We start from the raw sequence: 230,686 nt of genomic DNA, 5'->3' as shown, positions 1-230,686 counted from the left end.
ATTCGAGATTAATCACCGAAAAAACCACTTTAGATTATCAGAAAGAATTTAGAAAGATTTCGATGGAATTGGCAATGGTTAATTCATACGAAGATTGGATTGAATTGTACAAAAAATTGCTTTTTTGGGAATTAAAACTAGAAGACATCAATGATACAGCGATGATCGAAATTCTAGAATCTCAAAAAGTTGAAGCGAATTCCCAATTCGGAAAATATATCGAAAGAAATTACGAAGATTGGTTTGCACCAAAAGCAGATAAACCGATTCAATCTAATACTTTGTTTAAAGAATTAGTGGTTCCAGAAATTAAAAAGAAAGACAAACCAATCCTTTTTGTTGTAATTGATAACCTTCGTTACGATCAATGGAAAGCTTTTGAAGGTGTAATTTCAAACTATTACAAACTAGAAAAAGAAGTTCCGTACTACTCTATTCTTCCAACAGCTACTCAATATGCTAGGAATTCTATTTTTTCTGGTTTAATGCCTCTAGAAATGGAAAAACAATTTCCTGAATATTGGAAAAACGATGTAGAAGACGGAGGAAAAAACCTTTATGAAGCAGAGTTTTTATCGGCTCAGTTAAAACGTTTAGGTTTAAACATTAAAGAAGATTATTTCAAAATCACCAATTATGCTGGCGGAAAAAAGTTAGCCGAAAACTTTAAAGCTTTAAAAGGAAATGACTTAGTAACTGTTGTTTACAATTTCGTTGATATGCTTTCGCACGCTAAAACCGAAATGGAAGTAGTAAAAGAATTAGCCTCTGATGATAAAGCGTATCGTTCTTTAACCTTAAGCTGGTTTAAAAATTCTCCTTTATTAGAAATTATCCAACAGGCACAACTTTTAGGCTTTAAACTTATCTTAACAACAGACCACGGAACAATTAATGTAAAAAATCCGTCGAAAGTTGTAGGTGATAAAAATACAAGTCTAAATTTGCGTTATAAAACTGGACGTAGTTTAACATACGAGCAAAAAGATGTTTATGTGGTAAAAGAGCCTAAAACCATTGGCTTACCAGCAATAAACATGAGCAGTTCGTTTATTTTTGCCAAAAATGATTTTTTCTTGGCTTACGTAAACAACTACAATCATTATGTGAGCTATTACAAAAACACCTACCAACACGGAGGAATTTCGTTAGAAGAAATGATTATTCCGTTTTTGGTATTTAACCCGAAATAAAAGCTTTAAGTCGCAGTTTTCAATTTTGAATTTAAATAAAATAATTCTTGCCACAGATTTTACAGATCAATATTGATTTGAAAATCCTTTTTAATCTTTTAATCTGTGGCATTTAAAAAATAATTCGCCAAAATTTGCGAAATTCGTGGCAAAAAAAATAAACAACAATGAACATCGTTTTTTCATTAGATCAAATTCAAGAAGTTGCCGAGCAGATTATAGCTTCAAACCCTAAAAAAATCATTCTTTTTAATGGTGAAATGGGAGTTGGGAAAACTACTTTAATCAAACAATTATGCAAAAGTTTAGGAGTTCAAGATGCAACAAGCAGTCCGACTTTTTCTCTTGTAAACGAATACAAAACTTCTAGTAATCAAACCGTTTATCACTTTGATTTTTATAGATTAAACAAAGAAACCGAAGCGCTAGATATGGGCGTTGACGATTATTTGTATTCTGGAAATTGGTGTTTTATCGAATGGTCTGAAAAAATTGCGAGTCTGATCCCAGAAGAACATTCTACAATAAATATAGAATTGCTTGCTGATGGAAAAAGAGAACTAAATTTAGTTTAAAACTTATAATAAATAATCGTAAAAAGAAAAATTCACCTCTTTATTGACAGGTATAATATTTCTTAACTTTTATCTTTGAGTATTAGCAGAATTTTTACATTAATTTTAAAACTTTTTACGTAATTTGTACTCTTAATTTTTTGCATTATCCATGTCAATCACGTTAACTCCATTTACAAAACAACAATTAATACCGCAGGAAGAAAAACTTGAGGTTGGTCGTTTTAAAAGAGAACTTTTTATAGGAATTCCTAAAGAAACAAGTTACCAGGAACGTCGTATCTGTCTTACGCCCGATGCTGTAAATTCCTTAACTTACGCAGGTCACCGCGTTATGATTGAATCTGGAGCAGGAGAATGTTCGAGTTATACAGACAAAGAATATGCAGATGCGGGAGCAGAAATTACAAAAGACACCAAAAGGGTTTTTGGTTGCCCATTTCTATTAAAAGTAGAACCGCCAACTTTGGCTGAAATTGAAATGATAAATCCCGAAACGGTTATTATTTCTGCGATTCAGCTAAAAACTAAAAAGAAATCTTACTTCGAAGCTTTAGCTCAAAAGAAAATTACAGCCTTAGCTTTTGAATATATTAAAGACGAAGACGGATCTTATCCTGCTGTAAAATCTTTAAGCGAAATCGCCGGAACTGCCTCAATACTTATTGCTGCAGAATTAATGATCACAGATGAATTTGGAAAAGGACTTTTATTTGGAAACATTACAGGCGTTCCTCCTACCGAAGTTGTGATTTTAGGAGCTGGAACTGTTGGCGAATTTGCAGCAAAAACCGCTATTGGATTAGGTGCAAATGTTAAGGTTTTCGACAACTCAATTACAAAACTACGCCGCCTTCAAAACAATTTAAATCAAAGAATTTTTACTTCTACCATACAGCAAAAAGGTTTATTAAAGGCTTTAAGACGTTGTGACGTAGCGATTGGAGCAATGCGCGGAAAAGAGCGTTGTCCGATTGTTGTGAACGAAACAATGGTAGAACATATGAAAAAAGGCGCTGTAATTGTTGACGTTAGTATTGATACTGGTGGCTGTTTCGAAACTTCTGAAGTAACTACTCATGAAAAACCAACATTTATAAAAAGCAATGTTTTACACTATTGTGTGCCAAATATACCATCTCGTTATTCCAAAACTGCTTCATTATCAATAAGTAATATCTTAACACCTTACCTGCATCAGATAGCCGAAGATGGTGGTATTGAAAGTGCAATTCGATGCAATAAAGGCCTTAAAAATGGCATTTATCTTTATCACGGAATTCTAACAAATAAAGCAATTGGCGACTGGTTCGATTTGCCAGACAACGATATTAATTTACTTGTATTTTAAGGGAACTTTAATGTACCTTTGCAAAAATTTTATTTCATGAAGTTCGTACACCGTTTTGCATATTACCTGATTGGTCTCGTTATGGGATGTTTTATTGTATCAGGATTTTTTATCGGAAAAGACACCCGATGCAATTATTTTCCAAATGCCAGAGTTTTAAACAATCTTAGAACAAAACCTTTTCAATATTCTCCAAAAGCCGTTCAGACTTTAAGTGAAAAATGGGTTGACACGGCAGATGTCAAAAACACATTAACTTATGGAGATGTCGATTTTGACCAAAGTAATGTTCCATTCAAAAAAGGAAAGCTTTATATTATTGAAGGAAAAACAGTGAAAAATCAAGAGATTATTCTAAAAGTGGTCAATTATGAAAATAAAGCCGTTTTGGAAGAAATCATAAAAAAATAAAAAGAAAACCCAATAACACGTTTAATGTTATTGGGTTTTCTTTTATAAGGAATATTTATCACAAAGTCTTTTCCTTTGCAACTTTGCAACTAAAAAAATCACCATTCAATTTCTTTCAATCCTTTAGATTTCAAGAATTCATTTGTTTGGCTAAAATGTTTGTTCCCAAACCAGAAACCTCTATTGGCACTTAATGGAGAAGGATGTCCCGATTTTAAAATATGGTGTTTTGAAGCATCAATTAAAGTAGCTTTCTTTTGAGCAAAACCTCCCCAAAGTAAAAAGACAACATTTTCTTTTTCAGCAGAAATTTGTTTGATCACGGCATCAGTAAATTTCTCCCAACCTTTTCCTTGATGGCTCCCTGCTTCAGATTGTCTAACAGTTAAAGTAGCATTTAAAAGAAAAACGCCTTGATCTGCCCAACGTTCTAAATTACCCGTATTAGGCATTGGTATATTGAAATCATCCTGAATTTCCTTAAATATATTTTGAAGCGATGGCGGAAACGGAATTCCATCATTTACAGAAAAACACAATCCATTTGCTTGATTTGGCCCATGATAAGGATCTTGCCCGATAATAACCACTTTAACTTCATCAAAATGACAATGGTCAAAAGCTGAAAAAATTTGACTCCCTTTTGGATAACAAACTTTTGTTGCGTATTCCGTTTTTACAAATTCAATTAAATTGTTGAAATATGGTTTTTCGAATTCTTCATTCAAAACTGGTTTCCAAGAAGAATGCATTTTTACGTCCATAATTTTTTTTATGCGAATTTCAGAAATTATTACTTAAAATCATATTTACTAAAAAGAAAAATATCAAAAGTCAAAAAACAAAAATTAAAACGATAGCAAAGAAAAAAACTCATAATTCATAATTCATAATTCACAATTGATGAATGTTTTCGTACTTTTGCTTTTGCTTTCATAAAGAAATTAAATGATCAGTATTACAGAAAAAACATTACAAGACTTACAATTTCCAACTGTATTAGAAACCATTTCAGATGGCTGCAACACCGACATTGGAAAAGAAAAGGCTTTACAAATAAAACCATTTAGAGATAAAGAAGAATTAATGCAATCTTTGATGCAAACATCAGAGTATGTATCTTCTTTTCAAAATAATAACGCAATTCCGAATCACGGATTTGATGCCATTACGCATGAAATTAAGTTTTTAGCAATCGAAGACAGTTTTCTCGAAGTAGGAAGTTTTAGAAAAATTGCCAACCTTTCAGCAACAACAAATGTCTTATTGAACTTCTTAAAAAAATTCGATGATTACTATCCAAATCTAAATGCAAGGGCTTCTAGAGTAGAACTAACAAAAGAGATTATCTCTGCAATTGATGCAATAGTTGATAAATATGGAGAAATAAAAGACAATGCTTCTCCTGCCTTAGCCGGAATACGTCAGAATATGAATTTGGTTCGCGGAAAAGTGAATCAAAGTTTTGGCGTGGCTTTAACTCAATACAACAGCTTGGGTTATTTGGACGATATTAAAGAAAGTTTCGTGCAAAACCGTAGAGTTTTAGCAGTTTTAGCTATGTATCGCCGTAAAGTAAAAGGCTCAATTTTAGGAAGTTCAAAAACTGGAAGTATCGCATACATTGAACCAGAAGCTACTTTAAAATATTCTAGAGAATTAGCTAATTTAGAATACGAAGAGAAAGAAGAAATCACGCGAATCTTAAAAAATTTATCGAATGTCATTCGTCCTTTTCTTCCTTTACTAGTTGAATATCAAGATTTTTTAAGTGATATTGATGTAGTTGCTGGAAAAGCTAAGTATGCAAATCGCATTAATGGAATCCTGCCAACAATTACCGAAGAAAGAAGATTGTTCTTTAGAGAAGCCTATCATCCAATTTTGTATTTGAACAACAAACAAAAACAAGAAGTTACGCATCCGCAAACCATTGAGCTAAAACAAGAAAACAGAATTATTGTAATTTCTGGACCAAACGCTGGAGGAAAAACTATTTCTTTAAAAACGGTAGGTTTATTGCAATTAATGTTGCAATCTGGAATTTTGATTCCAGTTCATGAAAGGAGTGAAACTTTCTTATTTGATAGAATTTTAACAGATATTGGAGACAATCAATCTATTGAAAATCACCTAAGTACATATAGTTATAGATTAAAAAACATGAATTACTTTTTAAAGAAATGTAATAAGAAAACCATGTTTTTAATTGACGAATTTGGTACAGGATCTGATCCTGAATTGGGGGGAGCTTTGGCTGAAATTTTCCTAGAAGAATTTTATCACCGTGAAGCTTTCGGAATTATCACAACGCATTATTCTAATTTGAAAATTTTAGCAAACGAATTGCCATATGCAACGAATGCGAATATGATGTTTGATGAAAAATCTTTAGAACCGATGTACAAACTGGCTTTGGGTCAGGCAGGAAGCTCATTTACGTTTGAAGTTGCTCAGAAAAACGGAATTCCGTTTGGATTGATTAATCGAGCAAAAAAGAAAATCGAAGTTGGAAAAGTTCGTTTTGATAAAACCATCGCAACACTTCAGAAAGAGCGTTCGAAGTTGGAAAAAACTTCTTTAAATTTAAAAGAAGAAGAAACCAGAGCGCGTGAAGAGAGTAAGAAGATGGAAAACATCAATACGAGAATTCAGCAAAAATTAGAAAGCTATCAAGAATTGTACGACAGTAATCAAAAGATAATTTACATTGGACAAAAAATTGATGATATTGCTGAAAAATATTTTAACAACAAAAACAAAAAAGAACTTATCGGTGAATTTTTGAAAATAGTTGAGATTGAAAATTCAAAACGTAAAAAAGCAACTCCAAAAGAAACTAAAGAAAAAGTTGAAAAGCAAAAAGAAATTATTGCTGAAGTAAAGGTAAAAGTTGAAGAAATACGAAAAGAGAAAAAAGAGAAAAAACTTAAACCAGTTGTTGAAAAACCAAAACCGATTTTAAAAATTGGTGATCGAGTAAGAATGCTTGACGGGAGATCTGTTGGAAGTATAGATGCTATCGAAAAAAATAAAGCGACAGTAAATTATGGTATTTTTACTTCTAAAGTAAGTTTGGATGAATTGGAATTGGTAGAAGCAGTTAAGAAATAAGTTTTCAGTCCTTAAAAATTGGTAAAAAAAATCAAAATTAAAATAAAGCGATTTAAGGGACGATTTTCATTTTTACACAAAAGAACATTCCTGTTTTTTAAAAATAGATTTAAACTAATTTACTGATGTTGTTTTTGATTTCTAAAATTTATTAAAAAACAAAAATCAATAGATATTATAAATACAAGCAAAAACATATTAATTCCTGTTTTATTTATTTCAATTAAGAATTGAAATATAAAACTTGAAATACAAATTATAAAATGGAAAGTCTTCCAAAAAATAAAAAAATAGTTCTTTTTGACGGAGTTTGTAATCTCTGCAGTTCTGCTGTACAGTTTATCATCAATCACGACAAAAAAGATATTTTTAGATTTGTTGCATTGCAGTCTGATTTAGGAATTTCTATCTGTAAACATTTAGGAATTAGCTTTTCTAAAATGGATAGTATTATTTTATACGATCCTGGAACAGCATATTTTTACAAATCTTCTGCAATTCTTGAAATCGCTAAAAACTTTGGAGGCATTTGGAAATTAACTCCTATTTTTAGAATTGTACCAATTTTTGTAAGCGATAAAATTTATGATTATGTTGCAAAAAATAGATACAATTGGTATGGCAAAAAAGAAAGTTGCATGATTCCAACTCCAGAATTGAAAGCGAAGTTTTTGTAGAAAATTCCAATGTAAAAATTCCAAATTCCAAAAAGCAAAACTTCAGTGAACGCAATATTGTCATTTCGACGAAGGAGGAATCTTCGTGAGAAACTCGACAAAGATTGGATTCTCGTTGCGGAGTTACTTGTGAAGATTCCTCCTTCGTCGAAATGACAAACTTAACGTAAAAACCTATAAAATATAAAAATCCCAAGCTCCGATAAATTTGGAATTTGGGATTTTTTATTTGAAATTTATTAGAAAAATTATCTAATTAATTTTCTATATTTCAAACGTTTAGGAGTTAAATCACCGCCAAGACGTTTCTTTTTGTTTTCTTCATAATCAGAGAAACTACCTTCGAAGAAATAAACTTCAGAATCTCCTTCGAAAGCTAAGATGTGTGTACAAATTCTATCTAAGAACCATCTGTCGTGAGAAATAATTACAGCACAACCTGCAAAATTTTCTAAACCTTCTTCAAGTGCACGAAGAGTATTTACGTCAAGGTCATTCGTTGGCTCATCCAGTAAAAGTACGTTCCCTTCTTCTTTCAAAGTCATTGCCAAGTGTAAACGGTTACGTTCTCCACCAGAAAGCATTGAAACTTTTTTGTTTTGCTCGCCGCCCCCAAAGTTAAAACGAGATAAATAAGCTCTAGAATTTACTTGCTTTCCTCCCATCATAATTAATTCTTGACCATCTGCAAAGTTTTCCCAGATTGATTTATTTGGATCAATATTCGAGTGTGACTGATCTACATAAGCAATTTTTACTGTGTCTCCAACAGAAAATTCTCCACTATCAGTAGCTTGTTCGCCCATGATCATTTTGAAAATAGTCGATTTACCAGCACCGTTTGGTCCGATAATTCCAACAATACCAGCTTGAGGCAAAGTAAAATTCAAATTATCATATAATAATTTATCACCAAAAGCTTTTGCAACATTTTTAGCTTCAATAACATTTGTTCCTAAACGTGGCCCATTAGGGATATAAATCTCTAATTTTTCGTCTAGTTGTTTTTGATCTTCATTTAATAATTTGTCGTAGTTCTGTAAACGTGCTTTTTGTTTTGTCTGACGACCTTTTGCACCTTGACGAACCCACTCCAACTCACGCTCTAAAGTTTTTCTACGTTTAGAAGCCACTTTTTCTTCTTGAGCCAAACGGTTTGATTTTTGATCCAACCAAGAAGAATAATTTCCTTTCCAAGGAATACCTTCTCCTCTATCTAGTTCTAAAATCCATCCAGCAACATTATCTAAGAAATAACGGTCGTGTGTTACTGCAATTACAGTTCCAGAATATTGTGCCAAGTGTTGCTCTAACCAAAGAACTGACTCAGCATCAAGGTGGTTGGTTGGCTCATCCAACAGCAATACATCTGGTTGTTGCAATAACAGACGGCATAAAGCTACACGACGACGCTCACCTCCTGAAAGGTTTTTAATTGGTGTATCTCCTTCTGGAGTACGCAATGCATCCATTGCGATTTCTAATTTTGTATCGATTTCCCAAGCGCCAAGAGCATCAATTTTGTCTTGCAATACTGCTTGACGGTCCATCAATTTATCCATTTTGTCTTGATCTTCGTAATATTCTGGAAGACCAAACAAATCATTAATTTGATTGTATTCTTCTAAAACTGCCATAGTTTCGGCTGCTCCTTCACGAACAATTTCGATAACTGTTTTAGAATCGTCAAGAATTGGTTCTTGCTCTAAATATCCTACTGTATAACCAGGCTGAAAAACTACATCTCCTTGGTAGTTTTTATCAACTCCAGCAATAATTTTTAAAAGTGAAGATTTACCAGAACCATTAAGTCCCAAAATACCAATCTTAGCTCCGTAGAAGAAACTAAGATAAATATTCTTAAGAACTGGTTTGTCTGCTCCTTGATAGGTTTTACTCAATTTCTGCATTGAGAAAATTACTTTCTTATCGTCTGACATTTTTTATTTTTTATTATATTATTTATTTTTTTTGAATTCTGACATCTTAAACTCTACCTTTCAGAGCATTGAAAACCCAAGCATTAGCAAGGAAACCTACTCCAACAGCACCAAATCCCCAACCTGAAACATCGCTGTATCTAAAGATTCCAAGACCTATAAGTAAAAATCCCATAAGTACCATTATTAAAGTGGCCCATCCTAAAATGGTGTTTTTATTCATTCCCATAATTATGTAAATATTAATAGTGTCAAATTTTTAGAAAGGCAAATATCGTGAATTTTAATGGCTTAATTAAATATTTTATAAAGCATTTCTTTTAACAAATCTGATTGAGGTAAAGCATTAGCACCCACACCTTTACTTTTAATATCAATATCGCGTAACGCACCAACAATCTGACTTACTTTTCTCATTGGATAATTTTTGACCGCCAAATCATATTCTTTTAAAAAATACGGATTTACTCCAAGTGCCGATGCAACGTTTTTAGGATTTTTATCTTTCAGTCCATGATACTTTAGAAGCTGAACAAAAAAGCCAAATACCAAACCTGTAGTCATAACTAAAGGATATTCTTTAGGGTTATGAGCAAAGTTTTCTGCTATCTTATAAGCTTTCAATTGATTTCGTTCTCCAATTGCTTTTCGAAGTTCAAATACATTATAGTCTTTACTAAAACCAATATTTTCTTCAATGTGCTCTGCTGTGATCATAGTGCCTTTCGGTAAAATAATCTGCAGTTTCTCTAGTTCATTGTTGATTTTACTCAAATCTGTACCTAAAAATTCAACTAACATGGCATTAGCCTTTGGATCAATGGTGTATTTTTTTCCAGCTAAAACACGCTTTATCCAATCTCCTACCTGATTTTCATATAATTTTTTACTTTCGTAAACAACGCCCGTCTGTCCTAATAGTTTGGTAACTTTTTTACGCTTATCTAGTGTCTTATATTTATAGCAAATAACCAAAACGGTAGTTTGCATCGGATTCTCTACATACGATTCGATTTTATCAATTGTTCTTGATAAATCCTGCGCTTCTTTCACTATAACAACTTGACGTTCAGCCATCATAGGATAGCGCTTGGCCGTTGAAACAATATCATCTACAGAAACATCTCTTCCATATAAAACTGTTTGATTAAAGCCTTTTTCTTCTTCAGCTAAAACATTCTGTTCAATATATTCCGATAATTTATCTATATAATAAGGTTCTTCACCCATTAAAAAATAAATCGGTTTAATATCTCCGGCTTTGATATCGTTAACAATTTTTACTACTTCGTCCATTTATACTTGTTTCAAGTTTAAAGTTTCAAGTTACTTTGAAACAAAAAACTATTTTATATTTTTGCTTTATGCTTAAACTTAATTTCCCTGCTTATAGTTTCCGATTCAAAAATAGCGAAAATAAAGTGTCTATTTTTGATGAAATCAGGAAAAAATTTATAATTCTTACGCCAGAAGAATGGGTTCGACAGCACGTTGTTCATTTTTTAATGCACGAAAAAAAATATCCAAAATCGCTTATCAACGTAGAGAAAGTTTTAACTGTCAACGGATTACGAAAAAGATACGATGTTGTTGTATTTAACCCTAATGGCTCTATACATATATTAGTAGAGTGCAAAGCGCCAGAAGTTAAAATCTCTCAGGCAACTTTTGATCAGATTGCCCGTTACAATATGACAATGCAGGCACGGTTTTTGAATGTGACAAACGGACTAAACCATTTTTATTGTCAAATGGATTTTGAAAACGAGAAATATGAGTTTTTAAGAAGCCTGCCTGACTATAAAGAAAATCATTAACAAAGAATAAATAATTGAGTACTTTTGGATAAAATAGCAGTTGTCATTTTAAATTGGAACGGAGTAAAATTGCTAGAGCAATTTTTACCATCTGTTATTCAGTATTCAGAAGGAGCAACAATTTATGTTGCAGACAATGATTCTACGGATAACTCTATTGCATTTATTGCAGAACAATTTCCAACCGTAAAAATTGTAAAAAACTCAGGCAATCATGGCTTTGCAAAAGGTTACAATGATGCTTTACAACATATTGATGCAGAAATATATGCATTGGTAAATTCAGATATTGAAGTCACAGAAAACTGGCTTCAACCCATTCTTGACACTTTTGAAAAAGAACATCAAACTGCTATTATTCAGCCAAAAATTCTGGATTTTAAAAATAAAGAATATTTTGAATATGCAGGTGCTGCGGGCGGTTTTATTGATAAATACGGATTCCCTTTCTGTAGAGGAAGAATATTCGACACAATCGAAAAAGACAATGGACAATACGATACCAATATCGAATTATTTTGGGCATCGGGCGCTTGTTTTTTCATTAGGAAAAATATTTTTCATGAATTAGGAGGTTTTGACGAAAGTTTCTTTGCACATCAGGAAGAAATAGATTTATGTTGGCGTGCTGCTAACGAAGGCCATGTTATAAAATATAATTATCAGTCTGTTGTTTACCATGTTGGTGGTGCAACATTACAACAAGGAAATCCTAAAAAAACTTATTTGAATTTTAGAAATTCATTGTTAATGCTAGTTAAAAATCTCCCTTCAAAAGGTTTGTTTTTTGTGATTTTTTTTCGCATGGTTTTAGATGGAATTGCTGGCATACGCTTTTTCACACAAGGCAAGTTTGGACATACTTTTGCTATTTTAAAGGCGCATTTTTCATTTTATTGCTTATCTTTAAAATACTTAAAAAAACGAAAAGATTTTCAATTACAGCAATACTATACAGTAAAAAGCATCGTTTTCCTCTATTATATCAAGAAATTGACCTTATTTAAAGAAATCTTTAACAGTATTCAAAATATTAAAAACTAAATTTGTAATCAAGTCTAATTAAAATTAAATTTATGAGAAAAATAGTTATCGCACTATCAGTATTAATGGCCCTGACATCTTGTGTTTCTAAAAAGAAATATGCAGAGTTAGAAGCTAAAAACAAAGAGACTCAAGATTTGTTAAACTCATGTACTGTAAAATTAAATTCGTGCTTAGAAGAAAAAGCTGGATTAGCTGCAACAGCTGAAAGCTACAAACAACATAATCAAGATCTAATTAATAGTTCTAAAGATTTAACTATCTTAACTACTAAAGGTGCTGAAAACCTTGAAAAATCTCTTGAAAGTTTAAAAGAAAAAGATTTGAAAATCTCTAGACTTCAAGATGCTTTAACTAAAAAAGACAGTGTTACTTTAGCATTAGTTACAAGTTTAAAAGGTGCAGTTGGAATCAACGATCCAGACATCGAAATCAATGTTGAAAAAGGAGTTGTATTTATCTCTATCGCTGACAAATTATTATTCAAAAGCGGAAGCTATGATGTAAGTGATAAAGCTAAAACTGTTTTAGCTAAAGTTGCAAAAGTTGTAAACGACAAACCTGACTTTGAGTGTATGGTTGAAGGACACACTGATGATGTTCCTTACAAAAGCAACGGAATTATCTTAGACAACTGGGATTTAAGTGTTAAACGTTCTACTTCTATCGTTCGTGTATTGACAAACGATCTTGGAGTTAACCCAGCTAAATTAATTGCTGCAGGTAGAAGCTCTTATGTACCATTAGTAGCTAACGATTCTCCTGAGAACAAAGCTCGTAACAGAAGAACTCGTATCGTAGTTATGCCAAAAATCGATCAATTCTATGATATGATTGAAAAAGAAATGAAGAAACAACAAAAATAATTAGAGTTTCACATACTTATAATACAGAAAAAGCAGGTCAATAGACCTGCTTTTATGTATCCTTAATTTTTTTTAATAACCAATTAAATATAAATCAAGAATAGCATTATTTTTAAGTAACTAACTAAATTTTAACATAATAAAGTTACTCATAATTTCTATACTTTTATACTTTTAGTGTATTTTTTTACAAAATGCCAATATCTCCCTTACCTTCTCTGACGATAACTGGCTCATGCTCAGAAAGATCTATAATTGTAGACCCTATGTTATCTCCATAACCACCATCTATCACCAGATCTACAAGATTTTGCCATTTTTCAAAAATCAATTCTGGATCGGTAGTATATTCTATAACATCGTCTTCATCACGAATAGAAGTTGAAACAACTGGATTTCCTAACTGACGAACAATCTCTAAGATGATATTATTGTCAGGAACACGAATACCCACTGTAGTTTTCTTTTTAAATTCTTTAGGAAGATTATTATTTCCAGGCAAAATAAAAGTATATGGGCCTGGCAAAGCTCTCTTTAATATCTTAAAAGTCGATGTGTCTATCTGTCTTACATAGTCTGACAGATTACTTAAATCGCAACAAATAAATGAAAAGTTTGCCTTTTCTAATTTTACTCCTTTTATTCTAGCGATTTTTTCTAACGCTCTCGAATTGGTAATATCACAACCTAAACCATAAACAGTATCTGTCGGATAAATTACCAAACCACCATTCTGAAGCACTTTTACCACTTTTGCAATAGCAGCTTCACTAGGTTTATCTGGATATATTTTTATAAATTCTGCCATAATTTTTTTAGTTTATTTTGTTTTATTTCCAAAGTTTCAAGTTGCTTGATGTAACGCATGAAGCTTGAAACAATAATTCTTATCCTACTACATCTAATTTAGCAAATCTTAGCAACAATTTCTTGATTCCTCCAACTTCAAATCTAATTTCTGCTTTTCGATCTGCTCCAACACCTTCAAGATTTATTACCTCCCCTCTACCAAAACGTTCGTGCATTACAACATTTCCAACCGTCAATTTACTGTCAAATAAATTGGAGTTTCCACTGCTTGGTGCATTTCCAGAAACAGGTTTTAATTTTCGAATATTTAAATCTGGTTTCGGACTATTATCTGTAATATGTTTAGGAGGAGTTCCTCCAACTGGTTTTGCCAATCGCAATTTTGATTTATCTACATCGCCAAAAATATCACCATCAATAGGAGATTTATAACGATAGTTTGTTTCTGCTGGCGTTAAATATTCTAAATATTGATCTTCAATTTCTTCAATAAAACGAGAAGGCTCACTATCAGTTAATTTCCCCCAACGATAACGAGAATTTGCATAAGTCAAGTACGCCTGATGTTCTGCACGAGTCAATGCCACATAAAACAATCGGCGTTCTTCTTCTAGTTCACTTCTTGTGCTCATACTCATAGCACTTGGAAACAAATCTTCTTCCATTCCCACTACAAACACGTGCGGAAACTCTAGTCCTTTTGCCAAGTGAATCGTCATTAAAGCTACACGATCTTCATCGTTGGTATCTTTATCTAAATCTGTCGCCAAAGCTACATCTTCCATAAACTCAGAAAGCGCACCTCTTGCTCCGTCTACTTCTCTCTGTCCTTCGGTAAAATCTTTAATACCGTTTAAAAGTTCTTCGATGTTCTGAATTTTAGCCATTCCCTCTGGAGTAGCATCTTTTTTCAGTTCCTGAACCAAACCAGTTTTCTTTGCAACGTGATCTGTGATATAAAATGCATCCTGATTCTGATCGATAACCTGAAAACTCTGAATCATTGTTACAAAGTCTTTCAACTTATTTTTAGTACCTGCATTCAGTTTTAAATCGATTTTATCGATATTCACCATTACTTCCCAAATCGAACGCTTGTAATGATTGGCTGCAATAGTCAGTTTTTCAATTGTTGTATCCCCAATTCCACGAGCTGGATAATTAATAACGCGAATCAAAGCTTCCTCATCTTTCGGATTCAGAACTAAACGCAAATAGCATAAAACGTCTTTAATCTCCTTACGTTGATAAAAAGATAATCCGCCATAAATTCTATACGGAATATCACGTTTTCTTAAAGCATCTTCCATTGCACGAGATTGCGCATTTGTACGATACAAAATTGCAAAAGCACCATTATGCAATTGATTTTGCATTTTCTGTTCGAAAATTGTGCTCGCAACAAAACGCCCTTCTTCGGCATCAGTCAAACTTCTATGAACTTTAATTTTCGGTCCAAATTCATTTGCCGTCCAAACCACTTTATCCAGTTTGGTTTTATTGTGTTCCATTACAGTATTTGCGGCTTCAACAATATTTCGAGTCGAACGATAATTCTGCTCTAAACGAAACATAACTACACCTTCGTAATCCTTTTGGAAATTCAAAATATTATTAATATTCGCTCCACGGAAAGCATAAATACTCTGAGCATCATCTCCTACTACACAAATATTCTGAAATCTATCAGATAAAGCCCTAACAATCAAATACTGAGAGTGGTTAGTATCTTGGTACTCATCAACCAATATATAACGGAAACGATCTTGATACTTAGCTAAAACTTCCGGGAATCTAGTAAGCAATTCATTGGTTTTCAACAATAAATCGTCAAAATCCATTGCACCTGCCTTAAAACAGCGATCTACATACTGCTGATAAATTTCACCCAATCTTGGTCTTTTCGCCATTGCATCAGCTTCAACCAACTCTGGATTATTAAAATATGCTTTTACCGTAATCAAGTTATTCTTATATCCAGATATACGTCCTAAAACCTGTTTTGGTTTGTAAACATCACGATCAAGCTGCATTTCTTTGATAATCGAAGAAATTAATCTAGCGGAATCTTGAGAATCATAAATGGTAAAATTGGAAGGATATCCCAAATGATCCGATTCAGCACGAAGAATACGCGCAAAAATCGAGTGAAAAGTTCCCATCCAAAGATTTTTCGCTTCAGATGCGCCCACAATATCCGAAATCCTGTGTTTCATCTCGCGAGCTGCTTTATTAGTAAAAGTTAGCGACAAAATATTGAAAGAATCAATACCTTGAGCCATCAAATACGCAATCCTAATTGTCAAAACACGTGTTTTTCCCGAACCTGCACCAGCAATAATAATCATTGGCCCGTCTTTCTTTAAAACAGGCGCCCTTTGCGCTTCGTTGAGCTGGTCAATATATTTCTGCATGTAATTTTCTCCTTTTATGCAAAATTAAGAATTTAAAAAGAAAGTTCCTAAGATGCTTTTGAAAGGTTCTAAGTAGCTAAGATTCTGAGATACTAAGTTTTTTTTCGAAGCCAAACAAAGGGCATTTATTTCAGACATGGGTTCCCGCTTTCAGCTATATCTCTCCGCTACGCTACGAGGATACCGCCTCAATCGGGGCTAGATTCAAACAATTGTTTTAAATAAAAAAGAAAGAAAATTCTTCAATTATTCTATATTTGTAAAACTTAAACGGTAATAAATGACTGTAAAATTAACAGAAAACGCTGAAAAGACATTTTCCTAAATTATAAATAAATATAGTGATCTTAAGGCCAGTAAATTTTCAAATCAAACTATCTCAACAATAGAAATAATTGTACAAAATAATCACATTGGTACAAAATATAAAAAAACTTCCTTCCGAAAGTTTCTAATATCTAATCAGGTATATTTGTTTTATACAGTTGAAAAACAAACTATATATATTGTTCTATTTTGGGATAATAAAAGAAATCCTTTAGAATTAGACGTTATACTTAGCTCTTAACTTTTGTTTAAAATCTTCAAAATCAATTGTTCTTCCTGCCCTTATATCTTCTTCACTTTTTTGAAGTTCCTGCATTAAAATTTCTTCAGGAAAAAGCAAAGAAGTAATTAGCTTTACTTCTTGATGCGTAAAGCTTTTTGATTTTAATTTTCTATAATAGGTTGCATGTTTTAAACCTAATTTTTGAATAAAAAACTCAGCTTTATAATAAGATTTACCTATTAATTCTGGCAGCGAATTAATGTAGTTCTCATAATTTTCAACTATTTCTATCATTATAAAAAATTAAAATTCTCAAATAATGATACAAAAATAATCATTTTATAATTATAAAGATCACCTTTATAATATAATTATAAAAATAAAACTTAGTATCTCAGAACCTTAGCAACTTAGAATCTCATTTAAAAAACACATCGTAAGCAAATCGGATCAACGTTCCGACAACTACAATCAAAAAGAAAATTCTAATAAAACCGTTTCCTTTATTGATAGCAAGTTTTGCTCCAAGCCATCCACCAAGTCCATTACTTATTGCCATCGGGATTGCAATTGCCCAAATGATTTTTCCTTTAATCATAAAAAGGCAAATTGAACCGAAATTGGTCGCTAAATTTACCATTTTAGCATTCGCGGAAGCATGAAGAAAATCGAAACCTAGAAGCGCAATGAAAGCCACTACAAAAAAACTTCCTGTGCCAGGCCCAATAAATCCGTCATAAAATCCAACAATCATACTTATCCCAACTGCGTAAAATATTTGTCTTGCAGGAGAATGGTCTTTTTCTTCATGCTGTCCAAAATTTTTCTTAGCATAAGTATATACAAACAACAAGGACAAAACCACTAATAAAAGCGGTTTCATAAAATCATTGCTGACCATAGTTAAAACTGTCGAACCTAAAAATGCCGACGGAACTGCCAAACACATCATGATAATTAAAACTTTCCACTGAATAACAACTTTTTTTAAATATTGAAAAGCTGCAAAAGCTGTTCCGCTAAAAGCTGGAATTTTCAAAGTACCAATTACAGTCGAAACAGGAAGATTTGGCAATAAAATTAATCCCATCGGTGTCTGGATTAATCCGCCGCCGCCTACAATTGCATCAATAAATCCTGCAGCAAAAGCGGCCAAACAAAGAAAAAATAGTAGATATAAATCCATTAAAAATACATTTCAGTAACGGTAAAACAAGTTGTAAAAATACATCTTCCTTTTTGTTTATTACCATAAATTTAAAGTTGATTTCTCATCAAAAAGTATATTTTTGCTAAAAAATTAACCCAATGGATTTTACAAGAATTATAGAATTAGCCAGTTATACTTTACCTGCAATTGTTACTGGATTTGTTGCTTACAGTTTTTTTGAACTGCATATTAAAAACAACGATAAAAAACGTGCTTTTTTATTAAACAAACAGGCACACAAAGAGTCGTTGCCAATACGTTTGCAAGCTTATGAACGTATGACTTTATTTTTAGAGCGTATTAACTTGACAAAATTGCTAATCAGAATTTCTCCTATTTCTCAAAACAAACACGATTACGAAAATTACCTAATCGACCAAATCGAACATGAATTTGAACATAATTTAACCCAACAGATTTATATGTCTGAAGAATGCTGGACAATCATTTCAACTGCAAAGAACGCAACAATCCAAATGATTCGTAAAGCAGCAATGAGCGAAAAAGTTGAAGATGCTGATAAGCTTCGTGAAGTAATCTTGAATGATTTATTAGAAAAACAATCTCCAAGCAATGCTGCGTTAGGATTTATTAAAAATGAGGTAGCTGAACTTTGGTACTAAAACTTTAGATAGATTTTAAAATTGTCTGGGTCCAATTTTCATCTGTTTTAGAAATAATTATGGTTTTAAATCCATATTTTTCTCCTTCCATTTTCACACCTTGTGAATCATCTATATGGATATCAATATGAAACATAGGAGGAAATTTAGAACAATTGAAATCTAAATTCTTAATTTTTCTTTGGTGTTTCTGCTGATTTATGATGTAATCAACAGAAACACCATAAATATAAAATGTCCATTTAATTCTTAGAACACTTCTGTAAGAAGTGGTATAAATATAAATTTTATGCTTTTCGTTTTTTAATTTTTTGAATAAATCAACAGTACCTAAACGAATACATTCAAGACCAAATAATCGCTGAAATAAAATTGGCTTTTCTAATCTGAATTTATTTTTGGAAATAAGTGTATCATCCAAGTCAAACGAAATTATCATAGAGCATTTTTTACATCTTCCTATTATCACTCATAACTTCAGATTTATTCTGCGCATATTCGTAACCTTGCTCCCACCATTCTTTCATCACTTCTTTATTAAAAATCAGCGCGTTATCTGTTAATTTTATTGGAGTGTAATATAAATTAAGTTTTACATCTTTAGTATTTGCCATAAGTTTTCCTATAGCAATATCGTGTTTTTCGACTTGATCTAAAGCAATTCTGAACAAATCGATCATTAATGAAAACGGATTTTTTCCAATTACTGTTTTAGTGGTATTAACTTCTGTTTCCAATACAATCACATCTATTTCTGTCGCCCCACGGTTAATAGCTTCACGAATTGGAACCAAACTAGAAAATCCACCATCACCATATTCAAAGTTGTTTTTCTCAACCAAACTCATAAACGGAACATAATTACTCGAGATCCAAGACCATTCGCAAAACTCTTCATATGTGCAATCTTTTGCCAATTTGTATTCTGATTCGTTTGTGGTAAAATTGGTTACCGTTACGACAACATCTGTCTTAAGTTTTTTTAGTTTATTAAAATCGGAAAGAGAAAAATTATTCTGAATATATTTCTTTAAACCTTTACTTTCTCCAAAAGTTCGTTTTCCTTTAAAAAACTGACGTATTACATTAAAGTGATTAATTGTCACAATATCGACTCCGTCTTTGGTTTTTACCACAAACGGACAAATGTTGAAGATACTCGACATCGTAACATTGGTGTATACAGAATGTATTTTTTTGATATGACCGAGAGCTAAGTGCGGAATTAATAAACTTCCTGTAGAAGTTCCTATAAACAAATCGTATTCATGTTTTTTTTCTTCTATTAAATACTGGGCAACACCGCCAGCAAATGCGCCTTTACTGCCACCACCTGAAATAACCAATGCTCTCATAAAATTGTAATGTAGGTTTTATTTTTTGGGATATTTTTTTTTAGAGAATATAGAGAAAAGAAGCAAGAACCAAGATTATTTTTTAAATCTTTTACCTTAAACCTTGCTTCTTCCCTCTTTCCACTCTAATTTACTCTTTCAATAAACGATTTAATTGAAATTGCTCATCGGGTGTCAAATTAGGTAAAATTCTATTAAATGAAGCACGCATTTCAGGATTTTTTAACAGAAGTCTTATTGTATCTCTTCCAAATTTAGAAAACTGCCACATGTGATGTGTAATAGCACTAACTAAATTACTCAAAACCTGATCGTTAATAATTTTAAAAGCAATCAATTTTTCTAAAGCATTTTGTCGTGTTGTAGCTTCATATTTTGTAGATGAAAATGCAATAAGTTCATTTGTCAAAGAATCTATATCACTATTGTAATTTGGCGTTGACAATACCAACGAAAGCCATAAAGTTCTTAAGTTATAATCGTTAAAACCGATCCAATTTTTAGATTTATCCAAATATTCTTTTCTATGATCGGGAAAGTTTCTCCAAAGCCAATAAAGTGCTATTTCTTGGGTTTGATACGATTTATCATCCAAAAGCGTTTCGTAGTTTGTTCTAAAATCTTCTGGAATTTTAGTTAGAGATCCTGCTAAATTTTGACGAACATTAATGTTATTAGTCTGCAGTGCTAAAAGCAAAAGAGGCTTTTTTTCTTCGTATTTTTCATTTTCTAATTGATCAACAACAGCTTCTTTTACAGATTGATACGCATCAGATTCTAAAGTGCTTTTTAAGATATCTATTTTATCTTTTAAAGGTGTTTTTTTCAATTTATCGATTTCTAATCGCTTTTGAATTGTTTTGTTTTTACTCAATAATGCATTTGCAGTTGGAGTATCAAAAACAGTTGATTCTAGCCATGTTTTTTGGAATTTATCCAAATCAAAATCAGAAACTTTTTTAATTTCATCGAAAAAATTCTGTGTATTTACCGTTTGATAAGCGTACTTATTCAGATAATTTTTAATTGCTTTTTTAAAGGCTTTATCTCCAATAGATTCATGTAACACAAACAATGCCCAAGCCCCTTTTTCGTAAAATGTAAGCGAACTTGCTTTTGCATTTAAAACTGGAATCGTGTCAGTACGAGACGCAAACTTTATTTGCTGCGCTGTATTGTATAGTTTAGAGTAAAAATAGTCATCTCCATAAATATCTTTTTCTGCAAGCAAAGCAAAATAAGTTGCAAACCCTTCCTGAAGCCAATGATGAGTGCTGCTTTCGGCTGTAATAAGATCTCCAAACCAATGATGTGCCAATTCGTGAGCATCTACATTAGTATAATTTCGATCGCAAAAACCAATTGAATCTACTACATAACGTGTTGCAAAAAGTGTTGAAGTAGTATTTTCCATTCCGGCATATAAAAAGTCTCTAACTGGAATCTGTCTATTAATTTTCCAAGGATATTTTACACCAATTTCTTTTTCAAGGAAATCAAAAATTCGTTTCGAATAGCGATAAGTTGGTTCAAAACGATCAGCGTCTTTTGGTTCGTAATAATATTCTAAAGGTATTCTGCTTCTAGATTTAAATTCTCTTTTATCATATTTCCCAATCGCCAGCATCAACAAATACGAACTCATTGGTTTTTCCATTATAAACTGCCAATGATTTAGATTTCCGTTGCTTGTTTTTTCCTTTAAAACTCCATTAGAAACTACCTGATAATCTTTATTATAAGTAATACCCAAATTAAAAACTAGCTTTTCATTGACATCATCAAAACTCGGAAACCAATTGCTAGTATATCTTCCTTGCCCTTGTGTCCAAATCTGCACTTCATCGTTTTCCATATCAACAAAATACAAGGCTTGTTTTGGTTTTACGCTATAATTAAAAGTTAGATTATTTTCTCCTTTTTTAAAAGGGAAAACCAATTTTAACTGTTTAGTGGTATTGATAAAAATGATTTCTTTTTCATTGATTTTCACATTCGAAAATTCCATGTTTTTAGCGTCAAGCGAAATAGTATCACAATCCTTTAAAACCTCAAATTGAAAATCGACAGCACCTGAAACTGTTTTTTCTTTTGAATTCAAAGACAATTGTCCTGAAACCGATTTAAAATCGACGAATTGAGTTTGTTGCGCAAAAAGAAAAGTGGTAAATAATAAAAAAATGTATTTCATTGAAAATTTTATTTTAAAGAATCTGTTTCCCAAGATATCGGATTATGTTTTATGTAATCATAAATCTTTTCGAACGTTTTGTAATTTCTCACAATATGATCGTGGTAGTTCGCCTGCCAAATCGATTCGACTCCATTTATCTGTTTAGTTATGATTGATTTAAAAGTAGCAACAAATGATGAAATAGAATTGGATTTTCTAGAAAATTTAGATTCAGGTTGGTTTTGTAGAGACGCACTGCAGTGCGTCTCACGTCCGTATGTCGACAAAGATTTTTCCGTAATATTATTTTCTGTTGTGGATATGCTGGGCGTAGACGCACTGCAGTGCGTCTCTACGATATGCAGGGTGTCTTGAATTTCGATTAGCAAATGAATATGATTTGGCATAATAACCCAGTTATGAAAAAACCAATTTTCACGAATCTTAATCGATTTTAAAAGCTCTTTTTCAATAATTTTTCCACTTTCATTTAAAATCATTTTTTCTTCTTCAATACTCCCAAAAATAGACATCCTATTTTTAGTCACAATAGTAATAAAATAAACAGCTTCACTAGAATAATCCCAGTTTTGCAATCTATTTGAATTAATTTTAAATTTATCTCTAAATAACATCTTAATTGGCATGTAAAATTCCAAAGTTACAAAGGTTTCCTTTACAAATAGAACGAATTTTGTAAGTTTACCATATAAAACTGCCAAATTGTGTCTACACCTCAAAAAGCCTTATTTAACTGGAGCAGCGGAAAAGATTCTGCTCTTGCTTTATATAAAATACTTCAAAATAAAGATTTTAAAATTGAATGTTTATTGACAAGCGTTAACAAGCAATATCAGCGTATTTCGATGCACGGAATTCGTCTTGAATTATTGCAGAACCAAGCCGAAAGCATTGGAATTCCTTTAAAAATTCTTGAAGTTCCAGAAATGCCAACGATGGAAGTTTATGAGCAAGTTATGACCAAAACTTTAACTGAGTTGAAACAGAACGGAATACGTTATTCTATTTTTGGAGATATTTTTTTGGAAGATTTGCGTGAGTATCGTGAAAATCAATTGGCTAAAATTGGACTTAAAGGAGTTTTCCCAATTTGGAAAATTCCAACTCAAGACTTAATTCAGGAATTTATTTTGCTAGGCTTCAAAACCATTTTGGTTTGTGTCAACGAAAAATATCTAGACAAAAGTTTTGTCGGAAGAGTTATCGATCAAGATTTTATAAATGATTTGCCTGAAAATGTAGATGTTTGCGGAGAAAACGGTGAATTTCATACCTTTACTTTCGACGGTCCTATATTTTCAAAACCAATTGATTTTGAAATTGGTGAAATTGTGTATCGAAAATATGAAAAACCAGAAAAGGAAGATTCGTCTAACAAAGCCTGCGATACCAATGATGAAACCGCTTTTGATTTTGGATTTTGGTATTGTGATTTAATCAAAAAATAAATGAAGTTCTTGTATAATCTCATCTTTTTAATTCTAGTTTCTTTCTTTTTGCAAAGCTGCTTAGTCAGCAGATGCAAAAGGCCACAAATTAGTGGCTATATTTACGATTCAGAAACTAAACAGCCTATCGAAAATTGTAAAGTTGGCGAGACTTCAAGTCAATCAAACGGTTATTTTTTAGTAGCTGAAAAGCGTTATCGTCAATTTACACTTTTTGGTTTCGAAGCACCAACTTTGGCAGTGAATGAAGCGATTAAAAAAGAAGGTTACGAATCTCAAAATATTCAATTTATGCAGCCTTTTGGCGGTGGCATGAAAAAAGGAGCTTTTTATAGCGCAGACACCATTTACATCAAGAAAAACATTTTAAAAACAAACTAACATGGCTTTTAAAGAAAATGATGAAGTAAAAAAAGTAGTATTCTTTTTGAAAGAAATTGGTATTGAAATTATTGAAAAAAAGCTTGGAGAAACCTTTTTACCTGGTTTAGATTTAGGGCCTAATTGTATTTATATCGATTATGAAAAATTGCTATATCCAGGAGATATTTTACATGAAGCGGGTCATCTTGCGGTAACAATTCCTGCAGAAAGAAAACTGGTTGGTTCTGATCAAATCTCTAAAGACTGGCCAACTCAAGGTGACGAAATTGCGGCTATTTTATGGTCATACGCTGCACTGCATCATTTACAATTTCCTGCTGAATTTGTATTCCATCCACACGGGTATAAAGGGAGTTCTGAATGGTTTATCAACAATTTTACTTCGGGAAATTATATCGGATTGCCGCTTTTAGAATGGATGGAATTATGTCTTGGAAATGAAAAAGCTGAAAAAGAACAAAAAATGCCTTTTCCAGCTATGCAAAAATGGATTCGAGATTAACATTAAGTCGATTGATCGACAAAAGTTTTAAGGAACCATTTATTATCTTTCAATTCAAAAACATAGTCAATATAAATTCCGCTATCTAGCCCGCGCTCTTCAAGAGTAGCTTTGCTTTTCTTTACTGACAATGTACGTTTTAAATATTTCTCATCAGCCTTATTATTGAGACGAAGAACTTTATATTTCTCTTTTGTCATTGTGTAATCTAACAATTCAAAATCTTCATTGTTTGCCTTGTATTTTAAAGGAAAAATAACTCTGCTGATTTGAAACTTTTGATCTTCATTGAATTTTTTAAAGAATACATTAAAATCTTCTGCAACCGTTTTTGTATCCTGAGCGTAAATTGTAGAACTTAAACTCATTGCAAAAACAAACATTATAAAAAAATACTTTTTCATTATTCTTCATACATTTTAAGCAAATTTGTAACCGTATTCCAGTTTCGAATTGTTGCTGTTACATTTAATTTTTTCTCGATGTATTTTTGATCAAAACGCGTTTTTCCTGCACCAACGGCATATTTAATAAAAATCCTATTTTCATCAATACTTGCTTCGTCTGGTTTAAACTGACTGATTTTCAAATCGTTTATACTTTCCTTTTTTAATGCCATTGATACAAAAGCAACATAAAGTTTTTTTGTATCAAGATCTTTCTCTTTTAAGAATGCATTATTAGCAAAACAAGATTGTAGATTTTCTTTGGTAATCATTACAACAGGAACTTCGTGTCCAAAAACCTTAAAGATTTCCTGTTTGATCATAAAACCAACCTTTGAAGCTTCTTCTTCGCTGTCTACAAAGACATTACCAGATTGCAGATACGTTCGAACATTTAAAAAACCAAGATTCTCCAGCATTGCTTTCAAAGCTTCCATTTTCATCATATTATGTCCAGAAACATTAATGCCTCGTAAAAGCGCTAAATGTGTTTTCATTTATTCCTAATTTTTATTCAAAGATAAAAAACACTATTCATCTTCTTCACTGATTTCAATGCCAAACTTTACTAAAAAGTCGTTAAACTTTTGTTTATACTTTCTTTGTGCCTCTTCTACAATTTCATCTGCATCTTCGTTAGATTCTATTGCTTCTAGATTAAATTGATTTTTAACCCAATCTTTAAATTCTTCTTTGTTTTCGCTTTCTTCATAATATTCCTCATCTTGATAGAAATACGCTTTATCAAAGTCAACAGAAATTTCAGTGTCAAGAGTCAGAAGCTGAATCAATTTCTTAGTATTTTCTGCCACAATATGAACTCCGCCTTCGTCTCCAAAAACTACAATTGGACAATTATTCAAATCTTCATCAATAAGCCAATATGCATACGAACTTCCTGAACCATTTGCACCCGCAAATTCGATAAAACTATTATAAAATTCTTCTTCCTCAGACCAAGTTTTTATTCCTGTTTTATCATTAGTAATAGTGAGCCCAAAACATTCAGAATACGTTTCTACTCCATATTCTTGTTCAAATTCATAGAGTTTTACTAAATCTTCGGGCAATTTATAATGACCAAATTGAACTGCAAATTCTTCTAATGAAAAACTGTTGTCATAGTCTGCATATTCTCTTTCATCTTCGTCTTCGTCGTCATCTTCATCTTCGACTTCTGGAGTTATTAATATTTCAAAAGTTTTCATGACAGCATTTTTTACGCAGAAAAATTCAATTCCTTGCGCATTTTCGTCATTCATCCATTGGTATTTTGGATCTCCATTTTCATCAAGATATTCCAGAATAATCATAATTTCTTCATCATCATGACACCATAAAGCACGCATTCTGATGTTAAAACCATTGGAAATTTCTTCTGAAATCTGGCTGTATTTCTTCCCTTCATAATCAAAAGGAATAAACAAATAAGTTATTCCCGAAATATGTCTAACGATTTTTCCGTTTTCCTTTAATTCCTCATTATCAGATAAAGCTTCAATCATATTAATAAACTGATTACGGAAATCAGCATAAGAATATTTCTCTTTTTTATCGTAATCTAAAATTGAAAGTCCTTCTTTGAAGACATCAAGATAATTATTGCCTAATATTTCTTCGTTATAATCTGAATTCTCAACAAAAGAATCTTCGACAATATCAGATAATTTATGCGTTGAAGGCAGGTAATTTTCAACAGTTATAATAGATCCGTCGGTATCTTGTACATTGCTGCAAATCAAAACATCGGGTCTGTTAGCACTTATAATTGCTTGAACATTTGTAAAACGCTCAAAATGAAACAGCATATCATCACTATAAATCAGCCAGGCCGTAACATCTCCTTTTACAAAAAGCTCTCCATGATTATACTCTCCAGCAAGTGTATCACATTGCAAACCGCCACCTAAATAATGAACACTGCCAAACAAATTAATATTGACTGTTGTTGTTTTTCCTAAAACAATTAAAGCAGGAGAATTGTCTGTATCATAAGAGCTAATCAATTTTGAAACCGTTAGATTTCCTTTAAAAATAAATCCTAAGATGAAAATATGAGAATGTTCTTCCGTGCTAAAATCCATTTCAAATAAATCCATTTCTACATCATCTTCTGCTAATAGAAATATAGGATTTTCTTCATAATCAGGAAAACGCCAAGTGTCTTCAAAAACATTATAAATTTTCTGATTTTTGAAATCGGTTAAATCTCCAATAATATTGTGCGCTTCGTGTCGGTTAATTACTTTGAATGTAATACCTGAAAACACCATAGTTTCAAAAGGAACTTTTTCTTCTTTAATCATAATTTGGGCTTATAATTTGAATGTTTGAACAAATCTAGCAATTATCTTTTTTTATTAAAATTTTACTGACGATAAAAAATAAAAACTCCGTTAAAAACGGAGCTTTAAAATTGAATTAGTAAGCATTTAAAAATTATTTCTTATCATATACCAATAATGGTCCGTCACATATGCTCCAAGCACTATACAAACTTCCAATATCGTTAATAATATATAGATTCTCCTTTAACGCAGTACAAGAACCAATTATATCACTTTGAGCACTATAACTTAACTCAAACTTTGTTTGATCTGTCGTTTTCATTACAGAATAAGTTCCTGAAATGGTTGTAGTTTTTCCATCTCTTTTTCTTGTTTTAGAAAATGTGTTATTAGAATTAAAAATATAAGATTCCTCCCATTCTAAAATATCTATAGAATTTGCCGCAGGATTATTACTGCCCATTCTTATTAAAGTCCATTTACCAATATAACTTTCAGATGATTTGTCGTCGCTGTCAGAACAGGAAATAAGAGAAATGAGAATTACAATTAAAAGTCCAATTTTTTTCATATTTATAGTTTTTGATTGTTAACTATTAATAAGAGTTTACTTGCTTAAAATAGTTGCGTCTTTATTTTACAGCTTAACGATAACTTAATATTCAAAGACTTGAAAGCAACAATTCATTTTCAAAATTCCTAATTAAAATCTATCTTCGCTTTTCTAAATAAAAAGAGTCAAAAAGAAAGAAATATTGAATATACTTTCTCTTTTTCCTTTCTTCTTGACTCTTTTATTCTTGGCTCTATAAAATCTAAATTTTCGAATGTCTAATAATCTTCTAGAAACTCCAATAGAATACTTAAAAGGTGTTGGTCCTAGTCGCGGCCAGTTACTTCGTAAGGAATTGGGTATTCATAAATATGGAGATTTAGTCAATTTTTTTCCAAATCGATATATTGACAGAACGCGTTATTACAAGATTAACGAATTGCAAAATACAGGTTCTGAAGTTCAGATTATTGGAAAAATCATTCATATTAAAACTGTTGAATTTGCCAAAAACAAAAAACGTCTAGTAGCAACTTTTGTTGATGATACTGGGCAAATTGACTTAAACTGGTTTCAAGGCCATAAGTGGATTCGCGAAAGCTTAAAGCTAAATGAAACTTTGGTGATTTTTGGAAAATGTTCGCTGTACGGAAGCCAATTTAGTATGGCGCATCCTGAAATTGAATTATTAAGTGAACATGAAAGAAGCTTACGTTCCGCTATGCAACCTGTTTATCCTTCAACAGAAGCTTTAGCTAATAAAGGTATTTCAAACCGCACCATTAATAAAATGATGGAGCAACTATTCTTAGAAACTCAGGCGCTTTTTACCGAAACCTTTCCTCCTTTTTTAATCGAAGAATTAAAACTGATTCCGAAACGTGCGGCATTATTTAATATTCATTTTCCGAAAAGCGCTGAAATTTTAGCGAAAGCACAGTTCAGATTAAAATTTGAAGAATTGTTTTTTATTCAGTTGCAATTAATTACTAAAAATCTTATTCGAAAACATAAAATAAAAGGACATCCATTTGACAAAGTGGGCGAACTTTTTAATGAATTTTATAAAAATCATTTGCCTTTTGATTTGACTAATGCTCAAAAAAGAGTGATTAAGGAAATCAGAACCGATATGGGAAGCAATGCCCAAATGAACCGTTTGCTTCAAGGAGATGTTGGTTCAGGAAAAACGATTGTTGCCTTTATGAGCATGCTTTTGGCAATTGACAATGGTTTTCAGGCTTGTTTAATGGCACCAACAGAAATCTTGGCCAATCAGCATTTTCTTGGTTTGTCTGAGTTTGCTAAAACATTAAATATCAATATCCGAATATTAACGGGTTCTACCAAAACTTCTGAAAGAAAAATTATTCATGAAGAACTGGAAAACGGAGAACTTAAAATTTTGATCGGAACTCATGCCTTATTAGAAGATAAAGTAAAATTTCAGAATTTAGGCCTTTCTGTAATTGATGAACAGCATCGTTTTGGTGTAGAGCAAAGATCTAAACTGTGGAAGAAAAATGATATTCCGCCACACGTTTTAGTCATGACTGCCACTCCTATCCCGAGAACTTTGGCAATGAGCTTATATGGCGATTTGGATATTTCCGTTATTGATGAATTACCTCCGGGAAGAAAACCAATTCAGACCGTGCATCGTTTTGACAGCAATAGATTGAAAGTCTGGAAATTTCTTCGAGATGAAATTGCAAAAGGAAGACAGATTTATATCGTTTATCCGCTAATTCAGGAATCAGAAAAAATGGATTATAAGGATTTAATGGATGGCTATGAGAGTATTTCTCGCGATTTTCCACTTCCTCAATATTCAATTTCCATTCTTCACGGAAAAATGAAACCAGCTGATAAAGATTCTGAAATGAAGCGTTTCTCAGAAGGAAAAACCAATATTATGGTAGCTACAACGGTTATCGAAGTTGGCGTAAACGTACCAAACGCTAGTGTAATGATTATTGAAAGTGCCGAAAGATTTGGGCTTTCGCAATTGCACCAGCTGCGCGGACGTGTTGGTCGTGGCGCTGAACAAAGTTATTGTATCTTAATGACAGGACATAAATTAAGCTCTGATAGCAAAACCAGAATGGAAACAATGGTTCAGACCAATGATGGTTTCGAAATTGCCGAAGTAGATTTAAAACTTCGTGGTCCAGGCGACATGATGGGGACTCAGCAAAGCGGTGTTTTAAATCTTCAAATTGCAGATATTGTAAAGGATCGAGAAATTCTTTCTTTGGCTAGAAATTATGCCATGAAAATCTTAAAAGAAGATTCTGCGCTTCAGAAACCTGAAAATGCTATTCTAAGAGCAATTTTCATTGAAATGACCAAGAAGAAGAATATTTGGAATTATATTAGCTAGATACTAAGACTCTAAGGTTCTAAGATTCTAAGATACTAAGATGCTAAGGTTCTAAAATCCTTAAAAAGAAAGGTTCAAAGGTTAATTAATTAACCTTTGAACCTTTCTACTTTTAAACTAAAAAGCTAAGCGTCTTAGAATCTTAGAACCTTAGCATCTTAAAAAAAAATACTTCATTGAGCCTCATATTCATGTGATTTAGTTTTGCTGGGGGAACAAATTTAAGGGGTGAATATTTTTTATCAGACACAATGAAGTATATAAGCTGTTGTTACTTTTTTGCGTCATTTTTCTTCTCAAAAAGACCACTAAATAAGCCTTTGCTAACTTTATTTTTATCATCCTTGCCTGTCGCAATCAAATGATCGATGTATTCCATGTAGGTTTTCTTTCTTTCTTCTAGAAAACCTACAAGATATTCTTCAGAAGCATGCAAACCACTGGTTTCTTCAATCTGCAAAAGCTTTTTGTACAAAGGCTCAATAAATTTCACGATAATATCATTTGGAACCGATTTTCTAGTTCCAAAGAAACCTACAATTTCACCATCTGTGTCCGCAACAATTTTAAAATCAGTTACTACCCAATAATATCGTCCAGTTTTTGCCATGTTTTTTATGATAACATGAATGTTCTCACTGGATTTAATACTGTCCCATAAGAATTTAAAAATCACTTTTGGCATGTCTGGATGTCGCACAATATTGTGAGGCTGACCTACAAGTTCAAATTCATCATAACCAGAAACATCTATAAAGTCTTCATTGGCATATAAAATGGTTCCTTTTTTGTCAGTTTTACTAAGCAGCACTTTATTCTTATTCCAATCAACTTCTCTATCAGAAGGTGTCGGACGGTTTAATCTGGTATCCATAAATTTTACAATTAAATTAATCTACAGTTCAATTAAGTATATAAAATGAATCCTTAAACAATTCTCAATTTAATTCTATCTCCAAAACAAGCAGAATATTTCTGATTTTACGGAAAACCGTTTCTAATTCATTTTCCAACCATTCTGGAATCTGATTGTTAACAGCGAGATTAAGATTATGAATGTCAGTCATAATCTGTATTAGTTTTTTATATTGAAAATCAAGATCGTAAACATGAGAATTACCTCTATAGTTTTTAAAAATTTCTCTTACTTCTATTTCAAATTCAGATTGAGCGCCAATTTTTTCGATTGAATTTAATGTAATGCTTTCATTCAAAAAATCATCAATAATTTTTTTTAGATTATGCAGCGTAGGAACTGCAGTTGGTAAATCATACTTAAACATATAACAGGCTTAAAAAATTAATATTATTTTGGGGGCTGGTTCCGTTTCTAATCGGAAATTAATTTTTCTAACTTCTGGTGTTTGTAGATTTTACATGAATATCATTAACTAAATCATCAATTTTCTTGGCACTTTCTCTCATCATTTCAAGATAAGTAAGCAATTTGTCATTGTCTGTATGCCCTTTTGAAACATCAATAAGTTTTAAAACTGAATTCACAGGAAGCTTTAAGTCTAAAGTTGTTCTATGTATAAAATCGTTATAATCTTTTGTAGCTGACATTGAGCTGTATTTTGCTGAAGCTAACTTCATGTTTTCCAGCTCATATTCATCTGAAATTTTTGAGATATGATTTTCACTGTGCTCTTTAAAATAATACGCCCAATATCCGTTCATAAAAAATACTACAGTAGCTAAAACGGTATGGATTACTAAGGTCTCCATATCAAAATTTACTTGCGAGAAATAAACCTGAAGCCCATTTGCATCATTATAGATAAAGTTTTGAAGATACGCCAATCCTGCATGATGCAGTACAACCAATAAAGTCAGTGGAATTTGAAGTCTCCAATTCTGGTAAATAATCAAGATTGTACTTGCAATGAACACAGTAAAATGCATTTCGAACATTCCGTGCATTTGGTAAATGTATTGTGCCATAAAAATAGCCAGAACTACAGACAAAACATATTGATAAAATTTGGAGTTTTTCATGAAAAATTTTGCTGAGTAATACATCAAAAGATTCAGTGTTCCGACTCCAACGCCAATTTCGAAAGTATCGTATTTAAAAGACAATCCGATACCGAGAAGAAAATATACCGCAAGTACATAATTAATAATTGTATCTGATTTTTGTGTCATTGTAGACATAAAACTGTGCAGATAATCTTGTTCGTTTAAGCTAGCTTTTGTTTTCATGGGAATTTAGATTTAGGTTTTTGGAAATAGTTATTTAGTACATTTTGGTAATGAGCATCCGTAAGCTCTAAGAGCTAAAGCATTAAAAGATGGGTTGTGGTTGTCTTTTCTGCCAAGAAGAGAATCTATCGCCATTTGGGCATAATTACTTTTAGTATCTGTACAATATCTAGTTTTATTGTAATTGCCTCTGTAATATAAATTGTGCGACTGATCTAGCAAAACGGCCTGAGGTGTAGAGAAAACACCACATTTTTTAGCAATTGCTTCATCAAAGTAAACGGGAATCTTAGCATCAAACTTTTGTTGAATCTCATCAATCGTAAAATTTTTCTGTTTGTTTAAAACAACAATTTTAAAATTGATCTGATCTCCGTATTTTTTAATCAAAGCACTTACATGAGGCACGTTGAATCGCGAACATGGACATTCGGGATTGAAAAAATGTATAAAGATGGGTCTATTGTCAAATGCACAGCATGGTCCTAAATCAATTTTTGATCCCATGGCAATAGCGTGATAATTCTTTGGTATTGGAGTCGGCAAACTGTATTTAAACTCGTTCTGCCAAAACAAATAACCAATTGAAAGAAGTAAAAATGCGAACCATAAAGTTAGAAGTAATTTTTTCTTCATATAAATCATTTTTTTATTATTTAAACAACAAAGAATAAACACTTGTTAATATAACATCTAGCTATATTCTGTAAAAAAACAAAAAAAACAACTTCTACTTACATTTTTTAACAGTAATACTATATAAAACTTATAGCAATTCTGAAAAATCCGATCATTTTGTTTAACGTATCAATGTTACAAATAAAATCGATAAAGTGCAAAAAAAATCAGACAAAAAGCTTATTTTTTTTCTAAGGCAAGAAACAATGTGTTTTCCCAACAGAAACCCTGTTATTTTTTTGAAAAAAAATTTAACCTTCAATTAAACCTTTTGCCCCAACTGTAGTCTAAATGCAAACCTTTGTACATACAAATGTTAAATAAAAGCCAACAGCTTTCGATTTCGCACCAAAAAGTTAAATTTGTAAGCTTACTAAAAACACAAACCTAAAATCTATATTCACTTCAATTTTATGAAAGTAAAACACCTCATTTACACCCTTTTAATTATTACAATTGGAGGTTTTATTACCTATAGAATTATTTCTAATAAGGGTAAAAACGACGACTCCAAAAAATTCAACGACAAAAAATCTCCAACAACTGTTAATGGAATCGTAATAAAAACAACCACTTTTGACAATAATCTTGCATTATCAGGATCTATTGAAGCAAATGAGCAAATTGAAATTCATAGTGAGGTTTCAGGAATTGTGGAAGGAATATTCTTTAACGAAGGCGCCAATGTATCAAAAGGACAAGTGCTTTTGAAAGTAAACGATATCGAACTAAAAGCACAATTAAGACAGGCTATAACTAGAGAAGAATTAGCTGCCGAAAATGCAAGAAGAGCAAAATTATTGCTTCAAAAAGAAGCAATTAGTCAGGAAGAAGCAGACGTTGCCAAAGCCGATCTTGCTTCTGCTCAAGCGCAAAGCCAATTAATTAGAGCGCAAATTTCTAAAACTTCTGTAAGAGCTCCTTTTTCAGGAAAAATTGGTTTGCGCAATATTTCTCCAGGAACTTACATCACTCCTACTGTTTTAGTAGCAAAATTGGTTAATACCAATAAACTAAAAATCACTTTTTCTATTCCAGAAAAATATGCTTCAGAAGTAAAATCAGGATCGGTAATCGATTTTAAAGTTTCTGGTTCAGATAAAACATACAATGCAAAAATTTATGCCATCGAACCAGAAGTTGCCGTTGCTACACGTACACTTCAAATTCGTGCTTTGGCTGATAATACCGATGGAAAACTTTTCCCTGGAACTTTTGCCGATATTAAATTGCCTTTAAACATTATTAAAGATGCTATTGTAGTTCCTTCTCAAGCGATTATTCCAATTCAAGACGGTAAAAAAGTATTTATTGCCAATAACGGACAAGCAAAAGAAGTAATGGTTGATGCAACAACAAGAACAGATTCTTCTATCTTAATTCTATCAGGGTTAAAACCGGGAGACACTTTGATTACAAGCGGTGTTATGTCTTTAAAAGACGAAGCTCCTATTAAAGTTCAAGTAAAATAGTTCTAAAGCCAAAAGTCAAAAGTCGAAAGACTTGAATATAGATTTAAAGATGGTAGTCAAGATTTAGCAATAAATCTGAAATCTAAAATCAACAATCTAAAATCTAAAATCACACATGAGTTTATCAACTACAAGTATAAAAAGACCTGTTTTAACCATAGTACTGAATTTACTAATTATTTTATTCGGTTTTATTGGTTATACTTTTTTAGGAGTTAGAGAATTTCCTTCTATTGACCCTGCACAGGTATCTATTCGTACCAATTATACAGGTGCCAATTCTGATATTATTGAATCTCAAATTACAGAACCTCTTGAGAAAGCCGTAAATGCGATTGATGGAATTCGAAATATTACTTCATCCAGTAACCAAGGAAGCAGTACCATTACAATCGAGTTTAATTTAGATAAGGATTTAGAGGAAGCGGCTAATGATGTTCGAGACAAAGTTTCGCAAGCAATTAGAAATCTTCCACAAGATATAGATGCCCCACCAGTTGTTTCTAAAGCCGATGCAGATAGCGAATCTATTATTTCGATGACGGTTCAAAGTGACAGCAGAAGCTCTTTAGAATTAAGCGATTATGCCGAAAATGTTATTTCTCAACGTTTGGAAACCATTCCAGGCGTAAGTGGCGTGCAAATTTGGGGGCAAAAACGCTATGCAATGCGTCTATGGATAGATCCTGTAAAACTAAATGCTTATAAGTGTACAGTTGCCGATGTGAGAAATGCATTAAATGCTCAGAACGTCGAACTGCCATCTGGTAAATTAACAGGAAACAATACCGAATTAACTGTAAAGACGGTTGGAAATCTTTCTAAACCAGAAGAATTCAACAATATTATCATTCGCACAGATGGCGATAAAATCGTAAGGCTTAGTGATGTAGGCGGTGCCGAATTAGGTCCGGAGAATATAGAGACTTCTTTGATGTCTTCTGGGCTTCCAATGATTGGAATGGCTATTGTTCCAATGCCAGGAGCCAATTATCTGGATATTTCAGCTGAATTCTACAAAAAATTTGAAGCCTTAAAAAAAGATTTACCTAAAGACATTAAACTTAATATTGCGCTTGATAACACGCAATTTGTAAAGAAATCTGTATTGGAGGTTGCCGAAACTTTAGGAATATCAATCGTTCTGGTAATTATTATTATCTATTTGTTTTTTAGAGACTGGGCAATTGCTTTCAGACCATTAATTGATATTCCTGTATCGTTAATTGCTACATTCTTCATTATGTGGCTTTTTGGTTTCTCTATAAATGTACTAACCCTTCTTGCTATTGTGCTTGCAACAGGACTTGTTGTGGATGACGGAATTGTTGTAACTGAAAATATTTTCAAAAAGGTCGAAGAAGGAATGTCTCCTATCGAAGCAGCCATTAAAGGTTCTAATGAAATCTTTTACGCTGTTATATCCATTTCTGTTACTTTAGCAGCGGTATTTTTGCCAGTAATTTTCTTAGAAGGTTTTGTTGGCCGACTCTTTAGAGAATTTGGAGTTGTAATTGGAGCTGCAGTATTGATTTCAGCCTTTGTTTCCTTGACTTTAACACCAATGTTAAATGCCTATTTAATGAAAGGTGGCGAACAAAAGAAATCAAAATTCTATATTAAAACTGAGCCATTTTTTGAAAAAATGAACAGCAGTTATGCTGAATCATTAGCAAAATTCATGGACAAAAAATGGATCAGCTTTCCTATTTTAATTGCTTGTTTTGGAATTATTTATTTATTCTTTACGATTCTTCCAAAAGAAACAGCGCCTTATGATGACAGAAGTTCTGTTACCATGCGTATGACCACGCCAGAAGGCTCTTCTTATGATTATACGTATCGTTTTATGCAAGAAATTTCAAAACTTGTTGACGATTCAATCCCTGAAAAAAAGGTTAGTTTAGTAATTACTGCTGGAGGATCTGGAGGTTCTGCAACCAACTCAGGTTTTGTGAGGCTTTCATTAAAAGAACCAGACGAAAGAACCAGATCTCAAAAAGAAATTGCAGATAAATTAAGCAAATGGACAAAGAGATATCCTGATGCTAAAATAGCGGTAATTCAGCAGCCTACAATTGCCGTTAACAGACGTGGAGGCTTACCAATACAATACATTATTCAGGCTCCAAACTTTGATAAGTTAAGAGAAAAAATTCCTGTTTTTATGAATGAAGTAGCCAAAAGCGATGTCTTTTCTACAACAGATGTAAACCTGAAATTTAACAAGCCAGAAGTCAATGTTACCATTGACCGCGCTAAAGCAGAAAGTTTAGGAATTTCAATTCTTGACATAGCACAAACTTTACAGCTTTCTTTAAGCGGACAGCGTTTTGGCTATTTTATCAAAAATGGAAAACAATATCAGGTAATTGGACAGTTTGACCAAAAAGACAGATCTAAACCTTTGGATTTGACTTCTATGTTTGTAAAAAACAAAAATGGTGAATTGATTCAGATGGATAACGTAGTAAACGTTTACGAGCAAAGTAATCCACCGCAATTATATCACAACAATAGATACATGTCTGCAACTGTTTCGGCTGGTTTGGCACCTGGAAAAAGTATGGGTGACGGAATTGATGAAATGAATAGAATAAAAGCTAAAGTTTTAGACGAAAGCTTCACAACAGATTTAGCTGGAGAATCACGAGATTTCGTAGAAAGTAGTTCTAATACTTCTTTTGCTTTCGGATTGGCTTTATTGTTAATCTTCTTGATTCTAGCGGCACAGTTTGAAAGTTTTATAGATCCGTTTATTATTATTTTGACAGTTCCAATGGCGGTAGCGGGAGCTTTATTCTCATTATGGCTATTCAATCAGTCATGGAATATTTTCAGTCAGATTGGTACGGTAATGCTAATTGGTCTGGTAACCAAAAACGGTATTTTGATTGTAGAATTTGCCAATCAGTTACGAGAACAAGGAAAACCAAAATTAGAAGCTATTTTAGAAGCTTCAGAAGCGCGTTTACGTCCAATTTTAATGACAAGTTTAGCCATTGCTTTAGGAGCACTTCCAATTGCACTTTCTCTTGGAGCGGCATCGACTAGTAGAATTGGTATGGGAGTTGTAATTGTGGGAGGAACGATCTTTTCATTGGCTTTAACGCTTTTTGTAATTCCTGCAATTTATTTTATGTGGTCAAGAGCAAGAAAGCATTATCCAGAATTTGACCATATTGACGAATACGAAAGAGAAAGCATTAAATAAAAACCAGAAATATACTTTTTGGTTAAAGAAAACGAATATGAATATCAAAAAAATATATTGTACAGTACTTATCCTGCTTTTTTGTGCAATTCAGACAAAGGCACAGGAAGTTCTTACTATTGAACAAGCTATGACCATAGCTTTGGAAAATAATTTTGAGATTAAAATTGCCAAAAACAATTCCAAAATAAACGAAACAAACGTTACCATTGGAAATGCAGGAATGTTGCCAACTGCAACGGCAAGTATTACAGACAATAACAATCTTACGAATTCAACACAAGTACGTCAAGATGGTACATCAACGACATTGAATAATGCCAAAAATAACAGTTTAAATTACGGTGTTAGTTTAGGCTGGACCGTTTTTGACGGAATGAAAATGTTTGCCAAACTAGACCAGTTAAAAGAGCTTCAAAAACTGGGCGATGCAGAACTTAAAAGAACGATTTTGCTTAAAATTGCTCAGGTAAACTCTGCTTATTACGATTTGGTTCAGCAACAGCAACAGCTTTCGGCATTAGACACCACAATTGTAATTTCGAACCAGCGTCTGACTTTGGCTAAAAACCGTTTTAGTATCGGGAAGGCTTCAAAATTAGAAGTTTTAAATGCACAAGTTGACTTAAATTCTGATCAAGTGGCTTTGCTAAGACAAAAAGAAACGTATGCCAATAGCAAAATTTTATTGAACCAATATTTAGCGCGTGACCCAAAAATTGACTTCAAGGTTACAGATGAAGTAAAAGTGGACAATAAATTGATTTTAGCAGATTTAATGGATTTGGCTCAGAAACAAAATCCAGGTTTAGAATCGCAGATTATTAATAAACGTATAGCTGAATTACAACTCAAACAAGTAAAAGCAGACCGTTATCCTACTTTAAGATTAACTTCGGGATATAATTTCTCTGAAAGCCAGTCTAGTTTAGGTTTTACCAGCGAAACGTCTTCAAAGGGTTTAAATTATGGTTTTAATGCTTCTATGAACATTTTTGATGGTTTTAATCAGCATCGTAATGAGAAAGTAGCCAAATTACAGATAGAGAATTCACAAATTGCCATAGAACAGCAAAACACGATTTTAAATACGCAATTAAGCACTGCTTTTCAAACGTATTTAACCAATTTGGAATTGATTGGTTTAGAAGAAAACAACGAAGCTATTGCCAGACAGAATTTGGAAATCACATTAGACAAATTTAAAATCGGAACCATTACAACACTCGATTTTAGAACTGCTCAGCTAAATTATGTCAATGCAAAAGTGCGTTACAGTAATGCACAATACGAAGCAAAATTATCTGAAATTGCCTTAAAAGAATTAGCAGGAAATATTAATTTTTAATTTTCCTCTTAAAAATCAAATATGATCTGCCGAATCTGCTAAATCTGCGAGCTATTTTTCTCTCGCAGATTTAGCAGATTTGGCAGATTTTTTTTAATGTTAGCAAACATTTTTAAAGAAAAAATGCTGTTTGTATGATCTCAAATCATCCATAATTCTCGGTGCTGAATATTTTTCTATTTTACACACAGCAGAATATTTTTTTAATTTAAATTTGTTTCAAAACATACTTCAATGATTACATACAATACCAAAGACTGGTTCACCTTTATTTTTCATTTTCATAAATCGGATACCGTTCGAAAACTGTTTACGATTATGATTGCAATTGGAATATATGCCACAATTGTATGCTATCTTGAACTTCAGTATTTTAAGGTAACCAAAAACGATTATATTTATAACATTCCGATGATGCACGGTATGCTTGGATTTGTGATTTCGCTTTTGCTGGTTTTTAGAACAAATACGGCTTATGACAGATGGTGGGAAGGCCGAAAACTTTGGGGCGGACTTGTAAATAACAGCCGTAATCTAGCTATAAAACTTTCGGCAATTTTGAAAGACGAAAATGACAGAAAGTTTTTTAGAAAATTTATTCCGATGTATGCTGAAATTCTGAACATCCATTTAAAAGACGAAGAAACCAGCAAACAACTTTTTGAAGATGTTGATTTGGAAATTGACCATCACAAACACAAACCAAATCAGTTAAAAAGGATAATGTATCATAAAATCAACGATTTATATGATGCTGGAAAAATTTCTGGCGATCAACTTATTACCATAAATGAAGAATTAGTTGCTTTTACAGATATCTGTGGAGCTTGTGAGCGTATTAAAAACACACCTATTCCCTACTCTTACAGTGCTTTTATAAAGAAATTCATCTTCTTTTATACCATGACACTTCCGTTTGGGTATTCTGTTAGCTTAGGATATTTAGTTGCGCCTGTGGTGGTTTTTATCTTTTATGTTTTGGCAAGTTTAGAACTTATTGCCGAAGAAATTGAAGATCCGTTTGGAAATGATGAGAATGATCTTCCAACAAGAAAGATTTCTGAAAACATCAAAAAACACGTTGAAGAACTGATTTAATAAAACGTTAAATCTGCCGTTTATATCTTTATTTTCATTAAATTTAGAATCTCCACTAAAAACAAAATTTAATGAACAATCAACGATTCTTAGTCAATCCGCTCCAATTATCGCAAGAAAAATCATTAAAGACTCTTGTCGAAAATAGAACTATTTACAATTTGAATCATTGTGAATTAAATTTGTTTGAAACCTACGAATCGACTAAAATGGTTCCGTTAAAATTTAACGATTTAGTGGTGACCAGCATGCTTAGAGGCAAAAAAGTAATGCATCTTTTTGATGATCCTGAATTTGAATATCTGCCTGGGGAAACAGTACTTGTTCCTTCAAACGTAGAAATGAAAATTGACTTTCCGGAAGCCTCCAAAAGTAACCCAACTCAATGTTTGGCATTGGCTATTGATCAATCTAAGATTCTAGAAATCTTAAACTTCTTAAATGAACAATATCCGAAAGAAGGAAATAACATGTACTGGCAGTTAAACTACCAGAATTATTTCTTTTACAATAATGTCGAAATGGCTGCGACGATTAATAAGCTCATTAAAGAATGCATGAGCACATCGATCACCAAAGATATTTTTGCCGATCTGACTTTAAAAGAATTATTAATCAGAATTATTCAAACGCAGACTGTAAAATCTCTAAATGAAGGAAAATTTCTTGAAAACAATAATCCAATTAAAGAGGTTACAGAATATATCAAACAGAATTTGAAGGAGAATATAAGTTTGAAATCGCTTAGCGAAAAAGCTTGTATGAGTACAACTTCTTTCTACCGTTTCTTTAAACGCGAACTCGGAATGAGTCCAATTGAATATATTTTGAATGAAAAAATAAAATGTGCCAAAAACTTATTGAAGAATCCGACCCTTCAAATCAACGAGGTTTGTTATTTGGCTGGTTTCGAAGATGCCAACTACTTTATTAGATTATTCAAAAAATACGAAGGAATAACACCAAAGCAGTATCAGTTACTGTATATTAATTAAAGGTGCTAAGGTTCTAAGTTACTAAGATTCTAAGTTTTTCAACTTGAAACTTCAAACCTGAAACTTGAAACCTCATTCAATTCTTGTAATCGGCTCTAAATCCTTCTCTTCTTCGGGAGTAAAAATTCTATATTCTATTTGAAAAGTCTTTTTTAATGGAGTTTCTAGAGAAAAACCTCCTACTCCAAATGCGTCAATAACAGTAAGAGTAAAGTGCGCATGTTTCCAATATTCAAATAAATCTTTGTCTACCCAAAATTCAACATCTTCAACTTTACCAATACAAACATCTCCAGTTCGCTGATAATAACCTCCTTTTTCAAAACACTGCGGCTGTGTGCCTTCGCAACATCCTCCAGCCTGGTAAAACATTAAATCACCGTGTTTTTCTTTTAGAATATTAATCAGTTCGACTGCTTTTTCTGTGGCATCAATTCGTTTAATCATCGCTATAAAAATTAAAAAAAAAGCAGTAAACTCAATTAAGATTTTACTGCTTTAACATAACCAACTATTTAGGACTGTGCTATATCTAGCACAATTCTTCCTTCTATTTCACCTTTTTTCATTTTATCAAAAACGGTGTTTACATCTTCTAATTTTGAAGTTGTTACTGTTGCTTTGACTTTGCCATCAACAGCAAATTCAATTGCTTCCTTCATATCTTTTCGAGTTCCTACAATAGACCCTCTAATGGTGATTCTATTTAAAACGGTATCGAAAATAGACAAATCAAAATTGCCTGGAGGAAGTCCGTTTAATGCCATTGTACCTTTTCTTCTCAATGTTTCAAGCCCTTGTTTGAAAGCAATTGGAGAAACTGCGGTAACCAATGCCCCATGCATTCCACCAACTTCTTTCTTTAAGAATTCTCCAGGATTTTGTTTTTTAGCATTTACTACCAAATCGGCGCCTAATTTTTTTGCCAGTTCCAATTTATCATCTCCAATATCAATTGCCGCCACATTCATTCCCATAGCTTTTGCATATTGCACAGCAACGTGCCCTAAACCTCCAATTCCAGAAATTGCTACCCATTCGCCAGGTTTCACCTCAGTTTCTTTTAATCCTTTATAAACCGTAACACCAGCACATAAAATCGGAGCCATTTCTATAAAATTCACATTTGAAGGCAGAATTCCAACATATCTGGCATCTGCAATTACATACTCTGCAAATCCGCCATCTACACTGTAACCGCCATTCTGCTGACTTTCGCATAGTGTTTCCCAACCTGTAATACAGTGGTCACAGCCTCCGCAGGCACTGTAAAGCCAAGGCACGCCAACAGCGTCTCCCTCTTTTACGTTTTTAACTTCTGGTCCTACTGCAACAACATATCCGACAGCTTCATGTCCTGGAATTAAAGGCATTTTAGGTTTAACTGGCCAATCCCCATCTACAGCATGTAAATCGGTGTGACACACTCCACTTGCAATTACTTTTACAAGAATTTCATTTCTACCTGGGCGTTTTACTTCAACTTCTTCAATTTGTAGAAGAGAACCAAATTCTCTAACGACCGCAGCTTTCATTGTTTTTGGAAGCATAATTCTATGGTTTTAAGAGAATAGAAAACTTTTTAGCTTTCTATTCTCAAGTTTATATTCTTTTAGAAGAAACCTAATTTCTTTTTATCGTAAGAAATCAGCATGTTTTTGGTTTGGCGATACTGGCTCAACATCATTTTATGATTTTCACGGCCAATTCCAGATTGTTTGTAGCCTCCAAATGGAGCTCCTGCAGGATAAGAATGGTATTGATTAATCCAAACACGACCAGACTGAATCGCTCTTGGAACCTGATAAATTTCATGCGCATCACGTGTCCAAACTCCTGCGCCTAAACCATACATGGTATCATTTGCAATTTCGATCGCTTCTTCGGTAGTTTTAAAAGTCGTAACCGCCAAAACAGGCCCGAAAATCTCTTCTTGAAAAATTCTCATTTTGTTGTGACCTTTAAATAAAGTCGGTTTGATGTAATAACCACCTTCTAAATCTCCACCCAATTTATTTTCATCACCTCCAGTCAATAATTCTGCTCCTTCTTCTTTTCCTAATTTGATGTAAGACATGATTTTTTCTTTCTGAACAATCGAAGTCTGAGCACCAATCATAGTCGATTTATCTAACGGGTTTCCAGCAATAATGGCTTCAGTTCTTTCAATTACTTTTTTGATAAACTTGTCGTAAATATCCTCATGAATTAATAATCTAGACGGACAAGTACAGATTTCACCTTGGTTTAAAGCAAATAATACAGCACCTTCTACGGCTTTGTCGAAGAAATCATCATCATGATCTGCCACAGATGGAAAGAAAATATTTGGAGATTTTCCGCCCAATTCTAATGTAACCGGAATAATATTTTCTGTCGCATATTGCATTACCAAGCGTCCTGTAGTGGTAGAACCCGTAAATGCAGCTTTCGATACCTTTTTATTGGTTACTAACGGACGCCCTAATTCGGCACCAAACCCGTTTACAATATTCAGAACTCCAGGAGGAAGAATATCTCCAATTAATTCCATCAAAACCATAATAGATATTGGCGTGCTTTCTGCTGGTTTCAAGACAATTGTATTTCCTGCTGCAAGAGCTGGAGCAATTTTCCAAACTGCCATTAAAATCGGGAAATTCCACGGAATAATCTGCGCCACAACACCAAGAGGTTCGCTTAACGCGATAGAAACCGTCTGCGAATCCAATTCTGCTATCGAACTTTCTTCTGCACGAATAACTCCAGCAAAATATCTAAAGTGATCAATTGCCAACGGAATATCTGCGGCAAGTGTTTCGCGGATTGGTTTTCCGTTATCAACCGTTTCAACTGCAGCGATATATTCTAAATTGTCTTCAATTTTTTGTGCAATCTTATTTAGTAAAATACTCCTTTCGGTCACAGAAGTTTTTCCCCAAGTTTTAAATGCTTCATAAGCAGTATCTACAGCCAATTCGAGATCTTCTTTTCCAGAATGTGCTGCTTTTGTAAATACTTTTCCATCAATTGGAGAAACTACATCAAAGTATTCTCCTTTAATTGGCGCTACAAATTTTCCACCAATATAGTTATCGTATTTTGCCTTAAATTCAGGTCTTTTTACTGCGGTGCTCATAATATTCTTTTTTTGATTTACTCCAAATTTAGTTTCATAAAAAGAAACAGAATAGCATTATTCATTCATCTTGTAGCACAAAAATTACACATTCGTTTTTTTTAGTCTTTTATAATAATCATTTATCAAAATTTTAATCTATAAATTGCTAAATAATTAGTAAACAGCATTTTTCAGTCATTTAAAAACAACTAGAAAAAACTACTCAATTTTTTCTTACTCCAACGCGCAATCCTTATATTTGTAACCTCATACAAAGAATTAAAGAACTACAATGAAAATATCTTACAACTGGTTAAAACAATTTATTAAAACAGATTGGACATCTGAGCAGACTTCTGAATTACTAACAGATTTAGGTTTAGAGGTTGAAGTTGTCGAAAAATACGAGTCAATAAAAGGAGGTTTAGCAGGCGTTGTTGTTGGACACGTGCTAACATGCGAAAAACATCCTGATGCTGATAGATTGAAAGTTACCACCGTTAATATTGGTTTAGAAGCTCCTGTACAAATTGTTTGCGGTGCTGCAAATGTGGCTGCAGGACAAAAAGTGCCTGTTGCAACAATCGGAACTGTTCTATACGATAAAGATGGCGCAGAATTTACCATTAAAAAAGGAAAAATCCGCGGACAAGAAAGCCACGGAATGATCTGTGCTGAAGACGAATTAGGCTTAGGTACAAGCCATGACGGAATTATGGTTTTGGCTGAGGATTTAGTTCCTGGAACTCCTGCTTCTGAAGTTTTTCAAATTGCAAATGACGAAGTTTTTGAAATTGGATTGACACCTAACCGTGCCGATGCTATGAGTCATTTTGGAACTGCGCGCGATTTAAGAGCGGGAATGTTGCAGCGTGGCGTAAACATAGAATTGATCACTCCTTCTGTAAGCAATTTTAGAGTTGACATGCGTACGCTAAAAATTGATGTGAATGTTGAAGATAATCATTTAGCTCCAAGATATTGTGGTGTAACTATTTCTGGAATTTCTGTACATGAATCTCCAAGCTGGTTACAAGACCGTTTAAAAGCTATCGGATTAACTCCAAAAAATAATATTGTTGACGTTACTAATTATGTATTACATGAATTAGGACAGCCTTTACATGCTTTTGACGCTGCCAAAATCAACGGAAAAATTATTGTAAAGACAGCTACTGAAGGAACTAAATTTGTGACTCTTGATGATGTTGAAAGAACGCTTCACAAAGAAGATTTAATGATTTGCGACGAAAAAGGTCCGCTTTGTATTGCTGGAGTTTTTGGAGGTAAAAAATCTGGAGTTTCTGAAGGAACAACATCTATTTTCTTAGAAAGTGCTTATTTTGATCCGGTAAGCATTCGTAAAACAGCCAAAAGACATCAATTAAGCACTGATGCTTCTTTTAGATTTGAAAGAGGAATTGATCCAACAATTACAGAATATGCTTTAAAACGTGCAGCACTTTTAATTCAGGAAGTTGCTGGCGGAAAAATTACTTCTGATGTTGTAGAAGTTTATCCTAAAAAAGTAGAAGATTTTTCTGTTTTATTGAATTTCAGCCATGTTTCTAAAATTATCGGACAGGAAATTCCAAAAGATACGATTAAAAAAATCTTGGTTTCTCTAGATATTAAAGTAAACAGCGTTTCTGATACCGGTTTAGGCTTAACGATTCCTGCATATCGTGTAGATGTTCAGCGCGAAATTGACGTAATCGAAGAAATCTTGAGAGTTTATGGTTATAACAACATTAATTTCTCTAAGAAATTTAATGCTACTGTAGCAAATTCACCAAGAACAGAAGATTATAAAGTACAAAACGTAATTGCTTCTCAGTTGAATTCGCAAGGTTTCCACGAAATGATGGCTAACTCATTGACAACTGCAGCGTATGCAAAGTTATCGACTTCATTAAAAGAAGAACATAATGTATCGATGCTTAATCCGTTGAGTAGTGACTTAGCAACACTTCGCCAGTCTTTATTGTTTTCTGGATTAGAAGCTGTTTCTTATAACATTAATAGAAAAAATTCGGATTTAAAATTATTTGAATTCGGAAAAACATATCACAAATATTTAAACGGATATGAAGAGCATAAACACCTTTCTTTATTAGTTTCTGGAAATAGAAACAAAGAAAGCTGGACAAGCGCGCAGAAAACGACAGATTTCTTCTTATTGAAAGGATATGTAAAAGCGATTTTATCTCGTTTAGGAATTGAAAAAATTGGTAATGCTCCTGTTCAATCAGATGTTTATTCTGAAGGAACTGCGATTACTTACAATAACGATATTTTAGTTGAAATGGGTGTGGTTAAAAAACCTATTTTAAAACATTTCGGTATCAAACAAGACGTCTATTATGCAGATTTCAACTGGGATTTGGTTTTAAAAATCATCACAGGAAAAATTAAGTATACTGAAATTCCTAAATATCCGGAAGTTCGCAGAGATTTGGCTTTATTAATTGATCAAAGCACGACTTACGAAAGTATCTTTAACTTGGCAAAACAAACGGAGAAAACGCTTTTAAAAGACGTTAACTTATTTGATGTTTACCAAGGTGATAAATTACCAGAAGGAAAAAAATCGTATGCTTTAAGTTTTACTATTCAGGATAATACTAAAACATTAACTGATGCTCAAATCGATAAAATTATGTCTAAATTACAACAGACTTTCGAAACTGAACTAGGTGCAACCTTAAGATAATTTCTTTCTCAATTTTAAAACAATAAAACCCGACAATGATCTTGTCGGGTTTTCTTTTCGTTTCAAGTTTGAAGCTCAAAGCTTATGAAAAAAAGCTCTAAAACCCACCTTATTTAATTTCAATTTCTTGTTTAAAGCTAAAGGGTATAATTTCTCGTTTTCTCTTCTTAAACGCAAAGTAAAAGCGTGAATCGCCTATTATACCATATATTTTATCTCCATTAATAAGTTAATGCAGCAAAAACGGGATATTCTTTTATTTTTTCTCTTCCGTTAAGAAAAGTCAGCTCCATTAAGAAATTACATTGTACAATTTCGCCACCGAGTTTTTCTACTAATTCACAAACTGCTTTTGCAGTTCCTCCAGTGGCCAACACATCATCGTGAATTAAAACGCGATCTCCTTTTTTAATAGCATCTATATGCATTTCCAAACTATCAGAACCATATTCTAACTCATAAGAAGCAGAAATCGTATCGAACGGAAGCTTTTTTGGTTTTCTAACAGGAACAAACCCTGCTTTTAGTTCTTGTGCCAACAACATTCCGAAGAAAAACCCGCGAGATTCTGCACCAACTACCTTATCTATTTTTTCTCCATTTAGTGAGTCGAGCAAAATTCTAAGGCAATTTGTACGCGCTTCTGGATTAATTAGCAAAGGTGTGATATCTTTAAATAAAATTCCTTCTTTTGGAAAACCCTGAATATCACGTATATAATTTTCGAACTGCATTTTTTTTATTTTTATGTTATTTTTTCCTTGTTTATCTCACATTTATGTCTATCTTTGCACCCGCAATAAGCAATCAACAAAGCTACAAAAAAATAGCTAATTGATAACAAAAAGGCCTCGTGGCGCAACTGAATAGCGCATCTGATTACGGCTCAGAAGGTTACTGGTTTGAATCCAGTCGAGGTCACTACTCGGGACAAAAGAAAAATATCATCTTTTGTTCCGTTTTTTTTTGCCCGTAATCTATTGTTTACCAGATAGATACACTTGAACATTTCGTTGACCCTACCGGTTTGGATTTTATTGTTTTGAAATGTGAAATTTTCAGGAAAAATTAAACCGATTATCTCTCTGGAATCCACTAAAGACCCGTCACCAAAGGCCTCGCCGAGTTTTATTAGGTTTTGCAGTCCTGTGTTCATTAAAGATTCAATATTGGCTCTGTCTTCATCCACATTTCCAATCTCATTTTCAAGCCTGCTGATCTCAGCATTGTATTCTGTCTTCATTAAATGATAGTCATCGGCATCTATCTTCTCGGTAACCAGCAGGTTTCTGGCAACAGCCAGTTTTTTTTCGTAAACCCCAATCTGTTCCAAGGATTTCTTTTTCTCATTTATAACTAATCCTGTATGTTCTCTGTATGCTTCAAGCAGAACTGCACTGTATAATTTTCTTACTTCGACCAAAGGCTTGAACTTATTTAAATGCCCTTTAAATACACTATTGGCCATTTCGGAATTTACCCTCCACTTGCATAATTTATCGCAGTGGTAATAGTAGTAGTCTCTGCTTCTCCCCCTGCACTTGCTGCCTCCCAATTTCTGCCCGCATTCAGGACAGACAAAAAAGCCCCTGAGCGGAAAATTCTCAATTGTCTTGATTTTTGGCCTGTAGGTCCGTGCTTTACTGTTGAGTATATCCTGAACTTTATAGAACAGATCTTGGCTGATTATTGCATCATGCTGCCCCTTAACAAGCCTTTCCTCCTCATCGCGATACTTTGGAACTACTATCATTCCGCAGTACAGCGGATTTCTTATAATCAGCCACATGTTATTCTTGGAGATTCCCATGCCCTTTTCTTTGGCAGTCTGATATATTGATTCGGTACTGAAAATATTCTTAGCAATCTGTTGATATACCCAAACTACGTTCGCAGCTTTTTCCGCCACAACTGCAATGTACTTTTTTCCATCTTCGGTTACCTTATTTGTATAACCGTAAGGCGCCATCCCCATATGCCTGCCCTCTTTTTTTCCTCTTCTTAGCCCCTGAAACGTATTTAATGCCCTGCGGTCGTTTTCAACCTCAGGCGCAGCGAGATAAAAGGCGAGCATCATTTTGTTTTCCGGAACGCTTAAATCTAACGGCTGTTCAATTGCCTGCGGTTCGACCCCTAAAACCCTTAATTGATTTATCATCTGATAAGCATCGCCCGCATTGCGGCTGAACCTGTCCCATTTCATAAAAAGAACCAGGCTTATTTTATTTTTGTGCTTTTTTATGTCGGCGAGAAATTTTTTCCATTGCGGCCTGTTGAAAGTTTTTGCCGAATGGTCTTCGTAGATCACATTGCGTATCTGAATTCTGTTGATGCTGCAGTACTTTCTAAGCATCTCTTCCTGATTGCGCTGCGAGAAGCCTTTCTCAGCCTGCTCATCGGTGCTCACTCTGATATATAAATCTGCTATCTTACTCATTCTGTTTTATTTAAATGTTTCAACACAGCGATATTAGCAATTTTTCTCAAGAAATACAAGATTTCCTCCGCCTGTTCAAAAGTCACCTCCAAGCCTTCAGATTTAAGCATTTGTAGTGCTTTTTCTGTTGTAATTTTCGATTCATTGTAACCAGTCTCATTTTCCATCTTCCTATCCGTTTAGATTATAAATACACTAGGAAGAAATTTATTTTAATAAAATGAGATGATGCCTATTGCGGCTTTCTCTGGCATAATACGGAAGTTCTTGTCTATGAACGAGAGATAGCTGTTTTTGTAATTTATAAAAAGTATATTTACAATAGAATCCAGCAGATAAACAGCCTCTTGAGTTTTGGCCAAGCTGCGGCTCATGATCAATACATAATGCAGGCCCGAATTGTTGCTTAATATCTTTAAACGATTCTAAAAACACAATAATCAGCAATTTATTTTTTTAAACGGAATAGCTATGGTATTATGAATCCGAGTTTTAATTATTTTATTGGCAAAAGCTCCGCAGCAATTTATAAAATCTGCATTGGAAAAGGCAACGCAAAGGAAAGATTAATTGAATCTGAACTTGAGATAAGGTGCGCTCTGCGCGCTCCTGTTCCAGATGAATTAATATCTTTGAAAAATAAGATAAAAAAGAATCTGCTTTACAGCGGACAAGGTGAAGGAGGCGCTGCGGAAGGTTCAATAGCCAGATCACTGCTCGGAAAGCGGAATTCAACAGCATCCAAATTCATCGCAGATATAATTAGGCTCCATCATGAAGTTGAAGCCTACATTAAATATTCCAGCCACAACTAGCTTGCTTACAGCTGATCGCTTCAGCGGTTTTGCAAATAACCAATCCCTATGAAATTTTAAAATAAATGACAAAAGAAACTTCAAACAAGAATTCCAACGATCTTTCAGTTGCCGATCTAATCACGTCTGCAACTGTCAGAATAGAAACTTTTGACCAAAATGGCGGAACCGGTACCGGTTTTTTCTTTGATTTCGATCCGCAAACTCCAGAAACACTGGACAGCCTGGCAATAGTAACCAACTGGCATGTGGTAGATGGAGTCCAGAACGGTCAGTTTACCTTAACCAAAAAAGACCAAAATGGAGATCCAATTAACACTGAACATTTGACAATTTTCCTTGAAGACTTCCAATCGCACTGGATTGCCCATCCCGACCCTGAGGTCGATTTATGCATACTGCCGATAAAATCAATCAAACACTTATTAAAAGAAGATTTTTTTTACGGAGCTTTCGACTCCAGCCATATCCCCTCTAAACAGGAAATTGAAAACTTATGCGCCATCGAAGAAATAATTATGGTAGGATATCCTGAAAACATTTGGGATGACCATAACAATAAACCCATTGTCAGAAAAGGAATTACTGCAACCAGCCCCAGACTCCCTTATCTTGGCTGTGATGAATTTTTAATTGACGCAGCGTGCTTTCCTGGTTCAAGCGGTTCGCCAATCATTATCTACAATATCGGCCAATATATGGATCGAAATGAAAACCATTATCTTCTAAAATATCGGGTAATCCTGCTTGGGATTTTATACGAGGGACCGCAATACACCGCTGAAGGAGAAATAGAAAGAGTGCCGATCAAAAAGAAAAAGATTGTAAAGACGCAGTTGCCAATTAACCTTGGAGCAGCTATAAACGGCGGCAAGATCCTGGATTTTGCCAGGCTTTTATAGTAAAGGTAATCGTCTTGCGAAGTTTTAGATTTTGAAAAATCATAAATCTGCTTAATTTACCTAAGCTTCTCCTAAAATTTCAGAAAGCAGAACCTTTCTAAATCCTTCCGGCGCCGCTTCTGATGCTAAAGCAAGATTTACAGCAGTCAGGCTTTCGCCAGTTTGCTGAACCGCTAAAGTACTCCAGTCGAAATCAAAAATCTCCTGAAAATAGAACGCCACTGCCTTGTCTCTTATCAATAGGCTGGCGTCCCTGTTGTACATGGCTCCCGTAGTGGTTAAATTATGGCTTCCGAACAAAACCTGAGCATTGGCCTCGTCAGAAGAATCAACAATTATTGCTTTGGTATGGCATCGGCACTGTACTTTTATATTATCAGTATTAAAGCCAAATTTTTTAAGCCTTGTAAGCGTTTTAACCAGACCAGCCTGGCCTTTAGGACCAAATTCCCGCGGATCCCTGAAAATTATCCTCACAGCCACACCACTGTTCTGCTTTTCGACAACCGCCCTGTAAAAGCTTTCATAAACTGGATCGTTGTTCTCCAATAATGAAAAAGATTGGTTTTCAATATCAATGCTAATCTTTGCGCTTTTAACCATTTCTGTCGCATGATAGAGGAACATGCGCTGGCCCTCAGAATTCTTATCCGGAGTCAGTAAAGGCTGCACATCAAGTACACGCTTAACTGTCAACGGATTAAAATATCTTACTACTGGCGGTACAGGAGGACAGAGCCCTTTAGGGATAAAGACATAGGAATTTGCGAGCTTTTCTTTTACATCGAAAGGAACACGCAGCGCTTCCTGATAATCCCAATCTATGTGCTTTCTGAAAATGGTAGCCAGTGTGGAATTTTTTATTACCACATTCCACTCCCGGTTATGTTTGGAAAGCGGTCCGGGAATGGTCACGCCCTTGCCTGCCGGATCAATATCTGCCTGGTTCGAATTCTTCCAATTTCCGCTGCTCAGCCAGAACTCCTCATCATCTCGCGCGGCTACTTTTATATGATAGTCGCTCGCAATTAATTTGCCGCTTCCTACAGATGACCAAACATGCTCAAATTTACTCCCTAGACGGCTCTTCATATTATTCACAGCTTTATCAGTGCCATCATTTTGGGTAACCATTCTAAGGGTCCCGTTGCAGTTTTGCACAGCCTCAAAAATTGCCGAAGTAATGTGGTCAGCATCCCACTCGTACATGGTTGCAGTAAGCCTGCTGCTTACTCTTTTAAGAAAATTCTTCAGATTTGGCCATCCGGAATCAGGACTAACATGAAAAACCGCTTCCATATACTCAACAACGCGGGGCAGCGTAACATTTACAGGCTCACGATAATTGCCTGGCTTTGGCGCAGCCCAAAAGCTTACATCCACACCCAGATATTTAAGCTGCTGTTCGAATCCAGCCTCCACCACATCAATTCCGTATCCCTTGAACTCTGCAGGCAGAGGTTTCACTGCCAGTTCAAGCAGCGTCTTTTCATTGATTTTTTCCGCAACTTCCACAGAAATCACCTCTTCGTCCGTAATCCATCCATTTTTAAATCTAAAGCCCTGCTCAATATTTATGACTCCAGGAATACCATAAAGTTCATGTTTAGCCATCTCAACAGCTTCCGCCAGTTCTATTTTATAATTTTCTCCCATAACAAATCAGATTAAAAGACACTTAAAATTTATGATGCAACCAATATTCATCTGTAGGTTAATTCAGGTATCGAATCTCTAGGAATTCAAATCTGCGCCCAATTATTAATAATTCTAAATCAAGAAAAATGGCAAACGCAAAACACACAATAAATATAGAGAAAACAACAAACAGACAACAGGTATAAATACTTGTTTTTCAAAACGATACCATACATAATTTAATTATAAATAGTAAACAGCATTAAATCCCCATTCAACATCCAAACCTCATGGCTTCCCTTCTATTTTTTTTTCAAAAGCCCGTATGCTTCTGTCTTATTTCAGGAGCAAAGGTATCTCCGTGTTCTTAACCCAGAAGCAAGGCCATGTCCAGCGGATTTGATATAAAATCTCCACCCGTGCGGGTCGTATTTTTCATCAAAGCCTTGCTTCTGCTAAACACTAACCTTTTTATGCTCATGAAACAAAACATAGCATACACCGGCTCTTTAAACGAATAAAAAAAATGTCAGCAATGAGAAATAAAATATTGAAAGCGGAAAATGAAACAAAACAGCTCCACCTCGTCATTGCCGAATAAATAAAATTTAAAAAAAATAATCCTTAAAAATTAGAAATCATGAACATCATCGGAAGATTAACAAAAGACGCAGAGGTAAGAACATTGTCAGGAAACAGACAGGTCGTGAATTTTTCAATAGCAACCAACGAGAGCTACAGAAGCAAGGAGGGCGAACGAGTGGAACAGACCACCTACTTCGACTGCGCCTACTGGATTAGCCCGAAGGTAGCGGACATCCTGACGAAAGGCACGCTTGTAGAACTGTCAGGCAGGGTAAGCGCAAGAGCGTGGAAAGGAAGCGACGGGGAACTGCATGCGGGTCTGAATTTCAACACCTCGCAGATTAAACTGCACGGAGGAGTAAAAAAAGCGCAGACCGCGGAAACGACAACGCAGACCCAAAGCAGTAAACCTACGGTGCAGGAGCCTGAGGAAGACCTTCCATTTTAAGGCGCACATAGGAATTAATATCAAGTTTAACTTTAAATCAATTATCATGGCACACAATATCAATTACAACAGCAGCACAGGGAATTATTCATTTTTCAGCGTAAAGCAGAAAGCATGGCACAATCTCGGAAAGACGGTGCAGGAATATCCGACAAGCGCAGAAGCCATCAGACACGCCCAATTGGATTACGAGGTCGCCAAAACGCCTTTATACACCAAAGCCTTGGCAAAGGAGGAAATGCAGGACGGTACTGTGACGGCACGCGCAGAACTGCACGTTCCCGATTATTTTTCCACCATCCGCACCGACAGCAATACGGTTTTGGGTGTAGTCGGCAAAGACTACCATATCGTACAGAACCGTGAAGCGTTCAGCTTCTTTGACGCCATAGTCGGCGGCAGCGAAGGCATCCTGTACGAGACCGCAGGAGCTTTGGGCAACGGGGAACGCATTTTCATAACTGCAAAGCTTCCCGATTACATAAGGGTCGGCAGCGGGGATGATGTGACAGAAAAGTATATTTTCCTGACCACCTCCCACGATGGAAGCGGAAGCATTACCGCAGCCTTCACGCCTATACGAATCGTATGCCAAAACACCCTTAACGCCTCGCTCCGCAACATGAGCAACGTGGTGCGCATCCGACACACTTCGGGAGCAAAACAGCGCCTTGATGATGCGCACAAGGTCATGGGACTGGCAAACACGCTAAGCATTCAGCTGCAGGACATCTTCAACCATTGGGCTAAAGTAAAAGTTACGGATTCAGAGGTCAAAAAGCTGATTCAGTTGGCATTATGCCCGAACAGGGAAACTCTGGAAATGCTTAAAACTGGCGCAGATGATGCCGTCTCCGCCATTTTCAGAAACACCGTGGAAAATGCTTTTGCCTATGCCATGGCAAGCGACACCCAACAGATGGAAACCGCAAAAGGCACGCTCTACGGTGCTTACAATGCCGTGACGGGATATTATCAGAACGTGCGCACCTACAAGGACGATGAAGCCAAACTGCAGTCCATCATGATGGGCGGAACGGCACAGCTGAAATCGCAGAAAGCCTTCGAACTATGCACCTCTTTTGCCGTGGACGGCGATAAGGCGCTGATGCTGAATTAAAAAAAGATGGGCGACTGCCTGCAAAGCAGTCGCCTTACAGTTTCTCAATATGTGAAGCCGACAAAATACGGACATTAAAAATCTACAGCCATGAACAGCAATTTTTTCAATCAGATAAGACAGATGGACATTGCAGGGGATCTGCACCTGACCATCGCAAAATCGACCGACGGCATCCTTGTCGTATCGGTCATGCTTAAAAACGAAGCCTGCGGGGACAATGCTAAAAACATCATCCCCCCGCTCAACCTGAGGGGAACAGCGGAAGAACTCGACAGCGGTTTCTTTCAGACCATCACCGCCCCGATGCAGAGCGCTTCGGGACTGATGACCGATATGGAATCCTTTATGAAACAATTGGAGCAGGCAAAAAAGCATTCTGCAAAGGAGAAGGAAAAAGCCGATGCGGAGAGAAAACAGCACCAAGCAAAAGACAAAAAGTTCAGCGATGCAATGGCAAAGGCAGAGGAACTCGAGAAGCAGGGAAGATTCCGTGAGGCATGGATGAAAGTTCCCGAAGCGGCGGAGTTTCCCGACAAAGCCGACGAGATACGCAGAAAGAGAACCTCCCTGTCCGACAGGTTCTCAACTCCAAGCCTCTTCGAGGCTGGGCAGGAAAAGCCTGAACCGCCCAAAGAGGCGCTCTATCCAGAACATGCAGAGATTCAGCCCGATGAGGAAATGTCCTTTGAGGAGCAGGAATATGAGGAAGACGAAGAAGACCAAGAGCAATACTAATACTAAAAATACAGCGATATGTTACTAGCAACACACTTACAGCGGGTTTTTATAATCATCGAAAAGGGTCAGCAGATAAGGCTGAGCGACCCCGAACCTAGATGGAGCGTCGAGGCGGTGCTGAATTTCTACGCCCCGACATACCCTATCCTGACAACCTGCAAAATTTCAGCGCCAGTCATCAGGGACGATGCGGTGGAATACAGATTCGAAACCGTAATGGGAACAAAAGGATAACCTAAATTAAAGACAATGAACCATGCAGAAAAAAACGATAGCAGGCACAATAAGCCTTCCACGGCAGAAAAGACAAAGACAGCTGCACGAACAGCTGGGAAATTTCATGGCTTGGATGCACAGACCCAAAGATGCGGGCGAAATTCAGAAAGACAGAGCAAAATCAGTCCCTATCGGAATGCTTCCGATAATTTTCTGAGAGTTACATTCCTGCCCAAACTGGAGCAGACCAAAACTGTACAGCCGCGTACGGAACTCAGCAAAATGCAGCCGCAGTTCTACAAATCCCTTGCGCATCTCACAAGCCATTACGGCATCATTCCCATGCAGACCGAATACTTTGAATACCCTTACAATTTAGCACTGTCGTTGTGGGATGCAGAGCGAAAGCTGAAAATGCAGTTCACGGACTGCCCCGAAATCAGTCTGATGCAGGAAGGGGCGGAAACCTGCCTTGTCAGCGAGGAGACCCACGATACAGGCACGACCCTGTATTACATACCCGTCGAACCGCTTTATTGGATGAGCCACGATGCGAAGTACAAAAGAAATGCAAAACTGCTTTATAGCGTGTTTTCCTACCTCTACCATATCACGGACGTCCCATACCACAGACAGCAGGACAGCTATCTGTACTGGATGTATGAAATGCACAGGGAATGGACGGAGCAGGACGACGAAGGCGAGCATAACGGGAGTTTTTTGCGTGAATTTGACAGGGCGGAGCTTGTCGGGGATTATATAGAAAAAAAGATATTCAACCCCGTTAACCTGACGTTTTTTGAACACCGTCTGCTCGCCTTCAAATGCCGTTATGCATTCGACGGGGAATGCCTTTCGGCTGCACAAAAAGCGCACAGGCTGTTCAGCGACTATCCAAACGAACGAATTTTCCGAAACGCCCCCGCCTGCTCTGAGGACGGGCAGGACGAAGAAGAAAGCGAAAGCATCCCGATGCACAAATACATTTCCTTTATTTCGCATACCAAAGGATGGCTCTATGAAACCCTTGAACAGAGCATCAACAATGAGTTCAACGAATACAGCCAGATGCACGAGCCGACCATCTTCAAAAGATTCGACGATAATGCCGACACGCACCAAAGCCTGGATTTCGAGCGCAGGTTTTTTTCCCTTTTGGATGACCTGTGCGGACTGCTGTACAACTATAAATTACACGACGATGAATAATCCAAAAGATATTACCAGCCAGTTGGGCGTGCTTTACCATCCCACCTCCGCACTTGTATTCTATCAGAGCCAGTCTGCGGAAAGGACGGTGTATGTGGAGCATTTCGATATGGACGAGGACGGAACGCCAGTCAACGCACACCCGCTGACTGAGCGTGAGGCGCAGGCGCTAGCAAAGGCACTGGTAACCGAAAAACAGAAGCAGACCGCCTTTCTCAAATCCGAAGGCATCCTGCCCGCAAACATACTGCATATTGTGCCAAGCCTTGAAAGGGGCGCTGTGCTTTGGTACACCAAACCCCAAAAAAGAACCCTGCATTTTATAGAAAGCCTCGGCATTGCGGACGGCAGGGCTAGCCTGCCCGCCATGATATGGCAGGCGACAAGAAACAGTCTCAGGGTCTTTGCGGTTGTCGGAAACAGAAGACCTACAGAGAAGACACCGCTATTTCACGCACCTCTGCTGAACATCTACGAGGACGGAAGGGTTTGCATGGGGTCGGTCAGCATCAGGATTAAGAACTCCGCCTCGCTTGAAGAATTTACAGACGCTTGGGAGGATTATTTCTTCAACAGCTACTTCAGCCACCTTATGGGTAACAACAGTCCCGTAAAAGGCTGCTGCATAAGCCTGTGGAAAGCCCTCATTGAATCAGGACGACCTTTCCCAAACGAAGTACTGAAAAAAAACAGCAGAACACTTAAAAGCCTATTGTCATGAAAACCGTTAAAACCAAAATGCATTTTGCCGACCCCTATCTCATCAGCCCTGCAAACCCGCTGACTGTAAACCTTATAGGCGCAGGCGGTACAGGCTCGAAAGTGCTGACCGCCCTTATGGAAATGAATTACAGCCTTATAGCGCTCGGACATGCGGGACTGTCCGTCCGCCTTTGGGATGACGACCTGATAACCGATGCCAATCTCGGCAGACAGCGCTTCGCACCCTGCGAAACAGGCCTGTACAAATCCGTTGCCCTTATCAACCGTGCCAACCGCTTTATGGGTACGGACTGGAAAGCTGAAAGCGTGAAATTTCAAAAGGATGCGCTTGGAAGACCGCCAAAAAATGCACAGGCAAACCTTTACATCACCTGCACGGACAGCGTGCAGTCCCGATTTGATGTTGCGGAAATCCTCGCCTCAATTCAACGAAACAGCCCGCAGAGGGACACTCCAAAATACTGGATGGATTTCGGCAACAGCCAGTATACGGGTCAGGTCGTACTGTCCACCATTTCGGAAATCAGACAGCCTGATTCCCAAATCTATCAGACTGTCCCTGTCCTGCCCTTTGTGACCGACGAATTCGGGGAACTGCTCAAAGAATCCGAAGCGCTTGACGGCACACCTAGCTGTTCGCTTGCCGAAAGCCTTGAAAAGCAGGATCTGTTCATCAATTCCTCCCTTGCGCAGTTGGGATGCTCGCTCCTTTGGAATCTGTTCCGTTTCGGGATGACCGAAAACAGGGGATTCTTCCTGAACCTCAAAAACTTCCAGTCCAATCCCCTCAAAGTGGGATGACCCGCAGATGCGGGGGGCAAAAAGGACTCCCTTCCTCTGGTCGGGAGCGCCTTTTTGCGTTTTGGGGGTGCATCCCTTATGCCAAAAGGCACAGAGCGCCGTTTTACCCTAAGCGATGCAGGAAGCTTTCATAAGGGATTCCACATCCCTTGAGCTTTCCTGGGGGCTTCTTTTCTTTCCGCTCCGGCGTCCAAAGAAAAGAAGCAAAAGAAACCTCTTTAGACACCAGTATTTTTATTTCAATGCAGATAAATCATTTTGTATATTTGAAATTATTCCACGGAAAATGAAAATAGATACAAAAGACCTTGTCAGAAAATCGGAGCGGTTTGCCCTTGATTTATCGCAGCAGATATCACAAATTACGTTAAAACCTTTTCTGGAAACCTCATTCCACTGCTCCGAGTTCAGGGACAAAAAAGTGCTTAAAAAACATCTCCACAAAATTGCCAAAAGCGGCTATCCGCTGATCTATGTCTTTGAAATCAAATCTGCAGCCAAGGTAAAAACGCTGCTCAAGGCATTTGAAGCATATCATGCACTGAACCTTCTCAAAAGAAAAAACGAGGACAGGGTAAATCTTTCCAAGTACAATAGGAAATCATCCTCGATCCTTTATGTCGGAAGCTCGACAACGGATTTCAGAAAAAGGGTCAAGGACCATCTCGGAACGCAAAGCTCCCGCACCTATGCCATGCACCTCTGCAAATGGGACGGGGATGCGGATTACGAGCTGGCCATATCGGCCTATCAGGTAATTTCGCAAAGCGACCAGGCCGTCGAGCGCTTCATTGTGGAGATCCTGGAACAGCAGCTCTGGGACGTTCTCCAGCCCGTATTCGGCAAACGCAGCGGTCTGTAGACGCTAGAACAGGCTTAAAGCCGAGCCTAAGACTGAAGCACTTAATACATTGCAAAACAATATCTTAATATTTTACATAAAAATAAAAAACCGACCTATCTGGCCGGTTTTATTTTGTCCGCACGTTAAGGAATTTATGTCGGACATGCACTTCTATCCTGCACGGATTTCCTCTATGGATTATTCAGAAGACAGGCCTTCAGCAGGTCCGAATTTTTAATTTTTAAGGTCAGCTGCCTGCCGCCGTTTTTCTCGTATATCTCGATAAGGAGCAGCTTGCCGTCTGCGAGGGTGAAAAGGTCCAGCACATATATGTTATGCTCTGAGCCTCCAGCCTTCATCTGGTCAACCGGCCTGTAGATTCGTAGAGGCAATATGGCTGTCTGCTGTACCGCAGTTCGTCTGGCCTTCTTCCTGTCGGCTATCTTGAAATTGAGAAAATCAATCCTGTAAGGCACATTATTGCTGTTTCTCAGCTCAGTATGCAGATAGTATTTTCCCTCATGGACGTAGATCCCTTTCAGCCTGAATTCCACTCCGGCATTCCTTGTCCTTATATGCCTAACCGCAAGTTTGTCCCTTTCATAGATGCGCTGCATCAGTGTTTCCACCATCAGCGGAGGACTTTGTCCCAGATTCTCAAAAAGGGCTCCCTCATATCCAATGCTGCCAGACTTTCGTATGCTGTAGTTCAGGCTCTGCGGATTCGGATCATAATGCACATCAAAACTGTAAAAATGTCCGTCGATGGTCATGACCGAAAGATTGGTCTGCTGCTCAAAATCCCTTACGGCTGCCTTTACCCGCAGCACGTTATGGGCATCTTCCGCCTTTCCTGCCATAAGCAGCTCGCTTCCCAGATCCGCATAGCGGATTTCCGATGGGAAAATCAGGTGCGAAGTCTTGTCATAGGTTATGCCTAAACCGCAGGCCTTGATCTCGTCCATAACCGGCAGGCTGCTCTGCGGAAAGCACAGCTGGACCCAGAGAACTGCAAGCAGCGCCGTCCAGTATTTTTCATAATATCTTTTCATCCTTATATTCTTTTGATTGCTATTGTTTTTTCGAAACCAGAAAAAGCTGGTACCCAGCCTTAAGCATAACCTTGGGCGTCTTTACCTTTTTGGAGAAATAGCCGGAAATCCCCTGCAGGACGCCCCTGCTCAGATCGGCGGCAACCTGCTGTCCTGCCGACTGGGTAAGCATCAGGCTCGTTGCGGACTGCTGTCCCATATTGCCCGCCATCTGCCCGGCAGCCGTTCTCTCCTGCGAAAACGGCACCGCAAGCCCCTGCTGCCCGTCCAGGTCGAAAACGTTTATATCCACAGCCGTAATGGTGCCGTTCAGCACCATGGAGCTGATCTTGAGGTGAAGGCGTCCGTTCTGCATCCTGGCCGTGGACGTAAGCACCGTTCCCTTTACGAGAGTGCCATCTGCTAAGCCGGCATCCTCCAAAAGACGAACCTTCACGGCGCTCCCGTCTATTACCGTCTGCGTCTGGTCCACGCAGGCCTTGATGCTGTTCCTGACAGGAACCTCCCGCTCTTTGGCATCCGCCGTGTAAAAAGATCGGGCATTCAGCCGCACGCCATCCGCACCAGCTTCCGAAGTAGGGCGAAGAACTGATACGGTAGTTTTCCTCTGAGGCGCAGCTCCTGCAAAATATGGCGCATCTGCATTGGATGGCCTATTTGCAAGTCCAGACGAGTCAGCTCTCTGCAGCTGCTGGGCAGCAGGTGCCGAAGGCAGGTACTTGGCGGCCATCTGATACGACTTTTCCATAAGCGCCAGCTGTCCGTCGACCGTCACCGACGGCGCAGCATCCCTCTGGGCAAGCTCAGATTTGAGCTCCGCAACCTCCCTGCGGAGCATATCGGCCTCTCCGCCGCTGTCCTTGTAAAAGCTTCCAAGTTCTTTCTGCGCATTTCGGTACGTGCTGAGTCCCGAATTTGATTCTCTGGATTCAAGTCTTCCCGGCAGCACTGGATGTTCAGCTGCGGGTTGTTCATTTCCCGTTACGCTGTCCTGCTTCCAGTAATCGGCCAGCGTGGTAAGCGCATTGCGCTTCTGCTCCTGCTTCTGCTCAAGCAACTCCTGCTCGTACGCTTTCGCCTTGTCGCCCTGCATTTCATTGTCCGCGGCCTGCGGAACGATGCTGTTGAGCCCAATATCCTGCTTTTTTCCGCTGTCGGAAGAAGGCCTGAAAATCAGGTAGAGGCATCCCGCACAGACGATGCCCATCAGACCGAATATCAGAGGTTTCTTCAGCCTCTCCAGCCTGCCGGTTTTCCAATCGTCACGATCCGTTTGATTTTCCGAAGCCGATTCCCTAATCATGACACCCGCTTTTTTTTCCTTTGTTTTCATAAATTTCCTTTCTTTTTTCATTTTGGTTGAACTGCCGGATAGCAGTCTTTTTTGTCCCTATCCATTGGATTATCTATATGTCCGGTAACCATTATGCGGCAGTTCTCTGACCTTTCCCGCCACACCTTGGTTATCACTGCTGCGGTCAGCAGGACATAGCCCCAAAAAAACAGCCTTATGAACCGGTGCTGCTTTTCCAGAGGCATCCTGTCCCATCTCCTGTCAAGAGCCCCCGTCCACCTATCCAGATTTCTTAAGATCTTTTTCATATTGTTTCTTCAGCGATCAATAACTTCGATGTCCTTATTCTCAACCACCGCAAATTTTTCAATATTGAAGCCCTGAGGATTGCTGTCTGAGCGCACCGAGTTTACCAGAAGACAGCTGGTCACAAGGCTTCGCTGGGTCACATTGCTGGATCGGATGATGAATTCCCTCGCATAGGATCTGACCGGGTATGGATAGGATTCGAAACTGCACACGACACTGTCAATCTCGATGCGCTGCTGCACATTGCCCGATATGATGCGGTTGTAATATCCTTTCTCTGACAGGTCTTTGTAATAGTCGAAAGCACTTTTGTCGGCAAGGCTGAAGGCGCGCTTCATATTGCTTTCAATGGCATATTTGTCGGGGGCGAGCGTAAAGAAGAGTTCGTGGAAACGCCTCACATGCTCCCTGGCCTCGACGGGCCTGTTGACCGATGCATCCTGCGAGAGTGCCAGCATCAGGGATTTCCCGTTGTCCAGCACGTAGATCTTCTCTCGCTGCAGGTCGGCAAAACGGTAGGACCACCAAAGGGCGGATCCCGTGATTCCCGTGCAGAGAAGCGCAAAGACAATCGCGTAGAGCCTGATCTGCCTGAAACTGTTTTCTATGTTTCTTAAAGTCTTGAATTCCATTTTTGTAGTTTTATCGGTTATTAAGATTTGCTGACCAGCCTTCCTGCTATATTTCCTGCAGTGGAACCGGCCCCGGCTCCGGCGATGTTGCCGGCTTTCATGGCCGTCTGGCTCACATTGCGCATGAAATTGCCTCCGCCTCCAGCCTGGATGATCCAGCCCGTCACCGTCGGCACCGTGAAATAGCCCACAATGCCTATGATCATGAAAATCACGTAAACGGTGTTGGAAGTGTCGGGTATGAAGGACGGGTCCGAAAGCATCTCGATGTCCCTTTCAATGATCAGCGACTGGAGGCGCGCCAGCATGGAACTGAAAAGATCCGCTACGGGCAGCCAGAGGTAGACGCTCACATATCTGGTGATCCACTGGGTTAGCGTCGACTGGAAACCGTCCCAGACCGATATGGCAAAAGCTATGGGGCCAAGAATGGAAAGCACAATTAGGAAAAAAGTCCGGATGGTATCGATAACCAGAGCCGCCGCCTGGAAAAGAACCTCCAGAAAGTTCCGGAACCACTGCTTTATCATCTTTTCCATCTGATAGGCCTGCCTGTCCATATACATCCCCGCCATGGTTCCGATATCCGTGGGCGACCATCCCAGCTCATCGAGTTTTTTGTCGAACTCCTCGTCGGAGGCCATATACGAAGTTTCCGGATTTCGAACCATTGCCTCATATTCCAGCTGGTCCTTCTGCTGCTGCAGCCTGTTCAGGTCAAGAACCTGTCCCTGCAGCATTCCGTGCGTTCCGCTGACTATCGGGCTCAGCACCGCATTGATGCTTCCCAGAACGATGGTCGGGAAAAACATGATGCACAGGCCGAGTGCGAAGGGACGCAGCATCGGATAGGCATCAATGGGTTCCGCCCTTGCAAGCGCCTGCCAGACATGCAGCGCCACGTAGAACAGGGCTCCGAGTCCCGCCAGCCCCTTGGCCACGGCCGCCATGTCCCCCGCAAGAGGCATCATGTCATCGTAAAGCGAGCGCAGCACCTCATGGAGATTATTGAACTCCATGCCTACCAGTACTTTTGGCTGGAGTTTCCGTACAGATCAAGCACGCTTTTGGCGTCGTTTTTCTTTCTTGCCCTGAGATAGCTCACCGATATGTTCTTGTTGGTATAGTACCTAACCAGACTGTGGTACTCCTTCACCTCCTTGTAGATGCGGCTGATCAGATCCATGCGCTCCTTATCATTGAGCGACAGGCTTGAGGTGCTGACGATCTGCTTAAGCTCTTTCAGCAGTTCGGTGCTCTCACCCAGCAGCGCCGCATAGCCGTTGCCGATGGCTATGAGCTCCTGGGGCGTAAAGTTGGGATCATTGATCATCTTCCCGAAATTCTGCACGTAGATCTGCGATACATCGCCCACCAGAAGAACGGTCTGCTGGACCTTTCTCGCATCCTTCACAAGGTTGTTGACCGCCTGGAGCTTGTCGTAGTATTCCTTTCCCTGATTGTAGACCTTCTGCACTTCCTTGAAGTTTTTGACGACATTGGAAACCGTGGAGGAGGTCTGTATGATTTCATTGGCACTGTTGAGTATGCCAGAAGCCAGATTGGCCGGATCGGTTACCACAAACTGCGCATTTGCGTAGGGTGCTGCGGCAAGCATCAGCGCCGCATAAACCATTGATAGATATTTTTTCATTTTTATCTGATTTTAGATTACTATATATTTTACTTTTCTTTCTCACGCCTAAGCATGGCAATCTTCTTGATGGCGAGCTCCACGTTTCCGTCCAGTTCTGCGGCTGCCTGCATGACCTCCATCTTCTCGATTTCTTCGGTCGTGTAGGCCAGATATTCCTCCAGGCTCACCTCGGTGGCATAGACCGCAGAGTGCGAGCCCCCGAGACCTATCCAAACCTCCTTGTATAGTCTGGTGGCGCTGTTGTCCATATTGATGGAAAGCACCTGCGCTTTTTCCTTGTCGGTAAGGCCAAGCATGGCCTGAATGTCATCAAACTTGTTCATGTATTTGCGCTGGTCCAGCAGGATTTTGCAGTCGGAATTATTGATGATGCTTTCCTTGACAATTGGCGATTTTATGATATCGTCAACTTCCTGGGTCACCACTATTGCTTCTCCGAAGAATTTTCGTACAGTTTTAAAAAGGTACTTGATATAGTCCGCCATGCCTTCCTTGGCAATGGCTTTCCAGGCCTCCTCGATCAGTATGAGTTTGCGTATCCCTTTCAGCCTGCGCATTTTATTGATGAACACTTCCATTATGATGATTGTCACCACCGGAAAGAGAATCTTGTGGTCTTTGATGGCATCGATTTCAAAGACAATGAAACGTTTGGAGAGCAGATCCAGCTGCTTGTCCGAATTCAGCAGGTAATCGTACTCCCCGCCCCTGTAATAAGGCTCAAGAACATTGAGGAAATTGGCCAGATCAAAGTCCTTCTCCCGAACCTGCTTTACCCTTAGCACCTCGCGGTAATCTTCCTTAACGTACTCGTAAAAGCCGTTGAAGGATGCGCAATGTCCATCGTCCTTAATGCGCTCGATGTATCCGTTTACGGCATTGGACAAAGCCACTTCCTCGGATCTGCTCGGACGCTCATCATCCCTTTTCCACAGCGTCTGCATAAGTGTTTTTATGCTTTCCCTCTTTTCAATGTCAAAAATGCCGTCCTCAGTGTAAAAGGGGTTGAATGCAATGGGATTTTCCTCTGTATAGGTAAAGTAGACCCCGTCCTCGCCACTGCTGCTGCTTTTGATCAGCCCGCATAATCCCTGATAGGAATTTCCGGTATCGACAAGCAGCACATGCGCCCCCTGCTCGTAGTACTGCCTTACCATATGGTTGGTAAAGAAGGATTTGCCGCTTCCGGACGGCCCCAGTATAAACTTGTTGCGGTTGGTGATGATCCCGCGCTTCATGGGCAGGTCCGAAATATCCAGATGGAGCGGCCTGCCGGTCAGCCTGTCCGACATCTTGATGCCGAACGGCGAGGGCGAATTCCGGTAGTTGGTTTCCTGCGCAAAAAAGCACAGCGCAGGCTCAATGAAGGTGTAAAAGCTCTCCTCGCTGGGAAAATCCCCCGCATTTCCAGGCATGCCCGCCCAGTAAAGCGTGGCTGCATCCGCCGTGTTATGCCTTGGCCTGCACTCCATCAGTGCCAGGGCGCTTCCGCAGTCATTCTTCAGCTGCTTTAGGTCAGCAGCATTATCCGACCATGCCATAATATTGAAATGCGCACGGATAGAGCACAGCCCGAAAGAATGCGCTTCATTGAGGTACTTCTCTATCCATTCCCTGTTGATCTGGTTGGCACGGCTGTATCGAGCAAGAGAGTGCATATTGCGGGCCGACTTTTCAAACTTCTTAAGATTTTCCTCGCTGGAATCCAAAAAGAGGTACTGGTTATAGATGTGATTGCAGCCCAGCAGCAGTCCCGCCGGGGCGGCAAAGGAAAGCCGGGAGTCGCTTCGGTCGGTCGACAGCTTCTCATGCCGTTTATGCGGTGATACTGCCGAAGGCAGATCATCCGTGTCTGAAAGCGTATGAACCGAAAGCCTTTTGCTGCCGACACGCACTTCTTCCGCCCCAAGTGCAATATCTTCTAGAGAAGCCGTATCGTCTTTGGACAGTGTAAGGTACTGTTCCAGCAAGCCCTGCTTCCCATCCGCTCCCGTAATTTCCTCTTCACTCAACCTTTTAAGCATCACAAGCCCGCTGTCGTTGACAATCCGCTCGAACTGCGCAACGCAGTCCATAAAACGGCGGATATTGGTGCCGTCCCTGATTTCTTTGGAAACCAGCGTACCGCGGCATAGCGATGAGAAATTGCTCTGCATCCGCATGCGCTCCTTTGTAGTCTTGGTGAGAAACAGATAGCACCAGTGGTTCAAAAAAGGCCGCTCATTGAAATGCCGCTTGTAGGACCTGTCCAGAAAGCTCTGCTCCTGCTCCATATCGGCACTGTAGTTTTCTTTAATATACCAGTCCTGCTTGTGCACGACCGTAAAATCAGGCAGGGTCTTGACCGCCTTGTGAAAGGCAGAATGGATGGCTTCATATTCCGCGGAACCGGCTGTAAAAAGCTCCGGAAGCGAAACGGCAAAACAGGAGGTAATATCCGCATCCTTGGAAATTATGCAGTTCTGCTCCACCGCCAGCAGCGGAAATCTGCTCTCCAGCGTGGCTGTCTTCGACGCATTTCTCATGATACGGCGGATTTAGCGGAACATTTCAAACATCTGCGTACCGGTCTGCGGCATACGATGTAGCGAGGATGTCTTTTTCGCGCGGCAATCTTCATCAGCCCATGCTCGCCGTACTTCCTGTTCAGCGCAAAAGTCTGCCAGATTATCACTGCGGCACCTCCCCCTCCCAGCAGCAGGCAGATATAGGAATTCACCCCCGCCATGTATAGGATCATCGTGAAGATGAGCGTTCCGAGCAGCCCGCCTGCGAAAATGAAGAGGTACTGCGCCTTTAGCCCCCTGAATTCGACAGTCCTGCCTATTCCTTTATTGATGCTGTAACTCGTCATATGGCACCGGATTAAAGGAAGAAGGATCTTAAAATCGTCGCCGCGACAATCAGGAAAATGCACGCCCCGAACCAGCTTGCCGCGGTTTTGCTCGTATCGGGGTCGCCGCTGCTGAATTTGTTGTAGACCTTCACACCGCCAATCAGCCCGACCACCGCCCCTATGGCGTAGATCAATTGGGTTGCGGGATCGAAATAAGAGGTCACCATCTGGGTAGCTTCGGTAATCCCCGCCGTTCCATTACCCTGCGCGGCTGCGCCAGTTCCTGCCAGCATATAAAGGCATGCCAGCAGTAAATTTTTTTTTCTTAGTTTTTCCATAACCAAACACTTTTGAGTTTTGTCTTTTCCCGCCGAGTGCGGGCTTTGGAGCAAAGGTGCCATGGAATATCAGCTGCAGCAGGAAAGTGGCATGCAGAGGTTTTTTTTGGCACTCGGAGTCGTTTTATGCAGGAAATACTTATATTAGCGCCAATAATACTACTACCCAAGAGCTAACCAAACCAATGAAAAGAGATTTCACAGAATTTGCGGTGCTTCCTGCATACCATGGAGACTGCATCCTCATAAATACATTTGATGATAATAGTGAAGAATTTAAGATCCTTATTGACGGGGGAACAGCCCAAACATTCCGATATACGCTTAAAGCTGAACTGAAAGACGTCACCAGAATAAATCTTCTTGTCCTCACTCACATTGATTCCGACCACATTGCAGGTTTGATCAGCCTTTTCAAAAGCACTCTAATAGATGATATTACAATTGACGAAATTTGGATGAATCATCCTGAAATCATTGAAGTGGAGACTGGCGAGCTCATCAGCACAAAACAGGCTGATACATTAAAAGAATTAATTCTGCAAAAAAAACCGGATGCAAAGCTTTCAGAAATAACGACTTTGGATGAAACAATCGTTAGAAGAGGACTTCAGTTTGAAATACTGTCGCCTACGCCGCAGATAATTGAAGAATTATACCTCAAATGGGAATCATCTGATCTGCCGGTAAACGAAGATGGTAATGGTAATGTTAATATATCCACGGACCATAATATATACTCCCAGACCCTGAAAGCCTTAAATGAAGCAGCATTCGCTCCAGAGAAATCCATAAGCAGCGATATTTTCAATTCATCTTCCATTTCCTTTATTTTAAGGTGCTTTGACCTCTCTATCCTGCTATTGGCTGACTCCAGGCCGGAAGTGATAACGGAGTCTCTGCGCCGTAATTATAGCCAGACCAGTCCGCTCACGGTCGATTATGTTAAAGTGTCGCACCACGGAAGCATAAATAATACCTCACAAGAAATGCTTAGTATGATCCAATCAGACCACTATATAATTTCTACAAATGGAGGAAGCGCTGCACATAAGCATCCTTCTAGGGAAACCATTGCAAGGCTGGTATACAATTCGCAAAGAAAAGACACTCTGTTAAATATTTATTTTAATTATGAAATTGAAGATCTGAAAGACAGAATAGGCGAATTTATCAATGAGGCAGATTCTGAAGACGGCAACTGGAAGCCAACAACTAAAAACTTGTTTAGAAAAAATGACAAATAATTTAGCGGAAAAATACTGCGTCCGCATAAAAAGCGGCGAACATACAGGCAGCGGTGTACTGCTTCCCGGCAAAGACTCATTTTATGTCCTTACCGCAGCACACTGTTTAGGAACTGCACTGCCGGAATTGGGCAAGATAACAATCGAAAAACAGAATGATTACACCTCTGATTTTAAAGCTATAACCGCTAAGGAAATTAAGGAATTCAATACTGAACATGATTTTGCGCTGATAGAAATCGATTTGGATGAAAACGAAAGATCCCAATATCAGTATAAATTAGGACGCGGCGTGCTATCGGAAAACGATGTGAAATTCTGCGGATACCAAGGTGTCAGGATCAATCAGTACCGTCCATTTAACGGAAGAATACTCTCTGTGAGCGATGATGCAGGCTGCTTCAAAATCACCCTTGTCGGTGAAACTTTTGATCAGGGCGGAGAGGACGGAAAATTTCTGGCCAAGGGACTTTCCGGAAGCGGCGTGTTTCTGTACAGGCATAACTCACCTTTCCTGATAGGAATTCTGAACTCAGTTATATCTGATAAGGCATGGAATGACGATATTGAATGCTGTTCAATAAAGCATCTGGAACAGTATATTGCTGAATATGTAGACTTATCTGATTTTGAAAGCCTAAAGCAGTGGAATGAAAACTTGGAAAAAGAGCGCACTTCTAGAGAAATAGAAGCCTTTAAAAAGGAGAACAGCGAATTTTTTGAAAACCTATACCGGAAAAATAATGTTTTATATCCCGAAACAGCCAAAGCAGATTCTGTCAGTGCTAAACAGATTAGAAAATTTCTGGCCATGAAGGACAATATAAGGACTATAGAAAGGGACTATCCGATCCTCTATTCAAAATTCAAGAATATTGTAAACAGATTCGTCGATCAGGTTGAAGACGACTATTCAAGAAATGTAAAGGAAAGCAGAGAGGCCCTCGATTTAAAGATTGAACTCCAAAATCAATTGAAAAGCCATTTTGAAGTTCTGCCCGATTTTACCAATATTGATCTATCGGATTACCAGATTATAGAATGGCTTGGAATATGCACCTTAAATTTTGTAAAGAATGATTAATATACTTTTAGATCAAAAACCGACTTCCGTATCCATCCGATATAACGGTTACTATAAAGTTGTATTGCTTTTGGCAATTATCAGATATTGCGGCTACGGGAAAAAAGCAAGCTTGGAGCTGATCCATATTGCCTTCTGGTCCCTTCGCAATGAAGATAATTACCAGGTATTGCTGGATCTGTCCAATCAAAACAGGAACAGTCTTGTTCCGTGGACCTTTGAGCATGGAATTGATGAGGTTCTGGCACTTGGATTTATTAACGAGTATATTTCGAAAGTGATCGTGACTCAGACCCTTGAAATTAAAATAACCGAAAAAGGCTGCGAAATAATTGATTCTATCAATAAGTTTGAACTTTTTCAGGATGAAATTCAAAAAATTAGGGCACTTGGCGTAATACCAAAAAACAGATTGAATAATGCAAATAAGAACTGGAAATTAATATAGTATCAGGATGTTTAAAATAAATAAATTACGAGCTGAAATTCTTACCGATAAAAGTGCAGACATAACGGATCTGTATGGATTTGAAATTCCCTTTGAACAGGGATTGAACATAATTGCAGGTCCTAATTCAAGAGGAAAAACCACAATAAACACCTGCATCTATTATGCTCTTGGAATGGAGGAATTGTTAGGAGCACATAACGAGAAGGCTCTTGATAAAGCATTAAAAGAAGAATTTACAGTTAGGCCCGGCCCTGATGAAGATGGCATTGTCTATAAAGTAATCTCTTCTAAGATCTTTCTCGAAATAGAAAATGAAAACCGGGACATCATTTGTCTTGAAAGATTCATCAAACCGAGCACTGAAGAGGTAAAAACAACTAATATCATGGTTCATTTTTCACCATTTGACCATATCAATGATGAAAAGACTTCAAAGGGTGCATTCTTTGTGAACGCCAGAGGAAACAATGAAGACCAAAATGGATTCTACAGCTTTTTGGCGCAGTTCATAAACATTGATCTGCCAGTGGTCAGCAACAGCTCAAGAAGTGACAATTACAGTCCGCTTTACCTGCAAACCATTTTCTCTGCTTTATTTATTGAACAGACCAAAGGATGGTCCGATTTTTTTGCTACCATGCCATTTTTCGGAATAACGAAAGCCAAAGAAAAAATAGTTGAATTTATTCTGGGCCTAAATGAAATTGTCCTTTCCACGGAAAAGGATGTTTTAAATAAGGAAAGAAACACCATCACTGAGGACTGGAAAAGAAAAGTTAAGTCTCTATCCTACATTGAAAAACAAAGCAACTCCACAATAATTAACGTTCCTGAAGAGCTTACTACCGATAAAGCTGAAATTGAGAAAATAAACGTGTTGTTTTCAACCTCGGAGGCTGAAAAAATCAGTTTCGGAGATTTTTTGCTTCTTAAAACTGAAGCCGTTAAAGAACTCGAGAGCAGACCGATCGCCACCATTAAAGAAAACAGGGAAGCATCCATCTTAGAATTTAACAGCCAAAAAGAAGAGTACTATGAGCTTAAGGAGTACGTTAGCAAATTTGAGAACAGGCTCAATATAGAGAAACAGCAGTCCTTCAGCTTAAACAAACAGATTGGAGTCGTTGAATCAGAAATTAAGGACCATATCAATCTGCAGAAAGTTTTCACTGAAAATATTATCAATGAACGCGGTGCAAACCATTGCCCTACCTGTTCTCAGGAGGTAACTACAGATCTTATATCCACAAAAAATATAAAGATCCCTCAGCTGACGCTCGAGGAAAACACCAATTTTTTAAAGAGCCAAAAGAAAATTATAGAATCTTCCTTGACAAGCCTAAAAGAAACGGTCGCCGAGAAAGAAGCGCTTCTGCTCTATTTTAAAAATTCTCTTCGCCAAAAGGAAGTGCTTATCAAATCCATTTCAAAAGACCTGATTGCAGATGATAGGGCATTCTCGGAATCAGAAGTGGTTAAGAAGCTGCAGCTTGAGAGAGAAATAGAAAATCTGGAAGTGCTTAGGGAATCTATTATAGAGCTGAAAACAGATTTAGTGGAACTTGCCAATAAATACCATAACAATACAATAAAGATTGAAGGCCTGGGCAAATCGGCGGCAGAAGATGAACTAAAATTGGCCGCCTTTGAAACTGAATATAAAGATTACCTGTTTGGTTTCGGATATGACAGTAACGCAAAGTACCAGATATCCATCAATAGAAAAGAGCCGTTTAAATATATGCCGGTTTATTTGAACAAAAAAGAGGGTGTTTATCTGCCGCAGTCCATTAGAATAAATTCTTCGGCTTCTGACTTTGTTAGGAACATCTGGGCATATACGCTGGGGCTGTTAAACAAAGGAGTAAATCACCCTGGAGTTATTATTTTTGATGAACCTGGACAGCATAGAACCAATCTTAGCAGCTTGAAGCAGCTCTTTAAAATTTCCTCAGAGATAAAGGAAAGGCAAACCATAATCTTCACCTCAATTGACAAGCCGCTTCATAATGAAGAAGACGAAAAGATTGATTTGGATATCCTGATAGAAGATCTTGAAAACAGCAATTATAAATTAATAAGGCTGGATAATGTCAATAAAGTAATCGGTAAGCTTCCAAACTAAAAAAGGGGAATCTATAAAAAGTCCCCAATGTCAAAATCCTGCAAATCCTCCGGATCCGCTTGTTCGTTGGATCTGTCTGGCAAATTGGAAAGCCTCCCGTCGAGCAGCTCTGCTATTCTTCGGGAAGCATCTTCCATGGAATTTTCCAGTAGGTTAAATAATTCGGTTCCTTGTATTTTCTGAATCAAAGCTGCTGCTGTTTCCTTTTGGGACGGTTCCAGGCTTTCCTCCTGCAGCATCATCCCCACTGAGCTTAATTCTTCGAAGGTAACCCCTTGGGCAAAACCGCTATTCCCTCTGGAAATTCCAAAATTATTCCACTCTTCCTCCTCATCCTTCAAATCAAGCAAATAATCATTTGCATCATCGAGATTTTCCTGCCAATCTTTTGGGTGTTGTTCCCCACTGATTTCTGCATCAAAATTATGCACTTCATCTCTTACTGCCTTGATATGGAAGTCATTGGCATCTTTCGGCGTTATAAGGCTCTTGAAATCCATAGTCGGTCCCATTAGATCTGGCAGGTTTGGCTTGAGTTTTTCAGAACCTGTCTTTTTTTCCGGATTCAATACTTTTGCTGGAAATTCATCCTTCACAAGCAGTATTATGATAATAATCAGGCAAATTATAATTAAGGTTTCCACGTTTACATTATTGGTTTATACTTGTCATTAAAACTTGTGATGATCTGACCGCCGAATTCCTGAAAATGATTTTCAAGCAGATTGTCCAAGTACCCGTAAATAGTTATTTTGTCTTCACCAATAACCTGTACGATTCGCGTCAGCTTTTCATGAAAATCAGGACGTATGTAGACAGTTTTGCCGTTTCGGGCATTGGTCTCGGGTCTTTTGAAAAAGATAGCCTCATAATCTTCCTGATGCTTTTTTTTCTTCCCGCGCTCAATCGGGCATGGCTTTTCTGTCGGGGCGATTGCCTCTCCAATATTATGATCCTCCAGCCGTATTCCATCTTTCTTAACCCCATCAGCCATAAGGCTCATCATCAATTCTTCATTGATTTCATTAGCGTCCCTTTCGATCTTTCCTTTTCCCATGGTCTTAAGAATTTACTACTTCCAAAAATTCTGCAATGAACTGGTCCATTCGGCATGCCTTCATTAGCCGCTCGTCCGCAGGCAGCAAAGTGGAACGGAAAACCGTCTTGGCCGCAGCCTCGCTTTCCTTTCGAAACCTGGTGCTGTTCATGACCTGCGTGCGCATAACTTTCAATCCCAGTTCAGCGATAAGCTTGCCGTACAAGTCGTAAAGAGGAGAACGTTCACGACCGTCTACCTGATTCCAAAACAGATTTATGCTTTTAATCGACATCCTTCCTTTCTTCATTATAACATCATTTATCAGCTGGGTAAATACCAGCGAGCTCTCCATTACTACACGATCGGCAGTTATCGGCGTGAAAATATGATGCATGCCCGCAAGTGCCTTCAAAATCCCAGGTGTGTTTACTGTACCTGGAAGATCAAAAAAAACAAAATCAAACCGAAGGTCTGATGATTCCAAAAACTCGATCGCGGTCTGCACGACCCCGTCTGCCTTATGTTCCATAATGGGATACGCTTTTTTGTTTATCACCGCAAACTGTCTGAATGCCGTCTTCTTTAGAAACTCGTTTTCCATGACCATTCGAAGATCGCGGGTCTTCATTTTCACAAGGCTGTACTGCGGGAAATCCGCATCAAATACTGCCACATTATAACCTTGGCGATAATGCAGTTCACTTGCCACAAGGGCAGTGAAGGTAGATTTGCCTACACCTCCTTTCTGGGAGGAAAAAGCAATAAATTTTGTTTTGTTTTCCGATTCCATATTATTCTGTCTTTAGATGATTTAAAAAAAAAAAGATGTGCAGTTATGCTATTATTTCTGGACGTATATGTGCACTTGAGCACGCACGCATCTACAGCAATTCGTACAGATTCGAGCACTTATCTGCGACAATAATTATTTATGTAGAAATCTTATGTCATAAATAATTTTATGGCTAAATCCCTATATCTGTATATAATTGCTTGCGTACAGAGAGTTGTAGATACATACAGCCGCTGAAGCTTACCTATGGCCTGATGCATATGCCAACCTGCTGATAAAATCATCTGACTCCGTAACAGCATACCTACATCTCTACACTCGTTTGTATGGGCAAAGAAATGCGGATATCAGCCTGAATATTAACCGAGTGAATGCGTTGGCTTGCATTGTCACGGTTTGTCCGAAGCACTAAATGTACTGTTGCACCAAAGACTCTTTTACTTTGTATTAAACAAGACGCTTGACAATAATGCAGAAATATAAACCCTGACGGACTGAAATGAACAGTACGGCACTGTTTCTCCCTCTACATGAAAACCGTCCCGAAGGGCGGATTTTTAGTGTTCACCAGAACACGGCAAGTTGTGTTCTGAGGCACTCGAAATTCGAATGGTGCCTCAAAACAACTTGCCCTGCCGGGGGCCGGAAATCCCTTCCGAAGTCAGGGTTTTTAATTACTTTAAAAAACGAAATATTATGAATGGAGACAAAAATGAAGAACGCAAAAAACTGGGACGCACGCCAAAAGTGGAACCGAGAATACACCGTCATGTTTTTCGGCTGACAGACAGGGAGAATGCAAAACTGCTTTCTCTTTTTGAAATATCCGGGATGGATAATAAGGCAAAATTTATAGCTGCCAGACTGTTCGAAAAGGAGATCAGGACGATAAATGTTGACAAGGGAACCATTGACTTTTACATGCGTCTGACTACTTTCTATGCACAGTTCCGATCAATCGGAGTTAACTACAACCAGCTTGTGAAGCTCCTGTACAGACATTTTTCGGAGAAAAAAGCGGCTGCGTATCTCTTTAAATTAGAAAAACAGACGGCTGAAATGGCTTCATTATTTCAGAAGATCCTGCAGTTAAGCCAAGAGTTTGAAGAAAAATTCATTAAAAAATGATAGCAAAAATTGGCAGAAGCGGCAATTTATACGGCGCATTGGCTTACAATCTGCTGAAAGTAGAAAATAAGAAAGCTAAGATTCTTTCATTTAGCAGAATAATCGAAACCCCGGATGCTCATTATTCACCTGCCCAGCTGATGCAGTCTTTTGCGCCTTATCTTATTGCCAATCGCAACACGGAAAAACATACGCTGCATATCTCTCTAAATCCAGATCCAAAAGATCAAGTGAGCGACGGCAGGTATACCGAAATGGCCGATCAGTATATGCGTGAAATGGGCTACGGGCAACAGCCTTATGTTGTCTTTAAGCATACAGATATCGAACGCAGCCACATCCATATTGTGTCAGTATGTGTTGACGAGCAGGGAAAAAAAATATCGGACAGCTATGAGAAGATGCGCTCTATGAAGCTCTGCCGTGAACTGGAAACCAAATATGGGCTGATTCGGGCCGCTGCGGACAAGCCTATAGAGGAAAATAAGATTTTCCAAGCTGTCGACTGCAAAAAAGGTAACATTAAAAGCCAGATGGCTTCGGTGCTTAGATACCTGCCTCAGTACTACATTTATCAGAGCCTGGGCGAATATAATGCTCTGCTGTCACTGTTCAATATACAGGCCCAGAAATTAGAAGTTGAGCATGGCGGAATAATGCGGCAGGGACTGCTGTATGCTCCGTTGGATAAAAAAGGTGAAAAAGCAGGACATCCGATCAAAGCTTCATTATTTGGAAAAAAAGCAGGACTGGCCGGCTTGGAGCTGCATTTTGGCACCAGCAAAAAACTGATGGACGGGCATCCTGCGAAAAAAGCAATAAAGGCCGCCGTAACTGATACCCTCAATTCAGCGAAGGACGAGCAGAAATTTATTGAAAATCTTGGAAAGCACGGCATCAACGTTGTGGTTCGGCGAAATGATGCGGGAAGAATTTACGGTATGACCTTTATTGACCATGACTCAAAAACAGTTTGGAACGGCTCCCGTTTGGGTAAGGAATTCTCAGCCAATATTTTTAACAACTGCTGGAACAGCGGAATTAAAACTGAAATGAATAATAGGAATAGCCAATTGAAGGCACATTCCCTAAACAGGCAATATCAGGATATGCCTGCAGAGAAGCCGCATCAGCTCTTTAGTTTCATTGATGCCGCAAAAAAAAACGAAAGTATATTTGACATTTTCGCAGGACTGCTTCCCATTAATCCTGACAGCGGCCATAATGATTATACTGAACCTATATTTAAGAAAAAAATCAGGCGCAGAAAGAAATAGCCGCAGCATCAGGCCGTTAATTTCTGCTTCGGCATGCGGCTGCTTATGGCAGGTCTCTATCCCAATGGGAGGCATCTTTAATTGGAATGTCTTTTTCGGGAATTATTAGAAATGTGTTTCTCAGTAAAGGAGCCGGATTGATAAACGATGTCGCCATACTTACGGTTTCGTCAAAAAACCAGTCACGGTAAGATCTCGAATACGACTGAAAATAATGGTAATATATCCAGCAGAGCCTATTTTCCTCCACATCTAGATTTCCCATAGTTTTTTTTATCTTTTCCAATCTTGCCTTTTCCACCTCCGGTCCATCAAATGTCTCCATGCCGACATGAAGAATCCCATCGGTATAATTATCAAACTGCCTTGTTGCATCATTGATTTGATTTCTCACATCCCTTGCTTTGGCCGAAATGGCTTCGGGAGCGTCGCAATAGCAATGCACGCCAAATGCGTTGCTCATAGCCGAAATGTACAGATTGTTAACCGAATCTTCCCCAACATAAAAAAAGTTCCCAAGAAAACCGGAAGTAAAGCTTGAATGGTCAACCGGCTTTTTTGATACAAGCTCTAAATGCTGTGGTGAATTGCTTTTTACAAAATATTTGCTCAAATGTTTTTCAATCGCTGAAATATCAACAAATGAAATATCAATGTCTGCCTTTTCGTTGGAAACTATTCTGCCAGGCTTTTTGGCTGTCGGAATTACATCCTTTAGTATATCATGCAGATAAGAATCCGGCAGAGTAGTCAATTCGACATGGAAAACAATATCCAGCAGCACATTGTAATGGGTGAGCATTTTGCTGACCTGTGAAATCAGTATCTGCCTTTTTTTAGATTCCTTATACGTATATTCACCCGTTTTCATTTGTCTTTTACACTCAACCTGCCACTTTTCTTTTCCTTTTAAAACCGAAAAATCTGGTGATTTGCCTGATTTTCCTTCCTCTATTATTTTTACTTCCCAGCCGTTTCTCGCATATAAGAGGGCTGTCAGGATTTCAAACAGCATGGCATCGGCCTCTGAGGGTCTGTTCTTTACCAGATCGCGCATTTTTTTGTTGATCCCTGCGATAGCTTTCAATAGTTCAAGATCAGTTCCGATACGTTTAAATATTGGGACTACCCTGGCTCCCTGATAGAATTCGTATTTATGAGGTTCATAAAGGTAAGTGTGGACAAGATACAAATACCAGCCTATACGGTCCTTTTCTATAACCAGACGGGTGCCTTCATTGATCGGCTGGGAAAACGGCTCGGCTTCTCTTGCGATACTGCCCAGATATTCTTCGATTGCCTTCTTTCTCACGTTCCATGCTTCCTCAGAAATGAAATTTCTAATCCATTTGTACGCATTTTCAATCTCGGGTTCGTGAACTAACTGTAAAGGAAAGTGTGATAAGGGCATTCGCTGGATCATATGATTCGATTTAAAGATTACATTGCTCCAAATTAGCACTACATAAACAATCACGCAAATAATTCAGTTGTATTGCTGCATCTAAACGACAAAAAGCGACAAATGATGTCATAAGTCCTTGTTAAACTTGAAATATATCTTCTCCTCGTAATTTAACTAGCTTAATTAACTATGAATGAAATGCAGGGAGAAGATGATTTAAGGGGACTTGCCAAAATTATGGCATTCATGCGTGCAGTTAGCATACTCGTTTTAATGATGCATTTTTACTGGTACTGTTACCAATTCTTTCTTGCCAGAGGATGGACACTGGAAACCATAGATACAATATTGCGCGGTTTTGACCGCACTGCCGGACTTTTCTCAAATGTCATTTACTCCAAGTTGTTTGCCCTGCTCCTGCTTTTCCTCAGCTGTCTGGGAAGCAAGGGTGTCAAGAACGAAAAGATCACATGGAATAAAATTTATCCGGTTTTAGGCCTTGGAATGGTGCTGTTTTTCCTGAACTGGTTCCTGCTGCAGATTTCTTTTTTTTTGTACATGCTTTCTTCTGCAATAGGCTATGCTGCTTTGATGGCAGCAGGGGTCTGGATCAGCCGAATTCTTCGAACCAGACTTATGGAAGACGTGTTCAACAATGAAAATGAAAGTTTTCAGCAGGAAACCAGGCTGCTTGAAAACGAATATTCAGTTAATCTCCCAACCAGCTTTTACTATAAAAACAAATGGAACCGCGGCTGGATCAACATCGTAAACCCCTTCCGCGCCACCATTGTGCTGGGTACTCCGGGATCAGGAAAATCCTACGCCATAATCAACAGCTACATCAAGCAGCAGATAGAGAAAGGTTTTGCAATGTATATCTACGATTTTAAGTTTGACGACCTTTCCACCATTGCCTACAATCATTTGCTGCATCATCATGATAATTATCCTGCCAGACCAAAATTCTACATCATCAACTTTGACGATCCCAGAAAGAGCCACCGCTGCAATCCACTGAATGCCGCTTTTATGACGGATATCTCAGACGCCTATGAGGCGGCCTACACCATAATGCTCAACCTGAACCGCAGCTGGATACAGAAGCAGGGAGACTTCTTTGTCGAGAGCCCCATAATCCTTCTCGCCGCCATTATCTGGTTTCTTAAGATCTATGAAAATGGAAGATACTGCACCTTTCCCCATGCAATCGAACTGTTAAATAAAAAATACGCCGATGTCTTTACGATTCTTACATCTTATCCGGAACTGGAAAGCTACCTTTCCCCCTTTATGGATGCATGGAAAGGGGGAGCGCAGGATCAGCTTCAGGGACAGATAGCGTCGGCAAAAATCCCTTTGTCAAGGATGATTTCTCCAAGCCTGTACTGGGTGATGACCGGTGATGACTTCTCGCTGGATATCAACAATCCCAAGGAGCCCAAGATATTATGCGTGGGCAATAATCCCGACCGCCAGAATATCTATTCCGCTGCTCTCGGATTATACAATTCCCGAATCGTAAAGCTGATCAACAAAAAAGGACAGCTGAAAAGCGCTGTGATAATAGATGAGCTTCCCACCATCTATTTCAGGGGGCTGGACAACCTGATTGCGACGGCCCGAAGCAATAAGGTTGCGGTTTGCCTGGGATTTCAGGATTTCTCGCAGCTGAACCGCGATTACGGGGACAAGGAAAGCAAGGTGATCCAAAATACCGTGGGCAATATCTTCAGCGGGCAGGTTGTCGGTGAAACGGCAAAGAGCCTTTCGGAGCGGTTCGGCAAGGTGCTGCAGAAAAGAAAGAGCATATCGATCAACCGCAGTGATACCTCCACTTCCATCTCCACTCAGCTGGACAGCCTTATACCGGCATCCAAAATCTCAACACTGACCCAGGGGATTTTCGTGGGGGCGGTATCGGATAATTTCGACCAGCGTATCGAACAGAAAATCTTTCATGCGGAAATCGTGGTGGACAGACAGGATGTTGACCGTCAAGAGAAAGGCTATCAGCCCATTCCTGATATCATGTCCTTTATGGACGCAGAGGGACGCGATAATATGAAACTGGAAATTCAGGCCAACTATAGGCAGATCAAAAAGGATATAATCGTGATTATTGAGGATGAGCTGGACCGTATCGACAAAGACCCTGACCTGCAGCATCTGGTGGTTAAAGGAGAACAAAAAAGAGGATAAATGAAAACATTATCCTCTTTCCTTTTTTAGAACCTATAAATTTAATGGCGAAATTCTCCAAAAAATCTTTCGACTGGTTTATTACCTGTTTTAATTACTTTTCCTTCCTTAATTCCTTCTCAATAAAAGCCCTTAATTCTGCTTTGTCAGGAAGCTGCAGCTGGTATTGGCTCACAAATATTTCCAGATCGCTATCCGCAATCGCATATTCCACCAGGGTCTTATTCTGGCTGGTCACAAGAAGGATTCCAACAGGCGGATTGTCGCTGGCTGCCCTAATGTTCTTCCTGTAGAAACTCAGGTAGGCTTTAAGCTGGCCTATATGTTCATGTTTTGCATTTTCAGTCTTCAATTCCACAAGGACATGGCACTTCAGTATTCGATGGTAAAAAACCAGATCGACAAAATAATATTCGTCACCGATGAGCAGCCTCTTCTGCCGCGCCTCGTAGCAGAACCCGTTTCCCAGTTCGAGCATAAACTGCTGCAGATGCTCTATAAGAGCGGATTCCAGCTCGTTTTCCTCAATCAGTCTGGGCTGTGCCAGATTTAGGAATTCAAAAAAATAGTGCGACTTGACCATGTCCTGGGTATCCTGGGGGGCAATTCTTCGGAGCACCTCTGCAAAGGAATGGTGATAGTTCTCCGAAAGTCCTATCCTTTCATAGGTAAGGCTGTCGATCTGTCTCTTGAGTTCTTTTACAGTGGGCTGCGTTTTGAGGATAAGAAGCTCGTAGAATCGTCTTTTGGAGCTGTCGCTAATCTTGATCAGCTCGGTAAAATGGCTGTAGGAGACAGACTGGAACAAGCCGTAAAAGTGGGATTGGCCATCCTCCTGAAAGGTCCCGTGGAATTCTTGGGGTGCCGACCCAAGAATTGACAAACTAAGATTTTCAATAGAAAAATCCTCAAAAAACACATCAGGAAGAAAACTCTTAAGTTCTTTTTCTAAAAGTGCATGGATCTGCGGATACCTGTGATAGAACTGCCTGCATCGGGAGAGCTCCGGCGCGGTCAATCCTTTCACGGAGATTCTTTTAGCAAGGTTTTCAAGCAGCTTCACGCCGTACTGCGCCCGGTCGCTTCCGTGCTGCTCGAACTCGACAATATAAAAGCCCGTAAGCCAGTTTCTCAAGGTGATATGCATATTCACCGCCTTGACGGCATTGGTCCTTAAATAATCGCTGGTCTGCTGTATCCTTAAGCTTAGTTTTTCAAAATTCATCTTCCTGCAGTATTGGTTACTTTAAAAAGCCAGACATTTTTTTGCGCTGCTGATCATAAATGATTTCCGATCGGGCTTTACTTTTTTGCAAATTCGAATGAAGTCTCAGCCTTGCCATTCATCACGATATACGCATCAAATGATTTTCCAGCCCTGCTTTTCATTCCCTTTATTAGCGGGGTTCTCCCCGTACGAAGCAGGCTTTCGATATCAGCCGGACTGATCTTTACGCCGCACACATTTCGGAACTGGATCCACCTGCAGTCCTTTTCTTGGCATTTGACGGCAGTTTCGCTTACAATCATCCTTCCTGTGCTGCACTTGGGACAGCAGAGTTCCGGCGCCGTGAGCTTCGGACCGGAAGCTTCAAGCAGTTCATTTGTTATGCGTGCGGCATAGGATTCCATCTGCTTTTGGAATGCCGCCGCATCCGTCTCTTTGTTTTCAATCTTCCGCAGTTCGGTTTCCCATTGGGCTGTCATCGCCACATCGGCAATCTTTTTATCCTTCACCAGCTCATATACCATAAGCCCCTTCTCGGTTGGCATCAATGATTTTCCTTGTCTTTGGATATACTTGCGGTCAAACAGTGTTTCGATAACCGCTGCCCTTGTCGCGGGCGTTCCAAGACCGATGCTCCGCAGTGCCATGCGGTCTTCGAGACTGTCTCCCTTTTTTCCTGCGTTTTCCATAGCGGATAAAAGTCCAGCTTCAGTGTAAAGTGCCGGGGGACTGCTTGTCTTCTCAACGACTGCGCACTTTTTGATTTTAAGCTCATCGCCTTTCTTGATTTCAGGGAGTTCCTGTCCCGGCTCACCGCTGTTAAAAAAGCGGCCTTTCACACCCCGCCAGCCGGATTCGATAATCCTGCTGCCAGCGAGGATAAAATCAAAATGCAGCACCTGCAGAGTTATCATGGTAATCTCCTTAATGCACGGCTCGGATACTGCTTCAAGCAGCCTTCCGGCAATAAGATTGTAGACAGACGTCTCCTTTGCAGTAAGCACCGATGGGATTCTTTCGGTAGGCAGCAAACCGTGGTGGTCGGTTACGCCCGCTTCGCTGACGATCCTTTTGTTCAGGCGTCCCAGTTTCAAAGCCGATATCGCCTCCCTGCAATTTTCGCGCTGGCCCAATGCTTTTATAAGGCGGGGTATCTCTTCCCAAAGATCTTCGGTAATATTTCTGCTCCCCGTTCGCGGATAGGTGATGAACTGCTTTTCATAAAGGCTCTGTGCAATGTTCAGCGTTTCAACGGCCGAGAGGTTGAGGTCCGTGCTGGCCTGCTTCTGCAGTCCCGTGAGGTCGAAAAGCAGAGGCGGATGCTCTATAGATTTTTTGACCTCCACAGACGATACCCAGACTGTCGCCGCATTTCTTTCAATGGACCTGAGCGCTTCCGATGCCTGCCTTTTATCGTCCCATCTCTTTTGGCTGATGCTTGTGAAAAGTGTAAAATCCTTGCTGTGCGACAGCTGGAGCTGCCAGTATGGCTCTGCGGTGAACGCTTTATTTTCCAAATAGCGCAGGCATACGAGCGCCAGTGTTGGCGTCTGCACCCTTCCAAGGGAATAAGCCCCGTTACCCTGGGCAGCGCTCAAGGCCCGCGAGGCATTGATCCCTACAAGCCAGTCAGCCCTGCTTCTAGCCTGCGCCGCAAGGTACAATCCGTCAAGATCAGAGCCAGGCCTCAGATTCTCCAGCCCTTTCCTGATGGCTTTCTCGGTAAGACTGCTGATCCATAGGCGGACAAAAGGTTTGCAGCACTCAAGGTATTCATAGATATAGCGGAAAATAAGCTCCCCCTCGCGGCCTGCGTCGGTGGCCGCTATGATCAAGTCGCTCTGGCCAATTACATGCTTGATAACTTGGAGCTGTTTAACAGCGGTTGCATCAGCGGAGTAGCCATTTTCATTTTTTTGTTTCCGAACAGTAAGTAGAAAGGGATTTGGAATTATCGGGAGGGACCCATTCTCAAAGCCCCTGATGCCGTATTCCTCCGGCAGGCCCAGGCCCACCAAATGTCCTAAAGCCCAAGTAACAAAATAGCCGTTTCCTGCCAGGTAGCCATCCTTTTTTTCGGTGGCTCCCAGCAGTACGGCTATCTCCCTTGCAGTACTTGGTTTCTCTGCAATAACAGCTTTCATCGCGCTTTACATTTTGCGTCCTTTTGACTTGGTTTCACCCTGCTGCTCTTCCTGCAGTTTCTGCGTCTCTGGACCCGACTGGCCGGATCTTAATGGTTCCTGCAGCTTTTTGGTCGCCTCATTGGTTTTACCCTCTGAATTCACCGCCGTCTGTACTTTGTTTTCCTCAGCAGGCTTCGCCTGTTCCTTCATTTTTGTCGGGTTGTCGAAAGAAAACTCGGTCCTGCCGCTCTCCTTGTTCAAAGTGATGTATCCGTTGTACTCTCTGCCTTTCTTGTCTATAAGACCGCTGATGTAAACGGTCTGGCCGTCCTGCAGTTTCTGCTGCTGCTGCTCGTCCAGTTCTTTTCCCCTAAAGTTTTTCAGGTTTTCCCCCGTCTGGTGCTGTCCATTGCCCTGCAACTGTTTGCTGCCATTGTTCCTGTCGAAGAGAAATTCTACAAAACGCTTGTCTGCATTGAACTGCACCGTGGCGTCGAACGGCTCTCCTTTTTTGGAAATCATCCCTTCCAAAGGCAGCGGTTTTCCTTCCAATAGGGTCTGCTTTTGATCTTCGCTCAGTTTTACCCCTTTTATTTCATCGGGTATTTTGATGTAATCGGCTCGAAAAGCCACTACTTCATTGGTCAGCCTGTCCACGCTGATCACCGAAGGAAGGATCTCGTCGGTCTTCGGATTGGTCAGATTGACAACGCGTCCCATGTTTCCCGTTTTCAGCAGGTTGTCCTTGTCCTCCGTGCTGAACTCATGGCCGAAGAAGGGATAGTTCAGGTTGGGCCCTTTTCGGATGCCGTGTATGGCGACCACAACCTCTCCCTCCTCGTTCATTTTAAGGGACAGTCTGGCATCCAGTCTCGTAACGGCAGTCCCAAGATTTAGGCTTATGGGCACGAGCTCGTTTGTTTTGTAGCCTTTGAGCATGGGTTCCAGAAGGTTCAGTTTCTCAAGTTTTTCCCTGTTGAGCCCAAGATGGTTCATGGTCTCCCAGTCGATCTGTTCCGGCTTGTAGCGGTATTCGCCCGTCTCGGCATTTGTCTGTGTTGCTTCCATATGATTTTTATTTATTGGATTATTCTCTTTTTTGTCCTGTGCACGTTCGCTCGCTTTAATTTCGTGCTGCTGCAGGAGCAGTTCGCCCTGCGGCGTCGGATTGTCTATATGCTGCTGCAATTCCTTTGCCGTCTCAACGCCAATGGCAAGCGGCACCTTGAAAAATGAAAAGTTGGTGGGATTTTTCAGCTGGCTCAGAAAATTAGAAAAGAAATTGGAGAAGAAATCGCCGTTCCTGTCCACTCTCATAAATTGGTTCCGGTTTTTATCTGTTGGGTCTACGGTCTGCATTTTTCCATTTTCATCGATACTTTTGAGTGCCTGGATTTTCTTTTTTTCTTTATCAAACACAAGCAGGATGTCCGAGAGTTCCTCCGGCCATTTCACTTTTTCAGCGGATTGTTCACTCATAACTTTATTTTTTAGTTAATAATCGAAAGTAACCCCAGTGTCCTAGCTAATGCTGTTGCTGACGCTGGCTGTCTGCGTTAGTCTCCAATCGGCTTTTTCCTGGCGGTATGTGCGGAAAAACTCTCCCTTATGAATTGCTGAACGTCCGAAAGCTTGTAATAGATCTTGCCGCTGATTGAATAATAGCAGAGCCTTCCCGAAGACCTGTAGCGCTGAAGGGAGCGAGAACTTATTTTCAGCATCTGCAGGACATCCTGGTTGTCAAGCAGCTCTTCCCCGTCTATGTCCATATTTTTCCTCCTGCTTTCGCTGACCATCTCGCCCAGGATGTCGAACCGCTCCATAATGCGTTCCATCCAGGCCATGAATTCCAATCTCTCCACATTCATAATCCAGTAATTTTGAGTTGCACACCGCAAAATTGCATAATACGCAGATCAATACCTGCCAAGTCGTGCCCATTGGCAGATTCATTTTTTTTCTGTAGTGACGAAATAAATCAGCCCCATTTGTCCGCACGCGGTCAGATGGGGCTTTCAAAAAATTGGGATGCCAGTCCCTGCCAATTGGCTCTTATGGGTAAAAAAGGAAAACTTTTAGGCCGTTAATCCGCAGCTTTTTAAAGCTCTTTGTCCATATACTGTTCCAGGGAATTCTTGAGGTGGTCCAAAAAGGAAGTCCTCGTCCCTGCCCTGTCCTTCATCCTGTGGAAGGAGTGATGCACGTCGCCGAGCGGAATACGGAAAAGCAGCTGAAAAACAAGGGTTATCCTGCGTATCCCGATCTTTCCGTGCGATACAACTCCAGAGGCATAAAGCGCATAGATAAGTTCAATTAGCGCGTTTTTGGAATCCGTCCAGAAAATTTCTTTGGAAAATTCCGTCCCTCCCGCAAAAGAATCCGGAGATTCTACTGGATGTATCTTCGTGGTAAGGTAATTATAGATAAGCTCATTGGCGATGATCCTTGCAATCTTATTGTCATAATAGGTGGAGAACCTGTGGTCGATCTCGAAAACGTAGCTGTTCAGTCCATCGCTGTAATTGATCTTTCCCCGCAAAAAATATTCATCATCCCGGTCATTTCTCCCGGACTTGTAATAGCGGTAGAAGTGTGTGCTGAAGATGCATTCCTTGAACTGCGCTTTGAGCTGCTGGAGATGGCTCATGAAAAATTTCTGATGGACCTGCCCTTCCTTGACCGGACAGATGGTCTCAATGCGGAAAACTTTATTATAGAACATCAGTTTGCCCAGAATCAGGGGTTTGATGTTTCTGAAAAAGTCTATTTCCTCCGCTTCGTCTTCGAATCCCTTTTCAAGCACATACTGCCTTGCAGTTTGAAGCACCTCCTTCAGATAGAGCGTCATCTGATGGGCCTCATCAATGAGATGGGCGGTCTGGCAGGATAATTTGTCTTCTTTAATGCTGATTTGGGAAATAATGGAATGCAGTGAATTCATACTCGAAGGATTTAATGTAATATCTTTTACAAAAATTCCGGGCGCAGCAAAAAGTGCACTGCCTGCCCTTCTGCTATGGCAGCAGAAGCAGTCATTACGCCGTTCTCAAAAACAAACCTGCTGGTAAAAGATAGTACGGTTAGGTGAATTTATTAGCATTTTCGTTTAGGTGCTGGATTAAAACTTGAGGCTCACACGATACTGGGTAGGTGAAAGTCTGGTGTTCTTTTTGAAAAAACCGCTGAACGCTGCAGGACTGTCAAAGTTGAGCTGTTCGGCAAGCTCGGAAACGGAAAGCTGCGTATCGGCCAGAAGCACATAAGCCTCTGACAATACGGCCATCTCTATAAAACGTTTGGCGGAGATTCCTAAAACTGCTTTTACGGCTTTGCCCAGATGGCCGCTGCTGACAAACAGACACTCGGCATAAAATTTCACATTATGGTGCCTGGGCGAATTCTGCTGCACCAGGCTGATAAAATCCATCACGATCTTATCATTCCGGTAGTGTAGTACTGCCTTGTTTTTGCCATATTTATAGCGCAGATCTATATACTCGTAAACTATCATATTGAAGTACAGCACCACCATTTCGCCCTTGAAGACTGCATGCCTGTTGCCGATCTTTTTCTTCAGCAGCCGCAGAAGCGATACGACATGCCGCAGTTCCTTCCCGTTAACTGCAAGAACGGGAGATTCCTGTCGGGCAAAAATTTCCATATAACCCGCACCGAACCTTACTATCCTGCTGGAAACGGCAAATTCCGCAGTGCAGGACACCAGCCATATACGGAGAAGCCCTGAGAGGGAATCGACCTCGGCGCTGCCCGGAACAGCATAGATATCGCCGGCAGAAATTTCCGCACCGGACGAAGATGCTGCGAACTTTATGGAACCCGACACCACCGCTACAAGGGTGATCCAGCCCGGAACCAAAAATTTGGAAACCGCTTTGGCTGATCCGATATCATAAAGATAAACCACCTTAAGGTCATCCTGCCAAAGACTGTCTGTTAGTGTATTCAAAATATTGATTGTATTTGCATGTAATTTTACGTGAAGAGCTGGTCTTTCAAGGACCGGCTTTTTTTCCTGCAAGCCAGCCGCATGTCACAAAAAAGATAAATAGTATATTGACCAGTATGGCCAGAAGGACATAAATAAAGTGTCGTATTCCCGAATACTTGATCTCGGCGCCGCTTAGGTAGCCCACTACCTCGTCATAGCTCATAAGATCTATGACAAGATAGAGGCTTGCCAGATTCAGTGCTATAAGAATGATGCAGGTGAAGATTCCCGCAGATTTCTTATAACGTTCCGCAAGGTTGTGCAGGATCACTCCAAGACGGCGTGCTTTTGACATATTCCTACGGCGGCTGCCATTTTGAGTCCTAAAACAACGTTCTGCTCGGATGCGAAAACTGTCTGGGCGATCCTTGTCACGGACGTTTCCCAATCCTTGTCCTTTCTTTTCCTTTCAGTGGAATAGCGGACAACGGAAGACGTTGTCAGAAGTATCTGTTTGTCGCCTGCGCTGAGCGAAGAATTTGCCTGCACATCCTGTTCGTAGGAAACAATCTGGGCATACAGGGCCTGATAAGGATCATCGGCATGCAGCGTGAGCAGATTTTCCAGCTGCATCAGGCTGGTTCTGGCCTCTTGACCGAGTATGGAGAATAGAAGAATGTCATCCATCGTGGCTTCGCTGGCAACTATGGAGCTCAGCTGATGAAGCCTTTGATGCAGTATCGCGTCATTTGCCATTCCATCGAGCTCGGGATAGGTATCGGCTATGGAGTCTATCATTGCCGCGGCATGTTCCACTGAATTCAGTTCCACGCCTTCCGTATCCATACTGTCGAGGATTTTGCTGTAAAAGTTTCCCGCAGCATCATACGGATTCTCGGGATTTGAGGGATTTGAGGGACCAGTGGTTTTCTCTGTAGAGGCCTTTGAGGTATTTGTGTTTTCAATTTTTCCCTCTGTAGTTTCATCGGAGCAGGCAATAACAGCAAAAGGCAATATTGCCAGCCATAGTTTGATTTGTTTCATCTTTGATGTGTTAAATGTTACTGATTTTGTTCAGTTCATTTTTCACCCGGGGGAAGCAGAACTATTCTCTGGAGTGCCTCCAGTAGATTTGCTTTGAATTCAATGGCAAATCTATCGGCTAAAATCATTACATACAAACACTTATATAGCACTTTACTGTAATGCAACTGTCTTTTTTCTGAAAATCGACATACCTTTTTTAACCCTAAATTTCATCATATTTCCTTTTTTATAACTATATTTGGGTCAGTTAGCATTTGATATTCAAAACAATAGACCTCTCAGGATATGTTTGGCGGAATCCAGTTCCATTCCTAACAAACCTCTTAAATTTAATCTATGGTAAGATATTTACTGGTGATCTCTTTGTGCCTCTGTTATATTGTAAACGCACAAAAAACTATTGCCAAAATTCCCGACTCCTTGAGAAATAGGGATTTTGATTATCTCTTTGACTGTATTGAGAAACAGGAACAGAGCATCGCAGTAAGGGAAATCTATCTTAAGGCATTTTTAAATAAGGCACAATTGGAGAAAAATTGGGAAGAGCTTTCAAATGCCTATAAAAATTATGTCCATTATGCTCCTGCAGCGCAGAAGCTCATCTATGCAGACAGCATGGTCATGGCAGCCAAAAAATCGAATGACAATTCAATCATCGGTTCAGCCTACCTGTCAAGAGGCGTGGCCTACTATGGGCAGAAGCGTCTTAGAAAAGCAATGGACAGCTATCTGATCGCAGACCAGTACATATCCAAAACAGAGGATGGCTACCTCATCCATAAGACCAAATACCAGATTGCCCAGATTAAATTCTATCTCGGATATTACCATGAAGCTATCTCGCTGTTTAACCAGTGCATAGCGTATTTTAAGGATAATGATGCCAGGGCTTACCTGAATTCCCTGCATTCGCTTGGAGCCTGCTACAAAATGGTCGGAAACCACGGTATGAGCACCGAAATCAACAGGCTCGGAATTGCAGAGGGAAAAAGAACCGGAAACCTGGACATGCAGCATTACTTTGTCCAGTCGGAAGGGATAAACCAATGCATGATCCACAACTACGATACGGCGCTGCAGAAATTGCAGACTTCCCTGCCCACGATACGGGACAATAATGATTTTTCAAATGAAATGGTAGGTGATTTTTATATAGGCAGATGTTATTGGGGCCTCAATGAAAAAGAAAAAGCAATGCATTACTTTAAAAAAGTGGATCAGGGGTTTTCACAGCATGAATATATGAGGCCTGATTTGAGGCAGGCTTATGAATATATGATCTCCTACTACAGGGACAGGAAGATGATTGAGGCGCAGCTACATTATGTGGAACGCCTGCTGGCGGTCGATAAGAAGCTTCATGTGACCTATGCCTATCTTCAGGGAAAAATCCGAAAGGAATATGAAACGCAGGATCTTTTGAGGGAACAGAAGATCCTAAGACAATCCGTTAACAGCCAGAAAAATAACGACCGCATATCCATATCGGTTATCAGCATACTTTTTCTGCTTATCTTGTTAGGGATAATTTGGTTCTTCAAAAGCAGAAGCGAATCTCGAAAAAAATATGAGGAGCTGCTGCAGAAAATTGAGAACGAAACCAGAGCCAAGTCCGAGAAAACCGACGAGCTCGATTTTGCGATAAGCAGCGATGTCGAGCAGGCAGTGCTGCTGTCCCTGAAAAAATTTGAGGCGGGCAGGAAATTTCTGGAAAAAGACCTTGATCTCACCAAACTGGCGGGCCATTTCAATACCAACACCAGATACCTGTCAATTATTATTATGCGCCACAGAAACCAAAAGTTCAACCAGTATATCAATTCCCTTAAGATAGATTACATCGCCAAGAGGATACGCAATGAGAAGATCCTCCAGAACTACACGCATGAATCGCTGGCTCTGGAAGCAGGATTCTCCACCACCCGGCGCTTCGTAAAGGCTTTTGTAAGCTTTACAGGGATAACCCCTAAATATTTTATCGAGGAATTAAGGAAGGAAGAAAATATTCCATAATAGTAAAGCAAAATAATCGCAGTCAAACTTTGCTTTTCTGTAAAAGTTTTTAAAACGAGGTTCCAATCTTTAATGATCTAATATTCTATAACTTTTCTAAATCCGAATCTATTTTTAATATTTTATCCAGTAAAAAATTCCCGAATTCTTTAGTCAGTTTAAGTTTGTCCGCCCCTCTCATTAAACTGCCGAAACTGTTTTTTCCACTTGGAGTTATGTCTAATGCAGTATTCTGTAAAAAGAAATTTTTCTGATTGGTAACAGTTATATTCTGATGTGCCCATTCTCTGCCATAATTCGGCGTTAAATTCTCACCGACAAAATAATACGGCCATCTGTCGTTTTCATTTCCTGTATTTTCAAGTCCAGAATTAACCCTATATATTGAAAGAATATTTAAATGTCCTACCGCATAACAGATAAGGATATCCCCTCTCCTTACTCCCCTTGGTTTTAACTTTGAAAAATGCAGATTGCTATCCACCTCATCAAATTTTTCAGATAGGGGAATTGTATCATGTGACACGCCAATAGGTTTTAGCCAAAATGTTGCACTGGTCTCTATTTGAAGATAATTTTCCCTGCTTTCAAACAATAGTGACAAATTTAGCTTGATCGGATTGATCTCTCCTTTCGGTTTTGGAGTGTCCTTAATCTTTTCCAGACAGGCATCAATTTTCTGTTCGTTAAAACTCTTGAATTTTATCTTGTCTATTATTCCATTTTTAACTTTGCGTATTTCCAGTGCATCTTCAATTAATATACCCCACTCATTGTTGATCCTAAGACCTCTGTCTGTGAAGTTTGCTGAAGTTATGATTGCTTTTGCTGAACCATCAGTATTCTCACCTATGAATATCTTGCCATGCAGGAAATTATCAATTAGGATTTCAAACTCTATATTTCTTGAATTAAAAATGTTATAAAGCTCTTTGAAATAATTTATTTTGGAGTATTGATCTTTATCAAAAGGCTTTAATGTAGTCACGACAGTGACCTTTTCAAGACTATCAAACTCAGCAAAGTCTAAAAGGCCAATGTTTTTTGTAATATACGGGCTAATAATAAAGACATTTTTAGCACCTTGAAAAATTTGCTTTACATGATGCAAATGATTTTGCCTTGTGAGGTTATTAATAATCATTGTTGGTCTTATTCTTCTATGGTTATAAAATCTGTTTATTATCTTATCCTTTCCAGATTGGTTATATATTTTTTGCAGTATCTTCCTGTCTCGTTATCACGCAGTCCTTTATTTAGTGTGTACCCTCCGCCAAGTGCAATACCTAATGCTCCCAATATTTCCTTCACATATTCCGGAGCGGTTGCCGCTGGGTTTTTAATAAGCATATAAGCGGCAAACGGTATTGAAGCCAATCCTATCCCTGTCAAGACCACCTGCCTGCTGAACTCGGAATAAATATTGTTGTAGCTGTTTATAAAGTCCTGCTCGCTATATCCCTCACCTATTTTCTCTTGGATATTTTGAAGTTCTGAGTTGAATGCCCTTAAATAATCCCTATTATTTTCACGAAACTCAATCAGCCTTTCAAAGGGTATATCTGCCAAATTTTTGGGAATAAGAAGATTGATGATTCCTTTGGCAAATTTGGTCGTCCTGTTCAAGCTCGGAGTTGTAGAACGGGAGTAATTGGTAAAATTGTCGTATTTGTTATTGTCGGTTATTATCGCTGCAGATTCCTCAAATGCAATTTCCTTTGCCAGATAGGTCATAAATAGAAACGCCAGCTCCTCAGGCAGCGTTATGCCGTTCTCGGTTCTGCGTCCAATATTGTTTCGCTCACAATAATCCGCCCATATGTCTGAGAATTTTTCATGGTAGACATTAAAATTCCAATTTGCACTATTTTCCCACTTTCTGATCAAGTTTGCACTATTGAATAAAAGACTTCTCTGGTGCCTCTTGTCATAGATTTTTTCTACCTCTTCGATGGCTTTCAGTGAGGCTCTGTATCCGACATCCGCTCCTGGGCTATACGGTCTTATTAAATCCGTATTCTCTATTATCCTTTTATAATTGTCACTGACCAGACCACGGCGGCTGTAAGGAATTATAGGCCTGAAATTCTCGAAATATAACAATGAAAACTTTAGCCAGGCGTCGGTTGGCGGCTCAAAAGTTGGATAATAGATCAGTGGTTCCATTTTAATGCTGTTTTTTATTTAGATTTTACAATTCCCTTCTGCCGTATTTATATAAAGCGCTGTTGATATGCAGAGCTGTAGTGCCGCTGATTTTCGCGATTTTTACAATATGGGAATGTACCATGATGCACGTGGCGTAATTATCGGAAAGTGTCCCCTTATTTTCTTCCAGCCAATGCAGGTCGAAATCCTTCATGAAGGAATACCCCTCATTCTTTAAACGCATAATGCCTCTATCTACCTCCAATCCGGTAGGCATTACTATTGCATCAATTCCATCATTTTGCCAAAACCGCTTCTGATCCTCCAATATAATTTTGAACGCGCCTAAAAACAGCCATGGACCAATACCTACAACCTCCCCTTTGTCCCTCAACTGACTTAATTTATTTAGAAGCCTTTGCTGCAGAACATTTATATCCTGAATAGAGCAATGATCAAAATCCGGCATAATACCCTTTACCCTGTTCAGATATATTCTAAAATTTGTAAGTGCTGTATCTAATCCTTCTTCACCGAACCTGAGACTGTATACTTTTGCAATTTTCGTATCTTTTGGTATTGCCGCGTCAATATATGCCGAGGCATATAATACAAAATCATCATCATATTTTGCATGTCCGGTCCAGCTTAATGAAATTGCACAGGCAATTGCAAAATAACTATGGGGAAGAGTCCGAAAAAAATGATGGCTTCGATTGTGTAATTCCTCGCAGAAAATTTCGCCGTTTTTACCTAAATAATCTGCAATTTCTTTATCTGATTTTATCATCTATATAAACTATTTAGTCAATAATGCATTATTATTACAATGTTTTGGCTTGTTGCAGTAAATCATAGAAAACGTCCTTGATGGTTTTACAATTCGAGTTTTCAATTAGTCCAAAGTTATACTGCAAATCCCACGCTTTAAGAAACAAGCACAATGTTGTCCATATTTCACTATCAGCTGATGGCTGCAGAATTTCAATAGCATTTTCTATACGCTGGTCCACATCAGGATGGGTGCTTCCTCCCTTTAAGGAATTCTTTATAAACAGCATAGAGGCTAGCCCCATAACAACCGCAATTTCGGCTTTTTGCCTGCTTGTGGAATTCTTCATTATTAATTGGATTGCTCGTGAATCGGCTTCAATTTCTAGTGGCTTCCTTTCTTCATTTTCCAATTGGTTTAGTTGAACTTTTTTTATATGCTCTAACTCCGCATGGGCGGTTTCATGATAAAGTATAAAATTTAATACCTCTACAAATAAATCGTTGACATGCAGAATGTAATTGCCCTGCGGACTTTCCTCGTCAAAATATTCAGGGTTAGGCAATACATCTTTATCCCAATCTGTGAAACCCTTAACCAAAGTGAGTGCATACCTGAAAAGGTCCTCTGCTTCACTTAAAAGCTCAGCGCTATATGGTCTGCTTTCCATTTTACCCTGCGCAATCAGGTTTGGAATCGCATATTTCTCTTCATGCAGCACATAAAAATAGTAGCAGTTAATCCACACATAGGATAAAAATGTTTCATGTATATTTATTAACCCATTGTCATTTATGAATGGCATTTGTCCATTTAGAAGAGGCAAGTTCTCTGCATGGTACAGAATTTCTTGATGAAGACGGTAATCTGATTGCAGGGATTCTATGTATTTTTTATTACGAGCTTCAAGTCTAGCTGTTAAATTATGTTTTAGGACTCTAATTGGCTGTTTTCCGCTGTGCGAATTCTGCCATATACTTGTTTTCATATAGTTTATAAAATTTTGAAAATTATTGGATTCAATTTCTGCCAATGTTTTAGTTATCAGAATAATTCCGCATTAAAAACTATTCTGCAAGTTTTTTATGCATATATTTTTCTGTCTCTTGATAAATCATACAAATCTAAATTGAAAGATAACTGATTCCTTCGATAATCTCTTTCGATTCCTCACCCTCAAAGCTGATATTTAGCACATCGCTTTCTCTAGTGTCCAACAAGAATTCTGTAAAATATCGCGGTACATTTTTACTGCTTAAATTTTCTTCTCTAGAATTCAATTTTGCAATGAAATTTTCGAATTCACTTAGCCCTCTGAATACTTCATTCAAAATATCAATATCTCTTTGCTGATTATCATAGGATGCAAATTCGCCTGGATAAAAATAATCTGCGTAGTTATCTAAAAAACCCACGTATAGTTTGGCTGGGGAAACTTCAAAATAATGAAGCAGATATCTTAAATATCTAATAAAGGATTCTCTAAGCTGAAATGCTATAAAATCTTTGTCGGCATCACTTTGCCCATCAATGTTTTCGATAGATTTTAAGAAGGATTCTAAAGCTTGATGAACTTTTACTCCTATTACATCTGCAATTATTTCTGGAGTCCTGTCTATTCCTCCAAAGAAAAAATAGAAATAATTTACTTCGCAGCGACTCATGTCAAATTTCCCTACCCTGAAATTATGTTCTTTATTTTTTTTAAAAGACACCTTTGGAGTTTGCCTTTTTGCCTGATCATCAATATCTGCAACAGAAACAAACTTTGTTTTTCGAATTAAATTCCCTGCATTGGCTTCCAAATCAGCCATATCTTCGATCAGAGGAAAAGCATATACTACCGCATTGCCCTTATCGCCTCCTATGCCATTGGCAAGATTGCGAAGCACAAAATGCTGATTCGTGCTCGTCGAATTTATCTTAAATTTAAAATGATCATGTGGGGTCTTGCTGAATTCACTTTTAGGATCCGGGCTTGAAGTTTGCAGATCTCCTTTTTTGTATTGTATAAAAAGCAGATGGCCGCCACTGCCCGATTTTATTCTTACATCAAATCCGCCGCCTGCATTTCCAGTTGGATCATCCTTTCCTTCAGTTGTAATATGAAACCCTCCCGCAGTAGACTTTGGAACATTAAAAAAAGGTATTCGATGTGCTGGTCTCCAGTAGTCCCACAACGGAATATCTCTTAGAAACCAAAAATAGCTATCAGCAAGGTTAAGAAGTTCGTGCGTTATGTTTAGCTCGAGTGTTTTTTCGTGAAATTCCATATTAATTATTAATGTTTTTATGCTAAAGAATATTATTCCCTATCGCAATTATTAATTGGACAAACCTAGAATACTCTTTGTATTTATATTTACGGTTTTCCGTAAATCGTGCAATTTCAATCTACAAAATAATAGTTTTGTAATATAATTTGTGACAGTACAAATACCTGTTTTACTAATTTATAAGCATAAAAAAAGATGCTTGTTCAGCATCCTTATTTGTATTTCGTTTAATTTTTCACAAATTACTTTCTACTATACAGAGTGTATTATGACATCCATTTTGCAAATGCGAGTGAAATTATTCCTAGAATAATGGAAAGAACTGCTAAGATGTTTATAAGATTTTCGAAAAAAGGAGTTAATATTGAACTCCGATAATTTTTGAAACCCTCACCCCCAAAAGCATTTCTACGGTAGAATCTTCTTCTACCAATAAAAAGTTTAAGAATAATACCAATCAATAAAATCAAAACACCAAAAATTATTAAGATTGAATTGTTTCTATCCATAATCTCTTAATTGGAATTAAGTTAATTTTATCTTTTATTTTTTCGCCTTCGATACAAAATCATCATTGATTTTTGAACCGTGTTTATCCTCTATAATTTTAAAAAAGTCTGAAAGAGAAATCTTTTTGTAAAAACACATAATTGCCAAAGTTGACATTGGAATTCTATAACCATCTACATCTCTTATCTTTGTAATAATGTGTCTATGAACACCTAATTCTTTACTAAGTTTATTAACTGATTTTTTTGGGTCAATCCAGTTACTGGAAATATAATTACAGATGAATTTATCAAGTAAAAATACTTTACCTGTTTCATCTGAATCTCTTTTGTGATTTCCATTTTCCTTAGTCATTATAGCAAAAGAAGATAATTTTTACAAATATTATTGTCACGATAGTGCCAGTTTCATAATATTTTAGTATGTTTGTAATTGATTATATATATTTGCGATACTTCTAATTAAAATATTTGAAGCATTCGCTTTGAACCCGCATCGGAAAACTGGTAATTTTTGTACGCGCGGGAAGATAAGTGTAAATGCTCACGCCTTAAAGGGCGTGGGCTCGCTTATTCGCGCGTATGGGTATACCAGTACCTCCGATGCAATAAGATGAGTACCCACGCCTCTTTATTTTTGACAAATCTCATCTTCACAAAGCAAATTCCTCAGTTTAAAAAGAAACGCACTCATTTGTTTAACCTTTAAAAAGGTCAGCAATGATGGAATAATTGTCCTGTTTTTGTAATGCCCGGCCTGAAACGGTATTGCCATTGAATTAGTTTAAGGGCTGGGTCATTGCGCAGCAGGTCCAGCATATGCCTTGGCACAGGCTGCAAAATCACAATCTAATATTTGAAATCTTAATAAATGCGCCAATGAAATAGCCTTTTTATAACATAATTTGAAGCGCGGCATCAAATGCTGCTTCAAAAAAGCAGTCCCCTACCGCAGCGACTAAACTAGTGTAGAGGACTTTAGCTAATCAAAACCAAGTTCAACTAACCAATCCAATATTATGAATATTTTTTCATTTTTCAAGGGTGGGAAAGCTTTTTATTGCCTTGTTTTTACAGGCTTTCTTCTCTCTTTCTCCCAGTCATTCGCCAAAAGCAGTCTGCGGCGCAGCACCTCTTTAATCCAACAGCATCAGATACAGGGAACTGTCTCCGATGGCTCTAGTCCCCTGCCCGGCGTTACCATCTCATTAAAGGCAGATTCCATGACTGCCGCGATTTCAGACTACAATGGCCATTTTAGTATTCAGGCGTCTGCCCAAGATACTCTGGTCGTTTCCTATTTAGGTTTCAAGACCGTCTACGTTCCGGTTAATAGCCGAACAAAAATTGACATTGTGCTTCACTATGACACCACTACTCTACAGGAAGTTAGGATAAATGCAGGGTATTACACTGTAAAAGAGAGCGAACGGACTGGAAGCATAGCAAGAATCACCTCTAAGGATATCGAAACCCAGCCCGTGACAAATGTTTTGGCCACAATGCAGGGACGCATGGCAGGAGTAAACATAATCCAGACTACCGGTGTTCCAGGAGGCGGTTTTGACATTAAAATCAGAGGGCAGAATAGCCTGCGCACAACGGCAAATAACCCGCTTTATATTATAGACGGAGTTCCTTTTGCATCAGATCCCATCGGATATTCGCAGACATCCACTATATACCCTAGCAGCACTAGCCCATTAAACAGCATCAACCCGGAAACCATTGAAAGCATTGAAGTGCTTAAGGATGCCGATGCTACCTCCATCTATGGATCAAGAGGTGCAAATGGCGTCGTGCTTATTACCACAAAAAAAGGAAAGTCAGGACGTACAAAGTTCACTGTATCAAGTTCAACGGGAGCAGGAAAAGCCACAAAATTCATGAAACTGATGGACACAGAGCAATATCTGGCTATGCGAAAACAGGCCTTCATAAATGACGGTATCCCACAATACGGTACTTCGGATTATGATATAAATGGAACTTGGAACCAGAATCGAAATACTGACTGGCAGAGAGAACTGATGGGCGGCACCTCACAGCTCAACGATCTGCAGGGGTCTGTTTCAGGAGGATCTGAAAAGACACAATTTCTCATCGGCGGAAACTATCATCAGGAAAGTACTGTTTACAGCGGAGATTTCAAATATAAAAAAGGGGGATTGCAATTCAGTTTAAATCATGCTTCAAAAGACGACAGGTTTCACATCAATTTCTCAGGCGTATACAACATTCAAAATAGCAGCCTTCCTGCAAATGAACTGACTTATGCCGCACAGACGCTGGCTCCGAATGCGCCATCGCTTTATAATTCGGACGGCAGTTTAAACTGGGAAAATCAGACCTGGCAGAACCCTCTCGCAATGCTAAATGCACAATTTAAGGCCAAGACAAAAGATTTAGTCGCCAACGCGGTGCTGTCATATAAATTGATGCCTGAGCTAACTGTCAAAAGCAATTTTGGATACACTGACCTAAGAACGAATGAAACCAGAACAACCCCATCTACAATTTATGATCCCATTTATAACATTAGCAGCTCGCGCTCTTCCATGTTTAGCAATATCACTGGCAGGTCTTCATGGATCGTTGAGCCGCAGCTTAATTGGGACAAGGAAGCTAATTTCGGGAAGTTAGGATTGCTAATTGGAGCCACTTTCCAAAACCAGAACAGCAGCGCCTTATATCAGTCTGGCACAGGGTTTAGTTCGAACAGCCTAATTTATAATCTTGCGGCAGCTAAGACTGTTTCTGTTCTCGGTGACGATGAGACCGTGTATCGCTACCAGGCTTTCTTTGCCCGTTTAAATTACAGTTATCAGCAGCGATATATTATAAATCTAACCGCAAGGCGAGATGGATCGAGCCGCTTTGGCCCCGGCCGGCAGTTCGCATCTTTTGGAGCCGCAGGATTTGCATGGCTTTTCAGCAATGAAAAATTCCTCAAGAACAGCACATGGCTGAGTTTTGGAAAAATCAGAGGCAGTTACGGAACGACGGGAAATGACCAGATCGGAGACTACCAGTATCTTAATACCTATACAACAACAGGAATTAATTACAACGGAACCGTAGGAATGCAGCCTTCAAGATTGTTTAACCCCGATTTTAGCTGGGAAATAAACAAAAAAATGGAACTGGCTCTTGAAACGGGTTTTTTTAATGATAGAATCTTTACTACCGTATCGTGGTATTCCAACCGTTCTTCAAATCAGCTCGTAGGCATACCACTTAGTGGTGTCACTGGTTTTGCCTCCATTCAGGCGAATCTGAACGCAGAAGTCGAAAATTCAGGTCTGGAATTAACTTTGAGGTCATTGAACCTGAAAATCAAGAACGTCCAGTGGCAGACGAATTTTAATCTTAGTTTCGCCAAGAACAGGCTCGTTTCTTTCCCTGGGCTTGAAAGTTCAACCTACAGCCAGAGATACCGAATTGGTCAGCCTCTTAATATTGCATTGGTTTATCAGCTCAAAGGAGTCAACCAGCAGACGGGAATATACGAATTCGAAGACCTTAATGGGGACGGCAAAATTTCTTATCCTTTAGACAGGCAGAAAACAGTAAACCTAAATCCAAAATACTATGGGGGTTTGCAGAATCAGCTGTCGTATAAAAATTGGAATTTGGATTTTCTGTTCCAGTTTGCAAAACAGCAGAACCGCCTTGTACCAATGGGGGCTGCTGGATCAATGTCCAATCAGCCGGCAAGAACTGCCGATGCCTGGCTGCAGGCTGGTGACATCAAGCCATATCAGGTCTACACCACCGGTGTCAACAATGTGGCTGTAAATGCGGATTCTTATTTCTCTGAAAGCGATGCATTAATATCAGATTCCTCTTTCATTAGGCTAAAAAATATCTCTTTAACCTATCAGCTGCCGCTAAAGTTTACGGAGACCAGCTGTAAGATTGTCTTTCAGGGGCAGAATCTGCTGACTTTCACAAAATTCAAAGATGGTGACCCTGAATTTTCAAGTTATGGTTTTCTCCCGCCCCTTAAAGTAATTACTGCCGGTATCCTGCTAACCTTTTAAACTTAAAATCATGAGACTTTTAAATAAACAACTTTCAATCCTGATTGTCTTTCTGGCATTCTACGCTTGCGATTCTTTTGTCGAAACAAACCTTCCAAAGTCACAGCTCTCCAGCAGTTCTGTTTTTGAAAACTATGAAACTGCAAATGCGGCCCTGATGAATATTTATGCCAAACTTCGTGATACGGGGATTCTTACAGGTACAGGCAACGGGCTTTCCAATGCGTTGGGAAACTACACCGATGAGCTGACGGCATACGGAACTCCCACAAGTACTAATATGGCATTTTACAATAATGCACTGCTTCCCGGTTCGACCGTAATCTCAAGCTTATGGAACGCATCCTACAATCAGATTTATGCCGCTAACGCATTGATTGAGGGGCTTGATAAAAACACCTGGCTGACATCGGACAACAAGAAACAGCTTTTAGGGGAGGCTTTATTTCTTCGGGCGGTGGTGCATTTTTACCTAACTAATCTTTTTGGCGATGTGCCATACATTACCGCAACCGACTACAAGCAGAACAGTACAGCCACCAAAATTGGCAGAAAGGTGATATACGGAAGCATTATTGCCGATCTTGAGACCGCTTCTGCATTATTGCCGGTGTCATACAGCAGTAATGCCAGAGGAAGAGCCAATAAATTAGTATGTAGGGCCCTGCTCTCCCGAGTTTACTTATATAACAAATCGTATGCGGAAGCGGCAAATGAAGCATCAGCTCTTATAAACAGTACTAACTTATACGGACTCGAATCTGATCTGAACAATGTCTTTTTAATCAATTCCAAAGAAACCATCTGGCAGTTTGAATCGGCTTCTGCAGGACAGAATACAAAGGAAGGTTCTATATTCATATTTACGGCCGGCCCTCCCGCATCAGTTGCGGTCAATACCGTTCTCGCCAGTTCGTTTGCAGCCGGTGACCAGAGAAAATCAAAATGGTTAAAAGCCATAACTAAAGGGACTGATATCTGGTATCATCCCTATAAATATAAAGAGCAGTCCAATACTTCTGCATCTAAAGAGTATTCAGTAGTCCTCAGGCTGGCAGAGCAGTATCTAATACGGGCGGAAGCCAGAGCTGCTCAGGGTGATCTCATCGGCGCAAAAGAAGATCTAAATAAGATAAGATTGCGCTCGGGATTACAGAACACCCAGGCAGCCTCGAAAGAACAGCTGCTTGCTGCTGTGCAGAGTGAGAGAAGATGGGAGCTCTTTACTGAATACGGGCATCGTTTTTTTGATCTAAAAAGACTGGATCAGCTGGATGCCGCATTGTCAAGTGTTAAAGCGGGATGGAATACCGAAGACAGTCTTTTTCCAATACCGCAGAGCGAATTGGGAAACAATCCAAAACTCCTTCCGCAAAATCCCGGATATTAATATAATTAGTCATAATCATGATTCGCACTGATAAAAATAGTTTTACAATGACCTTTTTTAGAGCTTTAGCTCATGTTTTTTTTATTTTGCCATTAATAGTAACCTGTCCCGCTTCGGGACAAGCTGTGCAAAAAAGAAAACTTAACTTTGATGATTACAGGCTATGGGGACAGCTTGCATTAGATAAATTTTCACCCAATTCAGAGTGGATAAGCTATGGGCTCCAGTATGAGAACGGTGCAGATACACTGTTTATCACAAATGCCTCGAGCAATAAAAATTATGCTTTTCCTTCCGGCTCAAAATCACTTTTTACAAAAGAAAGCTTCTTCGCTTTTATGGACAAAAATGAGCTGAATATACTTGACCCCATATCGGGCAGAAGGGAGAGTTTTGAAGATGTAATCCGATATGACTACTCCTCTGAATTGAACAAATTTATTATCCTAATTAAAGAAAAGGGCAAAAGTGAAAAACTTATAATTGCAAGCCCATTGGCAAGAAGAAAAAATGAGATAACCGCTGCGACAGATTTCTCCTTGAGTCCAGACGGATTACTGCTTGCTTATTCCGTTTTAAAAGACGGAGTAAATTCTGCTATGCTTTTTGACCTTCGCAAGGGACAGCTCATAAAAAGTATGGCTGAAAGCAAAATGGCTGATTATAAGTTTTTAGCGTGGAATAAAGATAGCAGGGGATTGGTTTTCAATAGCAGATTAAGCGCAAAAACTTCTGAATCCTTATTTTTCTATGCAATTCCTCTCAACAGGCTCTATGTTCTTGATTTCAGCAGTGAAAACGCCCTGAAGACAGAAAGCAAAATCAGCACCTCGGCATTAGATCCAATATTAATTTCTGATAATCTGGAAAAAGTGCTGTTTACTATTAGAGGAAACAATACAATAAGTGCCAGCAGTGATAAATCTAATGTTGAAATATGGAATTGGAATGACAAATGGGTTTACGGCCAGAACCAGCGCTATGGCAGATTTGACTTAAGCCCCAAATTAATGCTCTGGAACCCTAAGAGTCAATCGGTAACTCCCATAACATCTGAGGCTTTCCCTTCAGTTATGCTTGGTCGTGATTTGAGCTATGCGGTACTTTCAAATCCTAAGCAGTATGAACCTCAGTATGAACATCACGGTCCAAGGGATTACTACCTATTGGACCTGGATAGTTTTGAAAAAGACACGCTTCTTTTAAAACAATCTGCTGATCTAAACCTTATCTATAGTTCGCCGACTGGAAAGTACATTTCTTACTTTAAAAACAATTACTGGTGGGCTTACGACGTTAAAAGAAAAACACATACTAATTTAAGCGGAAAACTTAAATATCCATTTTACGGAAAAGTAAATCTACTGGCATCGGACGGTCCCTTTGGAAATCCTGGCTGGAGCAGTAAGGACAATGAAATCCTTTTGTACGATGAATTTGATATCTGGGCTCTAAAGCCTGATGGCAGTTCTGCAGTACGCCTCACCCATGGCAGAGAGAAAAAAATCAGATTCCGTATTCAAAGCGATAGGCCAAACAATAAAAGAATACTATATGATGCTCCGCTTAATGAAGATTTTGATCTGAACAAAGGACTCTTCCTTAGTGCATTAGGAGATGACGGAAAGACTGGTTACTGGCATTGGAGCCAGAATAAGGGAGAAAAAGAAATATTCTTTACAGATTCCTATATTGATAGATTTATTTTCAATGCTAAAACCAAAACTGCAATTATGGTTGAGCAGAAATTTAATCTGCCCCCAAGGATAATTTCTAAAAAAAATGATAGGGAAACTCATGTCGTAGTGCAGAGCAACCCGCAGCAGGAAAATTATTTGTGGGGAAAAACCGAGCTGATCAGATTTCAGAATTCAAAAAAACAGAACCTAAAAGGGGTATTATACTACCCTGCCGGCTATAATCCGTCCGAGGATTATCCAATGATCGTTCATATATATGAAAAACAGTCTCATACACTGCATCAGTATAGCAATCCGACACTGCTTAATGAACCAGGTTATAACTTTACAATTTTTACCTCAGAAGGCTATTTTGTATTCAGCCCGGATATAGTCCATGAAAATGAAAACGTGGGATTGTCAGCACTTGACTGCGTTGAATCTGGGACAAAGAAAATAATTGAAATGGGGCTTGTGGATTCCAAAAGAATAGCTCTGATTGGACATTCATTCGGAGGGTATGAGACGGGATTTATCATCAATCATTCGGATCTGTTCGCCACCGCCGTGGCCAGTGGAGGTATTTTTGACCTTACCCGTAGATTTTTGACTTTTGGTGTCAATATGCGCATGCCCGAAATGTGGCGTTTTTCCAGTGGAGGATGGCGCATGGGAAAAAAAACGCCGTTCAGCCATCGTCAGGATTTTGATCGCAATTCTCCTTTGGAGTCAGTCACAAATTTAAAGATCCCCCTGCTTATGTGGAGCGGAAAAGAAGACACTCAGGTGGATCCTTTCCAAAGTATGGAATACTACTTGGCACTCCGCAGGCTGGGCAAGAAATGCATTTTTCTTCAGTATCCCGGAGAAGACCATACCCTTCTGGAACCAGTGAATCAGAAAGATCTATCCATCCGCCTTCTGCAATGGTTTGATTATTATCTGAAGGATCAAAAAGATGCTGAGTGGATTCGTGCAGGGACACTCTAATTTGACTGAATTTAAAAAATGCCGTTCCACTGGAACGGCATCCTTATATGGTTAATAATTCAATTTGATTATTCGGGACGGTAAAGTTTCACCACACAGTCTCCATTGTTGTCTTTTCCCCAGGCCTGTGCTCCTGTTGTCCCATTGATTCGGCAGACAAATTGATTTTCCTCGGTCTCACAGTTAGCAGTGTTATTGCTGCATTCACCAAAAGCATCCAGCTGATAACCTATCTGAAGGGAAGCCGCCGAAGCTTTTTGCATTGAAGTAGTTACAAAGGCTCCTGAAAGCCCAAGTGCTATCACACCAAATGGAATAACGTTTTTTAAAAATTGCGTTTTCATAATAATAAATATTAAATTAAAACTCTGATCTACTTTTTTCTACAGGTGTTCGATCTTTATATCCTGATACCGGCCGGTATATCATAATGGCTGACTTTTATTTTATTCAGCACTTTTAATTTCTTTTTTAAGAATTGTCTTTAAGTCATAAAGCACTAACGAACTGCCTATAATAGCATACAACTGGTTTTTAGTTACCATAATGCTTTTTAGCTTTTCATTTTTGATCTTGTAAATTGGAAAACTCATTAAATAAGACTGTTTATTAACGTCATAAACATCAATTATAAAAGCCTGATCCCAGGTCTTTTCATCCTGAAATCTCCCTTTGATTTTCGAATAAATGAAAACAAGATTATTATGCACGGCTGCACCCGCATTCACTATATAAGGAGGAGCTGACATTTTTCTTTCCGTGCTATTTTTCAGATAAGAAACTTTTAACTTTGCATGGCTTGTGGTATCGATGGTATGAATCCGAGAAATCAGTTCAGCATTTTTTCCCGCAGTGATAAACTGATTGCGGTAAAAATAGACGTACACTATTTTTTGGCTGGTTTCGTCATACAAAAGCCTACCATCCGTATCAAAAACACCGTCGATTTGCTTTTGCAGCAACTTTGGATTATAGTTTGACTTGGACTTTTCATTATCAAAGACCCCAATGATGTTGGCAAGATCCTTTCCCTTGTTTGATCGAAGCACTATTCTGCTGCTGTCCAAAGGTTCTGCCTGATCAAAATAAGGCAGCCCATTGAATTTTTTAGGTACGTTCAAGTCTTTTAAGCTTCCGTTGAAAACTGCTGGAACAGAACCGTCTATCAAATAAAGGCATTGATCCATAACCCTTATTAATGGCCTTTGAAATAGTACATTTTTTTCAGTGAATATGATCCGTTCAACCTTTTTATTTTTCAAGTTTGTATCTGCAGATAAAAGCTGAAGCGGTGCTGTAGAATTGCCCAGATAAATACGTCCATTAGTAATCCCTGCAAAATAATAAGAGTTAAATTTTAAGTCCAATTTGCTATTAAACATTACCGCATGGCGCGGGTAACGCCTAATAAAAGGATTTTCATAATGCATCATCTGTTCTGACCAGATAAATAAAAAAATTACTATTGCGGTTCCTGATGCAATAATGCCAGCAATCCATTTCAAACTACGGCTGTAATCCCGGTTAGAAATTTGCTGATCCAGTTTTTCATGAAGCAGCATCGCCACTATTGCCAATAAAATAAACACTATATTAAAAATCAGATGGACATTCCAGCTCATTTTTTCTAATATCCCTCCGCATGAGCATGGTACAAATGAACTGTAGTGCAGCACTATAAATATATAAGCGGTGAACGTGGTCATAAGCGCCAGTGATAGTCTTAAAGCAGCTTTTCTTAATCGAGATACTGTTAACATCACCACTGCAATTAATTCCACTATTGGAACAGCATAACCTATCCACGATGCATGTGCACTTATCAAAGGCGATTGACCGATTTGAACTTGGAAATTTTCAAAATCCAGCAGCTTGCTCAAGGCCGCATACACAAAAAGAAGTATATAAAGCAGGCAGATCGTTTCAACTATAATACCTTTAAGAGAATCTGATATTTTCATGTCCAATACTTTTGCTGTACAGCATATTCCTTTAAATTCTGAGCAATTTTGCTTCTTGCAGAAAATGGCTGAGTCTGCGGTACATTTTCAAAGTGCCAAATTAGATCAAATGTATTGAGTGATTATTATGAAAATTCATCCATTATTTATAAAAAATGGTCTATTTTTCCTATAAGTATTCTTCTGCCTCCTCACTGCTAGGTCTTAAAGAAATATTCTTAAGGCATTAAAATGGGGCCGACTTTTAGCAAACCGCATGCAATTGGCTATCAAAACGTTGCTGGAAAACCGGATGAATCCGCAGCATATCAAGCGCCATGTTTCTTTTCTGCCCTTGGATGAGCGGGGCTTTTTGCCTAAATTTGCGGCATGAACCACGAAGAAATAAAACGCTATTTTGAAAGCAATCCACCGCCGAAGGAAGTAAGACTGACTGAATGGGCAAATATTACCGATACGCAGGTTTTTCTCAGGAGCTGCTACAGCACCATCAGAAACTTCAGCGGACCTGTGGACCGCTGCCCGGCATGGTGGCATCTCAGGGATTTTTATATTCTAATTAAAAAGACTGCCGCGCTGCAGGCTCCGGCACGGGAAGCAGCTGCGAATAATATTCAGGAAAATGCCTCTGATCAGGCGCTTTCAGAAGAAGCCGCTGTTTAAAATCGGCTTTCATTTATAAAATAACAGCCCTGAAGTGTGAACTGCAGGGCTGTATTTTTTTATGATCGACTCCTTCTCAAACCAGAAGGAATTCTGCTTTGTTTCTTCCCGCAATGCTCCAGTCCATTTCCATTATGCTCTGCAGAAGATCTTTAAGGGCCTTGAATGTGCTAGGCTTCACGGCATAATAATCGGCTCCCAGACCATAGGAGCGGTTTATGTTTTCAGCATTGCTGCTGGTGGAAAGCATAATCACTTTTACGCCGCTGAACGGCAGCGTTCCCCGCCGTATTTCCTCAAGGCATTCGAAACCGTTTTTAACGGGCATGTTGATGTCCAGAAAAATAATTTCAGGAAGACCTTCGACCGCCTGATTAAGGGCACTCAGAAGCTGCTGCCCGTCTTCGGCTGTATTGACAGTCACTGGAAGGCTGAGCTCCTGAACGGCATCGAGGAACAGCAGCCTGTCGTCCTCATCGTCATCTGCCAGATAGATAATCTTTTTGGAATTATATATTTGCGACATGGTTTCATGCTTTATGCTGCTGCAGAAGACAAGAATCTAAGAATCTGCAAAAAATACATATCAGGTACGTAAGAATTGAAAATCGATAAATAATCGAATTATATCCGTTTAGCGGTTAACAGACCTTAAATATACGGAATTTACCTGCATAATTTTCAGCAATTGAAGCAAAAGATTGAAAATTATAGAAGCAATAACACTTTATAACGTTTTTTTTTAAAGTCATTTAATCCTTTTAAAAATAAAAACAGCATTCTTTTCAGAATTCCCTATGCCGTAAATTCTGAATAAAGCCTTTCCGGCCTCTTTTTTCTTTTATGAATACCTGCTGAAAAATAAGGCTTTTTTAAAATTGTTGCTATTTGTAACATGATAACTTTTATAAAATGTTATTATCTGTACTAATTTTGATCTGTATAAAAATGAACAGACCATGAGCAGGGCAATTGTGCATATCGACATGAACACCTTTTTCGTATCGTGCGAAAGGCTTTCCAATTCAGAACTTAACGGCATTCCGCTGATCATAGGCGGCGGGGACAGGGGCGTTGTGGCATCCTGCTCCTACGAAGCCCGTAAATTCGGGGTGCGTTCGGCCATGCCCATACACATGGCCATGAAGCTCTGCCCTCAGGCCAAAATCATGAAGGGCGACATGGAGCTCTACTCGAGGCTCTCCCATGACATTACCGAAATCATCCAGGAAAAGGCGCCCGTGGTGGAAAAGGCCAGCATCGATGAATTCTATCTCGACATCACCGGCATGGACCGTTTCTACGGAAGCTACAAATGGACCGATGAGCTGGCGCAGCGAATCACAAAGGAAACGGGCCTGCCCCTCACCTTTGCCCTTTCGGTCAACAAGACCGTATCGAAAATCGGCACGGGCGAAGGCAAGCAGAAGCAGAACCTTGAAATCCCCGAGCATCTGGTGCAGTCCTTCCTGAACCCGCTCTCCATCCGCAAGATCCCCATGGTGGGGCAGAAAACCTTTGAGCTTCTTTCGCGCATCGGCATCCGCACCATCCGCACGCTCTCCGAAATGCCCGCCGAGTCCCTGCAACAGATGATCGGCAAAAACGGAACAGAACTCTGGAAGAAAGCCAACGGCATCGACAACACCCCTGTGGAGCCCTACACGGAAAGAAAGTCCATTTCCACCGAGCACACCTTCTCCCAGGACACGATTGATATACTGAAACTCAGCAGGATCCTGCAGGGAATGGTCGAAAAGCTGGCCTACCAGCTGCGCGCAGAAGAGTGGCTCGCCTCGACTGTGACCGTCAAAATACGCTATGCCAACTTTGATACCGAAACCAAACAGTCCCGTGTGCAGTATACCTCGGCCGACCATATCCTGAACCAGACAGTCGCAGATCTCTTTGAGAAGCTCTACCAGCGAAGGATGAGGCTGCGCCTAATCGGTGTGCGCTTCAGCGGCCTTGTCAGGGGAACCTACCAGATCGACCTGTTCAATGACACCGAGGAGATGCTTGCCCTGTATCAGGCAATGGACCGAATGAAGAGCCGCTACGGCTTTGATGCCGTGATGAGATGCGCCGGTGCATCTTTCAAGTCCAATAACAAAGACGAAATTTTAAAACGAAAAAAATAAATCATGTTTCTCAACTGCCACTCATTCCATTCCCTGCGCTACGGCACCATACCGCTGGATGATCTGATCAGGCAGGCAGCGGATTGCGGTGTCACGGCGGCAGCCTTGACCGATATCAATACCGTTACAGGGATTTATGATTTTATAAAAGGCTGCCAGGCTCTAGGCATAAAACCGCTTGTCGGGATAGAATTCCGCTGCAGCCATAAATTGCGCTATATCGGCCTTGCGCAGAATGCCGTGGGGCTCGCCCAGATGAACCGCTTTCTGACCGAACATAACTTTGAAAAGAAGCCGCTCCCCGAAACAGCGCCGTTCTTCTCGGATGTTTTCATCATCTATCCTCTGGAAAATGCGCCCGACGAGCTGCGGCATAATGAATACATAGGCATACGTCCCGACCAGCTGCAGAAGCTCGTCGTATCGCAGTGGAGAAGACGCCGCGCCGAAATGGTGATCCTCCAGCCGGTGGTATTCCGCACCAAAAGGGAATACAACCTGCACAGGATCCTGCGCGCGGTTGACCTCAATGAGCTTCTCTCCAAACTCGAACCTGACCACTGGTGCGGCAAATCGGATGTGATGATTCCGGAAGCGGAACTTATCGCACTGTATGAAGATTATCCCGAAATCATCCAGAATACAAGGCATATCATCGAGCGCTGTAATTTTCAGTACGATTTTGAAAGTCCGAAAAACAAAAGGCATTACACCAAAAGTAAAAAAGGGGATATTGCCCTTCTGACCACCCTTGCCGAAGAAGGCCTGGTACGGAGATATGGGCGCCATAATGCAGAAGCAAAAGCGCGTGTGGAGAAAGAGCTGAAAGTCATCAATGACCTTGAATTCAGCGGCTACTTTCTGATCACCTGGGACATCATACGCTACAGCACCTTCTGCGGCTTCCTTCATATCGGAAGGGGCTCGGGCGCGAACAGCATCATTGCCTACTGTCTGGGAATAACCGACATCTGCCCATTGGAGCTTGACCTGTATTTCGAGCGCTTTTTGAATGAGAACCGCAAAAGCCCTCCCGACTTCGATATCGACTGGTCGTGGAAAGAGCGCGATGTGATCCTGAAATACATCTCAAACCGATACGGAAGCGACTATGTGGCATTCTGCGGGACTAATGTTGAATTCAAATACCGCTCGATTTTCCGCGAGGTCGGAAAGGTCTTCGGCCTGCCTAAAGACGAGCTGGATATGCTGGCGAAAAATCCAATGAAGCTCCACCAGACCAACTCAATTGTAAAGCTGGTTCAGGAATACGGCATGATGCTCGAAAAATACCCCAATATGAGAAGCATGCATTCCTGCGGGATATTGATTTCCGAAGAGCCGCTGACCAATTACACCCCTCTGGAAATGCCCCCGAAAGGATTCCCCATTGTGCTCTTTGATATGCATACGGCAGAGGATATCGGTTTTGACAAGTTTGACATCCTCAGCCAGCGGGGCATCGGGCATATTGACGATACCGTGAAGATTATTGAGAAGAACAGAGGAATCCGGATCAATATCCGCGACACGAGAATCTCAAAAAACGAACCCTCCGCAAACGTCTATCTGGCCGAAGGGAGAACCATAGGATGCTTCTATATCGAGAGCCCTGCGATGCGGGGGCTTTTGCGCCGTCTGAAATGCGATAATTATAAAACCCTTGTTGCTGCCTCTTCGATCATCCGTCCAGGAGTGGCGCAGTCGGGAATGATGAAGGAATACATATTCCGCCATAACAACCCGTCAAAATTTGAATACTTTCACCCGGTCTTTGAAAAGGAGCTCGGAGAAACCTACGGCATTATGGTGTATCAGGAAGACGTGATCAAAATTGCCCTGCATTACGGCGGGCTGTCGGCAGCGGACGGCGATATCCTAAGGCGTGCCATGTCGGGCAAGGGACGCTCTAAAGCGGCGCTCCAGAAAGTGAAGGACGATTTTTTTATTTCGGCGGCCGCAAAAGGGCATCCCGAAGCGCTGAGCCAGGAAATCTACCGCCAGATCGAATCCTTTGCAGGCTATTCCTTCTGTAAGGCCCACTCCGCATCCTATGCCGTGGAGAGCTACCAGAGCCTTTATCTGAAGGTGCACTACCCTATTGAATTTATGGTTGCCGTAATCAATAATCAGGGAGGGTTCTACAGAACTGAAATCTATGTGCACGAAGCCAGAATGGCCGGCGCTGTTATCCATACCCCCTGCGTGAATAAAAGCGGATACGAGACCGCTCTTTACGGCACCGATATCTATCTGGGATTTATGCACCTGCAGGGCCTGGATTCCAAACTATCGCTGTTCATCGCTGCTGAGCGCGAGAGAAACGGCATCTATAAATCGCTGGAAGATTTTATAAACAGGGTGCCGATGGGAATTGAGAATGTAAAGACACTTATTTTTATCGGCGCTTTCCGTTTTACGGGAAAAACCAAAAACCAGCTTCTGGTGCAGGTAAGCCTTTTGATGAATAATTTCAAGCCAGCAAATCGCGGGCTTATGCTCATTGAACAGCCTGCAAAGGAATTTAAGCTGCCTGTTCTGGAGCGCTCGATTTTTGAGGATGCCTTTGATGAAATCGAGCTTTTGAATTTCCCGGTTTCCTGCACCGTTTTTGATCTGCTCAAAACCAGATACCGAGGGGATGTGATGGTTCGGGATTTGTTAAAATACCATAAGAAGGAAGTTCGCATGCTTGCCTATCTCATCTCGACAAAACAGGTGCCTACAAAAAGGGGCAATATGTATTTCGGGACATGGATCGATCATGAGGGAGCCTATTTTGATACGGCGCATTTCCCGGACAGTCTTGTAAATAATCCTTTTCAGGGAGGCGGATGCTACCTGCTTTTGGGCACAGTGGAAGTTGACTATCATTTCCCTACGATCACCATTTCCAGAATGGCGAAAATGCCATTTATACCTGATCCGAGATATTCGGACTCGGAAAAAAGGTATTCCACACAGCACAATATCAAACAGGATGTCAGCAGCACCCACCGCCAGCCTTATCCGCAGGATCACGAAATTAATCTGCCGCGCCACAGAATGAAATTTTGAATATTTAGTTATGCAATGTCCTAAGAATGAACTAAATTTGATAGAAAAGCAGAAACAGAAAGAGGAAAACAAGCATGCCGTACATCAGTTTTCTGCTGTTTCTTTTTCTAAGCTTTTGTTTTCGCTTTTCATTTTCTTTAATAAGCCTTTCGATGCGTTTAATGTCTATTGGGTAAGATTCCATAAGATCGTTTATTCAAACTTAAGCCGTATGAAAAAGACTAAAGCCCTTAAAAGGGCAAATTAGAATCAGGATAAGACATTTTTAAAACAGCCTTTAAAACGGAATATTATGTGTTATTATACCCAGCAGAATGCCTCCATAGAAGATCTCAAAAGACGCTTTAATGCGGAACTCGACAATGAGGAAACCTATCTGCAGTCGGATTTTATAAACGGGTTCTCCCATCCAAATATCCCTGTGATACTAAATTCCTCTCCGCATCTGATCACAACGGATTACACCTGGGGATTGCTGCCTTCCTGGGCAAAGGACATCGAGTTCAGGAAAAACACTCTCAATGCCCGCATTGAATCCATTGACGAGAAAGCATCATTCAAGAATATAACACATAACCGATGCCTGATAATCGCATCTGCCTATTACGAATGGCACTGGAATGATGAGAAGGGAAAAAGCAAGGACAAGTACCAGATCAATTCGCAGGATGATGAAATCTTTACGTTTGCCGGCCTGTATTCCTCCTGGACGGATCCCCTAACAAATGAAATTAAAAACACCTACACCATGGTGACCACAAAAGCAAATGGCCTGATGCAGTACATCCATAACCATAAGCTCAGAATGCCCATTATGCTCAAACGACAGGACGAATCCGCATGGCTGGACCAGTCGGTGAAAATCGAGGATTTCGCCTTTCCCTATCAGGGAAACCTGGTCGGCTTTCAAATCTAACAGATACTGCTATGGAAATCGATAAGTTTAACGGAGTCACAGACTCTGAATTTATAGAATACTTTAAAATTGACCTTCATTCCCGAATGGAGATCATCAATTACACCTATCCCTATGAACTCCTTGACGAAGACGGCGGCTTCGGCGAGCATGTGCAAAGATGTGTCGGGCTGCTGAAAGACTACATCATCGTCTGCCACAGGGAGGCAAAAGCTGCCTTAAGGTGGCAGCAGAAAGAGGCTCTGGAAAATGATGGCGAGCCAGGCACCGAAATGGAATTGGGGCAGATGGTCCAGGAAACTCCCGAGGAAAAAACCAATAGGCTGGAAATGGAAAAGAATCAGGAAAAGGAAGAGTCGGCAGCCAAGTACAGGGAGCTGAGCAATGAGATAAATTGCCTGATCGACGGGCACCGCGAGAAGGTAAAAATTATCTACGTCGACCTGTGAGGTTTGGATAGAATCATTAGAACCTAATTTTGAGTCCCGAGAATGGAAATTGTTTTCTCATCCAAAATGCCGCCATAGTATTTCTGAAGCACTTTTCCGAAGACCGGATCCGCATCGGCAATCCTGCTGAACAGCGTCATGCAGGACCTGAGCTTCCGCTGGTCAGGCTTTCCGAAAATCTCCAGCGCGGTTTTTCCGTTCAGTCCCAGGACCGCCTGTGAAACCTCGACAAGACGTTTGCCCAGCACCGGATCGTTAAGATATTCCCTGGCTTCGTCCAGGTCTTTTAGGCCAAAATATACATTATAGTCCGTAAAACCCAGACCCCTGATCTGCGGGAAGACAAACCACATCCAGTGGCTCTGCTTGCGTCCGCTTCTGATTTCTTCCAATGCCCGGGCGTAGGTGTCCTGCTGCGCGCTGATAAATCTTTCAATGCCGTCTTCTGGATTCATCTCTCCTCTATTTTAAATTTATAATTGGCCTGCTTGATCCTTTTGCGCAAAGAACAGCAGTGAGGAACGATTTTCAGAACACTTCCTGATACAGAAGCTCGATTGTCACCTCTCTTTTTGCGGATCCCTCCTCCACGAAGATCGTGGCCCATCTTGGCTCGAAATTTTCGACCAAGAAATGGAAGGCGCTCATTATTTCATCCGCCGCACTCTCCAGATCGATGCCAAGATTCTTTTCATATCCGATGATACGGTAGAAGATGCCGTTCTCCAGCAGCTCATCCTGACCGTCTGCCGTGTTGTCCGGTGCCGGTCCAAAACAGAAAATTTCTGTGCCTCCGAAACCAAGCACACCGGCTAAATGGCTGCGGACCGATAAAAACAGGGTCTCGTCACTCAGGCCGTAAGGCACGTCCAGCTCTCCGGCTCTAACGGTCAGCGCTAAATCTTCAAAATGCAGTTCCATAAATCGAAAATTAAGAGATTAAAAGGACGGCATATGATCCGAAAATCTCACCAGAAAATCCGAAATCAGTCTAGGATGCCTTTCCCGAAAACCTTCTCAATCTGATAGATATAGCTCTCCAATATCGGGCTGGACAGAAAAAAACGGCTCACTGCTGTGGCCTTTGCATCGGTCTTCTGGCTGTCAAAGGAGCGTTCCAGCAGTGTGGTATAGTCTCTTAGCTGGTCCTTGTCCAATATTTTTCGCAGGTTCCTTTCCGTATTTACGTAGGACTTGAGCATCGGAAAATCATTGTTGTCGTCCGTTTCATAGCGCTCGAGTCCGGACTTTATATCATCATATTCTTCTTTGAAGAGGCTCAGGACATCCTTCATATTATGCGCGTAAAATATGTTGGGAATGAGTCCCGCCTTATACTCTGCATAATGCTGCTGTGATGCGGCGGGGCTTTCCAGGTACTTCTCAAAGGTCTGTATCCTGAAAATATAATCCGTTTCAAAAATATTACGGTCCTGATAATCAATATCCATACTGTACTGTATTAGTTCTTATGCCTAAAGTTAGCTAATTTTTTAATTCCAGCCTTCTAAAAAAACGATCTGCACAGTAATTAAAATTCGGCAGTTTTAAATCCGCTGTTTAGTCCATGCCCGTTTCTGCGGGAAATGAAAAGAAGCTCTGCCGATACTAGCGGATCAAAATCCACCTGCTTTCTTCATTGGGTGATTCACCCAAAAATCCAGAAGATATGAACGAATATTCGTATCTTCAGCCATAAATTTAAAATTGGCGTAATACGGAAAACCGTAACCTCGAGATTATTATAGGGCTATATTTACAGAATAAATCTGCTGTTGTGCTTTAAACAGCAGGCAATAATGCCGAGAAAATTTAATTCCTGATCTTATTTCAAATCGTGTATCAAACTTTAGATCAGAAGGATATATTTTATTAACGTAAAAGAAGGTTAAATGAAAAAAGAAACGCTGCTGCCCATACTGGCGGTTATAATGTCGTGCAGTTCGAAACCGGGCTATGGCAAAATGGTTGAAACCACTTATAATTTAAATGCAGGGGCAGTTAACCGCATCATGAGCTCGGACACCGCTTCTGCAGATTACATTACAGTTGAAAAACAGGGAAATATTTTTATATTTGAAAACACACATAATTCCATATTTAAGGTTTCAAAAAATCCTGCCAAAATTGAAATTATTGATGCTCAGGACAAAACCTCCACCTACATGGAAGAAAGAGGCTATAAGATCACAGCTAAAAAAAACAGCGATACTTTAATTATCCGTTTTTTCCCAACCGGATCTACGCCGGCATCGGTGTTTAAATTTGGAATTGAATATAAATTTTACAAGTAATACCATGAATGAACTAATCTGCCACTTTTTATGTGCGCTTACTGATCAGGAGATTGTAAATCTGTTTAATGGATGCATCTCGGCTCCGAATCCTGATAATGCATATGCCTTAATTTATAATTCAGCAGACCCGCAGTTTTATTTTACGGATACCTTCAATGAAGACGTTAAGCCAAATTCCCATTATATTGTAGTTGGACTGTTTTATCTCCATGAGATTAACGACCTGTCTGCACTAAAGGCAAAGATACAGTCATTAAAGACAAAATGGTGCGGTTCATAAATACCGTGAATCTTTTTTATCTTTTCTGTATTTTTTTCCGAGTTACTGAAAAATGTCACCAATTTTACGGCAGTCCTTTTGAAGATATGAAATCTTCACGGATTATATAAGCTGTGGAAGAAGCGCTCTGATCTATCAGCTTGTCCAGCAGCGCAATAAAATCATTCCTTAATCTGGCAGATGCCGTGATTTCTCTTCTCATGCGGCCGTCGTAATAGGTCTGGATAATAATTTTTTCAAGATAAAAATCCCAGTCTTTATTTCCGGGCCACTCTTTTTTAATGCGTTCAGCCAGCCAGCTGACAGCGTCAGGCATTAATTCCTCAAATCCAATGCCGGCTGTTAATCTTCCGGAAGATTCAAGATCTCCCCCCTGGAGTATAAAAGTTTCAAAAAAATGCTTTTTATTTTTTAGGGGATTCCAATCTAACTGCGTTAAGGAAAGTATGCGATGGTTGAATAGAAAGGCTTTATCAAAAATAAACATCTTAGCCGTTAAAATCTTATGGCTTAAATAACTCCATAAAATCCAGAAATTTGCCGCTTTGGATTCATCATTTAAAAACTGGTTTACCACTTCCTCCAGGCACTTAACGGTAAAATCATATCTTTTATCGGAATAAAAGATTTTTACGCCATCTGCATAAGCCCAGTCAATTAATGCTTTAAAGTTCTCAATTGCAGTATCCTCAGGCTGGCTGAGTAAAAACAGTGCAAATTTTTCTTGAAAAAACTGCTGCAGGGTATGATGGATCGTGTCGTCATATGGATCGGAATCTTTTGCAAAGGTTTCAAAAATGAAACTCAAGACATTCTTGAAATAGTCCCGAAGAATTTTGAGTTCTGTTTCAGCCGGCACCAGTTTTAAAGCTTCGAAAAGCCAGTCGCCTGCATTTGACTGATATTCAGGAATTGCAATCTGCACTGGGGTTTCCTCTTTAGCGACCCTATTCATAATGGCATCAATAGCGGCGCTGTATTGTTTAAGGGCATCGTTGTATTTGATATGCCCAGCAATGCGGCCTTTGGGTTTATAATGGGGATTTATTTTTAACCTTATTCTATAATGTGCTGTTTTTATAATGGAAAATAAATTTCTTTTATAAGATTTATATCCGCTTAAATGCTCCAGCCTGTGCTTAAGGTGCGAGAATTTTGAATACTCCACAATGCAGAAGATGCAGTTTAATACAAAACCGGGATCATGCTTCCATAGGTAGCTGTTAATTGACGCTCTCAGGGAATTGTGCTCGGATCTCTGATGAAAATGCGTTAAGTAATAAAGAATATTCTGCTTGTACATCTTCTTTTGCGTCTCATCCGACTTGAGCATCAAAATTGGAACAACAGAAAAGGCAGCTTCTGTTTCATACACCGTGTATTTGGAATTCGTAAAATCCATTAGCCTATTTTCGAAAAGTTCGTATTTAAAGAGCTCGTTTACTTTTGTTTCACACCATTCTCTTTCTGCTGCGCTTAATGACCTATAGAAATCCCTGATTCCCATTGCAGCCACCAGCACGGGCTGGTTATGCATCTTGGAGATGTTTTTATTATCCTGGGCATCCACAGAGATTTTGTGGAACTCCGACCATTTTTCATAACTGTCCTCTTCCACGGTTTCATGCTTAAATTTCTGCATGCACCAGTATGCTGCATAAGAAACGGTATGGTTCTCTTCCTGCTTCGTCTTATTTTCCTCGACAACCTTTTGCAAGTCATCCTCCAGTTGTGTTTCTAACAGATAGCCGTTTTCAACTTCCTTTACTATTCTTAATTTTCTGCGGTCTATCCGGGCAAGTGCAAAACGCCAGTTTTGGTCTGTCGGGTTTTCCAGATTAAAATTATCTATGATCCCAAAGATTTCGGTTTGAAACTCGCCAAGGCTAAGGTTTATAACCAGATCTTCAATGCTTTTGCTTCTATGCTTTAGTGTTTGGAAATTCTGCAGCTGCAGGTGGCGCAGCTGGCGGTGCTTTTTATAGCTCAGAGGACTGTAGGCTTCTGATTCTTTAAGGCACCTGTGGAAATCCAGATGATAAATCTCCCTTATTTTCAGTAAAGGAAAAATTCTTCTTCCGGCAAGATCCATATGCTCATTAGCGACACTTATAAGCACTGCCGACCCCATGACGCTGTTGCATCTGGTTAAAAAAGCCTCAAAGGTGTAGTCCCAGGAAGCCTTTAAAAATTTAGTGTACTGGTCATGCTTGTTCTCTTTTATATCTCGGCCGATCTGCAGCAGATAGCACTCGGCTGCCATTAGGCAGGATTTCAGAACATCGGGCGAATTAAAATAGGTTCCTCTGAACATCATCCATAATGAAGGGCTGGCATGCTGTTTAATCTCTCTTCCGTCGTCCATTATAACAGTTATCTGCGAACGGTGGTCGGCAGGATGCAGAAATTCATTGTCCCGGCCGAAATCGGACTTGATATAGGAATCGGCAGCGTGATTAAATAGCTTCACTAAAAAATCTACAGTTGCAAAGGGAGAATACAGCAGAAGGTTCAATATAGGCGTTTCATAAGGGCTTCCAGGTGAATAATGCCTTTCTGTGCTCCTTCTGAAGCCGAAATCCTGTTCAGTGTGCATCATCGACCGGTGGTACGGCCCCAGGATGGACTGCCTCTTCATTTCTGCAATCTGCTCAGGAGTCGGCGGATAATAAAACCATTTGCTTTCTGCAATTTCAAGGACAAGTTCAGGATAATTTTTGCATATTTTCTGCCCTTCGTACCCGTCAAGGGCATACTCTAAAATCTTGTCATACAGATTGCCGATTTCAAAATCAGCATCCCTGTTTTTATTTCTAAACGCATCCTCTATTAATGATTTCAATTCATCTTTGACAAAGTCAGACAGACGGAAAAGCATTAATATTCCATTTTCAAGATTCTCAGTTTTAGCCCTTCCCTGGCCAGATGGGACACCTGATGTAAAATTACTGTAAAACCATATTAAAATTTTAGCCGCATGCTCGGCCTCGGCAGGAAACGGTCCGTTTTTTTTCAGGCCTTTCTCCCACTGCAGCAGCATTGATAGTATCAATCTCATCTGTGGCTGCAGCAGATTCAGGTTTAAGAAAATAAATTCAATGAGATTGGCCCATACTTCACCGTAGGGAACCAGATTGATATTGTGATATACCTGAGTCCTTTTGTCCACATCCAATGCGTTCAGGAGGGAAAAATCCGGCTTCTGGCAAGAAACCCGAACTAAAAAAATTATCCTTATGAAATATTTAAACTGATCTAAAAATAGAAAATCCTTGTTTTCCCGCAGAAAATCACTGCTGTAATGCGACTGCATGACAGCAACTAATATTTCATCCTTCCAGTAGTTTTGGATTGCCGAATCGTTGAGGGTTGATTTTACGAGCTGGCCTGCAGATCCGTCCATTGCCTGTATTTTTTCTGATATCCAGATTCTGAAGGCTCGCCGGACTGCCGGAGCGGTTCCTATTGCATCATAAAAAGCGCCGTAATTGTCCTCTTCAGCAATGTACTGCAGATAATTGCTGTCAATATGCCTTGTCAATGCCCAGTCCTCATAGATGTCATGAGCTGCCGCAAAGCTTCTTCTGTATACCGGTTCGGGATCAATAATATGGTCAGCGGTCAGCTCGTGAAGTATGTCAGCACGTGCGTGCTCAACAGTTGCATATGCGCTCATTGCCGATGCCCTCTTCAGGGCAATTTCCATAAATGTCTCACCGCGCAGCTGTCTTTTTCGGGGATCTGATTCCTTTTCGCGCCCTTCAATCACATATTCCCACATGATCTGTTTGAACCTTGCTTCAGTATCAATATCATCTTTTACCGAATTCTGAGGTAAAGACACTGCCTTATCCAGATTAAAGGGAATCTGGAGAACTTTCAAAAGGGATTTATTTTTTGCTAACGTTCTCAGCATCGGATAGCTCTCAGCGATGCATTCCAGCTCCGCTGCATCAAGCGCAGGCACATCAAAATCGGGAAAAGCGGGAAACTGCCTTAAAAAACGGATTTTTAAATGCTCGGCCGCATAGCTCCTGCAGGTAAACACTAATGTAATATTCTCTCTTTTAAAAAGCAGTTCAAAAAAATCCAATATTGTCTCAGCATTATCCGTTTCAAGTATTTTTTCGATGCTATCTATAAGGAAAATTTTCTTTTTACCGAATTGCGGGGAATCAAGAACCTCTGAAAGGGATATGCCAAAGCAGAAGGGCTTATCTGCAAATATCTCCTCGATGCTTTTTTTGTCCAGCTGCTCGCCCTGAAAAGCAAATATTTCAAAATCGCTTTTTAGTCCATCCAAAATCTTCTTAACCATCGCCGATTTTCCGCTTCCCGGCTTTCCTGTAAATATTGCCAGCTTGCCGTTTTTTATAACTTCCAAAGCAGCGGCTGAAATTTCGGTCCTCGGCAGGTTGACTTTTCCAACGCTGTCTCGTATTCTTGAAAGCACCCTGAAAGAATTTTCATTAAGCTTTTCAGCTGCTTCAAGCACAGTAGGGTCTGTCTCTATCTGCAGCAATGATAAAAGGGGCAGCGATCTTGACGCCAGAAGATCATTTACCAGAGAAAGATCGATCCCCAATATTCTTTTATTTTTTGTCTCATAGGCAAGAAATAGGCCGCAGCAGAAATATCTGTCATTCACTTTAACAAATACCGGACTTCCCGAATAGCCTTCCACAAGGTTGTCGTCATTGTACTCCCCGGTCAGGGGATCTGATACTTCAATCTGTATCTGCCTTTCGTAATCTCTATCCTTAAGGGGCATCAAATGGTGCAGCGTTCTTTTTAATTGATTAAGAACCACTTTAGGAAAACCTGTTATCTCAAGCTCATGGACTTTAGCCGGCACCAGGCAGATTTCAGGGCATTTATCATAGTTAAGCGATACGGGAAGGAATTGCTTTTTGACTATCAGTACTCCTATATCTTCACTTGCATTGTTTTCGCCAAATAATATTACATCCCCATCATGCAGCTTATACTCAGACCATCCATTATCAGTAAGAAATCCGACTGACAGCTCATTGCAATCCCATGCAATCCCATTATCCCCAACCAGAGCATGTCTTGCCGTAAAAACATAGGCCTCTTCTGATTGGCCGGCCGGCGAATATATAAGTCCGCTGCTGAATCCCTGGGGATTTTCAATTCTTACTATAAAATCTTTCTCTGCTGTCATCCTATTTCAAAGTGAAGGTGGCTGTTTCCCGGCTGGGGAAATATTAGATTAGTATTAAATTCTGGATCTGCTTTAAAAATGTTCCTTGTAAGTTCATTTTCCTGCGTGATAAAAAAATTGATGTTTTTATCGGGATTGGCGCGAAGCACTTTCACTAAAGTTTCCTTGTTGGGCAGATTTGAACGGTTATATCCATCTGCTGAAATAATGTAATTTTCGCAGTCAACCAGCTCCAGTAGAGCATTGCTTGTATTATACCTGCTTCCGTGATGGGGAATCTGCATATGCTTTAGCTTGATCTTCTGCCCTCCGAATTTTCTCCTGATAGCCGAGACAAGTACATCAGGATGGCTGTCGGCAGTAAACAGAAATGATTCGCCGTTGAACTGCAGCATAAAACTTATGCTTGATCCGTTTTCCACCGAAACATCCTTCACTTCCCTGGAAGTGTCGAAATCTTCAATCCTCCTGCCGTAGTCATTATTTCTAATGCTTTTTAAAGATGAAGGCTCCTTATCCCTCATTTTCACTTCCTCATTTTTCCACAGCTTGAGAAGCGAATTGTATTTTGCATTGTCGGGAGACAGGATAATCAATTTGGCTCCCCATAAATCAATCAGGGGGTGGCTGTCGGTTATGTCCTGTTTTACATGTGAATGGGCTGCAAGGTACTCCCTAAGGGTAATGCCCTGCTTGACATTTTTTAAGTTATTGCTCCGGATGCCGGTGTCATAGTCCCAGTTGGAATAATTGAACCAGAAAGTGGTTCTGGAGAGATCCACGGCTTTCAGAAGGTCAGCATCTTTAAGAAGACGGAGAATTCCGCCTATATGATCATCATCAATGTGGGTGATGATCCATATATCAATTATTTCTTTTCTGACGTTGGCTATTTCATGCAATCTCTTTCTGAGCCCTGACTCATAAAGGCGGCTCTTCTCGCTGCCGCCGTCAATTATGATGTTGTGCGTTTTATCATCAGTGCCTTTAAAATTAATATGGATGGCATCCGCACAGCCTGCATCCAGAAAATCAATGTTCATCAATGCGCCAAAAGTTTTTAGTAAGATTTTTTATAAAATTACAATTATTTGCAGCATGTGCAACCTTAAAACCAAAAAGTGCTTCTGCCTTCACAACCGAAGCAGCTTTTATTTGAAAATTGAACCTATTCGATCGTTACAGTATCCAGGATGTTTTCCTGATTTATAAATGCAGCGATATACTGCTTAACTTCGACTTGCTTTTCAGATGGCGTTTCAAAGGTATTGATATGAAACTCCTCATCCTTGTCCAGGATGTGGATAATCTCGGTATAGCCTTTGGAAATCAGGCTGCCCTTGAGCCTAAGGATGGTATGCTGCTGGCGGGCATCCAAATCTTTTCTCACTTTTAGTCGTATCGCTTTTTCCATTTTGAAAGATCTGACCGTTGGTCTTGGGTGGATTCTAAATCCAAATATACCTATTTACATTCGGCGCATGCAAAATTTCAGTGTTAAAATAATGCGCCGGCGAATGTTAAAACGCATTGGATCGGCAGAAAAAAAACTGCTCGCATTGAGAGACTTGCTGCTCTTCTGAAAATTTTAAAATATTTTTAATAATCTGATATACAAACAAATAAACACTAAAATTATCCAAAATAAAAGTCTGTGAAATGAAAATTCAGGATGATTACAAAATTGGATTGTAAACTTTCGGGAAAAAAGAATCGATATGTTTTGCCCTGGTTAAGCCAGTGTAAAACAATGATTAACAAAGTCCTAGAAAATGCGCCAATTATTCCTCGAAAATGCCGATGGGGGCATCGAAAAAATCACGTCCGAAAAGGCCAATCCCCTTTTGGATCTTTATGTTTCATTCAACTTCTCAAGGCTGCGGCCTACCCTTTTTTTCCTGCCTGCGGTGCTGCTGCTGCTAATCGCCGCGTTCCTTTTCATGCTCGATGCGCTGCGCGCCGAATCGTATATCCTGATCCAGAGGGAATATTTCTTTATGCTGAATGCCACCCTGTCCCAATATCCTGAAATGCAGTACAATCTCACCGAAACCGGAAATACGCTGGTGGTGGCGTCGCTGCTGAGCATTTTTGTGCTGCACGCGCCTAAGATATGGGAGTCTCTTGCCTCTGCCCTTCTGGTTTCCTGCCTGTTTTCCAGCGTGCTGAAAAAGCTCTTTCATGTCCCAAGGCCGGCAGCTTTTTTTGACAACGGCAGCTTTATTATAATCGGAAGAACCCTCTCAGGGCACAACAGCCTGCCCTCAGGGCATTCCATCACCATTTTTACGGCGCTTTCCATCCTTATGTTTGCCTTTATGCCTGCCAGGCTGATAAACAGGATCTTTTGGTGCACACTTTTTGTGTCAGCAGGTCTCGCGCTTGTCCTCACAAGGGTTGCCCTAGGAGCGCATTACCCCATTGATGTTCTTGTCGGGGGCATCATAGGCTACTTCTGCGCCCTTGCCGGCATATTTATCTCAACAAGGTACCGCATCTGGAAATGGATCGGAAACAGGAAATACCACCCCTTTTTCATCATTGCCTTCACGGGATGCTGGCTTGCGCTGGCCTTCAGGATCATGCAGGAGCACCTTTTCATATTCTGCCTGTCTTTATTCGTTTTGACCATATCACTATATAAAATTACCGCCGCATATGTTAAAAGGTAAACTACCGGCAGCCCGCATGGCAGCCTTAATCAGCCTGGCCAACTGCCTGTTCTTCCATATCCCCTTCTTCTCTTTTGTGGTCGGGAACCTGAATTACGCGGGTTTCAGCGGCATTATGACCATCGCCAGCCTCATCGCGCTGATGCTGGTGCTGGATTTCCTGGTCTTTTACCTGCTGCTTTACCTTACCGGAATTTTCGGCAGAATTCTCATTTCGCTCTTTTTTGCCCTCAGCGCGGCAGCCCTGTATTTCATCAATTCCTACAGCGTGATCATAGACGAAAGCATGGTGGGGAATATCCTCAACACCAATTATGCTGAATCAAGCGCCTATTTTTCGATCAGGCTGGCGCTTTATGTGCTCGTGCTCGGGATAGTTCCCTCGGCCGCGCTCTTGAGGATAAAGATCATAAAGGAGCCTCTTAAAAGGTTTGCGGCGCTCTGCTCAGGCAGCCTGCTCATTGCGCTGGCGCTGGTATTTATCAATTCAGCCGGCTGGCTTTGGATCGACAAGAATTCCAAAAAGCTGGGAGGGCTTGCAATGCCATGGTCTTATGCGGTCAACACCTCCCTGTTTTACGTGCACCAGTACAATAAAAACCAGAAGGAAATCCTGCTTCCCGATGCCCGCATCAGGGACAGGAAGAAATCCATTGTGGTGCTGGTCATCGGGGAATCCGCAAGAAGGGCCAATTTCTCGCTGTACGGCTATCCGAAGAACACCAATCCGCTGCTTTCCAAAACTGAAAACCTGCATATCTTCAATGCTGTCTCCTCGGCAACCTATACCACCGGCGGCGTGAAGGCGATACTGGACCATAAAAAGACCGATGAGCTTTATGAGATTCTGCCCAACTACCTGTACCGTAACGATGTCGAGGTCATCTGGAGGACCGCCAACTGGGGAGAGCCGCCGCTTCATATCAAAAATTACCAGGACCGGAAATACCTAGGCGCTGCATGTCCGGGCAGGGAATGCGCATACGACGAGGTCCTGCTTAACCTTTTCCGGGAGCAGATCCTGGCCAGCAGCAGGGACAAGATATTTCTGGTGCTGCATACCAGCACCAGCCACGGCCCCAGCTACAGCAAAAAGTACCCTCCGGCGTTCCAGTATTTCAATCCGGTCTGCACCAGCGTCGAGCTTGCTGACTGCTCAAAGCAGGAACTGATGAACGCCTACGACAATACGATAGTTTATACCGATTACCTGCTCAGCCGCGTGATCCAGAACCTGAAAGAGCTCAAGGAATTTGACAGCACTATGATTTTTGTTTCGGACCACGGAGAGTCGCTCGGCGAAAAAAATCTCTACATGCACGGCCTGCCGATGAGCATTGCTTCAAGGGAGCAGTTTGAGATTCCTTTTATTGTCTGGGTTTCGCCCGGCTCAAAAAAACTGAAAGCCGATAAAACCGCATCCCAGTACCATGTCTTCCACAGTGTGCTGAACTTTCTGAATATAGAAAGTCCCATCTATGATGAAAATATGAACATTTACCAATAGCATTCAAACAACCGGCACAAGCCATAAAAATAATTTCTTATGAATGGAACAGTATTTATAAACCGGCTCAGCAACAGGTCAAGGCTGGCAATTTCCGCTTCGGCGGGACTGCTCACCGCCGTTGTCCTTGAGATCGGAACCAGCAGGCCCTCGGTGCACATCATGGCGGTATGGCTGGCTTTTTCCCTAACCCAGCTGTTCTTCTCCTGGTTCACCATCCTGACCTGCCGCGTGGATGAGCTCAAGAAAAGTGCCAAAGACCAGGACTCGGGACGCGCTGTGCTGTCCCTGTTCATGCTCCTTACAACGGCCGTAAGCCTTCTGGGCATCTTGCTGCTGTATGTTTCAGCCGATCAGAAGACCGGTTCCGAGCTGGCGCTGCATGTGGTGATGACCCTCTCATCGGTGGGAACGGCCTGGGCGGTGGTCCATACCACGTTCGCCTTCAAATACGCCAATCTCCATTATTCGCTCAACGGCCTTGATTTTCCCGGAAAAGGCGAACCTGACTATCTCGACTTTGTCTATTTCTCATTTGTGATCGGCACAACCTTTCAGGTGTCCGATGTCGCCATACTGGACAGGAAGATAAGGAGGACCGCGCTGGTGCACGGGGTGCTTTCCTTTATGTTCAACACCACCATACTGGCATTGAGCATCAATATTATTTCCAGCATGGTGCAGCGCTGAGCAATTAAACCCTATAGGGCATTTATACGCTCCCAGACTCTTTTTTTTGATGTGATTCTCCCGGCATCCAGTTTTCATGGCTGGGGGAATCTTTATCAAAGCCCCGAAATCTTAAGGCAGATTTTGCTAAAAAAACGTGCTGCAGGCAAAAATTCAGAATTAATTCAAAATTGAGCCGTATTATTACAGACTGTAATATAAACGGCACAGCCGTTTTATAAAAATGATGCCCCGCAGCGCATATATTGCCATAAATTCTTAAATTTAGTGGGCATATGCACTGTCATGGGGCGGTAAGAAAATGGCATCATGAAAATTTTAATCATAGAAGACGAACAGGATATCGCTCAAAGCATACAGAGCTATTTCAAGGACAATGGCGTAAAATGCGAAACGGCGCACAATTATGCGCAGGCCGTGCATAAGATCGATAATTACGATTACGACTGCATACTGCTTGACCTTAGCCTTCCCGACGGCAACGGTTTTGACATCCTCAGGGAGCTGAGAAGCAAGGACAAAACCGACGGGGTGATAATCATATCGGCAAAAGAGACCCTGGAAACAAGGCTGGAGGGCTTCAGTCTGGGAGCCGACGACTACCTCACAAAACCCTTCCATCTTGCCGAACTGCTGGTAAGGATGCAGGCACTGGTAAGACGCAGGAACTTCAGGGGAAGCAACAGCGTGGTGTTCCAGGAGATCAGGATCGAGGTGTTCACCAAAACGGTCCTTGTAAATGAACAGAAAATCGAGCTGACCAGAAAGGAGCTCAACCTTCTTCTGTTCCTAATCGGCAACAATGACAAGGTCCTGTCAAAGGCCGCCATCGCCGAACACCTATCGGGCGACATGGCCGATATGCTCGACAGCCACGATTTCATATACGCACACATCAAAAACCTGAAAAAGAAGCTTTCAAAAGCAGGTTCGGGAGATTATATTAAAACCGTTTACGGCGAAGGATACAAATGGGAAAAATGAATACCAAAAAACTGCTCAGCAAAACCACGCGCGATTTTCTTATCCTCGCTGCCGTAATTCTCACAATCTGCGCTCCGATATTCTACTTTGTGAGCCAGTGGCTTTTTATCTACGAAACCGAAGAGGTGCTCGTGCAGCATAAAAATGCATTCATTAACCAATCCAGCCGCAATTTCACTCCCGAAGACATCAAGACCTGGAACAGGTACAACCTGCATTTCACCATTATGCCCGATATGGGCGTAAAAAAAGATTCCATAGTCGGCACCATGATCGAAGACTCCACGGCTGAGGAAAAAGAGCCTTTCCGCATCATTTACGCCCCAGTGGAAATTGCCGGCAGAAAATACACCTACACCGAAAAGATCCACCTGCTGGAAATGGAAAGGATGGTGTTCACCATAGCTGGCATGTTCACCTTTATCCTTCTGGTGCTTTTTATCGGCATAGTCTGGCTGTCCAAGAAAACGGCATCCAAACGATGGAAGCCCTTTTACAATACCCTGGACCAGATCCATGAGTTTGAGATCGACAAAAGCAAGCCCCCGCACTTTATCCAGTCTGGAATCGATGAATTTGAACGCCTGAACAGAAGCCTTGAGGCGCTGATCGAAAAAAATACGGCCATCTACAAAAGCCAGCGCGAGTTTGTGGAAAACGCCGCACATGAGCTCCAGACGCCCCTCGCGCTGTTCCAGAACAAGATCGACACCCTTTTCCAGATGCGGCTCGACAAGGACCAGACTCGGGTGCTGGGCGCCTTGAGTAGGGATGTCGCAAAACTCAACAGGCTCAACAAAAATCTGCTGCTGCTCTCCAAAATAGAGCATGAGATCTATCTGGAAAAAACCTGCATCTCGGTTAATGAGCATATAGAAAAGCATCTGGACTTCTTTACCGAGCAGGCCGGCCAGAAATGGGTCGCCATTAATGTGCAGCTGTCCGAAAAGCTTGAAATAGAAGCCAACCCTGTCCTTGCCGAAATCCTTATCAACAACCTGGTGCTTAACGCCATCCGCCATAACCGCACCGAGGGAAATATCATAATCAGGACCCTGGATCGCGAGCTGATGGTCCTCAACACTGGTACGGCCGAACCGCTTCCCATCGAGAAGCTCTTCGGACGTTTCTTCAGCGGCGGCACCTCGGCAAACGGCAGCGGGCTGGGTCTGGCCATCATCAAAAAGATAACCGAGATAAGCGGATGGAAGATCTCCTACTCCTATTATAATGATTTCCACTGCTTCAGCGTAAAGTTCTAGCGGCGGCACCTGATCGCGCAGGAAGCTTCCGCTCGGATCCAGCATAGCTGCGCCAGGCTGCAATGCGCTTTTTTTTCATAAACAGGGTTAATATTTCTTAATAAAAACCAAAAATTCAGAATGACTACAACATTGCAATGTAAACTTTGCTGAGTTATTATTGAGTTATGGGTAAATTGTCTATCAGAACCGGCAGATACGCACTGCTGGTTCATTTTATTGCATGGTTTCTGCTGTTTTCGCAGCTGCTGCGCATCATCCTTTTTATCTGGCAGCATGGCCAGGTCTCGCAAAGCATTTTTGATGTCATCCGCACGCTCCTTACAGGGCTTTTTTTTGATATCGGAACCATCGCGCTGATTTCTTATCCTGCCGTTCTATACTATACCGTATTTGCGGGAAGATGGACCGGCTCGATGGCCGACAGGATCGTAATCTGGTTCTTTACGGCGCTGAATGTTTTCATACTGGTTTTCACCTTTCTGGCCGAAATCACCTTCTGGGAGGAATTCAGGACCCGCTTCAATTTCATTGCGGTGGACTACCTGATCTACACCTACGAGGTCATTGCCAATATACAGGAGTCCTATCCTCTGCCGCTTCTCGTGTCAGCTGTCGTGATAGTTACCGCACTTGTGCTTTTTGCCTTTTACAGATCAAGAGCCTTTGCCGCCGCATTCGCCCACAACACGGACATAGTGAAGAGGGTTTCCATATTGCTGCTCTTCACGGCCGCGGCATCCTTTTATATCACTTTTATCTCCAGCAGCCTGGCCGAATGGTCGCCCAACCGCTACAATTCCGAAATTTCCAAATCGGGCATCTATTCCTTTTTTGCCGCTTTTCGCAATAACCAGATGAAGTACGAGCAGTTTTACACCTCCATCGGCAATGACCGCGCGTTCAGCATCGTCAAATCAAAACTGGCAGACAGCACGGTATCCTTTGCCACTACAGGCTACTCGATCCACCGCAGCATAAAGGACGTCCAGTCGCCGCTGCAGCGCAGCAACGTGGTCTTTATCCTCATGGAAAGCTTCAGTGCGGATTTTATGGCCCAATTCGGAAACAGGCAGAACCTGACCCCTTTCCTGGACAGCCTTGCCCAGAAAAGCGTCTTTTTCACCGGCATGTACGCCACCGGAACCAGAACCGTGCGCGGCATGGAGGCGCTGACACTGTGCATACCTCCCACCCCGGGACAGTCGATTGTCAAAAGGCCTGAAAACCGGGACCTCTACACCATCAGCAATGTCTTCAGGTCCAAGAACTATGACTGCAGCTTTTTTTACGGCGGCGACGGCTATTTCGACAACATGAACTCCTACTTCGGAGGCAACGGCTTCAGCATTTATGACCGCGGGCGCGGAAGCGTGCTCAGCGACCGCATCAGCACAGTGAGGCATAATATCGCAGACAGCGAGGTCACATTTGAAAATGCATGGGGAATCTGCGATGAGGACATATTCAATAAAATGCTAAGCACTGCCGACCAGAAGCATAAGCAAGGAAAGCCGTTCCTGAATTTCGTGATGACCACCTCCAACCATAGGCCCTACACCTATCCTTCGGGCCGGATAGACATCCCGTCGGGAACGGGACGCGAGGGGGCTGTCAAGTATGCCGACTATGCCCTGAAAAGGCTCTTTGCCCAAGCGTCTAAAAAGCCCTGGTACAAGAATACCGTCTTCATTGTCGTTGCCGACCACTGCGCCAGCAGCGCAGGAAAGGATGAGATAGACATTGCCAACTACCATATCCCCGCCTTTATCGTCAATATGCCCGAAACGGCCAGCCGCAAGGTGGATAAGCAGTGCTCGCAGATCGATCTCTGGCCTACCGTATTTTCGATGTTCAAATGGCACTACGAATCCGATTTCTTCGGCAGGGACATCCTTGACCCGGATTTCGAGCAGCGGGCGTTTCTGGGGACATACCGCAAGCTCGCGCTCATGAAAGGCAGCCGGGTTATGATACTTTCCGACCAGAAGAAGCAGGCCTTCTACAGCTGGAAAAAATCAGACAACAGCCTCACGCCCCTTCCGATGGACAGGCCCTTTCTTGAAGAGACCATCGCATGGTACCAGACCGCTGACTACCTTTTTACAAACAAACTTTTAAAATAAGCAATGACCTATATACATTTCATCATTAACCCTGTCTCCGGCGCAGGGCGCCACAGCCTGCCGGATTTTTACATCAGGCAGTTCTTTCCCGCTGACCGGTATAAGATCAGCACTGATTACACCATGAGCAGAAAGCACGCCCTGATCCTCACCGAAAAAGCGCTGGAGCAGAATCCCGACATCATCGTGGCATGCGGAGGCGACGGAACCATCAATGAGGTGGCTTCGCGTCTGATCGGAACCGATGTGAAGCTTGGAATCATCCCCGTGGGATCGGGAAACGGACTGGCATCGCATCTGAACATTCCGCGCGATATCGGAAAATCTCTTGAAATTATCAGGGAAGGAAGAAAATTGCGGATCGATGCCGGAAGAATCAACCAGCATTACTTTTTCAGCAACACCGGCATCGGAATTGACGCGATGATTGTAAAAAAGTATGAGAATTCGGGAAAAAGGATGCTTTTTGCCTATATCAAGGCTGCAGTTGTGGCAGCCTTTGAGTATAAGGCGAAGCCCGCCATAGTATATTTCGACGACAGGGTCATACCAATAAAGCCATTTATGGTCTTTGTTTCCAATTCAAATGAAATGGGCTACAGCATGAGCCTTACCCCAGGCGCACTGCTGACGGATGGAAAACTGGATCTGGTTCTCATTCCCGAGCTTTCCTTTTTCGAAAAGATAGCCCTTGGATACCATATTCTCACCCGCTCAGTCAGCAGATTCAAGAAGGCCCAGCACCATCTGGTGCAGAGCCTGCAGATCGAAATGCCCACGAATATATTCACCGATGCGCAGATCGACGGGGAGCATTATAAATTAAGGACCAACACCTGCAGAATTTCGGCAGAGCCTGCCGCACTCAGCGTGCTGGTCTGAACGCTTAATTAGGCTTTTCCGGAACTGCCTTCCCTTCGGGGAAGGCTCTCCGGAAATACGGGCTGCCGCCCTTGATCTTATCAGTTCTATTTGGCAAGCCTTGAGCGGTCCGTCTCAAAATCCAGAAGGATCATTTTCTGGTCGTCCAGAAAAATCAGCACATCCAGAACGGCAGCCTGGTTATGCTTCTCCTCTTGTATCGGATCTGTCGGAAAAATTAAGCCCGAAAGCTCCTCCAGAGCAAAATCACGATCAGGATTGTCCCTTAGAATGGTAAGGATTACATTGGAAATATTGGCATACTTTTTCATATTCTGCTAATCATTTGGTTTAAATGCCCGGTTTATTTTTTTATAGAATAAACCGCAGAACCTTAGAAAAAGCCTGCGGTTTTGAATTAACAATCGCCTTTTATATTTTTTTTTATATATTTCATTTCGGGGATTCAGGAAGGCGTCCTGCGCCTTCATTGGTCAATTTCCCATTGGCCTGCTCATGCGGCCTGTCCTGCACGTGGTACAGGATAAAATGTCTTGCCCTTGCAAAAATTCCAAGTACAATCACAATTCCCAGAATTGCCAGTATGATCGTTTTTCCGATATTGACAGCCGAATACCTGTTCTTCTTTCTAACCGGCCTGCCCTTCTGTCCCCTGGAGGTCTTCTGTATGTTGGGATAGTATTTCTTCTTTCGTTTTTTCATTTCGCATAAAATTCGATTCAATGCGCTATACCTGCAGATACGGCATTGCATTACCAGTAACTGCCGGTAAAACTGCACGTTTGATATTTCTGCCTGTGCGGTTGCGGCAGGCATTTCTGATGGATATTACGATTGGATAAGGGCACAAAGAATCCCTGCCGTCTGAGCCAGATGATTATCCGTAAGCGGATATCATCTGGCCGGCAGCTAAACAGCAGCATTAAATCTTTTGGATTTAAGCCTTTAGAATCTTTGAATTATCCAATTTAGAATTTCATTTTCTGGATGCGCACCGCATTCAGAATCGCAATCAGCGATACGCCGACATCGGCAAATACGGCTTCCCACATCGTGGCCAGCCCGCCTGCTCCAAGAACGAGCACTACGCCCTTGACTACGAAAGCCAGGGTGATGTTCTGCCATACGATCTTCTTGGTCTGCCTGCCGATATTGATGGCCATGGGTATTTTTGAAGGCTTGTCGTCCTGTATCACGACATCGGCCGTTTCGATGGTCGCATCGCTTCCCAGCCCGCCCATTGCGATGCCCGCATCGCTGAGCGCTACCACAGGCGCATCGTTCACTCCGTCACCGACAAAGGCAACCGTTCCATACTGCGCCTTGATCTCCTTCACTTTGTTTACTTTGTCTTCCGGCAGAAGATCTCCGTAGGCATTGTCAATCCCCAGTTTGTCTGCTACAAATTTCACTACGCTTCCCTTGTCCCCGCTGAGCATCGTCGCTTTTATATTCATCTTGTGCAGCAGGTCGATGGTCAGCTGCGAGTCTTCCTTGATGCTGTCCGCTATGGTGATATACCCGACATATTTTTTGTCATAGCTTACCGCGATGGTCGTGTATACTATCGAAGCCGGATCGACATCATAAGAAATGCCGAACTTGTCCATCAGCTTGAAGTTCCCCGCAAGCAGCTCCTTTCCGCCGATTAATGCCTTCAGTCCGTGGCCCGCAATTTCTTCGGTGCTTTCCAGTTTTATCGAACTGTCCACCTCACCCACGTATTCATGGATTGCCGTAGCAACAGGATGCGAGCTCTGGCTCTCCACCGCATTGACCATTTTCAGGATCTCATCCTTGTCAAACTCCGGCTTGAAGACAGTCTCCTGCACTTTGAAAACCCCTTCTGTCATCGTTCCGGTCTTGTCCATCACCACGTTCTGGATCGAGGCCATCACGTCAAGGAAATTGCTCCCTTTGAACAGTATCCCGTTGCGGCTGGCCGCACCGATTCCGCCGAAATAGCCCAGCGGTATGGAAATGACAAGCGCACACGGACAGGAAATTACCAGAAAGACAAGAGCCCTGTAAAGCCAGCTGCTGAAATCATAATTGTCCACAAAGAAATAAGGCAGAAGGCAGATTCCGATAGCCAGAAAAACCACAATAGGCGTGTAGATCTTGGCGAACCTGCGTATGAACAGTTCTGTCGGAGCCTTCTGCGAGGTCGCATTCTGTACAAGTTCCAGTATTCTGCTGAGCTTGCTGTCGGTAAAGGCCGCGGTGACTTTCACCTGTGCCGCCACGTTGAGATTTATCATTCCCGCCAGGACCGCCTCGCCTTTGGATTTGGTGTCCGGTTTGCTTTCCCCTGTAAGGGCCGCCGTATTGAATGAGGCGCTGTCGGTTAGAAGCTCCCCGTCAAGCCCAAGCTTTTCTCCTGGTTTCAGCTGGATGATATCCCCAATCTGGGCCTGTTCGGCTTTGATTGTTTTGGTCTTTCCGTCTGCGACGATGGTCACTTCATCGGGCCTCTGGTCCAGAAGGCTTTTGATGTTGCGCTGTGCCCTTGATACGGCAAGGGTCTGGAAAACTTCCCCTACGGCGTAAAAAAGCATTACCGCAACCCCTTCGGGATATTCCTTAATGATGAAGGCGCCGACTGTGGCTATGCTCATCAGAAGGAACTCGGAAAATATCTCCCCTTTGGTGATGCTTTTGAAGGCATCCCTGATAACCGGAAATCCGACGATCAGATAGGCCACCAGGTACCACACGAACCGCAGGGTGCCAGAAAACCACGGCAGCTTGATCCAGTTGTCAAAAGAAATGGCAAGAAGCAGCAGCACCAGTGAAATTATCGAAGGAAGGAACATCTTAAACGCTCCGCCTTCGGCAGTGCTGTGGTTATGGCCGTCATCATCGGTGTGGGCATGGCTGTGCCCGTCGTCGCTGCTGTGCGCATGGTTGTGGCCGTCACCGGGAGTGTGCCCCTTCAGAAGTTCCTTTGCGCCGGCCTGCACATACACCTTCTCGGTCTGCGTGCAGCAGATCTGTTTCCCGTTCTTATCGTATTTATGTTTGTGTTCCATGATATATAATTTATAAGGTTAAAAAATTCGGCACCATTCTCCCTGAAGTGTCCCGGTGCCGATAAAAGGCAGTCCATTGGTTTAGTTAGTCCTTTTTTTTGCTCTTAATTAATCTATCTACCAGTCTTCTGTACCAAGAAAAATGGTTCACGCTGAAAATCAGCAGTATGATGAGTGTCGCCGAAACGGCAATTACAAGCATATCCAGTGCTATGGCCATTCCAACCGCTGATGTGGTCCAAAGGCCCGCGGCGGTTGTGATGCCTTTGGGCAGGTTCCTCTGGTCCCTGAAAATTATTCCCGCCCCTATGAATCCCAGCCCGGTCGCAATGGCGGCAAGCATTCGGGCCACAGCCGAGACATCTTCCGTAAGATGGGCCGCAATGGAAACAAACAGGCAGGAGGCCGCGCAGATGCATGCAAAAGTCCTCACGCCCGTATTCTGCTGTTCCCTTTCCCTTTCAAGCCCGATCAGGCCGCCCAGGGCAGCAGCCAGCAGCAGCTTGGCTGACATATAAAGTTCAACCCCGATATCCATTGGATTCTGATTTTTGGCAGAAAGCCCAATTGCTACATTTCATAATAAAGGCTGTTCTTAGGTTTTACGGGAATATCCTTCGCGCCGGTCATCTCAAGGAGATTGATCTCAATGGTCTGTGCCAGCGAAGTCATCGGCGTATCCACAGGCGTGTTCTCAAAAGGATCCTGCATGATGATGGCAGTTGATTCGATCGCAATGAACAGCAGCGGAATCAGGATGGTAAGCAGCAGTTCAACCGCCAGCTGGGAATCCTCGAGCCCGAAGGGCAGTATGGCCGCAAAAACATAGATCAGCGTGTGCACCAGAAGGCTGTATGACTTTGGAAAGACCGTATTTTTGATCCGTTCGCATTTTCCCATATGGTCGCAGAGCCGTGAAATGGTTTCATTGAGCTGCACGGTCTTGAAATCCGTTATGATCCCTTTCTGCTCCATTTCGGCAGCGCCCTGCGAATGCCTGTCCAGCAGGGCATTGGGGATGTTTGTCCCGGTAATTTTATGGAACTTCAGATAGGCCTCCACCTTCGGGCTGAAGGGCTGGCGGCGCAGCGCTTCTCCAAGGGCATACACCCATATGATCTGCCTTTCGGCAAACTGGTCTGCAATCTGGCTGTTTTCTTTGGATGCGGCCTGCATCACCTGTCTGACAAGGGTGCGCGAATCGTTTACAATCGCACCCCATACCATTCTGGCTTCCCACCACCTCTCGTAGGACTGCGCAGTCCTGAAGGCCAGCAGCAGCGAGACTGCGGTTCCGACAAGAGCCGGAATGCTGAGCGGAAGGGATACTTTCCTGAAAACGGGAAGCATATCCAGCATGCCGATTGCAGCGGCAAAAATGACAATGAGAATAATCTGGGATCTTATTTCCCTCACAAAGTACAGCACTGATATTCTGCGGTTTAACAGCATAGCTTAAAATTAAAATTTTACAATTATCCTTTGTTCACAATTATCTGATTTGAATTATGATGCAGTGAGGCACTTCTCGCAGATTCCTTTGGCCAGAATCTGGATCTCGTCGATCCGAAGGCTGCCTGTCAGGCTTTCGGGAAGAATGATCTCCTCCCTGCAGGTGGTCTGCCCGCACTTCCTGCAGTAGAAATGCAGATGCCTGTCGTTATGTTCTTCCTGCTCGCATGAATCTGCGCATAAGCGGTACCTGGCCTGGTTTTCATCCATGATCTTATGCACGAGGCCTTTTTCCAGAAAAGTCTGGAGCGTCCTGTAGATGGTCACCTTGTCGGCCTTATGGAAATATTTCTCGATATCGGCCAGAGACAGAGCCTCACTCAGCGTCTGCATGTACTCATAGATCAGGATACGCATCGTGGTCAGGCGTATGTTCTTGCTGTTAAAGGCTTCTTCCGTTGTTTTCTTCATATAATTTTTACATTAAAAATAAACCAGCAGCAAGGCCTATCGGCTGGGCAGTTACAGTAAATTTACGAAGCTTATTTTTAAATTCAGCATTCGGATTCACTTTTCAGCAGGCAGATACTTGATAATCGGCCCTGACTGCCGGCATTTTTTAAATTAATGCAGGTTTCCCCGTTCGAGACCATCAATTAAAGACCAAGGGGGAGGGTCTCCAATTATCCGGGTTAATCACAGGCAAACACACGCTGTCGAACAGGAACCTGCATTAAATCCTTCAATTTCTTAATGCTCGTGGCCTCCCGAATTGCTCAGTTTGGCATTTACAAAAAAGGTTCCTTTGGTCACAATCTGCGATCCGGCAGGTATTTCCTTAACCGGCGTAACTGCCGTATAGCCCACTTCTGAAACCCCTTTGGTGACCTCCACTTTTTCAAAATTCATGCTTGCCGCATCGATTTTCTTCTCCTCTTCGGCACTGTGCTTTTCCCCCTCGTCGGCGCCTCCCTCAGCTTCCGACTCCTCATGCTCCTCGGGTTTCTTGTCCGTTTTCACGAAAATGTAGAATTTACCGTCCGCCTCAGCAATGGCATCATTGGGAACTGCTGCTGTAAGTGCAGTGCCCACCCCTACAAGGGCAGTGATATTCATTCCGTCGATAAGCCCGGTCTTGCTGCCCGTAACCGTACAGTGCACTGCAACGCTCTTGCTCTGGTTCTCAAAAGATGACCCTATATTGAACACCTTAGCCGTGTAGGAAACCGCCGGGTTATTGGTCAGGGTGAAGCTTACGCTCTGCCCCACCTTTACCTTGGGAAGATCCTTCTCGAAAACCTGAAGGTCAAGATGGATCAGCTGGTTGTCCACTATCTCCACAACAGGAGATGAAACGTCAACATAGCTTCCGATCTTCGCAAATTCCGCACTTACCGTGCCGGTAACCGGACTTGTAACCGTTAATGCCGCTCTTAAATTCGAAGGGGTGATCGCTGCCGGATTGATCCCCATAAGCTGGATCTGCTTGGCCAGCGAAGCCTTGCGGGCGCGCAGCGCACTTACCTCGGCAGTGGCATTCTGAAGATTTTTTAAGGCTCCGGCATTGCCCGCCTGAAGGTCTTTCTGGCGCTGCAGCTCCTGCTCCGCATTGGTGATGCGGCTGTTGATGGTGATATACTCCTCCTGCTGCTGCACAAACTGCGGGTTCTCGATAGTGGCAATCACCTGGCCCTTGCGCACCTGGTCGCCCAGCTGCACTTTAAGGGTCTTGATCACGCCTCCGTACAGAGAGGTGGCATTGGCCTTGTTATTGTTGGGAACCCTTAACGCGCCGTTGACTTTAATGGCTGCGGTCAGGTTCTTGTTCTCGATAGTGCCCAGCTCAACCCCTACAGAGTTCATCTGCTCCTTGGTCAGCACCGCAATTGTGGCAGCTTCCTCCTCGCCGTGCTCCTCTTCTTTTGCTCCCTCAGCCTTTTCGGTTTTAGCTCCAGTTTCGCTTTCATTGCTTTTTTGTCCGCAGCCTGCAAGCGAGAAGATTGCAGCGGCCGCGATTAATAATTGGATTTTGAGTTTCATCTATGCTCTATATTTAAAATTATCCTGTGGGAAGAATGTACCTGTCCCACAGGCTGTTATATTATTTATTTATTGTTGAAATAGTCAAACTGCACTGCAGAAAGGTTATACTGGTTCAATACATCAAGATAATTCTGGCGGATTCCCACTGCCTGGGTCAGAAACTGACCAAGCTCGGCAAAACTGATCTCCCCCGAGCGGTAGCTCAGTGTCGAAGCTTTGATGATGTCCTCTGCCTGCTTAAGCCCTGAAGTCTCATAGAAATTAAGCAACGACAGGTTTTTTTCAATCTCTGCGGCAGAAGAATTCTTCTGCGTAGCCAGAAGCTGGGTCTGGTAGGCAAGATTCTTTTCCTGCACTTCCTTTTCCGCCTTTGCCGCCTTTACCTTGTTATGGGCAGATACGGCTCCGAAAAGCGGAAATGATGCAGTGGCCGAAAATCCCGTATATGGATCATCCAGCCCATAAAGCCTCTGGCTGAAGACTCTTCCCGACAGCTCAGGCATGTTGCTGTTTCTGATTACCGAAATATTTGACGAGGCAATCTTCACATTCTGCTCCTGAAGGGTAAGCAGAGGATGCAGTCCCCCGCCCTCAGACAAGCTGACTTCCGCTTTGCCCAGCGGAGCTTCCACCGGAAGCAGCCATTCGTTCAGGTTCATGAGCATCATCAGCTGCTGCTGCTGCACGCTCATGTCTTTCCTGTTCTGGTCCGAAAAGGCCTTTAGTTCCAGAAGTTTGGCCTCGGCCGCAATCTTGTCCAGCTGCGCCACATCACCGGCCTTAAGACGCACCTCGGCAGTTTTGGAAAGCTGCGTATAGATGCTGTCCAGACGCTTGTACAGCAGCTGTTTGTCCTGAAGGTACCAGAGCTTGTAATAGGCAGTGCGCACATCCCTTTTGATCGTTGCGTTCAAAAGCGCTGTATTAAGCTGGCTGTACTGCAGCTGGTTCTTGAAATAGCTTTTTCTGGCTGCATATAGGCCCGGCCACGCAAAACTCTGTGAGATTCCGATTTTCAGAATCCCTGTCCTGTCCGACGGCCTCAAATCCTCATTCTCAGCGAAAACGCCTGTTTTAGGGATATCAACGGCCGTTTTTACATTCAGCCCGGCAGCCTGGATTTCAGATTTATTGATGTCCAGCTGCTGGTTGCTCTGCAGTGCGGTTTCGACAGCCCTCTCAATCGGGATTCTCTGCTGCGCATTTGCAGAGCCGAGACCCGCGATAAACAATATAATAATGGCAGTTGTGTTTCTCAATTTAAATTTTCCTTTAAAGTCAAACTTTGTATTAAAAATGATATAAAGAAGGGGAAGGACAAAAAGCGTTAGGAACGTGGCAGTTACCAGACCTCCGATTACAACGGTGGCAAGCGGCTTCTGCACCTCTGCTCCGGCGCTGCTGCTGATAGCCATCGGCAGGAATCCCAGCGATGCCACCATAGCGGTCATAAGCACGGGACGAAGCCTTGTGATGGTGCCCTCTTTTACCCTTTCAAAAATGTTGCTCATACCCTCTTTTTCAAGCTGGTTGAATGTTCCGATAAGCACGATTCCATTCAGAACCGCCACCCCGAACAATGCAATAAACCCGATTCCGGCACTGATGCTGAACGGCATCCCTCTGAGCATTAGGGCAAAAATCCCCCCAATTGCACTCATAGGTATTGCAGTAAAGATCAGCATAGCCTGCTTAAATGAACGGAATGTGAAATAAAGCAGCCCAAAAATCAATAGAAGCGACACCGGCACCGCAATCATAAGCCTTGCGCTGGCCGCCTGAAGGTTCTCGAACTGTCCTCCATAGGTAAAGTAATACCCCGGAGGCAGCTGCACTTTTTCAGAAAGCTTTTTCTGGATGTCCTGCACTACGCTCTGCACATCTCGGCCCTTGACATTGAATCCGATCACAATCCTTCTCTTGCCGGCTTCCCTGCTGATCTGTGCAGGCCCAAGTTTATAGTCGATTTTAGCAACCTGCGACAAAGGCACCTGGACTCCCGTGTTGGTTGGAATCATAAGGTTGCTGACATCGTCTATGCTGCTTCTGTGCACGCTGTCAAGACGCACAACAAGGTCGAAACGTCTTTCGTTTTCATAAACCTGTCCGGTGCTTTTTCCTGCAAATGCGGTGCTGACAACGTCATTTACATCTTCGATGGTAAGCCCGTAATTGGCAATTCTGGTCCTGTCATATTCTATATTGATCTGCGGAAGGCCGCTCACCCTTTCAATCTGCGGCGAGGTTGCTCCCGGGACGCTCTGGATAACCTGTCCGACCTCCTTGGCATACTGTGAAAGCGTATCGAGATTCTCCCCGAATATCTTTACGGCAACATCCTGCCTGATACCGGTCATAAGCTCGTTGAAACGCATCTGGATCGGCTGGTTCTTCTCAAAGAAAACCCCGGGAATCACTTCAAGCTTTTCCATTATCGCATCTGCTAGTTCGGCATAATTCCTGCCCGATTTCCATTCTTTCTGAGGTTTTAGCACAACCATCAGATCGGTAGCCTCAGGTGGCATCGGGTCTGTGGGAACCTCTGCAGCACCGGTTTTTCCGACCACCATTTTGACTTCGTCAAACTGCTTGATGATCCTAGAAGCCTGCATTGAGGTCTCGATGCTCTGGTTCAGCGAACTTCCCTGCGGCAGGATGCAGTGGAATGCATAATCCCCTTCCTGCAGCTGCGGGATGAACTCTCCTCCCATTCTTGTAAAGCAGAATATAGCGGCAAGGAATACAACGCCAGTTGCTCCAACAATAACATATTTAATTTCAATTACTTTGGCAAGCAGCGGCTGGTAGATATTCTGGATTCTGTTCATCATCTTATCGCTGAAGGTCTCCTTGTGCTGCGGCTTTTTAGACAAGAACAGCGCGCACATCATCGGGATGTAGGTCAGAGACAATATCAGGGCTCCAAAGATTGCGAATCCTACGGTCTGTGCCATCGGACGGAACATTTTCCCCTCAACGCCCACAAGGGTAAGAATCGGGATATATACAATTAAAATGATAATTTCTCCAAAGGCCGCGCTTGTACGTATTTTGGATGCCGACTCGAAAACTTCGTCGTCCATCTCCTCCTGCGTCAGGCTGTTCAGCGACTTGCGCATGGCCAGATGATGCAGCGTAGCTTCCACAACGATGACCGCACCGTCGACAATCAGACCAAAATCAATTGCTCCAAGCGACATCAGATTGGCGCTCACCCCGAATACATTCATAAGCCCGAGAGCAAAAAGCATGGCCAGAGGGATGGCAGATGCCACGATAAGCCCGGCACGGAAATTTCCAAGGAATAAAACCAGTACAAAAATTACGATCAGGGCTCCCTCAACAAGGTTCTTCTCAACGGTGCTGATCGCACGGCCCACAAGATCCGTACGGTCAAGATACGGCTCGATTACAATATCGGCAGGAAGCGATTTCTGGATCGTAGGCAGTTTCTCTTTGATGCGTTTCACCACCTCATTGCTGTTTTCTCCCTTCAGCATCATCACAACGCCCCCAACGGCATCAACCTCCCCATTATAGGTCAGGGCACCGTAGCGCACAGCTTTTCCGAATCTCACTTCGGCAACATCGCTCACATAGATCGGAGCGGCTCCTGTATTTTTAACCACGATCTTTTTGACGTCGTCCAACGAAGTCACAAGACCTATGCCTCTGATAAAGTAGGCATTTGGTTTTTTATCGATATATGCTCCTCCGGTATTCTGGTTGTTTTTCTGAAGTGCCGTAAAGATGTCCGGGATGCTTACCCCCATGGCGCGGAGCCTTTCCGGGTTAACGGCAACCTCGTACTGCTTCAGCTCGCCGCCGAAACTGTTTACCTCTGCAATGCCGGGTGTTCCGTAGAGCTGTCTTGCCACAATCCAGTCCTGCATCGTGCGCAGGTCTTTGGCATTATACTTATTCTTGCTTCCTTTTTTAGGATGGATTATATACTGGTACACCTCGCCCAGACCCGTGCTCACGGGAGCCATTTCCGGAGTTCCTATCCCCTGGGGGATTCTGTCGGTTGCCTCCTTTAATCTTTCGCTGATAAGCTGTCTGGCAAAGTAGATATCCGTTTCATCATCGAACACAACGGTAATTACCGAAAGCCCGAATCTTGATATGCTTCTGATTTCCTGGATTTTTGGAACAGTGGCAATGCTCTGCTCAATTGGAAATGTCACCAGCTGCTCAACCTCCTGGCCTGCAAGCGTAGGACAGCTTGTGAAAATCTGAACCTGATTGTTTGTGATGTCAGGAACGGCATCTATGGGCAGTTTGGTTGCGCTCCATGAGCCCCATAATATGAGGACCAAAGTCATTAGGCCAATAATGATTTTGTTTTTAATACTGAATTTAATTATACTATCTAACACTATGCATTTAATTTTAACGTTTAGAAAATAGACTGTTCACCCATAGCTGTATGGGGAAAGTATGAAGTGCGCACGGGCATTCCGAATGGTTACGGAAAAGCACTGTCAATCCCTGCAGGACATTAGATGCCTGCCGGAAATCACTTTACGCGGTATGCGCACTACGAAAAAATCTAAACGGAAAATTTAGGCGGCTGCCAGATGCTGCCGGTATAGCTTGAATTTACCTGGCATTCTTTTAGGAAAGTATTCCTTGAACTGATAGGCTGCTGGGGAAGATTAAAGTCCGGCATCTTAAAGCTGAACTTTATTACCGAAACACTGCAGCACGAACACTGGCAGAATGGCGAGCAGTGGTCGTCATTATCACTGCTGTGATTATGCGACAGCTCCTTCTGCGCAGTTTTAGAGGAAATACAGCTATTGTATACATCACTGCATGGAACTGCAAGCAGCCCTAGAATGTAAAGTAATAATATTGTTGTTTTCCATCTCATGGGACAAATGTATAAAATAGTTTATGCAATCCGATTGCAAAGTGACCCGCTACACTGTAAAATACTCATTGTAAGCAAACTAAAAACTTACCCGCTGCCGTATATATAGATTGCAAGGCAAGGATTAATTCCTTCATAATTTTATGTTACGCAAAGTAACAACCCAATATTGTAGACATTCTGAATTTTCGACAGATTAGGTAAAAAAAAATTGCTTTTCTTCTTTTCTTCCGCTTAATGAAGACATAATTGCCTTCATGCCGGCAATGCAATATTTATATATGAAGCTTCATTCCCTCATGTGTCGGCATAAAGCCCAGGCTCTCGTAAAACTTCAAAGCCTCTGGCCTTTTCTTGTCTGTGGTCAGCTGGACCACATGTGCCCCTTTCTGCTTTGAACGCTTTATGGCCCACTCGAACATAAGCTTTCCGAATCCCTTTCCTCGGTCTTCCCTCCTTATCCTGACCGCCTCTATCTGCGCCCTTACTCCGCCCTGATAGGTAAGATACTGGATATAGCTCAGCTGCATGGTTCCGACCAGATCTCCAGCCTTATTAGTGACGGCGACCAGCTCCTGCGAGGAATCAGCGCATATATTTTCAAACGCGCTTAAGTAAGCTTCAGGTAGGGGGATCTGGTAGTCCTCCCTGTTCTGGCCAAGGGCATCATCCGCCAGTAGCCTGATGATTTCGGGCAGATCGTGCGCTTCTGCTCTTCTAAACTTTAAACTCATACTGCTTAATTGATTTAAAATAAACTTCTTAGGAGATTAAACTGCCTTTTAAGTGCAGTAGTTCCCACAATACGCCTGCAAAGCTAGTAAGCAATGTTATTATATTTTTCAATCAAATACTCCCTGTCAACGGCTCCTTCCATCCATTTCCTGACATCTCTGATGCGCTCTTTAACGTTTTTGATTTGGATCTCCATTATTTCACTGTCATCGAGATCCAGATGAGCGGTGCTCCTGTCTTCTGTAAAAAAAGTCTTGTACGGCAGCCAATTCTCCTCCGTCAGCCTTCCGTATGGAGATGACTCCGCGGTCTCGCGAAGTTCGCTAAAGTATAATCCGTTGATTTTTTTTGCCGAATTCTCAACTTCAAGAAAGGCAAAAAGCCTTTGGAGGAAAAAAGATTCCCCAACGCTGAATCCTTTTGTATCTTCAACTGTATATAATACTGGAGAAGAACACTGCTCTGCATCGATCCCGCTGTAATCAATATACGCGCAAACTGCATTGGGAACGCACACCACATCCAGATGATGATGGATAGCAGCGATTTCATTTTTTTTGTAGAAATTGCCTATAGTTACAGCCGCCGATTTATTTGTCAAATCAGTGTTAAATGCAAATATGCCTTTAAAGAAAGGTACGGAGCTCATACCTGAGTCGAATATTTTATCTATTCCCTCCAGCGAATCTGCCAGTGTACCGGAATCAAGGGTCGTCTTAATTTCGATTACGGCAATCACGGCCTCCTTTTTGACCACGACCAGATCATCCTCTCTAAAAACCGGAATATAATTATGCTGGTCGTAAATTATGATATCGATCTGCTTGCTGCTGCCCTCGATGAATCCTGTAGCCACATGAAACTTTTTTGGCACATATTTTCGAAGTACGGAAATAAAAAGCTGCTCTCTATAATTTCCAACAGTCTGTCCGTGGCTTATTACATAATTGATCCTGTCGCTCTGGCTCTTTATTTCATTTGAGATGGAGGAAAGATATCTTTTCTTGTTTTCTAGTTCGATCCTGTCGGGACTCAAAGCAATATACTCATCCCTCTTCAATTTGACATATCTTAATGAATTGAGTGCGATATGCGATTTAATTATTCCCTCTGCATCCGACACGGAAACCCCTAGTTCTTTAACCAATACATTGATGCAGTCAGCGGTCTTTAATCGGTACTGGTCAGAGAAATGCAGCGTATTGATAAATATATGCCAATTTTTTCTGATCTTCTTCTGCAGATCAAGATATGGACCCGAATCGAATGAACGGCGCCTGTCAACAATTAAAAACGGATCGACCTGCTGCTCAAACTCCTCTATTGTATATCTGACCGTTCCTTTTGCCATGGCGTCCGGAGCTATTGAGTGCCACAAAAATTTTACTGCATTTTCCTCTATTTCCGAAATCTGCCCAAGCATGGCAGTGTTATAATGGTCGTTCTTATTTACAATAAGATGTTTCCCTTCCAATAAAAACTTTAAATAATCTTTTGTCGGCAATGTGATGTTTTTTAGGTTAATATTTAAAACTGGACATTACAGTTTTTCTTCAAGTTTATACACTAGTGAATGCTGCAGTGCAAGGCGAATTTACCATTTTTTTTCTTAGCATTTCTCGCCCCAGGCCAGATACTGCCGCTAATTATCGGCTCAGACCGTAAAGCGCACCTGAGCCTCTTGCATTTGGAGATCACTCAAATTTCGGCACGTTATTTGTTTTTTTTTTATAAAACATTAATTTACCGCTGATTAACTAATCTGAAAATTATGAAAACAACTTTATTTTCTCTTCTGTTCTTCGCAATGGCTATAAGCGCATCCGCCCAGAACCAGCCTTCTTCCGGCACAAATGCATTTCCCTGCATCGATGCTGCATACAGGCTTTACAGCACAAACAATATGTGGACCTATATCAAACTCAACACCCGAAACGGACAGATGTGGCAGGTCCAGTGGGACACTGGAAAAAACAGGTTCGAGTCTCCCCTTTCGCTCAAGGCGCTCGCCGCACCCGATCAGGAAAAAAACAGCAGATTTGTCCTCAGCCCCACCACCAATATATACAATTTAATTCTGCTGGACCAGCTTGACGGCCGTGTCTGGCAGGTGCAGTGGTCAAGCAAACCCGAAGAGCGCGCCATTTTAGCCATAGAATAGAAAAAGGACGAAAAAGCATTTTCCTTTATCGGTCCGCAGCATTATTTTTGCACTCTGCTGCGGACACTGCATTTAAATATTGGATAGGCATTACTGCACAAATGGACGAAGTTAAATCTTTGCTATATTTGTTTTTATGCCGGCTGATTTTCTTTAAAATGCGTTATATTTGGCCGGAACAAACAATTAAATCAGCATTTCCCCTTACGCATGAAGCATTTTAAAGGCATATTGATAATGGCGCTCCTTGCCATGCGAATGCTTTACGGCGTTGAAATCCACAGCGTCTCTTCCGTGCTTGCCGATTGCGCCGAGATGCAGAATATTTCAGGCAGGAAAGCCCACCAGTGCGCCGTAGATGCGCCCCATAGCAAAAAGAAAATCCGCATAAGCGCTTCTTCCCAGGACAAAAAAGAAAAGCATAAAACCCCTGCGCTATTAAAATCGCTATCAGAAAAATTTACTGATGAAGCGCTATCGCTCCCTCACAGCAAAAGCACCGCCTATTTTAAGCTGAACACTGCATTTGCAGACGCTTCAAAAAACTCCCTCTACAGACTCCATTTCTTTTAGACTCAAAATTCAGTTTCAAATTTACCGATTCGCTGGCTTAACTATCGATAGTACGCTCATCACATCGTAAAAGAAGGCCGTTTTTTATGTTCTCTGCTGCCACCTGCGATTGCCAGCCTGTAAAACAGCGACCTATCCAGCTGCAAGACCATATATAAAAAGTGCCGGCTTACGAGAAAAGCCCATTATTTAGCATTCGGCTTCAAGAGTCTGAAATGCCCTGTAAAACTATGGCAGCCCGCACTCCCGCTGCGCTTTCCAATACAGCTGAAAACCTGTTTAAACCAATTAAAACCAGACCCGCCGACGGTCTGCAAATCAGTATGGCTATTCTGTATTCAGCCGGAATAATCATCGATTATTTAATGCAATGAAAAATTTAATTCTTTCTTTTATATCGCTTTTGGCAGTCCATAGCGCCCAGTCACAAAAAAACGCGCTTAAGAGATACCTCGAAAAACAGGATGCTTCCACAACCGATACGGTCATCTGTTTGAAATCCTCGGATTCGGTCTGGGCTGATCTTCCCGTGACCCTAATCAGGGGGCGTGAAAAAGGTCCAACCCTTACCCTAGCCGCCGGAATCCGCGAAGGCGGATTTTCCGCCGCCGCTTCCCTGCTGCAGCTTCGCCGTGAGATAATGCCTGAAAAGCTCAAGGGAAACCTCATTATAATTCCCGACGCTGATGTGCAGCGCTACAGCGGCCGCAGCTCCCAATCCGACAACATCCGAATGTCCCATCTTTCCGATGCTTTTCCGGGCAGCGCCAAGAGAACCGCGGCAGAATTGATCGCCGATTTTATTTCGACTGATGTCTTTGATGCAACTGATGTATTTCTGGAGCTGAACGGCTGCTATTCCGGCAGTGATCCGATAGCTTTTATGTGCTACTACGACAATGCGGAATTCATGCAGCAGACAATGCTGGCGTACCGCCTGAGCGAAGCAAGCGGACTCGGCACCATCCTGAGCCATCCGTACCCGCTCTCATCAGGAGAGCCTTCAAAATGCGCCGTGAAGCAGGCGGTCAGGCTGGGAATTCCCTCATTGAGCATGACATTAGGCGGATATGAAAAACAGGGATCCTCCAGCCAGCCATCGGATGAAGAAGCGCTTTACAGGATTATGGCAAAATTGGAAATCTACAATAATGGCACAACAAAGCCTTCCCGCACAAAGAAATCCAGGTATAACAGAAAGGCCTGTATAAAGGTTCCATTTCAGGGCATATTCTGCAGCTCCATTAAGCCAGAGGATAAAATCAAAGAAAGCCAGAAGATAGGCTATCTGACCGATATTTTCGGCAACAGGAAAAAAACTCTCAGAGCGCCCGAGTCGGGCACCGTACTTTACAAAACAGATGCAGATGCTGTAAATGCTGACGAAACTGTAATCTGCATCGGATACAGGATCCAATAGCAGAAATATCTGCTGGATTTCGATTTGGAGCAGTTTCTGCCAAGACAGATAACTACGCTGCGCACTGCATGCATATATCCATTTCTTTAACACAATTAAATCAAAGATCATGAATGAGATTTTAAGCACCCCACTTTGGGGAAACACAATATATAAATGGCTCACAGCACTGATAATTATAATTGTCCTTTTCGCGATTATAAAAATATTCAAAGTGTACATTTTCAAGCGGCTCAAAAAATGGGCAGCTGCAACCGCCACATCCTGGGATGAATTCGCAATGGAAGTCATTGAGAAGAACATTCTTCCCCTGCTGTACATAAGCACCGTTTATTTTGCCCTGCAGACTTTGGCCTTGGGCCTAAGGGCAAAAAATATTCTTCATACGGCATATATGATTGCCATCACTTTTTTTGTAATCAAAATAATAATTGCCGCTTTCAAAAAATTCGTGCTGTCCTTTATCAAACGCGACCAGGACAGCGAAAGCAAAGAAAAGCAGGCAGGCGGGCTTATCGCCATAGTCAATATCATCATCTGGCTATTAGGCGCCGTATTTCTGATTGATAATATGGGCTACAATGTGACAACCATTGTAGCGGGTCTGGGTGTCGGAGGTATCGCTATCGCGCTTGCGGCACAGACCGTGCTTGGAGATCTCTTCAGCTATTTTGTCATCTTCTTTGACCGTCCATTTGAAATCGGAGATTTTGTAACGGTGGGCACAGACAGCGGCGTTATCGAATATATCGGGATTAAGACCACCCGAATCAGAACCCTGAACGGAGAACAGCTTGTCTGTTCCAATACAGACCTGACCAACTCCAGGCTGCGCAACTTCAAGCGGATGGAAAGAAGAAGGATTGTTTTCGCAATCCGTGTCACCTACCAGACCACTAACAGACAGCTTAGGGACATTCCCGGTATTGTTGGAGAAATAATAGCCTCGAAAGATAAACTGAGCTATGACAGGGGGCATTTTTCAGGTTTTGGGGATTTCAGCCTTAACTTTGAATTCGTCTACTACGTCGATGACCCGGATTACAATTTCTATATGGACGCCCAGCAGGCCGTCTATCTTGAAATTTTCAGTGCCTTTACAGAAAAAGGAATTGAGCTTGCATATCCAACGCAGACCATACAGATTGAAAGCCTTCCGGTATTCTCAGTTGCAAGGAACTAAATAACAACATACTAGGCGATATTCTTTCGCTGAAAAATCTAGACATTTATTAAAGAGACAATTAACCAATAATTGTCTCTTTTTCTGCTGACATAAAGCGCAGGCGAATGGTTTTGATGGTCAATAATCGTTTTCCCGTCCATTTTGGCTGCTCCGATATTTAAAATAAGCTCCCAAGGCATCACAAGCGGAATGCTAAAAAGTATCAGGCAATAATGGCAAGTATGATATCATAGACAAGCGCTTTAAGCTCCTTATTACAGAGCGATAAATCCCTGTCGGGCGGATTTCCATGATAAATCAGGTTCCTGACTTTAATAAGCTGGCCAAATTCCACATCATAATCGTCCGGATCCAGATGGAGATATTTTATAAAACCCTCAAACTGATCGATAAGGCCGGTCTTTTTAATAAAGGATACTTTCTCAAAAGCTTTAGAATCAAATTCCTGTTTATCTGCGTCCGCGACTATTTCACCGATTTCTTTTATCTTCTTTTTTATGAACTTATTAATAGAGCTTTCTGATCCTGTAAAAGCATATTCTTCCTTGACAGTGAAAGCACTGCCGTCCAAGGGCTCATTTAAGAAATAGTTTCTGAACTTTTCAACGATGTTGTAAAGGACCATGAAAGCTGAAATATCATCAAGGTGCTTTATCCTTACGAGTCTGGGAACAGCCTCCTGTATAAGCTCCCTGAAAGTTTGGAATTTCTCAAAATTTACCGAATCTGCAAAATCGTAAATATTCTGATATTTGTCCTTCAAATGAAATTCCTGCGAGGAATCAAAGTTTTCGCCGGAAAGCTTAAAGACTTCTCTGGTGCCAAAATTATCCCTATCATTCACCCTGAGCAGGGCATTGAAAAAATCAATGTTCTTCTCCCAGTACAGGGACATCAGCAAGCATAAGTCTTCTCCGAGGGAAAGCAGCTCCAGATCTTTAACTTTTTCGCTGTCATCCCTTAGAGCCAGCTGTGCATCTCTGGTTATTACAAAATCCTTTTTTGGTTCGCCCTGTTTATAGGAATGGCTTAATGAAAGCATAAATTCGACAGGACCAAACCTGGTCCATCTGTTATGGTTCCGTTCAATGAATTTGTCATCTGAATCATAAGTTCCAAGCTGGCCGTACTGGATATATCCTGTGAGATGGGAAATGGCATTGTCTGCCAGGCTGAATCTTGCGTCAGCGGCATACCTTCCATTCTGGAAAAGACAGAAATTTCGAATAACCAGTATGACGGATTTCTTGTCATGATCGAAATAATTAGTTCCATGAAAATCTATCAGAGAGCTTTCAGAAAACTCAAAAAACTCCGGGTTCACCCATTTATATGGCGATAATGCAGGATTTACCAAGTCCAGGATGCTGGTTCCTGCTTCTGCAAGTGCTCTGAATTTCTCGTACAGATGATCAGAGGGCTTATAATAAATAATCAGCTGCGCCTCTTCAGGTCTTCTCTGGTTATATATCAGTCTCGCATCAAACTGCGAATCTCCGCTTTCACCGGGAAAGCCGTCCAGCAGTTCTTTATGCTCTGACAGCTTTAGCAGTATGGGCACATCATTTTGAAAGTAGTCTTTCATTATTATAAATTATAATTAAAGCATTATTTAAGTTTAGACGGCGCAGAATAAAATATGCAGCCAGCCAAATTTATTAAAATAAAACAGAAAAAAACGCAGGTAGAATTACCTGATATCTCAATTTCTCTTATTTCTGGAGAGCCAATCAATCTAAAGATTTTTGCTAAAATCAATATTTTACACCACATTTTAATGTACCCTTACAACCGAAGATTCGGGAAAATCGACGTCAAGATATTTCTTTATGATTCCGGTTATAACATCAATGCGGGTCCCGATAATCACAGATCGGTTTTTGACAGGCCAATCGGTCATTATTGCAGTTAATTTTGGCTTTACAGTTCCCGAAATCAAATGCGAAGGATCCGTATACCACAAGCCGCACCCGCTGATTCCGTGAAGGTCTGGTCCAGTTCCAAAGGTACCATTCCTGCTGTTATACGCAGATTTTTTATTATAGTGGGCAACTACATTAACTGCCGGATTTCGATTTAAATTAGAATACTGGTCGAGTTTCGCCGGCGAAGTAAAATGAAAAAACGTGGTGGCATCAAAAATATCGGTCTTGTACAAAACTTTAGACTTTGTTGCAGGGTAACCAAGAAAAGTGTAGCACTCCCCGTCTTTGAATGTGTGGTTGATTGCAAGATCATCTGCCTGGACAAAACTGTATCTTCTTAAAATATGCTGGACGCAATTATCATTGAGTTTCAAGACCGCCACATCTACTCCATCTCTCTCCCTATTTGCAGGACCAATATAAAAAGTTGTCCCGCCTGGCCTGATCGTTTCATAATCTTCCGATAAGAAAATAAATAAATCCCTGTACCTGTCAAAAACATGAGCGGCTGATACAAGAAAATAATGCTCTTGAATCTGTATAAACACACCTGTCCCATGAACTTTATAGTTGGAGGTATCAGTGAGAAGAATGCATGTGTAGTTCCTCATTGAACCCAGACTCATTAATTGAAGCTCTCTATATAATTCTTCCGGTGTTTTCATATCGCAAAAAATTAACTAAAAAAAAAAATTATCATACTAGATCTGATTGATGATTTTTAACTTTCGTTGAAACCCTTATGCTCAAATGCTTTGTGCAGCCAATTCAATAAAAATAATAAAAATAAAAAAAATAAATTGGCTCTCGTTCTTTTTTACGCTGTCAGCTGCGTTAATAAAATTTCCAGAACAAATGAGCGGCATCGGCTGCCTGCAAAGCAGTTCGTCTAACTAAACAGCCTACAGAAATTTCTCTGCTCGAGGTATCGGCAGTGCTTGCTGCATTTAACAGGTTATAATAATTATTCCTTTAGGATGCCCGCAGAATATCCAATACATTATTTTCAAATTTACCATTAAATTTACTGCAATTCTTGCGGTCGAACTCTATTGCCGCCAAATGGCGGAAATTAGAGACAATTAAAGACATCATATCGTTTGAGCCATAAAACAAAATAAGTTTGAATCATCGTCTAATTCATAATTGACAACGAAGTGTTGAAAAAAATGCAGATATGATATACTCTAATTCCGCTGGTAAAAATAATGCCTTACCAAAACAATCAATTGAGGTAAAGTCTTTTCCCTTTTCGTCATCTGAGAAAACCTCTTTTACCTTTATAGACCTATTTGCAGGCATTGGAGGTTTCCGAATGGCAATGCAGTCTGCTGGCGGAAGATGCGTGTATTCCAGCGAATGGGACAAGGCGGCTAAAACAACATATTTTACAAATTTCGGTGAGATGCCTCTAGGTGATATCATGCTGCAGGACGTTAAGGATTCCATTCCAGCTAAATTTGATGTGCTCTGTGCAGGATTTCCCTGCCAGGCTTTTTCAATTGCCGGACTCCAGAAAGGATTCTCAGACAGCAGAGGTCGGCTATTTTTTGAAATAAAAAAAATAATTGAAAAACACAGGCCAAAAGCCGTAGTACTTGAGAATGTAAAAAATTTATTAAAACACGACAAAGGACGGAGCTTCAAAACAATACTCGACATTCTTGAAGGGCATCTGGGTTATAAGGTATTTTATAAAGTCCTCAACACAATGACCCATTCCAATATACCGCAGAATCGGGAACGGATTTTCATCGTCTGTTTCGATCCTTTACAGGTAGCGAATCACTCCAAATTTAAATTTCCAAAGAAAATACCTTTGACAAAAACTGTAGCGGATTTTCTGGAAACAGAGAGACAACCAGAATGCTATTATTACTCCGCCAAGAGTTCTATCTACACCAAGCTTGAAAAAAATGTCACCCAAAATACCGCGGTTTATCAGTGGCGCAGGACTTATGTCCGGGAAAACAAAAACAGTGTCTGTCCCGCACTAACAGCAAACATGGGCACGGGCGGCCATAATGTGCCGATAATAAAAGATTATTACGGCATACGAAAACTGACTCCCCGAGAATGTTTTGCCCTGCAGGGATTTCCCGTTGACCAATTTATTTTTCCCGAAATTTCAAAAAGCAGCCTTTACAAACAGATAGGTAATTCCGTGACGCTAGCTCTTGTGCAGAAAATTGCCGCTGAAACGGCCGCAATATTAAAAAGCAGTTAAACTCCTTTTATAAATGGTTCGAGAAGTGTCTTGTTGCCTCTCATATTTTCGATTATGGCTTGCTGCTTTTTTGTCATGTACTAAAAAATGGTTTCAAATTATAATTTGCAACAAATGTACTGGACATTTTCTTTGTCTTGGAAAACTAATCCATTAACTTTCATAAGATTTCTACCTACCGCCTTGCTGATTTACGCTCCTATGTTTTAGTATTAATCAAACCAAAAGATTTTTTTATGAAAAACGTTATCATTTCTCTGACAGCATTCTTTTTTTCGGTTTTCATTTATGCGCAGGAAAAAACGAATAGCATCCCCAAACCCGACCCTGACTTTAAAGGAACTGTTGCTCTGAAAGGGATTACTTTTATGCCACAAAACCTAAATCGCATAAAATAATTCATAGAGCCAAAGAAAGACAATCCTACCCTAACATAAAACATTTTTTTTAATCCTCAATAAAATTTGTAAATTTATATATAAGTTTCATGCTATGAATCAGTTGAGTTTTTATATTTTTTACATCCATCCCCAACGGTACATCTAAACCAAAATTATAAAGCCAATGAAAGACAGACACTACCTGTAGTACGCCAATCTCTTCAAATCTTCCAAAAAATTTATTGTAATTTGTCCCGTAGAGGTCACAAAATTAAAATCCCATTTCTTAACGAAATGGGATTTTTTTTTATTTTAAAACACAGGTTTTAATTCAAAAAATGGCTTTGCCTTTAAACCTTTGGAAATTGATATTTGTTATGGAACAGAAAATTGAAATTTTCAACAACAATCCAATTGAAGAAATCAAAAAACCTCACGAAGAAAAAATTGCTTTATTTGGACGTATGTTGAAAGAGAAAGATGAAATGATAACTAGGCTTGAGAAATTAATTGGTAAATAATTATTAATAAAGATATTAATCAAAAAAAGAGACTTTGAAAGTCTCTTTTTTGGTTTTAGAATATCATTTTCTAGTGCGAAGTTAGAAGATATTCGTAAGGCTTTTTATAAAAACTCTTTGGAATATTCGAACGCGGAACTATCCATACAAATTTTTTATCTCCGACATAACAAAAGTACTTTGGGTACTCCCTATACTTTCAACTGATCCCAATTTATTAAATACAAAATCCTGATAATGCTTCATGTCTTTGGCAGAAACTTTCATTAAAAAATCATAATCTCCTGAGATATTATAACATTCTACAACTTCCTCTATTTTCATAATATCACTAACAAACTGATTCCCGATATTACGATCGTGCTGTTTAAGTTTGATATTACAAAAAACAATAAACCCTCTGTTTAGTTTTTCTGCATCCAACAAGGCTATATATTTCTTAATATAGCCACTGTTCTCCAATCTTTTAATTCGCTCAAAAACAGGCGATGCTGAAAGATTTACCATTTTAGCAAGCTCTTTTACAGTGTATTTAGAATTATCGTGTAGTATATTTAATAACTGAAGATCAATATCGTCTATTTGTTCCATAGAATATTTTGGTTTAATTTATTTCGAATACAGAATAAAATTCTTCAAATATAACCAAAAACAATACAAAAATCTTGTTTTTCACAAATTAAAAACATAACATACTGCAGCAGTTATCTTCACAGTATAAAAATCTACAAGGCAATATTTTATACTTCTTTTCGTCGAGCCATACCCTGAGCAATGATGCTGGCAGCAATCAATTGCAAAGCATGATAAAGCATGAGCGGTAACAATACGATACCTGTGATAGTACTGTGCTGAAAAAGTACTTTTGACATAACGGTGCCGTGTACTAATGACTTTTTAGACCCGCAGAATAAGACAGTAATACGGTCTTCTTCTGAAAAACCAAGCAGGCGGCTGAGTAGTCCGACACAAAAGAATACGGCAAAAAACAACACCATCATTCCTGCAGCGAGTCCAGCAAGTTCAAGGGCGGTGAAACCTTCAAAAAGATGTTCGGAAAATGACTTGCAAAACGACGTATAAATAATCGTTAGAATAACTGCCTGATCAAAATATTTGAGCTGTTTCTTGTATTTTTCGGCAATGGCGCCGAAACGGGAATTAAGGCTTATTCCAATGATGACAGGCATTAAGACTTGAAGAATCAACTTTATGACGATTTGAGTAACATCAAAATCGCCTGTTGCGGAAGCTATAAACAGCCCAACCCAGAGCGGCGTAACCACTACTCCGATCAAACTGGAAATGCTTGCATTGAAAATGGCCGCGGGAATGTTTCCTTTGGCGATGGAAACCATGACCACCGCAGAGGAAACTGTTGACGGCAATGCTGCCAGAAAAAATACACCCAGCCAAAGCAGCTCGAAACCGTTATTGACAAACAACGGGCGAAATGCCAAAACAAGGAGCGGAAAAAATAAAAAGGTGGTCAACTGGACAACAATGTGCATTTTCCAGTTAGAAAGTCCAGCTTTTAGTTTCTCAACGCTCAGTCGCATACCATAAAATAAGAAAATCAAGGAAACGCTTGCATTGGCAATCTCCTCCAGCGAAATAGGTTCTTTGACCATGCCTGGCTTTGGCAAAAAATAAGCCATCAGAATCATGGTGGCTATCATTAACAGGAAATTGTCGAAACCTGCTTTTTTTAGTACTTCTAATAATTTATTCAATGTGTTTTAAATATTATTTCTCCGTGGAGACACGGACTTTCTTATTAATATATTAAGACTAAATCCCAAGTTCTTTGCGTATAATTTCTGCTCCTGCGCTTAAAGCACTTAACTTGCCTCTAGCCACGTTTCGTGATAGCGGAGCCATACCGCAGTTTGTAGAAGGGTAAAGATTTTCTGCATCTACAAACTCAAGCGCTTTACGCAGGGTATTAGCCACTTCTTCTGGTGTTTCAATAGTATTGGTTGCCACATCAATGGCACCAACCATTACTTTTTTACCGCGAACAAGTTCCATTAAATCTAAAGGCACATTGGAGTTGTGACATTCTAGTGACACCACATCAATTTTAGATTTCTGAATTTTTGGAAAAATTTCTTCGTATTGTCGCCACTCTGAACCTAATGTCTTTTTCCAATCGTTATTTGCCTGTATTCCATAACCATAGCAAATATGAACCGCAGTTTGGCAGTGTAAACCTTCAATGGCTCTTTCTAATGCTGCCATTCCCCAATCGTTTACTTCATCAAAAAACACATTAAATGCAGGTTCATCAAACTGGATAATATCTACACCTGCATCTTGAAGTTCTCTTGCTTCTTCGTTGAGTGCTTTCGCAAATTCCCACGCCAATTTTTCTCCGCTTTTATAATGGTCGTCATATAAAGTATCTACCATTGTCAACGGGCCTGGCAATGCCCACTTTATAGGCTTATTAGTCTGTTTACGTAAAAATTTAGCATCTTCAACAAAAACTGCTTTTTGACGTGCAACCTCACCTACCACCACTGGAACACTCGCGTCATAACGGTTACGGATCTTTACTGTTTTACGATTTTCAAAATCTACACCACTTAAATGCTCGATAAAAGTCGTTACAAAATGCTGGCGTGTCTGCTCACCGTCACAAATGATATCTAGATCTGCCAATTGTTGTTCCTGCAAAGAAATGCGCAACGCATCTTGTTTCCCTTCAAGTAGCTGATCGCCTTCTAATTTCCATGGTGACCAAAGTTTTTCGGGTGGTGCAAGCCAAGCAGGTTTGGGTAAACTTCCAACAATAGAGGTAGGTAATAATAATTTCTTCATAGTAGTATAATTTTAATGCGTTGTAATCAATTAAAGGGTAAAATTAGCAGACCATTGTTCCAGGAGACTTTTGTAAGGTTTAATGAAATGCTCTTCTGCATATTTACCCTGTTCAACAGCCAGTCGGCTGCGTTCTTCGCGGTCATAATCCACGCGAGTTAGTGAATAATCTTCGTGTTTAAGACTAGGTTGATAGATTTTCCCAGCCACTGAATTTGCATTGTAAATTTCAGGGCGATAAATCTTCTGAAAAGTCTCCATCGTACTGATTGAGCTGATTAATCCAAGATCTGTATAATCGGCAAGTAGATCTCCGGAATGATAAAAAGCCATCGGTGCCACACTATTCGAAGGCATGAAAAAACGAACTTTTAAGCCCATTTGAGAGAAATATTCATCAGTGATAGAATACTGATCTTGCAGATACTCAAAACCCAGAACTGGATGCTGATACTCTGTGCGACTATAAGTTTTGTTACTCGATACACTTAGACAAATGATCGGTGATATCTTAAAGTGCTCTTTATAAGTGGCTGAATTCACAAAACACTTATAAAGTTTTCCGTGCAACTCACCAAAATCCTCAGGAATAGAAAAAGTAGATTTATTTTTATTATGGTCAATCAATAAAATACTGAAATCATAATCCCGAACATAAGAGGAATAATTATTTCCGGCAACTCCTTCGATTTGCTGGCCGGTCTTACGGTCAATAATATTTGTTTTTAAAACTTCAATCATCGGTAGATCATTACTACCGTTCTTATCATCAATAATCATTGTTACTGTGAGAATTTCAAGTTCTACATGGTAACGATCTCCTTTTGGATTATCCAAATGAGCCAATGCATTGAATCGATTATTAATCATATTTAAGGCATTGCGTAAGTTTTGCTGGCGATTAGCCCCTCTGGCCAAGTTGGCAAAATTGGTTGTCAAACGCGTTTTACTTGAGGGGTGATAATTTTCATCTAAACAAGTGCTTTTTAGCGTGAACACAAAATCATTTTGGATTGTATTCTGGGTATTTTCAATATCCTGCTTTTCACTTATTCTTAAATCTTCTTGTATTTTCGCTTTCATTTGATGACAAGGTTTAGTTTTTTTACCTTGCAAATTTTAAAACAAAAGATTTAATATCCTATTAAATCAAAAAATACAGTTAAATATTCTTTTTTAATATATTTTTAAAGATTATTAATCTTTTTACAAATAAAATATTGAAAGAAAACAGATAATTATTCTTTGGAGAGCTAGGACATGACCCATTTGAAATTTCCCATAGCAATTCAAACCTCGAAAAAGAAAACAATATAATTTATATTTGCCAAAATTTAAGATAGATATAGTAATGAATTTAATAGAAAATTTAAAATGGCGCTATGCCGCCAAAGCTTATTCCAACATTAAAGTAGCAGAAGAAAAAGTTGACCAAATCTTAGAGGCTATAAATCTCTCAGCATCTTCTTGCGGTCTGCAATCTTACCGTGTTTTTGTTGTAAGCAACCCAGAAATCCAAAAAAAATTAGGTGCTGATTCGTATAATAGACAAATTGAATCTTGTTCTCATTTGTTGGTTTTTGCTGCACTCAATGACATGTCTTCGAGTTACATTGACAATTACATGGCAATGACAGAAAAAGAAAGAGGTCTTGATGCTGGCGCTTTATCAGGATTTAGAAATGGATTGCATGCTTATTTTAGCGCTATTAACTCAGAACAGAAAGCACTTTGGGCAGCAAAACAGGCTTATATTGCACTGGGAACAGCACTTATTGCTGCAGCAGAATTGAAAGTGGATGCCACTCCTATCGAAGGATTTAATGCTTCTATTATCGACGAGGTTTTAGGTTTGAAAGAGAAAGGGCTGCATTCTACAGTTATTCTTGCTTTAGGATACCGTGATTTGGAAAAGGACTACATGGCAACTATGAAAAAAGTTCGTTTGCCTATAGATGAAATGGTAACGAAAGTTTATTAATACTATTAAATATGTTAAATTATTATGGAAAAAGTATACATTCAACCTTTTGGAATTGATAACTTCTCTGCCATAAAGAGCTAAGCAAATTATACAGTATTGTCTTGTATAAATTTCATGGCAGAATCATGGTGCATTGCATGCTATTTATTTTTTGAACATTGACTCTGTTGCTGAACTAGGAATCTAAAACTAACTGGCATGAAGCTTAAATAAAAAACAGCCCGAAGGCTGTTTTAATTTTTATGCTATATTAATTACTATAAAACTCTAATTTTCCGTAAATGTTAGATGCAATAATTAACCATCGATACATCTGACAAATTACCTTATTTTTTCAAAATAAATTTCTGAGCTTTAAATGAACCGTTATCTATTTTTTTAATTAAATAAATACCATCTTCAAGATTTTCTAAGTGAATTGTATTTAGAATATCTGATTTTAGATTTACTGATTTTATAATTTTTCCAGAGGTATCTATTATAATGTAATTTCCATCATATTTGGTAACAACATTTAAAATTCCTTTGCTTGGAACAGGGTACATTTTAAAGTCGGATACTTTGAAATCGTCTAGTCCCAAAGTACTTACATTAATACAATCAGAAACAATTGTACATCCTGCAACAGTAATTTCAACTTTATAATCTCCAGCGACTGTTGCTTTAAATGATTGGTTGTTTTCATTTGTTAGCAGTGTGTTGGGACACTTATACCATTGATAAGCTGCTCCAGAATAGTCCGATGTTAATATTCCAGAATTTAAGGTTACTGTTTTTAGAATTGCTGAAGAATTGCTAATAGTTAATGCTAAAGTCTTGGTATCGCATCCAGAAGAATAGGTATAATTTCCAGAAGAGGTATAAGTAGTGCCATTTACTGGCCAGGTATAGCTATCGCAAGCGCTTTCAGTTTGTGTAGAACTTGTAGAATTAGTGATCGTTAATGCTAAAGTCTTGGTGTCGCATCCTATTTTATGAGTATAAGTTCCAGATGTTGTATAATTAGTGCCATTTACCGGCCAAGTGTAAGAATCACATCTAGAAATATTTTCGGTTGGAGATGAAGTTGAGGGAGTGATTGTTAAGTCTAGAGTTTTAGTATCACATCCGACAACTGTAGTATACGTTCCAGTAGCGGTATAAGTTGTTCCATTTGCACTCCATGTGTAAGAATCACATGCAGTTATTGTTTCAGGTGTAGAAGTTGTAGATGGAGTAATAGTTAAATTAAGAGTTTTGGTATCACATCCACTCACAATTGTGTATGTTCCAGAAGTGGTATAAGTTATTCCATTTGCACTCCATGTATAAGAATCACATGCATTTACCGTTTCAGGTGTAGAAGTTGTAGATGGAGTTCCCGTTACAGTTTTTACCAGAACTCTATCGCTTGCACAATAAGCTGTTTCACAAGCAACACAATAAGTTGTATTATTTTCTGTAGGTGTTGCAGAAACTGAATTTCCTGTTGCAAAACTTGTTCCGCCAGCCATCGCGTTATACCAGGTAGCAGTTGTACCAAGTGGACAAGAAGCGTTTAAAGTAACAGCAGTACTTCCTAAACAAGGAATATTTTGTGTGTCTTCAGTAACTGCTGCACTTTCTGGTTTAATTGATGTCGTTGTAATATTAGAATTTACAGTTGTAAAATTAGAACCACTAACGGTTGCCTGATTTGTAACAGAACAGGTATTTTGCGGTAATGTGCCCGCAGCGTTAATTGTCGCACTAAAAGTAATTACAGTGCTTTTTCCGGCAGCTAAAGCAAATGGTCCGGCAGTAAGCGTTTGATTAACCACTTTTGCTATGGCAGTTTTAGCTGATACTGAATTATTAGTTGTATTACTATTCACGGATTCTGTCGTAGGAGCCGCAGTTTCTTCTTGTACTGCTTCTTTCTGAGTAGCCATTCTTGAAGCACTTCCATTGTCAGGAATAGTGACAGTTCCTGAAGTTATAACTCCAGTACCTCCTTCATCCACCCCTACTCCTGTTGGAGTGCTAGTATTATTGCTATTCCAGAAAGTTGTCAATGCGGCGCTTCTGTCTCCGCTTCCTGAAACATAGGGTGGACTGCCCTGCAAAATTACCGAACAATTTGGCCCCTGAGAGAACACATCAAAATTTCCTTTTACCAATCCGCTGGCGGAGTTAACTATATTACCAGTAACTTTTGCAGCACTAACTATTATGCTAGAAGCATTATCAGCATAAGCAACTACTCCAATATGAGTGTAAGCATTATTTACAACACTAATGTTATTATTAGTAATAGAAGCATCAATTCTTCCCACACTTAATACAGCATTATCATTTGCTTCAGAGAAAATACCGTAATTAGCCGCATTAGTAATTATATTATTAGCTATTTCGGTAATATGTTTGGCATTTCCATAAGCGGCAACACTAATACCATTACTAGAAGAAGTTGAACCTCCACCATCAATAGTATTATTATTTATACGCCCTTTTATAGTTCCCGAGCCTTGATTTCCAACACTGCATGCAGAAAGACCATTATAACTTGATTTTAAAGTGTTATTTAGAATATTGTAGCTCACAGTTGCTGTACCGCCTACTTGCAAAGATAAACCATTGCTTCCAGGACTTACAGTTGCTGCATTTATAGTATTAGCATCTGTGGATGCATTATCTCCTCCAATTTGAACTGTATTTACAGAAGATCCGCTAAAATTCAGAGCTAAACCAGTAGTTTTTGAATTAGAAAAATCATTCTTTTTAAAAACTAATGTATTGTTTGTTGTTCCTTTAGCTTGAAAAATAAAATTACTGTCTCCGTTTGATTTATTAAAAGAGTTTTTAAATTGACAACCGGTTACTGTCAAATTAAGTGCAGGATTTTGAGAAAGTTGTCCATTAAATCCAAAAAAGCCTCTTCCCCAAGAATCATTAACATTTGTGTTTGTTATCGAACATGTCCCTTTTAAATTTAACGCAAATATTCCTCCAACACTTACATTTCCTCCATTTGCACTTCCACAGCCTGTAATTGTACTATTAGCTAATACTAAATTATTAACATCATTCAAATTTATTCCAACAGAGTTTGTAGTACCGATGATAACAATATTATCTAAACTAACACCTCCAGAGATGGTTTTAAAATGCAGTGCACCATAAGAATTAGTGTTATCATCTTCAGTATCACGAATTACAGTAGTAGAATTATTTGCATTAGTAAAATTCATGTTTTTAAGCGTAACATTGGCACACGATATAAACTCAACACCTCTTAAAGCTATATTTTGTATTGTCCCTCCAGATCCTGCAATAGGTCCTGTTCCAGTAACCTGAAAACTTCCTTGTGAACTACTTACTGAAATTCCTTTAGAGACTCCACTAGCAGAAATACTGGTAAAAATACAATCTAAAGTACCACCGCTCGTAATATTAACGGCCTGTGCATTTGTTGTACTAATAGTTGTATTCCTAACTTTTAAAGCTCCAATAGATGAACCAGATAAAGTACCTGTTAACGCAACAGCTTGAATATCATTATTTGCTTTTAAATTGACACCGGCAATAGTAGGATTTGTTCCGCCAGTAGAAGGTAAAACATTACTATAAGTTGGCACGGAAAGACTTAATATAGAAGCCAGACTTGCACTTGCCCCTTGCCCAATTACTTTTTGATTATCATTTAAAGTCAAAAGTCCAGTAACTGTACCTGAGTAAATAAAAATAGGATATGCAGCGCTTCCTGTAATAGCATTTAAAGTTTGGTAAGGTGTAGCTAAAGTTCCGTTTCCTGCTGTTGCAGCCGCACTATTAACAAAGATAATAGGAGTTGATACCGCAATATTTACTGTTGCAGTTGCGGTTTTACCATTAGCTGATGTTAAAGTGTAGGTAAAACTATCAGATCCTGAATATCCTGCGTTTGGATTATAAGTAAAAGAACCGTTTGCATTCAGAATTACAGATCCGTTTGTTGCTCCTGTCAATAAAGAAACTGATAAAACAGTTCCATCAGGGCTAAAATCATTTGCTAAAACACCGCCTGCTGCATCTACATCTATTCCAACATTTCCGATACAGGAATAAGAATTATTGTTTGCTATTGGTGTTGCTTTAAAAGAGTTTGGAATTAAGGTTAGATTAGAATCTAAAATATCTTCGAAATTCATTCCTAAAGCATCTTCCGCACCTGTATTTGTTATCGTTACAGTAAAATCAAGCTGAGAACCAGGCTGAGCATTTCCACCTCCATTTACCGCTACAGTATTTGTTACGGTAACTGTAGCAGCTACAGCTGGCGCGCTTGTTTTACCTGTTTTAATTTCAACTTTTTTAACTTTACTTTCTTTTTTCTGATCTATAAAAGTTTTTTCAGCTTTTACAAAACTTTCAACTATAGGAGCAACAAAATTTTTCCTAATAATAGTGTTGTATTTCATTCCAAAACTTAGAAATCCAACCAGTATTATTACAACTAAGAGTTTGTTATTTTTCATTTTTTTTGCTTTTAATTAGCCTAATTAAGAAAATACCGCTTCATATTTCATTCCCACTTCATCAAACCCAAGTGGTGTAAGAAATAATTCTAAATTGCCTTCTTCAGGGTGTATAATATTAAAAATACCCTGTTCGTAATATTCGTCTTTTTGCTGAGTTCGAAAAACTAGAGAAAATGGAGTTCTTTGTAATGGAGAGTAACTATCAAATTCAGTTACAGAGATTAACTCCGCATCATGCTGAATTTCTTCTGAAAATTTAATAACAAATACTCTATTAAGCATAGAATTAAACTTATTTGCAGAGAGTAAAGATATATCCATATAATTTTGTTAATCGTTAAAATCAGTTATTAGAATTCCATTCCATTAAATGGTAAACACCATTTGTTTCACTTATTTTTTTAAATCCTAATCGTTTATATAAATTCATTGCTGGGTTAAAAGCCTCAACATGTATCGAGACATTTAAATTATTGCTGCCTGCTTTTTTAAGGATTTCATTTAAAATGGAGCTGCCAATATTTTTATTTCTCCATTCAGGCAATATTGTAATATCTATAATTCTCACAGGTTCATTTTCAGAAAGGAAATCAATATATAATCTTCCAACCGGAACTTTTTCTTTTTCAATTATATAAAATTTTGCATCCAAAAAATTCTTCTGATAATATTCATGCTGGACAGAAAATTGCTGATCAATAAAAAGTCTTTTTTGTTCATCATTCCAATTAGTTCCTTTATCTAGTTCTTCTTGACGAGTACTGCCATATATTTCCCGAAGAAGAGTTTTATCACTTTTCTGAATCTCTCGAAAACTAATATCTTTTATTTCTAAATTCAAATCCATTTAAATTAGCTTCTTGGTGGAAAAATTCCCTGAAGCGCAATACAAAAATTCATTGTCAAATAAGGCATCATATTATTGTGTGGCAATCCCGAGCCAGCTATAGCTACGGAGTTTAAGCTCATATTGCTATTTGTTCCCGTCTGGCCATAAATTCGTATAGGATTTCCACGGCCTAAACTATTATTAGTCGGAGATGTTGACTGTGAGTTTGAAGTTGCAGCCATCAATGAATGATTGTGAGATGGAATTTCAGACTCAAGCAAACTAACATTTTCACTTCCGCCTGTTTCCCCTAAATCGTGTAAAGATAATCCTGGACCTTGTCCTGGATGCATAGGAACACTCCCTTGTAAATTCGGGAGAGCAAAAGTGCTTTTCCCGTCACCTCCATATGTAGTTCCCAGCAAAGAAAAAAGCGATGTATTTTGAGATATAGGCAATAATTGCCCATTGCACATGGCCCAACCTTTTGGTGCAAAATTGAAGGGAAAAAGGCGTATCTCGGCAACAAATTGATCCATAGATATATTGTTTTTTATTTTTATTTAAAAAGTATTGAAAATTTTAAAATTTCTATGTTTGACTAGGAAATATTCCATACAACGAAAGGATAAAATTAACACACAAATAAGGCTGAAAATTAGTGTGAGGCTGACTTCCTCCTGCACTTGTAACCGATGATGCATTTAAATCCGATGTTGGTACAGCACTAGAAAACATTTTACTTCCTGGAGGATTAGTGCTAAATAGTGCATTTGACGGACTTGCAGTATCTGCCAAATCTGTAGTCGCTATTAAATTATGCGTGTGAGCAGGAATTTGATTAATGGTTAACGTAATATTTTCTGCCCCACCTGTTTCTGCTAATGTATAGTTTGTACCACTAGAGGATGTGCCGAAATGGATAGGAACTCTTCCGCGTAAATCTGGTAAAGCAAAAGTACTTTGGCCATCGCCTCCATAAGTAGTGCCAATTAATTGAAATAATGTATCATACTCAGAAATAGGAAGAATCTGTCCTTCACAGAACATCCATCCTGCAGGAGCAAAGTTTCCTCCAAACATTCTGATTTCCCCAACGAAAGGTTGTGCCATATCTTTACTTTTTACAATTAATAATTAATTTTGAGAAGGAAAAATACCTTGTAAAGAAATACAAAAATTCAAGGTAAGGAATGGTTGCATGTTTAAATGAGGCTGACTTCCGCCGATACTTTTAAGAGAACCAGAGTTCATCGAAGTAAAATTTTGACTTTGACCGCTATAAACTAAATTAGGGGCAGTATTAGCCAATGAATTTAAAGAGCTAGGTACATTGGTACTTACCGAATCTGTTTTCGCCTGCAATATATGAGTGTGCTGAGGCAGTTCTGATACACTTACAGTATGTGCTTCTTCTCCACCTTGGTCTCCTATTGTATGCCCATTTCCAAAATGAATAGGAATTCTTCCTTTTAAATTTGGTAAAGCAAATGTCGTTTGTCCATTGCCTCCATACATTGTTCCTAGTAGAGAAAACAAAGCTTGATTTTGGTTTATAGGCAAAAACTGCCCATTACATAAAGTCCAGCCTTTTGGAGCAAAGTTAAAAGACATGATACGTATTTCTCCTAAATAAGGTGTTGCCATAATATTGACTATTTGTAAGTTTTACGAAGTAAAATATATTAGACCAAAAAAGAATCTGAAGCAAAACTATGCTTAGAAATTATTTCCTTTTGATATACAATAGAATTGCCTTCTTTTATCATAATTTTTGTCACGGTTTGTTCTGGGGATAAATTAGTTTGCAGAGAAACGCTTCCTTTTCTTGTATAAAAGCCATAAGGATCTAATTTCTGTACTGGAGCAGGAAATAAATAATGAGATAAATTAACATCGTTACGATATATATTTAAGTCTTTCATAGCTACAGTAATAGCTTCTAAATCAAATCCCGATAAAGGTCTTAGAGATTTCCAGTTACCATTTGAATCTTTTCCAAAGCATAGCAAAACATTATCTACTTTTCCAGTAGCCTCAGTTTGAAGATGCATGGGAAACATTTTTAGCAGACCGTCCGAAGAACCGAAACAATAATTTCCTGAAGCAGCGTATCCCGTCTTCTCCCATTTTAAAATAGATTTTTTATAGCAATCTGCTAGAGATTGATCTAAAAGGAAAGCATCAAAAAAAGTTATTTTTGAGAATTTGGCTAGAATATTTTCTTCATCATTTTCTGAAATCGAAAAATTTTCCAGAGTGCTCTGAGCTGCTAGAGAGCCACAAAAAAGAGTTGTTACACCAACAAATCCAACATTTTTTATAAAATTTCTTCGTGCTAAATTGATCATAATCCTCTGCTTTTCTGTTAAATTCACAGTAAAAGTAATAAAAGGAAATATGAAATGGTAATTTTTTGTTAAAGAACACAATAAAAACCGTATAAGTACGTTAGATAGCTCCTTTTTTAAAGAAAACACTTATACGGAAAAAATATGCAAAGATAAAGTGTAGAGTTAAAAAGGAAGTACAACAAATCCTGATAAAATCAATAAGCTAACAATTCTTTGCTGTTTCATATTTTTTGTTTAAAAAATTATTTTACTTCTGGAACAATAATTTGATATTTTCCGCTAAGATGCATTAGGCTAAAAAGATACATTAGCCCATCATAATACGGATCAAAATAACCGTCTTCATAAGGTTCGAGCTTTGCATTCCAAACCGCATGAACAAAATCTAAACTTTCTTTATCCTGATTGACCAATGATGCTGTTGCTGAAGTAGCCACTAGACCAATAGAATGTCTTAGTTTTTTAACAGGGCCAGCCTGAAGGATAAAGTCGGGAGTCGAACCATCCAAATTAAATTGATCTTCAAACTTGTCTAATCCTTTAGATCTAAGAAAATTTTGAAATCGCTTCGAATAGTCTTCCTGCCATTCTTTATCTTTTCGGTTCCAAGTGTAATCCATAGCAATATTCATAGGGACACGCCAAGAATCATAACGGAATCCAGGAGGCATCCAAGGTGTCGGATGTGGTTCTCCGTTAAATTCGGTATAATCTGAATTTAGCCCCGTAACAGGATGACAGGCCTTATGCAAAAAGTTACGTGACACATCGGCACATTCCTTATAGAACTGTTCATGTCCGTCTTTAGCATAGCATGCCCATATTTCATAAAAGGCTGGAACATGATAAGAAGGATCTGTCCAATTATAACCGCCTCCTTCTGGCACAAAAGAAATTTGCTTATGTTCTGTATTTATAATATTATGTACATTGCCTGTTCCGTCTTTTTTCCACATGGCATCTAGTATTCTTCTGGCTTCTTTGTAGTAGTTTATTCCTGTATCATTACCCCATTTATTAGAAGCGAAAAGCAAGCTCGTTATATAATACAGTTCTCCATCTGAAGCAGAACCTAGAGAATTTTGTTTTTTAGTCTCTGGATTTACGCTCCACGCAAAATATCCTTCTCTAGGTCCATCTTGATGCTGCATGTATTTTACAGACCATCTCCATAAACGATCGAAAACCTCTTTTTTGTTAAGCTGAACGGCAACCATCATACCATAAGACATTCCCTCGGTACGGGCATCTTTATTTTTAACGTCAGAAACATATCCTAGAGAATCACCTTCTTCAAAATATACTTTATTTGGACCTTCGAATATATCAAAATAAGCTTTGGCTAATTTCTTGTCTATTTCGTCTTGACTGTAGCCTGCTTCCTTAAAGAGATTTCTATACTGAGGCCTTTCAGATTCTGTTTTAGCTGTTTTCTTCTTATTCTGCCCTAGTCCCGATAACGGCAGTGTCAGTATGAAGATCATCACAAATGCAGAAATTTTAATGTTTAATTTTTTATATTCTATCATGTTTATCTTTTTAAATAGTATTTCTTCATATGAAAAAATAAAATGAGATTTTATTTTACAGAACTTACGCCATCTGTAGTTTGTACAATTTTTTGAATGGTTCCGTCTTTATTATAATGCATATAGTCTACGCAGATTGAACGTCTGTAACTGCCTCCTGTTGGCAAACTTCCATTGTGGTAAAAAAAGTACGACTTTCCTTTATAGTCAATAATTCCGGGATGTGTGGTAAAACTATTTGGTACATTTTCCTGAATAATTCCCTGATACTTCCATGGTCCAGTTATACTTTTTGCTGTACAATACTCTATCATTTCGGTTTTTGTTCCTTCACTGGCGTACACTAAATAATAAAGTCCTTTTCTTTTATAGACCCATGGACCTTCAATATAATTTTTAGGCTTAAAAGTGGTAATTCCACCATCTACTTCTGTCATGTTTTTCTTAAGTTTTACCCATTTGCAACTTCCATTTCCCCAAAACATATAGGCTTGTCCATCATCATCTATAAATACTGTTGGGTCAATATCATCCCAACCATACTTCATATCTGTTGTCATTTCATTTATAATAAGTGCTTTTCCTATTGCATCTTTAAAAGGCCCAGTTGGACTATCTGAAACAGCCACTCCTATTGCAGCACCGCCTTGGCTTACTTCATTTTTTTTATGAAATGTCGAAACAAACCAATAAAACTTTCCATCTCTCTCGATGCATTGAGCAGCATAAGCATCGCCGGTTGCCCATGAAAATGCGCTTGGCGAAAGCAACGCTCCGTGATCTTTCCAGTCCTTCATATTTGTTGTCGAAAACACATGCCAGTCAGCCATTTTATAATTGGTATCATCCTGAGTTGCTACATCGTGTCCTGTATATAAATACAAGATTCCTTTATGTACAAGAGGAGCTGGATCTGCTGTAAAGATGTTTCTAATAATAGGGTTTTGTGCTTCTATGCTTATTGTAAAAAAACAAGAAATGGTCACAAATAAAATTTTACTTATATTTTTCATTTTTTAATTCTATTAATTCAAAATACAATTTGACTTTTTCTTCAATACTATTTCTTTAAACAATAAACAGCGCATTTACTGCGCTGTTTATAAAAACTAACTTAACTTAAACTAACCAAAATTTAAAGCCTTAATAACCAGGATTATTATCGCTAGGCTTTATTTTAGGATTAGACGAGGTTTCTCTGTTTGGTATTGGCCATAATTCGCTTTTACCAGCAGTAAAACCTGTTCCTTGCAATACAGTACTTGCTATACCCCATCTTATAATATCATCAAAACGAGATTGCTCTCCGGCAAATTCTACTTGACGTTCGTGGACAATTGCAGCAAAAACGGCATCTTTTGATGCGGTAATATTTGTTGTTAAATTTGCTCTATCACGAACTTCTTTAATGTATGCTATGGCTGCTGTTTGTGAGCCGCCATCTCTTTGGTTTTCACATTCTGCTTTCATAAGCAATACATCTGCATAACGCATTACTTTAAAGTTAATGCTTGAACGTGTTGCCTCATCTTCTCTATCGTAATAGTTTTGATATTTTTTCCAACCCGCTCTTCTAATACCAGCAGAGGTTGTAAAATCACTTGCCACCATTACCTTAGTTCCCTTTAAATAAGATGATCCTGGCACATAAAAAGTATCTCCAAAGCGGTTATCGCCTACTTCATAAGAATCTAAAAGATCATCTGAAGGATAAACATTGTACCAGCTAAGATTACCATATTCTTGACCTCTTAGTGTTGATTCTTCAAAACCTGTTCCTTGGCTATCACCAGCAGCACCCCATTGATCACCAGTTCCATTTTTTTCATCAAACTCAATTTCAAAAATAGATTCTTTACCATGCTCAGTTTCTTCCATAAAGTTGTTGTAAAAACTCCCTTTATCTTCAAGACTGTAACTTGTAACATTATTAAGCGCAGCTAAAGCTTCATTATATTTTTTCTGATATAACAATACTTTACCCAATTGAGCATAAGCAGCTTCTTTATTGGCTCTTCCTGCCGCTTCTGATGTTTTTGGCAAAAGGTTTTGTGACGCAAATACAAGATCTTCCTCAATCAGAGCGTATACCTCTGCTTTAGGGCTTCTTGCGTTTCCGATAATAGTACCAGTTTTATAAATTGGCAAATCGCCAAAACGTTTCACTAAAAGGAAGTAATAGTATGCTCTTAAAAAATGAGCTTCACCTAGATATTTGTTCTTTTTTTCCTGAGATAAAACAGCATTTGGAAGGGCATTAATTTTAGCTTCATTGTCTAACACGAAATTTGCTCTTGAAATTCCGATATAACAAGATTCCCAATAATATTGAATAATATCGTTTCCTGCATTAAAAGAAAAATCCTGAAAAGGTTTCTTATTACCTTCTAACTGAGGATTTCCTAAAGCATCATGTCCCATAAGATCCATGGCAAAGAAAAGATTTCTTCCATAAAGTCCTCTTGTCTGAAGATTTGCATATGAAGCATTTACCGCAGACTGCACCTGAGCTTCTGTTTTAAAGAAAGTTTCAGGCGATAAAGTATTGGGATTACTCAATTCTAATTCGCTACTGTCACATGAAGTCATTGTTAAAGCTCCAGACAGTACTATAAGTATATATTTAATTTTTTTCATCGTCTTTAAATATTAAAATGTAACATCAATTCCAAAAATTACCGATTTCGGCTGTGGATATCTTCCTAAATCAATACCTGCTGAATTTGCATTACCGTCTGCACGTGCAATTTCTGGATCTAAACCAGAGTAATTTGTAATTGTTATAAGATTTTGTCCGCTTATATAGAATCTTGCTTTAGAGAAATAGCTCTTAAAGGCATCTCCTGTTAATGTATAACCTAAAGCAATGTTTTTTAATCTTGTGAAAGAACCATCCTCAATATAGCGTTGGTTTGCAGAAGACCAGTTGATATCAGCTCCTTGAGCTCTTGGCAAGGTAGCAGAAGGGTTTGTTACGACACCGTTTTGAACAATTGCCCTGTCTAAAACATCAGTGCTTGCATTAAACAAACGGTTCATTCCTTTTAAATCAAAAGTATTTGCATTATAAATATCGTTACCCGCAACTCCAGTTATAAAACAGTTAAAATCAAAGTTTTTATATGCTGCGCTTAAATTTAATCCGTAAGTGAAATCAGGATATGGATTTCCGATGTTTGTTTTATCCTCAGAATTGATGATTTTATTGCCGTCACGGTCAACAATTTTAATATCTCCCGGTTTTATAGCAGTCTGGCCCGGTCCAAAAACAGCATCAACTTCTGCTTGGTTTTGGTAAATTCCATTAGTCTGATATCCATAAAAATAAAATAACGGCTGTCCCACTTCTAATCTAGAGAAGTTTTCAAGACCTGCTCTTGGTGTAGGGCCGCCTAATACGCTAGTTACACCAGGAGCTAAGCTCGTTACCTCATTTTTACTTGTTCCTAAATTTGCCACTGCAGACCACGTAAAGTCTCCTTTTCTGTCATTGTAGCCAAGCGAAACTTCAAAACCGCTTACTTTTACGTCTGCGATATTTTGAATTTGAGTTCCACCACCTGCAGATCCAACAGAAGCAGCAAGCGGAACCGCAAAAAGAATGTCACTACTTTTATTGTTAAAATATTCAAAAGAACCTGTTAGTTTATCATCAAACAAACCAAAATCAACCCCAATATTTCTATCTAATTTTGACTCCCATTTCAAGTCTGGATTAGCCGCAACACCTAAAGAAACCCCAGGCGCATTTGCTCCTCCAATTGGATAGTTATAATTTGCCAATAAAGTAGCGCTATATTGATAGTTGTCTATTCTGTCATTTCCAGTTGTTCCTGTACTAGCTCTAAGTTTTAATGTGCTGAAAATAGAATTTTCCATAAAACTTTCTTTAGCTATGTTCCATCCTATAGCAACAGAATAGAAATTACCCCAACGGTTATTTGATCCAAAACGAGAAGATGCATCTCTACGTCCTGAAACAGCTAATAAGTATTTATCAGCATAATCATAGTTGATACGAGCAATATATCCTAAGTTTTTTTCTTCATAATTAGCAGATCCTAAACTTCCTTCATTATAACGCAGCTGATCAATTTCGTTTGAAATATAATAGCGGCTTCCTGCTGCTAAGCTTTGTGATTTTCCGTCAATTTTAGTAATAACTCCTAATACTTCAAGGTTGTGTTTTTGAGCAATAGTTGTTTTATATGTTAAGCTATTATCAAAAACGATAGTTTGTCCTTGTGAATTTGTTTCGTTTGTTGAAGAAAATGCCTGTTTGTGATAAGAACCATCCTGAAAACCAGGAATAAAAGTATGGTCTTTGCTTGTATAGTAATCTAAAGAAACTTGTGATCTGAATTTCAAACCTTTGTAAATTTCTAACTCGGCATAAATATTTCCGATAATCGATAAATTATTAATTTTCTGATATCCTAAATTAGCTACACGCACTGGATTTTCTGCATCGTTTCCATCAATAGCACTAGGGCCTTGATATCCTCCGATATTATCTTCATTATAAATTGGTAAATAAGGAGCCATTTTAATAGCATGCTCTAAGAGTGTTCTTCCGCCTGAGCTGCGTTCCGGATTTATTGTACTGAAAGAAACTCCCATGTTGCTTCCAATTCTTAGTTTGCCAATATCTTGTGTATTATTAGCTCTAAAAGAATAACGTTCGAAACCAGTGTTTATAATAGCTCCGTCTTGTTTCATATATTCTGCAGAATAACGTCCTGTCGAAGTTTCTGTACCATTTGAAAAGCTCAGATTATAATCCTGCATAACTCCAGTTTGAAAAATCTGGTCCTGCCAATTTGTGTTAATGTTTCCAAATTCAGCCGCTCTTGCTGTTAGATCGCTTCCTAAATCTTTAGCATATTGAAGATATTGTTGCGTATTTAAGACATTGTATCTTTTTGTCACTTCCTGTCCCCCAACGTAAGTGCTAAAACTTAATTGCCCCGGACCTTTTTTACCTTTTTTGGTAGTGACCATAATTACACCGTTAAAAGCTTTAGAACCGTACAAAGCTGTAGTCGAAGCGTCTTTTAAAACAGAGATACTCTCGATATCATTAGGGCTTAAACCTGAAAGATTCCCAGTTAAAACTCCATCAATTACATACAGAGGAGCGCTATTTCCCATTGTAGCCAGACCACGAATACTAACGGTAGGATTAGAACCTGGTGCGCCATTTACAACTGTGACCCCTGCTGCACGCCCTTGTAAAGCAGATTCAGCATTCGTAATAGGCACTGCGGCAATATCTTTTGAGCTTACTGTTGAAACTGCTCCTGTAACCTTAGTTCTCTTTTGAGTACCATAAGCTACTACAACTTCATTTAAATTTTGTGCAGATTGAATAAGAGTTACATTTATTGAATTTCTTTCGCCCACAGTAATAGTCTGTGACACTAAGCCAACATAAGAATACGTTATTTTATCAGTAGGATTAACTCCTTTTAAAGAGTATTTACCGTCAAAATCTGTTGATGCGCTATTCTGCGTACCTTCTACATTGATGCTGGCACCTGGCAACGGAAATCCAGAAGGATCTGTAATCACGCCATGAATGGTCTTTGATTGTGCCATTATACTATGACTGCCCACGATCAGCAGTCCAATTAGTGCAATTTTGAGTTTTAAGTTCATGTTAATAGTTTTTTTGTTTGGTTTAAATAGTTAATGGTTTTTTGTTTGTTTTTTAATTCAAGGTTTGGTTCATAAGCTTTTTGTTTAAATCTTTTTTAGTTTCAGTTTGTTTTTATCTTACAGAATATTCTTCCAATTGAGTTAATAGGGCGGAGAAATAACGAAAGCAAATATAAAAAAACAACTCAAAAAACAATCGGTTGTTTTATATTTTATTTAAAAAAAACTCGTTTTAAAAACACAAAAAATATTTTTTAACTTAAAAAATTAAAAATATACTAAATCAAAGACTTAATATAAATTTAAAATAAATAATTTAATATACATTTGTCAGATTTTTTGCAAAAAATACAATAATAAAAAATTAGATAAAATTTACACTAATATTAAATTATATAAATAAATTACTACTAATATTAGTTAAAAAAATGTATTTTAGAAATTATCTTATACTATTTTAACCATTAATAGAAGCAAAATGACTAAAAACAACAATCGGTTGCTTTAAAAAGCATTCTATTTTGCATTAGAAATGTAGATTCTAAAAGATTTAGTTTATCAACCTGTAATACAAAACTTTATAGTAAATATTCTCATTTAAACATCAATTTCACGAACTCTCTTTTGATGCAATAGATTAGTATTTATAATGCCTTTCATTTTGTAGGAAACCTTAATTGCTCTTCATTCTCATTGGGACTGCTTCCGTTGATTCATACATACAACAAAAAAAGCCAGCTTATTTATCTTAAGCTGGCTCCTATTGGAATTGAATAAATCAAATTTGGCTATATCACATATTTTTTTACCATTTAATTGGTTAATAGCATCCCACCATTGCATGGTATTTTCATTTCAACTTCTTTATTTTTATTTACCGTCAGCTTGCTGATCTTTCCATTTAGCTGGTCATCATCGCTGTAACAATCTACTTTAGCACCAGAATTAAACATATCTAATTTTAGCTTTATCTTCAGTAGTTTTTTTTCAGCATTAATTCCAGCAACATACCACTTTGCTCCCTTTCTTCTAGCCAGCACTACGTATTTGCCAGGATAGCCATCTAAAAAGCGAACTTCATCCCAAACAGAAGGCACTTCCTTCATAAACTTAATAGCCCACTCCGGAGCATCATATAAATTATTTGGTGCTAAGGCAAAATGTTGCACACCGCTTTGAAAAAGTACCGAAGTAGCTAAAGCAAACACATCAGATGTCATTCTTTTTGATCCTTTACCTGCAATATTATCGCTATTATAGAATTTATTTAAAGCACTTCCTCCAAAATCCATACTTCCCACCGTGTTTCTAATAAAAGTATGCGTTGTGGCATTTAAGGCTTCATTATCGCAGCTTAGTTGTCCAAAATGCAGATTTTCACTTGCCAAAACCGCTTCGCTAGATGCATAATTTGGATACATGCGTTCCCAACCTCGAGGTAAAGTACATCCATGAAAAATAACCATAATTCCAAATTCATTGGCATCTGTCAAAATATCTTCATACAATTTCATGGTCACCTGTTTATCTCCTCCAAAAAAATCAACTTTGATTCCTTTAATCCCAATGCTATTCATCCATGCCATTTCCCTGCGTCGGATAGTTGCATTATCCATTAAGCCCCTCGGCCCCTGCGGAGCATCATTCCAATACCCATTTGAATTATACCATAAATAAAGCCCCACGCCTTTCTGCGCACCGTATGCGGCTAATTCTGCAATTTTATCACGACCTATTTGCGTATCCCAAAGCGCATCAACTAAAATGGTTTCATATCCCATTGAAGCGCTAAAATCGATATATTGTTTTTGTACAGGAAACGTTGTGCTGTTGTCCATCTTCATAATCCAACTCCAAGTTCCTTTTGTGTACTGGTATTCTTTAGAAGCTTCATATTTTGGTTTAACCAAATCAAACGAAACAGTAGTTTCAACTATTGGAGCCAGCGTCTCTCCAATTGTGATGGTGCGCCATGGAGTTTCTCCTGTAAGTGGAATTCCAGGCGCAACTGTACCATTTCCGTTATTTTCTCCCTGCATCGGAAATCCAATTGAATATAATCCGTTCTCATGCCCAATTAATCTGCTTGCACAATAACCGCTGTCTACCCCAGTTTCAGAAATTAAAACCCATCCGTCGCTATTTACTTTAAACAGACATGGAAACGTGTAGCCATTTCCTAAACCATTTTTTCCAACAGCATCATCAAGTGCATATGAAGTTTCATAACTTGGAGCTGTTCTCGCAAATCCTGTCATTGGATTACTTTGCGGACACAGGAATGTCGTGGTTCCTTTTGGCAGTAAAAATCCTGAAGCTTCTTCTTCAACTACGCAGGAAACTGTTTCTTTCTGCGGATATATTTTATATTTAAATGCCAGATTATTATTGCTTACTCTAAAAATCACATCAAAAGCTGCCCTGCCATCTTTTGTAAATGAAAAAATAGCTTCGTTAGCGGTATAATGAACACTGCTTTTTTTTATGTTACGCAATTGATAGGATTCGTCAATTTTATTTTGACTGCTATTTGCCTCTAAAGTCAAACCGAAACTAAAATCTCCTGCACTTGTTTTTAGACCTAGTGGAGACTTCTCAATAAACGTTTTTTCATTGTATGTTACATTATACTGCGGTATTCCATTATCTGCAGAAATCGACACAACAAGTTTTCCATCAGGACTTTTTACTATTGGCTGCGCGTTTAGCTGAAAGAAACCAACAAAACATAAGAATATTATTTTTTTAAGATTCATAAACTTTTAAAATTTTTCTTTTGTGAATAATCAAACTTTTTCATCTTCCAGAAATAGTATTGATCTTTAAAATATTATTTAAAAAACAGTGCTAAATGAGTCTGCCTATACAGGTTATGTAATGAATAGTTGTTTTTCTTTGATTGTAGACTATTTAATTTCTGAAATCGTATCATCAACACGGAAATAATCAAAATCAGCGAAACCGCCTGCAGTTTTTGAAGCGTAATTAAAAAGTCCAAATCGGTAACCCATAAAATGAGGAAGTGTGTAAGGCATTTTTATAGTTTTTCCAATGCTGATCCATTTTTTTCCATCTAAACTGTAATAAAATTTTCCTTGATCTGCTTGATTTTTAAAATTGCATTCGGCTTTAAAAAACACTCTATCCTGATTTAATAAGGCACTTTCTATTTCTTTTGGATTTCCGTTCTCTGCATTTATCATAACTACTTTTTTCTTTCCATTCTCAACTTTTACACCAACTAGACCAAAATCTTTTTGCAGTAATGAAAGCCCTGCAAAATCACCTTCTTTCATATTAGAAAACTCTATCATAGTAGATCCCGAACATACAGGACCAAAAGTTCTTTGTGTCAAAATATTTTTTACCTGCGTAAAACTGCTGTCTATTTTAGATGTTCTTAATCTTAAATAACCTTTTCTTTCTTTAACAGACCAGTTTGAATTATCCGGATTATGATTCCACTGCCAGACCAACGGCAGATCATTTTCTCCATTTTTACGGGTAAATTCATCTGAGTTTACAATTCCGGGAATAAGGCTTTTATTGGCTGGAAGATCCAATTTATCAGGCACTTTACCATTTTCCCCCAATACTGGCCATCCATTTTCCCATTTTACAGGAACAAGATACGGAATACGGCCAACACCTCCTGCATCTTTAAACAAATAAGAAAACCATCTGCCATCTGGAGTATCGATAAGTCCGCCTTGTGCTACGCCCAAATCCTGAAGTCCGACTTTTCCTTCCCAAGGACCTGCCATCGAATCGGCTCTGTGTATGATTACAGTACGCATGCCGTTTTTAGGCCAGCAGATATTAAACAAATAGTATTTCCCTTTAATTTTAAAAAGCTGGGATCCTTCTGCTGGCAGCATGATCTCACTCATTGCTGGAGCATTAGCATTTTCAATTAAGACTTTCTTCGTTTCTTCTTTAACTTCTAACAAATCTTCTTTTAATTCTACAACTTGAAGTTTTCCGCCTCCCCAGACAAGATAAACTTTGCCATCATCATCAAAGAAAAGCGAATGATCATGGTACGATTTGCTTAATACAATTCTTCTCCAAGGCCCTTTTTCAATATCTTTTGTAGAAAAAATATACGTTTTATCCGTTGTTCCCGAAAAAGTACTCACATAATATACTCCATTATGATAACGCAGACTGCTTGCCCAAGAACCTCTGCCGTAATCATTTTTTCCATTATCTAAGTTTAGGCGGTCATCTTTATCTTCTAAGGTTTGGTAAGCGTAATTAACGAGATGCCAATTCACCAAATCTTTAGATTTCATAATCGGAACACCTGGATTCATGTGCATAGTTGTACTGCTCATATAGTAAGTGTCGTTTACCCTGATTATCGATAAATCTGGTACGTCGGCAAAAATAATAGGATTTTGAGCTTTGCCATTTTGAGCTTGACCCGCAAAAATGTTCATTGCTAGTGCCAAAAAAGCACATATAAAATCTTGTGTTTTCATCTTAATTTCTGTTTTCGATATTTCTAAAGCTTTAGATTTCATTTCTCTCGAACAACTGTCGAAATCCCATAGAAAAACGGACAGTTAAACAAACATCTTTTCGTCTCATTTTATTCATTTCATTTTTTTGCATGTCCTATTTTCTTTCCAAATCTAGTGGTACTTTCAAATTTGGCCCGTCGTTTCTAAAACAGTATATTTTGCAAAACTCGATTCATCAACGGGTTTGAATAGTAATTGCGAAAACATATATAAGCTGTTTTTCCATACTTTAAAATCGTGAACTCCTGGTTCTAAATAATAAATGTGCGGCACATTATTTTTAACTAAATAATCGTGAGTGCGTTGACTGTTTTCAATTAACCAATCCTTATCTCCGCAAGAAATCCAAAGCAGTTTCAGTTTCTTTTTAGTTTCCTCGGGATTTGGCACTAATTCTTCTGTTTTCTTAGTATTTGGAGCCGATGAAAACCCTCCTATCCAAGCAAATTTATCCAAGTTTCCTAAACCGAAATTCAGCGATTGTCCTCCTCCCATAGACAATCCTGCAATGGCACGATGTTCTCTATCTTTGCGAACATTATATTTTTTTTCAATAAAAGGAATTAAATCTTTTAATAGATCTTTTTCAAAATCTGCAAATGCCTGCACTTTCTCTGGCGCCATAATATTTCCCGAAGCACTATCATCTTTCATAGCTCTTCCGTTTGGCATTACCACAATCATTGGCTGTAATTTGCCTTCTGCATAAAGGTTGTCTAATATAATCTGCGGACTTCCGCCGTTAAGCCATTCTTTTTCATCTCCTCCAATTCCATGCAATAGGTATAAAACTGGGTATTTATTATTTTTAGCAAATCCTGGCGGTGTATAAATAGTTGCTTTTCTAACTGTGCCAACCGTCTTTGAATTATAACTTACCGTTTCTATTTTTCCTGTCGGAACTTTCGGGTCTAGCGCGTCGAATCCTATTGGTGCCTGAACAATAAAAGGGTCATTTGAAGCATTTGACTTGTAACCTAACAAGGAAAGCATTTTTTCTGCATAACGCTTTCCTAATTCTCTATATCCTGCAGCATTGAAATGAAGAAAATCTGCAGCAACTGTGCAACCTTTTGATGAAATTACATACGAGGTTGGAATAGTCTGAGGCAATGTTGCGATAATTTTATTCATGCTCGCACATTTCCCGTTTTGGTCTTCATTGACAGTTTCTCCAGAAAGTAAAGGCACTTTTTTAGGATCTAAATTGAGATCCCTCATCAGATTATCATAGACTATTTTGACCTTTTTCGGCCACAATGTATCACCCGTATTAGATTCTCCCTGATGTAGCAAAATTCCTTTTATGACACCTTTCTTTTGAGCAATTTTTGCCATCTCTACAAGTCTAGCATACGGACTCCCATCATATTCTTTGATTATACCCAGCATCCAGTCTGGCGCTGTTTTGATGTAACTCTCTAAATTGTCTTTATCAAAAAGTTCTATCTTACATCCTCCAACTGCAACATTTACCACTCCCACTTGTATGTTTTTAGGAAGATTGGCAACCATAATTCTTCCAAAATAATCTGTTGGTGTTAATCCAGTTTTACATCGACATAGAGGTGGTATTGCTGTATACCATTTACCCATTTCGCGGTTTAAATCTGGACAGTCTACTGCTTCCAGCACTTGAAAGCGAGGATCTATATTTATCTTGTCTTCAGCTTCTATTGGCGCGGCACCTTCCATATTAGACTGACCAAAACTTAAATAGATATGAAAATTTGGATCTTGAGAATATCCCTTCTGCCCTGCAAAAAAAAGGACTACAATTAAGAAAAATCTAATTATTGATTTCATGATATCTTGTTAAATCTAATTTTATTTAAATAATTCTAAATGAACTGCTTTACCCATTTTTCGGTATCATGTTCCAAACCAAAATAATGAGCTTTTAATGCTTTTATTTTCTATTTCAGAATTGCATTATTGGAAGCAGTAGCATACAAACCAACCAAAGCCCCTGTAAATCCTCCTGCTACATTTGTTGAAAGAACATCTCCTGAAACTCCTGTTCCAAGATTTTCAAAATCAGCGCTGTTTAAAGCATAACTAAACTGATAATTATCTCCTGCAGCTTTAACTTGCAAACGTATTGCACCCATAATTTCAATTTTTTTGCTAGCTATAATTTCAGATTGACCATTTTCTGTTCTTTCTAGCAAAACATAAGTATCTTTTCCTTTTTTAGTTACCCCAAAAACATAATTGAAATTTTCATTCTGCAGACATACAATTCCTGCCAAATCTTTCTCTGATTCAGGTTTATAATCTAATGTGGTTTCAAATGAAAAAGTGTTGTGCTGCTGTCTATAAAATAATGTTGAAGTTGGCTTTAGCTCTTTAATATTTACCGGAAATGGATTAATCTGCAAGCCTTTTTTAACAATAGAAATAAAATGTTCTCTCGGCCCTCTTAATCCTATCCATCTATAATCTAATTTTTTTGAGGTAAAATTATCTGTAAATGTAAAATTGCCATTAGGAAGAAAACCTTCTTTGCCAGTTTTGTTTATTACACCATTTGGCATTTTCAATTTTGGCTCCATTGGAATTAAGCCGTTTTCAAAAACAGGGAAAGTCCCCGACCAGTCTACTGGCAAGATAAATGTTTCGCGTCCTGTATTTACTCGGTCTTTTTCATTTGGACGAATTCCCAAAAACACACCATAATATTTATTATCAGGACCAAGCACTAAATCTGCGTGTCCAGCCCAATCTACTTTATCGGGTCTGTTTTTAGGAAAATATCTTTGAGTAAGAATTGGATTATTGGATGCTGGCTTAAAAGGACCTTTTGGACTATCGCTAATAAAAATAACTTCACTATGATTATCTCCTGTACCTCCTTCTGCACACATTAAATAATAATGATTGTCTTTCTTATACAAATGAGGCGCCTCAATCCATATTGGTTTCTTAGAAAGATCAACTCCGCCATCTACTATAATTTTATCTGTTCCAGGAATAACTTGATCTTTATCTAGATCATATTCCCATACTTTAATAACACGATGTCCATTATACAATTCTTTTCCTTTATCTGGAGCATCATTGTGCACCACATAACCTTTTCCGTTGTCATCAAAGAAAATAGAAGGATCAATTCCGTTAAAAGCCAATTTAATTGGACTTCCCCATCCATTTTTTGGATCTTTCGTTTTCACAATAATATTTCCCATATTTCCTGTAAATGCCGTTACAATCATATAGAAAGTGTCATTGTGTGGATTATAAGTAATTCCCGGCGCGTAAACACCACCACTAATGCCTGTATCATGGGGATTAAACTCTGATACATTATTCAATACTCCTCCCAAATCAGTCCAGTTTACCAAATCTTTAGAATGAAAAATTGGCACTCCTGGAAACATAGCAAATGAAGAACAAACCATATAGTAGTCCTCTCCTTTTCTTGTAATAGCAGGATCTGGATAGCATCCTTGCAGAATTGGAGAATAGAATTCATCGGGTTTTAAAGGATTTCTTTTATAGATTTCATCATCTCCCTGATATATAACACTAGAAAAGATTGGAGATCGCTTATTTGACGTTTTGTTTGATTTTTTCTCTTGGGCTGTCAGGGAGAAAAAACATAAAAATCCGATAAAGTATAAAAAAGATATTTTTTTTGTAATCATTGCTGCTTCTATTTTAATCGTTTTTACTTGTTTTAATTGTTTGAAAGACTTGATTGAAAAACTAGAAAAAGTTAATTGCCTAACGCAAAAATGGCCGAGCTGTACTCACATAAAATTCTAAGCACATATGCATGCAAAACCTGTAATTATGAGAATACTATAATTACAACGAATTCTGCAAATAGTCCATTTTAGCTTGTTTTACATTCATAAAAAGTTAGTTTAATTATTTAAAGTAGTTTTGTTCGCTAGCTATTTTAAACACTTAAAGAGCTTAAATATAACAATATTTTATAAGTGTATTTTTTACAAATATAAACAAATAACCATAAAACACAATCGGTTGTGTTATTTTTTATTGATAACTATAAAAAAAATAGCAATGAAAAACATTTTAATCGCATAAAAAAACATAAAAAACTTACAAAACATTAAATTCAATTAGAATACTGGCATACTATTTAATGAAAACTATCTCTTAATGCGATATCATTACAGAAAATATAAAAAGATAAAATCCTACCTTTTATTTTAAAGTTTTAAACTTTAGCATTTCTGGGATCACAAATAGCTAAAAAAATAATCACTACAATCATACATTATTGTATCACTGTATAATAACTACTCTTAAGTATAAAAAACGAACATCAAAATGAAAAGAGTTTGCGCGTAACGTTCTTTAGCTATCCTGTTTATTTGTAAAATTAAATGCATCCAAAAATCATCAAATTAAGGAAATTTCATTTAGTCCGGAATATTCAAAAAAAATGCCTCTGCTATTTTAATTATACAATACAATAGCTTGAATAAGCAATAAAAACACAATATTTAGCATAATAAATTATTGATAAATCAAAAAAAAATCATTTTTTACGAAATAAAAATTTCAGGTTAGACAAATTTTTCTTTTCTTTACGCAATCGGTTGTATTTTTTTTTCTAGAACATAAATCGACTTTCGCTTCAAATAAAAAATTATCTGCATGAAAACAAAAAACATAAAATATCAAATTCTACTATTGATCTCATTTTGCATTTCAGCACAAAATAATGAGCCAAAATTTCTTTTTCAAAATACCAGTACCACATTTGAGGAACGAGTCGAAAACTTAATCAGTCAGCTTACATTAGAAGAAAAAGTAGCACAAATGCTAAATGCCGCACCTGCGATCCCAAGGCTTGGAATTCCAGCTTATGACTGGTGGAATGAAACTCTACACGGTGTTGCAAGAACTCCTTTTAAAACAACAGTTTTTCCGCAGGCCATTGCAATGGCTGCAACCTTTGATAAAAATTCTCTTTATAAAATGGCCGATTATTCTGCTCTAGAAGGCAGGGCAATATACAATAAGGCAGTGGAGCTTAAAAGAACAAACGAACGTTATTTGGGACTAACCTACTGGACTCCTAATATCAATATTTTTCGTGACCCAAGATGGGGACGCGGACAGGAGACTTATGGAGAAGATCCCTATTTAACAGCTACGTTAGGTGACGCTTTTGTAAAAGGGCTTCAGGGTGATGATCCCAAATACTTAAAAGCTGCAGCCTGCGCAAAACACTACGCCGTACATAGCGGACCAGAATCTCTACGACATACTTTTGATGTTGATGTCACTCCTTATGAACTGTGGGATACTTATCTGCCAGCGTTCAAAAAATTAGTTACCGAATCGAAGGTAGCTGGAGTAATGTGTGCCTATAATGCATTTAGAACACAGCCCTGTTGTGCAAGTGATATCCTTATGAATGACATTCTGAGAAAAGAATGGCATTTTGACGGCTATGTCACATCGGACTGTTGGGCTATCGACGATTTTTTTAAAAATCATAAAACCCATCCTGATGCTGAATCAGCCGCTGCAGACGCAGTATATCATGGAACAGATGTTGATTGTGGAACCGACGCCTACAAATCGCTTGTGTCAGCTGTTAAAAACGGAAAAATTACTGAGGAGCAGATTAATATTTCTGTAAAACGTCTTTTCTTGATCCGCTTTAAATTAGGAATGTTTGATCCTGTTTCGATGGTTAAATATGCACAGACTCCAAGTTCTGTTTTAGAATGTGAAGAACATAGCAATCATGCGTTAAAAATGGCCAGACAATCTATAGTTCTGCTAAAAAATGAAAAAAATACGCTGCCATTGAGCAAAAAACTCAAAAAAATTGTTGTGTTAGGGCCAAATGCAGATAATTCAATCTCCATTCTTGGAAATTACAACGGAACCCCATCTAAGTTAACAACTGTATTACAGGGCATAAAAGAAAAAGTAAGCGCCGATACAGAAGTTATTTATGAAAAGGCTGTCAACTTTACGAATGATACTCTATTGGTTTACAAAAATCTTAAAAACCAATATTCTTATGAAGGAAAACAAGGTTTTAAGGCAGAATATTTTACTAATAAAACATTGTCTGGTAAACCTGAAACTACAAGAACTGAATCTGAAATAAATAATTTTTGGCAAGAAGGAGAAATTATTACTAAAAACATCAAAGCAAATCATTTTTCAGCACGATATACCACTAATTTTAAAGCTGACGAAAATGGTTCAATCACTTTTGAAATTCGTGCAGATGATGGCTACAGATTCATCATAGATGGAAAAGAAGTCATAAATGCTTGGGAGAAAAACCGATGGGGCGAAAAAACCTATAGACTTCAAACCAAAAAAGATGCAGTTTACAATTTAGTGCTAGAATACTGGCAAGGTGAAGGAAAAGCCGAAGTGTCATTGCAAACAGGAAATTTTATAAAAACCGATTTCAATACTTTAATTGAACGTCATAAAAATGCAGACGCATTCATTTTCGTAGGAGGTATTTCACCACAGCTTGAAGGAGAAGAAATGCCAGTAAATGTTCCAGGATTTAACGGCGGAGATCGTACCTCTATATTGCTTCCTGAAATACAGACACAACTTTTAAAAACTCTTAAATCTTCCGGGAAACCAGTAGTTTTTCTAATGATGACAGGTAGTGCAATAGCTGTTCCGTGGGAAGCAGAAAATATACCAGCAATACTTAATGTATGGTACGGCGGACAATCTGCTGGAACTGCTTCTGCTGATGTTCTTTTTGGCGATTATAATCCTGCCGGAAGACTTCCTGTGACTTTTTACAAAAGCGACTCTGATTTACCTTTGTTTACTGATTATAAAATGGAAAACAAAACATACCGTTATTTTAAAGGCACTCCATTGTATGGTTTTGGCTATGGTTTAAGTTATACCGAGTTTAAATACAGCGAGCTAAAAATCCCAGAAAAAATCAAAAAAGGACAGCCAATCACAATTTCTGTCAAAGTAACAAATTCAGGAAAAATGGAAGGAGAAGAAGTCTCGCAACTGTATTTGGTTAATCTAGATTCGACAATAAAGGCACCTTTAAAAAGCCTTAAAGGATTTGAAAGATTTAATTTGAAACCTGGCCAAAGTACTGTCGTAAGCTTTAATCTTTCTCCAGAAGATCTTTCCTATGTAACCGAAGACGGAAGCCTAAAACAATATCAAGACAAAGTTCAGATAGCTGTAGGTGGCCGTCAACCTGACGAAAAGGAAAAAGGAAAAAATAATTTAATAACTAAAACTTTAAAAATAGAAAAATAACCGCTTTTAAAAACGTTAAAACATTAGTTTTAGCGTTTTTTTTTATGTTTTTTCAGAACTGTTTGACCATCTTTTACAACTATAACCTAAAGGTTCAAAAAATTAAAAAGCTGAGCAAGTACAACAGCTCAGCTTCTATATTTACCTTAAGGCTTTTAAATCTTATTTAAAAATATTTCTTATCGCTTTTCCGATTTCAGCAAAATCATCATGACTGCTTACTGATCTTTTTTCGGTATTGTTTGAGGTAGTTTTAGAAAAAGGATAGATGAGCATGTAGTTGTTATTACTGAATTTCAGATTTAAAAGATCTGGAATATCTCGCATTCGCGAAAAATACGAGTGCATTCCCCTATCTCCCATCATAATAATTAATCCTTCATTTTCTTCAATAGTCAGAGCGGTTTGCTGGGCATCTTCCCAATTTTCAAAAACATCAAATGTTGCTTCTATAGAGGCTTTTTTAGCGATTCGTTTTAAGATATTTAGTGTTTTTTCCTTTCCATAGAAACTCATTTTGGCTCCAGAATTACGGCCAATATTCCAAATTCTCAACATCGAATGAAAAAATCCCGCATCCAATTCGGCATCTGCTGGAATAAAAACCAGATATCTTTTAATAGTCGCTGCTGGCTGAACCGCATGATAGACCATTAAATTGATATTTTTGTTTCGGAGATAACCATTATACAAATTGTATACAAATGAAGCCGAAAAGCCTTTTCCGCCTTCTAGACCTACAATAAGATCGGTAATATCTTTTTCTTTTATCACATTGCTTATTCCGCCAGCTGTATCATTATCGTGACGCGTAATTGGATGCAATTCTACATCTGCAGCCGAAGCGGCTTTTATCGCGCTTTCTAATATTCTTTCTGCATTTTTTTCAGAAGATTCATTAGCATCTTCATTAATCACATTTACGGCGTAAAGCTGTTTATTAGATGCTGTTTTTACCATCAAGCCAAGATTCACCATTTTTTCTACTGTAGCTTCATGGTTCACAGCAAGCAATATATTTTCTTTTTCTTTACTATCACCCGACACTGTGTTGTCTTTTTCTGCTTGTGCAATGCGTTGTGCACTCGCCATAGAGACAAACGATGATATGGTACAAGAAACCAAAATAAGAAGAATACTGCCGTTAAGCACATGTTCGTTTAAAAGTCTTATAGGTTCACCCGCATCATTTTCGCCAATAATTATATTATAACCAACCATAACAGAAGCCAATGTCGCTGCCGCTGATGCCGAACTCAGTCCAAAAATTAACTGTCCTTCATCATTTGTTAGTCTAAATATTTTCTTTGTTAGTATTGCCGCAACATATTTTCCTCCTATTGATGCCACCAACATAATTGATGCTACCCATAAAGTTTCCCAACTTTGTATAAATGCATTAAAATCAATCAGCATTCCCACACTGATTAGGAAGAAAGGAATAAAAATCGCATTTCCGACAAACTCAACCCTGTTCATTAGTGATGATGTATGCGGAATTAATTTATTTAAGGCCAATCCAGCAAAAAAAGCTCCAATGATCGATTCGATTCCTGCCAATTCAGCCAAAAGTGCTGCCAGATAAATCATAACCAATACAAAAAGATATTGCGAGATTTTGTCATCTACAGTTTTAAAAAACCATCTAGCAATTATTGGAAAAATGAGCAGTACAATTAAAGCAAAGACAACCATTGAAACGGATAATTTGACCCAAAAAGCTGTTCCCACTTCGCCCTGCGACATTCCAACAATAGCAGCTAAAACCAAAAGCGAAAGTACATCAGTAATCATCGTTCCGCCAACTGTAATATTTACGGCGAGGTTTTTAGCAATTCCCAAACCACTTACCATTGGATACACAATTAAAGTATGAGACGAAAAAAGACTGGCAAACAATATTGAGGTAAGCAGTGAAAAATGAAGTAAATAATAACCGCCTACAAGTCCTAAAGCAAACGGAACGGCAAAAGTGAAAATCGAAAAGATAATGCTCTTCCATTTGTTCTTTTTAAAATCGGCCATATCAATTTCTAGACCTGCTAGAAACATGATATACAAAAGACCTGTAGTACCTGTAACTACAACGCTGCTGTCTCTAGAAAGCACTCCAAATCCATTTGGACCAATAAGAGCACCGGCAATAATAAGACCGAGCAAATGTGGTACCTTTATTTTGTTCAATAAAAGCGGAATGCATAAAATAATGATAATTTCGATAAGATACTTTAAAAGAGGATCTTCGATAGGAAAGGTTATATGATGTATACTCAGTAGCATAAATTACTTTTTAGTAGATGGAGTAAGTTCGACTGAGAATTTTGCGATACAATTATCCTGACCAGTTATAGTCTGCGTGCCTTTTATGATATTTTTTTTAATATCATCTAGCACTACGCTCACTTTTATTTTGTTTTTTGAAGAGGCTTCTTTTGCCGAATCAAGGACGATTTTACTTTCTAAATATTGTCCAGCAAAAACACGTTTAATTTCGTTATTGCTTAAAACGTTTGTAAACATTCCTGTAGAATCTGAAACAAACTCCCAAACCTCGCTGCGCTGATCGCCAATAACATAATTACTGCAGTTCGATTCTCTGCAGATCATTTTGCTATTCCATGTAACCTTAAGATTTTCTGGCCATTCTTTTACTTTAGGAAGTGTATCTTTTACTTTAGAAATAGACAACAAACTGTCTCTCATTTTTAAAAGCTTATCATAATCTGCTTCTTTATCTTGAAATTGTTTTTCTCTTTCTAAAAGCGCATTTTCACGCACAATAATCTCCTGTTCTTTTTTATTGCTACAGGATAGGAAAACAAGAATAAACAGGATAAAAAAAAGTCTCTTTAAAGTCATAAAAATTGGTTTTGGATTCTACAAGATAAGCAGAAAAATCCTTTTAGCAGATAAAAAACAGGTTTTACTGCCAATTTTGACACTAAAATAAAATTTAGACTACTTTTTTATTAGCTGCCACTTTTCAAGAAAAAATAAAAAACTCCTCTTAAACAGAGGAGTTTTCCAATTTGTACTAATTTCAAAATTATTATTCCGCACCTGGTTTTTTCAAACCAATATCTTTCATTGGATATTTTTGATAAGTAGCAAGATGTGCAGCAATTAATTGCATTACGCCAGGAATTCCCCATTCAAAAAAGCGATGTCCTGTACTTAATTGTTCTTTTGGATCTGTATATAAATTATAAACCCATGGACTCATACCAACTCCTTCAATTGTAGATTGGTCAATATTTTTTCTAAGTCCCGAAGTGTTAAAAACATTCATGTGCATTTTGTATTCCTGCCAGCGTACAGCCATGAATTTAGTTTCTGAATACATAAAAACAGCATTTCGATTCGACACCCCTTTGTCTGACAGAAAAAACGATAACTGATCTACTCCATCAATATAATTGGATGAAGGAATTTTATCTAAAACTCCTGCTGCTGAAAGAGAAGTATTAAACATATCGCAAATATCAAATAATCCATCACTTATGCGCCCCGGCGCAATCATGCCTTTCCAGTACGCAATTCCCGGTACTCTAACTCCGCCTTCCCAAGTTGTTCCTTTTCCTCCTCTAAATGGTGTATAACCGCTATCTGGCCAAACATCCTCATTTGGTCCATTATCTGAAGTAATGAAAACTAATGTGTTTTCATCTATTTTTAAGTCTTGCAAAAGTTTCATTAGTCGGCCAACGATATCATCAACTTCTACTACAGCATCTTTATATGGAAAAGCTGCTGGACTTTTTCCTTTATAACCTTCAGATACGTAATTGTCATTGTGCACTTTAGAAAAAGAATGAATCAAATAAAAAGGTTTATCTTCTTTAACCGAACGTCTGATGAAATCTTCACTATAATTAGCAAAAACTTGATCTACTTTTGATAGCTCTTCAATAGTAGAAATTGGTTGCACAATTTTATTCTCGCCACCTTTTTTACCTGTTAAGATATTCTGATCAACCAGTTTTTTCATTGCTGCCAATCGTTCTGGCTTATTGATTAAATCTGGATAAATCCATTCGTTTACAAACTGTGCATATTCTGACTGAACAGAACCAAATCCAAGCCATTCATCATAACCAACATCATTTGGAAGACTTCCTTTGCTTTCGCCTAAATGCCATTTTCCTGAAAGAGCGGTTTTATAACCATTTTGTGAAAGTAATTTTGCAGTTGTATTTTCTGAAGCCCACGGATTTACTTTAGGATTTTCACCTGTCAAAGTTGGTCGTGTCAATCCTGATCTTGCTGGTATTCTTCCGGTCATAATCGCGGCACGACTTGGCGTACAAGTTGGCTGCGAATATGTTGATGTAAGCTGTAAACCTTCGTGAGATACTTTGTCAATATTGGGAGTTGGCGCACCAATAGCAACACCGCCTCCATAAACACCAATATCTCCGTACCCCATATCATCAATAAGAATAATCAAGATATTAGGTTTCTTCTTTAATTTGCTCATTTTATCCTTCATTTCTTTATCCTGATCTGGATGCGGAATTGCAGGTTCTAAATAATCTTTTACTTTAACTGTTGGGTTAAAATAATTTTGCTGTGCGCTCATTTCAGCGACAAAAGCTAAGGCTACTAATAGGACAATATATTTTTTCATAATTCTTTGATTTATGCTAAAATTATTAATTCATAATTATTTCAAGTCTATGTCTACTTTGTCAATAATTCCCGTAAACTTAAATGGCGTTTTATAAGAATTTGCAACTGGCGACCCTGAATCTTCACCAATTCCGAATGTATCGATTCCGAAGCGAGCTGCGACAGTTTTATCAATTCGTCCTTCGCCGACTAATTTATCGTTGATATACAGTTTTCCAGTGCCGCCTTTTCCTGTTCCGCCTCCATCATAGGCAAAATCAAATCGTACGGTGCTTTTTCCAATTGGAAGCGATTCTTTAGAAGTGATAACGTAACGGCCTTCGTCAAAATAATTATAATGATATACTAATTTTCCGTTTTGGACATACAATACAAATCCCGCCGAACTTCCGCCCGAAGCCACAATTACGCCGTTATCGGATTTTGATTTCAATTCAATTTCGGCCGTAATCCTGTGCGATTTATTTTTAGTATTTGGAGAAGCAGTTTCAGCCAGCCTTGTTGCACCTGCATAAAATGTAAAATGCTTGCGTTTAGGATCAGAAGGTGTAGGTTTAGGAGAAACCAAACGTCCAGTTCCTCTATCATCAAGAGGATAAACGTTATATTTCTTGGCCTCTTCATCAAAAATTGCTTTCAATTCTTTCAGCTTTTCAGGATATTTTTTAGCCAAATCAATCGATTCGCTGTAATCTTCATCAATATTATACAGTTCCCATTTGTCTTTATCCCAATTTCCTGGCGCATAATCTTGTCTCCAAGGAAAGGTGTGCTGTGTCGCTGCTACCCAACCGTTATCATAAATCGCACGGTTACTGAAAACTTCAAAATATTGTCTGGTTCTAACGGGTTTAGCATTTTTATCGGTGAAAGTTGATAAGAACGAAACACCATCCATAGGTTTTTGCTCTACGCCATCGACTGTTTTTGGCGCTGGCAAATGAGAAGCATCTAGAACCGTTGGAAGCACATCTATCAAATGCACAAACTGACTGCGCATGCCGCCTTTGTCTTTTATCACTTTTGGCCAGCTAACCACCATAGGATTTCGGCTTCCGCCAAAGTGAGAAGCTACTTGTTTTACCCACTGAAAAGGAGCATTTCCTGCCCACGCCCATCCTACAGGATAATGCGGTTCTGTATCTGGCCCACCAATTTGATCAATATGCTTCATATTGTCTGCCAAAGGAGTTGGAATACCATTTAATGCTTTTATTTCGTTAAGTGTTCCATCCATTCCTCCTTCAGAACTTGCGCCATTATCTCCAACAATATAAAATATCAAGGTATTGTCGGCATCTGGAAGTTTGCTTATGGCTTCTAAAAGTCGACCCGTTTCATGATCGGCAAACGAAAGATATCCTGCATAATTTTCCATCAAACGCGCAAACAATTTTTTCTGATCTGCCGAAAGTTTATCCCAAGGAGTAACCCAATCAGGTCTTGGAGTCAATTTTGTTCCTTGAGGAATAATTCCCATTTTCAGTTGACGTTCGTAAGTTTCTTGTCTCACTACATCCCAACCTTTATCAAATTGCCCTTTGAATTTGTCACGCCATTCTTTTGGTGCATGATGTGGTGCATGTGCAGCTCCTGGAGCAAAATACATCATAACCGGTTTTTGAGGTGCAACCGATTTACTATATTCTAACCAATTAATTGCTCTATCGGTCATATCGGTCATAAAATGATAACCTTGTTCTGGAGTTTTATCTGGTTCTACCGCTTTAGTATTTTCAAAAAGAACTGGATAATATTGATGCGTTTCTCCACCAATAAATCCGTAAAAATAATCGAATCCTAAACCTGTTGGCCAACGATCAAATGGTCCAGTAATGCTACTTTCCCAATCTGGCGTATTGTGGTTTTTACCAAACCAGCTCGTGCTATATCCGTTTCCTTTTAAAATTCTACCAGATGTTGCAGTAGTTTTTGGAATCATACAATTGTAGCTTGGATATCCTGTTGCCCACTCAGCCAAAAAGCCTGAGCCTGCATTGTGATGATTTCTTCCCGTTAACAACGCAGCACGCGAAGGTCCGCAGATTGCAGTAGTATGAAATCTATTGTATTTTAAGCCATTTGCTGCGAGTTTATCCAATTCTGGAGTTGGAACTGGGCCACCGAAAGTGCTTACTTGTCCAAATCCAACATCATCTAAAAGAATAATAATTACGTTTGGCGCTCCTTGCGGAGGTGTAACCAATTTTGGCCATTCTTCTTTGGAATCTTTGTAGGTTTCTCCAATTTTTCCGCCAAAAGGAGGTTCTGGAATTGGCAGTGTAGTTCGGTCGAGTTCTCCTGAATCTGTTTTTTCTGTTACAGAATCGGTTTTCTGAGATTGATTGCAGCTGAAGAGAAATACAGCTAAAATGAAGAGCAGTTTTGGGCTAATAAACGGTTTCATATTACGGGATTTTGTTATTCGTAATAAATTTACAAACATGGGTTTTACAAAATCTTTTAATGATGTTGCAGATTATAATTTGCAACAAAGTTTTTTAATACATTCTTCAGAAAAATCATTTTTCTAAATATTGTTTGTTAAAATTCTATTATAAAATGAAGCTGTGCCTTATCTTTGAAATTGTTGTTATTTTTATACGACTCTTACGGTCTTTTCAGACTTATTTTTAAATCTCAGCTTGAAAGCTAATACCATCATTCTTAATGCTTAAGAAAAAACTTTTACAAATTGAAGCCCTGCTAATTGTAGGAAGAAAAAAACTATCTCCAAAGCAATTCATATTTTTAGCTAGCGTTTTGGTAGGCATTTCTTCTGCATTTGCTGTTATACTTTTAAAATCTTTTGCCCACTCGGTTTACCTGTCTGCTTCGTATATCAATAGTATTCTAAAACTAAGCTTTATTAATTCTTTACTGCCCATAATCGGGATTATGCTTACGGTTTTAGTGGTAAAAAAAGTATTAGGAGGCACTATTGAAAAAGGAACTTCTCAGATTTTATATTTAGTGGCGCGCAAAGCCAGCATCGTACCTAAAAAACAGATGTATGCACAGATTATTACAAGTTCTCTTACCGTCGGACTTGGAGGATCTGCCGGATTAGAAAGTCCGATTGTTGTGACTGGCGCGGCATTTGGATCTAACTTTGCCCAACAGTTCAGATTAAGTTATAAGGACAGGACACTTCTTCTTGGATGCGGAGTTGCTGCAGGAATTGCAGCAGCATTTAATGCGCCAATTGCAGGAGTTTTATTTGCCGTAGAAGTCCTTTTGGTTGATGTAACCATTTCTGCCTTTACTCCTATTATGATTGCTGCTGCCACAGGCGCTCTAGTATCGACAATTGTACTTAATGAAGATATTCTGCTTACTTTTCGAGGACAGCAGACATTTGATTATTATAATATTCCCTTCTATATTCTCTTAGGCCTATTCACTGCCTTTCTTTCGGTATATTATTCACGAAATTTTCTAAAAACCGAACATTATTTTGCAGGGCTTAAATTAGGCATTTATAAAAAAGCTTTTGCAGGTGCTCTAGTTCTTGGGCTTCTTATTTTTATATTTCCGACTTTATTTGGTGAAGGGTATGAAAGCATTAAAACTCTTGCCGACACCAATCCGGGAGAACTGCTAAAAAACACTCTTTTTAAGGATTTTAGTGATAATGAGTGGGTTCTTCTCTGCTTTGTGGGGCTATCAATGATGCTAAAAGCTTTTGCATCGGGCATTACGCTGGGCAGCGGCGGAAACGGGGGAAATTTTGCGCCATCACTTTTTCTGGGATCTTATGCAGGCTATTTTTTTTCTAAGTTTTTAAATCTTACCGGACTAACAGACCTTCCAGTTAGCAACTTTGCAATTGTAGGTATGGCAGGAATACTGAGCGGACTTTTTCATGCACCTCTTACTGCCATTTTCCTTATAGCTGAGATCACTGGAGGATATGCTTTGATTATTCCTCTTATGATTGTAGCTTCTATAAGTTTTGCTATCTCAAAACGTTTTGAAAGACACTCTCTTGATGTAAAAGGACTTGTAAAAAAAGGGAATGTATTTACTAGCAATAAGGACACAAACATTCTTTGGACTTTGAAAATGGAATCTATTCTGCATCCAGATCCTAAAACCCTTTCTCCTGATGAAAACATGGAAGATTTACGAAATGTAATAAAAACTTCTGATCAGGGAATGTTTGCCGTTACGGTTGAAGAAAAACTTGTAGGAGTGATTTATTTTAGTGACATCAAAGAAATTATTTTCAATCAGATCGATGTTACTGTCAAAGAGCTTATGACCGCTCCTTGCGAAATAATTTCGTATACCGACAGTATGGAAACAGTAATGCAGAAACTTGAAAAAAGCAGTAAAAATTATCTGCCAGTAATCAAAGATGATCTTTATTATGGCTATATAGATAAAGGTGGCGCTTTAGAAGCTTATCGAAATCAGCTTAAGTCAATGATTTTTGAATAATATTATAAACTATTCATAAAGTATTGATTCAAAGAATATGAAATATTCTGCTGCCTTCATCAAAAGTCTCCCAGTTCATTTCTATTATATTTCTTGCCAGATTTTTAAGATCTCTATAATTACTCGGCTTGACAGCATAAAAATCTGCTCCATGTTCAAATGCTTTTTCAATGCTAGACCTCTCATTGTCGGTTGAATAAATAATGATCTTTATTTTCATACCCGATTCGACTTCTTTTCTGATTGCTTCGATGTACTGAAATCCCTCTACGCCCGGCATACTGGTATTGAGAAAAATAAAATCAGGGAGAATCTCCGACAATCTAGACAATCGATCTGCAAGCTGATTCTTGCTGCCAATTTCTAAAATCTCAAATGGCTGATCTAAAGTTAATAATGCTTCATGTAGCAGCATTCGGTCATCTTCGTCATGGTCAGCAATGCATATAATCTTTTTTGAATTTTGAGACTCAGGCATTATTTTTAGTTTGTCAGGCAAACATAAAACTATAATCTAAGAATCTGCAGCCGTTTATATTTCTATAATCCTTTGAAAATCTTTAAAAAATGGAATTACATCCGTTATCCGGTTAATAGTATTTAAAGGTACCTATACTATTATTAGAAAACAATATCGCTTTACAATTTCCATCTTTAAAATGGGAATTATGTAATTACAGCATAAGAATTTACGTTCAAAAAAATAAATCTGAATGATGTAAATTTTTACGTCTATGAAAAACTAAAATCCCATTTCTAACAAATGCTTTTTCTATGATCAGCTACCGAGTGAGAAAAAAAACTCATACCAAAGTTTAAATTTCTTCATGTATTATACATACTTTTGAAATACCTGTCCAGTAGCAGTATGTCCCCTCTTTTAGACCCTTTATTAGATCTGAAAATTGTTTTTCTAAATTTATTTCTTTATCAATAATAGTTATAAGTATCTGAACTTTTCTTCTTAATTCAGTTTTCTCTATTTGTTCTTTGGTTTGAGATTCAGGATAAATTTCTGAAAAATAAGCTTGCTTATTTATTGAGTCAATTTGAATATTAAACAATAAACTGTCACCGTCAAGAAAACCGATAGAATGACAATCTAAATCTTCATTGTATTTTTTTAAAGTTTCAATTCCTGCGTTTTTTAAATCAAGCATTAGTTTTTTAACTAGTACATTATCAAAACTGGTTTTGTTTATAATTTCTTTCCTTTTTCTCAATACTTTTCTCGTAAGTTTAGTTTCTAAAAAGCCTTCTACAAATCCATTTTGGTATTCAATTAATTTTATAGTTTGTGGCTTACCACAAAACGAAATTTCATATGATCGCCTTATATCTAAATTTTGAGAAAAAGTCTGCTGAAATATTAAAAATAGTAATATCGATATTTTTTTCATAGTTTCTAATTTTTAATCCTCAAGTAAAAAAAATACTTGAGGATTTTTATGTAAACTAATGCTTAGTAAGCATCAAACCGTCTTTGGGAAAAGTTAAATCTGCAACTTTGAATCCAGGACAAGAATCTTCTGAAATCATAATTTTATCTGGCTCATAGCCAAATGACATTGATGTCTTTGCTGTATTTTTTATACGAATAAATACTGTTCCCGCATTTCCACATATTGCATTTTTACCAGCAAAATCCAATGCGTAAACAGACAAATCTTTACCAAAATAAGAACCCGTAATAATGTAAGGACTACTATCTGGTAGGCTCTGCGTATTTTCTAAAATTGTGCCATTTGATGATGTAATTAAATATCGAATTCTCAATTCATCAAAAGTTACTTTATCATAAGTATAAGTGTATTTAGTTATGAAAAGAGTATAAGTTTTACCACCATAACTGCCTTTCCAAGTACCTATGTATTTGCCAAATAAATTATTTAGATCTTTTAGGTAGGTATTGTCAGGGATGCCATTTCCTGCTCTTCTATAATCAATTGCTTTTTCTACTGGTACAATAGTTTGTGCTTTACAGGATATTACTGAAAGTAGTACGAATCCTAATAGAAATATTTTTTTCATAGTCACAATTTTTTAATCCTCAAGTACAAAAAATACTTGAGGATTTTAGATATCAACTATTGTTTGGTCAGCTTTAAACCATCTTTAGGAAATGTTAATTCTGCGACTTTAAATCCTGGACAAGAATCTTCTGAAATCATAATTTTATCTGGCTCAAAACCAAATGATAAAATGTTTTTTGCTGAATTATCTATATGAATAAAGACTGTACCCGCATTTCCACATTGTGCTTTTTTTCCAGAAAAGTTAAGAGCATATGCCGTTAAATCTTTACTGAAATAAGAACCTTTTGCTATGTAAGGATTGGTATCGGGCATATTTTGCGTATTTTCTAATACAGTACCGTTGCTAGATGTTATTAAATAACGAATTAATAATCGATCACGAGTTACTGTTTCAAATTTAGAAGTTGTTTTTGTGATATATAAAGTGTAATTTTTTCCACCGTAACTACCTTTCCAAGTCCCTGTATATTTTGCCAGCAAATTATTCACATCTTTTAAGTAAGTATTATCTGGAATGCCTTCTCCAGCCCTTCTATAGTCGATTGCTTTTTCAACTGGCACTATGGTTTGTGCTTTGCAGGATATTATAGAAAATAATATTAGTCCTAGTAAAAATATATTTTTCATCTTTATTTTAATTACAGTTAGTTGTTGTTACTTTTCCTTTGCTATCTAAGGTTTTTTTTGAATTTCCAGAAGCATCAATTTTATAAAGCTCAATTCCATTGATTCCTATTTTTTCGCTTAAAAATTTTAAAAAACCTTTTTCAAGACCATTATTGTCTATTATTTCTTTGTAGGTATCATCAAGGGCAGTATCATCCCAGTTGATGCTGTTGGCTTTGATACTTACATTGTTTATATCCCCAGTAAATCTTAATTGATAAATTGCTGAACTTGAAACCATTGACCCGTAAATATCATTTATTGGAATGCCATATCTATTGGCATTTAAAATTAAAATTAGAAACATTTTCACATCGTAAGGAGAAAATATTTTTATAGGTTCTACTGGTTCTATTTTTCCATTTGCCAGTACCTTATCGTAAGGATCTAGATGATTGTGCAAGTATCCTACCGTATTGGCATCAGGCTTAAAATCTATTTTGTCTGCACCATCTATACTAGAAGCTCCAGTTAGTGCTGTAAAAGGGCCATTCTTACTTTGCATATATCCTGTTTCTACTTTTAAGTTTGTTTTTTTTCTTAGTTCTTCTATTTTGGCCGTAATATTGGCTATTGCCATTTGCGCTTTTATTTTAGCACAAGGGTCTGTTGCATTTGAACTTTGATCTTCTCCACCCTCGCTACCACTGCCAGTACCCGTGCCATGATTGGTGTAAGAACCAGTATCTGTGTAGTTAGAATAACCGCTACCTGTGCCATTGTAAATAATATATCCGCCTGAACTGGGATTCTGGTAATTATTGTATACCACAACTTCTTTTAACTGAATTCCTGTATCTGTGGTTCCTCCGCCATCAACATCGCATTCAATTCCGGCAGGACACGCAACACCTGACGGTGCCTTACCGGTTGTGTTTGCATTTTTTAGAACCAGCTTAACGGTACCATTTTCTATAAGTCTACCATTTTCAAAGCTAGCAGTTTTTACAAATCCTTTCTTTAAATCCCAAGCTGCTATGTAGCCGCTAAAAGTAGCACTATCTATTGATAAATCTTCTGGAGATCTACTCGTACCATTAGGAAATATTTCAAAGAGCAAAGCTTCATAATTGTTTTCGGAAAGTTGATAAATATACAATTTTTGCTCCCAAAGTTCTGTAGCGTCTTTTTTCGCTTCATTAACAGGGACTATGATTGTTTTGGTTCCATCTTTTGAATTCCTAATTTCGGCATCATTCCATTTATAATCTAAATTTTGTAATAATTCAAAATTATCACCATTAGATTCATAGGCTTTGAACCATTCTTTGGCAGACGAAAGAATTCTAGCATCTGTCTGCCCTACATCATTGTCATCTTTCTGGCACTTTGTAAAAGTGAAAGAAACCAATAAAATGACCATAAATCTTGCTGCATTGTTAATTTTTCTTCTCATATTTTGGCTTTTAAGTTACTAATATCTAAAACCTGTAAGAATTAGATGATACAATTGTAATAAGAAAAAATAAGAAAAAAACTATATTTTAAATATATTTACAAAATTTAATATAATAATTTACTTATAAAAAATCAAATACTTAGATTTTACTGGGAGTTTTATGTTTTTTTAAAGTTTGCATAAAAAAAGATAATGAGGGATAAAATTTGGAATTGCACAATTTTTTAAATATCCTCCGCTTGCACAAGTGAGGAGCAACTTACCCAAACAATTAATAAGAACTATTTTATCCCAATATGTTTTCCTTTTCAAAGTTTTGGTGTAAATTTACACCAACTTCAAAACTTATATTATTATGCCACGACAAAGTATATCATTAACAGCTCCTAATGACGAATGGTTAAAAAATCAGGTTAATACAGATGAATTTAGTAGTAAAAGTGAGGCTATTAACTATTTGATAAAGCAAGCACGTTCGAGAGAAGAATACTACGAGTTTGTAAGGGCAAAAATAGAAAAGGGAGAAAAAAGCGGTTTTGCAAAAAAACAAACCAGAGAAGAAATGTTAGCCGAATTTAAAAAAGATTTACCTAGTAATGTATAGCTATTATTTAAGTAGCGAAGCCAAAGAAGATTTAAAAAGAATTTATTATTATGGTGTTAGTAAGTTTGGCGTTAATCAAGCTGACAGCTATTTTAATATGTTTTATGATTGTTTTGAAAAAATAGAAGCAAATCCTTTTTTATTTCCATCTGCTGAACACATTAAAAAAGGATATCGTTATTGTGTTTGTGGTGTTGACACTATTTACTACCAAATTAACGGAGATAAACGGGTAGAGATTATTACCATTATCGGAAGGCAAGATTTTTAAAGCCGTTTCCCTTGCTGGCACGAACATCTCGCCCCGTGCACAGATAAAAGAGAAATGAGAATGAGCCCGATACCATATCGAGCTCATTATGATGAAATTTAATTATAAATTCATCTCCAGTATATTTTCTAAATTTTAATCTATCATTTAATAATCAATTTTTTAGAAACATTAAATGTATTAGAGTTAATTGTCACAATATATATCCCAGCGGTTAAATGATGACTGATTTTTGAAGATGAACTTATTTTGTTTACCAAAACTTTTCTTCCGGTGCTATCGGTAACTGTTACACTTGCTGTATCACCTGCTTCCAGTGGTGGCAAAACAATATTAAATTCATTATCAATTGAAGGATTTGGATAAATGCTAACTACAGTATTCTCAACCGCAACTTCAACAGGATTCACTTTTTTCGATGTCGAAGTGTTTTGAAACTGCCATTGTGCACTTTCCCAACTATTTTGACCTCTAAGATATTGTGCAGAACCATTTAGATTTTCAATATGAATCATTGCTGTTGTCTGCCATCTGTTTTTGATTCTTACCCAGGTTGCGTCTACATTTTCGGAAGACCATTGTGCGCTCCACCAGCTAGACTGACCTGCTGTACATTGTACCGCACCGGTTAAATTCTCAATATGCATTACATCTCCTGTACCTACATTTTTAATCATATAGTAAGTACCATCAATGGCCACTTTTTCCCATTTATAAGTATTGTCTGCAACTGTTGGACCGTATCCTACATTGTTTCCGGCATCGTATAAATAATTACCTGTCCATTTGTTTTTAATTGTAAAATAGCTTCCTGTTGCGGCATTTACAGTAATTGCTGCAGTACTCGTTTTATTTCCATCAACTGTTGTTACCGTAATGGTAGCGGTACCTGCTGAAACTGCAGTGACTAATCCTGATGAATTAACTGTTGCGACACCTGTATTGCTTGAAGTATAATTAACCGATTTATTAGTTGCATTTGAAGGCAAAACTGTTGGTGTTAGCTGCTGTGTTCCGCCTACCGCTAATGTAGCTGATGAAGGACTTAAATTCACACTTGTTACTGCTACATTTGATGAATTTACTGTTATTACAGAAGTAGCCGTTTTATTACCATCCTGAGTCGTTACGGTAATGGTAGCAGATCCCGAAGCAACTGCAGTTACTAAACCTGAACCACTTACTGTAGCAACACCTGTATTATTTGAACTATAACTTACTGTTTTATTGGTAGCATTGGCTGGAGAAACAGCAGGAGTTAATTGCTGTGTAGCACCAACACCTAGAGTTACTGCTCCTGGCGAAAGTGTTACACCAGAAACCGGAACATTTGTAGTTGAGCAGTTTGCGCCCTGCGTCCACGAAAATGTACCAATTGCACTAATTTCTTCATTAGTTGTGGCATTTCCGCCTCTATTAGAATAATTCATATTACAATAGGTACCGTTTCCGCTTGGAGAACCTGCAATAAGCACAAAATAGCCTCTGCCCCAGTTTCTGTTCAATACATTGTTATTTGGATATTCTTTACCCGTTCCGTTAACGGTTATGTCTTTAAAAGAAAGATTATAAATCCCATCTCCCGATCTTTTACTAATAGAAATAGCATCGTTTCTTGAATCTATAATATCAATGCTGTAAAGCTGAACGTTCTTAACCTGACTTCCGGCATTTGTAGCGCTAAAAATATCAATTGCCGCCACGGGATTATTGTAGGTATCATTAAAAGTTCCGCAGGCTGTTACGGTAATATCATGAATTTCGTGCATACCATCGTTGTTAAATGGTGCTCCCGGAAAATTATTACTTACTCTGATTCCTGCTTCCAGATTGTCTTTGATAATTAAATTGTAGCCTTTGTTGTTTTTCCCTCCATAAATAGCAAGTCCACAAGCTCGCCAACAGTTTTCTGAAGTATTGTATCTAAATGTATTATTGATACATTCGAGTCCGTCAGCAGACCAAATCGCCTGATCATCGTCTCCATTGTTTCTAAAATTACAATGTTCTACAATTGAATTCGCTGTTCCTTTACAAAGATTGATTCCATCAGCATAATTATTTCTAAAACGACAGTGCGATAATGTAAATCCGTCAGCAATTGCCGGCCCACCAGAATTGTATTGCGCAATCCAGGCACCACATTCAAAATGTTCTGCCCAGATATTTTTTACTATTGAACCACTTGTAAAAACTCCATTTATTGCTTTATAAGAATTACTTCTCGAAGCTGAATTTGTTGTAAGATATAAATCTGTGAACGAAATGTTACTTGCATTGGCACGTAATCCGCCATTTAAACTACTGGTATTGGTAAAATTAATCTGTGTGTACCACATTCCTGCGCCAATTAGCGAAGTGTTTGCTGAACCAAAATATAATTCTCGGTTAACATTATAAACTCCAGCTGGAACAAATATTTTTTTTCCGCCATTTGCATCAATAAAAGTTTGAAGATCACTACCATTTCCTGAATAAGTTACGGCACCTGCAGGAGCTGTAACAGCTGTTGGTACTGGTTCCATTTCTACAAAGTCAATATGGACATTACCTGATTCTCTCACCAATTTTAATGTTCCGTTTACAGCAATTTTAGCAGAAAGTTTATAACGAACTTCATCAAAACGCATTCTTGGGTTTTGATTTGTAATTCCGTTATTGTTCGGATTTCCATTGCTCCACAAGTATTCCCAAGACCAAGTTGAAGTCAAAGTAAGCGTTGTAAGCTTTGTGTTGCCATTATAAACCCCGATAGTTCCAGATTGCCCGTCAGGAACACTATAACGAATTACTAATCCATCGGCAGCTTCACTAAGCGTCCATTGAACGGTCGCGTTTGTGGCAGACATATTCACACACTGCTGATCTGAAGCTTCTGACTGAAGATCGGCCTGATTGTATGATTTTGCAGTAACTAAAGCACCATTAGACAATTGACCTAAATTTGCTTCGTACCTTTTATAAGGTGCATCATAATAACCGCGCTGGGCATAGGAACCTGAAGCAAAAAGAAGAAAAAAAAGCCATAATATAACATGGTAATATTGGGCTTTTCTCAAAAAAATAAAATGTAATTTGTTTCTCATAAGTTTTGGTTTATTAAATAGTTAGTACCTTACAAAAAGGCCATAACGAAACTATACTTAAAAAAGAAATTAAGGTAAAAATGGATAAAAAATCAAGATCTACAAAACGATTTTTTCATTATAAAAACCTAACAATCAATAAAATACATTTTTTACCAAAATAAAAAATCAAGAATCAATATAGATACAAATTTGATAATTTAAGGTTCTGAAAATGAGAATATAAAAAAATAACCTTCTTTCTTTAATCTCATTTGCTTCTAAGAATTTACTTGTATCTATTTCTCGAGAATCATCTGATTAGAAAACTTTATTTTTCTCAATTTGCAAATTCAGCCAAATCTATTTATTACAAAAACAATACATTTTATCCATAAAAAAACCAGTGAATCAACTTCACTGGTTTTCTATTAATTTTTAGAAATCATCTTCAATTTTAAGATGACTTATAGAACTGAATCTATTTTGTAATGCCAAACATCATGACCAATCTATCATTAAGATAAAAATTAAGCGTTTGGTCTGCTACATCAAAACGCAAGTCTTTATTGTTTAAATACGATAACATTTTTTGCTCTGTTTTATTTGCTTCTTCATCAATACATGCCATTCTTGTAGACGCTACTTTATCAAAAGAAATATGATCACCATTAGTTTCATAAGTTCCAGAGAAGTTGTTGCAACCTGAATTTCCGCTTACTTTCTTTTCTGCTGGGTTAAACTTAATAGAAGCTTTTCCGTAATCTTGTCCAACATTTTCTAGTGCAATTAGTTTCCAATTGTTTTTTGCAATAAAACTCCAAAGTTGGTCTTGAGTTGGTATAGAAAATTCCATAACGACTTTGTTCTTAGTATTTTTGAACTGTACTTTATTGTTTTTCTTTGCAATCTTGAACTTTTTGTTGGTGATCGCTGCGCTAAATTCTTTTTCTAATTTCATGCTTTCGTCATCACAAGCCATTAAAGTTCCCATAGGAGAATTGGTCTTAATTTGATTTTTTGAAGAAAGCTTCGTGTATTTTACGTTGAAATTATTACATCCGTTTTTACCGCTTATTGTTCCTGTTTCATCATTAATGGTAATAAATGCTTTTCTGCTGTTTACCTTTTTTCCATTTAACTGAGTTAAAATCATTTTGGTATTATAAATTCCGTTTTCCTTAGTTACAGGCGTTTTAGAAATTATGCTTTTCAGTTTATACTGGTATGCAGAAGCATCAGCCGGAATAGGTTCTGGTCTTTTGGTTTTCGTAACCAGTATCTCATATCGGTTTCCTTTTTCAAAATTAAAACCTTCAATATGATCATAAAATAATTGCCATTCTTTGTCATTATCATACTTTACCTGCAGACATTCCATTGGGCCAACACCCGTACATGGCACTTTACTTTCTTTTACAAACATTTTTAAACTTTCCTGACCATATGTAAATGTTGATAATAACACTACTACAAAAACATACATACATTTAAATCTTTTCATTTATTTTAATTTTTTAGAACACCGATTAAGCGCTCTGATTATTCAATGATTTTTTTGCAGGCACGAATTGTGCCACTTTAGAATAAAGGATGTTTTTAACTTTTTTTTATTATCCCTAAATTACGTTTTTTCTTTAACAATCTAACTACTACATACTAATAATCAGTTCATTGTTTTGTATAAGCAAAAAATCATCCTTCTGTTTTAGTTAAGGATGATTTAGTAGGATTTTTTATTGTATTTAAATTTAATCTGTCAGATATTAATTCCTTTAATAGATTTAAGATCGAATTTATCGAACGTTCAACTGAAAAACTTCTAGCTTTTAAAATAGCAGCGAAAAACCTTTGGTATATTTTATAAACAAATCTATTGCAACCAGAATAATGATAATTAGTATAAGAGCTATAAAATAGGTTTTTCTTTGAGCTCTTTTATCAAATTCAAAAGTTTTGGGATTAATAAAATTCTCTGCGTAAACTACGGGAGAAATTTTTATATGAGGACAAAATAAAGTGGCGCCTTGCAAAAAATGAGCAATTAACTGGTTTCTATTTTTCGGAATATAAGATAGTCCATTTTCAGCTGTAGAAAAATGAAGAGGAACTTTTACACCATCTTTAAAACCGAAAATATATCCTGGCGAATATTTTGTCCCAATTTTTCGATCAATATCGCTTACATAAGCTTCTTTGCTACATTCTAAGTCTTTGTACAAAATACTTTGAATCGTGCCATTAAATTGGTGATGGTGCAGACCATCTTTATCTACAGCAATCAAAATGACTTTTTTGTGCTTCTGACGTTCGTAATTTTTATAAAGTCCCCAAATGCCCCAAAGCAGTAAAGGGAAATAGATAAGATCGAATATCATTTCTCTATTAGACAAACTGCTATTGTGCTCCAACTGAATACTTAAAGGAACTCCAACAAATAGAGAAAGCATCGCGAGGCATAAAAGTCCAAACAGTAAATATATTACTACTGTAGCGGTGTTATTGCGCTCTGAAGATATTCTCGGAAAGTTTTCTTTATTATGAATCATTAATTTTATAAACTCTTGAGGAAACAAGCTGCTATTTGTGGTTATTTCTTAGATTGCCAAAATCTGTCTTTCCCTTCTGCAATCCACTCTAGCGATTGTGTAATTCTTTTATTTCTAGTTTCATCTGTCTTTGCATCTGCAATCCAAATAATATAATTTTTACGGAATGACGGCGATTTGCTTTCAAAAATCTCGATCGCTTTGCTGTCCTTTTTTAATGCATCCATAAATTCTTTAGGAGCCACAACTTCTGCAGCAGATTTTTCTTTTACAGGTTTAGGTTTAGCGGTTCCGTTTTCATTTAAAACCATTGCCTCTTTGATATATGCGGTTAATATCTCTTTACTTGGCAACTCCGATAAGTCTTTGATCTTGTCTAAATAGCCAAATTTTTTGCCCGCTTTTACACTTGCTTGAATTTCCTTGTCTTTCATCAATTCAGCTTTATATAAGCTAAAAGAACAATGTTGTTTAAAACCTCCCATCATAACTAAATGATCACCTTTATAAGAATAATGTGGTGTTCCCCATTTAATATTTTCTTCTACATCGGGGCAGGTACTAAAAATTACATCTCGTAAATGGTTTAAAATAGGTTTTGCAAAGTCTGCCATTTTTGCAATGTAAGCCGTAACATCTTTGTTATAATTTCCCATTGATTGAACTATTTAATTTTGTGATAAATTTTCAAAATGTTTTTATTATGCTCTAATACAAAATGTTTTACATTATTTTTTCGAGCTCATAACAAATCTACTTAATTGATTATTTAAAATATATCCTATTAAAAACATTTTATAAACATTATTTCATAAGATCCTTTAGAATTTGGGATGCAAACTTTATAAAAAATAAAAATCCCATTTCATTAGAAATGGGATTTTAAAAAACTACTTATTTTTTTACTTTAAATATTTTATAAAATACGAAAAGAATACCTAGCCAAATAGGAATCAATTCTACAGATATCTTCATGTTTGTCATCCACATGATGGCTAAAATACCTAGTAAAAATGCAAAACAGATGTAATTGCTTACTGGGTAAAATATTGAAGCAAATTTTGTTTTTGTATTTTCCTCGTCTTTTGCACGTCTAAATTGCAGATGCGTATACGAAATCATAACCCAGTTAATAACCAAGCAAGAAACTACTAAAGACATTAAAATGCTAAAAGCTTCTTCTGGCATTATTTTATTGATTAAAATACAGATTGCAGCAAAACAGGAAGAAATTAAAATAGCATTAACTGGCACAGAGTGTTTGTTTAACTTCTTTAAAAACTTTGGCGCACTTCCTTGATCTGCTAAACCAAATAACATACGCGAGTTACTGTATACACTACTGTTGTATACAGACAAAGCTGCAGTTAATACAATTAGATTAAGAACATTAGCGATAAGCTTTGTAAAAAAGATTTTCTGGCCAAATAACGTAAATTCCATTCCGTTTAAATTTTGAAAAACCATTACAAACGGACTACTATCTGTGGTAATTTGTCTCCAAGGTGACAAAGCAAATAAAATTACTAATGCACCAACATAAAATATAAGAATTCTATAAATAACCTGATTGGTTGCTTTTGGAATGTTTTTTTCTGGATTTTCTGCTTCAGCAGCGGTTATTCCAATTAGTTCTAATCCGCCAAAAGAAAACATAATCAGCGCCATTGCAGACAATAAACCTTGGAAATTTCCATTGGCCGTTTTTTCAAAGAAACCTTTTGGAAAAAAACCTCCATCGCTATATAAATTATGAATTGTAGCGTGTTCTCCTCCTGTTCCGCTTATTAGTAAATAAGTTCCAAAAAGAATCATAGCAATAATGGCAACTACTTTTATAATTGAAAACCAAAATTCTGTTTCTCCGTACACTTTTACAGAGGCAAAATTTAAAGCGTTAATAACCAAGAAGAAAAATAAACTGGATGCCCAAAGCGGAATTTCGGTCCACCAAAACTGTACATAAACACCAATTGCTGTAAGTTCGGCCATACTAACCAGAATATATAAAATCCAATAATTCCAACCTGATGCAAAACCAGCAAATGAACCGCAATATTTATAGGCAAAATAGCTAAAACTTCCCGAAACAGGTTCTTCAACAACCATTTCTCCAAGTTGTCTCATTATAAAAAAAGCGATAATTCCGGCAATGGCATATCCTAAAATAACAGACGGTCCCGCTAAAACGGCTGCTGGCCCAATACCAAGGAAAAGGCCTGTTCCTATAGATCCGCCTAAGGCAATTAACTGAATATGTCGATTAGTGAGTCCACGTTTAAGCTGAGTCTCTTCTGCAGCATCATGATTATTTTTCACAGATTAGATTTTAAAAGGATTTAAATGTTTTTGGAAATGTACAAAAAGCGAAGATAACTTAAAAAAGGAATCGTACAAAGAGTTTGTTAGAATACAAAAACACAAATAAAGAATAATAAAATAGTAAAAATAATGTACCTCAAAATATATTTACCGTTATGAGCCTCGCATTTTTCTAATAGCTTCTCGTATCTATTATTAAAAAACAAAATAAAATAATTGGCTAAAAATGCTGGAATAATAAAATACATTAATGCTTCTCTTTTTATCGTTAAGCTTTTTTTTTCATAAAAATCGCCCAATTCTAAAGGTAATACGTTTTTCAAAATTATAGCAATTGTCATAAAATTGATGCATAAAAAAGCGCTCAAGTACATTATGGTATTAAATTTCCAAAAACCATTATTTGCAATCTTAGATTGTGCAACTGCATCTACACAAATCTTATCGTAAATTTTTACCATTCTTAAAAACTCATTTTAAATCTATTTTAAGATTGCTTTCTATATTGCAACAATTGTATATCAACAATAAACGATAAGTAGTTTTAGGATTTGAGTGGGCCTGATGGAAAATTAGAAACGCTTGAAATCAATGCCAAAGGCTCAACATAATTTGGATTTTTGCTGATCTTTCCATCTTTGATAACGTAAGGATGCGTAAGCAATATATCTGTAAGTGTGCTTTGGCTAAAGCTATTGATATCGTACATGCAGATTAAAGATACAGAGTGTTTTGGAGTAAGCAAATTTAGACTGGCCTCATATTCTAAGAGTTCGTCAGTTCCAGGCAAATTCTTGAGCGCCCATACCATATCACCGCAAGCTCTTGTACTTTCGTAACCAGCTCTTGAAGCCGATAATAAAGTTTGTTCTAGCATTTTATACATTTTTTCAGCCGCAAAAGTGCCATCCTTAATATATGTATTTTCAGAAGCCAGAACTTCAAATTGACCACTCGAAAGTTTTTCGGTAATAGATACTCCATTATTGGTAAGGCAGCGGCAATGTTCACTATGACGATTTCCTTCAAGAATGTTAATTACTTTTTCATTCTTTTCTAAGCCTTCCAAAATGTACGGAATGATTACCTCATATTGCTGTTCTTTGGAATCGAAAAAACCGCAAATGTGCATTGGAGCCGACAAAGATTCTCCACAGACTGAAAAAGATGTTTGTTTATTCATACATCAAATATATATAATTAATTTTCGTCAGTGCAATTTTTCTCTTTTAACAAATCAACAAAAGTCTATATTCGCCATCATTTTCCTTTGGCGCTCTATGAATACAAGGCTGTACTTGCTGTTTTGGATGATCAACAGCCAAACGCCAAAGATGCATTTGCCCTAAATTAATAGGTTTTGCATCTTTCTGAAGCTGATAATGCAAATCAAAGTAGTTCTCTTTCAAAAAGTCTTCGAACCCTGCTTCTGCTCCATCATGCAATTCTTTTAGTTTTGTTCTAATTTCTGGAATTAGAATTTTCTGCTTTGCTTGATCATTAGCTACAATATCGCTTGCTGCTCCGTGATAGGTACACAAAAAAGTATCTGTTGCAATTGGAGAACGATCGACATGAAATGAATATACGTCAGTAGATATGAAATTGAACTCGTCGTCGCGTTCGTAGCACTTTAATAAATTAAGAGAAGGCGAAGCTCCAAAATCAGTTAATAATTGCAAATCGTTTAAGATAATTTCTCTTGCTATATTTCCTTTTTCTGATAATTGAAGCGCGATTAGATCTTCTGGAAATACTTCTGTTATATTTTCTTTTAAAATCAATTGGTTTACAATCTCTTGAAAATCGCCATCCAAATTTCTGTACCAGCATAACGCATTCATTTCTCCTTTGAAATCGGTATTTATAAGCTCAGAGAAAGTAGAGACTATACCTATTTGGCTGTTGGAAGAAAATGCATTATTCATAATTTGGATATTAAGATCAATTACAAAAATATGCAATAGCAATTACTTTTAAAATCTTTACACTTCTAATTTCATGTATTCGATTGCCATAGCTTTTCAATCGTAAATAACCATGAAATCAGGTATTGCTTTCTGCTTTTGAGGTTGGTAAATTTGCTATGAACTCAAAAAATTATATGATGAAATGTAGTAATATCGATGATTTTAAAGCAATGAAATCATTTTCTTTTAAAAATAAAACAGTACATTTTGCAAAACAGCTTTTTTATGTTTCCATTCTTTCGATACTTTTCTCAGCTTGTTCGAGCAATGACAATGAATCGAATAACAATCAATCTGAATATTATTTTAAAGCCACTTTAGACGGCCGCAAAATAAATTATTATGATGCCAATTTTCAGTTCAGCGGTAATAATGGACGTTTTGAACACATTATAATTGGAGGATTTGAAACACCGTATCCTAAAACTCCTAGCCAGCTCGCGCCCAACTCATTAGATTTTGAAATATGGAGAACAGGAGGAAATATTGCTGAAGGAACTTATTCTACTCCTCTCGAACCAGAAATGATTGCTCGATATGCTGTTCAAACAAAAGAGGGAACTATTGTTTATAACACTTCAATTGCTGATGACGTTTTTACAGTAAAAATTGAATCTATTAGCGAAAAAGGCATTAAAGGTACATTTTCTGGAAAGCTAAGAAATATGGATTCAGGAGTAGTCGTAGAAGTTACTGAAGGATCTTTTTATCTTCCTGATTCAGTTTTAGTTAATCCATCATAAGATCTTCAAAAAAGAAAAGGTGTCTGAACTTCAAACACCTTTCTTTCGCTTTTACTATTTTATCTCTTTAAAGCTTAATATTTATTAATGTAAACTGTTTTCTTGTTTACAAATTCTTGAATGCCATCTTGCGAAAGTTCACGTCCATAACCTGAATTTTTAGTTCCCCCAAAAGGCAATCTCTGATCACTTTTTACCAATTCATTTACAAATACCGCCCCTTCGTCAAACTTTGGAATTAATCGGAATGCTTTCTCAAAATCTTCTGTAAAAATTGTGACGCCAAGTCCGAAAGCACTGCTGTTTGAAAGTGCAACAGCTTCTTTTTCTTCTTTGAAAGTCGTAATTCCAATCAACGGACCAAAAACTTCCTCTTTAAAAATCAACATATCTGTCGTAACCTTTCCAACAACAGTAGGCTCGAAATAAGCTTGATTTCTTTTACCGCCAAGCAAAACTTCTCCTCCTTTATTTAATGCATCTTGAAGTTGTTTTTCTAATTCTTCAGCAAGGTCAACACGCGCCATAGTGCCTATTGTTGTTTCTTCACTCAAAGGATCTCCCGAACGAAGTTTACTGACTTCTTCTATAAAAGCTTTTGTAAACTCTGTTGCAATAGAAGATTCTACAAGCAAACGTTTTCCTGCAATACAGCTTTGCCCTGCATTCTGAAAACGTGCTTGAACGCAAGTTTTAACAGTTTTCTGCAAGTTGCAATCTGCAAAAACGACCAAAGCATTACTTCCTCCTAGTTCTAAAACTGTTTTTTTAATTTCATTTCCAGCATTAGCTGCCACCGCTCTTCCTGCTGCTTCACTTCCTGTAAGTGTAACTGCTTTAACTTTAGGGTTTCTAATGATTTCTTCTACCATTTTACTTCCAATCGGCAGATTCGTAAAACATCCCGCAGGAAAGCCGGCTCTTTCGAATATTTTTTCAATACTGATGGCGCTTTTCATGACATTGCTAGCATGTTTTAAAATCGCAACATTACCTGCCATTAAGGCTGGAACTGCAAAACGCATAACTTGCCAGAACGGATAATTCCAGGGCATAATAGCCAAAACAATGCCTATTGGTTCGTAGCTTACATAACTCTTATATGCTTCGGTTTCTATTATTTTATCAGCAAGCATTTTGGGAGCGTTCTCTGCATAATAATCGCATAAAGCAGCACATTTTTCTACTTCTGCTATTGACTGAGTGATCGGTTTTCCCATTTCTTGAGTGATAACCTCGCCATACGCTCGGGAATTTTTTTTAAGTTCCTGACCAACGGCTTTCATTAAAACTGCACGTTCAGAAAAGGGAATTTCTTTCCAAATCTTATATTGAGCGTCTGCTTTATCAATTGCATTTTCAACGTCTTTTTTATCGAATTCGGCAACCTCATGTACAATCTCTTGGTTATAAGGGTTTATAGACTTAATCATAATTGTATTTTTTTAAAAACGATATAAAAGGTACAATTTATTTTAATTTTTAGATTGTGTAAAGTCTATTATTTTTTGAATAAGTCTTTTTTCTAAAACACAAATAGCTTTACAATGATCCTGCTTTTACAAAAGTCTGCCAGCCGCGCATGGTTTCAATAAAACGTTCGCTCAATCCTCCTTGCCTTAAATAATCTGCCATTACAGGCAATTGCGGACTGTCGTACATTGGATTTGCTTGTACCTGAAGCGGAAAATCTCTCTGAAGAATCGCTGCACGGGCAATAAGTACAAAATCGCAGCCTTCATCTAAAAGTTCTCCTGCACGCTGTGCACTCATAATTTTTCCGGCTGCACCTAGACGAACTCCTTTGCGGGGAATTTCAGTAAAAACACTCAACATGGTTTTTCCTTTAAAAGTTCCTTCACGAACTATTTGAGCTGAATCCCACAAAGCGAGATCTAAATAATCAATTAATTCGCGATCAAAAATATCGGCCGTTACTTCTCGCAATTCTTCCAAAAGCAGTCCGTAACGTTCAATCGACAATCGCCAGCCAATCTGAAAGTCAGGTCCACAAGCTTTGCGAATTCCTTCGATTACTTCTATGGTAAAGCGGGCTCGGTTTTCTAAGCTTCCACCATACTTATCTGTACGATCGTTTAAATTTGGAGACATAAACTCAGAGAGAATCCATCCGAAAGCTCCATGAACTGAGATTCCGTCAAAACCTGCTATTTGCGCTCTTTTTGCCGCAGCGATAAAACTGTCACGAATCCGTTCTACTTCTTCGGTCGTTATTGCCTTAATTCCTTCTATCGTTTTGCTCGACGCTGGAGCTGGTATTCCGCCAATTGAAGGTTTTGCACGATGTCCGGCATGATGCAATTGCACCGCCGACAATGCGCCACCGTCACGAATCGCCGACGCCATTTTGGTCAATCCAGACAAATGATTATCGCTATGAATTCCTAATTGTCGCTCAAAAGCGATACCATCTGCTTCTACCGTAGAAGCACTGGTTTGAATTAATCCGTAACCGCCTTGCGCAAGCTGTTCCATCCAATATTGATCGTACTCAGATGCAGTGCCATCATATTCACTTTGCTGGCTGGTTAAAGGGGCTAACATAAAACGGTTTCTCATTGCTGGACCGTGCAGCAATGTAAGTGGTTTAAATAAATCAGAAACAGGCATATTGTTTATTTTTTTAAGTTCTACTTATTATTATCGAATGCAAAGTTGTCGAGATAATCATTTGAGATAAATGGATGATTTTTACTTTATAATGGACATTTTGAATTGAGATATAACAAGATGAAAATTCTCCATCATAAAGTAAATTTCCTCCATTCTCTAGCGGATAATGCTGTCAGATCTTTGCCTTGTTCATAAAAACAATTCAAAATGAAAAAAACAGCTATTATTATTCTTTCTGATCCAAAAGCGGGTTCAGAAGAAGCTTTAGGACGTGTATTCAATGCTTTAGCATCGGCTTATGAATTCAAACACGAAGGTCAAGATGTGAAAATTATTTTTCAAGGTACTGGTATAAGATGGCCAGAACAACTTGAAAAACCTGAGCATCCCGTTAATGCTCTTTATAAAGAAGTAAAAGATCATGTTCACGGACTTTCTAAAGGATGCGTTGCAGTATTTGGTACTGAAGTGTCTGGCTATGAATTGCTAAACGACAATGAAGTTCCTGGAACTCCTGGTCTTCCAAGTTTTGTAAATCTTAAAAAAGAAGGTTACGAAATTTTGATTTTCTAAACTAAAAACTGCCCTCGAAAATAAAAAAGAGGGCAGTTTTTACATCATCTAAAAATTAGATGGAATACAAAAGAACGCTTAAAATTGTTCCTTTTTTGAGTAATTTAGCGTAGTATGAATACTCCATAAAATCAACATTTAAGTCATAAAGTTATGCAAGAAGATTTTCAATATTACATGAATCAATGTTTGGATCTAGCCAAGAGTGCTTTAAAAGCTGGAAATCCGCCTGTTGGCGCGTTGATTGTATTGGATGGAAAAATAATTGGAACGGGCATAGAATCTGGAAAATCAACTGGAGATATAACCAATCATGCGGAAATATTAGCTGTTAGAGATGCTTTAAAAAACGGATATTCAGATAACCTCCATTTGGCTCGTATGTATACTACTCATGAACCCTGCATTATGTGTTCGTACATGATTCGCCATCATAAAATTGCTGCAATAATTTATGGCACATCTGTTCCTTATGTCGGGGGTTTTACTTCCCAGTTTAATATTCTTTCTACAGAAGATGTTCCAAAATGGGGAAATAAACCGCAAATAATTGGCGATGTGTGTATTGAAGAATGCAACAAACTCAATACGCAATTTTTAGAGCTAATAAACAAACACTAAAAACATGCTATCTCAATCTGTATATACTCTAGTTAATCAGCAAAACGGAAACTTATCATTCAAAGTGTTTGAGTTTGACAACAGCAGTTATTTTGATCATATTCAGCGAAATAATTATTTTACTATAATCATAATTACATCTGGAGAAGGATTAGCAAAAGTTGATCTTAGCGAATATTCGTTTCAAGAAAACACTTTATTTGCGTTTTATCCCTATCAGCCTTTTATGCTTGCTTCAGAAAAACCGCTGACTGGCATTTCTATTCAGTTTCATCATGATTTTTTCTGCATTTACAAACATCATAAAGAAATTGCATCAAACGGAATTTTATTTAATAATGTGTATCAGCAGCCTTTTATCTTTTTGGATCAAAATAATAAACAGACGCTTCTTAATATTGTCAAAGAAATTGTTAACGAACTAAAAATGGAAGCTTTAAGAAAGGATGAAGTTTTGGTTTCTTATTTAAAAATATTTCTGGTTTTTGCTACTCGAATAAAACTAGAACAACAATCTATAAAAGAAGTAAACATTACTGATAAACAGCTTTTTATTGTTCAGAATTTACGAAATGCGATTGAAGATAATTTTAGAACAAAACATTCTGCAAGCGAATATGCAGATATGCTGCATGTAACGCCGGTTGTTTTAGCGCGTGCTGCAAAAAATCATTTCAATATGACTCTTTCAGATTTAATAACCGAAAGGATTATTGTTGAAGCAAAAAGAGAACTGTATCTAACCAACAAAACTGTCAAAGAGATTGCCTACGAATTGGGCTATGATGATGAATATTATTTCAGCAGAGTATTTAAAGGCAAAACCGATATATCTCCACAATTATACAGAGATACTATTGGTTTTAACAGAGGGACATTATCATAAAATAGTATAAAAAAACAAAGTTATTATTTCGACAAAATATACTATCACTAAATTTTGAATCAAAAATTCCCCAAAAAATAATAAGATTCTAAATTAGCAGTACTGTTTAATATCAATACCATATTTCCGCCAATTTATAGAATCCCGTCGTTGTTTTTATGGCATCGTTTGTTTAAATTTGTGACTCTTATGAAAAATTGGTGCACTAAATTTTTACTTTCAATTGTCATTCTCTTAAATGGATATGGCAATGTTTATGCACACAATAACATTGTTTTATATAAAAAGTTTTCGTTCTGTACGCTTACAGATCATACTCAAAGTGAATCCAAATTAAATCGAGGACGTTCATTTGAATCTTTTAAAAGAAAAATATGTCTTTTCGATAATGAAGAAAACGAGGACAATTTTTCGGCTACTCAAAAACAGGTTGTAAAAAACAACTACTTTTTAATTTTTCATAGCAGTAATTCTTTTGTCGTTTCTGCGACTGCTTTTACTCAAAAAGTAAATGACTGCAAAATTTTCAGTTTACTTGACAATAAAGTATATCTGTTATTTCAGGTTTTTAGAATTTGATTTTTCACGCTATTGCTAGCCAATAGCCAATCACTTTATAGTTTTATCCTCTGTGTTCTTTAGTTAGATAATAGACGGATATGAACTTCTATGGTCTATTCCCAAAGGCCTTTTTATCTAAAATCAAAAATAAATTACGTTTTAATGCTGAAATAATTATGAAGAGAATTTTCATGATCATGACTTTATGCGCCTTAGTTTTTGCGGGCTGCAATTCTAAAAAAGAAGAAGAAAAAGAAGAAAAGACCAAATTTCTGGTTACAAATCCAATTGAAAAAGATACTACCATTACGAAAGATTATGTATCGCAAATACATTCTATTCAACATATTGAGATAAGAGCTCAAGAGCGCGGTTATCTTGAAAAAATATATGTAGACGAAGGACAAATGGTAAAAAAAGGTCAGCTGCTATTTAAAATCATGCCTGCTCTTTATGAAGCCGAATTAAAAAAATCAAAAGCTGAAGTAAGTTTCAGTTCAATTGAATATCAAAACGCTAAAAAGTTAGCTGATGAAAAGGTAGTTTCTCCAAATGAACTGGCAATGGCAAAAGCTAAATTAGAAAAAGCAAATGCTGAAATGGCTTTAAGCAAAGTTCATCTTCAGTTTACAGAAATCAGAGCGCCTTTTGACGGAATCATTGACAAGTTTCACGTACGTCAGGGAAGTTTAGTTGATGAAGGAGAATTGCTTACAGAATTGGCAGACAATAGCTCAATGTGGGTGTATTATAATGTTCCAGAATCTGAATATTTAGATTATCAGGAAAAGACAGGAAAAAGCGGTAAAATGAAAGTTAATCTTTTAATGGCTAACAACAAAAAATTCCAATATCCTGGAGTTGTAGAAACCATTGAAGCCGATTTTGACAATGAAACCGGAAACATTCCATTTAGAGCCACTTTTCCTAATCCAAAAAGATTATTAAGACACGGAGAAACAGGAAGCATTCAAATGCCTATTGAACTTAAAAATGCTATGCTAATACCTCAAAAAGCGACATTTGAAGTTTTAGACAAAAAATATGTGTATGTAATTGATAAAAATAATGCTGTAAAATCTAGAGAGGTTGTTATTGCTGCCGAAATGCCTCACCTATTTGTAATAAAGGAAGGTTTGTCTCTTAATGATAAAATACTTTTAGAAGGACTTCGTCTTGTAAAAGAAAATCAAAAAATAGACTACGAAGTAGTAAAACCGCAATCGGTTATGTCCAATTTAGAGCTGTATGCAGAATAACCGAATCTAAAAAAGAAGAAATGTTTAATAAATTTATACATAGACCCGTTTTTGCAATTATAATTTCGATTATAATTGTCTTTATAGGTACGCTGTCCATCAAACAGCTTCCTATATCGCAATTTCCACAAATTGCGCCCACAACCGTAAATATCTTTATCGCTTATCCAGGTGCAAGTGCCGATGTACTGGTAAAATCTACCTTAATTACCTTAGAGAATTCGCTTAATGGTACACAAGGCGTTCGTTATATGGCTACAGATGCAACGAGTGCCGGAGAAGCAACACTTAGAATAATTTTTGAACCAGGAACCGATCCTAATGAAGCTGTAATTAGAGTTAAAACAAGGGTAGATCAGGTAATGCCATTATTACCTGAACTGGTTCAGCGTGAAGGAGTCGTTATTACTCCTATTCAACCGAGTATGTTGATGTATGTCAACCTTTACTCGAAGAGCAAAAGCATGGATGAGAAGTTTCTCTACAACTATGCCGATGTAAAAATGATTCCAGAAATTAGCCGTGTTAAAGGTGTTGCGAGAACTCAGATTCTTGGAAGCCGTAAATACGCCATGCGCGTTTGGTTGAATCCTGATAGAATGAGAGCTTATAAAATTTCTGTTGAAGAAGTTATGCAAGCACTTCAAGAACAAAGTATTATTGGTCGTCCTGGGCGATTAGGACAAAGTTCTGGTATTGCTGCACAATCTTTAGAATATGTATTGACGTATAAAGGAAGATACGATGAGCCTAAACAATATGAAAATGTAATTGTGCGTGCCAATTCTGAAGGTGAAAGCATTCGCTTAAAAGACATTGCAAAAGTTGAATTAGGAAGCGAATTCTTTGATATTTACTCGAATCTAGACGGTCATCCTTCTGCTGCAATTGTATTAAAACAAAACTACGGCAGTAACGCGAGTGACGTAATTAATGACGTTAAAGCAAAGCTGGAAGAAATGAAAGCAAGTTTTCCTCCAGGAATGGATTATAAAATTAGTTATGACGTTTCTCAATTCTTAGATGCTTCTATCGATCAAGTTGTTCATACTTTGAGAGATGCCTTCATTTTGGTTGCTTTGGTTGTATTTATATTTTTAGGAGATTGGCGTTCTACTTTAATTCCAATTATTGCCGTTCCAGTATCTTTAATTGGCGCTTTCTTTGTAATTCAGCTGTTTGGAATGTCAATCAACTTGGTTACTCTCTTTTCATTGGTATTAGCAATCGGAATTGTAGTCGATAACGCTATTGTCGTCGTTGAGGCCGTCCATGCCAAATTTGAAGAATTTCCGCATATTACACCTTATCATGCCGTTAAATTAGTATTGGGCGAAATTGGAGGTGCCATTATTGCTATTACAGCTGTTATGGTTTCTGTATTTATTCCTGTTTCGTTTATGTCTGGTCCCGTGGGAACTTTCTACAGACAATTTTCGGTTACGATGTCGAGCTCAATTATCATTTCTGCCATTGTAGCTTTGACCCTTACTCCTGTTCTCTGTGCCATTCTTTTGAAAAACAATCATGGAAAACAGAAAAAAGGAAATATCCTGACAAAATCTCTAGACGCTTTTAACAGATGGTTCGAAAGACTTACAGGCCGTTATGTTGTGGTTTTAAAAACAATTGTAAGCAGAAGAGTTTTAACTTTTGGAATTCTAATTGCTTTCTGTGCTTTTATTTTTATAGAAAATAAAGTACTTCCTTCTGGATTTATTCCGAGTGAAGATCAGGGAACCATTTACGGGATCATTCAAACGCCTCCTGGCGCTACTTTAGAAAGAACCAATCAGGTTGCTCAGAAATTGCAAAAAATCTGTGAAAAAGTCGAAGGCGTTGAATCTGTTTCTTCTTTGGCAGGTTATGAAATCATGACGGAAGGTCGTGGTTCTAATGCTGGAACCTGTTTAATTAACTTAAAATCATGGTCTGACAGAAAGCATTCTGTAACAGAAATCATGGAAGAATTAGAAAAGAAATCTAAAGATCTAGGTGCTGTCGTAGAGTTTTTTGAACCGCCCGCAATTCCAGGATTTGGTTCTTCTGGTGGTTTTTCTATGCGTTTACTAGACAAAACTACCAGCACCAATTATCAGGAATTTGATAAGATCAACAAGCAGTTTATGGCCGAACTAGGAAAACGTAAAGAGCTTTCTGGTTTGTTTACTTTCTTTGCTGCCAATTATCCGCAATACGAACTGGAGATCAATAATGATTTAGCAATGCAAAAAGGCGTTTCTATTGGTAAAGCAATGGAAAACTTAAATATTTTAATTGGAAGTACCTACGAACAAGGTTTTATCAAATTTGGACGTTTCTTTAAATTATATGTACAATCTGACCCAAAATTTAGAAGACTCCCATCAGATGTATTGAATCTCTTTGTAAAAAATGATCATGGAGAAATGGTGCCTTATTCTGCTTTTATGACTCTTAAAAAAACACAGGGACCTAATGAGATCACGCGTTACAACATGTATAATTCTGCTGCTATTCAGGGTCAGCCTGCAAAAGGATACACCACTGCAGATGCCATTAAAGCGGTACAGGAAACCGCTCTTAAAACACTTCCTAAAGGATATGATATTGCATGGGAAGGTCTTTCTTATGATGAAGCTGGAAGAGGCAACGAATCGCTTTATATCTTTTTAGTGGTATTGGCTTTCGTTTACTTCGTATTGGCTGCACAATATGAGAGTTTTATTATTCCGTTGTCTGTAATTTTATCTATCCCTGTTGGAATTTTAGGTTCGTTTGTCATTCTTCAAATGATGGGCTTGCAAAACGATATTTACGCTCAAATCGGATTGATTATGCTGGTCGGATTGCTTGGTAAAAATGCCGTACTGATCGTCGAATTTGCAGTATTAAAACATTCGCAAGGCGCGACAATTCTCGAAGCTGCAATTGAAGGTGCCAAAGTTCGTTTTAGACCAATCTTAATGACATCATTTGCTTTTATTGCTGGTTTGATACCGTTAATTTTTGCTTCTGGAGCAGGCGCAATTGGAAACAGAACTATTGGAGGATCTGCGCTTGGCGGAATGCTTTTCGGAACCATTTTCGGAGTAATCATAGTTCCTGGACTATATTACATTTTTGGTTCATTGGCACAAGGCCGAAAACTAATTAAAGGAGAAGAAGAAAGCTCATTATCTGATGATTTCATGCATCATGTAGATGATTTTTCAACAAACAATCAAACGGAGGAAAATGAAGAATAACAGAAATATAAAATACGCAGGTCTTGCCTGCGTATTACTCTCTATAGCAGGATGTAAAACAACTTCTATTGTAGAAAAAACAGAAAATAAAACGGTACCCGAAAACTATGCTGATAATAGTTTAGACACTCTAAATACCGGAAAAGTAAAATGGAGAAGTTATTTTACAGATGAAAATTTGGAGAATCTGATTGATATTGCATTGAAAAACAATCAGGAATTGAATATTACGCTTCAAGAAATTGAAATTGCTAAAAGCGAAGTAAAAGCACGAAAAGGAGAATACCTGCCATTTGTTGGTTTTAGCGCTGGTGCCGACTTAACCAAATCTGGAAGATACACCAGCACAGGTTCTGGCGAAGCAACAACAGATATTATGCCTGGCAAAGAAACACCTGATCCGCTTCCTAATTATCGTTTTGCACTGACTTCAAGTTGGGAAATAGATATTTGGAACAAACTTCATAATGCAAAAAAAGCCGCTTTAAACCGTTATTTAGGTTCTATTGAAGGAAAGAATTTTGTGATCACCAATTTGATTGCAGAAATAGCCGATTCGTATTATGAACTTTTAGCATTAGATAATCAACTAGAAATCACCAAACAAAACATTGACATTCAAACCAATGCTTTAAAAGTGGTTAAAATACAGAAAGAAGCTGCAAGAGTGAACGAACTGGCTGTACGTAGATTTGAAGCGCAGATTTTGAGTACGCAAAGTCTTCAGTTTGATATTCAGCAGCAAATTACCGAAACGGAGAATAAAATCAATTTCTTATTAGGGCGTTTTCCTCAAAAAATTGCTAGAAGCAGCAATACTTTCAGTACTATTACTCCGTCAGATATTCACGCAGGAGTACCTTCACAGCTTTTAGAGAATCGTCCAGATATTAAAAAAGCAGAAATGGAACTAATTGCTGCAAAATTGGATATTAAAGCTGCTAAAGCAAAATTTTACCCTTCGCTAGGCATTTCTGCAGGGATTGGATATGAAGCTTTTAATACCAAATATTTACTGACTTCTCCAGAATCTTTGTTGTATTCTATAGCAGGCGATTTGGTTGCTCCTCTAATTAATAGAAATGCAATAAAAGCAGAATATCTTACCGCTGGAGCGAAGCAAATTCAGGCTGTATACAATTATGAAAGAACATTGGTAAATGCTTATATTGAAGTTGCCAACCAATTGTCTAAAATTCAAAATACGGCAAAAAGCTACGGCTTGAAGTCGCAGCAAGTTGATGCTTTAAACGAATCTGTTCAGATATCTAACAATTTGTTTAGTTCTGCCAGAGCAGATTATATGGAAGTTTTATTGACTCAAAAAGATGCTTTAGAATCTAAATTTGAACTTATCGAAACCAAAAAACAGCAGATGAACGCCTTTGTTAATGTTTACAGAGCATTAGGAGGTGGCTGGAATTAGTAGTTTTCATTTTTATTTTTTGAAAAGGAGATTGGCTGAAAAGCTAATCTCCTTTTTGTATTTAAAATGCTAAGCTCTTACTTAACTAAACTCAAACAGAGTTAATGTTTGTATTATTTACAAATCATCTACCTCTGATTGTATTTCAAGATAAGACAAATAAAAAAAGCTCATTTAGCAAATAAATGAGCTTTTTCTTCATCTTGTTATTTTGGCGTAAAACCATCTTTCACGAGCGTAACTTATTCCTTTATACAATACTAATCCGAAAATAACATAAAAAGAAACTTTAAAATAAATAGCAAGATACCAAGATCTAGTTTGAAAATTATAGTATTCTAATGGAGCATCTCTCAAGAAAAAATTTCCTGTCAATTTGCTTTTGTAAAGCGGTTGCTTATCAAAATTTTCCTTTAGATATTCGAGCTTCGTTACTCTTAATTGTATTTCTGATTGATTACCTAAAGTTATTCCTTTAACCAGATAGGATAATCCCGTTCCCTCGCCTGTTCCAGTATCTTCAGAAATTTGTTTGATTAATAAAACATCATTTACAGTGTATTTATTTTTATTCCTAAAGCTTTTTAGATTTTCATATTCGTTCAAATAACTATCTGTAATGAGGCTTCCTATTGTTATTACAGTAGATATAATCACATTACAAACAATAAGAAAAGCTAAAAATGCTATCCCTGCTCTTTTTATCATTTTAAATTAGTTTATATAACATTCGGCTTACATTTCTTTTAAATTGGTTTCTATTTTCTCTCCATCTTTACTTATGGTTACACGTTTCTCAATATTAGCTTTGTCTATGTATGACGATCTTGCTGTTCCATAATTAGTTGTAGAACCTGCGTAGCCCCAGTAGTTATAATAATTGGTATATCCTGAGACATAAGAATAGTTGTAAGAGTTATAAAAATCAAAACTAGCCATAACGACATAAGTGCCTGGCATAAGATCTAAAAACTCAAAATGTCCTTCGTCATCATATACTTTGGCTTTTTTTACCGAATAACCAAAATCAGAATGTAGAGGAACTTCTGGCATTTTTTTCTGTTTTCGTATTTTTTTGTTGACTTCTACCCATTCTTCATAATAATCAGAACTTGGAAAAAGTGTAATCTCAGTTCCTTTTGGAGCATATTGCTTTTTAGCTGTATTTACTAAACCTCCTAATTTTTTACCAGAGTTTGCTCTTGCATAAGCTGTTCCAATAATAACACTATTGCCTTTTGAAATCTGCTGAACAACTTGCTCTTTGTTAAATTTACTTTTAATGGGCTGATAATCTAACTCTTCGTTAACTGTAATTTCCCACATGCCTTTACCCATTGACATTTCGCGTTGCCAAAGGCGGTGGTCCTTTTTATCAATTATATAATTATACACAGCACCTGTACTTTCTTCTGAAACAGTAACAAGCCATGTATCATGCTTACCTGTTCTTGGAGAGTAATAGCTAAAACTTTTTACCTCCTTGACACTATAAGGCTCTGTAAGCACTTTTGATTCATCATTATAATAAAACTGAAAAAAACGGGCTTTATAACCTACATCTAATGGCAATGTACCAATCATGTGGTCAGTCCAATTGAAATCTATGAATGGTTCTGTGGTATTCAGTTTTAATTTTTTATCCTTTTTGGTTTTCTTAGAATAATAATTTCCTGTAATGGGGTCAGTAAAATCTAAGTTTAATTTGGTTTCCTTTCTATCGCTAGTATAGCTAATGGGTTTTAACGTTTGAGCATCTGCTACAGAAATATGTGTGGTCGTTTTTCCATTGTCCTTTGGAGTATAGACATTGGACAACGTTAGCTGATTGTTGGCTAAAGTAATATCATATGCTAATGATCCCATCTTTGTCCAGCTTGTATCTTTAACATAATATACTGTGTAAAGAGACTTTTCCTGTTTAATGTATTTGGTATTGATATCCTTGCCTCCGGGAGTTATTGTCTTCTGACAAAATGCAGTAAATGGAAGCAGACTTACTGTTAAAAAAAGTGCATACAATTTCATAGTGGCTAATAATGATTAATGGGGCAAATGTTTTTGTTTGTACTTCAAATGTAGTAAAAATCTTTTTATTTCTTTTTTGCCAGAATTTATCCAAATCCAATGTTTTATTAAAACATTAAAAATCAATAAATTACAACACGTTATAATTTACAATCAATATTTTGCAGGTTTTTGACTTCCAAAAAACATACTATTTGTATACTAAATACGTACACTGGATTTATGTGTACGTAAAAACGTACTTTATTACCCCTTGCCTAAACTATTAATAATCAACTTTACACTTTCGGTTTCAAATACTACTATCTATTTTACTAACTATTAATTGTTTACTAACCTTAAAATTTAAAAAATGAAGAAAATCATAAAATTAACTTGTATGCTAGCCACTGCAGCATTGCTATTTTATTCTTGCGAAAAGGAACAAGATTTAGATGTGGCTAAAACTGCTAAGAAAGATGCACCCGTATTGGCCAATAAAGACACTCTTTCTGTAAGTTCTGAACTTCAAGGTAGCGCAACTGCAAAAGGAACGGCTACTGCAAGAACCATAACTTTGCAAACCAATACCTTATCTTGCCCTGGTGGATTGTGCACATCGTATGGGGTTTGGTCTACTGGAGTTTATACGGTTTGGTTTCAAATGAAATTTAACAACGGATTTTTCTGGAGCCGAGGTGGCAAATGCGGATATGGTATCTTAATTGGCGACCAAAATACAGGCGGTGATCCAGGTTGGGACGGAAATGGCGGTAGCGCAAGATTTATGTGGTATTGTCCAAACGGATCTAATTCTGCTAAAGGAAGTGGCGCTTATCTTCAGCCTTATGTGTATTATAGAGATCAGCCTGGACAATATGGCAATGATTTTGGAAAGAAATACTATATACAGGAAGGTGTTACTTATAATTGTCAGATATCTGTGAAATTAAATACAGGATCAAATACTGACGGATATGTTAAATATTACGTAAATGGCACAGAGATATTAAACGAAAAAATTCGTTGGGTAACAAACGATTCTAAACGAAATGTCAATGCAGTAAGCTTACATACTTTCCGTGGCGGAAGTCAAGAATACTGGAAAGCTCCTGTAACAAGCTCTATTTACTATCCAAGTGCTTCTTGGGACGCTTTATAATATATAATACACTTTAAAGAAAATTTGAACCGAAAAAACAAACCCTACAACTTCGATGTTTTTTAATTAATAAAGCATCGAAGTTGTTTTAGTTAAAAACCTTCTACAATTCTTTCTTAAAACAAATACTGGTTTCTATTCCAGCATATTGTCCATAATTTTCAATAACTGTATAAGTTCTAGTATATAATGCCACCGCTTCTACTTGCACATTACTTGTTTCCAAAACAGAAAAAGTATAACCCAATTCTTTTGCCCAACTTTCAAGTTGGTTTAAAATATTATATGCTATTCCTCTTCCTCTATATTCTTCAGAAACAAACATACGTTTTACCTCAACAGATTCATTATCAAATTGTTTTATAGCTCCACAACCAACTGCAACGCCGTTGATATAAGCAATAATAACATGCTTAATAGCATCTACCTTATTAAACTGATTGAAGTATTCCTGCATGTCTCCATTTCTGCTTGCTAAGTTCTCATCTAGTTTTACAATTAAATTTGCAAAATCGGTGTTTTGAGAAGTCGTTCTAACGAATTCTAGATCTTCAGTATATCCGTATATTTTCATATCTGTTAAGTCTTCTTCTCTTTTTCTATAATCTTTCTTTAAAAGCCCTTCATATACAAATCCAGAACGCTCCGCAACTTTAATGCTTGCTGTATTATCTACAGCAATTTTCATAAATAATCTATTAAACTTTTTCTTTGCAAAACACCAATTTTTAAATGCTTTTAATGCTTCAGCACCGTAATTATTGCCACTATATTTTTCGAAAATAAAATAAGCAAGTTCGCCTTTTGGTACTTTCCAGTCAATTTCTCTAACCGATATATGACCTATAAATTCATTATTTTCTTTTAAAAATATAGCGCAAGCAAAACCTTTATTTTCTTGCCAATCTATGGTTTTCTGCTCCATATATTTTTTTGCAGCTTCCAAACTGTCGTTAACCTTTAACATATTAGTAAAGTAATCGTACAAGTATTCGCGATTATCGGTTATGCTTTTAAAAAAACATTCAGAATGTTCGGGACTGTAAGGTTTTATTAGAAGGTTTTTGGTTGTTATCATTTTATGGTAAATTGTAGTTGTGCTTTCTAAAGGTAAAACTATACAAAACCTGATGCGTAAAAATGCTATTTTTCTATTAGTTAATGCGTTTTTTGCATTAGACTGCTTTTTTGACAAGTAGTAATCGAAAAGAAGAAATGCTTCAAATCAAAAAGCATTCTAAAACTAAATCAGCTTATTTTTAATCTCTTTATACTTAGAACGACCGATTGGCAACAAGTCGCCGTTTTTGAGTTGCATACTGTACTTTCCTCCTGCTTCTACCGCAATTTTATCTGCTTGTTCCCAAGAAAGAATATACGATTTGTGTATTCTTTCGAAGGTGTCGGGAAGCAGTTTTTCTAAAGCTTCAAGCGATTTATCGTGTAATTCTATTTTATTATTTGCCAAATGCAACTCGGTATAAATTCCTGCGCCTTTTATGTATAAAATTTCATTAACAGGAACGAGTTTAAAGGTCTTTGCTTTTCTTACTGCCAAAAAACGAACATCGGCGCCAGATTGTTTTCCTTGAGCGGTAAAGCGCGTAAAGGCTTGCGATAATCTGTTTTGATCGAATGGCTTTGGTACAAAATCTAAAACACCATAATTAAAAGCTGTAATGGCTTTATCGGTGTAAGCTGATACAATAATGGTCTGAAACGGACCAGCAACAAAAGTCTGCAGGATTTCAAAGCCATCTTCTCCATTCAGATTCAAATCTAAAAGCAGCAAATCAATTTCATTATTTTCAATAATCAAAAGTCCGTTTTCGAGAGAATCAGAAAGCAGAATCTGCGCGTCTTTGTCAAAGAAATCACGTGCCATTCTTTCTACTCTCTTGGCAATACGAGCTTCATCTTCAATTATGAGTATTTTCATTTTAATCAAAAATTTTAATGATAGTCTCCCAACCTTTTTCTACAGAATGAGAATCAAAAGACCATTTGGTACCATAACTTTCTGTTAATCTAGCTTCAATGTATTTAAATCCAGTTCCTATTCGCTTCTCTTTTTTAGCTTTTCGATTTTTGGCAAAAGTCAGCAAAGTGTATTCTTTAAATTGCTTTTCTCTAGTAAATTTTAAACAGAAAACGATACAGCCTTGTTCTGGAGGAAGACTATGCGTTATTCCGTTTTCTATTATGGTATGAAAAATAGCTGGCGGAATGGTTTCCTTTTCATCAATTTCTTCTTCTTGCCATTCATAACAAATTTCTTTCCGAAAAGACATTACTTCCAAATGTCTTCGGCACAAATCGATTTCTTGTCTGATCGGAATAAGTGTATCTTCAGCAATATCATTCATTATATCAAATTCTTCTGCAAGAGCACGAATAAAAACAACTCCTTCTTTTGGCGATTCTTCTATCCAATCAATCAATGAAGTTAAAGTATTACGAAGAAAATGCGGCTGAATATTTTTCTTAATCAATTCTAATTGCAATCTAGAAGAAAGCAGCAATGATGCATTATGTGCTTCTTCCATCGCTTTTGCTCGTATCGTATGCAAATAAAGCATACAGAGCACTAAAATGGTAAAAGCAATAAACAACCCAAAATCATAAAACATAAAATAATTGACAACAACGCCCGCCAATAAACCAGCCGCTACAATAAGTCCGCCTTTCGTTTTTCTAATTGCAGCATCAATTGCGATTATAATTGAAAAAAATCGAGCTGTAATGGTAAAATAAGCTGCAGAAATATCATAATGCCCATAATAGCTAATATAAACTGCTAAAAGAGAAATAAATAAAAGAATCAAAAATAGTTTCTTTCTTTTAAATTCAAATTGAAGCATAAAGTACCACGGCACCAGCATTGAAATAGCAAAAGTAAGCCAACCTATAATCTTTAAACGAGTATAAAATTGATCGTAAGGAATCTCTAAATAATATTTTACATATTCTATAATTAATAGACAGAAGAAAAGCAGACAAATAATTCCGAAAAGCAAAACTGCTAATTCTTTTCGTGTGCTGTTTATATACAAAAAGAAATAATAAATACCTGCAATAAGAAAAGCGCCCGCCATAAGATTCATAAAAGATACTACAACAAGCGGTGAACGATGAAGCTGGAGATAGTTTTTAAGTTTCACATCTATACCGCGTTCTGCTTCTCTGTTATAAACTTGTGAACCGATTAAAATAACGGTATGTTTTCCAAGATTAGATAATTTTTTCGGAATTTGATAATACGACGTTTCTGTCCCAGGAACCTCAGCACGACCTGATTTTGCCATTTGACCGTTTCTTCCCACCAAAACGCCATCCCAATACACATCAAAAGCACCAAAAGCATTTATCTGAAGTCCGAGAGATTCAGAAGTATTGTTACGTTTTTGGATTTCAACATCTGTTTGAAATTTAAAACTCGAACTATCTGGTTTTCCCCACTCCATTTGCTGATGATCGTAATCAACCTCATAGGTTACGTCGGTTGTAACGTACTCTTTGTAATAATTACACGAGGTAAATAGCAACAGCAGTAAAACGTTGAAAAAGTAAGATTTATACATAAGATAAAGATAAAACAAATATCCAATTGCCAAATGCATTTGAAAAGTTCGTAGAGCCGTTTGAATGTTTTCAGAAATACCAATTCATTTTATGAATTAATCTTGTACAACAAAATCAATCCAAATGAAAACCTTAATAATCAATACCTTAATTCTATTTATTCCTCTTTTAGGAATAGGACAACAAACCGTTATTTCTGGTAAAGTTCAAGACAATGCGACAAAAGAAGCATTGCCTTACGTAACAGTAACAGTACAAGATGATGCCTCAAAAACATTAGCTACAACTATAACTGACGATCAAGGCTTATTTAGTCTTGAAACAGCTTTAAGTGATAAAACAACTATTACGTTTAGTTATACAGGTTATCAAGATCATACACAATCTATAGTCGTTTCTGAAAAACAAAAAATTGAATTGGGAACAATTGATTTAATTACTGATGCCGTACAATTAAAAGCAGTAGAAATTAATGGCCAGAAATCGAATATCAGTTTAAAATTAGACAAAAAAGTTTTTGAAGTTGGTAAAGATGTGCTTTCGCAAAATGGTTCTGCTCATGATGTTTTAAATGGAGTTCCGTCAGTCGCGGTTGATCAAACGGGAACAATAAGTTTGAGAGGCAACAACAATGTCTTGGTATTAATTAACGGAAGACAATCTGGACTTACTCAAAGTAATGCCCTTGACCAAATTGCAGCCGATCAAATTGAAAGAATTGAAGTTATTACTAATCCTTCTTCAAGATATGATGCTGCGGGTTCTGCGGGAATTATTAATATTATTTTGAAAAAGAACAAGAAGAGCGGTTTTAGCGGTCAGGTTCGATTAGTTGCTGGATCTCCAAATGACAGTCGGCTTAATCCTAGCATCAATTATAAATCGAACAAAATCAATATTTTTTCTAATTTCAGTATTCGTTCTAGCGATTACGTAGGTTTGTATACGACCAATCAAGTAACCAATAGTACTACTTCGCCAAATTATATGTATCGCGTACAAAATGAAGATCGTCACGATGATGGCAAATTGCTTTATATGGGCGCCGATTATTTTATTAATGAACATCAGACCATAACAGCTGCTTTCTTAAAGAATGCCACGCATGATAATGATAAAACCGATTTACGATATCTATACGATAGTGATCTTGAAAATACAACGCCTGACAGTCTTTTGACCAGACACGGAAAGTCTTTGGAAAAACGCGATTATAGTCAGCTTGAGTTTAATTATACCCGAACATTTAAACAAAAAACAAAAAAATGGACGATTGATGTGCAATACGATTGGTGGAATAGCGACAAAAAATGGAATCTTTCTACACAACGTTTAATTCCTGATGCAATGATTTATCCTGGCATTAGAACCAGCTCGGTAGGAAACAGCAAAGATTTTCTGGCGAAGACAGATTTTATTCAGCCAATTGACAGCCTTTCTACTTTAGAATTTGGAATAAAAACTGAAATTAGAACGGTTTTGAGTAATTATTTGGCAGAAGAACAACAGGATAATAATTGGGTAATCTATCAGAATATTGATAATGATTTAAATTATGATGAAACCATAACTGGTGCCTATACACAATTTAGCAGCAAAATCAATAAGTTTAGCTATATGCTGGGCTTGAGAGCTGAGTTTACAGATATTTCTATAAAAGATGTAGAAAATGCTTATAGCGATAAAAAAGACTACAACAAGCTCTTTCCTACTATCAATCTGAGCTATAAGTTTGATGGTTCGGCTTTACAGCTCAATTACAGCAAACGCATTAAACGTCCGACATTATACGCTTTGTACCCTTTTAATGAAGTTACCGATTTGAATGCGCAATACATTGGAAATCCTGATTTGAATCCTTCCTATACTGATGCGTTTGAAATGACGTTTTTAAAAAATTGGAAAACATTTACTCTGAATCCTTCTGTTTACTATCAATACGAAAAAGGTTTTATTCAAGATTATACGTATCGTCAAGATGATATTTTCCTTACAACACCCATAAATATTGATTACGAAATAAGAAGCGGAATTGAATTATCTGCCTTATACAATCCTTTAAAATGGTTTCAGCTTAATGCCGAAATGAATTATTATCACTTCAAACAAAAAGGAAACTATATGGAACAAAATCTTGATTACAGCAGTCAGAACTTTACTGCAAGATTAAGTACTCAGATCAAACTTCCAGCTAAATTTAGTTTTCAAGGGCGTTATAACTTTCGTGGAGAAAAACGCAATGCACAAACTATCAATCAGGCCTTACAATCAATTGATTTCGGATTAAGTAAACTTCTGCTTAAAGATAAAGCGACTATTGTTTTTGATGTTACGAATGCTTTTAATCTTCGCCAATACAAAAGCGTTACAACTGGAACCGATTATGTTATTAAAGATAATAGCATTCCTAATGCAGCAAGATATCGTCTGAGTTTTGTCTATCGTTTTAATCTAACAGATTCAAAAACAATTAGGCAAGCAAATGACGCTAATAGAGATTAATTTTTACTAAAAAAGCCCT

General features: G+C 38.5%; 194 protein-coding genes, 1 tRNA gene and 1 pseudogene (1 of these 196 running past the window's edge). 78 read left to right on the top strand and 118 right to left on the bottom strand.

The genetic code is table 11. The features are described 5' to 3' along the window. The 4 genes from porX to AC1Q5Z_RS05910 form a co-directional block, all read left to right on the top strand. Window positions 1-1,193 carry the 3' portion of a T9SS response regulator signal transducer PorX gene (porX, locus tag AC1Q5Z_RS05925; protein ID WP_111369214.1) on the top strand. 361 nt of this gene lie to the left of the window's left edge, so 1,193 of the gene's 1,554 nt are visible here — the last part of the coding sequence; its start codon lies beyond the left edge, outside the window; its stop codon occupies window positions 1,191-1,193. A gap of 167 nt (window positions 1,194-1,360) precedes the next feature. Continuing rightward, the gene (gene tsaE / locus AC1Q5Z_RS05920; RefSeq protein ID WP_198855715.1) at window positions 1,361-1,768 is read left to right on the top strand and encodes a tRNA (adenosine(37)-N6)-threonylcarbamoyltransferase complex ATPase subunit type 1 TsaE; all 408 of its coding nucleotides are present in this window, start codon (window positions 1,361-1,363) and stop codon (window positions 1,766-1,768) included. Between the two features lie 151 nt (window positions 1,769-1,919). After that, the gene (locus AC1Q5Z_RS05915) at window positions 1,920-3,119 is read left to right on the top strand and encodes an alanine dehydrogenase (RefSeq protein WP_198855716.1); all 1,200 of its coding nucleotides are present in this window, start codon (window positions 1,920-1,922) and stop codon (window positions 3,117-3,119) included. A gap of 36 nt (window positions 3,120-3,155) precedes the next feature. Then, window positions 3,156-3,530 carry a DUF4258 domain-containing protein gene (locus AC1Q5Z_RS05910; protein WP_278021709.1) on the top strand — a complete coding sequence of 125 codons (375 nt, stop codon included), beginning with the start codon at window positions 3,156-3,158 and terminating at the stop codon, window positions 3,528-3,530. A 98-nt stretch (window positions 3,531-3,628) separates the two neighbouring features. On the opposite strand, the gene AC1Q5Z_RS05905 is transcribed toward AC1Q5Z_RS05910, so the two are convergent. Next, window positions 3,629-4,294: a uracil-DNA glycosylase gene (locus AC1Q5Z_RS05905; protein WP_343588310.1), complete on the bottom strand. Its 666-nt coding sequence runs from the start codon at window positions 4,292-4,294 to the stop codon at window positions 3,629-3,631. A 184-nt stretch (window positions 4,295-4,478) separates the two neighbouring features. Between AC1Q5Z_RS05905 and AC1Q5Z_RS05900 the strand changes: the two genes are divergently transcribed. Together AC1Q5Z_RS05900 and AC1Q5Z_RS05895 are read left to right on the top strand one after the other, a co-directional pair. Beyond that, on the top strand, window positions 4,479-6,644 hold the full coding sequence (locus tag AC1Q5Z_RS05900; RefSeq protein WP_343588308.1) for an endonuclease MutS2: 2,166 nt from the start codon (window positions 4,479-4,481) through the stop codon (window positions 6,642-6,644). Between the two features lie 263 nt (window positions 6,645-6,907). Then, window positions 6,908-7,321 (top strand): thiol-disulfide oxidoreductase DCC family protein, encoded by a 414-nt coding sequence (locus AC1Q5Z_RS05895; protein WP_286964826.1) that lies wholly within the window; start codon window positions 6,908-6,910, stop codon window positions 7,319-7,321. A gap of 248 nt (window positions 7,322-7,569) precedes the next feature. Here AC1Q5Z_RS05895 and ettA read toward each other — a convergent pair whose 3' ends face one another. The 3 genes from ettA to holA all read right to left on the bottom strand — a co-directional run bounded on the left by ettA (window position 7,570) and on the right by holA (window position 10,557). Continuing rightward, the gene (ettA, locus tag AC1Q5Z_RS05890) at window positions 7,570-9,261 is read right to left on the bottom strand and encodes an energy-dependent translational throttle protein EttA (RefSeq protein WP_492444051.1); all 1,692 of its coding nucleotides are present in this window, start codon (window positions 9,259-9,261) and stop codon (window positions 7,570-7,572) included. A gap of 46 nt (window positions 9,262-9,307) precedes the next feature. Further along, window positions 9,308-9,490: a CAL67264 family membrane protein gene (locus AC1Q5Z_RS05885; RefSeq protein WP_198855722.1), complete on the bottom strand. Its 183-nt coding sequence runs from the start codon at window positions 9,488-9,490 to the stop codon at window positions 9,308-9,310. Between the two features lie 62 nt (window positions 9,491-9,552). Continuing rightward, window positions 9,553-10,557: a DNA polymerase III subunit delta gene (gene holA / locus AC1Q5Z_RS05880; protein ID WP_492444050.1), complete on the bottom strand. Its 1,005-nt coding sequence runs from the start codon at window positions 10,555-10,557 to the stop codon at window positions 9,553-9,555. A gap of 68 nt (window positions 10,558-10,625) precedes the next feature. On the opposite strand from holA, the gene AC1Q5Z_RS05875 reads away from it, so the two are divergent. From AC1Q5Z_RS05875 to AC1Q5Z_RS05865, 3 genes are read left to right on the top strand one after another with little or no spacing between them, the layout of a single operon-like run. Further along, complete coding sequence (locus AC1Q5Z_RS05875) at window positions 10,626-11,078, top strand: type I restriction enzyme HsdR N-terminal domain-containing protein (RefSeq protein WP_198855724.1); 453 nt, start codon at window positions 10,626-10,628, stop codon at window positions 11,076-11,078. A 24-nt stretch (window positions 11,079-11,102) separates the two neighbouring features. Continuing rightward, complete coding sequence (locus AC1Q5Z_RS05870; RefSeq protein ID WP_198855725.1) at window positions 11,103-12,122, top strand: glycosyltransferase family 2 protein; 1,020 nt, start codon at window positions 11,103-11,105, stop codon at window positions 12,120-12,122. 32 nt (window positions 12,123-12,154) lie between these two features. Continuing rightward, window positions 12,155-12,988, top strand: a complete 834-nt coding sequence (locus AC1Q5Z_RS05865; protein WP_198855726.1) for an OmpA/MotB family protein — start codon at window positions 12,155-12,157, stop codon at window positions 12,986-12,988. Between the two features lie 187 nt (window positions 12,989-13,175). On the opposite strand, the gene AC1Q5Z_RS05860 is transcribed toward AC1Q5Z_RS05865, so the two are convergent. The 4 genes from AC1Q5Z_RS05860 to AC1Q5Z_RS05845 form a co-directional block, all read right to left on the bottom strand. Next, window positions 13,176-13,796: an L-threonylcarbamoyladenylate synthase gene (locus tag AC1Q5Z_RS05860; protein WP_198855727.1), complete on the bottom strand. Its 621-nt coding sequence runs from the start codon at window positions 13,794-13,796 to the stop codon at window positions 13,176-13,178. 79 nt (window positions 13,797-13,875) lie between these two features. Further along, window positions 13,876-16,212, bottom strand: coding sequence for an ATP-dependent helicase (locus AC1Q5Z_RS05855; protein ID WP_198855728.1), 2,337 nt, complete (start codon window positions 16,210-16,212; stop codon window positions 13,876-13,878). Window positions 16,213-16,756: 544 nt separating this feature from the next. After that, window positions 16,757-17,056: a hypothetical protein gene (locus AC1Q5Z_RS05850; protein ID WP_286969372.1), complete on the bottom strand. Its 300-nt coding sequence runs from the start codon at window positions 17,054-17,056 to the stop codon at window positions 16,757-16,759. Window positions 17,057-17,180: 124 nt separating this feature from the next. Beyond that, window positions 17,181-17,948, bottom strand: coding sequence for a sulfite exporter TauE/SafE family protein (locus AC1Q5Z_RS05845; protein ID WP_492444049.1), 768 nt, complete (start codon window positions 17,946-17,948; stop codon window positions 17,181-17,183). Between the two features lie 122 nt (window positions 17,949-18,070). Here AC1Q5Z_RS05845 and AC1Q5Z_RS05840 point away from each other — a divergent pair, with 122 nt between their 5' ends. Then, on the top strand, window positions 18,071-18,595 hold the full coding sequence (locus AC1Q5Z_RS05840) for a DUF7935 family protein (RefSeq protein ID WP_198855730.1): 525 nt from the start codon (window positions 18,071-18,073) through the stop codon (window positions 18,593-18,595). 4 nt (window positions 18,596-18,599) lie between these two features. On the opposite strand, the gene AC1Q5Z_RS05835 is transcribed toward AC1Q5Z_RS05840, so the two are convergent. From AC1Q5Z_RS05835 to AC1Q5Z_RS05820, 4 genes are all read right to left on the bottom strand, one after another. Next, window positions 18,600-19,034 (bottom strand): hypothetical protein, encoded by a 435-nt coding sequence (locus tag AC1Q5Z_RS05835; RefSeq protein WP_343588298.1) that lies wholly within the window; start codon window positions 19,032-19,034, stop codon window positions 18,600-18,602. Between the two features lie 10 nt (window positions 19,035-19,044). Then, window positions 19,045-19,950, bottom strand: coding sequence for a patatin-like phospholipase family protein (locus tag AC1Q5Z_RS05830; RefSeq protein ID WP_198855732.1), 906 nt, complete (start codon window positions 19,948-19,950; stop codon window positions 19,045-19,047). Window positions 19,951-20,080: 130 nt separating this feature from the next. Then, window positions 20,081-22,141, bottom strand: coding sequence for a M1 family metallopeptidase (locus AC1Q5Z_RS05825; protein ID WP_492444048.1), 2,061 nt, complete (start codon window positions 22,139-22,141; stop codon window positions 20,081-20,083). Between the two features lie 8 nt (window positions 22,142-22,149). Further along, window positions 22,150-22,719, bottom strand: coding sequence for a transposase (locus tag AC1Q5Z_RS05820; RefSeq protein ID WP_492444047.1), 570 nt, complete (start codon window positions 22,717-22,719; stop codon window positions 22,150-22,152). A 129-nt stretch (window positions 22,720-22,848) separates the two neighbouring features. On the opposite strand from AC1Q5Z_RS05820, the gene AC1Q5Z_RS05815 reads away from it, so the two are divergent. The 3 genes from AC1Q5Z_RS05815 to AC1Q5Z_RS05805 are packed head-to-tail and all read left to right on the top strand — an operon-like array spanning window position 22,849 to window position 24,478. Further along, window positions 22,849-23,592 (top strand): Dph6-related ATP pyrophosphatase, encoded by a 744-nt coding sequence (locus AC1Q5Z_RS05815; protein ID WP_343588294.1) that lies wholly within the window; start codon window positions 22,849-22,851, stop codon window positions 23,590-23,592. Further along, complete coding sequence (locus tag AC1Q5Z_RS05810) at window positions 23,593-23,973, top strand: hypothetical protein (RefSeq protein ID WP_492444046.1); 381 nt, start codon at window positions 23,593-23,595, stop codon at window positions 23,971-23,973. Window position 23,974: 1 nt separating this feature from the next. After that, window positions 23,975-24,478, top strand: a complete 504-nt coding sequence (locus AC1Q5Z_RS05805) for a hypothetical protein (RefSeq protein ID WP_343588290.1) — start codon at window positions 23,975-23,977, stop codon at window positions 24,476-24,478. Window positions 24,479-24,480: 2 nt separating this feature from the next. Here AC1Q5Z_RS05805 and AC1Q5Z_RS05800 read toward each other — a convergent pair whose 3' ends face one another. From AC1Q5Z_RS05800 to AC1Q5Z_RS05785, 4 genes are all read right to left on the bottom strand, one after another. Beyond that, window positions 24,481-24,882 carry a DUF4348 domain-containing protein gene (locus AC1Q5Z_RS05800; protein ID WP_278021716.1) on the bottom strand — a complete coding sequence of 134 codons (402 nt, stop codon included), beginning with the start codon at window positions 24,880-24,882 and terminating at the stop codon, window positions 24,481-24,483. After that, on the bottom strand, window positions 24,882-25,421 hold the full coding sequence (locus AC1Q5Z_RS05795; RefSeq protein WP_198855739.1) for a DUF1697 domain-containing protein: 540 nt from the start codon (window positions 25,419-25,421) through the stop codon (window positions 24,882-24,884). Before AC1Q5Z_RS05795 ends, AC1Q5Z_RS05800 begins: the two co-directional genes overlap by 1 nt. Window positions 25,422-25,454: 33 nt before the next feature. After that, window positions 25,455-27,230, bottom strand: a complete 1,776-nt coding sequence (locus AC1Q5Z_RS05790; protein WP_492444045.1) for a hypothetical protein — start codon at window positions 27,228-27,230, stop codon at window positions 25,455-25,457. A 133-nt stretch (window positions 27,231-27,363) separates the two neighbouring features. After that, window positions 27,364-27,783 (bottom strand): hypothetical protein, encoded by a 420-nt coding sequence (locus tag AC1Q5Z_RS05785; protein WP_492444044.1) that lies wholly within the window; start codon window positions 27,781-27,783, stop codon window positions 27,364-27,366. A gap of 256 nt (window positions 27,784-28,039) precedes the next feature. Here AC1Q5Z_RS05785 and recG point away from each other — a divergent pair, with 256 nt between their 5' ends. Continuing rightward, window positions 28,040-30,148, top strand: coding sequence for an ATP-dependent DNA helicase RecG (gene recG / locus AC1Q5Z_RS05780; protein ID WP_343588283.1), 2,109 nt, complete (start codon window positions 28,040-28,042; stop codon window positions 30,146-30,148). A 271-nt stretch (window positions 30,149-30,419) separates the two neighbouring features. On the opposite strand, the gene AC1Q5Z_RS05775 is transcribed toward recG, so the two are convergent. From AC1Q5Z_RS05775 to AC1Q5Z_RS05760, 4 genes are all read right to left on the bottom strand, one after another. Then, a complete protein-coding gene (locus tag AC1Q5Z_RS05775; RefSeq protein ID WP_198855742.1) occupies window positions 30,420-31,022 on the bottom strand; it encodes a PAS domain-containing protein in 603 nt (200 codons plus the stop codon). A gap of 64 nt (window positions 31,023-31,086) precedes the next feature. After that, window positions 31,087-31,431, bottom strand: a complete 345-nt coding sequence (locus AC1Q5Z_RS05770) for a hypothetical protein (RefSeq protein ID WP_286969355.1) — start codon at window positions 31,429-31,431, stop codon at window positions 31,087-31,089. Window positions 31,432-31,498: 67 nt separating this feature from the next. Beyond that, entirely contained in the window at window positions 31,499-32,353 is an 855-nt protein-coding gene (locus AC1Q5Z_RS05765) for a hypothetical protein (RefSeq protein WP_278021721.1), read from the bottom strand. Between the two features lie 30 nt (window positions 32,354-32,383). Then, complete coding sequence (locus AC1Q5Z_RS05760; protein ID WP_198855745.1) at window positions 32,384-32,989, bottom strand: TlpA family protein disulfide reductase; 606 nt, start codon at window positions 32,987-32,989, stop codon at window positions 32,384-32,386. A 455-nt stretch (window positions 32,990-33,444) separates the two neighbouring features. On the opposite strand from AC1Q5Z_RS05760, the gene AC1Q5Z_RS05755 reads away from it, so the two are divergent. The 5 genes from AC1Q5Z_RS05755 to AC1Q5Z_RS05735 all read left to right on the top strand — a co-directional run bounded on the left by AC1Q5Z_RS05755 (window position 33,445) and on the right by AC1Q5Z_RS05735 (window position 41,158). Beyond that, the gene (locus tag AC1Q5Z_RS05755; protein ID WP_198855746.1) at window positions 33,445-34,503 is read left to right on the top strand and encodes an efflux RND transporter periplasmic adaptor subunit; all 1,059 of its coding nucleotides are present in this window, start codon (window positions 33,445-33,447) and stop codon (window positions 34,501-34,503) included. A gap of 115 nt (window positions 34,504-34,618) precedes the next feature. Further along, the gene (locus AC1Q5Z_RS05750; protein WP_492444043.1) at window positions 34,619-37,717 is read left to right on the top strand and encodes an efflux RND transporter permease subunit; all 3,099 of its coding nucleotides are present in this window, start codon (window positions 34,619-34,621) and stop codon (window positions 37,715-37,717) included. A 37-nt stretch (window positions 37,718-37,754) separates the two neighbouring features. Then, the gene (locus tag AC1Q5Z_RS05745) at window positions 37,755-39,065 is read left to right on the top strand and encodes a TolC family protein (protein ID WP_286969350.1); all 1,311 of its coding nucleotides are present in this window, start codon (window positions 37,755-37,757) and stop codon (window positions 39,063-39,065) included. Between the two features lie 234 nt (window positions 39,066-39,299). Further along, window positions 39,300-40,163, top strand: coding sequence for a bestrophin family protein (locus tag AC1Q5Z_RS05740; protein WP_198855749.1), 864 nt, complete (start codon window positions 39,300-39,302; stop codon window positions 40,161-40,163). Between the two features lie 71 nt (window positions 40,164-40,234). Continuing rightward, window positions 40,235-41,158 carry an AraC family transcriptional regulator gene (locus AC1Q5Z_RS05735; protein ID WP_492444042.1) on the top strand — a complete coding sequence of 308 codons (924 nt, stop codon included), beginning with the start codon at window positions 40,235-40,237 and terminating at the stop codon, window positions 41,156-41,158. Between the two features lie 72 nt (window positions 41,159-41,230). Here AC1Q5Z_RS05735 and AC1Q5Z_RS05730 read toward each other — a convergent pair whose 3' ends face one another. The 3 genes from AC1Q5Z_RS05730 to AC1Q5Z_RS05720 form a co-directional block, all read right to left on the bottom strand. Beyond that, the gene (locus AC1Q5Z_RS05730) at window positions 41,231-41,605 is read right to left on the bottom strand and encodes a DUF779 domain-containing protein (RefSeq protein WP_343544187.1); all 375 of its coding nucleotides are present in this window, start codon (window positions 41,603-41,605) and stop codon (window positions 41,231-41,233) included. A gap of 68 nt (window positions 41,606-41,673) precedes the next feature. After that, window positions 41,674-42,708, bottom strand: a complete 1,035-nt coding sequence (adhP, locus tag AC1Q5Z_RS05725) for an alcohol dehydrogenase AdhP (RefSeq protein WP_492444041.1) — start codon at window positions 42,706-42,708, stop codon at window positions 41,674-41,676. Between the two features lie 62 nt (window positions 42,709-42,770). Then, on the bottom strand, window positions 42,771-44,276 hold the full coding sequence (locus AC1Q5Z_RS05720; protein WP_198855753.1) for an aldehyde dehydrogenase family protein: 1,506 nt from the start codon (window positions 44,274-44,276) through the stop codon (window positions 42,771-42,773). 274 nt (window positions 44,277-44,550) lie between these two features. Between AC1Q5Z_RS05720 and pheT the strand changes: the two genes are divergently transcribed. Continuing rightward, complete coding sequence (pheT, locus tag AC1Q5Z_RS05715; protein WP_492444040.1) at window positions 44,551-46,971, top strand: phenylalanine--tRNA ligase subunit beta; 2,421 nt, start codon at window positions 44,551-44,553, stop codon at window positions 46,969-46,971. Between the two features lie 221 nt (window positions 46,972-47,192). On the opposite strand, the gene AC1Q5Z_RS05710 is transcribed toward pheT, so the two are convergent. After that, on the bottom strand, window positions 47,193-47,705 hold the full coding sequence (locus tag AC1Q5Z_RS05710; protein ID WP_286967087.1) for an adenine phosphoribosyltransferase: 513 nt from the start codon (window positions 47,703-47,705) through the stop codon (window positions 47,193-47,195). A gap of 113 nt (window positions 47,706-47,818) precedes the next feature. On the opposite strand from AC1Q5Z_RS05710, the gene AC1Q5Z_RS05705 reads away from it, so the two are divergent. Then, window positions 47,819-47,892 (top strand) — tRNA-Arg (locus AC1Q5Z_RS05705). On the opposite strand, the gene AC1Q5Z_RS05700 is transcribed toward AC1Q5Z_RS05705, so the two are convergent. Continuing rightward, a complete protein-coding gene (locus AC1Q5Z_RS05700; protein ID WP_492444039.1) occupies window positions 47,858-49,408 on the bottom strand; it encodes a recombinase family protein in 1,551 nt (516 codons plus the stop codon). The genes AC1Q5Z_RS05705 and AC1Q5Z_RS05700 overlap by 35 nt on opposite strands. After that, window positions 49,405-49,575, bottom strand: a complete 171-nt coding sequence (locus tag AC1Q5Z_RS05695) for a hypothetical protein (RefSeq protein ID WP_165765108.1) — start codon at window positions 49,573-49,575, stop codon at window positions 49,405-49,407. The genes AC1Q5Z_RS05700 and AC1Q5Z_RS05695 overlap by 4 nt, the downstream gene beginning before the upstream one ends. A 312-nt stretch (window positions 49,576-49,887) precedes the next feature. On the opposite strand from AC1Q5Z_RS05695, the gene AC1Q5Z_RS05690 reads away from it, so the two are divergent. Beyond that, the gene (locus AC1Q5Z_RS05690; protein ID WP_089054018.1) at window positions 49,888-50,223 is read left to right on the top strand and encodes a hypothetical protein; all 336 of its coding nucleotides are present in this window, start codon (window positions 49,888-49,890) and stop codon (window positions 50,221-50,223) included. Between the two features lie 65 nt (window positions 50,224-50,288). Next, window positions 50,289-51,125 carry a S1 family peptidase gene (locus AC1Q5Z_RS05685; protein WP_089054017.1) on the top strand — a complete coding sequence of 279 codons (837 nt, stop codon included), beginning with the start codon at window positions 50,289-50,291 and terminating at the stop codon, window positions 51,123-51,125. A gap of 60 nt (window positions 51,126-51,185) precedes the next feature. Here AC1Q5Z_RS05685 and AC1Q5Z_RS05680 read toward each other — a convergent pair whose 3' ends face one another. Then, the gene (locus AC1Q5Z_RS05680; protein ID WP_492444038.1) at window positions 51,186-52,781 is read right to left on the bottom strand and encodes a phospholipase D-like domain-containing protein; all 1,596 of its coding nucleotides are present in this window, start codon (window positions 52,779-52,781) and stop codon (window positions 51,186-51,188) included. A 622-nt stretch (window positions 52,782-53,403) separates the two neighbouring features. Here AC1Q5Z_RS05680 and AC1Q5Z_RS05675 point away from each other — a divergent pair. From AC1Q5Z_RS05675 to AC1Q5Z_RS05640, 8 genes are all read left to right on the top strand, one after another. Continuing rightward, entirely contained in the window at window positions 53,404-53,796 is a 393-nt protein-coding gene (locus AC1Q5Z_RS05675) for a single-stranded DNA-binding protein (RefSeq protein ID WP_129022498.1), read from the top strand. 46 nt (window positions 53,797-53,842) lie between these two features. Then, the gene (locus AC1Q5Z_RS05670) at window positions 53,843-54,916 is read left to right on the top strand and encodes a DUF932 domain-containing protein (protein ID WP_395425551.1); all 1,074 of its coding nucleotides are present in this window, start codon (window positions 53,843-53,845) and stop codon (window positions 54,914-54,916) included. Window positions 54,917-55,006: 90 nt separating this feature from the next. Next, complete coding sequence (locus AC1Q5Z_RS05665; RefSeq protein WP_395425552.1) at window positions 55,007-55,654, top strand: PRTRC system protein E; 648 nt, start codon at window positions 55,007-55,009, stop codon at window positions 55,652-55,654. An 18-nt stretch (window positions 55,655-55,672) separates the two neighbouring features. Further along, complete coding sequence (locus tag AC1Q5Z_RS05660; RefSeq protein WP_395425553.1) at window positions 55,673-55,891, top strand: PRTRC system protein C; 219 nt, start codon at window positions 55,673-55,675, stop codon at window positions 55,889-55,891. Window positions 55,892-55,906: 15 nt separating this feature from the next. Further along, on the top strand, window positions 55,907-57,082 hold the full coding sequence (locus AC1Q5Z_RS05655) for a hypothetical protein (protein ID WP_492444037.1): 1,176 nt from the start codon (window positions 55,907-55,909) through the stop codon (window positions 57,080-57,082). After that, the gene (locus AC1Q5Z_RS05650; protein ID WP_129053308.1) at window positions 57,075-57,803 is read left to right on the top strand and encodes a PRTRC system protein B; all 729 of its coding nucleotides are present in this window, start codon (window positions 57,075-57,077) and stop codon (window positions 57,801-57,803) included. Before AC1Q5Z_RS05655 ends, AC1Q5Z_RS05650 begins: the two co-directional genes overlap by 8 nt. Continuing rightward, on the top strand, window positions 57,800-58,606 hold the full coding sequence (locus AC1Q5Z_RS05645) for a PRTRC system ThiF family protein (RefSeq protein WP_492444036.1): 807 nt from the start codon (window positions 57,800-57,802) through the stop codon (window positions 58,604-58,606). Before AC1Q5Z_RS05650 ends, AC1Q5Z_RS05645 begins: the two co-directional genes overlap by 4 nt. Before the next feature lie 286 nt (window positions 58,607-58,892). Continuing rightward, window positions 58,893-59,468 carry a hypothetical protein gene (locus AC1Q5Z_RS05640; RefSeq protein ID WP_492444035.1) on the top strand — a complete coding sequence of 192 codons (576 nt, stop codon included), beginning with the start codon at window positions 58,893-58,895 and terminating at the stop codon, window positions 59,466-59,468. Between the two features lie 173 nt (window positions 59,469-59,641). On the opposite strand, the gene traN is transcribed toward AC1Q5Z_RS05640, so the two are convergent. Genes traN through AC1Q5Z_RS05595 form a run of 9 tightly spaced genes read right to left on the bottom strand, consistent with a single transcriptional unit; the run spans window position 59,642 to window position 67,568 of the window. Next, window positions 59,642-60,502, bottom strand: a complete 861-nt coding sequence (gene traN, locus AC1Q5Z_RS05635) for a conjugative transposon protein TraN (protein WP_492444034.1) — start codon at window positions 60,500-60,502, stop codon at window positions 59,642-59,644. A 19-nt stretch (window positions 60,503-60,521) separates the two neighbouring features. Next, on the bottom strand, window positions 60,522-61,835 hold the full coding sequence (traM, locus tag AC1Q5Z_RS05630) for a conjugative transposon protein TraM (protein ID WP_492444033.1): 1,314 nt from the start codon (window positions 61,833-61,835) through the stop codon (window positions 60,522-60,524). 17 nt (window positions 61,836-61,852) lie between these two features. Then, window positions 61,853-62,104: a nitrogen regulatory IIA protein gene (locus AC1Q5Z_RS05625; protein ID WP_492444032.1), complete on the bottom strand. Its 252-nt coding sequence runs from the start codon at window positions 62,102-62,104 to the stop codon at window positions 61,853-61,855. 9 nt (window positions 62,105-62,113) lie between these two features. Beyond that, window positions 62,114-62,737, bottom strand: coding sequence for a conjugative transposon protein TraK (traK, locus tag AC1Q5Z_RS05620; protein WP_129053303.1), 624 nt, complete (start codon window positions 62,735-62,737; stop codon window positions 62,114-62,116). 20 nt (window positions 62,738-62,757) lie between these two features. Continuing rightward, entirely contained in the window at window positions 62,758-63,756 is a 999-nt protein-coding gene (gene traJ / locus AC1Q5Z_RS05615) for a conjugative transposon protein TraJ (RefSeq protein WP_492444031.1), read from the bottom strand. 2 nt (window positions 63,757-63,758) lie between these two features. Then, window positions 63,759-64,391 carry a DUF4141 domain-containing protein gene (locus AC1Q5Z_RS05610; protein ID WP_492444030.1) on the bottom strand — a complete coding sequence of 211 codons (633 nt, stop codon included), beginning with the start codon at window positions 64,389-64,391 and terminating at the stop codon, window positions 63,759-63,761. Between the two features lie 29 nt (window positions 64,392-64,420). After that, window positions 64,421-66,919: a TraG family conjugative transposon ATPase gene (locus tag AC1Q5Z_RS05605; protein WP_492444029.1), complete on the bottom strand. Its 2,499-nt coding sequence runs from the start codon at window positions 66,917-66,919 to the stop codon at window positions 64,421-64,423. Then, entirely contained in the window at window positions 66,916-67,248 is a 333-nt protein-coding gene (locus AC1Q5Z_RS05600) for a DUF4133 domain-containing protein (protein WP_492444028.1), read from the bottom strand. Before AC1Q5Z_RS05600 ends, AC1Q5Z_RS05605 begins: the two co-directional genes overlap by 4 nt. An 11-nt stretch (window positions 67,249-67,259) precedes the next feature. After that, window positions 67,260-67,568, bottom strand: coding sequence for a DUF4134 domain-containing protein (locus AC1Q5Z_RS05595; RefSeq protein WP_492444027.1), 309 nt, complete (start codon window positions 67,566-67,568; stop codon window positions 67,260-67,262). 185 nt (window positions 67,569-67,753) lie between these two features. Between AC1Q5Z_RS05595 and AC1Q5Z_RS05590 the strand changes: the two genes are divergently transcribed. Genes AC1Q5Z_RS05590 through AC1Q5Z_RS05575 form a run of 4 tightly spaced genes read left to right on the top strand, consistent with a single transcriptional unit; the run spans window position 67,754 to window position 72,475 of the window. Further along, window positions 67,754-68,815, top strand: a complete 1,062-nt coding sequence (locus AC1Q5Z_RS05590) for a ComEC/Rec2 family competence protein (protein ID WP_492444026.1) — start codon at window positions 67,754-67,756, stop codon at window positions 68,813-68,815. Beyond that, on the top strand, window positions 68,805-69,899 hold the full coding sequence (locus AC1Q5Z_RS05585; protein WP_492444025.1) for a trypsin-like serine protease: 1,095 nt from the start codon (window positions 68,805-68,807) through the stop codon (window positions 69,897-69,899). Before AC1Q5Z_RS05590 ends, AC1Q5Z_RS05585 begins: the two co-directional genes overlap by 11 nt. Then, window positions 69,892-70,347 (top strand): hypothetical protein, encoded by a 456-nt coding sequence (locus tag AC1Q5Z_RS05580; RefSeq protein ID WP_492444024.1) that lies wholly within the window; start codon window positions 69,892-69,894, stop codon window positions 70,345-70,347. Before AC1Q5Z_RS05585 ends, AC1Q5Z_RS05580 begins: the two co-directional genes overlap by 8 nt. A 7-nt stretch (window positions 70,348-70,354) precedes the next feature. Next, entirely contained in the window at window positions 70,355-72,475 is a 2,121-nt protein-coding gene (locus tag AC1Q5Z_RS05575) for a hypothetical protein (RefSeq protein ID WP_492444023.1), read from the top strand. Window positions 72,476-72,486: 11 nt separating this feature from the next. Here the strand turns inward: AC1Q5Z_RS05575 and AC1Q5Z_RS05570 are convergent, their stop codons facing one another. From AC1Q5Z_RS05570 to AC1Q5Z_RS05560, 3 genes are read right to left on the bottom strand one after another with little or no spacing between them, the layout of a single operon-like run. Further along, window positions 72,487-73,119 (bottom strand): conjugal transfer protein TraD, encoded by a 633-nt coding sequence (locus AC1Q5Z_RS05570; protein ID WP_492444022.1) that lies wholly within the window; start codon window positions 73,117-73,119, stop codon window positions 72,487-72,489. Window positions 73,120-73,121: 2 nt separating this feature from the next. After that, entirely contained in the window at window positions 73,122-73,532 is a 411-nt protein-coding gene (locus tag AC1Q5Z_RS05565) for a DUF3408 domain-containing protein (protein ID WP_492444021.1), read from the bottom strand. A 4-nt stretch (window positions 73,533-73,536) separates the two neighbouring features. Next, complete coding sequence (locus AC1Q5Z_RS05560) at window positions 73,537-74,304, bottom strand: ParA family protein (RefSeq protein ID WP_492444020.1); 768 nt, start codon at window positions 74,302-74,304, stop codon at window positions 73,537-73,539. Window positions 74,305-75,003: 699 nt separating this feature from the next. Here AC1Q5Z_RS05560 and mobA point away from each other — a divergent pair. Then, on the top strand, window positions 75,004-75,435 hold the full coding sequence (gene mobA, locus AC1Q5Z_RS05555) for a conjugal transfer protein MobA (RefSeq protein ID WP_492444019.1): 432 nt from the start codon (window positions 75,004-75,006) through the stop codon (window positions 75,433-75,435). Beyond that, on the top strand, window positions 75,432-76,712 hold the full coding sequence (mobB, locus tag AC1Q5Z_RS05550; RefSeq protein WP_492444018.1) for a conjugal transfer protein MobB: 1,281 nt from the start codon (window positions 75,432-75,434) through the stop codon (window positions 76,710-76,712). Before mobA ends, mobB begins: the two co-directional genes overlap by 4 nt. 43 nt (window positions 76,713-76,755) lie before the next feature. Here mobB and AC1Q5Z_RS05545 read toward each other — a convergent pair whose 3' ends face one another. After that, a complete protein-coding gene (locus AC1Q5Z_RS05545) occupies window positions 76,756-78,135 on the bottom strand; it encodes a hypothetical protein (protein WP_492444017.1) in 1,380 nt (459 codons plus the stop codon). Between the two features lie 180 nt (window positions 78,136-78,315). Between AC1Q5Z_RS05545 and mobC the strand changes: the two genes are divergently transcribed. Further along, entirely contained in the window at window positions 78,316-80,319 is a 2,004-nt protein-coding gene (mobC, locus tag AC1Q5Z_RS05540; RefSeq protein ID WP_492444124.1) for a conjugal transfer protein MobC, read from the top strand. 94 nt (window positions 80,320-80,413) lie between these two features. Here mobC and AC1Q5Z_RS05535 read toward each other — a convergent pair whose 3' ends face one another. The 7 genes from AC1Q5Z_RS05535 to AC1Q5Z_RS05505 form a co-directional block, all read right to left on the bottom strand. Further along, on the bottom strand, window positions 80,414-81,544 hold the full coding sequence (locus AC1Q5Z_RS05535) for a PDDEXK nuclease domain-containing protein (RefSeq protein ID WP_492444016.1): 1,131 nt from the start codon (window positions 81,542-81,544) through the stop codon (window positions 80,414-80,416). 77 nt (window positions 81,545-81,621) lie between these two features. Continuing rightward, window positions 81,622-83,691, bottom strand: a complete 2,070-nt coding sequence (locus AC1Q5Z_RS05530) for a type IA DNA topoisomerase (protein WP_492444015.1) — start codon at window positions 83,689-83,691, stop codon at window positions 81,622-81,624. Window positions 83,692-83,697: 6 nt separating this feature from the next. Beyond that, on the bottom strand, window positions 83,698-85,152 hold the full coding sequence (locus tag AC1Q5Z_RS05525) for a DUF3945 domain-containing protein (protein WP_492444014.1): 1,455 nt from the start codon (window positions 85,150-85,152) through the stop codon (window positions 83,698-83,700). Between the two features lie 77 nt (window positions 85,153-85,229). Next, complete coding sequence (locus AC1Q5Z_RS05520; protein ID WP_179004742.1) at window positions 85,230-85,541, bottom strand: helix-turn-helix domain-containing protein; 312 nt, start codon at window positions 85,539-85,541, stop codon at window positions 85,230-85,232. 230 nt (window positions 85,542-85,771) lie between these two features. Next, on the bottom strand, window positions 85,772-86,614 hold the full coding sequence (locus AC1Q5Z_RS05515) for an RteC domain-containing protein (RefSeq protein WP_492444013.1): 843 nt from the start codon (window positions 86,612-86,614) through the stop codon (window positions 85,772-85,774). Between the two features lie 177 nt (window positions 86,615-86,791). Then, entirely contained in the window at window positions 86,792-87,640 is an 849-nt protein-coding gene (locus AC1Q5Z_RS05510; RefSeq protein WP_492444012.1) for a helix-turn-helix domain-containing protein, read from the bottom strand. 309 nt (window positions 87,641-87,949) lie between these two features. Further along, on the bottom strand, window positions 87,950-88,666 hold the full coding sequence (locus AC1Q5Z_RS05505) for a hypothetical protein (RefSeq protein ID WP_492444011.1): 717 nt from the start codon (window positions 88,664-88,666) through the stop codon (window positions 87,950-87,952). 339 nt (window positions 88,667-89,005) lie between these two features. On the opposite strand from AC1Q5Z_RS05505, the gene AC1Q5Z_RS05500 reads away from it, so the two are divergent. Next, on the top strand, window positions 89,006-90,682 hold the full coding sequence (locus tag AC1Q5Z_RS05500; RefSeq protein WP_492444010.1) for a helix-turn-helix domain-containing protein: 1,677 nt from the start codon (window positions 89,006-89,008) through the stop codon (window positions 90,680-90,682). An 85-nt stretch (window positions 90,683-90,767) separates the two neighbouring features. Here the strand turns inward: AC1Q5Z_RS05500 and AC1Q5Z_RS05495 are convergent, their stop codons facing one another. From AC1Q5Z_RS05495 to AC1Q5Z_RS05470, 6 genes are all read right to left on the bottom strand, one after another. Continuing rightward, window positions 90,768-91,826 (bottom strand): phospholipase D family protein, encoded by a 1,059-nt coding sequence (locus AC1Q5Z_RS05495; RefSeq protein ID WP_492444009.1) that lies wholly within the window; start codon window positions 91,824-91,826, stop codon window positions 90,768-90,770. Window positions 91,827-91,864: 38 nt separating this feature from the next. Then, window positions 91,865-92,848, bottom strand: a complete 984-nt coding sequence (locus AC1Q5Z_RS05490; RefSeq protein WP_492444008.1) for a hypothetical protein — start codon at window positions 92,846-92,848, stop codon at window positions 91,865-91,867. A gap of 25 nt (window positions 92,849-92,873) precedes the next feature. Then, window positions 92,874-93,620, bottom strand: a complete 747-nt coding sequence (locus tag AC1Q5Z_RS05485) for a hypothetical protein (RefSeq protein WP_492444007.1) — start codon at window positions 93,618-93,620, stop codon at window positions 92,874-92,876. 34 nt (window positions 93,621-93,654) lie between these two features. Further along, window positions 93,655-94,590: a phage exclusion protein Lit family protein gene (locus AC1Q5Z_RS05480; RefSeq protein WP_041515762.1), complete on the bottom strand. Its 936-nt coding sequence runs from the start codon at window positions 94,588-94,590 to the stop codon at window positions 93,655-93,657. Window positions 94,591-94,726: 136 nt separating this feature from the next. Then, window positions 94,727-95,875 (bottom strand): hypothetical protein, encoded by a 1,149-nt coding sequence (locus AC1Q5Z_RS05475; protein WP_041515761.1) that lies wholly within the window; start codon window positions 95,873-95,875, stop codon window positions 94,727-94,729. A 546-nt stretch (window positions 95,876-96,421) separates the two neighbouring features. Beyond that, a complete protein-coding gene (locus tag AC1Q5Z_RS05470; protein ID WP_052480038.1) occupies window positions 96,422-96,742 on the bottom strand; it encodes a helix-turn-helix domain-containing protein in 321 nt (106 codons plus the stop codon). Between the two features lie 664 nt (window positions 96,743-97,406). Between AC1Q5Z_RS05470 and AC1Q5Z_RS05465 the strand changes: the two genes are divergently transcribed. The 3 genes from AC1Q5Z_RS05465 to AC1Q5Z_RS05455 are packed head-to-tail and all read left to right on the top strand — an operon-like array spanning window position 97,407 to window position 104,489. After that, window positions 97,407-100,430: a SusC/RagA family TonB-linked outer membrane protein gene (locus tag AC1Q5Z_RS05465; protein ID WP_041515760.1), complete on the top strand. Its 3,024-nt coding sequence runs from the start codon at window positions 97,407-97,409 to the stop codon at window positions 100,428-100,430. A 10-nt stretch (window positions 100,431-100,440) separates the two neighbouring features. Then, window positions 100,441-101,820, top strand: a complete 1,380-nt coding sequence (locus AC1Q5Z_RS05460; RefSeq protein ID WP_041515759.1) for a RagB/SusD family nutrient uptake outer membrane protein — start codon at window positions 100,441-100,443, stop codon at window positions 101,818-101,820. 47 nt (window positions 101,821-101,867) lie between these two features. Continuing rightward, window positions 101,868-104,489 (top strand): alpha/beta hydrolase family protein, encoded by a 2,622-nt coding sequence (locus AC1Q5Z_RS05455; protein WP_041515758.1) that lies wholly within the window; start codon window positions 101,868-101,870, stop codon window positions 104,487-104,489. A gap of 68 nt (window positions 104,490-104,557) precedes the next feature. Here the strand turns inward: AC1Q5Z_RS05455 and AC1Q5Z_RS05450 are convergent, their stop codons facing one another. Next, window positions 104,558-104,833, bottom strand: a complete 276-nt coding sequence (locus AC1Q5Z_RS05450; RefSeq protein WP_041515757.1) for a hypothetical protein — start codon at window positions 104,831-104,833, stop codon at window positions 104,558-104,560. A gap of 102 nt (window positions 104,834-104,935) precedes the next feature. Then, complete coding sequence (locus AC1Q5Z_RS05445; protein WP_041515756.1) at window positions 104,936-106,450, bottom strand: MauE/DoxX family redox-associated membrane protein; 1,515 nt, start codon at window positions 106,448-106,450, stop codon at window positions 104,936-104,938. A 369-nt stretch (window positions 106,451-106,819) separates the two neighbouring features. Here AC1Q5Z_RS05445 and AC1Q5Z_RS05440 point away from each other — a divergent pair, with 369 nt between their 5' ends. Continuing rightward, entirely contained in the window at window positions 106,820-107,113 is a 294-nt protein-coding gene (locus AC1Q5Z_RS05440) for a DUF6965 family protein (RefSeq protein ID WP_041515755.1), read from the top strand. A gap of 76 nt (window positions 107,114-107,189) precedes the next feature. Here AC1Q5Z_RS05440 and AC1Q5Z_RS05435 read toward each other — a convergent pair whose 3' ends face one another. After that, window positions 107,190-107,639 (bottom strand): response regulator, encoded by a 450-nt coding sequence (locus AC1Q5Z_RS05435; protein WP_041515754.1) that lies wholly within the window; start codon window positions 107,637-107,639, stop codon window positions 107,190-107,192. A gap of 433 nt (window positions 107,640-108,072) precedes the next feature. Here AC1Q5Z_RS05435 and dinB point away from each other — a divergent pair, with 433 nt between their 5' ends. The 4 genes from dinB to AC1Q5Z_RS05415 all read left to right on the top strand — a co-directional run bounded on the left by dinB (window position 108,073) and on the right by AC1Q5Z_RS05415 (window position 113,676). Beyond that, window positions 108,073-109,254, top strand: coding sequence for a DNA polymerase IV (gene dinB, locus AC1Q5Z_RS05430; protein WP_084607889.1), 1,182 nt, complete (start codon window positions 108,073-108,075; stop codon window positions 109,252-109,254). 3 nt (window positions 109,255-109,257) lie between these two features. Next, window positions 109,258-112,311, top strand: coding sequence for a DNA polymerase III subunit alpha (locus AC1Q5Z_RS05425; protein WP_041515752.1), 3,054 nt, complete (start codon window positions 109,258-109,260; stop codon window positions 112,309-112,311). Between the two features lie 292 nt (window positions 112,312-112,603). After that, a complete protein-coding gene (locus tag AC1Q5Z_RS05420; protein ID WP_041515750.1) occupies window positions 112,604-113,227 on the top strand; it encodes an SOS response-associated peptidase in 624 nt (207 codons plus the stop codon). 11 nt (window positions 113,228-113,238) lie between these two features. Next, window positions 113,239-113,676: a hypothetical protein gene (locus AC1Q5Z_RS05415; RefSeq protein WP_041515749.1), complete on the top strand. Its 438-nt coding sequence runs from the start codon at window positions 113,239-113,241 to the stop codon at window positions 113,674-113,676. Window positions 113,677-113,699: 23 nt separating this feature from the next. Here AC1Q5Z_RS05415 and AC1Q5Z_RS05410 read toward each other — a convergent pair whose 3' ends face one another. The 3 genes from AC1Q5Z_RS05410 to AC1Q5Z_RS05400 all read right to left on the bottom strand — a co-directional run bounded on the left by AC1Q5Z_RS05410 (window position 113,700) and on the right by AC1Q5Z_RS05400 (window position 115,127). Continuing rightward, window positions 113,700-114,131, bottom strand: coding sequence for a DUF1810 domain-containing protein (locus AC1Q5Z_RS05410; RefSeq protein WP_041515748.1), 432 nt, complete (start codon window positions 114,129-114,131; stop codon window positions 113,700-113,702). A gap of 73 nt (window positions 114,132-114,204) precedes the next feature. Then, window positions 114,205-114,597, bottom strand: a complete 393-nt coding sequence (locus AC1Q5Z_RS05405) for a hypothetical protein (protein ID WP_041515747.1) — start codon at window positions 114,595-114,597, stop codon at window positions 114,205-114,207. Between the two features lie 65 nt (window positions 114,598-114,662). Next, window positions 114,663-115,127, bottom strand: a complete 465-nt coding sequence (locus tag AC1Q5Z_RS05400) for a hypothetical protein (RefSeq protein WP_041515746.1) — start codon at window positions 115,125-115,127, stop codon at window positions 114,663-114,665. Between the two features lie 441 nt (window positions 115,128-115,568). Between AC1Q5Z_RS05400 and AC1Q5Z_RS05395 the strand changes: the two genes are divergently transcribed. Together AC1Q5Z_RS05395 and AC1Q5Z_RS05390 are read left to right on the top strand one after the other, a co-directional pair. After that, window positions 115,569-115,970: a hypothetical protein gene (locus AC1Q5Z_RS05395; RefSeq protein ID WP_041515745.1), complete on the top strand. Its 402-nt coding sequence runs from the start codon at window positions 115,569-115,571 to the stop codon at window positions 115,968-115,970. Between the two features lie 4 nt (window positions 115,971-115,974). Beyond that, window positions 115,975-116,253 carry a hypothetical protein gene (locus tag AC1Q5Z_RS05390; RefSeq protein WP_123902595.1) on the top strand — a complete coding sequence of 93 codons (279 nt, stop codon included), beginning with the start codon at window positions 115,975-115,977 and terminating at the stop codon, window positions 116,251-116,253. Window positions 116,254-116,317: 64 nt separating this feature from the next. On the opposite strand, the gene AC1Q5Z_RS05385 is transcribed toward AC1Q5Z_RS05390, so the two are convergent. The 3 genes from AC1Q5Z_RS05385 to AC1Q5Z_RS05375 all read right to left on the bottom strand — a co-directional run bounded on the left by AC1Q5Z_RS05385 (window position 116,318) and on the right by AC1Q5Z_RS05375 (window position 122,852). Then, the gene (locus tag AC1Q5Z_RS05385; RefSeq protein WP_041515743.1) at window positions 116,318-121,438 is read right to left on the bottom strand and encodes an ATP-binding protein; all 5,121 of its coding nucleotides are present in this window, start codon (window positions 121,436-121,438) and stop codon (window positions 116,318-116,320) included. Further along, window positions 121,435-122,481 carry an MBL fold metallo-hydrolase gene (locus AC1Q5Z_RS05380; RefSeq protein ID WP_041515742.1) on the bottom strand — a complete coding sequence of 349 codons (1,047 nt, stop codon included), beginning with the start codon at window positions 122,479-122,481 and terminating at the stop codon, window positions 121,435-121,437. The genes AC1Q5Z_RS05385 and AC1Q5Z_RS05380 overlap by 4 nt, the downstream gene beginning before the upstream one ends. 125 nt (window positions 122,482-122,606) lie before the next feature. Continuing rightward, window positions 122,607-122,852, bottom strand: a complete 246-nt coding sequence (locus tag AC1Q5Z_RS05375; protein ID WP_041515741.1) for a hypothetical protein — start codon at window positions 122,850-122,852, stop codon at window positions 122,607-122,609. Between the two features lie 358 nt (window positions 122,853-123,210). Between AC1Q5Z_RS05375 and AC1Q5Z_RS05370 the strand changes: the two genes are divergently transcribed. From AC1Q5Z_RS05370 to AC1Q5Z_RS05340, 7 genes are all read left to right on the top strand, one after another. Beyond that, the gene (locus AC1Q5Z_RS05370) at window positions 123,211-124,110 is read left to right on the top strand and encodes a phosphatase PAP2 family protein (RefSeq protein WP_084607888.1); all 900 of its coding nucleotides are present in this window, start codon (window positions 123,211-123,213) and stop codon (window positions 124,108-124,110) included. Further along, window positions 124,097-125,617, top strand: a complete 1,521-nt coding sequence (gene eptA / locus AC1Q5Z_RS05365) for a phosphoethanolamine--lipid A transferase EptA (protein ID WP_041515739.1) — start codon at window positions 124,097-124,099, stop codon at window positions 125,615-125,617. Before AC1Q5Z_RS05370 ends, eptA begins: the two co-directional genes overlap by 14 nt. A 39-nt stretch (window positions 125,618-125,656) precedes the next feature. Then, a complete protein-coding gene (locus AC1Q5Z_RS05360; protein WP_084607887.1) occupies window positions 125,657-126,307 on the top strand; it encodes a DUF1345 domain-containing protein in 651 nt (216 codons plus the stop codon). A 309-nt stretch (window positions 126,308-126,616) separates the two neighbouring features. Continuing rightward, on the top strand, window positions 126,617-127,291 hold the full coding sequence (locus tag AC1Q5Z_RS05355; RefSeq protein WP_041515737.1) for a response regulator transcription factor: 675 nt from the start codon (window positions 126,617-126,619) through the stop codon (window positions 127,289-127,291). Then, window positions 127,288-128,553 carry a sensor histidine kinase gene (locus AC1Q5Z_RS05350; RefSeq protein WP_240475520.1) on the top strand — a complete coding sequence of 422 codons (1,266 nt, stop codon included), beginning with the start codon at window positions 127,288-127,290 and terminating at the stop codon, window positions 128,551-128,553. Before AC1Q5Z_RS05355 ends, AC1Q5Z_RS05350 begins: the two co-directional genes overlap by 4 nt. 167 nt (window positions 128,554-128,720) lie before the next feature. Then, window positions 128,721-130,679 (top strand): LTA synthase family protein, encoded by a 1,959-nt coding sequence (locus AC1Q5Z_RS05345; RefSeq protein WP_084607885.1) that lies wholly within the window; start codon window positions 128,721-128,723, stop codon window positions 130,677-130,679. 3 nt (window positions 130,680-130,682) lie between these two features. After that, window positions 130,683-131,561: a diacylglycerol/lipid kinase family protein gene (locus AC1Q5Z_RS05340; RefSeq protein ID WP_041515733.1), complete on the top strand. Its 879-nt coding sequence runs from the start codon at window positions 130,683-130,685 to the stop codon at window positions 131,559-131,561. 86 nt (window positions 131,562-131,647) lie between these two features. Here AC1Q5Z_RS05340 and AC1Q5Z_RS05335 read toward each other — a convergent pair whose 3' ends face one another. The 11 genes from AC1Q5Z_RS05335 to AC1Q5Z_RS05285 all read right to left on the bottom strand — a co-directional run bounded on the left by AC1Q5Z_RS05335 (window position 131,648) and on the right by AC1Q5Z_RS05285 (window position 145,203). Next, complete coding sequence (locus AC1Q5Z_RS05335) at window positions 131,648-131,872, bottom strand: hypothetical protein (protein WP_041515732.1); 225 nt, start codon at window positions 131,870-131,872, stop codon at window positions 131,648-131,650. A gap of 121 nt (window positions 131,873-131,993) precedes the next feature. Further along, window positions 131,994-132,263: a hypothetical protein gene (locus AC1Q5Z_RS05330; RefSeq protein WP_123902593.1), complete on the bottom strand. Its 270-nt coding sequence runs from the start codon at window positions 132,261-132,263 to the stop codon at window positions 131,994-131,996. 266 nt (window positions 132,264-132,529) lie between these two features. Then, window positions 132,530-134,593 carry a heavy metal translocating P-type ATPase gene (locus tag AC1Q5Z_RS05325; RefSeq protein WP_041515730.1) on the bottom strand — a complete coding sequence of 688 codons (2,064 nt, stop codon included), beginning with the start codon at window positions 134,591-134,593 and terminating at the stop codon, window positions 132,530-132,532. An 85-nt stretch (window positions 134,594-134,678) separates the two neighbouring features. Further along, a complete protein-coding gene (locus tag AC1Q5Z_RS05320; RefSeq protein ID WP_041515729.1) occupies window positions 134,679-135,131 on the bottom strand; it encodes an MgtC/SapB family protein in 453 nt (150 codons plus the stop codon). A 32-nt stretch (window positions 135,132-135,163) separates the two neighbouring features. Continuing rightward, entirely contained in the window at window positions 135,164-136,045 is an 882-nt protein-coding gene (locus AC1Q5Z_RS05315) for a bestrophin family protein (RefSeq protein WP_041515728.1), read from the bottom strand. A 54-nt stretch (window positions 136,046-136,099) separates the two neighbouring features. Next, window positions 136,100-136,516 carry a Fur family transcriptional regulator gene (locus tag AC1Q5Z_RS05310; protein WP_084607884.1) on the bottom strand — a complete coding sequence of 139 codons (417 nt, stop codon included), beginning with the start codon at window positions 136,514-136,516 and terminating at the stop codon, window positions 136,100-136,102. A gap of 279 nt (window positions 136,517-136,795) precedes the next feature. Next, complete coding sequence (locus AC1Q5Z_RS05305) at window positions 136,796-138,085, bottom strand: efflux RND transporter periplasmic adaptor subunit (RefSeq protein WP_041515726.1); 1,290 nt, start codon at window positions 138,083-138,085, stop codon at window positions 136,796-136,798. 65 nt (window positions 138,086-138,150) lie between these two features. Further along, the gene (locus AC1Q5Z_RS05300; RefSeq protein ID WP_041515725.1) at window positions 138,151-142,467 is read right to left on the bottom strand and encodes a CusA/CzcA family heavy metal efflux RND transporter; all 4,317 of its coding nucleotides are present in this window, start codon (window positions 142,465-142,467) and stop codon (window positions 138,151-138,153) included. 173 nt (window positions 142,468-142,640) lie between these two features. Then, window positions 142,641-142,964, bottom strand: coding sequence for a DUF6660 family protein (locus tag AC1Q5Z_RS05295; RefSeq protein ID WP_368656264.1), 324 nt, complete (start codon window positions 142,962-142,964; stop codon window positions 142,641-142,643). A 275-nt stretch (window positions 142,965-143,239) separates the two neighbouring features. Next, window positions 143,240-143,698 carry a GNAT family N-acetyltransferase gene (locus AC1Q5Z_RS05290; RefSeq protein WP_041515724.1) on the bottom strand — a complete coding sequence of 153 codons (459 nt, stop codon included), beginning with the start codon at window positions 143,696-143,698 and terminating at the stop codon, window positions 143,240-143,242. An 83-nt stretch (window positions 143,699-143,781) separates the two neighbouring features. Continuing rightward, the gene (locus AC1Q5Z_RS05285; protein WP_052480037.1) at window positions 143,782-145,203 is read right to left on the bottom strand and encodes a DUF6602 domain-containing protein; all 1,422 of its coding nucleotides are present in this window, start codon (window positions 145,201-145,203) and stop codon (window positions 143,782-143,784) included. Between the two features lie 267 nt (window positions 145,204-145,470). Between AC1Q5Z_RS05285 and AC1Q5Z_RS05280 the strand changes: the two genes are divergently transcribed. The 4 genes from AC1Q5Z_RS05280 (at window position 145,471) to AC1Q5Z_RS05265 (ending at window position 149,036) form a co-directional block, all read left to right on the top strand. Next, window positions 145,471-145,860, top strand: coding sequence for a hypothetical protein (locus tag AC1Q5Z_RS05280; RefSeq protein WP_041515723.1), 390 nt, complete (start codon window positions 145,471-145,473; stop codon window positions 145,858-145,860). Window positions 145,861-146,097: 237 nt separating this feature from the next. After that, the gene (locus AC1Q5Z_RS05275) at window positions 146,098-146,433 is read left to right on the top strand and encodes a hypothetical protein (RefSeq protein WP_492444006.1); all 336 of its coding nucleotides are present in this window, start codon (window positions 146,098-146,100) and stop codon (window positions 146,431-146,433) included. 370 nt (window positions 146,434-146,803) lie between these two features. Next, on the top strand, window positions 146,804-147,853 hold the full coding sequence (locus AC1Q5Z_RS05270; RefSeq protein WP_395425562.1) for a succinylglutamate desuccinylase/aspartoacylase family protein: 1,050 nt from the start codon (window positions 146,804-146,806) through the stop codon (window positions 147,851-147,853). A gap of 109 nt (window positions 147,854-147,962) precedes the next feature. Further along, entirely contained in the window at window positions 147,963-149,036 is a 1,074-nt protein-coding gene (locus AC1Q5Z_RS05265; protein ID WP_395425563.1) for a mechanosensitive ion channel family protein, read from the top strand. A 205-nt stretch (window positions 149,037-149,241) separates the two neighbouring features. Here the strand turns inward: AC1Q5Z_RS05265 and AC1Q5Z_RS05260 are convergent, their stop codons facing one another. Both AC1Q5Z_RS05260 and AC1Q5Z_RS05255 read right to left on the bottom strand, forming a co-directional pair. After that, window positions 149,242-150,624 (bottom strand): hypothetical protein, encoded by a 1,383-nt coding sequence (locus AC1Q5Z_RS05260; protein WP_395425564.1) that lies wholly within the window; start codon window positions 150,622-150,624, stop codon window positions 149,242-149,244. A 189-nt stretch (window positions 150,625-150,813) separates the two neighbouring features. Further along, entirely contained in the window at window positions 150,814-151,629 is an 816-nt protein-coding gene (locus AC1Q5Z_RS05255) for a hypothetical protein (RefSeq protein ID WP_129022522.1), read from the bottom strand. 512 nt (window positions 151,630-152,141) lie between these two features. Here AC1Q5Z_RS05255 and dcm point away from each other — a divergent pair. From dcm to AC1Q5Z_RS05240, 3 genes and pseudogenes are all read left to right on the top strand, one after another. After that, window positions 152,142-153,191, top strand: coding sequence for a DNA (cytosine-5-)-methyltransferase (gene dcm / locus AC1Q5Z_RS05250; protein WP_492444005.1), 1,050 nt, complete (start codon window positions 152,142-152,144; stop codon window positions 153,189-153,191). Window positions 153,192-153,427: 236 nt separating this feature from the next. Further along, window positions 153,428-153,589 (top strand): hypothetical protein, encoded by a 162-nt coding sequence (locus AC1Q5Z_RS05245; protein ID WP_492444004.1) that lies wholly within the window; start codon window positions 153,428-153,430, stop codon window positions 153,587-153,589. Window positions 153,590-153,972: 383 nt separating this feature from the next. After that, window positions 153,973-154,092: pseudogene (locus tag AC1Q5Z_RS05240) on the top strand (XRE family transcriptional regulator); the annotation flags it as partial. A gap of 138 nt (window positions 154,093-154,230) precedes the next feature. Here the strand turns inward: AC1Q5Z_RS05240 and AC1Q5Z_RS05235 are convergent. From AC1Q5Z_RS05235 to AC1Q5Z_RS05220, 4 genes are all read right to left on the bottom strand, one after another. Beyond that, the gene (locus AC1Q5Z_RS05235; RefSeq protein ID WP_095929232.1) at window positions 154,231-154,683 is read right to left on the bottom strand and encodes an Lrp/AsnC family transcriptional regulator; all 453 of its coding nucleotides are present in this window, start codon (window positions 154,681-154,683) and stop codon (window positions 154,231-154,233) included. 149 nt (window positions 154,684-154,832) lie between these two features. Next, window positions 154,833-155,825 carry a bile acid:sodium symporter family protein gene (locus tag AC1Q5Z_RS05230; RefSeq protein WP_492444003.1) on the bottom strand — a complete coding sequence of 331 codons (993 nt, stop codon included), beginning with the start codon at window positions 155,823-155,825 and terminating at the stop codon, window positions 154,833-154,835. Between the two features lie 58 nt (window positions 155,826-155,883). Continuing rightward, complete coding sequence (locus AC1Q5Z_RS05225) at window positions 155,884-156,915, bottom strand: methionine synthase (RefSeq protein ID WP_492444002.1); 1,032 nt, start codon at window positions 156,913-156,915, stop codon at window positions 155,884-155,886. A 30-nt stretch (window positions 156,916-156,945) separates the two neighbouring features. Beyond that, window positions 156,946-157,998 carry a DUF1852 domain-containing protein gene (locus tag AC1Q5Z_RS05220; protein ID WP_492444001.1) on the bottom strand — a complete coding sequence of 351 codons (1,053 nt, stop codon included), beginning with the start codon at window positions 157,996-157,998 and terminating at the stop codon, window positions 156,946-156,948. A gap of 268 nt (window positions 157,999-158,266) precedes the next feature. Between AC1Q5Z_RS05220 and AC1Q5Z_RS05215 the strand changes: the two genes are divergently transcribed. Beyond that, on the top strand, window positions 158,267-158,896 hold the full coding sequence (locus AC1Q5Z_RS05215; RefSeq protein ID WP_492444000.1) for a nitroreductase family protein: 630 nt from the start codon (window positions 158,267-158,269) through the stop codon (window positions 158,894-158,896). A 329-nt stretch (window positions 158,897-159,225) separates the two neighbouring features. On the opposite strand, the gene AC1Q5Z_RS05210 is transcribed toward AC1Q5Z_RS05215, so the two are convergent. The 15 genes from AC1Q5Z_RS05210 to AC1Q5Z_RS05140 form a co-directional block, all read right to left on the bottom strand. Beyond that, the gene (locus AC1Q5Z_RS05210; protein WP_492443999.1) at window positions 159,226-163,374 is read right to left on the bottom strand and encodes an Ig-like domain-containing protein; all 4,149 of its coding nucleotides are present in this window, start codon (window positions 163,372-163,374) and stop codon (window positions 159,226-159,228) included. 24 nt (window positions 163,375-163,398) lie between these two features. After that, on the bottom strand, window positions 163,399-163,698 hold the full coding sequence (locus AC1Q5Z_RS05205; RefSeq protein WP_198855793.1) for a DUF6916 family protein: 300 nt from the start codon (window positions 163,696-163,698) through the stop codon (window positions 163,399-163,401). Between the two features lie 22 nt (window positions 163,699-163,720). Continuing rightward, window positions 163,721-164,224: a GNAT family N-acetyltransferase gene (locus tag AC1Q5Z_RS05200; RefSeq protein WP_233074061.1), complete on the bottom strand. Its 504-nt coding sequence runs from the start codon at window positions 164,222-164,224 to the stop codon at window positions 163,721-163,723. Window positions 164,225-164,229: 5 nt separating this feature from the next. Then, complete coding sequence (locus AC1Q5Z_RS05195; protein WP_492443998.1) at window positions 164,230-164,745, bottom strand: phage tail protein; 516 nt, start codon at window positions 164,743-164,745, stop codon at window positions 164,230-164,232. A 52-nt stretch (window positions 164,746-164,797) separates the two neighbouring features. After that, window positions 164,798-165,319, bottom strand: coding sequence for a phage tail protein (locus tag AC1Q5Z_RS05190; protein WP_233074062.1), 522 nt, complete (start codon window positions 165,317-165,319; stop codon window positions 164,798-164,800). A 24-nt stretch (window positions 165,320-165,343) separates the two neighbouring features. After that, the gene (locus AC1Q5Z_RS05185) at window positions 165,344-165,853 is read right to left on the bottom strand and encodes a phage tail protein (RefSeq protein WP_278021763.1); all 510 of its coding nucleotides are present in this window, start codon (window positions 165,851-165,853) and stop codon (window positions 165,344-165,346) included. 38 nt (window positions 165,854-165,891) lie between these two features. Continuing rightward, entirely contained in the window at window positions 165,892-166,584 is a 693-nt protein-coding gene (locus AC1Q5Z_RS05180) for a hypothetical protein (RefSeq protein ID WP_343587680.1), read from the bottom strand. Between the two features lie 218 nt (window positions 166,585-166,802). Beyond that, window positions 166,803-168,089, bottom strand: coding sequence for a family 8 glycosyl hydrolase (locus AC1Q5Z_RS05175; protein WP_492443997.1), 1,287 nt, complete (start codon window positions 168,087-168,089; stop codon window positions 166,803-166,805). A gap of 50 nt (window positions 168,090-168,139) precedes the next feature. Then, window positions 168,140-169,102: a glycoside hydrolase family 43 protein gene (locus AC1Q5Z_RS05170; RefSeq protein WP_492443996.1), complete on the bottom strand. Its 963-nt coding sequence runs from the start codon at window positions 169,100-169,102 to the stop codon at window positions 168,140-168,142. 130 nt (window positions 169,103-169,232) lie between these two features. Further along, window positions 169,233-170,726: a RagB/SusD family nutrient uptake outer membrane protein gene (locus AC1Q5Z_RS05165; RefSeq protein ID WP_492443995.1), complete on the bottom strand. Its 1,494-nt coding sequence runs from the start codon at window positions 170,724-170,726 to the stop codon at window positions 169,233-169,235. Window positions 170,727-170,738: 12 nt separating this feature from the next. After that, window positions 170,739-173,747 carry a SusC/RagA family TonB-linked outer membrane protein gene (locus tag AC1Q5Z_RS05160; RefSeq protein ID WP_492443994.1) on the bottom strand — a complete coding sequence of 1,003 codons (3,009 nt, stop codon included), beginning with the start codon at window positions 173,745-173,747 and terminating at the stop codon, window positions 170,739-170,741. An 812-nt stretch (window positions 173,748-174,559) separates the two neighbouring features. Continuing rightward, window positions 174,560-176,503 (bottom strand): glycoside hydrolase family 97 protein, encoded by a 1,944-nt coding sequence (locus AC1Q5Z_RS05155; RefSeq protein ID WP_492443993.1) that lies wholly within the window; start codon window positions 176,501-176,503, stop codon window positions 174,560-174,562. 150 nt (window positions 176,504-176,653) lie between these two features. After that, entirely contained in the window at window positions 176,654-178,231 is a 1,578-nt protein-coding gene (locus AC1Q5Z_RS05150; RefSeq protein WP_492443992.1) for a glycoside hydrolase family 43 protein, read from the bottom strand. Window positions 178,232-178,396: 165 nt separating this feature from the next. Then, a complete protein-coding gene (locus AC1Q5Z_RS05145; RefSeq protein ID WP_492443991.1) occupies window positions 178,397-180,079 on the bottom strand; it encodes a sialate O-acetylesterase in 1,683 nt (560 codons plus the stop codon). A 110-nt stretch (window positions 180,080-180,189) separates the two neighbouring features. Then, the gene (locus AC1Q5Z_RS05140; protein ID WP_343587699.1) at window positions 180,190-181,920 is read right to left on the bottom strand and encodes a glycoside hydrolase family 43 protein; all 1,731 of its coding nucleotides are present in this window, start codon (window positions 181,918-181,920) and stop codon (window positions 180,190-180,192) included. 982 nt (window positions 181,921-182,902) lie between these two features. On the opposite strand from AC1Q5Z_RS05140, the gene AC1Q5Z_RS05135 reads away from it, so the two are divergent. Next, window positions 182,903-185,530, top strand: a complete 2,628-nt coding sequence (locus tag AC1Q5Z_RS05135; RefSeq protein ID WP_343587702.1) for a glycoside hydrolase family 3 C-terminal domain-containing protein — start codon at window positions 182,903-182,905, stop codon at window positions 185,528-185,530. 162 nt (window positions 185,531-185,692) lie between these two features. On the opposite strand, the gene AC1Q5Z_RS05130 is transcribed toward AC1Q5Z_RS05135, so the two are convergent. From AC1Q5Z_RS05130 to AC1Q5Z_RS05115, 4 genes are all read right to left on the bottom strand, one after another. Beyond that, window positions 185,693-187,810 (bottom strand): cation:proton antiporter domain-containing protein, encoded by a 2,118-nt coding sequence (locus AC1Q5Z_RS05130; protein ID WP_492443990.1) that lies wholly within the window; start codon window positions 187,808-187,810, stop codon window positions 185,693-185,695. Window positions 187,811-187,813: 3 nt separating this feature from the next. Continuing rightward, complete coding sequence (locus AC1Q5Z_RS05125) at window positions 187,814-188,389, bottom strand: hypothetical protein (protein WP_492443989.1); 576 nt, start codon at window positions 188,387-188,389, stop codon at window positions 187,814-187,816. 190 nt (window positions 188,390-188,579) lie between these two features. After that, window positions 188,580-190,157 (bottom strand): arylsulfatase, encoded by a 1,578-nt coding sequence (locus AC1Q5Z_RS05120; protein WP_492443988.1) that lies wholly within the window; start codon window positions 190,155-190,157, stop codon window positions 188,580-188,582. A 36-nt stretch (window positions 190,158-190,193) separates the two neighbouring features. After that, window positions 190,194-192,566 carry an arylsulfatase gene (locus AC1Q5Z_RS05115; protein ID WP_492443987.1) on the bottom strand — a complete coding sequence of 791 codons (2,373 nt, stop codon included), beginning with the start codon at window positions 192,564-192,566 and terminating at the stop codon, window positions 190,194-190,196. Between the two features lie 263 nt (window positions 192,567-192,829). Here AC1Q5Z_RS05115 and AC1Q5Z_RS05110 point away from each other — a divergent pair, with 263 nt between their 5' ends. Continuing rightward, window positions 192,830-194,602 carry a chloride channel protein gene (locus tag AC1Q5Z_RS05110; protein ID WP_492443986.1) on the top strand — a complete coding sequence of 591 codons (1,773 nt, stop codon included), beginning with the start codon at window positions 192,830-192,832 and terminating at the stop codon, window positions 194,600-194,602. A 28-nt stretch (window positions 194,603-194,630) separates the two neighbouring features. On the opposite strand, the gene AC1Q5Z_RS05105 is transcribed toward AC1Q5Z_RS05110, so the two are convergent. The 5 genes from AC1Q5Z_RS05105 to AC1Q5Z_RS05085 all read right to left on the bottom strand — a co-directional run bounded on the left by AC1Q5Z_RS05105 (window position 194,631) and on the right by AC1Q5Z_RS05085 (window position 198,700). Continuing rightward, window positions 194,631-195,101, bottom strand: a complete 471-nt coding sequence (locus AC1Q5Z_RS05105) for a response regulator (protein ID WP_492443985.1) — start codon at window positions 195,099-195,101, stop codon at window positions 194,631-194,633. Between the two features lie 316 nt (window positions 195,102-195,417). After that, window positions 195,418-196,002, bottom strand: coding sequence for a hypothetical protein (locus tag AC1Q5Z_RS05100; protein WP_492443984.1), 585 nt, complete (start codon window positions 196,000-196,002; stop codon window positions 195,418-195,420). Window positions 196,003-196,057: 55 nt separating this feature from the next. After that, window positions 196,058-196,633, bottom strand: a complete 576-nt coding sequence (locus tag AC1Q5Z_RS05095) for a DUF6705 family protein (RefSeq protein ID WP_492443983.1) — start codon at window positions 196,631-196,633, stop codon at window positions 196,058-196,060. A 56-nt stretch (window positions 196,634-196,689) separates the two neighbouring features. Next, complete coding sequence (locus tag AC1Q5Z_RS05090) at window positions 196,690-197,265, bottom strand: DUF6705 family protein (RefSeq protein ID WP_492443982.1); 576 nt, start codon at window positions 197,263-197,265, stop codon at window positions 196,690-196,692. A gap of 7 nt (window positions 197,266-197,272) precedes the next feature. Continuing rightward, window positions 197,273-198,700 carry a hypothetical protein gene (locus tag AC1Q5Z_RS05085; protein WP_492443981.1) on the bottom strand — a complete coding sequence of 476 codons (1,428 nt, stop codon included), beginning with the start codon at window positions 198,698-198,700 and terminating at the stop codon, window positions 197,273-197,275. A gap of 358 nt (window positions 198,701-199,058) precedes the next feature. On the opposite strand from AC1Q5Z_RS05085, the gene AC1Q5Z_RS05080 reads away from it, so the two are divergent. Together AC1Q5Z_RS05080 and AC1Q5Z_RS05075 are read left to right on the top strand one after the other, a co-directional pair. Then, window positions 199,059-199,307 carry a ribbon-helix-helix domain-containing protein gene (locus tag AC1Q5Z_RS05080; RefSeq protein WP_198855816.1) on the top strand — a complete coding sequence of 83 codons (249 nt, stop codon included), beginning with the start codon at window positions 199,059-199,061 and terminating at the stop codon, window positions 199,305-199,307. Continuing rightward, window positions 199,300-199,578, top strand: a complete 279-nt coding sequence (locus AC1Q5Z_RS05075) for a type II toxin-antitoxin system RelE/ParE family toxin (protein WP_278021800.1) — start codon at window positions 199,300-199,302, stop codon at window positions 199,576-199,578. The genes AC1Q5Z_RS05080 and AC1Q5Z_RS05075 overlap by 8 nt, the downstream gene beginning before the upstream one ends. A 143-nt stretch (window positions 199,579-199,721) precedes the next feature. Here AC1Q5Z_RS05075 and AC1Q5Z_RS05070 read toward each other — a convergent pair whose 3' ends face one another. The 8 genes from AC1Q5Z_RS05070 to AC1Q5Z_RS05035 form a co-directional block, all read right to left on the bottom strand. Then, window positions 199,722-202,664, bottom strand: a complete 2,943-nt coding sequence (locus AC1Q5Z_RS05070) for an Ig-like domain-containing protein (RefSeq protein WP_492443980.1) — start codon at window positions 202,662-202,664, stop codon at window positions 199,722-199,724. A gap of 460 nt (window positions 202,665-203,124) precedes the next feature. Beyond that, window positions 203,125-204,147 carry an META domain-containing protein gene (locus AC1Q5Z_RS05065; RefSeq protein ID WP_343587739.1) on the bottom strand — a complete coding sequence of 341 codons (1,023 nt, stop codon included), beginning with the start codon at window positions 204,145-204,147 and terminating at the stop codon, window positions 203,125-203,127. 325 nt (window positions 204,148-204,472) lie between these two features. Then, entirely contained in the window at window positions 204,473-205,192 is a 720-nt protein-coding gene (locus tag AC1Q5Z_RS05060; RefSeq protein ID WP_492443979.1) for a hypothetical protein, read from the bottom strand. Window positions 205,193-205,233: 41 nt separating this feature from the next. Further along, the gene (locus AC1Q5Z_RS05055) at window positions 205,234-205,848 is read right to left on the bottom strand and encodes a YdeI/OmpD-associated family protein (protein WP_343587743.1); all 615 of its coding nucleotides are present in this window, start codon (window positions 205,846-205,848) and stop codon (window positions 205,234-205,236) included. Between the two features lie 238 nt (window positions 205,849-206,086). Then, window positions 206,087-207,511: an amino acid permease gene (locus AC1Q5Z_RS05050; protein WP_492443978.1), complete on the bottom strand. Its 1,425-nt coding sequence runs from the start codon at window positions 207,509-207,511 to the stop codon at window positions 206,087-206,089. Between the two features lie 86 nt (window positions 207,512-207,597). After that, entirely contained in the window at window positions 207,598-207,975 is a 378-nt protein-coding gene (locus AC1Q5Z_RS05045) for a hypothetical protein (RefSeq protein WP_492443977.1), read from the bottom strand. An 83-nt stretch (window positions 207,976-208,058) separates the two neighbouring features. Beyond that, window positions 208,059-208,697: an MEDS domain-containing protein gene (locus AC1Q5Z_RS05040; protein WP_198855824.1), complete on the bottom strand. Its 639-nt coding sequence runs from the start codon at window positions 208,695-208,697 to the stop codon at window positions 208,059-208,061. Between the two features lie 46 nt (window positions 208,698-208,743). Then, window positions 208,744-209,442: a DUF1826 domain-containing protein gene (locus AC1Q5Z_RS05035; protein ID WP_343587753.1), complete on the bottom strand. Its 699-nt coding sequence runs from the start codon at window positions 209,440-209,442 to the stop codon at window positions 208,744-208,746. A gap of 176 nt (window positions 209,443-209,618) precedes the next feature. On the opposite strand from AC1Q5Z_RS05035, the gene AC1Q5Z_RS05030 reads away from it, so the two are divergent. Then, window positions 209,619-210,227 carry a hypothetical protein gene (locus AC1Q5Z_RS05030; RefSeq protein WP_492443976.1) on the top strand — a complete coding sequence of 203 codons (609 nt, stop codon included), beginning with the start codon at window positions 209,619-209,621 and terminating at the stop codon, window positions 210,225-210,227. 74 nt (window positions 210,228-210,301) lie between these two features. Here AC1Q5Z_RS05030 and AC1Q5Z_RS05025 read toward each other — a convergent pair whose 3' ends face one another. After that, window positions 210,302-211,660 carry an NAD-dependent succinate-semialdehyde dehydrogenase gene (locus AC1Q5Z_RS05025; RefSeq protein ID WP_343587758.1) on the bottom strand — a complete coding sequence of 453 codons (1,359 nt, stop codon included), beginning with the start codon at window positions 211,658-211,660 and terminating at the stop codon, window positions 210,302-210,304. Window positions 211,661-211,769: 109 nt separating this feature from the next. Next, complete coding sequence (locus AC1Q5Z_RS05020; RefSeq protein ID WP_492443975.1) at window positions 211,770-212,858, bottom strand: NADH:flavin oxidoreductase; 1,089 nt, start codon at window positions 212,856-212,858, stop codon at window positions 211,770-211,772. 210 nt (window positions 212,859-213,068) lie between these two features. Between AC1Q5Z_RS05020 and AC1Q5Z_RS05015 the strand changes: the two genes are divergently transcribed. The 7 genes from AC1Q5Z_RS05015 to AC1Q5Z_RS04985 all read left to right on the top strand — a co-directional run bounded on the left by AC1Q5Z_RS05015 (window position 213,069) and on the right by AC1Q5Z_RS04985 (window position 221,414). Continuing rightward, window positions 213,069-213,434, top strand: coding sequence for a DsrE family protein (locus AC1Q5Z_RS05015; protein ID WP_286968480.1), 366 nt, complete (start codon window positions 213,069-213,071; stop codon window positions 213,432-213,434). A 153-nt stretch (window positions 213,435-213,587) separates the two neighbouring features. Beyond that, the gene (locus AC1Q5Z_RS05010) at window positions 213,588-214,055 is read left to right on the top strand and encodes a nucleoside deaminase (RefSeq protein ID WP_492443974.1); all 468 of its coding nucleotides are present in this window, start codon (window positions 213,588-213,590) and stop codon (window positions 214,053-214,055) included. Between the two features lie 4 nt (window positions 214,056-214,059). Next, window positions 214,060-214,941 (top strand): helix-turn-helix domain-containing protein, encoded by an 882-nt coding sequence (locus AC1Q5Z_RS05005; protein ID WP_198855831.1) that lies wholly within the window; start codon window positions 214,060-214,062, stop codon window positions 214,939-214,941. Window positions 214,942-215,130: 189 nt separating this feature from the next. Beyond that, window positions 215,131-215,520: a hypothetical protein gene (locus AC1Q5Z_RS05000; RefSeq protein ID WP_492443973.1), complete on the top strand. Its 390-nt coding sequence runs from the start codon at window positions 215,131-215,133 to the stop codon at window positions 215,518-215,520. Window positions 215,521-215,678: 158 nt separating this feature from the next. After that, window positions 215,679-216,761, top strand: a complete 1,083-nt coding sequence (locus tag AC1Q5Z_RS04995; protein WP_492443972.1) for an efflux RND transporter periplasmic adaptor subunit — start codon at window positions 215,679-215,681, stop codon at window positions 216,759-216,761. 20 nt (window positions 216,762-216,781) lie between these two features. Then, window positions 216,782-219,988, top strand: coding sequence for an efflux RND transporter permease subunit (locus AC1Q5Z_RS04990; protein WP_492443971.1), 3,207 nt, complete (start codon window positions 216,782-216,784; stop codon window positions 219,986-219,988). After that, complete coding sequence (locus AC1Q5Z_RS04985; RefSeq protein WP_492443970.1) at window positions 219,978-221,414, top strand: TolC family protein; 1,437 nt, start codon at window positions 219,978-219,980, stop codon at window positions 221,412-221,414. The genes AC1Q5Z_RS04990 and AC1Q5Z_RS04985 overlap by 11 nt, the downstream gene beginning before the upstream one ends. Before the next feature lie 198 nt (window positions 221,415-221,612). Here the strand turns inward: AC1Q5Z_RS04985 and AC1Q5Z_RS04980 are convergent, their stop codons facing one another. Both AC1Q5Z_RS04980 and AC1Q5Z_RS04975 read right to left on the bottom strand, forming a co-directional pair. Further along, on the bottom strand, window positions 221,613-222,122 hold the full coding sequence (locus AC1Q5Z_RS04980; RefSeq protein WP_343587774.1) for a hypothetical protein: 510 nt from the start codon (window positions 222,120-222,122) through the stop codon (window positions 221,613-221,615). 27 nt (window positions 222,123-222,149) lie between these two features. Then, on the bottom strand, window positions 222,150-223,442 hold the full coding sequence (locus AC1Q5Z_RS04975; protein WP_492443969.1) for a DUF3108 domain-containing protein: 1,293 nt from the start codon (window positions 223,440-223,442) through the stop codon (window positions 222,150-222,152). Between the two features lie 352 nt (window positions 223,443-223,794). Between AC1Q5Z_RS04975 and AC1Q5Z_RS04970 the strand changes: the two genes are divergently transcribed. Then, complete coding sequence (locus AC1Q5Z_RS04970; RefSeq protein ID WP_278021819.1) at window positions 223,795-224,583, top strand: polysaccharide lyase; 789 nt, start codon at window positions 223,795-223,797, stop codon at window positions 224,581-224,583. Between the two features lie 103 nt (window positions 224,584-224,686). Here AC1Q5Z_RS04970 and AC1Q5Z_RS04965 read toward each other — a convergent pair whose 3' ends face one another. From AC1Q5Z_RS04965 to AC1Q5Z_RS04955, 3 genes are all read right to left on the bottom strand, one after another. Then, window positions 224,687-225,661: a GNAT family N-acetyltransferase gene (locus AC1Q5Z_RS04965; RefSeq protein ID WP_343587781.1), complete on the bottom strand. Its 975-nt coding sequence runs from the start codon at window positions 225,659-225,661 to the stop codon at window positions 224,687-224,689. Window positions 225,662-225,826: 165 nt separating this feature from the next. Beyond that, complete coding sequence (locus AC1Q5Z_RS04960; protein ID WP_343587784.1) at window positions 225,827-226,522, bottom strand: LytR/AlgR family response regulator transcription factor; 696 nt, start codon at window positions 226,520-226,522, stop codon at window positions 225,827-225,829. A 1-nt stretch (window position 226,523) separates the two neighbouring features. Further along, a complete protein-coding gene (locus AC1Q5Z_RS04955) occupies window positions 226,524-228,164 on the bottom strand; it encodes a histidine kinase (RefSeq protein WP_492443968.1) in 1,641 nt (546 codons plus the stop codon). 124 nt (window positions 228,165-228,288) lie between these two features. Between AC1Q5Z_RS04955 and AC1Q5Z_RS04950 the strand changes: the two genes are divergently transcribed. Then, entirely contained in the window at window positions 228,289-230,667 is a 2,379-nt protein-coding gene (locus AC1Q5Z_RS04950; protein ID WP_492443967.1) for a TonB-dependent receptor, read from the top strand. Window positions 230,668-230,686: the final 19 nt, after the last annotated feature.

This window comes from Flavobacterium sp. GW823-FHT06G12 (genome assembly GCF_058794775.1).
The sequence above is the reverse complement of the archived record's forward strand: the minus strand, read 5'-3'. Positions and strand labels throughout refer to the sequence as shown.

Coding starts and splice junctions, on each gene's coding strand:
- AC1Q5Z_RS05235 (WP_095929232.1), bottom strand. CDS start 154,683: ATGGAACAAATAGACGATATTGATCTTCAGTTATTAAATATACTACAC.
- AC1Q5Z_RS05330 (WP_123902593.1), bottom strand. CDS start 132,263: ATGAAAAAACGAAAGAAGAAATACTATCCCAACATACAGAAGACCTCC.
- AC1Q5Z_RS05360 (WP_084607887.1), top strand. CDS start 125,657: ATGAATGGAACAGTATTTATAAACCGGCTCAGCAACAGGTCAAGGCTG.
- AC1Q5Z_RS05135 (WP_343587702.1), top strand. CDS start 182,903: ATGAAAACAAAAAACATAAAATATCAAATTCTACTATTGATCTCATTT.
- AC1Q5Z_RS05425 (WP_041515752.1), top strand. CDS start 109,258: ATGTTTCTCAACTGCCACTCATTCCATTCCCTGCGCTACGGCACCATA.
- AC1Q5Z_RS05450 (WP_041515757.1), bottom strand. CDS start 104,833: ATGAAAACGCAATTTTTAAAAAACGTTATTCCATTTGGTGTGATAGCA.
- AC1Q5Z_RS05775 (WP_198855742.1), bottom strand. CDS start 31,022: ATGGATACCAGATTAAACCGTCCGACACCTTCTGATAGAGAAGTTGAT.
- AC1Q5Z_RS05270 (WP_395425562.1), top strand. CDS start 146,804: ATGAAAAATTTAATTCTTTCTTTTATATCGCTTTTGGCAGTCCATAGC.
- AC1Q5Z_RS04970 (WP_278021819.1), top strand. CDS start 223,795: ATGAAGAAAATCATAAAATTAACTTGTATGCTAGCCACTGCAGCATTG.
- AC1Q5Z_RS05185 (WP_278021763.1), bottom strand. CDS start 165,853: ATGGCAACACCTTATTTAGGAGAAATACGTATCATGTCTTTTAACTTT.
- holA (WP_492444050.1), bottom strand. CDS start 10,557: ATGGACGAAGTAGTAAAAATTGTTAACGATATCAAAGCCGGAGATATT.
- AC1Q5Z_RS04985 (WP_492443970.1), top strand. CDS start 219,978: ATGAAGAATAACAGAAATATAAAATACGCAGGTCTTGCCTGCGTATTA.
- AC1Q5Z_RS05350 (WP_240475520.1), top strand. CDS start 127,288: ATGAATACCAAAAAACTGCTCAGCAAAACCACGCGCGATTTTCTTATC.
- AC1Q5Z_RS05470 (WP_052480038.1), bottom strand. CDS start 96,742: ATGACTAAGGAAAATGGAAATCACAAAAGAGATTCAGATGAAACAGGT.
- AC1Q5Z_RS05440 (WP_041515755.1), top strand. CDS start 106,820: ATGAACCACGAAGAAATAAAACGCTATTTTGAAAGCAATCCACCGCCG.
- mobC (WP_492444124.1), top strand. CDS start 78,316: ATGCAGGGAGAAGATGATTTAAGGGGACTTGCCAAAATTATGGCATTC.
- AC1Q5Z_RS04975 (WP_492443969.1), bottom strand. CDS start 223,442: ATGAAATTGTATGCACTTTTTTTAACAGTAAGTCTGCTTCCATTTACT.
- AC1Q5Z_RS05695 (WP_165765108.1), bottom strand. CDS start 49,575: ATGGAAAATGAGACTGGTTACAATGAATCGAAAATTACAACAGAAAAA.
- AC1Q5Z_RS05850 (WP_286969372.1), bottom strand. CDS start 17,056: ATGATAGAAATAGTTGAAAATTATGAGAACTACATTAATTCGCTGCCA.
- AC1Q5Z_RS05500 (WP_492444010.1), top strand. CDS start 89,006: ATGGTAAGATATTTACTGGTGATCTCTTTGTGCCTCTGTTATATTGTA.
- AC1Q5Z_RS05320 (WP_041515729.1), bottom strand. CDS start 135,131: ATGGATATCGGGGTTGAACTTTATATGTCAGCCAAGCTGCTGCTGGCT.
- AC1Q5Z_RS05545 (WP_492444017.1), bottom strand. CDS start 78,135: ATGATCCAGCGAATGCCCTTATCACACTTTCCTTTACAGTTAGTTCAC.
- AC1Q5Z_RS05005 (WP_198855831.1), top strand. CDS start 214,060: ATGCTATCTCAATCTGTATATACTCTAGTTAATCAGCAAAACGGAAAC.
- AC1Q5Z_RS05130 (WP_492443990.1), bottom strand. CDS start 187,810: ATGCTACTGAGTATACATCATATAACCTTTCCTATCGAAGATCCTCTT.
- AC1Q5Z_RS05170 (WP_492443996.1), bottom strand. CDS start 169,102: ATGAAAAATATAAGTAAAATTTTATTTGTGACCATTTCTTGTTTTTTT.
- AC1Q5Z_RS05760 (WP_198855745.1), bottom strand. CDS start 32,989: ATGAAGAAAAAATTACTTCTAACTTTATGGTTCGCATTTTTACTTCTT.
- AC1Q5Z_RS05490 (WP_492444008.1), bottom strand. CDS start 92,848: ATGGAACCACTGATCTATTATCCAACTTTTGAGCCGCCAACCGACGCC.
- adhP (WP_492444041.1), bottom strand. CDS start 42,708: ATGCTTCCAAAAACAATGAAAGCTGCGGTCGTTAGAGAATTTGGTTCT.
- AC1Q5Z_RS05000 (WP_492443973.1), top strand. CDS start 215,131: ATGAAAAATTGGTGCACTAAATTTTTACTTTCAATTGTCATTCTCTTA.
- traN (WP_492444034.1), bottom strand. CDS start 60,502: ATGAAAAGATATTATGAAAAATACTGGACGGCGCTGCTTGCAGTTCTC.
- AC1Q5Z_RS05415 (WP_041515749.1), top strand. CDS start 113,239: ATGGAAATCGATAAGTTTAACGGAGTCACAGACTCTGAATTTATAGAA.
- dinB (WP_084607889.1), top strand. CDS start 108,073: ATGAGCAGGGCAATTGTGCATATCGACATGAACACCTTTTTCGTATCG.
- AC1Q5Z_RS05625 (WP_492444032.1), bottom strand. CDS start 62,104: ATGAAAAAGATCTTAAGAAATCTGGATAGGTGGACGGGGGCTCTTGAC.
- AC1Q5Z_RS05065 (WP_343587739.1), bottom strand. CDS start 204,147: ATGAAAAGATTTAAATGTATGTATGTTTTTGTAGTAGTGTTATTATCA.
- AC1Q5Z_RS05515 (WP_492444013.1), bottom strand. CDS start 86,614: ATGAATTCACTGCATTCCATTATTTCCCAAATCAGCATTAAAGAAGAC.
- AC1Q5Z_RS05155 (WP_492443993.1), bottom strand. CDS start 176,503: ATGAATCTTAAAAAAATAATATTCTTATGTTTTGTTGGTTTCTTTCAG.
- AC1Q5Z_RS05395 (WP_041515745.1), top strand. CDS start 115,569: ATGAAAAAAGAAACGCTGCTGCCCATACTGGCGGTTATAATGTCGTGC.
- AC1Q5Z_RS05885 (WP_198855722.1), bottom strand. CDS start 9,490: ATGGGAATGAATAAAAACACCATTTTAGGATGGGCCACTTTAATAATG.
- AC1Q5Z_RS05865 (WP_198855726.1), top strand. CDS start 12,155: ATGAGAAAAATAGTTATCGCACTATCAGTATTAATGGCCCTGACATCT.
- AC1Q5Z_RS05390 (WP_123902595.1), top strand. CDS start 115,975: ATGAATGAACTAATCTGCCACTTTTTATGTGCGCTTACTGATCAGGAG.
- AC1Q5Z_RS05660 (WP_395425553.1), top strand. CDS start 55,673: ATGTTACTAGCAACACACTTACAGCGGGTTTTTATAATCATCGAAAAG.
- AC1Q5Z_RS04960 (WP_343587784.1), bottom strand. CDS start 226,522: ATGAAAATACTCATAATTGAAGATGAAGCTCGTATTGCCAAGAGAGTA.
- AC1Q5Z_RS05895 (WP_286964826.1), top strand. CDS start 6,908: ATGGAAAGTCTTCCAAAAAATAAAAAAATAGTTCTTTTTGACGGAGTT.
- AC1Q5Z_RS05210 (WP_492443999.1), bottom strand. CDS start 163,374: ATGAAAAATAACAAACTCTTAGTTGTAATAATACTGGTTGGATTTCTA.
- AC1Q5Z_RS05055 (WP_343587743.1), bottom strand. CDS start 205,848: ATGGGAAATTATAACAAAGATGTTACGGCTTACATTGCAAAAATGGCA.
- AC1Q5Z_RS05610 (WP_492444030.1), bottom strand. CDS start 64,391: ATGAAAAAATATCTATCAATGGTTTATGCGGCGCTGATGCTTGCCGCA.
- AC1Q5Z_RS05650 (WP_129053308.1), top strand. CDS start 57,075: ATGAATAATCCAAAAGATATTACCAGCCAGTTGGGCGTGCTTTACCAT.
- AC1Q5Z_RS05575 (WP_492444023.1), top strand. CDS start 70,355: ATGTTTAAAATAAATAAATTACGAGCTGAAATTCTTACCGATAAAAGT.
- AC1Q5Z_RS05640 (WP_492444035.1), top strand. CDS start 58,893: ATGAAAATAGATACAAAAGACCTTGTCAGAAAATCGGAGCGGTTTGCC.
- dcm (WP_492444005.1), top strand. CDS start 152,142: ATGATATACTCTAATTCCGCTGGTAAAAATAATGCCTTACCAAAACAA.
- AC1Q5Z_RS05150 (WP_492443992.1), bottom strand. CDS start 178,231: ATGAAAACACAAGATTTTATATGTGCTTTTTTGGCACTAGCAATGAAC.
- AC1Q5Z_RS04990 (WP_492443971.1), top strand. CDS start 216,782: ATGTTTAATAAATTTATACATAGACCCGTTTTTGCAATTATAATTTCG.
- AC1Q5Z_RS05860 (WP_198855727.1), bottom strand. CDS start 13,796: ATGGCAGAATTTATAAAAATATATCCAGATAAACCTAGTGAAGCTGCT.
- AC1Q5Z_RS05445 (WP_041515756.1), bottom strand. CDS start 106,450: ATGAAAATATCAGATTCTCTTAAAGGTATTATAGTTGAAACGATCTGC.
- AC1Q5Z_RS05720 (WP_198855753.1), bottom strand. CDS start 44,276: ATGAGCACCGCAGTAAAAAGACCTGAATTTAAGGCAAAATACGATAAC.
- AC1Q5Z_RS05520 (WP_179004742.1), bottom strand. CDS start 85,541: ATGAATGTGGAGAGATTGGAATTCATGGCCTGGATGGAACGCATTATG.
- AC1Q5Z_RS05375 (WP_041515741.1), bottom strand. CDS start 122,852: ATGGAAAAAGCGATACGACTAAAAGTGAGAAAAGATTTGGATGCCCGC.
- AC1Q5Z_RS05095 (WP_492443983.1), bottom strand. CDS start 196,633: ATGAAAAAAATATTTCTATTAGGATTCGTACTACTTTCAGTAATATCC.
- AC1Q5Z_RS05405 (WP_041515747.1), bottom strand. CDS start 114,597: ATGGAACTGCATTTTGAAGATTTAGCGCTGACCGTTAGAGCCGGAGAG.
- AC1Q5Z_RS05025 (WP_343587758.1), bottom strand. CDS start 211,660: ATGATTAAGTCTATAAACCCTTATAACCAAGAGATTGTACATGAGGTT.
- AC1Q5Z_RS05645 (WP_492444036.1), top strand. CDS start 57,800: ATGAAAACCGTTAAAACCAAAATGCATTTTGCCGACCCCTATCTCATC.
- AC1Q5Z_RS05800 (WP_278021716.1), bottom strand. CDS start 24,882: ATGAAAAAGTATTTTTTTATAATGTTTGTTTTTGCAATGAGTTTAAGT.
- AC1Q5Z_RS05810 (WP_492444046.1), top strand. CDS start 23,593: ATGAAGTTCTTGTATAATCTCATCTTTTTAATTCTAGTTTCTTTCTTT.
- AC1Q5Z_RS05915 (WP_198855716.1), top strand. CDS start 1,920: ATGTCAATCACGTTAACTCCATTTACAAAACAACAATTAATACCGCAG.
- AC1Q5Z_RS05120 (WP_492443988.1), bottom strand. CDS start 190,157: ATGAAAAAATATATTGTCCTATTAGTAGCCTTAGCTTTTGTCGCTGAA.
- AC1Q5Z_RS05455 (WP_041515758.1), top strand. CDS start 101,868: ATGACCTTTTTTAGAGCTTTAGCTCATGTTTTTTTTATTTTGCCATTA.
- AC1Q5Z_RS05910 (WP_278021709.1), top strand. CDS start 3,156: ATGAAGTTCGTACACCGTTTTGCATATTACCTGATTGGTCTCGTTATG.
- AC1Q5Z_RS05670 (WP_395425551.1), top strand. CDS start 53,843: ATGGCACACAATATCAATTACAACAGCAGCACAGGGAATTATTCATTT.
- AC1Q5Z_RS05690 (WP_089054018.1), top strand. CDS start 49,888: ATGAATCCGAGTTTTAATTATTTTATTGGCAAAAGCTCCGCAGCAATT.
- AC1Q5Z_RS05315 (WP_041515728.1), bottom strand. CDS start 136,045: ATGCTGTTAAACCGCAGAATATCAGTGCTGTACTTTGTGAGGGAAATA.
- AC1Q5Z_RS05600 (WP_492444028.1), bottom strand. CDS start 67,248: ATGACGAGTTACAGCATCAATAAAGGAATAGGCAGGACTGTCGAATTC.
- AC1Q5Z_RS05160 (WP_492443994.1), bottom strand. CDS start 173,747: ATGAACTTAAAACTCAAAATTGCACTAATTGGACTGCTGATCGTGGGC.
- AC1Q5Z_RS05765 (WP_278021721.1), bottom strand. CDS start 32,353: ATGAAAACAAAAGCTAGCTTAAACGAACAAGATTATCTGCACAGTTTT.
- AC1Q5Z_RS05830 (WP_198855732.1), bottom strand. CDS start 19,950: ATGAGAGCATTGGTTATTTCAGGTGGTGGCAGTAAAGGCGCATTTGCT.
- AC1Q5Z_RS05505 (WP_492444011.1), bottom strand. CDS start 88,666: ATGAAACAAATCAAACTATGGCTGGCAATATTGCCTTTTGCTGTTATT.
- AC1Q5Z_RS05040 (WP_198855824.1), bottom strand. CDS start 208,697: ATGAATAAACAAACATCTTTTTCAGTCTGTGGAGAATCTTTGTCGGCT.
- AC1Q5Z_RS04980 (WP_343587774.1), bottom strand. CDS start 222,122: ATGATAAAAAGAGCAGGGATAGCATTTTTAGCTTTTCTTATTGTTTGT.
- AC1Q5Z_RS05585 (WP_492444025.1), top strand. CDS start 68,805: ATGACAAATAATTTAGCGGAAAAATACTGCGTCCGCATAAAAAGCGGC.
- AC1Q5Z_RS05590 (WP_492444026.1), top strand. CDS start 67,754: ATGAAAAGAGATTTCACAGAATTTGCGGTGCTTCCTGCATACCATGGA.
- recG (WP_343588283.1), top strand. CDS start 28,040: ATGTCTAATAATCTTCTAGAAACTCCAATAGAATACTTAAAAGGTGTT.
- AC1Q5Z_RS05310 (WP_084607884.1), bottom strand. CDS start 136,516: ATGAAGAAAACAACGGAAGAAGCCTTTAACAGCAAGAACATACGCCTG.
- AC1Q5Z_RS05145 (WP_492443991.1), bottom strand. CDS start 180,079: ATGAAATCAATAATTAGATTTTTCTTAATTGTAGTCCTTTTTTTTGCA.
- AC1Q5Z_RS05205 (WP_198855793.1), bottom strand. CDS start 163,698: ATGGATATATCTTTACTCTCTGCAAATAAGTTTAATTCTATGCTTAAT.
- AC1Q5Z_RS04955 (WP_492443968.1), bottom strand. CDS start 228,164: ATGTATAAATCTTACTTTTTCAACGTTTTACTGCTGTTGCTATTTACC.
- AC1Q5Z_RS05745 (WP_286969350.1), top strand. CDS start 37,755: ATGAATATCAAAAAAATATATTGTACAGTACTTATCCTGCTTTTTTGT.
- AC1Q5Z_RS04950 (WP_492443967.1), top strand. CDS start 228,289: ATGAAAACCTTAATAATCAATACCTTAATTCTATTTATTCCTCTTTTA.
- AC1Q5Z_RS05190 (WP_233074062.1), bottom strand. CDS start 165,319: ATGGCACAACCTTTCGTTGGGGAAATCAGAATGTTTGGAGGAAACTTT.
- AC1Q5Z_RS05875 (WP_198855724.1), top strand. CDS start 10,626: ATGCTTAAACTTAATTTCCCTGCTTATAGTTTCCGATTCAAAAATAGC.
- pheT (WP_492444040.1), top strand. CDS start 44,551: ATGAAAATATCTTACAACTGGTTAAAACAATTTATTAAAACAGATTGG.
- AC1Q5Z_RS04995 (WP_492443972.1), top strand. CDS start 215,679: ATGAAGAGAATTTTCATGATCATGACTTTATGCGCCTTAGTTTTTGCG.
- AC1Q5Z_RS05280 (WP_041515723.1), top strand. CDS start 145,471: ATGAAAACAACTTTATTTTCTCTTCTGTTCTTCGCAATGGCTATAAGC.
- mobA (WP_492444019.1), top strand. CDS start 75,004: ATGAATGGAGACAAAAATGAAGAACGCAAAAAACTGGGACGCACGCCA.
- ettA (WP_492444051.1), bottom strand. CDS start 9,261: ATGTCAGACGATAAGAAAGTAATTTTCTCAATGCAGAAATTGAGTAAA.
- AC1Q5Z_RS05565 (WP_492444021.1), bottom strand. CDS start 73,532: ATGGGAAAAGGAAAGATCGAAAGGGACGCTAATGAAATCAATGAAGAA.
- AC1Q5Z_RS05165 (WP_492443995.1), bottom strand. CDS start 170,726: ATGAAAAAAATTAAATATATACTTATAGTACTGTCTGGAGCTTTAACA.
- mobB (WP_492444018.1), top strand. CDS start 75,432: ATGATAGCAAAAATTGGCAGAAGCGGCAATTTATACGGCGCATTGGCT.
- AC1Q5Z_RS05245 (WP_492444004.1), top strand. CDS start 153,428: ATGAAAAACGTTATCATTTCTCTGACAGCATTCTTTTTTTCGGTTTTC.
- AC1Q5Z_RS05080 (WP_198855816.1), top strand. CDS start 199,059: ATGCCACGACAAAGTATATCATTAACAGCTCCTAATGACGAATGGTTA.
- AC1Q5Z_RS05475 (WP_041515761.1), bottom strand. CDS start 95,875: ATGGAATTTCACGAAAAAACACTCGAGCTAAACATAACGCACGAACTT.
- AC1Q5Z_RS05345 (WP_084607885.1), top strand. CDS start 128,721: ATGGGTAAATTGTCTATCAGAACCGGCAGATACGCACTGCTGGTTCAT.
- AC1Q5Z_RS05125 (WP_492443989.1), bottom strand. CDS start 188,389: ATGACTTTAAAGAGACTTTTTTTTATCCTGTTTATTCTTGTTTTCCTA.
- AC1Q5Z_RS05675 (WP_129022498.1), top strand. CDS start 53,404: ATGAACATCATCGGAAGATTAACAAAAGACGCAGAGGTAAGAACATTG.
- traM (WP_492444033.1), bottom strand. CDS start 61,835: ATGAAAACAAAGGAAAAAAAAGCGGGTGTCATGATTAGGGAATCGGCT.
- AC1Q5Z_RS05855 (WP_198855728.1), bottom strand. CDS start 16,212: ATGCAGAAATATATTGACCAGCTCAACGAAGCGCAAAGGGCGCCTGTT.
- AC1Q5Z_RS05535 (WP_492444016.1), bottom strand. CDS start 81,544: ATGAATTTTGAAAAACTAAGCTTAAGGATACAGCAGACCAGCGATTAT.
- traJ (WP_492444031.1), bottom strand. CDS start 63,756: ATGGAGTTCAATAATCTCCATGAGGTGCTGCGCTCGCTTTACGATGAC.
- AC1Q5Z_RS05900 (WP_343588308.1), top strand. CDS start 4,479: ATGATCAGTATTACAGAAAAAACATTACAAGACTTACAATTTCCAACT.
- AC1Q5Z_RS05750 (WP_492444043.1), top strand. CDS start 34,619: ATGAGTTTATCAACTACAAGTATAAAAAGACCTGTTTTAACCATAGTA.
- AC1Q5Z_RS05215 (WP_492444000.1), top strand. CDS start 158,267: ATGAATTTAATAGAAAATTTAAAATGGCGCTATGCCGCCAAAGCTTAT.
- AC1Q5Z_RS05700 (WP_492444039.1), bottom strand. CDS start 49,408: ATGAGTAAGATAGCAGATTTATATATCAGAGTGAGCACCGATGAGCAG.
- traK (WP_129053303.1), bottom strand. CDS start 62,737: ATGGAATTCAAGACTTTAAGAAACATAGAAAACAGTTTCAGGCAGATC.
- AC1Q5Z_RS05355 (WP_041515737.1), top strand. CDS start 126,617: ATGAAAATTTTAATCATAGAAGACGAACAGGATATCGCTCAAAGCATA.
- AC1Q5Z_RS05085 (WP_492443981.1), bottom strand. CDS start 198,700: ATGAGAAGAAAAATTAACAATGCAGCAAGATTTATGGTCATTTTATTG.
- AC1Q5Z_RS05045 (WP_492443977.1), bottom strand. CDS start 207,975: ATGGTAAAAATTTACGATAAGATTTGTGTAGATGCAGTTGCACAATCT.
- AC1Q5Z_RS05420 (WP_041515750.1), top strand. CDS start 112,604: ATGTGTTATTATACCCAGCAGAATGCCTCCATAGAAGATCTCAAAAGA.
- AC1Q5Z_RS05220 (WP_492444001.1), bottom strand. CDS start 157,998: ATGAAAGCGAAAATACAAGAAGATTTAAGAATAAGTGAAAAGCAGGAT.
- AC1Q5Z_RS05655 (WP_492444037.1), top strand. CDS start 55,907: ATGAACCATGCAGAAAAAAACGATAGCAGGCACAATAAGCCTTCCACG.
- AC1Q5Z_RS05790 (WP_492444045.1), bottom strand. CDS start 27,230: ATGATTAAAGAAGAAAAAGTTCCTTTTGAAACTATGGTGTTTTCAGGT.
- AC1Q5Z_RS05225 (WP_492444002.1), bottom strand. CDS start 156,915: ATGAAGAAATTATTATTACCTACCTCTATTGTTGGAAGTTTACCCAAA.
- AC1Q5Z_RS05560 (WP_492444020.1), bottom strand. CDS start 74,304: ATGGAATCGGAAAACAAAACAAAATTTATTGCTTTTTCCTCCCAGAAA.
- AC1Q5Z_RS05595 (WP_492444027.1), bottom strand. CDS start 67,568: ATGGAAAAACTAAGAAAAAAAAATTTACTGCTGGCATGCCTTTATATG.
- AC1Q5Z_RS05370 (WP_084607888.1), top strand. CDS start 123,211: ATGCGCCAATTATTCCTCGAAAATGCCGATGGGGGCATCGAAAAAATC.
- AC1Q5Z_RS05755 (WP_198855746.1), top strand. CDS start 33,445: ATGAAAGTAAAACACCTCATTTACACCCTTTTAATTATTACAATTGGA.
- AC1Q5Z_RS05175 (WP_492443997.1), bottom strand. CDS start 168,089: ATGATAGAATATAAAAAATTAAACATTAAAATTTCTGCATTTGTGATG.
- AC1Q5Z_RS05480 (WP_041515762.1), bottom strand. CDS start 94,590: ATGAAAACAAGTATATGGCAGAATTCGCACAGCGGAAAACAGCCAATT.
- AC1Q5Z_RS05060 (WP_492443979.1), bottom strand. CDS start 205,192: ATGATTCATAATAAAGAAAACTTTCCGAGAATATCTTCAGAGCGCAAT.
- AC1Q5Z_RS05255 (WP_129022522.1), bottom strand. CDS start 151,629: ATGAAAACACCGGAAGAATTATATAGAGAGCTTCAATTAATGAGTCTG.
- tsaE (WP_198855715.1), top strand. CDS start 1,361: ATGAACATCGTTTTTTCATTAGATCAAATTCAAGAAGTTGCCGAGCAG.
- AC1Q5Z_RS05015 (WP_286968480.1), top strand. CDS start 213,069: ATGAAAAAAACAGCTATTATTATTCTTTCTGATCCAAAAGCGGGTTCA.
- AC1Q5Z_RS05435 (WP_041515754.1), bottom strand. CDS start 107,639: ATGTCGCAAATATATAATTCCAAAAAGATTATCTATCTGGCAGATGAC.
- AC1Q5Z_RS05580 (WP_492444024.1), top strand. CDS start 69,892: ATGATTAATATACTTTTAGATCAAAAACCGACTTCCGTATCCATCCGA.
- AC1Q5Z_RS05140 (WP_343587699.1), bottom strand. CDS start 181,920: ATGATTACAAAAAAAATATCTTTTTTATACTTTATCGGATTTTTATGT.
- AC1Q5Z_RS05785 (WP_492444044.1), bottom strand. CDS start 27,783: ATGAAAAAAATTGGACTTTTAATTGTAATTCTCATTTCTCTTATTTCC.
- AC1Q5Z_RS05485 (WP_492444007.1), bottom strand. CDS start 93,620: ATGATAAAATCAGATAAAGAAATTGCAGATTATTTAGGTAAAAACGGC.
- AC1Q5Z_RS05905 (WP_343588310.1), bottom strand. CDS start 4,294: ATGGACGTAAAAATGCATTCTTCTTGGAAACCAGTTTTGAATGAAGAA.
- AC1Q5Z_RS05530 (WP_492444015.1), bottom strand. CDS start 83,691: ATGAAAGCTGTTATTGCAGAGAAACCAAGTACTGCAAGGGAGATAGCC.
- AC1Q5Z_RS05770 (WP_286969355.1), bottom strand. CDS start 31,431: ATGTTTAAGTATGATTTACCAACTGCAGTTCCTACGCTGCATAATCTA.
- AC1Q5Z_RS05195 (WP_492443998.1), bottom strand. CDS start 164,745: ATGGATCAATTTGTTGCCGAGATACGCCTTTTTCCCTTCAATTTTGCA.
- AC1Q5Z_RS05400 (WP_041515746.1), bottom strand. CDS start 115,127: ATGGATATTGATTATCAGGACCGTAATATTTTTGAAACGGATTATATT.
- AC1Q5Z_RS05740 (WP_198855749.1), top strand. CDS start 39,300: ATGATTACATACAATACCAAAGACTGGTTCACCTTTATTTTTCATTTT.
- AC1Q5Z_RS05735 (WP_492444042.1), top strand. CDS start 40,235: ATGAACAATCAACGATTCTTAGTCAATCCGCTCCAATTATCGCAAGAA.
- AC1Q5Z_RS05825 (WP_492444048.1), bottom strand. CDS start 22,141: ATGAAATACATTTTTTTATTATTTACCACTTTTCTTTTTGCGCAACAA.
- AC1Q5Z_RS05495 (WP_492444009.1), bottom strand. CDS start 91,826: ATGATTATTAATAACCTCACAAGGCAAAATCATTTGCATCATGTAAAG.
- AC1Q5Z_RS05335 (WP_041515732.1), bottom strand. CDS start 131,872: ATGAAAAAGTATGCCAATATTTCCAATGTAATCCTTACCATTCTAAGG.
- AC1Q5Z_RS05090 (WP_492443982.1), bottom strand. CDS start 197,265: ATGAAAAATATATTTTTACTAGGACTAATATTATTTTCTATAATATCC.
- AC1Q5Z_RS05100 (WP_492443984.1), bottom strand. CDS start 196,002: ATGAAAAAAATATCGATATTACTATTTTTAATATTTCAGCAGACTTTT.
- AC1Q5Z_RS05325 (WP_041515730.1), bottom strand. CDS start 134,593: ATGGAACACAAACATAAATACGATAAGAACGGGAAACAGATCTGCTGC.
- AC1Q5Z_RS05410 (WP_041515748.1), bottom strand. CDS start 114,131: ATGAATCCAGAAGACGGCATTGAAAGATTTATCAGCGCGCAGCAGGAC.
- AC1Q5Z_RS05525 (WP_492444014.1), bottom strand. CDS start 85,152: ATGAGTGAACAATCCGCTGAAAAAGTGAAATGGCCGGAGGAACTCTCG.
- AC1Q5Z_RS05685 (WP_089054017.1), top strand. CDS start 50,289: ATGACAAAAGAAACTTCAAACAAGAATTCCAACGATCTTTCAGTTGCC.
- AC1Q5Z_RS05260 (WP_395425564.1), bottom strand. CDS start 150,624: ATGAAAGACTACTTTCAAAATGATGTGCCCATACTGCTAAAGCTGTCA.
- AC1Q5Z_RS05020 (WP_492443975.1), bottom strand. CDS start 212,858: ATGCCTGTTTCTGATTTATTTAAACCACTTACATTGCTGCACGGTCCA.
- AC1Q5Z_RS05295 (WP_368656264.1), bottom strand. CDS start 142,964: ATGAGATGGAAAACAACAATATTATTACTTTACATTCTAGGGCTGCTT.
- AC1Q5Z_RS05680 (WP_492444038.1), bottom strand. CDS start 52,781: ATGGGAGAAAATTATAAAATAGAACTGGCGGAAGCTGTTGAGATGGCT.
- eptA (WP_041515739.1), top strand. CDS start 124,097: ATGTTAAAAGGTAAACTACCGGCAGCCCGCATGGCAGCCTTAATCAGC.
- AC1Q5Z_RS05110 (WP_492443986.1), top strand. CDS start 192,830: ATGCTTAAGAAAAAACTTTTACAAATTGAAGCCCTGCTAATTGTAGGA.
- AC1Q5Z_RS05070 (WP_492443980.1), bottom strand. CDS start 202,664: ATGAGAAACAAATTACATTTTATTTTTTTGAGAAAAGCCCAATATTAC.
- AC1Q5Z_RS05835 (WP_343588298.1), bottom strand. CDS start 19,034: ATGATAATTTCGTTTGACTTGGATGATACACTTATTTCCAAAAATAAA.
- AC1Q5Z_RS05030 (WP_492443976.1), top strand. CDS start 209,619: ATGATGAAATGTAGTAATATCGATGATTTTAAAGCAATGAAATCATTT.
- AC1Q5Z_RS05465 (WP_041515760.1), top strand. CDS start 97,407: ATGAATATTTTTTCATTTTTCAAGGGTGGGAAAGCTTTTTATTGCCTT.
- AC1Q5Z_RS05840 (WP_198855730.1), top strand. CDS start 18,071: ATGGATTTTACAAGAATTATAGAATTAGCCAGTTATACTTTACCTGCA.
- AC1Q5Z_RS05845 (WP_492444049.1), bottom strand. CDS start 17,948: ATGGATTTATATCTACTATTTTTTCTTTGTTTGGCCGCTTTTGCTGCA.
- AC1Q5Z_RS05075 (WP_278021800.1), top strand. CDS start 199,300: ATGTATAGCTATTATTTAAGTAGCGAAGCCAAAGAAGATTTAAAAAGA.
- AC1Q5Z_RS05385 (WP_041515743.1), bottom strand. CDS start 121,438: ATGACAGCAGAGAAAGATTTTATAGTAAGAATTGAAAATCCCCAGGGA.
- AC1Q5Z_RS05035 (WP_343587753.1), bottom strand. CDS start 209,442: ATGAATAATGCATTTTCTTCCAACAGCCAAATAGGTATAGTCTCTACT.
- AC1Q5Z_RS05795 (WP_198855739.1), bottom strand. CDS start 25,421: ATGAAAACACATTTAGCGCTTTTACGAGGCATTAATGTTTCTGGACAT.
- AC1Q5Z_RS05730 (WP_343544187.1), bottom strand. CDS start 41,605: ATGATTAAACGAATTGATGCCACAGAAAAAGCAGTCGAACTGATTAAT.
- AC1Q5Z_RS05010 (WP_492443974.1), top strand. CDS start 213,588: ATGCAAGAAGATTTTCAATATTACATGAATCAATGTTTGGATCTAGCC.
- AC1Q5Z_RS05275 (WP_492444006.1), top strand. CDS start 146,098: ATGGCGCTCCTTGCCATGCGAATGCTTTACGGCGTTGAAATCCACAGC.
- AC1Q5Z_RS04965 (WP_343587781.1), bottom strand. CDS start 225,661: ATGATAACAACCAAAAACCTTCTAATAAAACCTTACAGTCCCGAACAT.
- AC1Q5Z_RS05265 (WP_395425563.1), top strand. CDS start 147,963: ATGAATGAGATTTTAAGCACCCCACTTTGGGGAAACACAATATATAAA.
- AC1Q5Z_RS05710 (WP_286967087.1), bottom strand. CDS start 47,705: ATGCAGTTCGAAAATTATATACGTGATATTCAGGGTTTTCCAAAAGAA.
- AC1Q5Z_RS05290 (WP_041515724.1), bottom strand. CDS start 143,698: ATGAGTTTAAAGTTTAGAAGAGCAGAAGCGCACGATCTGCCCGAAATC.
- AC1Q5Z_RS05380 (WP_041515742.1), bottom strand. CDS start 122,481: ATGAACATTGATTTTCTGGATGCAGGCTGTGCGGATGCCATCCATATT.
- AC1Q5Z_RS05305 (WP_041515726.1), bottom strand. CDS start 138,085: ATGAAACTCAAAATCCAATTATTAATCGCGGCCGCTGCAATCTTCTCG.
- AC1Q5Z_RS05460 (WP_041515759.1), top strand. CDS start 100,441: ATGAGACTTTTAAATAAACAACTTTCAATCCTGATTGTCTTTCTGGCA.
- AC1Q5Z_RS05805 (WP_343588290.1), top strand. CDS start 23,975: ATGGCTTTTAAAGAAAATGATGAAGTAAAAAAAGTAGTATTCTTTTTG.
- AC1Q5Z_RS05115 (WP_492443987.1), bottom strand. CDS start 192,566: ATGAAACCGTTTATTAGCCCAAAACTGCTCTTCATTTTAGCTGTATTT.
- AC1Q5Z_RS05665 (WP_395425552.1), top strand. CDS start 55,007: ATGAACAGCAATTTTTTCAATCAGATAAGACAGATGGACATTGCAGGG.
- AC1Q5Z_RS05340 (WP_041515733.1), top strand. CDS start 130,683: ATGACCTATATACATTTCATCATTAACCCTGTCTCCGGCGCAGGGCGC.
- AC1Q5Z_RS05200 (WP_233074061.1), bottom strand. CDS start 164,224: ATGGATTTGAATTTAGAAATAAAAGATATTAGTTTTCGAGAGATTCAG.
- AC1Q5Z_RS05605 (WP_492444029.1), bottom strand. CDS start 66,919: ATGAGAAATGCGTCGAAGACAGCCACGCTGGAGAGCAGATTTCCGCTG.